The 230686-nt window shown below is 52.0% G+C and carries 196 protein-coding genes, 1 tRNA gene and 1 pseudogene (2 of these 198 running past the window's edge); 118 read left to right on the top strand and 80 right to left on the bottom strand.

Translation table 11 applies throughout. From position 1 onward, the window contains the following. The 4 genes from motA to dinB form a co-directional block, all read left to right on the top strand. Window positions 1-841: the 3' portion of a flagellar motor stator protein MotA gene (gene motA / locus FDW97_RS12935; RefSeq protein WP_006685923.1), read on the top strand. Its footprint begins 23 nt before the window's first position; 841 of the gene's 864 nt are visible here — the last part of the coding sequence; its start codon lies beyond the left edge, outside the window; the stop codon is at window positions 839-841. Window positions 842-843: 2 nt separating this feature from the next. Next, a complete protein-coding gene (lafU, locus tag FDW97_RS12930; RefSeq protein WP_121528631.1) occupies window positions 844-1842 on the top strand; it encodes a putative lateral flagellar export/assembly protein LafU in 999 nt (332 codons plus the stop codon). Between the two features lie 57 nt (window positions 1843-1899). Then, window positions 1900-2541, top strand: coding sequence for a DNA primase (locus tag FDW97_RS12925; RefSeq protein WP_087856474.1), 642 nt, complete (start codon window positions 1900-1902; stop codon window positions 2539-2541). 66 nt (window positions 2542-2607) lie between these two features. After that, entirely contained in the window at window positions 2608-3663 is a 1056-nt protein-coding gene (gene dinB / locus FDW97_RS12920) for a DNA polymerase IV (protein ID WP_038637679.1), read from the top strand. A 101-nt stretch (window positions 3664-3764) separates the two neighbouring features. On the opposite strand, the gene pepD is transcribed toward dinB, so the two are convergent. Further along, entirely contained in the window at window positions 3765-5222 is a 1458-nt protein-coding gene (gene pepD, locus FDW97_RS12915; protein WP_087856472.1) for a cytosol nonspecific dipeptidase, read from the bottom strand. A gap of 260 nt (window positions 5223-5482) precedes the next feature. On the opposite strand from pepD, the gene gpt reads away from it, so the two are divergent. The 3 genes from gpt (at window position 5483) to crl (ending at window position 7745) form a co-directional block, all read left to right on the top strand. Continuing rightward, window positions 5483-5941 carry a xanthine phosphoribosyltransferase gene (gpt, locus tag FDW97_RS12910; RefSeq protein ID WP_038637683.1) on the top strand — a complete coding sequence of 153 codons (459 nt, stop codon included), beginning with the start codon at window positions 5483-5485 and terminating at the stop codon, window positions 5939-5941. A gap of 100 nt (window positions 5942-6041) precedes the next feature. After that, window positions 6042-7286 (top strand): esterase FrsA, encoded by a 1245-nt coding sequence (gene frsA / locus FDW97_RS12905; protein ID WP_038637686.1) that lies wholly within the window; start codon window positions 6042-6044, stop codon window positions 7284-7286. A gap of 57 nt (window positions 7287-7343) precedes the next feature. After that, the gene (crl, locus tag FDW97_RS12900) at window positions 7344-7745 is read left to right on the top strand and encodes a sigma factor-binding protein Crl (protein ID WP_137351131.1); all 402 of its coding nucleotides are present in this window, start codon (window positions 7344-7346) and stop codon (window positions 7743-7745) included. 56 nt (window positions 7746-7801) lie between these two features. Here the strand turns inward: crl and phoE are convergent, their stop codons facing one another. After that, complete coding sequence (gene phoE, locus FDW97_RS12895) at window positions 7802-8857, bottom strand: phosphoporin PhoE (RefSeq protein WP_042310379.1); 1056 nt, start codon at window positions 8855-8857, stop codon at window positions 7802-7804. Between the two features lie 289 nt (window positions 8858-9146). Here phoE and proB point away from each other — a divergent pair, with 289 nt between their 5' ends. From proB to FDW97_RS12830, 13 genes are all read left to right on the top strand, one after another. Beyond that, complete coding sequence (gene proB, locus FDW97_RS12890; RefSeq protein ID WP_003031373.1) at window positions 9147-10250, top strand: glutamate 5-kinase; 1104 nt, start codon at window positions 9147-9149, stop codon at window positions 10248-10250. An 11-nt stretch (window positions 10251-10261) separates the two neighbouring features. Further along, window positions 10262-11512, top strand: a complete 1251-nt coding sequence (proA, locus tag FDW97_RS12885) for a glutamate-5-semialdehyde dehydrogenase (RefSeq protein WP_085047718.1) — start codon at window positions 10262-10264, stop codon at window positions 11510-11512. Window positions 11513-11790: 278 nt separating this feature from the next. Further along, the gene (locus FDW97_RS12880; RefSeq protein WP_137351130.1) at window positions 11791-12510 is read left to right on the top strand and encodes a Crp/Fnr family transcriptional regulator; all 720 of its coding nucleotides are present in this window, start codon (window positions 11791-11793) and stop codon (window positions 12508-12510) included. Between the two features lie 596 nt (window positions 12511-13106). Further along, a complete protein-coding gene (locus tag FDW97_RS12875) occupies window positions 13107-13688 on the top strand; it encodes a common pilus major fimbrillin subunit EcpA (RefSeq protein WP_038637704.1) in 582 nt (193 codons plus the stop codon). Between the two features lie 53 nt (window positions 13689-13741). Then, entirely contained in the window at window positions 13742-14419 is a 678-nt protein-coding gene (locus FDW97_RS12870) for a hypothetical protein (RefSeq protein WP_038637707.1), read from the top strand. 57 nt (window positions 14420-14476) lie between these two features. Continuing rightward, complete coding sequence (locus FDW97_RS12865) at window positions 14477-16969, top strand: CS1-pili formation C-terminal domain-containing protein (RefSeq protein WP_137351129.1); 2493 nt, start codon at window positions 14477-14479, stop codon at window positions 16967-16969. Window positions 16970-16973: 4 nt separating this feature from the next. Then, window positions 16974-18590: a fimbrial protein gene (locus FDW97_RS12860; protein ID WP_137351128.1), complete on the top strand. Its 1617-nt coding sequence runs from the start codon at window positions 16974-16976 to the stop codon at window positions 18588-18590. Then, a complete protein-coding gene (locus FDW97_RS12855; RefSeq protein WP_038637713.1) occupies window positions 18587-19285 on the top strand; it encodes a fimbria/pilus periplasmic chaperone in 699 nt (232 codons plus the stop codon). Before FDW97_RS12860 ends, FDW97_RS12855 begins: the two co-directional genes overlap by 4 nt. Window positions 19286-19426: 141 nt before the next feature. Beyond that, on the top strand, window positions 19427-20164 hold the full coding sequence (locus FDW97_RS12850; protein WP_121528633.1) for a winged helix-turn-helix domain-containing protein: 738 nt from the start codon (window positions 19427-19429) through the stop codon (window positions 20162-20164). Continuing rightward, on the top strand, window positions 20139-20609 hold the full coding sequence (locus tag FDW97_RS12845; protein ID WP_038637718.1) for a hypothetical protein: 471 nt from the start codon (window positions 20139-20141) through the stop codon (window positions 20607-20609). The genes FDW97_RS12850 and FDW97_RS12845 overlap by 26 nt, the downstream gene beginning before the upstream one ends. Before the next feature lie 341 nt (window positions 20610-20950). Further along, the gene (locus FDW97_RS12840; protein WP_137351127.1) at window positions 20951-22399 is read left to right on the top strand and encodes an EAL domain-containing protein; all 1449 of its coding nucleotides are present in this window, start codon (window positions 20951-20953) and stop codon (window positions 22397-22399) included. A 114-nt stretch (window positions 22400-22513) separates the two neighbouring features. Then, entirely contained in the window at window positions 22514-22978 is a 465-nt protein-coding gene (locus FDW97_RS12835) for an isoprenylcysteine carboxylmethyltransferase family protein (protein ID WP_038637720.1), read from the top strand. A gap of 203 nt (window positions 22979-23181) precedes the next feature. Continuing rightward, a tRNA-Thr gene (locus tag FDW97_RS12830) sits at window positions 23182-23257 on the top strand. Window positions 23258-23413: 156 nt separating this feature from the next. Here the strand turns inward: FDW97_RS12830 and FDW97_RS12825 are convergent. The 8 genes from FDW97_RS12825 to FDW97_RS12785 form a co-directional block, all read right to left on the bottom strand. Next, window positions 23414-23806, bottom strand: coding sequence for a VOC family protein (locus tag FDW97_RS12825; protein ID WP_137351126.1), 393 nt, complete (start codon window positions 23804-23806; stop codon window positions 23414-23416). A 31-nt stretch (window positions 23807-23837) separates the two neighbouring features. Next, complete coding sequence (locus FDW97_RS12820) at window positions 23838-24092, bottom strand: zinc ribbon domain-containing protein (RefSeq protein ID WP_038637880.1); 255 nt, start codon at window positions 24090-24092, stop codon at window positions 23838-23840. Between the two features lie 297 nt (window positions 24093-24389). Continuing rightward, window positions 24390-25562, bottom strand: a complete 1173-nt coding sequence (locus FDW97_RS12810) for a MalY/PatB family protein (protein WP_087856458.1) — start codon at window positions 25560-25562, stop codon at window positions 24390-24392. A 12-nt stretch (window positions 25563-25574) separates the two neighbouring features. Then, window positions 25575-27026 carry a Na+/H+ antiporter NhaC gene (gene nhaC / locus FDW97_RS12805; RefSeq protein WP_038637884.1) on the bottom strand — a complete coding sequence of 484 codons (1452 nt, stop codon included), beginning with the start codon at window positions 27024-27026 and terminating at the stop codon, window positions 25575-25577. Window positions 27027-27166: 140 nt separating this feature from the next. Then, complete coding sequence (locus FDW97_RS12800) at window positions 27167-28177, bottom strand: LacI family DNA-binding transcriptional regulator (protein ID WP_038637887.1); 1011 nt, start codon at window positions 28175-28177, stop codon at window positions 27167-27169. Between the two features lie 101 nt (window positions 28178-28278). Then, entirely contained in the window at window positions 28279-28890 is a 612-nt protein-coding gene (locus tag FDW97_RS12795; protein WP_137351125.1) for a LysE family translocator, read from the bottom strand. 236 nt (window positions 28891-29126) lie between these two features. After that, window positions 29127-29933, bottom strand: a complete 807-nt coding sequence (locus FDW97_RS12790; RefSeq protein WP_137351124.1) for an AraC family transcriptional regulator — start codon at window positions 29931-29933, stop codon at window positions 29127-29129. 117 nt (window positions 29934-30050) lie between these two features. Beyond that, window positions 30051-30500 carry a GNAT family N-acetyltransferase gene (locus tag FDW97_RS12785; protein ID WP_038637894.1) on the bottom strand — a complete coding sequence of 150 codons (450 nt, stop codon included), beginning with the start codon at window positions 30498-30500 and terminating at the stop codon, window positions 30051-30053. Between the two features lie 126 nt (window positions 30501-30626). Between FDW97_RS12785 and FDW97_RS12780 the strand changes: the two genes are divergently transcribed. Next, complete coding sequence (locus FDW97_RS12780; RefSeq protein WP_137351123.1) at window positions 30627-32096, top strand: PLP-dependent aminotransferase family protein; 1470 nt, start codon at window positions 30627-30629, stop codon at window positions 32094-32096. A gap of 364 nt (window positions 32097-32460) precedes the next feature. On the opposite strand, the gene FDW97_RS12770 is transcribed toward FDW97_RS12780, so the two are convergent. The 3 genes from FDW97_RS12770 to FDW97_RS12760 are packed head-to-tail and all read right to left on the bottom strand — an operon-like array spanning window position 32461 to window position 34261. Continuing rightward, a complete protein-coding gene (locus FDW97_RS12770) occupies window positions 32461-33285 on the bottom strand; it encodes a LuxR C-terminal-related transcriptional regulator (protein WP_137351122.1) in 825 nt (274 codons plus the stop codon). Then, window positions 33278-33745: a CaiF/GrlA family transcriptional regulator gene (locus tag FDW97_RS12765; protein WP_085047697.1), complete on the bottom strand. Its 468-nt coding sequence runs from the start codon at window positions 33743-33745 to the stop codon at window positions 33278-33280. Before FDW97_RS12765 ends, FDW97_RS12770 begins: the two co-directional genes overlap by 8 nt. 57 nt (window positions 33746-33802) lie before the next feature. Further along, a complete protein-coding gene (locus FDW97_RS12760; RefSeq protein WP_223229535.1) occupies window positions 33803-34261 on the bottom strand; it encodes a hypothetical protein in 459 nt (152 codons plus the stop codon). Window positions 34262-34858: 597 nt separating this feature from the next. On the opposite strand from FDW97_RS12760, the gene FDW97_RS12755 reads away from it, so the two are divergent. From FDW97_RS12755 to FDW97_RS12740, 4 genes are all read left to right on the top strand, one after another. Continuing rightward, complete coding sequence (locus FDW97_RS12755) at window positions 34859-35449, top strand: fimbrial protein (RefSeq protein ID WP_085047696.1); 591 nt, start codon at window positions 34859-34861, stop codon at window positions 35447-35449. A gap of 70 nt (window positions 35450-35519) precedes the next feature. Further along, window positions 35520-37988: a fimbria/pilus outer membrane usher protein gene (locus FDW97_RS12750; protein WP_233638877.1), complete on the top strand. Its 2469-nt coding sequence runs from the start codon at window positions 35520-35522 to the stop codon at window positions 37986-37988. A 12-nt stretch (window positions 37989-38000) separates the two neighbouring features. Then, window positions 38001-38732, top strand: a complete 732-nt coding sequence (locus tag FDW97_RS12745; RefSeq protein WP_137351121.1) for a fimbria/pilus periplasmic chaperone — start codon at window positions 38001-38003, stop codon at window positions 38730-38732. A 43-nt stretch (window positions 38733-38775) separates the two neighbouring features. Next, window positions 38776-39729, top strand: a complete 954-nt coding sequence (locus tag FDW97_RS12740; RefSeq protein WP_137351120.1) for a fimbrial protein — start codon at window positions 38776-38778, stop codon at window positions 39727-39729. 83 nt (window positions 39730-39812) lie between these two features. Here FDW97_RS12740 and cbdX read toward each other — a convergent pair whose 3' ends face one another. The 13 genes from cbdX to puuD form a co-directional block, all read right to left on the bottom strand. After that, window positions 39813-39902, bottom strand: coding sequence for a cytochrome bd-II oxidase subunit CbdX (gene cbdX / locus FDW97_RS12735; protein WP_069323885.1), 90 nt, complete (start codon window positions 39900-39902; stop codon window positions 39813-39815). A 13-nt stretch (window positions 39903-39915) separates the two neighbouring features. Beyond that, on the bottom strand, window positions 39916-41052 hold the full coding sequence (gene appB / locus FDW97_RS12730; RefSeq protein WP_137351119.1) for a cytochrome d ubiquinol oxidase subunit II: 1137 nt from the start codon (window positions 41050-41052) through the stop codon (window positions 39916-39918). Window positions 41053-41063: 11 nt separating this feature from the next. Then, window positions 41064-42608 (bottom strand): cytochrome bd-II oxidase subunit 1, encoded by a 1545-nt coding sequence (appC, locus tag FDW97_RS12725; RefSeq protein WP_137351118.1) that lies wholly within the window; start codon window positions 42606-42608, stop codon window positions 41064-41066. A 90-nt stretch (window positions 42609-42698) separates the two neighbouring features. Next, window positions 42699-43556, bottom strand: a complete 858-nt coding sequence (locus tag FDW97_RS12720) for a hydrogenase expression/formation protein (RefSeq protein ID WP_137351155.1) — start codon at window positions 43554-43556, stop codon at window positions 42699-42701. Next, the gene (hyaE, locus tag FDW97_RS12715) at window positions 43556-43957 is read right to left on the bottom strand and encodes a hydrogenase-1 operon protein HyaE (RefSeq protein ID WP_085047690.1); all 402 of its coding nucleotides are present in this window, start codon (window positions 43955-43957) and stop codon (window positions 43556-43558) included. The genes FDW97_RS12720 and hyaE overlap by 1 nt, the downstream gene beginning before the upstream one ends. Before the next feature lie 5 nt (window positions 43958-43962). Continuing rightward, window positions 43963-44544 (bottom strand): hydrogenase 1 maturation protease, encoded by a 582-nt coding sequence (gene hyaD / locus FDW97_RS12710; protein WP_085047689.1) that lies wholly within the window; start codon window positions 44542-44544, stop codon window positions 43963-43965. Further along, the gene (gene hyaC, locus FDW97_RS12705) at window positions 44541-45275 is read right to left on the bottom strand and encodes a Ni/Fe-hydrogenase b-type cytochrome subunit (protein ID WP_069323888.1); all 735 of its coding nucleotides are present in this window, start codon (window positions 45273-45275) and stop codon (window positions 44541-44543) included. The genes hyaD and hyaC overlap by 4 nt, the downstream gene beginning before the upstream one ends. 19 nt (window positions 45276-45294) lie before the next feature. Then, window positions 45295-47088, bottom strand: coding sequence for a Ni/Fe-hydrogenase large subunit (gene hyaB / locus FDW97_RS12700; RefSeq protein ID WP_038637915.1), 1794 nt, complete (start codon window positions 47086-47088; stop codon window positions 45295-45297). Next, the gene (hyaA, locus tag FDW97_RS12695) at window positions 47085-48212 is read right to left on the bottom strand and encodes a hydrogenase 1 small subunit (protein WP_071888112.1); all 1128 of its coding nucleotides are present in this window, start codon (window positions 48210-48212) and stop codon (window positions 47085-47087) included. Before hyaA ends, hyaB begins: the two co-directional genes overlap by 4 nt. A gap of 208 nt (window positions 48213-48420) precedes the next feature. Then, window positions 48421-49701 carry an FAD-binding oxidoreductase gene (locus FDW97_RS12690; RefSeq protein ID WP_038637921.1) on the bottom strand — a complete coding sequence of 427 codons (1281 nt, stop codon included), beginning with the start codon at window positions 49699-49701 and terminating at the stop codon, window positions 48421-48423. Between the two features lie 2 nt (window positions 49702-49703). Beyond that, entirely contained in the window at window positions 49704-51191 is a 1488-nt protein-coding gene (gene puuC, locus FDW97_RS12685; protein ID WP_110498671.1) for an aldehyde dehydrogenase PuuC, read from the bottom strand. Between the two features lie 138 nt (window positions 51192-51329). Then, window positions 51330-51887, bottom strand: coding sequence for an HTH-type transcriptional regulator PuuR (gene puuR / locus FDW97_RS12680; protein WP_038637926.1), 558 nt, complete (start codon window positions 51885-51887; stop codon window positions 51330-51332). A 25-nt stretch (window positions 51888-51912) separates the two neighbouring features. Then, window positions 51913-52677, bottom strand: a complete 765-nt coding sequence (gene puuD / locus FDW97_RS12675; RefSeq protein WP_003838709.1) for a gamma-glutamyl-gamma-aminobutyrate hydrolase — start codon at window positions 52675-52677, stop codon at window positions 51913-51915. 211 nt (window positions 52678-52888) lie between these two features. Here puuD and FDW97_RS12670 point away from each other — a divergent pair, with 211 nt between their 5' ends. Both FDW97_RS12670 and FDW97_RS12665 read left to right on the top strand, forming a co-directional pair. Then, the gene (locus FDW97_RS12670; protein ID WP_085047687.1) at window positions 52889-54307 is read left to right on the top strand and encodes a glutamine synthetase family protein; all 1419 of its coding nucleotides are present in this window, start codon (window positions 52889-52891) and stop codon (window positions 54305-54307) included. A 343-nt stretch (window positions 54308-54650) separates the two neighbouring features. Further along, the gene (locus tag FDW97_RS12665) at window positions 54651-56039 is read left to right on the top strand and encodes an APC family permease (RefSeq protein ID WP_038637934.1); all 1389 of its coding nucleotides are present in this window, start codon (window positions 54651-54653) and stop codon (window positions 56037-56039) included. Between the two features lie 186 nt (window positions 56040-56225). On the opposite strand, the gene FDW97_RS12660 is transcribed toward FDW97_RS12665, so the two are convergent. Continuing rightward, window positions 56226-58448, bottom strand: coding sequence for an EAL domain-containing protein (locus tag FDW97_RS12660; protein ID WP_137351117.1), 2223 nt, complete (start codon window positions 58446-58448; stop codon window positions 56226-56228). A 951-nt stretch (window positions 58449-59399) separates the two neighbouring features. On the opposite strand from FDW97_RS12660, the gene FDW97_RS12655 reads away from it, so the two are divergent. Beyond that, window positions 59400-59975 carry a DJ-1/PfpI family protein gene (locus tag FDW97_RS12655; RefSeq protein WP_087857002.1) on the top strand — a complete coding sequence of 192 codons (576 nt, stop codon included), beginning with the start codon at window positions 59400-59402 and terminating at the stop codon, window positions 59973-59975. Window positions 59976-60018: 43 nt separating this feature from the next. Here FDW97_RS12655 and FDW97_RS12650 read toward each other — a convergent pair whose 3' ends face one another. After that, complete coding sequence (locus tag FDW97_RS12650) at window positions 60019-60765, bottom strand: cyclopropane-fatty-acyl-phospholipid synthase family protein (RefSeq protein WP_069323894.1); 747 nt, start codon at window positions 60763-60765, stop codon at window positions 60019-60021. A 10-nt stretch (window positions 60766-60775) separates the two neighbouring features. Next, window positions 60776-61033, bottom strand: a complete 258-nt coding sequence (locus FDW97_RS12645) for a YjhX family toxin (RefSeq protein ID WP_042310296.1) — start codon at window positions 61031-61033, stop codon at window positions 60776-60778. Window positions 61034-62433: 1400 nt separating this feature from the next. On the opposite strand from FDW97_RS12645, the gene pepT reads away from it, so the two are divergent. From pepT to foxA, 7 genes are all read left to right on the top strand, one after another. Continuing rightward, window positions 62434-63690: a peptidase T gene (gene pepT, locus FDW97_RS12640; protein ID WP_038637948.1), complete on the top strand. Its 1257-nt coding sequence runs from the start codon at window positions 62434-62436 to the stop codon at window positions 63688-63690. Beyond that, window positions 63687-65048 carry a C4-dicarboxylate transporter DcuC gene (gene dcuC / locus FDW97_RS12635; RefSeq protein WP_038637951.1) on the top strand — a complete coding sequence of 454 codons (1362 nt, stop codon included), beginning with the start codon at window positions 63687-63689 and terminating at the stop codon, window positions 65046-65048. Before pepT ends, dcuC begins: the two co-directional genes overlap by 4 nt. Before the next feature lie 299 nt (window positions 65049-65347). Next, window positions 65348-65977 carry a DUF2913 family protein gene (locus tag FDW97_RS12630; RefSeq protein WP_087857005.1) on the top strand — a complete coding sequence of 210 codons (630 nt, stop codon included), beginning with the start codon at window positions 65348-65350 and terminating at the stop codon, window positions 65975-65977. 15 nt (window positions 65978-65992) lie between these two features. Beyond that, the gene (locus FDW97_RS12625) at window positions 65993-66241 is read left to right on the top strand and encodes a hypothetical protein (protein WP_038637956.1); all 249 of its coding nucleotides are present in this window, start codon (window positions 65993-65995) and stop codon (window positions 66239-66241) included. A gap of 314 nt (window positions 66242-66555) precedes the next feature. Beyond that, window positions 66556-68139, top strand: a complete 1584-nt coding sequence (locus FDW97_RS12620; RefSeq protein WP_137351116.1) for a methyl-accepting chemotaxis protein — start codon at window positions 66556-66558, stop codon at window positions 68137-68139. A gap of 174 nt (window positions 68140-68313) precedes the next feature. After that, on the top strand, window positions 68314-69297 hold the full coding sequence (locus tag FDW97_RS12615) for an AraC family transcriptional regulator (RefSeq protein ID WP_085047682.1): 984 nt from the start codon (window positions 68314-68316) through the stop codon (window positions 69295-69297). Between the two features lie 121 nt (window positions 69298-69418). After that, on the top strand, window positions 69419-71527 hold the full coding sequence (foxA, locus tag FDW97_RS12610; protein WP_137351115.1) for a ferrioxamine B receptor FoxA: 2109 nt from the start codon (window positions 69419-69421) through the stop codon (window positions 71525-71527). 100 nt (window positions 71528-71627) lie between these two features. Here foxA and FDW97_RS12605 read toward each other — a convergent pair whose 3' ends face one another. The 4 genes from FDW97_RS12605 to FDW97_RS12590 all read right to left on the bottom strand — a co-directional run bounded on the left by FDW97_RS12605 (window position 71628) and on the right by FDW97_RS12590 (window position 75723). Further along, the gene (locus FDW97_RS12605) at window positions 71628-72137 is read right to left on the bottom strand and encodes a hypothetical protein (protein ID WP_069323898.1); all 510 of its coding nucleotides are present in this window, start codon (window positions 72135-72137) and stop codon (window positions 71628-71630) included. 171 nt (window positions 72138-72308) lie between these two features. Beyond that, a complete protein-coding gene (locus FDW97_RS12600) occupies window positions 72309-73403 on the bottom strand; it encodes a 4Fe-4S binding protein (RefSeq protein ID WP_137351114.1) in 1095 nt (364 codons plus the stop codon). A gap of 220 nt (window positions 73404-73623) precedes the next feature. After that, window positions 73624-75012, bottom strand: coding sequence for a diguanylate cyclase (locus FDW97_RS12595; protein ID WP_137351113.1), 1389 nt, complete (start codon window positions 75010-75012; stop codon window positions 73624-73626). 78 nt (window positions 75013-75090) lie between these two features. After that, window positions 75091-75723, bottom strand: coding sequence for a LysE family transporter (locus FDW97_RS12590; protein WP_038637976.1), 633 nt, complete (start codon window positions 75721-75723; stop codon window positions 75091-75093). Window positions 75724-76061: 338 nt separating this feature from the next. Between FDW97_RS12590 and yahO the strand changes: the two genes are divergently transcribed. After that, a complete protein-coding gene (gene yahO, locus FDW97_RS12585) occupies window positions 76062-76337 on the top strand; it encodes a DUF1471 family periplasmic protein YahO (protein WP_006685820.1) in 276 nt (91 codons plus the stop codon). Between the two features lie 32 nt (window positions 76338-76369). Here the strand turns inward: yahO and prpR are convergent, their stop codons facing one another. Beyond that, a complete protein-coding gene (gene prpR / locus FDW97_RS12580) occupies window positions 76370-77980 on the bottom strand; it encodes a propionate catabolism operon regulatory protein PrpR (RefSeq protein ID WP_069323900.1) in 1611 nt (536 codons plus the stop codon). 251 nt (window positions 77981-78231) lie between these two features. On the opposite strand from prpR, the gene prpB reads away from it, so the two are divergent. The 4 genes from prpB to prpE all read left to right on the top strand — a co-directional run bounded on the left by prpB (window position 78232) and on the right by prpE (window position 83779). Next, window positions 78232-79113: a methylisocitrate lyase gene (gene prpB, locus FDW97_RS12575; RefSeq protein WP_038637980.1), complete on the top strand. Its 882-nt coding sequence runs from the start codon at window positions 78232-78234 to the stop codon at window positions 79111-79113. An 80-nt stretch (window positions 79114-79193) separates the two neighbouring features. After that, window positions 79194-80363 (top strand): 2-methylcitrate synthase, encoded by a 1170-nt coding sequence (prpC, locus tag FDW97_RS12570; protein WP_038637983.1) that lies wholly within the window; start codon window positions 79194-79196, stop codon window positions 80361-80363. Window positions 80364-80400: 37 nt separating this feature from the next. Next, the gene (locus FDW97_RS12565; protein WP_121528651.1) at window positions 80401-81852 is read left to right on the top strand and encodes a bifunctional 2-methylcitrate dehydratase/aconitate hydratase; all 1452 of its coding nucleotides are present in this window, start codon (window positions 80401-80403) and stop codon (window positions 81850-81852) included. Window positions 81853-81892: 40 nt separating this feature from the next. Continuing rightward, the gene (gene prpE, locus FDW97_RS12560) at window positions 81893-83779 is read left to right on the top strand and encodes a propionate--CoA ligase (RefSeq protein WP_137351112.1); all 1887 of its coding nucleotides are present in this window, start codon (window positions 81893-81895) and stop codon (window positions 83777-83779) included. Between the two features lie 45 nt (window positions 83780-83824). On the opposite strand, the gene FDW97_RS12555 is transcribed toward prpE, so the two are convergent. The 4 genes from FDW97_RS12555 to FDW97_RS12540 all read right to left on the bottom strand — a co-directional run bounded on the left by FDW97_RS12555 (window position 83825) and on the right by FDW97_RS12540 (window position 89860). Then, complete coding sequence (locus FDW97_RS12555) at window positions 83825-84097, bottom strand: YceK/YidQ family lipoprotein (RefSeq protein WP_038637992.1); 273 nt, start codon at window positions 84095-84097, stop codon at window positions 83825-83827. A gap of 155 nt (window positions 84098-84252) precedes the next feature. After that, entirely contained in the window at window positions 84253-85512 is a 1260-nt protein-coding gene (locus FDW97_RS12550; protein ID WP_137351111.1) for an MFS transporter, read from the bottom strand. A 57-nt stretch (window positions 85513-85569) separates the two neighbouring features. Further along, on the bottom strand, window positions 85570-88647 hold the full coding sequence (locus FDW97_RS12545) for a beta-galactosidase (RefSeq protein WP_137351110.1): 3078 nt from the start codon (window positions 88645-88647) through the stop codon (window positions 85570-85572). A gap of 121 nt (window positions 88648-88768) precedes the next feature. Continuing rightward, the gene (locus FDW97_RS12540) at window positions 88769-89860 is read right to left on the bottom strand and encodes a LacI family DNA-binding transcriptional regulator (RefSeq protein WP_137351154.1); all 1092 of its coding nucleotides are present in this window, start codon (window positions 89858-89860) and stop codon (window positions 88769-88771) included. Window positions 89861-90015: 155 nt separating this feature from the next. On the opposite strand from FDW97_RS12540, the gene FDW97_RS12535 reads away from it, so the two are divergent. Beyond that, window positions 90016-90621: a class I SAM-dependent methyltransferase gene (locus FDW97_RS12535; RefSeq protein WP_137351109.1), complete on the top strand. Its 606-nt coding sequence runs from the start codon at window positions 90016-90018 to the stop codon at window positions 90619-90621. Here FDW97_RS12535 and FDW97_RS12530 read toward each other — a convergent pair. Together FDW97_RS12530 and FDW97_RS12525 are read right to left on the bottom strand one after the other, a co-directional pair. Further along, window positions 90618-91568 (bottom strand): GlxA family transcriptional regulator, encoded by a 951-nt coding sequence (locus FDW97_RS12530; protein WP_069323910.1) that lies wholly within the window; start codon window positions 91566-91568, stop codon window positions 90618-90620. The two genes, FDW97_RS12535 and FDW97_RS12530, sit on opposite strands and share 4 nt — an antisense overlap. A gap of 18 nt (window positions 91569-91586) precedes the next feature. Continuing rightward, complete coding sequence (locus FDW97_RS12525) at window positions 91587-92363, bottom strand: MBL fold metallo-hydrolase (RefSeq protein ID WP_085047671.1); 777 nt, start codon at window positions 92361-92363, stop codon at window positions 91587-91589. A gap of 307 nt (window positions 92364-92670) precedes the next feature. Here FDW97_RS12525 and FDW97_RS12520 point away from each other — a divergent pair, with 307 nt between their 5' ends. The 8 genes and pseudogenes from FDW97_RS12520 (at window position 92671) to FDW97_RS12480 (ending at window position 110986) form a co-directional block, all read left to right on the top strand. Then, window positions 92671-94308 carry a ShlB/FhaC/HecB family hemolysin secretion/activation protein gene (locus tag FDW97_RS12520; RefSeq protein WP_201746125.1) on the top strand — a complete coding sequence of 546 codons (1638 nt, stop codon included), beginning with the start codon at window positions 92671-92673 and terminating at the stop codon, window positions 94306-94308. Between the two features lie 12 nt (window positions 94309-94320). Further along, window positions 94321-106110 (top strand): hemagglutinin repeat-containing protein, encoded by an 11790-nt coding sequence (locus tag FDW97_RS12515; RefSeq protein ID WP_249359794.1) that lies wholly within the window; start codon window positions 94321-94323, stop codon window positions 106108-106110. Window positions 106111-106125: 15 nt separating this feature from the next. After that, complete coding sequence (locus FDW97_RS12510; RefSeq protein WP_085047669.1) at window positions 106126-106380, top strand: MafI family immunity protein; 255 nt, start codon at window positions 106126-106128, stop codon at window positions 106378-106380. A 408-nt stretch (window positions 106381-106788) separates the two neighbouring features. After that, window positions 106789-107808, top strand: a pseudogene (locus FDW97_RS23420) (DUF6862 domain-containing protein); the annotation flags it as partial. Further along, a complete protein-coding gene (locus FDW97_RS12495; RefSeq protein ID WP_085047668.1) occupies window positions 107805-108290 on the top strand; it encodes a hypothetical protein in 486 nt (161 codons plus the stop codon). The pseudogene FDW97_RS23420 and the gene FDW97_RS12495, both read left to right, overlap by 4 nt. Before the next feature lie 788 nt (window positions 108291-109078). Continuing rightward, window positions 109079-109324, top strand: a complete 246-nt coding sequence (locus FDW97_RS12490) for a YmjA family protein (protein ID WP_069323914.1) — start codon at window positions 109079-109081, stop codon at window positions 109322-109324. Between the two features lie 86 nt (window positions 109325-109410). Further along, the gene (locus FDW97_RS12485; RefSeq protein ID WP_038638021.1) at window positions 109411-109887 is read left to right on the top strand and encodes a cold-shock protein; all 477 of its coding nucleotides are present in this window, start codon (window positions 109411-109413) and stop codon (window positions 109885-109887) included. A 382-nt stretch (window positions 109888-110269) separates the two neighbouring features. Then, window positions 110270-110986, top strand: coding sequence for a YebC/PmpR family DNA-binding transcriptional regulator (locus tag FDW97_RS12480; RefSeq protein ID WP_038638023.1), 717 nt, complete (start codon window positions 110270-110272; stop codon window positions 110984-110986). 114 nt (window positions 110987-111100) lie between these two features. Here FDW97_RS12480 and FDW97_RS12475 read toward each other — a convergent pair whose 3' ends face one another. Together FDW97_RS12475 and FDW97_RS12470 are read right to left on the bottom strand one after the other, a co-directional pair. Continuing rightward, window positions 111101-111958 carry an alpha/beta fold hydrolase gene (locus FDW97_RS12475; protein WP_069323915.1) on the bottom strand — a complete coding sequence of 286 codons (858 nt, stop codon included), beginning with the start codon at window positions 111956-111958 and terminating at the stop codon, window positions 111101-111103. A 168-nt stretch (window positions 111959-112126) separates the two neighbouring features. Further along, the gene (locus FDW97_RS12470) at window positions 112127-112939 is read right to left on the bottom strand and encodes a DNA-binding transcriptional regulator (protein WP_051594508.1); all 813 of its coding nucleotides are present in this window, start codon (window positions 112937-112939) and stop codon (window positions 112127-112129) included. Between the two features lie 190 nt (window positions 112940-113129). Between FDW97_RS12470 and FDW97_RS12465 the strand changes: the two genes are divergently transcribed. The 8 genes from FDW97_RS12465 to mmuM all read left to right on the top strand — a co-directional run bounded on the left by FDW97_RS12465 (window position 113130) and on the right by mmuM (window position 121771). After that, entirely contained in the window at window positions 113130-114794 is a 1665-nt protein-coding gene (locus tag FDW97_RS12465; RefSeq protein ID WP_137351108.1) for a bifunctional 3-(3-hydroxy-phenyl)propionate/3-hydroxycinnamic acid hydroxylase, read from the top strand. A gap of 1 nt (window position 114795) precedes the next feature. After that, window positions 114796-115740: a 2,3-dihydroxyphenylpropionate/2,3-dihydroxicinnamic acid 1,2-dioxygenase gene (gene mhpB, locus FDW97_RS12460; RefSeq protein WP_085047666.1), complete on the top strand. Its 945-nt coding sequence runs from the start codon at window positions 114796-114798 to the stop codon at window positions 115738-115740. 28 nt (window positions 115741-115768) lie between these two features. Further along, window positions 115769-116635, top strand: coding sequence for a 2-hydroxy-6-oxonona-2,4-dienedioate hydrolase (gene mhpC / locus FDW97_RS12455; RefSeq protein ID WP_069323918.1), 867 nt, complete (start codon window positions 115769-115771; stop codon window positions 116633-116635). 9 nt (window positions 116636-116644) lie between these two features. Beyond that, window positions 116645-117454, top strand: coding sequence for a 2-keto-4-pentenoate hydratase (gene mhpD / locus FDW97_RS12450; RefSeq protein WP_069323919.1), 810 nt, complete (start codon window positions 116645-116647; stop codon window positions 117452-117454). Next, the gene (mhpF, locus tag FDW97_RS12445) at window positions 117451-118401 is read left to right on the top strand and encodes an acetaldehyde dehydrogenase (protein WP_137351107.1); all 951 of its coding nucleotides are present in this window, start codon (window positions 117451-117453) and stop codon (window positions 118399-118401) included. The genes mhpD and mhpF overlap by 4 nt, the downstream gene beginning before the upstream one ends. Continuing rightward, on the top strand, window positions 118398-119411 hold the full coding sequence (mhpE, locus tag FDW97_RS12440) for a 4-hydroxy-2-oxovalerate aldolase (protein ID WP_137351106.1): 1014 nt from the start codon (window positions 118398-118400) through the stop codon (window positions 119409-119411). Before mhpF ends, mhpE begins: the two co-directional genes overlap by 4 nt. Before the next feature lie 68 nt (window positions 119412-119479). Next, window positions 119480-120691, top strand: a complete 1212-nt coding sequence (mhpT, locus tag FDW97_RS12435) for a 3-(3-hydroxy-phenyl)propionate transporter MhpT (RefSeq protein ID WP_137351105.1) — start codon at window positions 119480-119482, stop codon at window positions 120689-120691. A 147-nt stretch (window positions 120692-120838) separates the two neighbouring features. Then, window positions 120839-121771 carry a homocysteine S-methyltransferase gene (mmuM, locus tag FDW97_RS12430; RefSeq protein WP_137351104.1) on the top strand — a complete coding sequence of 311 codons (933 nt, stop codon included), beginning with the start codon at window positions 120839-120841 and terminating at the stop codon, window positions 121769-121771. 108 nt (window positions 121772-121879) lie between these two features. Here the strand turns inward: mmuM and fbpC are convergent, their stop codons facing one another. From fbpC to FDW97_RS12400, 6 genes are all read right to left on the bottom strand, one after another. Beyond that, window positions 121880-122926 carry a ferric ABC transporter ATP-binding protein gene (gene fbpC, locus FDW97_RS12425; RefSeq protein WP_085047664.1) on the bottom strand — a complete coding sequence of 349 codons (1047 nt, stop codon included), beginning with the start codon at window positions 122924-122926 and terminating at the stop codon, window positions 121880-121882. A gap of 11 nt (window positions 122927-122937) precedes the next feature. Next, entirely contained in the window at window positions 122938-125016 is a 2079-nt protein-coding gene (locus FDW97_RS12420) for an iron ABC transporter permease (protein ID WP_137351103.1), read from the bottom strand. A gap of 67 nt (window positions 125017-125083) precedes the next feature. Beyond that, entirely contained in the window at window positions 125084-126115 is a 1032-nt protein-coding gene (locus tag FDW97_RS12415) for an ABC transporter substrate-binding protein (protein WP_069323924.1), read from the bottom strand. After that, window positions 126112-127407, bottom strand: a complete 1296-nt coding sequence (gene uhpC, locus FDW97_RS12410; RefSeq protein WP_038638059.1) for an MFS transporter family glucose-6-phosphate receptor UhpC — start codon at window positions 127405-127407, stop codon at window positions 126112-126114. The genes FDW97_RS12415 and uhpC overlap by 4 nt, the downstream gene beginning before the upstream one ends. Before the next feature lie 85 nt (window positions 127408-127492). Further along, window positions 127493-129034, bottom strand: a complete 1542-nt coding sequence (locus FDW97_RS12405; RefSeq protein ID WP_137351102.1) for an MASE1 domain-containing protein — start codon at window positions 129032-129034, stop codon at window positions 127493-127495. Then, entirely contained in the window at window positions 129034-129663 is a 630-nt protein-coding gene (locus FDW97_RS12400; protein WP_038638064.1) for a response regulator transcription factor, read from the bottom strand. The genes FDW97_RS12405 and FDW97_RS12400 overlap by 1 nt, the downstream gene beginning before the upstream one ends. A 336-nt stretch (window positions 129664-129999) precedes the next feature. On the opposite strand from FDW97_RS12400, the gene tauA reads away from it, so the two are divergent. From tauA to tauD, 4 genes are read left to right on the top strand one after another with little or no spacing between them, the layout of a single operon-like run. After that, on the top strand, window positions 130000-130962 hold the full coding sequence (gene tauA / locus FDW97_RS12395) for a taurine ABC transporter substrate-binding protein (protein ID WP_069323926.1): 963 nt from the start codon (window positions 130000-130002) through the stop codon (window positions 130960-130962). Window positions 130963-130973: 11 nt separating this feature from the next. Beyond that, window positions 130974-131741 carry a taurine ABC transporter ATP-binding subunit gene (tauB, locus tag FDW97_RS12390; protein WP_069323927.1) on the top strand — a complete coding sequence of 256 codons (768 nt, stop codon included), beginning with the start codon at window positions 130974-130976 and terminating at the stop codon, window positions 131739-131741. Further along, window positions 131738-132568 (top strand): taurine ABC transporter permease TauC, encoded by an 831-nt coding sequence (gene tauC / locus FDW97_RS12385; RefSeq protein ID WP_137351101.1) that lies wholly within the window; start codon window positions 131738-131740, stop codon window positions 132566-132568. Before tauB ends, tauC begins: the two co-directional genes overlap by 4 nt. Further along, window positions 132565-133416 (top strand): taurine dioxygenase, encoded by an 852-nt coding sequence (tauD, locus tag FDW97_RS12380; protein ID WP_038638080.1) that lies wholly within the window; start codon window positions 132565-132567, stop codon window positions 133414-133416. Before tauC ends, tauD begins: the two co-directional genes overlap by 4 nt. A 79-nt stretch (window positions 133417-133495) precedes the next feature. Here tauD and hemB read toward each other — a convergent pair whose 3' ends face one another. Then, a complete protein-coding gene (hemB, locus tag FDW97_RS12375; RefSeq protein ID WP_085047660.1) occupies window positions 133496-134470 on the bottom strand; it encodes a porphobilinogen synthase in 975 nt (324 codons plus the stop codon). A 502-nt stretch (window positions 134471-134972) separates the two neighbouring features. Here hemB and FDW97_RS12370 point away from each other — a divergent pair. Together FDW97_RS12370 and iprA are read left to right on the top strand one after the other, a co-directional pair. Further along, window positions 134973-137816: an autotransporter outer membrane beta-barrel domain-containing protein gene (locus FDW97_RS12370; protein WP_137351100.1), complete on the top strand. Its 2844-nt coding sequence runs from the start codon at window positions 134973-134975 to the stop codon at window positions 137814-137816. 83 nt (window positions 137817-137899) lie between these two features. Continuing rightward, window positions 137900-138523 carry a hydrogen peroxide resistance inhibitor IprA gene (gene iprA, locus FDW97_RS12365; RefSeq protein WP_137351099.1) on the top strand — a complete coding sequence of 208 codons (624 nt, stop codon included), beginning with the start codon at window positions 137900-137902 and terminating at the stop codon, window positions 138521-138523. 1 nt (window position 138524) lies between these two features. Here iprA and ampH read toward each other — a convergent pair whose 3' ends face one another. After that, the gene (gene ampH / locus FDW97_RS12360) at window positions 138525-139682 is read right to left on the bottom strand and encodes a D-alanyl-D-alanine-carboxypeptidase/endopeptidase AmpH (protein ID WP_038638090.1); all 1158 of its coding nucleotides are present in this window, start codon (window positions 139680-139682) and stop codon (window positions 138525-138527) included. Between the two features lie 384 nt (window positions 139683-140066). Here ampH and sbmA point away from each other — a divergent pair, with 384 nt between their 5' ends. Both sbmA and FDW97_RS12350 read left to right on the top strand, forming a co-directional pair. Continuing rightward, window positions 140067-141287, top strand: a complete 1221-nt coding sequence (gene sbmA / locus FDW97_RS12355) for a peptide antibiotic transporter SbmA (RefSeq protein WP_038638093.1) — start codon at window positions 140067-140069, stop codon at window positions 141285-141287. A gap of 14 nt (window positions 141288-141301) precedes the next feature. Continuing rightward, window positions 141302-142405 (top strand): DUF1615 domain-containing protein, encoded by a 1104-nt coding sequence (locus tag FDW97_RS12350; protein ID WP_069323930.1) that lies wholly within the window; start codon window positions 141302-141304, stop codon window positions 142403-142405. Here FDW97_RS12350 and FDW97_RS12345 read toward each other — a convergent pair. Beyond that, the gene (locus FDW97_RS12345; protein WP_069323931.1) at window positions 142390-142713 is read right to left on the bottom strand and encodes a YaiY family protein; all 324 of its coding nucleotides are present in this window, start codon (window positions 142711-142713) and stop codon (window positions 142390-142392) included. The genes FDW97_RS12350 and FDW97_RS12345 overlap by 16 nt on opposite strands. Window positions 142714-142977: 264 nt before the next feature. Here FDW97_RS12345 and FDW97_RS12340 point away from each other — a divergent pair, with 264 nt between their 5' ends. Continuing rightward, window positions 142978-143202, top strand: a complete 225-nt coding sequence (locus tag FDW97_RS12340) for a DUF2754 domain-containing protein (protein WP_038638102.1) — start codon at window positions 142978-142980, stop codon at window positions 143200-143202. A 21-nt stretch (window positions 143203-143223) separates the two neighbouring features. Here the strand turns inward: FDW97_RS12340 and ddlA are convergent, their stop codons facing one another. Beyond that, window positions 143224-144318: a D-alanine--D-alanine ligase gene (gene ddlA / locus FDW97_RS12335; protein ID WP_038643049.1), complete on the bottom strand. Its 1095-nt coding sequence runs from the start codon at window positions 144316-144318 to the stop codon at window positions 143224-143226. Between the two features lie 301 nt (window positions 144319-144619). Here ddlA and FDW97_RS12330 point away from each other — a divergent pair, with 301 nt between their 5' ends. The 5 genes from FDW97_RS12330 (at window position 144620) to adrA (ending at window position 149451) form a co-directional block, all read left to right on the top strand. Continuing rightward, window positions 144620-145816, top strand: coding sequence for a multidrug efflux MFS transporter (locus FDW97_RS12330; protein ID WP_038638105.1), 1197 nt, complete (start codon window positions 144620-144622; stop codon window positions 145814-145816). A gap of 249 nt (window positions 145817-146065) precedes the next feature. Then, a complete protein-coding gene (locus tag FDW97_RS12325; protein WP_038638107.1) occupies window positions 146066-146311 on the top strand; it encodes a sigma-S stabilization anti-adapter protein IraP in 246 nt (81 codons plus the stop codon). 99 nt (window positions 146312-146410) lie between these two features. Beyond that, on the top strand, window positions 146411-147826 hold the full coding sequence (gene phoA / locus FDW97_RS12320; RefSeq protein ID WP_038638110.1) for an alkaline phosphatase: 1416 nt from the start codon (window positions 146411-146413) through the stop codon (window positions 147824-147826). A gap of 97 nt (window positions 147827-147923) precedes the next feature. After that, complete coding sequence (gene psiF, locus FDW97_RS12315) at window positions 147924-148244, top strand: phosphate starvation-inducible protein PsiF (RefSeq protein ID WP_085047657.1); 321 nt, start codon at window positions 147924-147926, stop codon at window positions 148242-148244. Between the two features lie 91 nt (window positions 148245-148335). Beyond that, the gene (gene adrA / locus FDW97_RS12310; protein ID WP_087857028.1) at window positions 148336-149451 is read left to right on the top strand and encodes a diguanylate cyclase AdrA; all 1116 of its coding nucleotides are present in this window, start codon (window positions 148336-148338) and stop codon (window positions 149449-149451) included. Window positions 149452-149468: 17 nt separating this feature from the next. Here the strand turns inward: adrA and proC are convergent, their stop codons facing one another. After that, window positions 149469-150278 (bottom strand): pyrroline-5-carboxylate reductase, encoded by an 810-nt coding sequence (gene proC / locus FDW97_RS12305; RefSeq protein WP_137351098.1) that lies wholly within the window; start codon window positions 150276-150278, stop codon window positions 149469-149471. Window positions 150279-150551: 273 nt separating this feature from the next. On the opposite strand from proC, the gene FDW97_RS12300 reads away from it, so the two are divergent. The 5 genes from FDW97_RS12300 (at window position 150552) to ppnP (ending at window position 153237) form a co-directional block, all read left to right on the top strand. Then, a complete protein-coding gene (locus FDW97_RS12300) occupies window positions 150552-151007 on the top strand; it encodes a YaiI/YqxD family protein (RefSeq protein ID WP_038638120.1) in 456 nt (151 codons plus the stop codon). A 185-nt stretch (window positions 151008-151192) separates the two neighbouring features. After that, window positions 151193-151738, top strand: a complete 546-nt coding sequence (gene aroL, locus FDW97_RS12295) for a shikimate kinase AroL (protein WP_085047654.1) — start codon at window positions 151193-151195, stop codon at window positions 151736-151738. Window positions 151739-151764: 26 nt separating this feature from the next. Further along, window positions 151765-151956: a protein YaiA gene (gene yaiA / locus FDW97_RS12290; protein ID WP_038638127.1), complete on the top strand. Its 192-nt coding sequence runs from the start codon at window positions 151765-151767 to the stop codon at window positions 151954-151956. A gap of 247 nt (window positions 151957-152203) precedes the next feature. After that, window positions 152204-152881: an AroM family protein gene (locus FDW97_RS12285; protein WP_038638130.1), complete on the top strand. Its 678-nt coding sequence runs from the start codon at window positions 152204-152206 to the stop codon at window positions 152879-152881. 71 nt (window positions 152882-152952) lie between these two features. Further along, window positions 152953-153237 (top strand): pyrimidine/purine nucleoside phosphorylase, encoded by a 285-nt coding sequence (gene ppnP, locus FDW97_RS12280; protein ID WP_038638136.1) that lies wholly within the window; start codon window positions 152953-152955, stop codon window positions 153235-153237. Between the two features lie 50 nt (window positions 153238-153287). Here the strand turns inward: ppnP and rdgC are convergent, their stop codons facing one another. Next, window positions 153288-154199: a recombination-associated protein RdgC gene (gene rdgC, locus FDW97_RS12275; RefSeq protein ID WP_003021479.1), complete on the bottom strand. Its 912-nt coding sequence runs from the start codon at window positions 154197-154199 to the stop codon at window positions 153288-153290. Window positions 154200-154290: 91 nt separating this feature from the next. On the opposite strand from rdgC, the gene mak reads away from it, so the two are divergent. Continuing rightward, window positions 154291-155199 (top strand): fructokinase, encoded by a 909-nt coding sequence (gene mak, locus FDW97_RS12270; protein ID WP_137351097.1) that lies wholly within the window; start codon window positions 154291-154293, stop codon window positions 155197-155199. A gap of 6 nt (window positions 155200-155205) precedes the next feature. Here the strand turns inward: mak and araJ are convergent, their stop codons facing one another. From araJ to sbcD, 3 genes are all read right to left on the bottom strand, one after another. Next, the gene (gene araJ / locus FDW97_RS12265) at window positions 155206-156375 is read right to left on the bottom strand and encodes an MFS transporter AraJ (protein WP_137351152.1); all 1170 of its coding nucleotides are present in this window, start codon (window positions 156373-156375) and stop codon (window positions 155206-155208) included. 164 nt (window positions 156376-156539) lie between these two features. Then, window positions 156540-159689, bottom strand: a complete 3150-nt coding sequence (sbcC, locus tag FDW97_RS12260) for an exonuclease subunit SbcC (protein WP_137351096.1) — start codon at window positions 159687-159689, stop codon at window positions 156540-156542. Then, window positions 159686-160888, bottom strand: a complete 1203-nt coding sequence (gene sbcD, locus FDW97_RS12255; RefSeq protein WP_069323940.1) for an exonuclease subunit SbcD — start codon at window positions 160886-160888, stop codon at window positions 159686-159688. Before sbcD ends, sbcC begins: the two co-directional genes overlap by 4 nt. A gap of 190 nt (window positions 160889-161078) precedes the next feature. Between sbcD and phoB the strand changes: the two genes are divergently transcribed. The 5 genes from phoB (at window position 161079) to malZ (ending at window position 168245) form a co-directional block, all read left to right on the top strand. After that, window positions 161079-161768 carry a phosphate response regulator transcription factor PhoB gene (phoB, locus tag FDW97_RS12250; protein WP_137351095.1) on the top strand — a complete coding sequence of 230 codons (690 nt, stop codon included), beginning with the start codon at window positions 161079-161081 and terminating at the stop codon, window positions 161766-161768. 50 nt (window positions 161769-161818) lie between these two features. Continuing rightward, a complete protein-coding gene (phoR, locus tag FDW97_RS12245) occupies window positions 161819-163114 on the top strand; it encodes a phosphate regulon sensor histidine kinase PhoR (RefSeq protein WP_137351094.1) in 1296 nt (431 codons plus the stop codon). Window positions 163115-163518: 404 nt separating this feature from the next. Further along, window positions 163519-164838 (top strand): branched-chain amino acid transporter carrier protein BrnQ, encoded by a 1320-nt coding sequence (gene brnQ / locus FDW97_RS12235; protein ID WP_038638153.1) that lies wholly within the window; start codon window positions 163519-163521, stop codon window positions 164836-164838. Window positions 164839-164917: 79 nt separating this feature from the next. Continuing rightward, window positions 164918-166291, top strand: a complete 1374-nt coding sequence (proY, locus tag FDW97_RS12230; RefSeq protein WP_038638156.1) for a proline-specific permease ProY — start codon at window positions 164918-164920, stop codon at window positions 166289-166291. Window positions 166292-166430: 139 nt separating this feature from the next. Beyond that, window positions 166431-168245, top strand: coding sequence for a maltodextrin glucosidase (gene malZ / locus FDW97_RS12225; RefSeq protein ID WP_137351093.1), 1815 nt, complete (start codon window positions 166431-166433; stop codon window positions 168243-168245). Here the strand turns inward: malZ and FDW97_RS12220 are convergent. Continuing rightward, complete coding sequence (locus tag FDW97_RS12220) at window positions 168239-169141, bottom strand: LysR family transcriptional regulator (protein WP_085047650.1); 903 nt, start codon at window positions 169139-169141, stop codon at window positions 168239-168241. The genes malZ and FDW97_RS12220 overlap by 7 nt on opposite strands. 273 nt (window positions 169142-169414) lie before the next feature. Between FDW97_RS12220 and FDW97_RS12215 the strand changes: the two genes are divergently transcribed. The 5 genes from FDW97_RS12215 (at window position 169415) to FDW97_RS12195 (ending at window position 176817) form a co-directional block, all read left to right on the top strand. After that, entirely contained in the window at window positions 169415-170056 is a 642-nt protein-coding gene (locus FDW97_RS12215) for a hydrolase (protein ID WP_003021513.1), read from the top strand. 173 nt (window positions 170057-170229) lie between these two features. Further along, complete coding sequence (locus tag FDW97_RS12210; protein WP_137351092.1) at window positions 170230-170775, top strand: antibiotic biosynthesis monooxygenase; 546 nt, start codon at window positions 170230-170232, stop codon at window positions 170773-170775. A gap of 21 nt (window positions 170776-170796) precedes the next feature. Continuing rightward, window positions 170797-172665 (top strand): amidohydrolase, encoded by a 1869-nt coding sequence (locus FDW97_RS12205; protein ID WP_137351091.1) that lies wholly within the window; start codon window positions 170797-170799, stop codon window positions 172663-172665. Between the two features lie 136 nt (window positions 172666-172801). Further along, a complete protein-coding gene (locus FDW97_RS12200) occupies window positions 172802-175423 on the top strand; it encodes a DUF2339 domain-containing protein (protein ID WP_137351090.1) in 2622 nt (873 codons plus the stop codon). Then, window positions 175420-176817: a DUF3999 domain-containing protein gene (locus tag FDW97_RS12195; protein WP_137351089.1), complete on the top strand. Its 1398-nt coding sequence runs from the start codon at window positions 175420-175422 to the stop codon at window positions 176815-176817. Before FDW97_RS12200 ends, FDW97_RS12195 begins: the two co-directional genes overlap by 4 nt. 48 nt (window positions 176818-176865) lie before the next feature. On the opposite strand, the gene FDW97_RS12190 is transcribed toward FDW97_RS12195, so the two are convergent. Both FDW97_RS12190 and acpH read right to left on the bottom strand, forming a co-directional pair. Beyond that, a complete protein-coding gene (locus tag FDW97_RS12190; RefSeq protein WP_003021524.1) occupies window positions 176866-177468 on the bottom strand; it encodes a peroxiredoxin in 603 nt (200 codons plus the stop codon). A 168-nt stretch (window positions 177469-177636) separates the two neighbouring features. After that, window positions 177637-178218, bottom strand: a complete 582-nt coding sequence (gene acpH / locus FDW97_RS12185) for an ACP phosphodiesterase (protein WP_038638179.1) — start codon at window positions 178216-178218, stop codon at window positions 177637-177639. Between the two features lie 90 nt (window positions 178219-178308). Here acpH and queA point away from each other — a divergent pair, with 90 nt between their 5' ends. The 7 genes from queA to FDW97_RS12150 all read left to right on the top strand — a co-directional run bounded on the left by queA (window position 178309) and on the right by FDW97_RS12150 (window position 185031). Then, entirely contained in the window at window positions 178309-179379 is a 1071-nt protein-coding gene (gene queA / locus FDW97_RS12180) for a tRNA preQ1(34) S-adenosylmethionine ribosyltransferase-isomerase QueA (RefSeq protein ID WP_038638182.1), read from the top strand. A gap of 53 nt (window positions 179380-179432) precedes the next feature. Further along, window positions 179433-180560, top strand: coding sequence for a tRNA guanosine(34) transglycosylase Tgt (gene tgt, locus FDW97_RS12175; protein ID WP_003021535.1), 1128 nt, complete (start codon window positions 179433-179435; stop codon window positions 180558-180560). Window positions 180561-180582: 22 nt separating this feature from the next. Next, window positions 180583-180915 carry a preprotein translocase subunit YajC gene (gene yajC, locus FDW97_RS12170; protein ID WP_003021544.1) on the top strand — a complete coding sequence of 111 codons (333 nt, stop codon included), beginning with the start codon at window positions 180583-180585 and terminating at the stop codon, window positions 180913-180915. A 27-nt stretch (window positions 180916-180942) separates the two neighbouring features. Next, window positions 180943-182790: a protein translocase subunit SecD gene (secD, locus tag FDW97_RS12165; protein ID WP_071888113.1), complete on the top strand. Its 1848-nt coding sequence runs from the start codon at window positions 180943-180945 to the stop codon at window positions 182788-182790. Between the two features lie 10 nt (window positions 182791-182800). After that, window positions 182801-183772: a protein translocase subunit SecF gene (gene secF / locus FDW97_RS12160; RefSeq protein WP_038638190.1), complete on the top strand. Its 972-nt coding sequence runs from the start codon at window positions 182801-182803 to the stop codon at window positions 183770-183772. Between the two features lie 177 nt (window positions 183773-183949). Beyond that, complete coding sequence (locus FDW97_RS12155) at window positions 183950-184315, top strand: VOC family protein (RefSeq protein WP_121528676.1); 366 nt, start codon at window positions 183950-183952, stop codon at window positions 184313-184315. Between the two features lie 23 nt (window positions 184316-184338). Further along, entirely contained in the window at window positions 184339-185031 is a 693-nt protein-coding gene (locus FDW97_RS12150) for a YafY family protein (protein WP_137351088.1), read from the top strand. Between the two features lie 44 nt (window positions 185032-185075). Here the strand turns inward: FDW97_RS12150 and FDW97_RS12145 are convergent, their stop codons facing one another. Beyond that, window positions 185076-185939 (bottom strand): nucleoside-specific channel-forming protein Tsx, encoded by an 864-nt coding sequence (locus FDW97_RS12145; RefSeq protein ID WP_003021561.1) that lies wholly within the window; start codon window positions 185937-185939, stop codon window positions 185076-185078. Window positions 185940-186237: 298 nt separating this feature from the next. After that, window positions 186238-186777, bottom strand: coding sequence for a DUF3251 domain-containing protein (locus FDW97_RS12140; protein ID WP_069323953.1), 540 nt, complete (start codon window positions 186775-186777; stop codon window positions 186238-186240). 154 nt (window positions 186778-186931) lie between these two features. Here FDW97_RS12140 and nrdR point away from each other — a divergent pair, with 154 nt between their 5' ends. The 6 genes from nrdR to pgpA all read left to right on the top strand — a co-directional run bounded on the left by nrdR (window position 186932) and on the right by pgpA (window position 191037). Beyond that, window positions 186932-187381, top strand: a complete 450-nt coding sequence (gene nrdR / locus FDW97_RS12135; RefSeq protein WP_016152032.1) for a transcriptional regulator NrdR — start codon at window positions 186932-186934, stop codon at window positions 187379-187381. A 3-nt stretch (window positions 187382-187384) separates the two neighbouring features. After that, window positions 187385-188488 carry a bifunctional diaminohydroxyphosphoribosylaminopyrimidine deaminase/5-amino-6-(5-phosphoribosylamino)uracil reductase RibD gene (ribD, locus tag FDW97_RS12130; protein WP_137351087.1) on the top strand — a complete coding sequence of 368 codons (1104 nt, stop codon included), beginning with the start codon at window positions 187385-187387 and terminating at the stop codon, window positions 188486-188488. A gap of 90 nt (window positions 188489-188578) precedes the next feature. After that, complete coding sequence (gene ribE, locus FDW97_RS12125; protein ID WP_003021575.1) at window positions 188579-189049, top strand: 6,7-dimethyl-8-ribityllumazine synthase; 471 nt, start codon at window positions 188579-188581, stop codon at window positions 189047-189049. A gap of 19 nt (window positions 189050-189068) precedes the next feature. Next, complete coding sequence (gene nusB, locus FDW97_RS12120) at window positions 189069-189488, top strand: transcription antitermination factor NusB (RefSeq protein WP_000801129.1); 420 nt, start codon at window positions 189069-189071, stop codon at window positions 189486-189488. 75 nt (window positions 189489-189563) lie between these two features. Then, window positions 189564-190541: a thiamine-phosphate kinase gene (thiL, locus tag FDW97_RS12115; RefSeq protein WP_137351086.1), complete on the top strand. Its 978-nt coding sequence runs from the start codon at window positions 189564-189566 to the stop codon at window positions 190539-190541. Further along, window positions 190519-191037 (top strand): phosphatidylglycerophosphatase A, encoded by a 519-nt coding sequence (gene pgpA / locus FDW97_RS12110; RefSeq protein WP_038638206.1) that lies wholly within the window; start codon window positions 190519-190521, stop codon window positions 191035-191037. Before thiL ends, pgpA begins: the two co-directional genes overlap by 23 nt. Before the next feature lie 57 nt (window positions 191038-191094). On the opposite strand, the gene yajO is transcribed toward pgpA, so the two are convergent. The 4 genes from yajO to xseB are packed head-to-tail and all read right to left on the bottom strand — an operon-like array spanning window position 191095 to window position 195155. Beyond that, complete coding sequence (gene yajO / locus FDW97_RS12105) at window positions 191095-192069, bottom strand: 1-deoxyxylulose-5-phosphate synthase YajO (protein ID WP_042310115.1); 975 nt, start codon at window positions 192067-192069, stop codon at window positions 191095-191097. Between the two features lie 56 nt (window positions 192070-192125). Next, a complete protein-coding gene (gene dxs / locus FDW97_RS12100; RefSeq protein WP_137351085.1) occupies window positions 192126-193988 on the bottom strand; it encodes a 1-deoxy-D-xylulose-5-phosphate synthase in 1863 nt (620 codons plus the stop codon). 24 nt (window positions 193989-194012) lie between these two features. Beyond that, the gene (ispA, locus tag FDW97_RS12095; RefSeq protein ID WP_038638213.1) at window positions 194013-194912 is read right to left on the bottom strand and encodes a (2E,6E)-farnesyl diphosphate synthase; all 900 of its coding nucleotides are present in this window, start codon (window positions 194910-194912) and stop codon (window positions 194013-194015) included. Further along, complete coding sequence (xseB, locus tag FDW97_RS12090) at window positions 194913-195155, bottom strand: exodeoxyribonuclease VII small subunit (protein ID WP_038638224.1); 243 nt, start codon at window positions 195153-195155, stop codon at window positions 194913-194915. It abuts the gene before it with no gap. 208 nt (window positions 195156-195363) lie between these two features. Here xseB and thiI point away from each other — a divergent pair, with 208 nt between their 5' ends. Next, on the top strand, window positions 195364-196812 hold the full coding sequence (gene thiI, locus FDW97_RS12085; protein ID WP_038638226.1) for a tRNA uracil 4-sulfurtransferase ThiI: 1449 nt from the start codon (window positions 195364-195366) through the stop codon (window positions 196810-196812). 96 nt (window positions 196813-196908) lie between these two features. Here thiI and yajL read toward each other — a convergent pair whose 3' ends face one another. Then, complete coding sequence (gene yajL, locus FDW97_RS12075; protein ID WP_069323955.1) at window positions 196909-197499, bottom strand: protein deglycase YajL; 591 nt, start codon at window positions 197497-197499, stop codon at window positions 196909-196911. Then, window positions 197462-198373 (bottom strand): 2-dehydropantoate 2-reductase, encoded by a 912-nt coding sequence (gene panE, locus FDW97_RS12070; RefSeq protein ID WP_038638233.1) that lies wholly within the window; start codon window positions 198371-198373, stop codon window positions 197462-197464. Before panE ends, yajL begins: the two co-directional genes overlap by 38 nt. Window positions 198374-198547: 174 nt before the next feature. On the opposite strand from panE, the gene FDW97_RS12065 reads away from it, so the two are divergent. Next, window positions 198548-199039 carry a YajQ family cyclic di-GMP-binding protein gene (locus tag FDW97_RS12065; RefSeq protein WP_038638234.1) on the top strand — a complete coding sequence of 164 codons (492 nt, stop codon included), beginning with the start codon at window positions 198548-198550 and terminating at the stop codon, window positions 199037-199039. A 79-nt stretch (window positions 199040-199118) separates the two neighbouring features. Here FDW97_RS12065 and FDW97_RS12060 read toward each other — a convergent pair whose 3' ends face one another. Further along, entirely contained in the window at window positions 199119-200483 is a 1365-nt protein-coding gene (locus tag FDW97_RS12060) for an MFS transporter (protein WP_087857046.1), read from the bottom strand. Window positions 200484-200717: 234 nt separating this feature from the next. On the opposite strand from FDW97_RS12060, the gene FDW97_RS12050 reads away from it, so the two are divergent. Beyond that, window positions 200718-201092 (top strand): DUF1493 family protein, encoded by a 375-nt coding sequence (locus FDW97_RS12050; RefSeq protein ID WP_170973674.1) that lies wholly within the window; start codon window positions 200718-200720, stop codon window positions 201090-201092. A 95-nt stretch (window positions 201093-201187) separates the two neighbouring features. Here the strand turns inward: FDW97_RS12050 and cyoE are convergent, their stop codons facing one another. From cyoE to FDW97_RS12015, 7 genes are all read right to left on the bottom strand, one after another. Beyond that, window positions 201188-202078, bottom strand: a complete 891-nt coding sequence (cyoE, locus tag FDW97_RS12045) for a heme o synthase (RefSeq protein ID WP_003831005.1) — start codon at window positions 202076-202078, stop codon at window positions 201188-201190. An 11-nt stretch (window positions 202079-202089) separates the two neighbouring features. After that, the gene (locus FDW97_RS12040; protein WP_003831006.1) at window positions 202090-202419 is read right to left on the bottom strand and encodes a cytochrome o ubiquinol oxidase subunit IV; all 330 of its coding nucleotides are present in this window, start codon (window positions 202417-202419) and stop codon (window positions 202090-202092) included. Further along, entirely contained in the window at window positions 202419-203033 is a 615-nt protein-coding gene (locus FDW97_RS12035; protein ID WP_003831007.1) for a cytochrome o ubiquinol oxidase subunit III, read from the bottom strand. The genes FDW97_RS12040 and FDW97_RS12035 overlap by 1 nt, the downstream gene beginning before the upstream one ends. Next, window positions 203023-205014, bottom strand: coding sequence for a cytochrome o ubiquinol oxidase subunit I (gene cyoB, locus FDW97_RS12030; RefSeq protein WP_038638255.1), 1992 nt, complete (start codon window positions 205012-205014; stop codon window positions 203023-203025). Before cyoB ends, FDW97_RS12035 begins: the two co-directional genes overlap by 11 nt. 10 nt (window positions 205015-205024) lie before the next feature. Next, complete coding sequence (gene cyoA, locus FDW97_RS12025) at window positions 205025-205981, bottom strand: cytochrome o ubiquinol oxidase subunit II (RefSeq protein ID WP_085047638.1); 957 nt, start codon at window positions 205979-205981, stop codon at window positions 205025-205027. 585 nt (window positions 205982-206566) lie between these two features. Next, a complete protein-coding gene (gene ampG, locus FDW97_RS12020; protein WP_137351083.1) occupies window positions 206567-208042 on the bottom strand; it encodes a muropeptide MFS transporter AmpG in 1476 nt (491 codons plus the stop codon). Window positions 208043-208086: 44 nt separating this feature from the next. Next, on the bottom strand, window positions 208087-208665 hold the full coding sequence (locus tag FDW97_RS12015; RefSeq protein WP_003021617.1) for a lipoprotein: 579 nt from the start codon (window positions 208663-208665) through the stop codon (window positions 208087-208089). A 306-nt stretch (window positions 208666-208971) separates the two neighbouring features. On the opposite strand from FDW97_RS12015, the gene bolA reads away from it, so the two are divergent. The 9 genes from bolA to fadM all read left to right on the top strand — a co-directional run bounded on the left by bolA (window position 208972) and on the right by fadM (window position 219393). Next, window positions 208972-209289: a transcriptional regulator BolA gene (gene bolA, locus FDW97_RS12010; protein ID WP_038638264.1), complete on the top strand. Its 318-nt coding sequence runs from the start codon at window positions 208972-208974 to the stop codon at window positions 209287-209289. 346 nt (window positions 209290-209635) lie between these two features. After that, window positions 209636-210934 (top strand): trigger factor, encoded by a 1299-nt coding sequence (gene tig / locus FDW97_RS12000; RefSeq protein WP_003021622.1) that lies wholly within the window; start codon window positions 209636-209638, stop codon window positions 210932-210934. A gap of 247 nt (window positions 210935-211181) precedes the next feature. Next, window positions 211182-211805, top strand: a complete 624-nt coding sequence (gene clpP / locus FDW97_RS11995) for an ATP-dependent Clp endopeptidase proteolytic subunit ClpP (protein WP_032939995.1) — start codon at window positions 211182-211184, stop codon at window positions 211803-211805. A gap of 126 nt (window positions 211806-211931) precedes the next feature. Further along, the gene (gene clpX / locus FDW97_RS11990; protein WP_003831013.1) at window positions 211932-213206 is read left to right on the top strand and encodes an ATP-dependent protease ATP-binding subunit ClpX; all 1275 of its coding nucleotides are present in this window, start codon (window positions 211932-211934) and stop codon (window positions 213204-213206) included. A 184-nt stretch (window positions 213207-213390) separates the two neighbouring features. Then, on the top strand, window positions 213391-215745 hold the full coding sequence (gene lon, locus FDW97_RS11985; RefSeq protein WP_038638272.1) for an endopeptidase La: 2355 nt from the start codon (window positions 213391-213393) through the stop codon (window positions 215743-215745). A gap of 209 nt (window positions 215746-215954) precedes the next feature. Continuing rightward, on the top strand, window positions 215955-216227 hold the full coding sequence (gene hupB, locus FDW97_RS11980) for a nucleoid-associated protein HU-beta (protein WP_003021629.1): 273 nt from the start codon (window positions 215955-215957) through the stop codon (window positions 216225-216227). 267 nt (window positions 216228-216494) lie between these two features. Beyond that, complete coding sequence (gene ppiD / locus FDW97_RS11975) at window positions 216495-218369, top strand: peptidylprolyl isomerase (protein WP_137351082.1); 1875 nt, start codon at window positions 216495-216497, stop codon at window positions 218367-218369. A 146-nt stretch (window positions 218370-218515) separates the two neighbouring features. After that, complete coding sequence (locus FDW97_RS11970) at window positions 218516-218890, top strand: helix-hairpin-helix domain-containing protein (RefSeq protein WP_137351081.1); 375 nt, start codon at window positions 218516-218518, stop codon at window positions 218888-218890. 104 nt (window positions 218891-218994) lie between these two features. Further along, a complete protein-coding gene (gene fadM, locus FDW97_RS11965) occupies window positions 218995-219393 on the top strand; it encodes a long-chain acyl-CoA thioesterase FadM (RefSeq protein ID WP_038638282.1) in 399 nt (132 codons plus the stop codon). 58 nt (window positions 219394-219451) lie between these two features. Here fadM and queC read toward each other — a convergent pair whose 3' ends face one another. Beyond that, complete coding sequence (gene queC, locus FDW97_RS11960; RefSeq protein ID WP_137351080.1) at window positions 219452-220147, bottom strand: 7-cyano-7-deazaguanine synthase QueC; 696 nt, start codon at window positions 220145-220147, stop codon at window positions 219452-219454. A gap of 64 nt (window positions 220148-220211) precedes the next feature. Continuing rightward, the gene (locus tag FDW97_RS11955; RefSeq protein ID WP_137351079.1) at window positions 220212-221912 is read right to left on the bottom strand and encodes an SgrR family transcriptional regulator; all 1701 of its coding nucleotides are present in this window, start codon (window positions 221910-221912) and stop codon (window positions 220212-220214) included. Window positions 221913-222055: 143 nt separating this feature from the next. Here FDW97_RS11955 and cof point away from each other — a divergent pair, with 143 nt between their 5' ends. Continuing rightward, window positions 222056-222874 (top strand): HMP-PP phosphatase, encoded by an 819-nt coding sequence (gene cof / locus FDW97_RS11945; RefSeq protein WP_069323962.1) that lies wholly within the window; start codon window positions 222056-222058, stop codon window positions 222872-222874. 50 nt (window positions 222875-222924) lie between these two features. Here cof and FDW97_RS11940 read toward each other — a convergent pair whose 3' ends face one another. Continuing rightward, complete coding sequence (locus FDW97_RS11940; RefSeq protein ID WP_110498633.1) at window positions 222925-223980, bottom strand: PLP-dependent cysteine synthase family protein; 1056 nt, start codon at window positions 223978-223980, stop codon at window positions 222925-222927. 116 nt (window positions 223981-224096) lie between these two features. Here FDW97_RS11940 and decR point away from each other — a divergent pair, with 116 nt between their 5' ends. From decR to amtB, 5 genes are all read left to right on the top strand, one after another. After that, complete coding sequence (decR, locus tag FDW97_RS11935; protein WP_003831023.1) at window positions 224097-224555, top strand: DNA-binding transcriptional regulator DecR; 459 nt, start codon at window positions 224097-224099, stop codon at window positions 224553-224555. Window positions 224556-224599: 44 nt separating this feature from the next. Further along, the gene (locus tag FDW97_RS11930; RefSeq protein WP_137351078.1) at window positions 224600-226372 is read left to right on the top strand and encodes a SmdA family multidrug ABC transporter permease/ATP-binding protein; all 1773 of its coding nucleotides are present in this window, start codon (window positions 224600-224602) and stop codon (window positions 226370-226372) included. After that, window positions 226365-228143: a SmdB family multidrug efflux ABC transporter permease/ATP-binding protein gene (locus FDW97_RS11925; protein WP_137351077.1), complete on the top strand. Its 1779-nt coding sequence runs from the start codon at window positions 226365-226367 to the stop codon at window positions 228141-228143. The genes FDW97_RS11930 and FDW97_RS11925 overlap by 8 nt, the downstream gene beginning before the upstream one ends. A 217-nt stretch (window positions 228144-228360) precedes the next feature. Then, on the top strand, window positions 228361-228699 hold the full coding sequence (glnK, locus tag FDW97_RS11920) for a P-II family nitrogen regulator (RefSeq protein ID WP_006685697.1): 339 nt from the start codon (window positions 228361-228363) through the stop codon (window positions 228697-228699). A 31-nt stretch (window positions 228700-228730) separates the two neighbouring features. Then, window positions 228731-230017, top strand: a complete 1287-nt coding sequence (amtB, locus tag FDW97_RS11915; RefSeq protein ID WP_085047630.1) for an ammonium transporter AmtB — start codon at window positions 228731-228733, stop codon at window positions 230015-230017. Window positions 230018-230089: 72 nt separating this feature from the next. Here the strand turns inward: amtB and tesB are convergent, their stop codons facing one another. Further along, on the bottom strand, window positions 230090-230686 hold the 3' portion of the coding sequence (gene tesB, locus FDW97_RS11910; protein ID WP_038638304.1) for an acyl-CoA thioesterase II. The gene runs 264 nt beyond the window's last position; the window shows 597 of its 861 coding nt (coding positions 265-861); its start codon lies off the right edge, out of view; its stop codon occupies window positions 230090-230092.

Below are 230686 nucleotides of genomic sequence, written 5' to 3'. Positions count from 1 at the left end.
AGTGGTTTTGGGCTGCGTATTTGGCGGCTACTTTGAGGCTGGTGGGCAGTTAATTGCTATTTGGCAGCCAGCAGAAATTATTATTATCGTCGGTGCCGGCCTGGGGGCGATGATTATTGGGAACCCGGTACATGTGCTGAAAGAGATCGCCCATCAGATCAAAGGGGTGATCAGTAAAAAGAAAATGGGACCGGAATTTCAGCGTCAGCTACTGATGTGCCTGTATGAGCTGCTGGAAATGGTGCAGAACGGTGGTCTGCGTATGCTGGATCAGCATATCGAACAGCCGGAAGAAAGTACCATTTTCCAGAAATACCCGCTGGTGCTGACTCAGAAGCGACTGGTGACATTTATCGCCGATAACTTCCGTCTGATGGCGATGGGTAAAATCGATGCCCATGAACTGGAAGGGATCCTCGATCAGGAACTGGATACCGCTGAAGAGTCTTTGTTAACCCCTTCGCGCTCTTTGCAGCGTACCGCCGAGGCGATGCCTGGATTTGGTATTTGTGCTGCGGTATTGGGCATTATCATCACCATGCAGTCTATCGATGGCTCCATTGCGCTTATCGGTCTGAAAGTGGCGGCGGCGTTGGTGGGGACATTCTTAGGGGTATTCATCTGTTATTGCCTGATGGACCCGCTGGCAAACGCCATGGAACAGCAGGCGCGGGCAGAGCATTCGCTGCTCGAATGCGTACGTACCGTACTGGTGGCGCAAGCGGGCGGTAAACCGACGCTACTGGCGGTCGATGCTGGCCGTAAACTTCTGCATCTGGCCTCTAAACCCACTTTCGCCAATCTGGATGCGTGGGTTAATGCGATGCTGGAGCAGGAATAAGCATGAGGAAGGGGCCAAATCGTCGCGATCGCGGCGCGAAAACCACCATTATCCGCCGACAAATTAAAAAGAACCATGCAGGTCATCATGGCGGGGCGTGGAAGGTCGCCTTTGCCGACTTTACGCTGGCGATGATGGCGCTGTTTATGACGCTGTGGATTGTGAACAGCGTCAGCAAGGCTGACCGCGAAAATATCGTGGCGGCGCTGCATGGCCAGTCAATCTTTAACGGTGGCGGTATGGCGCCGTTAAACAAGCTGGGCAAACTGCCGATAGCGCCAGGCGCGCAGAAGAAAAACGTCACGCGCAACAAGCTTGATAAAACCGAGAATCCACAGGAGACGGCGAGGATCACGGAAGAGAACGCTAAAAAGGCGCTGGATGTGAATGAGAAAACGGCGTTACTGAAACAAAAATCAGCCCAGGAGTTAGGCGAGCTGGCGACCGACATTAACGTCATTGCCCGCAAGGCGCATATGGAGACCAACCTTGAGATGGAGATTGTTCCTCAGGGGTTGCGCGTACTGATTAAAGATGATCAGAACCGTAATATGTTCGAACGCGGTAGCGCCAAAATTATGCCGTTCTTTAAATCGCTGCTGGTTGAGCTGGCCCCCGTGTTTGACTCGCTGGACAATAAGATCATCATCACCGGGCATACGGACGCGATGAGCTATAAGAGTAACATTTACAACAACTGGAACCTGTCAGGCGACCGCGCATTGTCTGCTCGACGCGTACTGGAAGATGCCGGAATGCCGCAGAATAAAGTTATGCAGGTCAGCGCAATGGCCGACCAAATGCTGCTGGATGCGAAAAATCCGGAAAGCGCCGGCAACCGTCGCATTGAGATCATGGTATTAACGCAAAGCGCTTCCGATACGCTGTATCAATATTTTGGCCAACACGGCGAGAAGGTCGTACAACCGCTGATTGATAAGCTGGACAAACAAAAGCAGGTGACTTCTTTACGTCAACATTCTGCTCCCGTCACTCATTAATTTGATTCCCGGTCCTCCACGCAACGTGGGGGGCAAATTATCCCGCAGGAAGGCAATGTGATAGATGTAACCCATATTATTCCATTGGATATTCATACTGATAACGTCACGGATGTGGCCTGTCAGGGCGCGCATTTCGACCAGATTTCAGGGATCTGGTATACCGAACCTCATGAGCTAAACGAGGCGCTTCGTGACTATGTCTACAACACCGACAGTTTTAACATCGTCGCGCCGTACTATCTGGTAATTACCTCGAAGATGCGCTGCTGGAACTGCCACCAGCTCACTCATATTCACGGAGTGATGTTTACCCGGTTTATTAGAAAAGATCATGATGGCCAAGGCTGGCAATCTATTCGACGGAATACCTTTCTGTTCCATATTAATTCTCTGCCTGAAGAGATAAAAAAGAACATTAAGGCCAGCAATTACTATCTGGATAAAAGTAAAACCACCGGGCTACGTTACTGGATGAATCATTGTGAAATTTGTGGAGAGCGTCTGGGCGACTACGAGCTTTTCTGCGTGGAAAATGACGCCTTTCGCCTGATGACGATCGAAAAATTGCTGCGGGCAAAGATTCGCAAAGTGAATAAGCTTTTTGTCAGTACGGCGGGTAATCCCGCAGAACATAAGACCACGGACATCGTACGTTACCTGTGCGATGCGCGCTTTGTCATGAATGGTCCAGCGTAAGGCATAATCAGACTTCTCACACCATAAAAATACTGTATACTTAAACAGTGTTGTGGGAGGCGAGTCATGCGCAAAATCATACATGTTGATATGGACTGTTTTTTCGCGGCGGTGGAAATGCGTGATAATCCAGCCCTGCGCGACATTCCCATTGCTATCGGCGGCAGTCGTGAACGCCGGGGCGTTATCAGCACTGCCAATTACCCGGCGCGTAAATTTGGCGTACGTAGCGCAATGCCGACCGGAATGGCGTTAAAACTGTGCCCGCATCTCACGTTATTGCCTGGTCGATACGAGGCTTATAAAGAAGCCTCCCGCCAGATTCAGGCGATCTTCTCCCGTTATACCTCGCTGATCGAACCTCTTTCGCTGGACGAAGCCTATCTGGATGTGACCGACAGTGCTCACTGTCACGGTTCCGCCACGCTGATAGCGCAGGAGATCCGCCAGACGATTTTCAACGAGTTACAGTTAACCGCCTCCGCCGGGATTGCACCGGTTAAGTTTCTGGCAAAAATAGCCTCCGATCTCAATAAGCCCAACGGGCAATATGTCATTACCCCCGCTGATGTTCCCGAATTTCTCAGAACGTTGCCGTTAGGGAAAATACCCGGCGTAGGCAAAGTTTCTGCCGCTAAGCTGGAAGCGATGGGATTGCGTACCTGCGAGGATGTTCAAAAATACGACCTGGCCATGTTGCTCAAACGTTTTGGTAAGTTTGGTCGCGTGTTGTGGGAACGCAGCCAGGGCATTGATGAGCGGGATGTCAACAACGACAGACTGCGCAAATCTGTCGGCGTTGAGCGTACGCTGGCAGAAGATATTCATGAATGGGCTGAATGTGAGGAAATTATTGAGCGGCTATATCCCGAACTGGAACGACGTCTGGCAAAGGTAAAACCGGATCTGTTGATCGCCCGGCAGGGAATTAAACTCAAGTTTAATGATTTTCAGCAAACCACGCAGGAGCACGTCTGGCCGCGCTTAAGCAAAGATGACTTAATTGCAACAGCGCGCAAAACCTGGGATGAACGTCGGGGCGGGCGGGGCGTAAGGTTGGTGGGATTACACGTCACGCTGCTTGATCCACAGCTGGAAAGGCAACTGCTGCTGGGAATTTGACTCTGATGTATTGCCGGATGGCGGCGTAACCGCCTTATCCGGCCTACAAATCAGCGCGTAGGCCGGATAAGCGCAGCGCTATCCGGCTTTATTACAGAGACTTATTTCGCTGGAATCGACTTCAGCAGCTCGGTTAGCAGCGTCCAGTAGTGGCCGACGCTTTCAATATGAACCTGCTCATCCGGGGAGTGCGGACCGGTGATAGTTGGCCCGATGGAAACCATGTCCATATCCGGATACGGTTTCTTGAACAGTCCACATTCCAGACCGGCGTGGATAATCTGGATGTTCGGCGTTTTGTTGAACAGACGCTGATAGGTTTCGCGAACCAGGTGCATAACCGGAGAGTTAGCATCCGGCTGCCAGCCAGGATACGCACCTTTGGCTTCGGTTTTGGCACCGGCGAGCTTGCCCAGTGAATCCAGCATGCTTACCACGTAGTCTTTACCGCTGTCGATCAGCGAGCGAACCAGGCAGTGGATCTGTACATTATCGTCAGTCATGGTCACGACACCGACGTTCAGGGAGGTTTCCACCACGCCTTTCGCCACGTCGGAATTGCGGATCACGCCGTTCGGGGTGGCGTTCAGCAGACGAACAAAGCTATCGCGAGACGGCGTGGTCAGGGCGGCTTTATCGTTGGCGACAGCATCCAGAAGCAGAGCCAGATTCTTCTCTTTGGCTTCCAGTTCGTTTTTCAGGATGTCCTGGTAAGTGTTAACCAGTGCTTTTAGCGCATCAACTTTATCTGCGGCCACGGCGAGGGTCGCAAAGGCTTCACGCGGGATCGCGTTACGCAGCGTACCGCCGTTGAAATCGACCAGACGCAGATCCAGCTCTTCAGCGTGACCCGCCAGGAAGCGTACCAGCAGCTTGTTAGCGTTACCGAGACCAACGTGGATTTCGCCGCCGGAGTGACCGCCTTTCAGACCTTTTAAGGTCAGCTTAAAGCTCTGGAAACCAGCCGGAACCGCCTCACGGGACAGCGGCAGGTTTGAGGTAAAGTCGATACCCCCTGCGCAGCCCATGTAGATCTCACCTTCTTCTTCAGAGTCGGTGTTGATCAGGATATCTGCCTGCAGCCAGTTTGCCTGCAAACCGAACGCGCCATCCATACCCGCTTCTTCGGTCATGGTCAGCAACACTTCCAGCGGACCGTGTACCACATTGTCATCCGCCAGTACGGCCAGCGCGGACGCCATACCGATACCGTTATCCGCGCCCAGCGTGGTGCCACGGGCTTTCACCCATTCGCCATCAATATAAGGCTGGATAGGATCTTTGGTGAAGTCGTGCACGGTGTCGTTGTTTTTCTGCGGAACCATATCCAGGTGCGCCTGCAGAACGACCGGTTTGCGGTTTTCCATGCCTGCAGTGGCAGGTTTGCGAATCAGGATATTACCGACCTGGTCGCGCTCGACGTGAAAACCTTTCTCCTGGGCCCAGCTCAGAATGTGTTCAGCGAGCTGCTCTTCATGGTAGGACGGGTGAGGAATAGAACAGATTTTGGCAAAAATATCCCACAGCGGTTGCGGGGATAACTGAGACAGTTCAGACACGTTGAGTCTCCTTGGCGGTGTCCTACAAAACTTGCTTGCAGTCCACGGGGTTAGCTGAATTAAAAACACCACAAGTCAGGCTTGCGCGATGCGATTGAGAATACCACTTTCTCCGCCGACGGCTAGCATAAAGCATGCAAAAAGAGGCGCGGATTCCGCGAAACACTGGTTTTTAGTGCGTCAGATCTCTATAATCTCGCGCAACCTGATTCACCCTCAATTATTAATTAGCCGTAGATACACAGGCTGGGACACTTCACATGAGCGAAAAATACGTCGTCACCTGGGACATGTTGCAGATCCATGCACGTAAACTGGCAAGCCGCTTGATGCCTTCTGAACAATGGAAAGGCATTATTGCCGTTAGCCGTGGTGGTCTGGTGCCGGGCGCATTGCTGGCGCGTGAATTGGGTATTCGTCATGTCGATACCGTATGCATCTCCAGCTACGATCACGACAACCAGCGCGAGCTGAAAGTGCTTAAGCGTGCTGAAGGCGACGGTGAAGGTTTTATCGTCATCGACGACCTGGTTGACACCGGCGGCACCGCGGTTGCGATCCGCGAAATGTATCCTAAAGCGCATTTCGTCACTATTTTCGCTAAGCCGGCAGGTCGTCCGCTGGTAAATGATTATATTGTTGATATCCCTCAGGATACCTGGATTGAGCAGCCGTGGGATATGGGCGTAGTGTTTGTCCCGCCGATCTCTGGTCGCTAATCAACAGCGCTTTCAACGCCTGGCTTTGCCGGGCGTTGTTCTTTATTAATCCCCATCAGGTTACACTATGCCTTAATGAGTATTCATGGAGGCTGCAAGAATGTCACAAGCTAACCTCAGCGAAGTCCTGTTCAAACCCCGCTTCAAACACCCTGAAACGTCTACGCTGGTTCGTCGTTTTAATCACGGCGCGCAGCCGTCCGTACAATCTGCCCTGGATGGCAAAACAATCCCGCACTGGTATCGCATGGTGAATCGTCTGATGTGGATCTGGCGCGGCATCGATCCGCGTGAAATCCTCGAAGTACAGGCGCGTATCGTGATGAGTGAAGCCGAACGTACGGATAAAGAGCTCTACGATACGGTCATTGGCTATCGTGGCGGGAACTGGATCTATGAGTGGGCAAAGCAGGCGATGGAATGGCAACAGAAAGCGTCTATGGAGGAGGATCCGCAGTTGAGCGGACGCCACTGGCTGCATGCCTCTACGCTGTACAACATTGCCGCTTATCCGCACCTGAAAGGCGATGAGCTGGCAGAGCAGGCGCAGGCTCTGGCTAATCGCGCCTATGAAGAAGCCGCTCAACGGCTGCCGGGCACGCTGCGTGAGATGGAATTTGCGGTCGCTGGCGGCGCGCCGATAACCGGCTTCCTGCATATGCCAAAAGGCGATGGTCCGTTCCCGACGGTACTGATGTGCGGCGGTCTCGATTCCATGCAAACGGACTACTACACGCTGTATGAGCGCTACTTTGCTCCGCGCGGTATTGCCATGTTGACGCTGGATATGCCGTCGGTCGGATTCTCATCAAAATGGAAACTGACTCAGGATTCCAGCCTGCTGCATCAGCATGTATTAAAGGCGCTGCCTAATGTCCCGTGGGTGGATCACACCCGCGTGGCGGCCTTCGGTTTCCGTTTTGGCGCTAACGTAGCGGTACGCCTGGCGTATCTGGAGTCGTCACGGCTGAAGGCGGTGGCCTGCCTGGGACCGGTTGTGCATGCGCTGCTGAGTGACCCGCAGCGTCAGGCAAGCGTCCCGGAAATGTATCTTGACGTTCTGGCCAGCCGCCTGGGGATGCACGACGCTTCCGATGAAGCGCTGCGCGTTGAGCTTAATCGCTATTCATTAAAAGTGCAGGGACTGCTCGGTCGACGCTGCCCGACGCCAATGCTGTCTGGGTTCTGGAAAAATGACCCGTTTAGCCCGGAAGAGGAGTCGCGTTTAATCACCTCGTCATCTTCTGACGGTAAGCTGCTGGAGATTCCATTCAATCCGGTGTATCGCAATTTTGACAAAGGACTGCAAGAAATAACCAAGTGGATCAATCAGAGATTGTGTTAAAAGTTTGCTAAATTTTATCGATTTGGTAAAACAGGAGCTTCACCTAAGGAGATCGTAATGACGTTACCGAGTGGGCATCCGAAAAGTAGATTGATCAAGAAATTCACCGCGCTTGGCCCGTACATCCGGGAAGGACAGTGCGAAGATAATCGCTTTTTTTTCGATTGTTTGGCTGTTTGCGTCAACGTGAAACCCGCCCCTGAGAAACGCGAGTTCTGGGGCTGGTGGATGGAGCTTGAGGCGCAGGAAAAACGCTTTACCTACAGCTATCAGTTTGGTTTGTTTGATAAAGATGGCAACTGGACGGCGGTGCCGGTGAAAGAGACTGAAGTGCTAGAGCGACTGGAATACACCTTACGTGAGTTTCATGAAAAATTACGTGGGTTGTTAACGTCGCTGGATTTGGCGCTGGAGCCTGCTGACGATTTTAAAGATGAGCCGGTTAAATTAACCGCATAATGAACAGTAAAATGCCGGATGGCGGCGCAACCCCATCCGGCATTTTTTATCCTAAATCAGAACTGATAAACCATACCGACGGCAACGATATCATCATCGTTGATGCCCAGTTTATTGTCGCTATCCAGCTGGTTGATTTTATAATCGACAAACGCGGACATATTTTTGTTGAAATAATACGTGGCGCCAACGTCGATATAATTCACCAGATCCTCATTGCCGACGCCTTCAATATCTTTACCTTTTGACAGCACATAACCCAGTGACGGACGCAGACCAAAGTCAAATTGGTACTGAACAACCGCTTCGAAGTTCTGCGTTTTATTGGCGAAGCCGCCGGAAATCGGCGTCATATTGCGCGTTTCAGAATAGAACGTCGCAATATAGATATCGTTAGCATCATATTTTAAACCCGTTGCCCAGGCTTCTGCTTTATCGCCCGTACCGCGAGTTTGCAGATTCTGCTGATTGGTACGATCGGAGTTGGTATAAGCGCCGCTTACGGCGAAATCGCTACCGCCAAAGTCATAGGTAACGGATGTACCAAAACCATCGCCGTTCTGTTTTTTCACATCGCGGTCCTGGTTTTTACCCTGATATTGCAGGGTGAGATCCAGGCCATCCACGACGCCGAAGAAATCGGTGTTACGGTAAGTCGCCAGGCCGCTGGCGCGTTTGGTCATAAAGTTATCGGTCTGTGCAGAAGAATCGCCACCGAACTCCGGGAACATATCAGTCCACGCTTCTACATCGTACAGCGCACCCAGGTTACGACCATAATCAAACGAGCCAAGATTTTTTAATTTCAGACCGGCAAAGGCCAGACGTGTTTTTTGCTGGTTGGAATCACTTTCAGCTTTATTGCCTGCGAACTCTGCTTCCCAGCGACCATAACCCGTCAGTTCATCATTAATTTGCGTTTCGCCCTTAAAGCCTAAACGGATATAGCTTTGGTCGCCGTCCTTGCTGTCATAATCCGTCATGTAATGCATGGCTTTAACTTTGCCATACAGATCCAGTTTATTACCGTTCTTGTTATACACTTCAGCTGCCTGTACGGATGCCGACGCCACAATCCCCATCACCACTAATGCCAGAGTGCTCTTTTTCATTTTCATTCCTGATTAAAAGTACGCGCTAATATTCACTGGGTGTGATCCCCGTTAAAAGACAGGAAGGTTTTTAACGTCTGGCAATGAACGTTTTATGACAAAGTAAGAATATTTTTAAAAAAGAGTGTTTTTATGTTTCTGTAATAAATGCATCAAAATCTGCCGCTACGCTTGCTGATCCTGCGCAATAAAATTTCATGCTTTGTGCGCTGGCTGTTGGCAACCGGGGCCAGTCCTGCTAAAACGTTCGTTTGATATCATTTTCCCCAATTTTGAATGGCAGAGAATCATGAGTGACAGCCAGACGCTGGTGGTAAAACTTGGCACCAGTGTGTTAACGGGCGGATCGCGCCGCCTGAACCGCGCCCATATCGTAGAACTGGTTCGCCAGTGCGCGCAGCTTCATGCCGCAGGGCATCGTATTGTTATCGTTACCTCAGGCGCGATCGCCGCCGGGCGTGAGCATCTTGGTTACCCTGAGCTTCCGGCGACGATAGCCTCGAAACAGCTGTTGGCGGCGGTAGGGCAGAGCCGATTGATTCAACTGTGGGAACAGCTGTTCTCTATTTACGGTATCCATATCGGGCAGATGCTGCTGACGCGTGCGGATATGGAAGACCGTGAGCGCTTCCTCAATGCCCGCGATACGTTACGCGCGCTGCTGGACAACAACATCGTTCCTGTCATCAATGAGAATGACGCGGTGGCGACCGCCGAAATTAAAGTCGGCGATAATGACAATCTCTCGGCGCTGGCGGCAATTCTGGCCGGAGCCGATAAGCTACTGTTGCTGACCGATCAGCAAGGACTTTTCACCGCCGATCCGCGCACCAATCCGCAGGCGGAGCTGATCAAAGACGTTCACGGTATTGACGATGCGTTGCGCGCCATTGCCGGCGACAGCGTTTCTGGCCTGGGAACGGGTGGTATGGGCACGAAATTGCAGGCCGCTGATGTCGCGTGCCGCGCAGGGATTGACACCATCATTGCCGCAGGCAGCAAGCCAGGCGTGATTGGCGATGTGATGGAAGGCGTTTCCGTTGGAACGCGTTTTCATGCTCAGGCCTCTCCACTGGAAAACCGTAAACGCTGGATTTTCGGCGCGCCGCCTGCCGGGGAAATTACCGTCGATGAGGGCGCGACCGCAGCGATTCTGGAACGTGGCAGTTCATTACTGCCAAAAGGCATTAAAAGCGTGACAGGCAACTTTTCTCGTGGTGAAGTGATTCGTATCTGCAATCTCGAAGGGCGCGATATCGCCCACGGCGTGACCCGCTATAACAGCGACGCGCTCCGCCGTATTGCCGGACACCACTCACAGCAGATTGACACCATCCTCGGCTATGAATACGGCCCGGTTGCTGTCCATCGCGACGACATGATTACCCGTTAAGGAACAGGCATATGCTGGAACAAATGGGCATTGCTGCCAAAGCTGCGTCATACAAGCTGGCGCTGCTCTCCAGCCGCGAAAAAAATCGCGTGCTGGAAAAAATAGCCGATGAGCTGGAAGCGCAAAGGGAAAGTATCCTTAGCGCTAACAAGCAGGATGTAGAACAGGCGCGTGAAAATGGTCTGAGCGAAGCAATGCTCGACCGCCTGGCATTGACCCCTGCGCGTCTGAAAGCGATTGCTGACGACGTGCGTCAGGTGTGTAATCTTGCTGACCCTGTCGGGCAGGTGATTGACGGGGGCCTGCTGGATAGCGGACTGCGTCTTGAGCGTCGTCGCGTCCCGTTGGGCGTGATTGGCGTGATTTATGAAGCGCGTCCTAACGTTACCGTTGATGTTGCCTCCCTGTGCCTGAAAACCGGTAATGCGGCGATCCTGCGCGGCGGGAAAGAGACTTACCGGACTAACGCTGCGACCGTGGCGGTGATCCAAAAGGCGCTGGAAGCCTGCGGTTTACCCGCAGCAGCGGTGCAGTCAATCGACAATCCGGATCGCGCGCTGGTCGCTGAAATGCTGCGTATGGATAAGTACATCGATATGCTGATCCCGCGCGGTGGCGCGGGCCTGCACAAGCTGTGCCGCGAGCAGTCGACTATCCCGGTCATCACCGGCGGCATTGGCGTGTGTCATATTTATGTGGATGATTCTGCTGAAATCGCGCCTGCGCTGAAGATTATCGTCAATGCCAAAACCCAGCGTCCGAGCACCTGCAATACCGTGGAGACCTTGCTGGTGCATCAGGATATCGCTGAGCGTTTCCTGCCTGCGTTAAGCGACAAGATGGCGGAAAGCGGTGTTACGCTGCATGGCGACGAAATCGTGATGCAGGTACTGCATGGCCCGGCCAAACTGGTGCCGCTGAAACCGGAAGAGCTGGATAACGAGTTTCTGTCTTTGGATCTGAACGTTGTGGTGGTCGAAAATATGGATGGCGCTATCGCGCACATTCGCGAACACGGTACCCAACACTCCGACGCTATCCTGACGCGCACGCTCAGCAACGCCAACCGTTTCGTGAATGAAGTTGATTCTTCTGCCGTATACGTGAATGCTTCCACCCGTTTTACCGATGGCGCCCAGTTTGGACTGGGGGCTGAAGTGGCGGTGAGTACGCAAAAACTGCACGCGCGTGGCCCAATGGGACTGGAAGCACTGACCACATACAAGTGGATTGGCTTCGGAGATGATACCATTCGCGCGTAATTGAAACCGGGTGATGCAAAACAGGCGTTTGATTCGCAAGGCCAGTAATGCATCGCCCGGTTTGTTTTAACCTTCTTCGCCATACCCGCGTTCGTTTTAGCTCTGCGTTTTTAATCATCCGCAGCAGACTATATTTATTCATATTCTCGTTTGTGCCAGAAAGTAAGCCAGCACAGAATTTTCCCTGTCTGGAATGAATTTTCCTGGTCTGCGGTTCACGTATTGTTCCCCACGCTTGTTCTATTAGAATCAGTCTCATTTTTATGAGGAGTTGTTGCGTGAAATCGGATATTCACAAACTTAGTATTCCTGTTGTGCCGCTCGGCAATCCGTTCCCACCCCGCCATTGTTCGCTGTGTCCAAAGGGAGCTGCTATTGATCGTGATAATGAGTACAAGTTAATAGACAAAAGAAGGAAGTTTAAAGCCGGTGAGATTCTCGCTCGGCAGGATGAAGCCGCAGAGATGCTTTTTGTGATTCATGAGGGGTATTGCAAGTCCAGCGTGGAATGTGGCGATAACGTTTTTATCAGCCGCTTTTATGTTCCAGGGGATATCATGGCGCTGGATGCTGTCGAAGGGAGAACGTATCTGACCACCATCAGGGCTGCAACGACTGCGGAAGTATGCCATATCGACATCGCGCGGTTGTTCAAGGTCGCAGAGAAGGATCCTTCAGTTGCCGCAGCAGTCATCAAGTTTCTGTGCAGAGATAATGGGTTCATTGTTGAGAAATTGCGGCGTTATGCGAATAAACACGCGGAGGCCAGAATCGCCGCTTTCCTGGTGGAGTTTTACGAGATGCATTTGCGTATTGGCAGACCGGAAACGACGCTTCGATTGCCTTTTTCCCGGGAAGAAATTGCCAGTTATCTCGATCTTAAAATTGAAACCGTCAGCCGTTCATTAAAATCACTCGAACAACAAGATTTGATTACCTTACATCGTGTACGTACGGTAACACTTAATAGTTATCTCGGTTTGAAAAGCTTCATCTAATTCTCGCTTTTATGAATATGATTTTTTTCTTGCAATACCAGGAATATTCTTTTTATATGGAAAATTCCTGGTTTTATTTGTGTGAAATAATTATCAATTCGAGTATTAATCCTCCAGATTTTTGCTTTGTTTATAAGAATATTCCCCTTCAAACGAAAGTTTCATGAGAATTTTCTTGTGAAGATGAAAATTTATCAAAGTTGTAACAAATAGTCAGCATTTTAGAAAAGATATAAATATTTTAATTATCTTTATGTTTTGTAAGGATTTTATTAGGGTTTTATTTGTATGACCTTTTTGATATTTATCAAAAACATAAAAAAGATGAATTGTTTGGTTCGACTTATTTGTGTGGTTAATAATTCTGAAATGCGGCTTATTTTGAGTAAATATATCTTGGGAAAGTTCCTGGAAGACTATTTGTGTAAGAAAATTCTTAGTCTTTTGTAATTTCTGCGTTTCAGGGTTTGTTGAGATGTTACTTAATTCAAATGATAATTTTTTTGCGCGGCAATTCTGGCTCGCAATTAATGGAACCGCTGGAGTGACTTAATAATAAGACTCGGTGGTGAGTTTGTTCTTAGGAGAAGATAAAAATGAAAAAACTATTATTAGTAACCTCTCTGGCTTCTGTATTTGTTGCGGCAAATGCAATGGCAGATGTTACTGCTTCTGCAACTGCCTCGTGGGATGCGACGGCAACAAAAGATACCACCAGCATGTTGGTTGTCACCCCGCTAAACTCTTTGACTTTCCAGTATGCTGAAGGACTGAATGCCTTCAACTCTCAGGACGGTGCTTTTGATGTGACTATTCAGGGCCAGGAGACGGCAACTGATTTTGAGCTGACTGCGCAGATCATTAGCAACACTCTGACCAACGCCAGTGGTGATGCATCTACCCTGAACGTAGGAGTGGCATGGAATGGCACCGCGCTGACTAAGTCTTCAGATACTGTCCTGGTCAACTCCAGTTCGACTTCTGGTCTTGAAAGCCTGATGGCTGATGGCGCTTATAACGGTGCTGCTCGTGTCAGCGATCAATCCAACTTCAAATTCACCATCACGTCAGCGACTTCTGATGGTACCCAGGCAGTAACGGATTACTCTGCCCTGCCAGACGGCTATTGGACTGGTGATGTAAAAGTACAGTTCAATGCAACCTGGACGACTACCTAAGTAATAAAAAATTCGGGAGAATTTTATCTCCCGAATTTATCAGGAATGGTGTCATGAAAAAATATTTACCGACAGCGATGTTGGTAGGGTTAGTAGTATCTTTTCCCGGATGGGCAATTAATGTTGGTGAAATTACATCGATAATGACTTCTGCTGAGAGTTCATTATCGAAAGAAATTACCAATACGACTGATGCGGCGCGTTATGTCAGTGTTTCGGTAAAACAATTGTCATCACCTTTAGCTGGCGGAGTCGAAATAAAGCCTGTTAATTCCGGAGAGTTACTTTCTACACCTGCCAACCTTATTCTTCCTGGTCAGGCGAAGGATGTATTTCGCTTTTTCTATAAAGGACCAGCAGATGATGTTGAGCGTTATTATCGTCTGCAATGGATTGATGAACCGGTTACCGAGAGCGCGGAAACCCGGGCCAATAAAATGGCGGTTGCAACAGCGTCGGCTGAAATTGGAACTATTTTGGTGGTTGCGCCGAGAAAGGAGCGTTTTGAATATAACCGAAATGGCGATGTTATTACCAATACTGGCAATGTTTCGTTTCGAGTGATCGCCTATGGCACGTGTAAAGAGAAGGCCCGCGATCGAGGACGAGGCTGTCGCGAACGTTATTACATTATGCCAGGTACGAAAATAAAATTACAGTTTACCGATATTAATAATAGCCGTTCACGGATCGGTATCTGGCACGGTAAGCAGTTTATTACAGTGAAGTGATGGTCGATTGCAGCCATCTGTACGGGATAAATAAAATACCGGAATGTAAGGATGCATATGACAACAAAAAACATTGTCGGCGGTAGCTTTTGCCTTTTTCTTGCGTTGACACCAGGATTTTCACATGCAGCCCCAGTAAAAGTGGGTAATTACGTTATTCCCAGCGCTTTCGCCCGTTCACTGGAGCAGGGAATGACGGTACCGGTATATATTCGCTACAACGAGACTGACGAGAAAAGTCAGCAAAAAATTGCCGATGCGGTAATTTCGCTTGTTGATGGTAATATTACCGTTAAATCCCTGACGCTTACTGAATTACCTAATAATGCCGTGTTATCTGGAAAAACCCGCGCATTGGTGGAAAAAATTCGTGATGTGAAGTTTCACGATAATACCAATATCGAGCTATCGGCTAATGCACGCCTGCAGCTTAACGTCTCTTCATTTCATCTGGAGATGATTGTTAGTAAAGATGCGCTAACTGAAGCGATTGTCGCACGCAGCAGTCTGCTTGGGCCTTCCAGTGTGGAGACGCTCTCCAATGTCCTGAATTATAACTTTGGTACCTACTACAACGATTATCACAACGGCAGCAGTACTCGCAGCTATCTGACGGTAGACAATACAACATCGCTGCGTGAGCACCATATCAACATTAACGGTTCGTTTTACGGTATAGGCGACAGCAATGGCACCAGCAAACTCTATCGGGCGATGTATGAGCGCGATTATAACGGGTATCGACTGGCGCTTGGGATGCTTGACACCTGGAATGTCCAGTCTATTGCCAGCCTGAATGCGCTGAACGGCGGTAAAATTTACGGTGTGAGCTATGGAAATAAAGGAAGTACGGTTGTTGAAAATACCGCGCTTTCGCTCACGCCGATTACCGTATTTTTGCCAGCCGCTGGCGAGGTTCATGTCTTTCGTGACGGGCGATTGCTCAGCGTGCAGAACTTTAATATGGGCAGCTATGAAATTGATACCAGTCGTTTTCCGTATGGAGTTTATGACGTCACGGTAGATATCGTGGTCAATGGCCGGACAATTAATAGTCGTATCAGCAGGGTAAATAAAATCTTTGCCCGCCAACAAGCAGCCGGAATTGATCAGCTCTCGTGGCAATTTTTTGGCGGCTCACTGGATTATGATCGTGTGAGCTATAAGCGAAATCATTATCAGGATTTGGGCAGCGAGCAGACATGGATTGCTGGCGGGGCCGCATCGGTAACGCTGGCGGTATTGTCGGGACTGGGCCTGAAATCCACGCTCTACGGTTTTGACAACAATGCGGTTAATGAAACGGATGTCACACTCAATGTGAATGAATACGTAAGCATTGGCACTCAGACGCTGGTGGCGAATGATTCGTCATGGCGAAACATCAGTAACATTAATCTCAATGTGCCTGAGGGGTATGGCTCTCTCTGGGCATCGCGTGAAGACAGTAAAATTGGCGATCGTTTGCCCGTGCAGGAACGTGACAATTATTCCATTGGCGGCACGCTGAATATCGGAAAGTTTATTCCTCATGGCGGTTCGCTCACCGTTAGCCAGACGGAGAATCGCTATTCAGGCAATAAATACCGTAACCTGGACTACAGCACGACCCTTTATTCAGGCAGATATGCCTCGGTTGGACTGCGTGCCGGGATCCAGCGTTATTACTACAACAACCGAAATGACGATGGGCGACAGGAACGTTATGTCAGCCTGGATTTATCGTTGCCGTTGGCTTCCTGGTTGAGCATGGGGGTTTCCCGGGATCGCTATGGCAGCACCCAGGGGAATCTCAGCGCGCGTAAGCAGTATACTGAAGGCCCCATTAAATCAGTCGGCCTGGCGGCGTCAACCCGTCTGAGTGGTGAACAATATTACGACAACAACTATTCGATAAACGGCAATTTGAGTTATGACACGAAATATAACGCCGGTACCGTATCGGTAACGCGTTCCGCGGATAACTCCACCAATATGAACTTCTCTTCTCAAGGCTCTCTGGCGTGGGCTGGGAAAGACTTTGGTCTGAGTAAAGAGAGGCAACGGTCAGGTGTCATCGTGAAAACAGATTTGACCGGTGAGGGGAAACTGGCGGCGAAGATTAACAATCGTAATTATCTTCTCAGCGGTAAATCAAATTTCATTGCACTGCCGCCCTATGCCCAGTACAAGCTGGAAATTCTCAATGATAAAAACTCTGAGGACAGCTTCGATATTGTTTCAGGACGCAAGCAGGAACTGACGCTATATCCGGGTAACGTTGGTGTTATTAACCCTGAAGTGAAAAGCATGGTCACCGTGTTTGGGCGTATTCGTTACCCTGATGGGCAGTTAGCTGCAAATACCGATATTCATAACCACATCGGGAAAACACGTACCGATGAAAAGGGTGAGTTTGCTATCGATATTGATAAAAAATATCCGGTCATCACGCTAATTTCAGCCAATGGCAGCGTTTGTGAAGCCGATCTCGATCTGGAAAAAGCACGCGGCGCAGCGTGGGTGGGTGAGGTGAAATGCGCAACGCAAACCACTATGGCACAGAGGTAATAAAATGAAAGTATTAAATAAGTTGGCTATTTTAATCTGTGCTGTGGGAAGCTTTACGCCTTTGCCTGTTTTAGCTTTGAAGGCCTCCTCGTCCGGCTCAGTTAGCAACAATTATTTGTTTATTGAAAATGCTATAGATGGTGAATATTTTATTACCCCATCGGCACTTGATCCGCGCTTCAGCGGGTCAAATACGTGGATAAAATACGGTACCTCGCAGGTCAGTCTCGGATATTTAGGTTTTGTGGGCTGGACTGCACCCGGAAATTATTATCAGGATATGTGGATTGATAATTCCCCGATTAATGGGCCTTTCCGGGGAATACGTTGTTATAGTGGAACCCAGTGTCCATCGACCGGGTTTATTGCCGGGCAAGGAACTGACAATAACGGGTTTTATCATGCACAGGTGGGATCTGTCGCAGGCGTTGTTGGCGGAGCCTACGGATTCGCCTCTCTAACGGATACTGCCTATGAGTATTTTCGCAATGTGTCTACCGGTAGCAGCGAAACCTACGTATTCAACCGCTGTTATACGTCTGTAAATTATGATTATTCTTCCGGACAGCGTTGCAAAGACCAGTCGACCGGATCATGGAATTACGTTAATTATACGTTGACCAAACGCGGGCATCTGTCGCTTGAATCCACTAATGCGTTTCAGGAACTTTGGGTTGCCAGCGACGGAACGCCGAGCATCACCAAAGACTCTGGTTATTGTGAGCTTGGCGTGGTGGGCGGCACAGACGGTGTGATTTGCAAGATGGTGAGTTATAACCTGCAACAAACGGCTAATCTGACCCCCTCTCTGACGTTTCGCGCTTATGTTGACACGGCGATGCTTGGTTTTACGCCCGGAGCGGCCACCGTGAGATACTCCGGGAATGGCTCAAACTGGTATAACTATGGTTCTTCAACAGCGTATTACAACGTTTTCACCACGTCCGGGGAGTATATTTATATTTTTCTGTCGAAAGTATTTCTGAAAAATCTCGTCGATTCAGGGATCAGTATTACTAACAGTCAGCCGTTTACTTTCGGTTTTTATAATGGCTTAACACCAGAGTCAGGGCACTACCAGTTTACCCCTTCGTTACAGCTCAATATTGTGCCGAAGGAGTATGGAATCAGTATTGTCTCTTCGGACAACACAGCTTCTGCGAGCGGCAGTGGCACGATTGGCGATGCCGCTCCTATAGAAATGGATTACACCGTAACCGTCTCAGGCCCTCGTCAGGCCGATAGCATTACCGCCCAGGTTATCGGGGATAGTACAACGATCAATAGTGTGCCTTATTGCCTGTTTACCTCTACGCAAGGCGGGCTATCCGTCCCAATCCCCGCCTTTCTGCAGTACAACAGCCAGTCGGGGGGCGTGGTGCAGAAACGAAATAGCTGCAGTGAAGCACCAGTCAGCATGAGCGATGCGCAGTGGCAACAGACGCCCTGGGACGCCAATAACAATGACGATGGAAGCTATTATACGACTGATTTGAAGTTGCTTTTCCCCATGAATGATTCACGTTCGCTGTTAACCGTTTCCGGAGCAGACTGGGAAGGTGTCGTCAGCGCCAGCGGAGAGATAAAAGTGACGGCGAATTGGGTGGGCGTCACGCCATGAATCGCTACCATTTCGCACTTAGATGGGCATTTGTCTTTTTTTGTGGGCTGACTGCATGCTCTGCACAGGCTGTCTACCTGGAGTCGACCATCTATGAGATGCCATCGGATAAATCATTTATCAGTAAGCGAATCTATAACGATAGCCACAAACAGAATTTGTACAGTATTAGCGCCGTAAAAATTGATAAGCCGGGGCCGGGAGGTGAAAACAGAAGCGCCATTGCTGAAGGCGAACTTCTGTTTACACCGCTGAATTTCTCACTGGCACCGCAGGCGAGTGAGTTTTTTAAGATTTTCTACCGTGGACCGCAGGATGATAAGGAGCGTTATTATAGAATTCTGTTTCGTGAAATGCCGATCACGCTGTTTACCGAGCGTAATCAAGGAAAAGGGGGACAGGCTCTCCCGGTGATCGCTATGGACACCATACTGGTTGTTCGTCCGAGAAAAATAAATCTGACCTACACCATTGATGAGGCTAACGGAACGCTGAAAAACACCGGGAATACTTTTTTTAAAATCATCGTACACCAGGGGTGCAACTCAACCGATGATGAAGCCACCATGCGTTATGTGTTGCCGGGGGAAACCTGGCGTAGTAGCCAACTAAAAACACAAAACAGAAAATTTATAGTTGCCTTGCAGAAATACCTACCCGTGGGGCAGGGGTGCTTCAAACTCAATCGTGAGTAAGTATTGAATCTGATCGGATATGTCATGATGAGATATTGAATCTATACTGTATGTATCTTTATAAAATACAGTCATAAGCTCAGAGTAGATGAAATTTTGGCCATCCGAACTCAATATTACGGTATTTAAGAGTCAGGTTGTATGAAAAGTATAATTAATGATCAGGTTGAGTACGATTCCACCAGGAAAAGCCTGAAACATGGCGATACTACAATAATTCTTTCGCCGTCTACAGCGAGACTACTTGATTTACTCATTACTCATAAAAATCAACAGCTCCACCGCGAATTTATCATTGAGGAAGTATGGGAAAAGCATGGCATGGTGCCATCCGGCCATAGTCTTAATAAAAGTATAAGTGTCTTACGAAAAGCATTTAGCGAGTTGGGGGCGGAGAACCCCATTGAAACATTGCCCAGACAGGGATTTTTGTTCCATGCTGCGGTCCGTGACGCATCGACATCCTCCAGTGAGGATCAAGACAGGCGCTTGGTACCTAAAACGGAAATGGCAGTTCCATCAAGAAAAGTGAAATACGTAAAAATTTTTGTTCTCATTTTATTAATCGCTTTAATCGCAAGCACTTTTTTTATCGTGAAGACTTTTAATACAGGTACCAGGAATTTTATCTACATCAGGACAGTAGGTGATTGTGAACTTTATACTGCAGATGACAATAATGCTGATAAAACGAAAGCATTCTTATCCTCTGATATGTGGCGAAAAGTAAATTCGGTTTGTCATAGCGGTAAGAAAACAATAGTTTTCTATGATGATAATAATTTATCAGCAAGCAATTCTCTTAAAGAGAACTTTCTTGGAGTTTGTTCGCTAGATAAACGAGGTGCTGCGCATGAATGCGAAAACTATATTTATTAGTGGGGTGATCCTCCTTGCAGCGATAACAGTATATTTTTACCTTCATCTGCAACCTGAGACGCTGACTTGTTCTGCCAAAAATTATCTGCATCTGGAAGCTCAAACTCAGGGGGTGAAAATTGAAGGTGAAGTCCTTCTTGTCTTCCGGATATCTTCCGCCACCGAAGGGCGAGTATCTCAGGTAGGAAGTCTCGTCATTCAGGGCAAACATTATGCCGTAGATCGTAATGTCGTCCTGAAATTTATTGGTAAAGATCACGATGGATACCGACAGACTCGCCGCGTGGCTATTGTTAAAAATAAAAATGATAATGTCCCTGATGAAATTACTGAGCTGCTTATGTCACGGCAGGATATTTTCTATTATAAGGTTGTCCGTATCGCCGGAAATGTTTATGGGATAAGAGATTTGCGACGTACGCTTATGGTTTGTCGGGCTGCTTAACAAAGTTGATATATTGTATTACAAATTTTTTTAGTTACATATGTTGTTGTTTTGCTTTTTTATGGTTTTATGTTTCGTCTTGTTGTGAAAGTGAGTAAATTTATTTGTTCTGATTAGAAAATGGGAATTTTCCTTTTTCAATATTTTAAATGGCCTTACTATTTGACGGGGATATTCATATGGACAGTTGTAATCATAAATTCCTAACCTGTGTAATATGACTTATGGAAAAAGTTAACTCACGCACCGCCTTATAATTATTGGAGGTCGAAGGTGTTGTATATGCTCTCGTGCATAAAACGAGGGACCTGCTATGCCATAAATTAAAGTTGGTGATAATTATGAATGTGAAAAAGGCTTTTCTTCTCAGTTATGATATTTTCCTTTTCTCAGGGTTAAAAGCGTCTTTGCCAAATTTAGTACTGGTTGATGCGCGCACATATATTTCTGGAGCGCAACCCGTCATACCACAATATCCATCCTGTGTGTTGGTTATTGATAATCGACTGCCATTATTCCTGGTCAGGAAGTGGCTCCAGAGAAATAGTGCACAGTTCATTAATATGAGCTGTATTGTTCTTCGGATGAGTGAAAACCAGGCTGTTAATCGAGGGTATGAAGAGTTTGTTTTTATTAATGGATGGGAATTATCAGAGAAGGTGATCTCTCAGTTAAAAGATTATTTATTGGCACCTGGTGAGATAGCCGAAATTAACAGAGGTTCACCACTATTTACTTTTTATTTAACCGAGTTTGAGGAAGAAATGTTGTATGCTTCTTTCACTAAAGAAAGATTGCACGATTTTTGTATTGCCAACTCGCTGACAATTAAGTCAGTATATCGATATCGGGAAAAAATTACCACTCGGCTCGGATTTTCTCATTTCAATGAAACAATCATTTTTTTAACCAGGAATAATTTCTTGCGTGAAGACAGTTCACCGCTAAGATATACAGCGGAGAATATGATTTACGATGAGGTGTATGATGTTTCAGATACTAGCCGACTGAGTATGGCAATAAGGAATGAAGAAATCATTCCTTATTTTCAACCCATAGTAAATACCAGTGGTGATGTTTGCGGCGTTGAGGTTTTGGCTCGTTGGCCACAGGGGCATAACTACGCTATTTCTCAACGTGAGTTTATTCCATTGGCAGAAAAAAGTGGGTTGATTAATGAGTTGACCAGCTATTTAATGACCGTCGTTGCGCGTGATTTCGTCGGCGGAGGTGTAGGGATTAACAACACTTTATTTGTCTCATTTAATGTCAGCCCATCAGGTTTAAGTAACCCTGTCTTTTATTGGGAATGCCTTAACTTTATGGAAATGACGCAAAAATTACCCATAAAACTGATGATAGAAATAACTGAAAATCAGACGCTTACAATCACTCCAGCAATCAAAGAGCTTATTCGTTCATTACGAAACAGAGGCGTTCTGTTTGCTTTAGATGATTTTGGGACCGGTTACGCTAACCTCTGCTATCTCAATGAGTTAGACCTGGATGTAATCAAGATTGATAAAACATTCATTAAGGCTATTAAAGAGGTTGAGCAACATATTCCTATGCTTGAGTCAATTATTCATCTTTCCGGGCTTTTAGGGCTACGCATAGTAGCGGAGGGCGTTGAACATGACTTTCAACAGCAATGGCTGGGAAAACAGAGAGTTGATTACCTGCAAGGCTATCAATTTTTACCGCCAGTGACATTTAGTGATTTTATCCGGTATTACGAGCACTCTGTTAGTTTGTATGAACCTGTATCTGGTTCAACTTTCTCAACCTAGATCTCAAGAGGGTTTGCTGTTCTGAGCGATGCATCGTTTGTTTGTTTATCCTAAAAGGGTTATTCATAACTGTATTAATGTTCAATACAAAAGTTTTGAGGTTAGCCCTTCGCCATGCGTACATTTCTGACAAAAGTAAGAGTATGGTTTCCGCCACCGCTCATCTTAGTATTATTTCTTGTCATGGATGCGTTGACGGCGACCCCGCATTTTACGTTCGGTGCTGTGAATATCGTCGTAAGCCTATTGCTGGCCTGTGTTAGTCTGGCGGTAGCACTGCATACTGTGTGGCAGATGAGGATGAAACGCACGACGCTGAACCCGCTTCATACGGAAAGAACGACCACGCTTGTTACCGAAGGTTGTTACGCCTGGAGCCGCAACCCTATTTACCTTGGAATGAGCGGACTCCAGTTGGCCTTCGCTTTCTACGTCGGCAGCCTCGCCGGGATACTGGCTGTACCATTATTTATGCTGGTGATAGCCAGATTGCATATCGATTTTGAAGAAGAACAGCTGCGAAAACATTTCGGGCCGGAATGGGAACGCTATGAGCAACGGGTTCGTCGTTGGTTATAGAAATGTCTGATGCAATAACGCGCTATCGCGAACACGGAAAGCGCTGAGCGCGTTCCGCCGTAGCGGGTGATGACACGATTCGTGCGTAATTGAATCTGGGTGATGCAAAAATAGGCGTTTGATTCACAAGGCCATTGACGCATCGACCGGTTAGTTTTAACCTTCTATCCCGTGCTCACATTCGTGGACATGTCCTTTTCAGGGCCGATATAGCTCAGTTGGTAGAGCAGCGCATTCGTAATGCGAAGGTCGGAGGTTCGACTCCTCTTATCGGCACCATTTCAAGCCAGGACGTCCTCCGGCCTTTAAGAAAACCACGTTTCTCCTCTCGCGCCGCACGCATACTTTTCGACTCGGGGTAAAGATTTGAACTGCTTTTGGGTTCTGAGCCTGTCGAGTTCACACCGATAACAGAATTGCCGGATAAAGACTCCTTCAGGCTACATTCGCGTAATAGATAAACGCGAGCTTGTTACCGTCCGGATCGCGTACGTAGGCGCTGTAAAATCCCTGACCATACTGCGGCCTGTGACCCGGTGCGCCTTCATCTGTGCCGCCCAGACTGAGCGCGAGGGTGTGTAACTGCTCAATATGCTCGACGGAACAAGCATTCAGCGCCACCATCGTGCCATTACCAACGCTGGCAGGTTGTCGATCGAAGGGGCTGCCGATGCACAGTCCAACGGTGTGGTTGCCGTTGAATGTTCCCCACGACGCCCCTTCTTCATTACGCCCGGCCTGCGGTTGCCCAAGCAGTTCCATTAGCGGATCGTAAAACTGAATGGCGCGTGGGAGATTGTTGGTACCTAACATAATGTAAGAAAACATACTGTCCCTCATATTCATGATGCCAGAAGGCTCAGTGGTTATCCGCCTTATGCGCCCAGGCGGGCATCGCTGTAAGATAACGCTTAGCACGTATACGCGCCTCTTCCGGGCCGACCTTTTGCCATGAGTCGAGAAACGCCGCCAGACCTGCAACGGCTTCATCCCAGGATTTCAAATTACCGTCGGCATCACTACACCAGGTGCAATATTGATTGCTGGCAACGTTGGCATCACTACCGGAGATTGGCATTCCGCAGGCCTGGCAAAACCGTTCATGCTCTGTCATACAACGTTCCTTTTGTTAGAGGGGTGGTTAATAAATATACACCCAATGACGAGAGAACTTAGGGGGCTAGATCAATTGTTGAGCGCTCGCGACAACCCGCAAGGGGGCGCTGACCGCACTGCCGGATATCGAAACGCTGAATGCTTTTATTACGCAATGTCATCTACCGGACTACGAAATAAAAGACCTTTAAGCATGATATCGGCGAGCTAAGTAATTTTAGCTCTCTATGATTTTGTGAATGTCCCCGCATCCTCATCGGATGGCGGGGATTTTTACTTTATTTTTGCAGGAAGATTAAACTGTAATACGCTTCAACCCCGCTATCGCTTTTTCGAGGTAAGCGCGTGGACATCCCATGTTCAGGCGAATAAAACCTTTGCCAGCCGAACCAAAGCTATTTCCCATTGAAGGCGCAATACCGGCAACATCAAGCATAACCCCTTTGAGTTGCTCATCATCCAGTCCAAGCGCTTTGCAATCGATCCACAGCAGATACGTCCCCTGGGAAGGAACAACCCGGGCCCACGGGAGATATTCATCAATCTGTTGAATAAACCAGCGTCGATTTTCAGCCAGATAACCAAGTAACTCGTCTAACCAGGGCGCGCCATGCTGCCATGCTGCCGTACTTGCCTCGACGGATAGCGCATTGAACACATCCAGCCCATGGGCATCCAGACGGCGTAAAAAGTGTTCACGCAATGCCGGTGCCGGTATCAGAAAATTAGCAATGCGTAGTGTCGACAAACCAAACGTTTTACTGGCGGAGGTGGCAGAGATAACGCGCGAATGCCAGCGCTCTCCCAGATGCAAAACTGAAGTAAATTTTTCCCCTGGCAGTAATAAGTCAGCCCATATTTCATCAGACAGCAACGTAACATTATAGGTCTCACATAAGGTGAGTAGCTGTTCCAGCTCCTGCGCAGACCAACAACGGCCAGTTGGGTTATGCGGATTACATAAAATCATCAACGGTGGGCGTTCAGTCCGGAATAACATTTCCAGGTGCACAAAATCCATTTGATAACCCGTAACCGGATCCTCAGATAATGGGTTTTCCAGGAGCTGCCTGCCGTTCAGAGAGATAATTTTGGCGAATGAGCCGTAGTACGGCCCCTGAACGACCACGCCTTCACCGGGTTGACTCAGCATTTGCACCAGTAGAGATAACCCCGGAACGACGCCTTCAATGCTGCAGACCCATTCCTGCTTTATTTCCAGTTGATGGCGGGTGGAGAACCATGAGTTTAATGAATCAAAGTAACTTTGTGGGCGTTCGCTGTAACCAAAAATGCCGTGCCCGACGCGGAGTGTTAAAGCCTCCTGAACGGCAGGGGGGCAAGCAAAGTCAAAGTCAGAAACCCACATTGGCAACAGTTCATGTGTATCTTCGCCGAAATATCGCGTCATAAAGTCCCATTTCAGCGAACCGGTATTGTGGCGATCGATAACCTTATTAAAATCCATTACATGCTCTCCCTATTCTGTTGCCGTAATTTTTTTAGCTGTACCTGCCGCTGATGGCGCTTTTGCGATACCGATTCCTGTAAAACCATAAATCAAGGCGAAGAAGATTGCGGCATAGCACTGAATTGCCCATGGCAGTAAATCCAGCGTACTCACGCCTAATGTCGTTGCCATATAGACTCCGGCAGAGGTCCACGGCAATAGCGGTTCAATAACTGTGCCCGCGTCTTCAATGGTGCGGGACAGATTTTTAGTATCCAGTCCCATACGACGGTAAGCGTCTTTAAATAATTCAGCTGGAACCAGAAGAGCGAGTTTGCCGTCGCTTGTCGCACCGGTCACCAGAATGGTGGTTCCAATGGTCGCCGCAATTAGCTGACCGACACTGTGAATGACGGTCAACAGGCGGTTAATAAGAATGTTGAGCGCCCCCGTTAACGTTAAAGCCCCGGCAAAAGAGAATGCGCAAAATACCAGAAGGATAGTGCTCATCATTGAGAACATTCCGCCACGGTTAAGCAGGCGTGGTACATCCGCAATAATGCCCTCGCTCCCTTGCGGGAACATCGTAATATTAAAGCCATCGATAAAGGCATCCAGTCCTTGCTTGATGCTAAGTCCCTGCATCACAACGCCCAGAATCAGGGCTAATACGCACGCGCTCAGCATTAAAGGAATGACCGGTTTTTTACGAATCGCCCCCCATAAAACGATTACTGGCGGCAAAATAAGAATGATATTGAAGTGGTACAGCGACTCCAGGGCGTTGACAATATCGGTCACCCGTTGTGGCGTGGCGACCTCGCCCAGCATATTGCTGTGGCCCGCAATTAAATAAACCACGGCTGCAAGCAGAAAGCTGGGAATTGTGGTCCACAATAAGTGCTGAATATGCTCGAAAAGGGTAGTATCTGCGACAATGGCCGCAAAGTTAGTTGAGTCTGACAGCGGCGATATCTTGTCGCCGAAGTAAGCACCTGAAACAACGGCTCCCGCAGCCGCTGCCATCGAGACATCCAGTCCGGCGGCAACCCCCATCAATGCTACGCCCACCGTTCCGGCTGAACCCCAGGAGGTTCCGGTACATACGGATACGACGCTGGTCAAAAAGAAGGCGGCGATGAGAATGTATTCGGGGCTGATGAGTTTAAGTCCCCAGTACACCATATAAGGGATGGTGCCGCTAAACATCCATGTTCCAATCAGGCCGCCAACGCAGATAAGAATCATAATAACCGGCATTGCTTTGGCAAGTTTATCAACCACCGAATTAATGATGTCTTCCCAGCAATACCCTTGCCACCACGCCATCCCTGCGGCGACAGCGGCAGAGCACAGTAACAAAGGTTCAATGCGTAACCCCATAATGCCGTAGCCAATAATTAATAGCAGGAGCATGGCTAAAATAGGGATCGCTGCCAGTCCAAATGAGAGCGTTTTTTTCTGATTTTGAGAGGCATTCATTCATGAATCTCCAGTCTGTAAGGTCGTTCAAGAGTAGAGAACACCCTTAGGCCTGACTGTGATCGTTCATTGGCCCTCATGTAAGCGATTACATGAGAACGTTAAACTTGAAGTCGATCACAATTCAGGGGCTTGACGATTTACGCATTGATGACGGGGGGAAGAACAGAATCGCGGATCACCAGATCCGCAGTGAAGCTATTCACACTGGGACGCTGGGTTGCGCCCTTAAAAAGCTGTATCGCCAGGTGCGAAGCACAGCGCGCCATCCGTTCAACGGGGTAATGCATTGTTGTCAGCGCGGGATAGAGATAGCGCGCCATCACCACATCATCGAACCCAACGATTGAAAGCTGCTGTGGCAGTGTAATTCCTTGTTGATGAAGGATGCGCATAATCCCGGCGGCCATCACATCATTAAATGTCACCGCTGCGGTGAAAGGGATGCCGCAATTTAGCAACTGATGCGCAGCGCGTTCGCCCCCCTCTTCATTGAAGGGGACGCTAATAACCCAGTTTTTATCTGGCGTAATGCCATATTCGGCCAGCGCCAGCTGATAGCCTTCCAGCCGCTCACGACGATCGATAATCGGTAAATCACTTGTCACGCAGGCAATACAACGGTGTCCTTGTTCCAGTAGATGTAGCGTGGCTGTTTTGGCTGCTTGACTATTTTCCAGCCATACGCAGCGATTGGCCATGCCGGCAATATAGCGATTCACGACGACCATGGCCGGGAAATGCGCGGCATATCGCAACAGTTCTTTTTCGGAGAGCCTACTGGCATGGACCACAATAGCTTCACAGCCCTGGTTGATCAGGAAATCGAGCCCGGATTTTTCCATTCCTTCATCGTGGCCACCGCTGCATACCATCAGCCGAAATTGCTGCTGGCGTGATACTTCTTCCACGCCTCGGGCAAGTCTGGCAAAAAAAGGATCGGCAAGATTGCCGGTCAATAACCCGAGCATGTCCCCGCTGCGTTTCGCTAATGCAATTGCGGCGGCATTGCGATGATAGTTCAGCTCGCGCATAGCTTTTTCAACACGCTCACGCGTCACCGGTTCAACCCATGCAGTTTGATTAATAACGCGTGAAACGGTTGCGGTGGATACTCTTGCTAACTCTGCAACATCCTTTATCGTTGCCATACCGGCTCTTTACCTTATTGATGCTTGAGAATTTGCTTATCACTGGTTTTTATTTGGAAAATTAACTATTGGCTTTTATTTATCATGACTTCATCTGACGTCTAGATTTGCATCAATGCCAGTTTAACGGCAAGCCCGGCAAACGCAACAGCAAAGAAACGCAATACCCAACGTTGCACAGCAGCATTAGCAACCACATGCTGGCGTATGCTGGCTGCACTAATTCCATATACGGTAAATACAAAGAAAGTCATAACCATAAAAATCAGGCTCATCTCCAGCATCTGAGAAACAGGTGAGATCTCACCTTTTATAACGAACTGCGGTAAGAATGCCAGGAAAAACATGGAGAGTTTGGGGTTGAGTAGATTGATAAGTATCGCCGAGGTTATAACTTGCCTTAAACTCTGTTTTTTAGTTTTACTAGCCATAGTCAGATTTTTATTTTCATTAAGCGTTTTCCATGCCATATAAAGCAGATATGCTACGCCCAAATATTTAATTATCTGAAGGGCCATTTCACTGGTATGCAGTATTGCAGCCAGTCCTGTAATAACTGTTAATATGTGCGGAACAATACCCAGCGTGCAACCCAATGCAGCAATTATACTTACGCGAGCACCATCTGAAATGCCCGTGGCGACAGTATAGAGTACGCCAGTCCCTGGAGATGCCACGATAATGAGAGTGGTAAGGAGAAACTCAAGCGTCATAATGAATTTCTCCCACAGACTTTTACTTCGGACTCGATGTAACGGGGCGACTGAGTCTGCGCTGCGAGGTTGGTACGGGGAATAATGCCATCAGCATGAATTATTCCAGTGTAGAGTCGTTCAACATGATTACGAATGAGGGGAGGGTAGAATAGTGACATTGGCAAATCTCTCTTCCGGAATGTTTCCAGCAGCATGCCGAGTGTCACGATTGGTGTATTGAATAAAATTGCAGCTTACTTTATCGCTGCAGCATAGGCGCCGGGCGTTATGCCATAAGTACGAACAAAAAGTCGCGTCATATGACTTTGATCTGCAAAACCGGCGGTATAGGAGGCATCAGTAAGAGGCATTCCTCCAGCGATAAGCTGCCTCGCCTTTTGCAGTCTCCGCTGGATAAGATAAGCATGTGGAGTAAGCCCTGTGACTGTAGAAAAAGCGCGTAGTAGCTGAAACTGACTCACGCCTCCCAGAGCTGAAAGCTCATGGAGTGATAACGGTAATGAGGGGTCATCATCAATACGCTCCTTTGCCAGGACAATTGATTTTGGTACGCCTTTTTTCTCAATACGCGGGCTTGCGAGTAAGCCTGCCAGTAAAAAGAGCAGGGTTTCTTCCTGTTCAATTTCGCTGTGCCCGCCGCGGGAATCCGTCAGAATTCGAAAGAGTGTCGAGAAATGGGCCGCAGGCTCACGATTACGAAATACTGGGCTGGATAGCTCAACGCAGCCAGAGCGACTTTCCGTCAGAACTTGCATGGCGCCGGACAAAACGGTGGGGTCGAAATAGAGCATGCGCCACGACCTGCTTTCTGTTCCCAAAGGTGAGCCATCATGGACTTCACCAGGATTAACGGTGATCACATTCCCCACTACAGCTTCTACCCTACCGCGCCCGCTCATCGAAACCTGAGCTCCACGAACGATTAAGCCAATGCCGAACTGATCATGAGTATGACGCCCAAACCGGAAGGACGTATCGGCAGATACCGCATGGACACCTGCCATCCCACATCGAAGGGTTGTGAAACGTTCTTTCTTCATCGAATTAAGACCGGGGTGATGAGTTATCAGTACATCCTCTGAGTATATCTACTCAGAGGCTAATCTTTGATTTTTTTTAAACTGAATGATTAACGTCTGTGAAAAGTATTATTTCTCTCACATACGATATTCAATCATCCCACTCTTTTTGGCAACCCAGTCATACAGTCTTTGTCCACGCAGGTTGGTTTCATGCGTGTGCCAGTATAATCTTGACGCATGGTTTTTTTGGGCTTGCTTTTGCACATACTCGATCAGCTGTTTACCGATATGTTGACCGCGCACTTCTTCGCTAACAAATAGATCTTCGAGATAGCAATAGTTTGATTCTGCCCAGGTTGAACGGTGAAAAACATAATGCACCAGGCCCACAATTTTACCATCATATTTGGCAACTGCACAATAAACTGGTTCGTCTGGCGTCAGAAAGCGCTCCCATGTTAATTTCGTTACTTCATCTGAAATTTTAGTACGATAAAATGTTTGGTAGTTTATCCATAAAGGAAGCCAGCTGGAGTAATCTTCTTGTTCTGCAGCTGCAATAGTAATAGTATTTTTGCTATTCATATATTTCTCCTGATATTGTATAAGAATAATGTCTCAGGAGTATGATCCTAGGGGCTTTATAAATTCTGGTAAAGAGACACTTTTTACCTATTGATAGGATCCACTTTTAGCATAAAGGTTAATACAATGAAGAAAAATAATGCACCTTTATTTCAAGGATTTGTTTTAGGAAAAGGTGTCGTGAAGGAACAGGTTTATCATGCTCTTCGTGAACACATTCTTGCAGGCCGATTACCAACAGGAACAAAGATGCCTTCAACCCGGGCGTTGTCCGAGATGATGGCAATTTCACGAAATTCAGTGATTGCCGGTTATGACAGGCTATTAGATGAAGGGTATATTTTGACCCGGAAAGGGTCTGGAACCTATGTTGCGCACAATATTCCGGATCGGAGTATCAGCAATAGCTATCCAATGATAGCGTCGGGGGAAGTCGTCGCGCCTGATGAACAGGTAAATGGCCAAAATAATCCTGTGCGCGATTTATGGTCAAATGAGTATGAAGGGCGCGGCATGAACCGTCTATTTGCGGTTGGTGTTGGCTGTACGGATCTCTTCCCGCACGCACTATGGGGCAAATTACTGCAACGGGTATGGAGACAATCCCGACACCAATTGGGGTGCCACACTCATCCTTGCGGATACTTTCCTTTGAGAAAAGCGATTTGTCGTTACATCAAAACAACGCGTGGAGTGAACTGTAACGAAGAGCAGATAATCATCGTAAATGGTATCCAACAAGCATTGAACATTACCGCACGAGCGCTGCTGTCGACAGGCCATGAAGTTTGGCTGGATGAACCGGGTTACAAAGGCGCACGAGGGGCTTTTATGTCTGTTGGCGCAATGGTGAGGCCGGTACCGGTAGACAGCGAAGGAATGAACGTCCGCTATGGTATTGATCATTTCCCTGACGCTAAGCTGGTCTATGTTGTCCCGTCGGATCAATATCCATTAAGTGGAACATTGAGTTTATCCCGGCGTTTTGAGCTGTTGGAATGGGCGAAGTCAAACCAGGCATGGATATTTGAAGATGATTATAATAGCGAGTTCCGCTATGCCGATCGTTCTTTACAGGCATTGCAGGGATTAGATGACAATCAACGGGTTATTTATGCCGGTACATTTTCGAAAATGATGTATCCAGAATTCCGTTTAGGTTTTTTAGTTGTCCCGCCTGGTTTACAAGAACAGATTATGGTGACGAAATATTTTACAGATCTCGGCACCAGCTATCTTGAGCAGGCAATGATGGCGAGTTTTATTGAGGATGGGCATTATGCCAGTCATGTGCGTCGAATTCGCAAGGCGTGTTATGAAAGAAGAACTGCGCTGGTCAATGCTATTCAAGAATACCTTGCTGATAAAATGATTGTTCAGCCTTCTGACTCTGGCGTTCATATTGTGTGCTGGCTACAAAACGGATTGACCGGAAATGATGTCGAGGAAAAAGCCAGAGCACTGGGGATGGGAATACTATCACTGAGCCGTTATTACCAGCGAGATATCACCCGACAGGGGATTTTGATTGGTTTTGCAAATCACCCGGCAGAGGCACTTGTTGATGGGATACGTCGTCTGGCTCAGGTTATTTAAATAATAATTTGTTCAGAACGTCTTAATGTTGTTTGCCATGCAAAGTATGGTTATGAAGCGTACTGCGAAGCGAGCGATTTTCGTGACTAGACATATCTGGCGGCATGGCCTTTTGAAACTTTTGACGCCTTCCTGGATGATGTAAAAAACATGCAAGAACAGACAGAACCGAGGCATTGATGGTGAGTACCTGACACCGCGACCGGCCTACGATATGTGGCTCAATGAGCGTAATTTCGATAACCTGAGACGGCAGATTAAACGTCCTGGTGAGCTGATGGAAAGGAGCAGGTTTGAGGTCATTTAAAGGCGACTCCCCAATATAGCCTTCAGGGGAGTACCATTTCGACTGAAATGAGGGTTTTCACTGAAAATGCTCACCTATGTCAATCTCATGATCAAGCATCTGAATAAGAAATAGTAGATTTCGGCTATCTTCTTTTTTGGCGCGGTTAGCTGGAAGCTCCTTTTTTTGATTGCGTTTATCATCTGGTTTGTATTGTTGTAATATAGATTTCACAAAAACACCACGATAAACATCATAGCTACTTGTTCCCATTCCTAAATGATGGAATCCTTTGAGTTTATATAAACTTACTGTTTTTATATTAATGCTTAATATTTGCGCAATTTTTTTCACTGATAAACCACATGCCAGCAAGAGTAATACTCTTCTCGGTTGCTTTCCTATTCCATAATTTGAAAGAGTCTGGTAAATATAGCTATTGACATGATAAATTAAATCATCAGTATTTGATGGAATAGGGTGACGATATTTTTTAATAATATCAGAGCTATCAATTTTTGAAATGATAAGGCTTGATAACATCGTGATGATTTGTTTTGGTGTTTTATGCATATATTCAATAAATTCAATATCTGTAGGGACAAAATAGAATGGAACTACGCGATCGGCATAGTTAAATTTTTGACCGAAAAATAGTATTCGTCGTTGCTGTAGATGAGGAGATAATCTGGATAATAACAGAATACTCTCATGTGGAAGTATTCCAAGAATTACTGGCGCAGTGGTATACACCTCCAATAATTCTACGAGTGATTGTGGTGAGAAGCAGGTCTTAATCTGGGTATCGGGAAATAGCTGGCTATACAACTCCTCGATTGCATAAGTTTCAGGCCATTGTAGTGCATATACGATCAGAAATTCGCTATAGCTAATATTATTCATCTTCTCCCCCCATTTTTGTATTCCGCATTATGACAAGGGTATGCCATATATCGTTGTTACCCGACATACCATTCCCAACTCGTGAACGATAAGATCCCATAATAGTTCTCCGGGGTTTTGCATTTGATGGGGGCGACTTTTTTATCTTGTTCTTCACTGATTCGATTATGACGCGTTCCACCCATATTTCATTACATGGATGGCGCATTCCTGGCTGTATCTGCTGTCGTGATCGAAAATGAATAGAGTTAGGGCGACTTATTATATATGATAACTGGAAAGAGGCCCTTCGTTTAGGCATCGCAAAAGCCTTAGCAATGTCGTTGCGATTCACCCATTTTTTTTGTTGCTGACACCATAGAGCAATAATTATGTATAGTGGTTGCTTTGAGTATTGTGAAACGCTGTCAGGTATAATTGCATTGTGATAGTTTTTATTTCTGAGTGATTCGTTTTTCATGCTATTATCCTATTTAAGACAGCGAGAGTGTTTAAAACGTTATAATTTGTTAAGTTTTTATATTGACTGATTTTTGGGTAGGGTTATATTAATGGGGTTGGATGTAAACATTTGTTTTAAGTCAATGTCCAGGTTTTGTTCGCTATGTTCTGTTGTGTCTGTACTTATGCTATCAATTAAATGGCGAATAATAACGTACAAAACTGGCATGCAATAGATGTCACCCTTCATACCTTCTTTTACTATTATCCTGCCACTTGTTCTAAAGCAACTAAAAAGAAGTTGTCCATTAAATTGATTATTAATTAAATCAATAATCAATTTAATTTCAAATTTATTATTATCTGGAGAGAGTAATACTTCCATTAGCTTTAATAATCGATTTATTTTTCTGTCACCAATAATTTTTCTCCACTGATTGAATTTGCCAACATTCATATCGCTTAATTGCATTTTTGAACGATGTAATACTTCTGCCCAAAACGTTTCCAGCTGTTTCTGTTGGATATTATTCATCAGTACACCATGAACCGTGTGCATTAAAAATTAAAATGTTTTTTCCATAAATTGTCCTGATAACAGTGTGGATAATATTAAAAGCAAAAAATATCAATCGGTAAAAGCAAAAAATATCAATCGATAAGATAGGCAATATACATCAAAAAGATAGATACAGGCTCCAGTGATTCTTACAAATAATTTAGTCATAGAAATCCCGTCACAAAAGGCCTCTGCATGGGTGGGTTACTGTGTCTGTAGTTTTTTAGCCAAGGCTGTAATGGCTGGTTTCATCAGTAATAGAGATAGATAGTGTATTAAAGGAAATATGATGATTTTTCCTATGTCATTGTTTTGTAACTGTATTTTGTTTATTTTTTATTGATTTCTGACGTGATGCTTAGCACTTTACTCGTTATTGTCGATCGTAAAGATCGATTTTACTTGTTGTAAACATTATATAAAAAATGATTAGGCTTTTTAGCAATGCTAGGAAGTGACGGTTGGTTGATAGCCAGGTTTTTCACAAACTGAACTACGCTCCCTGTTGACCGATAAGCAGAACAGTATGTCGGGTTTTATCTGTCTAAATTGCCTAAATGAACGGACTGAAAAATGAATAAAGTAAACAAGTTAATCTTATCGGCCTGCGTTGCTGGCAGTATGGTAAATGGTGCATGGGCAGCGGCCCCAGTTGGTGCTGATTATGGACATGGTACCCTGCACTTTACGGGAAGCGTGATTAACTCTCCATGCAGTATTGCTCCGGGAGACGAGGATATAGACGTTCCATTAGGTCAGGTTGCCAACAAAGTTTTAGAAGCTGGTGCTGGTTATTCTCTCACACAGCCAATCACAATTCATCTGCAAAACTGTGATCTAACTGCACATACGGGCGTAAGCAGCGGTACTGGTACCGTCGACTATCCTTCATTCTCTAAAGTCACCGTTCAGTTTGCAGGATCTGCAGATGCTAACAATGCCGAGTTGTATGCAAACACGGGTACCGCCCAGGGCGTAGGTATTCGTCTGATGGATACTATGGCGGGAAATGTTCCACTATTAGCGAATGCTACTTCGGCTGAGCATGGCCTGACATCTGGCGATAATTTACTGAAATTCGGTGCGCGTCTGGAAAAAAATGGTCAGGCTGTTGTAACGGGGACAGTTGCTGCTGATGTTACTTATGCATTGAATTACAAGTAATCTCTATCGATACAAAATCCAGACAAGACATTTATTCTAAATAATAGATATAAGATTATTGTATATGAGTATTAGACCTGCATATCTCGCATTGCTTCTGGCTATCTATTTTCCTGTGGTGAATGCACGGAGTGTTGAGTTTAATACTCATCTTTTAGATGCTGATAATAAGAAGAATGTCGATTTGTCAGCTTATTCTCAACAAGGTTATATTGCGCCTGGTGAATATATTTTAGATATTGTCCTTAATGGCCGAACGATTAAAGAGCAACAGATTGTTAATTTTTATTTAAATGATGATAAAAGTAACAGCTTTGCCTGTTTGACTCCGTCATTGATTGGACTGATAGCGTTCAAAAATGAAGTCAAAAATAATCTGTCCTTTTACCCTGGAACACAGTGTGTCAATCTTACTGCCTCCGACAGCAGTGTCGTTTATTCTCCTGATAACCAGACTCTATCTGTGACGGTGCCGCAGGCCTACCTTTTATATCAGGATGATGAATGGTCTCCGCCATCCCAGTGGGAGGACGGTGTCAACGGTTTTATTTTTGACTATAACCTGCTTGGCAACCGCTATATGCCACATCAAGGAGATGTAAGTAGCAATTACAGCTTATACGGTACGTCAGGATTGAATTTTGGCGCATGGCGCTTACGTTCTGATTACCAGTACACCACAACCAGGGGAAGTGGGGAAAATGAGTCATCACTGACTTTCCCGCAAACATACCTCTTTCGTCCTGTTCCTTCTCTCCAGGCCAGACTGGTGATGGGGCAAACATATCTGAACTCCGATATTTTTGATACGTTCCGTTTTAGCGGAGTGTCACTTACCAGCGATGAACGTATGCTGCCCCCGTCGTTACGTGGTTATGCGCCACAGATAACCGGAATAGCACAAACCCATGCCCAGGTCACTGTATCCCAGAATGGGCGTATTCTCTGGCAGTCTCAGGTACCAGCGGGTCCATTCGTTGTGCCTGGATTAAGTGAAACGGTCCGTGGAAATCTCGATGTTACCGTTCGGGAAGACAATGGGCAGGTACATACCTGGCAGGTGAATACAGCCAGCGTTCCGTTTCTTACCCGAAAAGGAAACGTTCAGTTTAAAACCGCGGCAGGTAAACCGCTGATCTACGCTGGCAGCAGCCACACCGTCGAGCCGTTTTTCTCAACCGGCGAGATGACGTGGGGAGCATTTAACAATACATCCCTTTATGGCGGCTTTATTGCTAGTGATGGTGATTATCGCGCACTGGCACTGGGGATCGGCGAAAATATGGGGGTATTTGGTGCCGCGTCATTTGATGTCACGCAGTCTGTAGCAAAGATACAAAACGAGTCTCAGCAAACGGGTTACAGCTATCGTTTTAATTACGCCAAAACCTTCGATAAAACGGGTAGTACAATCGCATTTGCCGGGTACCGTTTTTCTGAAAAAAGCTTTATGACGATGAGCCAGTATATAGACCGCTCGAATGGCTATGGCTCGTCACTGTCCGAAAAACAGAGCTATGTACTTACGTTTAACCAATCCATCAGCTCACTCGGGCTCAATGCTCTGTTCTCCGTGAGTCATCAGAATTACTGGAACAGTAATGTCAGTGAGAACTACACCGCTTCATTGAATAAGATCTTTAACCTAGGTCCTTTTCAGGGAGCAACCGCTTCACTTTCTTTGGGACGAAATCGCACATTACGTAATGAACAGGATAATCAAATTTATCTTTCACTAACCTTGCCCTGGGATACACAACGGCAGGTCAGCTACAGCATCCAGCATGATAGCAATGGACGTTTGAATCAGACCGCAACCCTCTATAACCGGCCATCGAATAAAACCTCCTGGAGCCTGGGGGTCGGTCAACAGCATGATGAAGGGCAGCAGGACGGTACGTCACTGAACGGAAATATTCAAACAATGACGCCATACGGTCAGGGTAATGCGAACTTCAGTATGCTGAGCCAGCAATATAAGAGCTTATCCCTGAACTGGTATGGCTCTTTCACGGCTACGCGTTATGGCGCTGCGCTTCATCAAAATATGGCGGGAAATGAGCCGCGGTTGATGATTGATACCGGAGATGTGGCGGGGGTGCCTGTTGATAATGATAACGGTACGACAAACCGCTTTGGTATTGCGGTGGTACCGGCTGGTTCAAGCTATGAACGCTCAGACATTGCTGTTGATATTACCGCCCTGCCTACAGATGTTAACGTGTCGGGTAATGTCATTAGTAAAGTGCTGACTGAAGGGGCCATCGGATATAAGAAGATTATGGCTACGAAAGGCGGTCAGTTGATTGGAACTATACGACTGGCTGATGGTTCGTTTCCACCGCTCGGTACACAGGTAAAAAACCAGAAAGGTAGGGTACTGGGCATTATCGGTGATCAGGGTTTTACCTACCTTTCCGGTATCAGCCATGAAGATCGCAATAATGTCAGCGTCGCCTGGTCACAGGGGCAGTGCAAATTACAGCTTCCTGAACATTCGGACCTGACATCGGGCGTATTGTTATTACCCTGCCATTAATGGAGATGAGTTGTGTTATCTAAACGTGTTTATAAACTTTTGGCATCGCTTGCTGTTGGTCTTTTACTGGTAAGAGCAGGGACTACTAATGCGGCTGTAAATATTGACAGGACCCGAATCATCATGGATGGTTCTGATAAATCACTGGCAGTCACGTTAACTAATCAAAGTAAAACACAGCCTTATCTGGCACAGTCATGGATCGATGATGCCAATGGAAAACGCTCAGAATCATATTTACTGGCATTACCACCTTTACAGCGAATTGATGCGGGGAAAAAAACGCAGGTCAGAATTATGGCATTACCCGCTATTGCCTCTCTGGCTAAAGACCGGGAGACACTTTTCTACTTTAACGTCCGGGAAATTCCGCCGAAAAGCGACAAGGAAAATGTGCTGCAAATCGCCCTGCAGAGTCGTTTGAAGTTATTTTATCGTCCTGACGGCATAAAGAAAAAAGCCAGCGACCGCGTAGAGGAAAAAGTTACGGTAACACGTCAAAATGGTAAGCTGGTGCTTAATAATCCGACGCCCTACTATATTACCTTAGGGTATTTAGGTGCTGATAATAAAGGGAGCTTCCCTGGTTTTGACAGTATTATGATAGCACCACTCTCCTCGTTGGATTTTAACGTTAAATTTGGTGGTAACTCATTGAATGTAGGATATATAGATGACTTTGGCGGGCTTAACATAAATCCGTATCGCTGTGCGGAAATGCTGTGTGTTTTTGAAGGGAAGTAAACTTAAATTAAATGGGTATGCACAACTTTTTGGAGGGGGGGAAATGCCAAGACTTGCGTTGTTTTTATTAGTTTTCAGCAGTGGATATTTACCATTGTCGTTTGCTTATGCAGCAGGGTGTCAGTTCAATGGTTCAGCTCAAAATATTTTTCTTAGTGTGCCACAGATGTCCATTCCGGCTGATACACCAAATGGCACAGTACTTTACACATCGCCGAAGACATCTATTAATCTGAGTTGTGAAGGTGAGACTTATGGGCAATTCGTTACCGCAGTAACTACATCTGATTTTAATTCTTATCTGTCAATAAAAAATGGAATTGCAACAACAATATACATTGACGGTAAGCCTTATGATCGTCAACAAGAAAATGTGATCGGTTTTACTACGGCAACGGGAAATAGCTTTAAAAAAAATCTCTCAGTCTGGGTGGAAATAAAAGTAGATTCATCAAAAGGAAAAGTACCTCCTGAAGGAACATTATTGAACGGTTCTTTCCAATCAATATATTTTCTTGTTGATAATAATTATTTTCTTCAAAGATCGATAATATCAATCTCAACACCAGACATTACTTTTATACCTTGTACGATGGAGGTAGCTGTCTCTCCCAACACCATTGACTTTGGTGCAGTTAAAATCAGCGATATGGAAAAGGGAATGAAGCTGCAAAGGAAATTCACAACGTTAATTCAGAAGAGTAAAGGCTGTACCATTGCGGTCAGCGCGCCATTTGGTATCAATATGTACTTTGAACCAGCAGCTCCAGGGATTAATGCTGATGGATCTCTTAACTTAAATAACGGGTTAGGATTATCTATTTCAGATACATCTGGAAAATATATTCCGTTTAATACCGCATGGAAGATTGATGATGTAAAGGTAGACTCAATCCTGAAGAATTATTTCACCGCGAATTTACAAAAGATATCGGGTCAGGACGTTAAGACAGGACCTTTTAGTGCGGACGTAGTGGTAAGGCTCAATTTTTACTGAGATTCCAGACATCTGGCTCAGAATACGCAATGAGTACCATAAATATAACAGGAGGCAGTATGACACTCCCTCCTGTTGCAAAACTACTTCTGCCGCGACTCAAGCCAGACCAGCGCCAGCGTGGAGAACGCGCACATCAGCAGAATGCCGACCAGCCAAAACAGATACCACATTGTGCATTCCTCCCTAGTAAAGTTCGTGGTTGTGGCGGCGGATCGTTTCTACCTTGATTCGCCCCAGCATCTTGTAATAACTCCAGGCGGTATAAAGCAGCACTATCGGTAGAAAAATCAGCACAATAACCAACATGATACTGAGCGTCATCTGGCTGGAGGTACTGTCCCACACCGTCAGGCTGGACAGGGGTTGCACGCTTGAAGGCATCACAAACGGAAACAGGGTGATTCCGGCGGTGAAGATCACGCAGGCCTGGGTCAGGGAAGCGCACAAAAATCCCCACACGGCCCGACGTTGCCCGCAGGCATAGATCGTGAGCATTGGGAAAATCATGCCAGCTAGCGGAATAATCAACAGCAGTGGTGACTGATAAAAGTGCGCCATCCACGTGCCCGGCGAGGTTGTTACCGCTTTTAATAGCGGGTTGGAAGGACCATTAGGATCCTGGCTAAGCAGCACAAAACCATCAATTCCTGTCCACAGCCAGTAACCGGCTAACAGAAAGCAGAGTACCACCAGCATTGCGCTGCGGCGGGTGGCGGACAGCGCGCGTTGGCGAACGATGCCATCGGTTTTTAACTGGAGCCACACGCCCCCTTGCAGAATAACCAGCATCAAGCTTAACGCGCCGCACAACAGGGCAAAGGGAGAGAGTAACTGCCAGAAGGTGCCCAGGTATTGCACATGCAGTTGCGGCGTAAGGATAAAAGGCACGCCCAAAAACAGGTTGCCGAACGCAATGCCGAAAATAACAGGCGGAACCAGACTGCCGATAACCAACCCGGTGTCCCATATTCTGCGCCAGCGCGCGTTGGCTATTTTACCGCGATAGTCAAAAGCCAACGGGCGAAAGAAAAGGGCGCATAGCACCAGAATCATCGCCACATAAAATCCCGAAAAAGCGGCGGCATAGACGCGTGGCCAGGCGGCGAATAATGCGCCGCCCGCCAGAATGAGCCACACCTGATTACCTTCCCAGTGCGCCCCGACGCTATTGATTAATACCCGGCGTTCGTCATCGTTACGCGCGATCAGCGGCAACAGGCAGCCGACCCCCATATCAAATCCGTCAGTGACCATAAAGGCCACCAGAATGATGCCAATTAGCAGCCACCAAATGAGCCGCAGCGTTGCATAATCCAACATGATTATCTCCTTTATCCCTGTTGTTGCGCCGGTTGTTGGTCCCGCATCGTATCTGGACCCAGACGCGCGTATTTTTGCATCAGGTAGACCTCTGCAATTAAAAACAGGGTGTAAAGCGTAAGGATAAGCCCCATGGAGAAGGCCAACTGGCTCGCGCTCAGCGCGGAGTGGGCGTACCAGGTGGGTAAAATATCCTGAATCGCCCACGGCTGACGGCCAAACTCCGTCATAAACCAGCCTGCTTCAATGGCAATCCACGGTAGCGGCAGACTCCATAGCGTCATGCGCAGTACCCAGCGATGCTGGTCGATACGCCAGCGTAAGGTTTGTATCAGCGCAATCGCCATCACCAGCAGCAGCAGAGAACCGCATCCAATCATGATGCGAAAGCTCCAGAACACGGGGGCCACCTGCGGGATGGCGCCGCGTTGCGCGGCTTGATATTGCGCGGGCGTAACGTGGTTCATATCAGGCGCGTAGTTCGCCAACAGGATGCCGTAACCCAGATCATTTTCTACGGCGTGGAAAGCCTTCAGCACCTGAGGCGTGCGGTTACCGTTGGCGATTTCCTGCAACAATAACCACGCTTCCCGGCCCCGCTGCAGGCGGGGGAGCGCGTCCGCCATCAGATTTTTGAGTCCCGGAACCGGGGTATCTAACGAGTGGGTCGCCAGGATACCCAGCAGGGCCGGTATCTTCACGGAAAAGGCGTTACGCTCTTGTTCCTGCTGCGGCCAGGCGATGACATGAAAAGGAGCGGGGGCGGGCTCGGTGTGCCATTCTCCTTCCATTGCCGCCAGTTTTACCGGCTGGAGCCGGGCGACCTCATAGGCTGAACTGTCACCCAGTTGCAGGGTGCCGAGGATAGCCAGCGTGCCAAAAACGGAACCCACCGCGAAGGAGCGCAGGGCAAACTCGCGATTGCGACCACGCAGCAGATACCAGGCGCTGATGGACATCACAAACACGGCACCCGTGACATAACCGGACATCACGGTATGGACAAATTTCACCTGGCTGACAGGGTTAAAGACCAGTTCGCTAAAACTGCTCATCTCCATACGCAGGGTATCGATATTAAAGTGAGCACCGGTCGGATATTGCATCCAGCCGTTAGCGTTGAGGATCCACAGCGCCGAGATATTGGATCCAAACGCGACCAGCCAGGTCACCAGTAAGTGCTGGTACTTGTTTAAACGCTGCCAGCCGAAGAAGAACAGCCCGACGAAGGTGGATTCAAGAAAGAAAGCCATCAGGGCTTCCATCGCCAACGGGGCGCCGAAAATATCGCCCACATAGTTGGAATAGAGCGACCAGTTAGTGCCGAACTGAAACTCCATGGTCAGGCCGGTAGCCACGCCGAGCGCAAAGTTAATACCGAATAATTTTCCCCAGAAACGGGTCATGTCGCGGTAGATGGTTTTGCCGGTCACCACGAACAGGGTTTCCATGATGGCCAGCAAAAATATCAGCCCCAGCGTCAGGGGAACAAACAGAAAATGGTACAGCGCGGTCAGCGCAAACTGCCAGCGCGATAAGTCAATGACGTCCCACATGCGAACTCCATCAGGCATTAGAGAGTGAATAGATAAAGAAGAAAACGTCAGACCCGCAGCAGAAAAGTACGCGGGTCTTATAGAGGGGAGTCAGGCAGGCGGGCCGGATGCCAGCCAGGCGCAGACTTCATCCAGGCGCTCGAGCGAGTCGAGCAGATCTTCCGGCGCAGCCAGTACCAGTTCCGGTAATGGACAGATCTCATAACTCTCGAGCAAAAGCCCTTTCAGGGTATCCAGACAGCGCACATGCCAGACATGGCGCAGCGCCGTGGCGTCGATTTGGCTCTCGCCGTAGCCGATGGTGCGGATCTGAATGTGCCCTTCGCCGCACAGATTGGCGAGGAATCGGCGATCCGCGTCGCTAACAGGCAGTTGGGTGAGGTTAATGCTATGAGGACGCGTGGCCGGATCGCGCAGGTGCGCCAGCAGTTCCTGGGCCAGCGTCAGGCCATTCATTAACCCGGCGATGGGCGGAGGCAGCAGGCTATCGTCCGGCAGCGTATTGAGTGTTGCCGCCTGCCACAGCGCCTGCGGCGCGCCACCGGCTTCCAGATGTTCCTCCCATTGGCCCTTGTCATTCTGACAACGCACTCGCCAGATGCCGCAGAAAATCGACTCCTGAATTTCACTTTCCCGGCCGTCAGCATGCTGGATGCGTGCTGAAACTTCGCCTTCACCGAGCAGCGTATTCAAAAACGTGAGATCGTCGGCGTTGAGCGTGGATAGATCCCATCTCAACACCTCCTGCCTGACGGGAATTCTCCGGGCGAGCTGGTGGCGTACATCGGCTAACAATGCCATCACCGCCGGGCTGTGCGGGCAGTTTTCCAGCATCGCCATGCTGGGGTCGCAGTTGACCTGGCAGGTGAGGGGCAAGGGATTCATGCTGAAGCTATCATCGCCCGGCTGCGTACCCGGACCCAGCAGATGAAAAAAGGAATCGCTCATCATGCAGACTCCGGCGGTATCTGTTCTTCAACTAAGGGCCGCATCAGGTTAAGCAGGTCAGCCCAGGGGTGGATGCCGCTGAGAATGCCGCGCAGCTCGCCGTGGATAAACACCAGTGTGGCCGGGAAGCGGAACACGCTAAAACGATCGCCGATCGCCTCGCTGTGTTCGAGGTCGGCCATGGCTATTTGCCAGGCAAACTGGGGAAACTCGCGCAGTAACTCGGCAATCATGACCGGGTTGTCGCTGACTTCCGGCGTGCGGCGGGGATCGCTGCTGAGCAGGACCACGCCATTGCCCACGCGGGTTACCCAGCCATCCAGTTCAGACGCGCTCAGCGGTTGCCAGCCACGCGCCAGCATACGTTGCCATAACGCAGAAAATGGGGTGTCATTTAACATATTGTTTATTCCTCCAGCGTCACGCGATACTGGCGAATACGCACGCCTTCATAGTTTTCCATCGACAGGCATTCATAGTTCAGGCAACGCGTTTCCTCGTTTCTCTGTGGCGCGATACCCCACGCGGCCAACTGCGTAAGCGCGGCTTGTTCCGCCGCCGGGAGCTGAGCGCGTGCGATGTCGGTCAGGCTGCCGCCATAGTCGTCCAGTTGTACCGGCTGCAGTCCCACGAGAGCGATGTGCGCGGGGAGATGGCCACGAATATCTGCCAGCGCCAGCACCTCGGAGAAGCTGTTCTGGTGCAGACTCATTTTTTTGGCGCTGAGATAACTGGGGACTTTGTCACCGGCGTAGGTTTGCAGGGTGCCCGGCGCGAGTCCGTAGTCGATGGCGTCCAGCAGCAGCAAATGGCTGGCCTGTTCAACATAGCCCAGCAGATTCAGCCCCTGGGTGCCGCCATCGACAATCTCTACCCATTCTGGCCAGTGATAGTGGGCGTACAGGCGCTCCGCGAGGCGAATGCCAAACCCTTCATCTGCCCACAGCAGATTGCCCAAGCCCATCACGATGACGTTCGGTTCGCTCATGACGCCTCCTTGTCGCGCTGACGTTTGGCAAATTTGTGGCTACGATAGCCGTTGACCATGGTCGAGATGACGGTATCGTCGGACATGATGTCTTCGCGGATAGCCATGTACACATGACCTATGATGAAGGCGGCGATGAACCACATTCCTAGCCGGTGCCAGCTGTGAATATCGAGAGAGTTGCCGCCGGTCCAGTAGAAAAACTCCGTCACATAGCGGAAGGGAGTGAAAATGGCGTACTGGCTATGCTCGCTGTATAAGGCAAAACCGGTCAGGATCATAAAAACAGAGAGCAGGAAATAGCCAAACATCGCCGCCTGCGCAACGGGGTTATGTCCGATATCCTCCCCTGGTTTCTTTTCCAGAAACAGATACCAGCGCACTACCGAAAACGCCCCCTGCCACCAACTGCGACGCCAGACCGGCACGATAAACAACTCGCGTGAATAACGGTTACCGACAAAGGCCCAGTAAACGCGCATCAGCAGTATCACCGTGAACACCATGGCGGCGGCGAAATGCGCCAGCCGGATGTCGCCCATATAGAACAGATAGGTGGCCTCGCCGCTGACCGATGGCAGCGGTCGGCCAATAAAGTATCCGGTCACCATCAAAACCAACATGCAGCCTACCGTCAGCCAGTGCCACAAGCGAACAGGCGCTTCAAACACATAGTGGCTGACGGCGGTATCACGCGCCTCCCCGACGCGTGGGGATATCTTTCCAGTCATCGTTCCTTTTCCTCAACGCTTAGCGAACCTGGACTGCGATCAGTTCGCTGCCGTCGTCGCCAAGCACGTGGGTTGAACATGCCAGGCAGGGGTCGAAGCTGTGCAAGGTGCGCAGGATCTCCAGTGGTTGATCCGGTATCGCCATTTGGGTACCCATCAGCGCCGCCTCGTAAGCGCCAATTTGCCCCTTTGGATCGCGCGGGCTGGCATTCCAGGTGGTTGGCACCACGCACTGATACAGATCGATTTTCTGGTCGCGAATCGATGCCCAGTGGCCTAATGCCCCGCGCGGCGCCTCGGTAAAACCGATCCCGCGGCAGTGCTGCGGCCAGCTTTCTGGCTCCCATTTTTCGGTATTCGCCGTCGCCAGGTTGCCGTTTTTCAGGTTGGTCATCAGCTTGTCGAAGAAATATTGCAACTTGCTCACGGCCCACTGCGCTTCGTGCGCCCGGCACAGAATTCGGCCCAGCGTTGACTGCATGCCCGACAGCGGCAGTTTGAGGGCGGACATCATGCGATCCACGGATTCAATCGTCGCGGCATCCCCTTTGTGATAGGCAATCAGCGTACGCGCTAACGGTCCAACTTCCATGGCGTGTCCCCGCCAGCGCGGGGCTTTAATCCACGAGTAACGTTCCTGCTCGTTAAGTTGCTGGATATTAATATCGCTGCCTTTCACATCGCCGGGGTTATACCAGGGTTCGGTAATGCCTTCGAAGGGGTGGCGGCCCAACTGATCGTCCGGGTAACGGTACCAGGCGTGATCGACAAACTCCTGAATTTGCTGCTGATCGGCGAGGTCCACAGGCAATACGTTGTTAAAATCACCGTTAATCACCGCGCCGCCAGGCATCAACAGGCTTTTGTCGCTGAAGTCGTTGGCGATATCCGGGAACGCGCCGTAGCTCAAAACGCATTTATCAGAAAGCCCGGTGCCAATCTGGCTCCAGGGTTTATTGAACTGACCGATAGCCAGCGCGTCAGGCACCATCACGTTGTTGATAAAGTCAGCGGTGCGGGTGATGATCGACTGCACCAGGTTCAGGCGTTCCATATCGACCGCGCCTACTGCGCCACTCTGATCGATATTGATAGCGCACGGCATACCCCCGACAATCCAGTTAGGATGGGGGTTTTTACCGCCAAACACCGTATGGATTTTGATAATCTCGCGCTGAAAATCGAGCGCTTCCAGATAGTGGGCAAAGCCCATCAGGTTAGCCTCTGGCGATAGCTTGTACTGCGGATGGCCCCAATAACCGTTGCGGAAAATCCCCAACTGACCGCCTTCGACAAATTTCTTCAGCCGATTTTGGACGTCAAAGAAGTAGCCCGGTGAGGACATCGGCCAGGCAGAAAGACTCTGCGCCAGTTGCGATGTGGCGCGAGGATCTGCTTTCAGAGCATTCAGCACGTCAATCCAGTCCATTCCGGCTAACTGGTAAAAGTGCACCAGATGGTCGTGGCACCACAGCGTGGCCAGCATAATATTGCGAATGATGTTGGCATTGTCGGGCACCTTAATGCCAATGGCATCTTCAATGGCGTAGACAGAGGCAAGGGCATGTACGCCGGTGCACACCCCGCAAATTCGTTCGACAAATGCCCATGCGTCGCGCGGGTCGCGACCCTGAAGAATGATCTCCAGTCCGCGGAACATGGTGCCGCAAGAAACCGCGTTGGTGATGATGTTCTGCTCATCAATGTTCACTTCACAACGCATATGACCTTCAATACGCGTAATGGGATCCACAACCAGACGGCGACCGGCATTGTTTAAGGTATATCCCTGGGTTTGATATGAATGGCTCATGCCTGTTTATCCTCATTATCTGACGACTGCTGTCTGGCGTCGGCTAATTGCTGTTTGTGGCGGTTGTGTTGGTTGACGGCGCTGGCGACGGCGTGGACGCCGACGCCGGCAGCCACGACGCCAAGCGCGGTGAGGCCCACGGTATCGGCGGTGGAATGCGTTCCCATCTGTGGAATATCAACCACGCGGCTGTAGAACGAACCGCGATCCCAGAAGCCGTTCTCTGAACATCCCAGACAACCGTGACCGGACTGGATGGGGAAGGAAACGCCGCCATTCCAGCGGGTGGTGGAGCAGGCGTTATAGGTGGTTGGCCCTTTACAGCCCATTTTGTACAGGCAATAGCCTTTGCGGGCGGCATCATCGTCCCAGCTTTCGACGAACTCCCCGGCGTCAAAGTGGGCGCGGCGGTAACATTTGTCATGAATACGCTGCCCGTAGAACATCAGCGGACGCCCCAGACGGTCGAGTTCAGGCAGTCTGTCAAACGTCACCATGTAGGTGATGATGGCGCTCATGACGTCCGGAATCGGCGGGCAGCCGGGCACTTTCACGATCGGCTTATCGGTGATCACTTTATCGATTGGGGTTGCCTGGGTGGGGTTAGGCCGGGCAGCCTGCACGCAGCCCCAGGAGGCACAGGTGCCCCAGGCGATGATCGCGCTGGCTCCGGCGGCGGCGCGTTTGAGTTTTTCCACAAAGGGTTTTCCGCCGCTAATACAGAACATCCCTTGTTCACCCAGCGGAGGATTACCTTCGACCGCCAGAATGTAGCGGCCGTGGTACTGGCGCAGAATGTCTTCAAATACCTCTTCGGCCTGCGTTCCGGCGGCGGCCATCAGCGTGTCGTCGTAATCGAGGGAAATCAGAGAGAGGATGACGTCTTTGGCGAGTGGGTGCGAGGAGCGAATAAACGATTCGGTACAGCAGGTACATTCCAGCCCGTGGATCCAGACGACCGGGATCCGGGGTTTGTTCTCCAACGCCCAGGCTATTCGGGGCGTCATTCCAGCCCCTAATCCCAGCGATGTTGCGGCGAGGCTACAATATTTAAGAAAACTGCGTCGGCTCACTCCCTTCCGGCGCATCGCCTGATAAAAGGTCTCCTCATTATTCGTATTCATAACACGCGTTTCTTCCCCCGTTGAGTTCTGGCGCACGCCGCCAGCGATATCTAAAAAAGCGTATCCGATTAGAGGAGAGAAACAATGCGAAGAGTGTGGTTATGTCCTATAGCGATATATTCGTGACTGTTATCTGTTTTTCACCGACCGGGAATAAAAAAACGCACAGGGGAGACCGCCCTGTGCGTCGGGTTTATCGCGGAAGAACTTAAACCCCAAGGCGATCGCGTAAGCTGTAATAGGCCGCCCCCATGGCGGTAAACGGAATGCGCAGGCTGCGGCCTCCCGGGAACGGGTAGTGTGGCAGGTTGGCGAATGCGTCAAAGCGCTCGGCATCCCCGCGCAGCAGTTCGGAAATCAGGCGTCCAGCCAGATGGGTACAGGTCACGCCGTGACCGCTGTAACCCTGCATATAGTAAATATTGGTATCAAGACGGCCGAACTGCGGCATACGTGATAACGTCAACAGGAAATTACCGGTCCAGCGGTAATCAATTTTTACCCCCCGCAATTGCGGGAAGGTCTTCAGCAGATTCGGCATCACCAGGCGTTCAATATCGTTCGGATCGCGTGCGCCGTAGACCACGCCGCCGCCGTACAGCAGGCGGTTATCGCCGGTCAGACGGTAGTAATCCAGCAGGTAGTTACAATCTTCCACACAGTAGTTTTTCGGGATCAGCGAACGCGCCATTTCAGCGGACAGCGGTTCGGTGGTTAACACCTGGGTGCCGCACGGCATGCTGCTTTTGGCCAGCGCAGGTTCCAGTTTATCGCCGAGGTAGGCGTTGCCCGCGACGATCACAAAGCGGGCTGTCACCTGGCCTTTTTCCGTGCTGACCACCGCCGGGCTGGTGTGTTGAATACGGGTGACCGGCGACTGTTCGAAGATGCGTCCGCCGTTCAGACGAATGGCGTTAGCTTCGCCAATCGCCAGATTGAGCGGATGAATATGGCCACCGCTGTGGTCGAGCAGCGCGCCGACATAGCGATCGCTACTGACTTCGCGGCGAATTTCGCTGCTGTCTAACAGTTCAAGCTGTGTGTTGCCGTAGCGTTCCCAGTTCGACTTCTGCTCTTCCAGCGTTTCCATCTGCTTATGGTTTAGCGCCACAAACAGCCCGCCAGGACGATAATCGCAGTCAATCTGATAACGTTTAATGCGTTCGCGAATGATATCGCCGCCTTCAAACATCATGCTGCCGAGCATTTTGGCGGCGTCCGGGCCGTAGCTGCGTTCGATAACATCAATATCGCGACTGTAAGAGTTAACCAACTGGCCGCCGTTGCGTCCGCTGGCGCCAAAACCAATTCGTGCGGATTCCAGTAGCACCACGTCGTAACCCATTTCCGCTAAATGCAGGGCGGAGGAGAGTCCGGTATAGCCGCCGCCCACGACACAGACATCACAGCTAACTGATTCGCTAAGGGTGGGAAACGGTTCGTACTGATTGGCGCTTGCGGCGTAATAACTGCTGGTATGTTCAGTCATGATTAAGGCTCCAGGGAGATCCAAATGGTTTTCAGTTCGCTAAATTTTTCCAGGGCATGCAGGGACTTATCGCGCCCGTTTCCGCTTTGCTTATAACCGCCGAACGGTACGGTCATATCACCGTCGTTGTAGTTATTCACGAAGACTGAACCGGCCTTCAGGCGACGACTCATGCGATGGGCGCGCGACAAATCGCGGGTCCAGACCGCGGCGCCCAGGCCGTAGTCGCTGTCGTTGGCCAGCGCCAGGGCTTCGGCTTCGCTGCTAAAACGGGTGATGACCAGTACCGGGCCGAAGATCTCATCGCGGCTGACGTGGGCTTGCGGCGCGGTATTGACAAAAATCGTCGGGCCGATAGCCGCCGGATGAACATGGCTGCGGCCATCCAGCGCCAGCGTGCCTTGCGTTTCACCGTCGCGAATAAAGGTGTCCACGGTGTCGGCATGCGCATTGTCGATAAGCGTGCCCATCGTGGTTTCAGGATCGAGCGGGTTGCCCGGCTGCCAGTTTTTCGCCTGCTCTTTCAACAGCGCGATAAATTCGTCGGCAATACTCTCTTCCAGCAGCAGACGCGTACCGGCGATACAGACCTGACCCTGGTTGTAGAAAATGCCTGCCGCGGCAGTGGCGGCGGCTTTCGCTAGATCCGGGCAGTCGGCAAACACGATGTTGGCGCTTTTACCGCCAGCTTCCAGCCACACGCGTTTCATGTTGCTGTCGCCAGCATCTTTTAGCAGTTGCTTGCCGGTGCGGGTTGAGCCAGTAAAAGTGATCACATCGACATCCGGATGTTGTGACAACGCCTGGCCCGCTTCATGACCATACCCGCTAACCACGCTGAGAACGCCATCGGGCAAACCCGCTTTTTTAGCCAGTGCCGCAAGACGTATGGCGGTCAGCGGGGACTTCTCCGAGGGTTTGAGGATCACGCTGTTACCGGCGGCCAGCGCGGGGCCAAGTTTCCAACAGGCCAGTAGCAGGGGAAAGTTCCACGGAACGATAGCCGCGATTACGCCCACCGGTTCGCGCACAATCAGCGCCAGATCGTTTACCGAGGTGGTGGCAACTTCGCCATAGACTTTATCAATAGCTTCGGCGTACCAACGAATGGCGCGCGCCGCGCCTGGAATATCATCACGCAGGCTATGGCGAATCGGTTTACCGGTGTCGAGCGTTTCCAGTAGCGCCAGCTCCTCGTGATGCTGCTCCATTAAATCTGCAAGCTTGTGGAGAACCGCCTTGCGCTCTGCGGGTGTTGCCTGCGACCAGTCACCGCGTTCAAAGACGGCGCGGGCTGCGGTGACCGCACGATCCACATCCGCTTTTTTGCCGCGGGCGACTTTGGCGAGTGGGCGCTGGCCGGCCGGATCCTGAGTAATAAAGGTTTCGTTATCGGCGGCGGCGCAATATTCGCCGTTAATAAATAAACGGGTTTCCGGCGAATAATGACTGGCTTTCTCACGCCAATATTTAAGGTTCTGAAAGTTCATAGCTACTCCTTTTATATCAATAAGATAAAGTTCGTTGCTGATCTTTTTCAGGCAAAATCAGGCTGCACGATGCCCCAGGGATTTACCCTGTTAATGCGCGTTATTTAAGAAGGCCTGAGAAACTCAGGCCGCTACTTATTAGAATGTGGTGGGAGTGTGGGCACTGATAATGCGGCAGATCCCTGCCGAGGTGTTGCTGAAGCTGTGTGGAATGCCGGTGTTAATGGCATAACTTTGCCCTGCAACAAGATGATACGTTTGACCGTTGATGGTCAAAACGACTTCACCTTCCAGTATTGTCCCAATCTCTTCACCCTGGTGTTTAATTCTCTCCCCGGTTGTCGTGCCTGGCTGATAGGTTTCAAACATCATTGCCAGCGTACGATTCGGATTTCCGTTGTGAACTAACTTCATGGATACTCCCTGACTCCCGATCTCAATCAAATCATCCTGATTGATAACCACCTGCGGTTCGTCAGGCTTTTCCGGTTCCGCGAAGAACTCGGAGAGCGACAGCCCATATACTTTCAATAGCTTTTGCAGCGTACTGATGGCAGGACTGACTTTGTCCTGCTCTATGGTACTGATGGCGCTATGCGTCAACCCAGACAGTTCGGCGGCACGACGTTGCGAAAGACCCAATTGCTGGCGGATCTCTGACAAACGTTTACCCGGCGCCAGGCCGTCATCGCTCATAATTGCATTTCCTTAACAGTAGTGGTCAGAGTCGCTGTTTTTCAGCGAGGTGGTTCTGACAAGCGGTGATAAAACCTTCAAGTAACAAACGCGACAGGGCGTATTCGCTACTGTTCCATTCCGGGTGCCACTGCACGCCGAGCGCGAAAGGATGGTCGTGAACGCTGGCCGCTTCCACTAATCCATCCTGCGATCGTGCTTCCACACGCAGCTGCGGGCCAAGCGTTTTTGCGCCCTGACCATGTAAGGAGTTAACCCAAAACGTGCTGCAACCTGGTATTAATTGCGACAGCAATCCTCCCTGTTGAACCTGGACTTCATGAGATGGGGCGTATTGCTGCTCCACCGGGAGTTCCGCATCTTCACGATGTTCCAGGAACTGTGAGTGATCGCACAGGCGACGATACAGAGTCCCGCCAGTGGCGACAACTAATTCCTGTAAGCCCCGGCAGATGGCGAAAATGGGAATGCGCCTTTCGAGCCCGGCGGTAATTAGCGCCATGCTCAGAAGATCACGCCCCGGATCGGCGTCAGACTCATCGCCATTTTCACCATAGAGGTGCGGTTGCACATTGCTTGGGCTTCCAGGCAGGAAGATACCATCCAGTTTTGGTAACAGCGCATTCAGTAATTCTGGCTCCGCGAGCGCATGAGGTAACGCTATCGGTAATCCACCGGCATTCAAAACCGCATTCAGGTACTTTTCTTGCAGAGTCTGGGTCTCATGACCCTTAAGCCTGTTCCTACACATCACTACACCAATAACTGGCTTGTCAAATATATTGCCCATGATCGACCTCACGTTTTGGAATAAATTATTGCCAAACGGTTCCTTGTTGTGCAATTCCGTTCATTATTTTCTCAATCTAGCAGCGTAATAACCTTCTAGCAAACTTAATTTAACATTTGACAAACAAATTGTTTGCATCCAGAGTCGAAGGGTGGACATTATATTTAACAGTCAAATCACAGAAAGCTTACCAGGCCAACGGCGGTGAATCATGGAAACCAATATCGTAGAAGTTGAGAATTTTGTTCAGCATTCTGAAGAGAGGCGAAGTAGCGCGTTTGCGCGCGAAGTGAAGCAATATCTGGAACGTTATCCCAACACGCAGTTTGTCGATGTGCTGTTAACCGACCTTAACGGCTGTTTTCGCGGTAAACGCATTCCCGTGTCGGGATTGTCTAAGTTAGAGAAGGGCTGTTATTTTCCCGCATCGGTGTTCGCGATGGACATTCTGGGCAATGTGGTGGAAGAGGCGGGGTTAGGACAAGAACTTGGCGAACCGGACAGGACCTGTGTGCCGGTGCTCGGAACGTTAACCCCTTCGGCCGCCGATCCGGAATTTATTGGCCAGATGATGCTGACAATGCTGGATGAAGATGGCGCTCCCTTTGACGTTGAGCCGCGGAACGTTCTCAACCGACTCTGGCAGAAAATGCGCCAGCGCGGTTTGTTCCCCGTCGTAGCGGTAGAGCTGGAGTTCTATTTACTCGATCGCAAGCGCGATCCCGAAGGTTATCTGCAGCCGCCATGCGCGCCGGGAACGGACGATCGTAATACCCAAAGTCAGGTTTACTCCGTTGATAACCTGAACCACTTTGCTGATGTGCTGAACGATATCGACGAACTGGCCCGTCTGCAGTTGATCCCGGCCGACGGTGCGGTGGCCGAAGCATCTCCTGGTCAGTTTGAAATCAATCTCATCCATACCGATAACGTACTCGACGCCTGTGACGATGCGCTGGCGCTGAAGCGCCTGGTGCGGCTGGTGGCGGAGAAACATAAGATGCATGCCACCTTTATGGCAAAGCCCTATGAGGAGCATGCCGGTAGCGGGATGCATATCCACATCAGCATTATGAATAACAAAGGCGAGAACGTGCTGGCCGATGCTAATGGCGATGATTCCGCGTTACTTAAGCGTGCGCTTGCCGGGATGATTGATCTGATGCCCGCGTCAATGGCGCTGCTGGCGCCAAATGTGAACTCTTATCGTCGCTTCCAGCCGGGGATGTACGTCCCTACCCAGGCCTCCTGGGGGCATAACAACCGTACTGTGGCGCTGCGCATTCCCTGCGGCGATCGTGATAATCATCGGGTTGAATACCGTGTGGCGGGGGCAGATGCCAACCCTTATCTGGTGATGTCGACCATTCTGGCCGGGATCCTCCATGGTCTGGATAACGAGCTGCCGTTACAGGAAGAGGTGGAAGGCAACGGACTGGAGCAGGAAGGTTTGCCGTTCCCGATCCGTCAGAGCGATGCGCTGTGGGAGTTTATGCAAAACGACAGTCTGCGTGAATTATTGGGTGAGCGTTTTAGCCACGTGTATCACGCCTGTAAAAACGATGAATTAATCCAGTTTGAACGTCTTATCACCGACACTGAAATTGAGTGGATGTTGAAAAACGCCTGACCGTCGTACAGGTCATTTAAAAAGAAGTCGCATCATGCGGGCTGAGCGGAGCCAGCCCGTAAAAATTGCAGGAATACCTGCCATTTCCCGGATGTCGCGTAATGGAGCGCGGGCGACAACGGGTCTTCAGATAACCGACAGAGTTTGTGACGAGGAAATGTGATGATGCCAGTGTTTAAAAACCAGCCCCGCGTGAGCATCCATGGCTCCCGCAGTAAGTACGGACCACACCTTTGCCGTACGACATTGACGCCTTACTTTTGGAGATCCGCCCCGACACGACTCAGGTTTGCGTTACCAACGTTTCGAACGCAGACCTGGACTCGTTGCGGGGAGGATCGCTATGTCGACTAATTCTCCTGTGGACGTTGCAGCCCAGCCGGGCAAAACACAACTGCGAAAATCCCTGAAGCTGTGGCAGGTGGTGGTGATGGGGTTGGCCTATCTCACGCCGATGACGGTGTTTGACACCTTTGGGATTGTTTCGGGCGTCAGCAATGGCCATGTTCCGGCCTCCTATCTGCTGGCCCTGGCGGGGGTGCTGTTCACCGCCATCAGTTACGGTAAGCTGGTACGCCAGTTTCCGCAGGCCGGTTCGGCCTACACCTACGCGCAAAAAGCCATCAATCCGCATGTGGGGTTTATGGTTGGCTGGTCGTCGCTGCTTGACTACCTTTTCCTGCCGATGATTAACGTCCTGCTGGCGAAAATTTACCTCTCCGCGCTGTTCCCGGAGGTTGCGCCATGGATTTGGGTGGTGATGTTCGTGGCGATCCTTACCGCGGCCAATTTGAAAAGCGTTAATCTGGTGGCGAACTTCAATGCGCTGTTTGTGCTGGTGCAGGTGGCGATAATCGCCGTGTTTATCTTCCTCGTGGTACAGGGACTGCATAAAGGCGAAGGGGTCGGCACCGTCTGGTCGCTGCAACCGTTTATTAGCCAGAATGCGCATTTGATCCCGATTATCACCGGGGCGACTATCGTCTGCTTCTCGTTCCTGGGCTTTGATGCGGTGACGACGCTTTCTGAAGAGACGCCGGATGCGGCGCGTACCATCCCGAAAGCTATTTTCCTCACCGCCCTGTACGGTGGGTTGATCTTCATTGCCGCTTCGTTCTTTATGCAGCTGTTTTTCCCGGATATTAGCCGCTTTAAAGACCCGGATGCGGCGCTGCCGGAGATTGCGCTGTATGTCGGCGGCAAACTGTTCCAGTCCATTTTCCTGTGTACGACCTTTGTGAATACGCTGGCGTCAGGCCTGGCGTCGCATGCCAGTGTATCCCGTCTGCTGTACGTGATGGGCCGCGATAACGTCTTCCCGGAGAAGTACTTCGGTTATGTCCATCCGAAATGGCGCACCCCTGCGCTAAACGTCATTATGGTCGGCATTGTGGCGCTGTCAGCGCTGTTTTTTGACCTGGTGACCGCCACGGCGTTGATTAACTTTGGCGCGCTGGTGGCCTTTACGTTCGTCAATTTGTCGGTGTTTAACCACTTCTGGCGGCGTGAAGGACGTAAACATACCTGGCAGGAGAAACTGCACTATCTGGTATTGCCAATGGTTGGCGCCGCCACGGTTGCCGTACTGTGGGTCAATCTGGAGGTGACATCGCTGACGCTGGGACTGGTATGGGCCGGGTTAGGGTTGGTGTATCTCGCCTGGCTGACCGGACGTTTTCGTAAGCCGCCGCCGCAGTTTGACGCGGCGAAAACTGAGCGGGCCTGGGAGTAATGGAAGCGGAATCAACAAGAGCTTTCGGCTGAATTGGGCTAAAAATAAAATACGCTATGCCGCGGCAGACAGTTGCGGTATAGCTACTTTAATTAATGTACAGCTTGCATTAGACAATAAAAAAACCGGCACGGGAGCCGGTAAGTGAATCAATGTTGTAAGATAATTATTATTATAATAACTGAATTACAATTGAGCTAACTCTATAGGAACGGGTTTTCCTATATGATATCCCTGTAACCAACCAATACCCATCGTGATTAGCATCTTTTCAATTTCCTCATTTTCAACAAACTCCGCGACGACTTCCATTTTTTTCAGTTTCGCCACTTCGCAGAATGATCTGACCGCGCATCGACTAAACTCATCGGTCAGAATATTACGGATGAATGAGCCATCAATCTTCAGAATGTCAGCGTCTAACGTTCGTAAACGAGAATAACTGGATGCTCCGGTTCCAAAATCATCAATAGCAATTTTCGAACCGGCTTTACGTAATGCTCTCAGAACATCAGTGACATTGGCGTTATCAATGATATCTGATTCAATGACTTCAAAAATGATACGTTCCGGTGCGATGGCGTATTTTCTAAACAAGGTGAAAACATTATCAAGAAAATCAATTTTATTAAGCGAATCTGGGGTCAGGTTAATAGAAAAATGGCTGTTGGGTTCAGATTTCTGCCGTGACTGTATAAAACGAAATGTCTGTTCAATCACGGTGATATCCAGCGCAGGGAGTAGTCCTGCCTCGCGTGCAACCGGTAGGATGGTATCTGGAAAGATTAATTTACCATCAACCATTTTTATCCGAATAAGTATCTCGTGATAACGTGTCAGTCCAGTGGTTGACACGATCGGTTGAACAACCAACATTGTTGATACGATAGGTTGAGCCATAAGTTCAAACGATTGTCTGTCGATAGCTTTTTGCAACATATGACGAATCACAGCCTGACTGACAATTCTATCACCCGGCATTTGTGGGTTGAGTAATAACGGTTGCCCCTGCATCAACGAGATGTAACTTTGGGTATTAAGCTGCTTAATAGCTAGCGATAAATTTTTAATCAGGTTTTTCTCAGTGGTATACGCCATACCGCAAGATAACCCCAATTGGTAGTCTTTCCAAATAAAACGGAAAGAGTTTAGTTTTTTATACAGTTCAGAAATGTCAGGTATGGCATTAAGGCGAAGAATTATCCCGTGACCTGGGGCATAATAGATATTATCGTCACCGCTTATTAATTTACGCACATAGGTGCTTAACCCTTTTACAAACTCAAAACGGAACTCGATACCATGCGTTTGCTCTAGCGTGTTCAGTTCAGTACAACGGATGTAACACAGACACTCAGTTGAGTATTTACGAATATCCATTTGCAGGGCCTGAAAGTTAGGCAGTCCAGTATTAGGCTCTGATCTAAAAAGTTGTTTAAGGCGTCGGAGGTATTTTCGGTTACGAATGGCAAGTACACCAGCAACGACAATCGTCAGCGAAAAGACAAACACGACCGTAGAAGAAATCACCAGACTATGTAAATAGTTTTTATCGTCAGCGGGTGGGATATAACTATTTATGTTATATCCTAGCAAGATGAGCATCGCTACCCAAACAGGGGATATGAAAGCATGACCAATACAGATCACTCCCCATAGCATGAGCGGAAGAAGCCACAGTAATGAGTAGTCAGTAAATATGAGTATATCCTGTCTGCTGACAATCAAAGCGGACATAATGCAGACTAACAGGACCAGCCATAATACTTGACATAAAATAGGTGGGCCGGATTTTATCAATGTCTTCACATGCCTGATGTGTAAAATACACCACACTGGATTTTGAACGCTTCTGAGCAACAGGTAACAAAAAGGGATCCCTGTCAGGCAAGAGTTCATCAACCACTGCAAGTTAATTAATGTTTGCAGTGTAAAAAGATGAGTCATTGGTTCAGAAATAACTCGCGACTGGAACCAGTGCTCAATCGAGATAAAGAGTAAGGAATTGCAGCACACCAGCCAAACAATACGTAGGGTTGTAAGCTGGCTGCGGCCAAAGCTTACGGCACTTCGTTTACCTGTCGAGAACACATAGAATGTCTGGCTAATGAGTGCGGCCAGTGCCTGAGCTGATAACGTTAGCAGCGAATCTAATGAGTAAGAGTAGAGCGCATACAAGAAAAAGGCACCTAAAATGGGGAATGCCTTTTGCCTGTATAAAACCAGTAATGCGGAAATGAGAGGTAAAGTGAGATCGTAAAAATGCAGGGTTACACCCGCAATATCTTCCTGCTTACTGAGATGACCAGCGACAAACTGTAAAGCAAAAAATGCGATGCCTACACAAAAATAGTCTTTAAATGTATTAACGAAATTTATATTTTCCGTTTTTTTTAACGATATCATCATGCGCAATTCTCAGTGAGTTATCACCGCTCTCAATGTAAGCAAGCTACTTAAAACCTGTTAGCCCGGGTGCTGAAAATGTGTATTTTTGGATGTTCTTGCTAATTGAAATCTATTTGAATAGATGTTATGTAAATTTTTAAGCGTAATCCTTGATAATTTTCTGGTGCGACACAACGCAAGAGAGAAGAATTTTTCTGACTGCGCTGGTAATAAAAATGCCGTCAATAGCATTTATTTCATACAGAATATACGATCGATAAAAACGATCAATATAAATATTTTGATAGATTTAAACGATAGGTTTGGCAGATCGTAAATACGATGAAAGATCGATGAAAGCTATTGAAGTGTTATTAATTAGTATTATTTATTTCATTATTGTTAATTTTGTTGCTTTGTTTTTTAAGTTACTCTGTGGTCATACCTTTCTAAGGAAATCTTTTTTTTGTGGCCAGGAACGCGAGTCTCCCCACTCTCCTGCAAAACATGCCATCGCGAATGATTAACAGGGCAACTGCTACGTCGCACAGTGAATTCCAACGCCGCCAGCCGATTGACCGACGGCCCGCACAGGCACGTGGCGAGTAGCATACCCAATCCTTGCCTGACGAACGAATATCTTGTCATCATGGGAATAATCTTTGCGTATTTTCACCTGACTGCAGGCGAATAAAATAATAATAGATAATAACGCGTGTGCGCATAATTTTATTAAATAATTAAGTTATGGATGGTGCTGGCTGATATTAAAACTTCTCAGCTATATAATTTATATTTATTAACTCTATTTTACCATGCAGGTTTACGTTGAGGCCGCCATCTGGCGGGCCTTGGCGCAGATTGTGATCAGACCGAATGTTCTGCTGTATTTATCAATGTCGCCTATCGCGTGGACTATAGTAAAGATGGCCGCTATTTCTCATCATTAATAACCGTGAGTGGGGGACGTGAATGAAGAAAATACTGATGTTAGTTGGCGATTATGTCGAAGATTATGAAACGATGGTTCCTTTCCAGGCGTTGCAAATGCTGGGCCATCGTGTTGATGCAGTCTGTCCGGATAAGCGTCAGGGGGATTACGTTCAAACGGCGATTCATGATTTTGATGGGGCGCAAACCTACAGCGAAAAACCGGGACACCGTTTTACGTTGAATGCGAATTTTGCCGAAGCACGGGCCGTTGATTACGACGCGTTGGTGATCCCCGGCGGGCGCGCTCCGGAATATCTCCGTCTGAACCCGGAGGTCATTCAACTGGTGCAGGATTTCAACTCAGCGGGTAAACCTATCGCCGCCGTCTGCCATGGCCCTCAGCTATTGGCGGCAGCAGGGATATTAGAAAACCGTACCTGTAGCGCCTATCCGGCCTGCGCGCCTGAAGTGCGTTTGAGCGGCGGACATTATGCGGATATCGGCATTGATCAAGCCTACGTCGACGGTAATCTGGTGACTGCGCCAGCCTGGCCCGCGCATCCGCAGTGGCTGGCTAAATTTGTTGAAGTATTAATGCAGCCAGCGGCAAAGTGATGAGCAAGTCGGTATAACCTCCCGGCTATACCGACCACACATCTTACCTCTTCATGAGTGCGAACACGCCCCAGCCAATGTATTCCCGGGTGAAGGTGACGTGGCGTCCCGGTGAACTTCTCAGTTGCTCCCTGACTTCAGTTGCAAACTCATCGTCCTGATTAGCTTCCAGCCAGCGGCGCATCGTCAACCATTTTGCCGCCTCGTACCTGTCCCAACCTTCCTGGTCAGCCAGAACCATTTCAACCACGTCATAGCCGAGCGGGTCAAAAGAAGCAATGAGTTCCGCCAGGGAAAGAAAATCGGCGACAGCGGTCGCGCCGCAGGACTGGGCGATTTCCTCTGTTGCGGGTATCTGGCGCCAGTACGGTTCACCGATGAGTATGATTCCGCCAGGCTTAAGACTCTGCTCCAGTTGTCTGACCGTTCCGGCGACGCCGCCTGCAATCCAGGTTGCGCCCACGCAGGCGGCAATATCGCATTTTTCTTCAGCGATATAGCCCGTTGCATCGGCGTGAACAAAACTCACCTGCTGACTGACGCCCAGTTCTGCTGCGCGCAGCGTTGCCTGCTTGCTAAACAGCTGGCTCATATCGATACCGATGCCGAAAATGCCATGATCGCGCGCCCAGGTGCACAACATCTCGCCCGAGCCGCTGCCGAGATCCAGAATGCGGGTTCCCGGTTCCATGCGCAGCACCTGGCCTAACGTGGCGTATTTCTGCGCGGTGAACGGATTATGGATGCGATGAGCGCTTTCGCTGATAGTAAAAATTTTTGGGATATCCATCTCTCTCTCCTTAGCGATTATCCAGTTGGGCGCGAACGTTGTTCAGCCCGGTAGTATTTATGCGATAGGGCTGTCCATTGACAGATTTGATCAGCTTTTTGGTTCTGAGTTTTTTGAACACGGCGAGGGTGCAGTCGCAGAGCAGTAGTCCTTCGCGGCTGTAGCATTCGACGGAGGTGACGCGGCCTGAGGCGTCGCGGACGTGAACGATACGACCACCTTTGGCGAGAACGTGTAAGGTACGTTGTTCCTGACGGGATAAATTCATACTGGAAAACCTGTTTAATCATCATGTGCAAAACGTGCAAACACACTGCGGTGTCCGCATTCGATTTCGGCGCATTGATAACCAGTCCGTCCTGAAAAGGTCGGCAAGCTGATTATCTGATGATTACATTCTCCAGCATCAAAGCCTCGGGTTGAGTTGAAAGGTATTTACCTGATGAATCATACCAGCCAGAATCTCCAGAGAAAACTCCTTGTACATAAAATGTGATCTATAGCGAGTTATAGCGTTTAGTGACTTTATTAACTGCAAATTTTTGTTATGTCAGGTGTCTATTAAAATATTAAATTAATTTGATATTCTGTCTGCGCATAAGGTGTTATCTGTGGTAACGCGGCACTGTGAGCGCATTTGGGGCCACGCAATTGATTAGGATGGATTAATCTTTTTGTCGCTTTATTTGCTGTTTTGATAAGGCGTTTTTTATTATTTTAATGGTTTTCGACCGAATTTGTGATTAATTGATTTTAAGAATTTTCTTAATGCGATGAATTGTGTATACTCGGTTCCGCAAGAAGCTCTTCCGTTATCACTAAAACTATAAATCTGTCCTTAACACCCGTATTACCTCTGCCCTGAATCTCTTCTCAGGGCAGAGGTTTTTTTTGCCGGTGCAGGATTTTATTAATCACCAATATATACCAATATTATGGTAGGTAATGTTTAAAATTAACGGTTAGGGAAGTATTATCCATCGATAATAAGGTAATGTCGAATAGTATCATAATGAATCTATTTACCAGGGGACTATATAGCATTTCTTATAATTCACGGTTTTTCAGTATGATAGAAATTTTTGCTATTGATATAATTGTGAGTTTGCTCACGGATTTTAGTGCGCTAAGTGGCTATTTCTAGAGAAGTGCAAACGGTTGCATGTTGCTGACACCGTATTCGTTCATTAAAAAAATATAGCAATGCTATCTCTTGGGCCGGTATAGAGAAGTGGAGTCTAAATGATTTCTATTATCTCTTGGGCTTACGAGTGCCGTTTATGATTTCTGTTAGCTAAACACCATGGGAAATAGCAGTGAACATGGACAGGGAGTATGGTTTTACCCATCAGTAAGGCGTTTTTGTCACCGACGTAATGACTCATTTCATTATATTCATATATATACCCGTCATACTTCGAGCTGCATGTGCGTTGGCTTTCATCGCTCGCCCAGTCACGTACTTATGTATGCTCCTGGGAATTCGCTGCGTCGCCGCCTTCCTGCAACTCGAATTATTTAGGGTATAAATCAACGTCGTAATGTTCATAAAATCAGCGTTCCGGGATGAACGCTGATTTTATCTGGTTCCCTGTTTAATATCACTCGCGCTGTACGCGAGCCCCTCTCACAGTATTTCGTCAATTAAATATTAAAGGACCTCCTGGAATGGATATTGTTGAACGTTTTATCAACTACACCAAAATTAATACCACGACTTCAAGAGAAAATGGCGCAAATGGGATAATGCCTTCTTCTGCTGGTCAAATGGTACTGGCAAAATTGCTTGCAGCAGAACTTGAAGCATTAGGAATGGAAAACATTGAGGTCAGGGATACCGCCATCGTAACGGCTACACTGCCCGGGAACACCGATGACACGGTTCCTGTCGTTTCATTCTTTGGACATCTGGATACCAGCGCGGAACAGACTGCGGACACAAATGCGCAACGTCTTCACTATAGCGGTGGGGATTTGTGCCTGAACAAAGAACTGAATATTTTTCTGCGCGAAAGCGAGTTCCCGGAACTGAAAAATTATATCGGTGATGATCTATTGGTCACTGACGGAACCAGCCTGTTAGGGGCTGATGATAAAGCAGCCATCGCTGCAATTATGAACGCATTACAGTATCTGGTGGCACATCCGGAAATCAAACATGGACCGGTGAAGGTGGGTTTTGTGCCTGATGAAGAGCAAGGATTGCGTGGCGCAAAAGCTTTTGATGTTGCCAGCTTCGGCGCTGATTTTGGTTACACCCTGGATTGTTGCGGTATCGGCGAGTTTGTTTATGAGAACTGGAATGCAGGCGATGCGGAAATTATCTTTACCGGCCAGTCTGCGCACCCCATGTCAGCCAAAGGTAAGCTGAAGAACTCGCTGCTGATGGCGCATAAGTTTATTGCGATGCTGCCTGGCGGAGAAGCGCCTGAATATACGGAAGGGCGCGAAGGTTATTACTGGGTTAAGCAGTTGCAGGGTAACAGCGCCCGCACGGTGCTTAAGTTGGATATCCGCGACTTCACTGAAGAAGGCTATAAGGCGCGTATGGCATTTATCCGTCAGCTTGCCGTCAGTACCTGCGCACTATGGGGCGAAAATAGCGTGGTCTGTCATTTAGCCGATCGCTATGCGAACGTGTTCAATAGTTTGCAGGGTGATGCTCACTACCCGATTGATATTGCATTACGCGCCTATCAGAAATGTGGGATTACCCCGGCACCTGTCGCCATGCGCGGCGGATATGATGGTGCGGTTTTATCGCAGAAAGGATTGCCTTGCCCGAATATTTTTACCGGCGCCCATAATTTTCACTCTATTTATGAATATCTGCCGGTGCGTTCACTGCGGGCCGCCAGCGATGTCGTGGTTGCGGTCATTGAGGAAACCTTTGCTGAGTTCACGCAGCGGAGAGCTCAGTCATGATTCAGGTGTTAATTGCCCTGCTGGTTATCGTGGTGGTCGCTCGTCTGATTCTGAAAGGTTATCGTGCGGAACCCGTGCTATTTATTGCGGGTTTGGTGCTGATGATTTGCACCGCTCTCACCGGGTGGGGGTCCGTACTACCGAAAGGCGTTGCTGGCACGGGGATTTCCTTTCTCGATCCGTTCGAGGTTATGCGCGATCTCTTCAGCACGCGAGCCGCCGATCTTGGCCTGATGATCATGGCGCTGATGGGATTTGCGCACTACATGGATCATATCGGCGCCAATGAGGCGGTGGTGCGTGTCGTCACAAAACCTCTGCGTGCGCTGCGTTCGCCCTATATTCTGCTTTTTTTCTCGTACCTGCTCGCCAGTCTCTTGCAGTTAGCTATTCCTTCAGCCACTGGACTCGCCGTACTGCTGATGGGAACAATGTTCCCCATTATGCTGGGATTAGGGCTTTCCGCTGCCTCTGCTGCCGGGGTAATTGCCACCTCGCTGGGCGTGGCGTATACCCCAACGGCAATCGATGCTATCAGGGGATCGAAAGCGGTCAATATGGATGTGGTGGAATACGTGGTCTACCACCAGGGACCGGCTGCTCTGGCTACCGTTTTGGTCGTGGGTGTCTGCCATTTTTTCTGGCAGCGCTATTGCGACCGCAAAGCGGGGACCTTACCACGGGAAATCGGTAGCGCTGAAGTGACTGACTCAGGAACTGCGCCCGCATTTTATGCGCTGCTTCCCATGCTTCCAATACTGATGGCAGTGGGATCCTCTGAAATGTTCGTCAGTGGTATTAACCTGAATATCATTACCATTGTGCTTATTTCAATGGCTATTTGTATGTTGATTGAATGGCTGCGGGTGCGAGATTTAAAGGCGGTGTGCGAAGGATTTAGCCATTTTCTGAAAGGAATGGGGACTGCCTTTACCGGTGTGGTAGGCCTGCTGGTTGCGGCGGGGGTTTTTGCTCATGGTATTAAAGTCATTGGTGCGATTGATCAATTAATCCTGATGGCCGAACACGTGGGATTGCCGCCATTTGCCATGGCGGTGGTGTTTGCGCTGGTGACGCTTGCGGCGGCTATCATTATGGGATCGGGTAATGCGCCATTTCTTGCGTTCGTTGAGCTTATCCCGCAAATCGCTGCCAGTATGGGGGCGAACGCCGTGGCCATGATTCTGCCGATGCAGCAGGCATCGCATATGGGACGAGCCATTTCACCGGTATCTGGCGTCGTGATCGCCGTTTCCAGCGGGGCAAAAATAACTCCATTCGATGTGGTTAAACGCACCGCCGTACCGTTGATTGTCGGCTTTGTTACGCATACGCTAATCATCGGTATTTTCTACTAACAATTGCAGGCCCAGACAAACCTCCGGTTTATTGAATCTGGAGGTTTTCTGGTTTGATACATTGTTGTATTGATTACGCGGGATAATTATTAGTTTTCATCTTTATCGAGCGATTCTTATTATTTGTGGTCAATCTTGTCAACTATAAATGATTAATAAAAATAATGTGTTTCATGGCTCTTTTTTTACATTGAGATAAATTAATCTGGATCATATTATGCAGGTTTTAGTTGTAGTAGGTTTTTAAATTGAGTAGTAACAAATTAAATACAATAATGATTTTTCTGGGTAGGTTTTAAGTGGTAAAAAATTTAGGAAAAGTGAGTAAATCGAGGCATCATTATCAGGATGAGCTGGAAGCGTTCACCTGGAGCGCGTTAGTGGCAATTGGTATCGCATTACAGGATCACAAGATCCACTCTAAAATGTCAGAGCATATTTTTATTATGCATTGGTTGGCCATCGCAAAAAAAAGAAAACTCTTTTCACGAAGTGTGGCCAATGAGCTTCAATGGTTAATTGATGAAGGTAAGAAAAAAAGCATCAATGCACAACTAAAATTTAAAATAGAATACTTGTACGCCACCTCAAGTGGTGATGTGACAATGCAAAATGATTATTTTAAATTCACCCACACGATTGAAATGTTGAGAAATAATGGATGGCAGAACTTTCTACTCACACCAGAGAAGTGGCGTAACCTGCATGATAAGATTAAAGTGAGAAAGGGTAACTTTATTTTTATGGATGATACCAGACTCCAGGAGTGCTTTGGTGCTCAGGGCGAGATAGTCAAACCTTTCTGTATCCGGGTGTATGGCGATGTTGAGTTCGCAAAATTAACCTTCATCAAACACCACCTGCCGGTAGAGTTTGTGAAAGATATTTCAAATGAATTTCATCACTTCCAGTTTCTTACTGATAAGTAATGATTAGAACAAGTTATGAACAGAGAATTGTTAAAGCAAAAGTTAGAGATCGCGACCGAATGGATTAGGCTGTCTGATACCGCTGACAATTTATCTATATCTTTTCGGGGCATTCTCGAGATTGGCGAAAGTTCTTCTGCGCCAGATAACAGCACGCCGCTACTCCGGTTAGAAAATGAAATGGCGACAATTGCAGTTGATTCAATGTCATGGGTAAGGGTTCCGGCAGATCGTCAGGAAAAAGTGACCGTCTATATTCTCTGACGTTTGGCTGGCGCTTTGTTCGCTTGATGCCGGTCAGATACGGCTATCTGGCCCATACTCAGTGGCGCATTGTATTTAATATAACTACTTTCTCATCCATAAATAATATTAATGTTGTTTTTTTATAGTGTAATTGCTCCCGGTAATAAAATGGCGATTTGCCGCCATGTGTACCACGGTGTACGTAATTTATTATGCTAAGTTGAGCGGGGATACTTTCTCATAATTAACCATTTTATAGGTTAAGATATTACGTGGCGTGTCGATAACAATTTAGTCATAGATGATTGGCTAATTGTTATGGAGATGTTCAAATGTTAAAGAATATGAGGATTAAAACCAGTCTGTTATTATTTCTTTTGGTATTTACCTTTATGCAGTTCCTTTCTAATGGGTTTGAGTTGGTCGATCTCAAAGGAAATCAAAAAAGTACCCTTCTACTGCATAATATAGTAAAGGAACAGGATTCGCTGCATAACGTCGTTGGGGCTGTTTATAAAGTAAGAAGCGTTCTTGATAATATTCAACTGCAAGATATGGCTGCTACCCAACAGACATTGCGACAGGTGCAGGATGAGATAGCTTATGCCAGAAAGCAGTTCGCTATTTTTTGGGATATACCAGGACTGACGGCGGATGATCCCCAGATTGGTAAAATCGTCAGAACTGCTTTTGAGCAACAAATGAATGCTGAGCAAAAGTATGTTGATAAATTAAATGAGGCTATTTCTGACGGTAGTATTGTTGGTACACAAACAAATGCCAACACAGAGGTGCTGGCTTTGCGAAAAAATTTTGATAAGGAGATTGAGAGCTACTACAAATCAACCATGTTGGTCGGTAAAAATATCGTTGAGCAGACACACGTTCAGTTTAATGCCTCAATACTTAAAATATCCTTGCTGCTGGCCGTTACGGTTCTTATCTTTATTCTCTGCAATATCTGGATAAACCGAACAATCATTCGGCCATTAAATATCGTGTCTGAGCATTTTTCACGGATTGGTAAAGGCGATCTGAGTCATCCCGTTAAGGTGCCGGGTAACAATGAAATTGGCTTACTGTGTTTAAATTTACAACATATGCAAAACGGTCTGCGGGAGACCGTCAGTACGATTCGCGATGGCGTTGAGTCTATTAATATCGGCATGCAGGAAATTGCTTCGGGTAATTCAGACTTATCAACCCGAACGGAGCAACAGGCTGCGGCCGTGGTTGAAACGGCGGCCAGTATGGAACAGATTTCCGTAACAACCAAAAATAACACCGATAAATCACATCAGGCGTCTGCCATGACGAGTGAAAGCACGGAAATGGCATTGCGTGGCGAGCGCTTAATGAGCGACATGGTTGAGAAAATTCACCTGATCAGCCGCAACGCGCAAAGCGTGAATGAAATATCCCATGTCATTGATAGTATTGCTTTCCAGACCAATATTCTCGCCTTAAACGCCGCGGTAGAAGCGGCGCGCGCTGGCGAATCCGGGCGTGGATTTGCCGTTGTGGCGAGTGAAGTCAGAACCCTTGCCCAACGTAGCGCCTCCTCAGCGAAAGAAATTAGCGAACTGGTGGCCAAGGCGGCAATCAGCGTCAAGGAAGGGGTGGAGATAGCTGAAAGCAGTGGGGCCATGATGGCGGACATTGCTAAGGCAATACGCAATATCAATATACTCATGGAAGATATATCCGGCGCATCGGGGGAACAGAGTAGCGGCATCGAGCAGATCCGCGTTGCTGTCACGCAAATGGAACAAGTCACTCAGCAAAATGCGTCTCTGGTTGAGGAAATCGCCGCCACGACAGGCAGTGTGGAAGAGCAGTCGGCAATGCTATCCCAGGCCGTGGCTGTGTTTCAGGTTGATGAAAAGCCGCAGCAGGGTACGCAGGACAAGCAGTAGAACATGCGCATCTCATCAGCTGTAAATTCAGTCTGATGAGATGGCTGGTTGTCGGGAGACAGTGCTTTAATCATATTGATAATAATTCTCATTATTATTGTTGTGTCGCGCAGGGAATGGTAATGTTGCTCCTGACCAAAAACTGTTAATCCCATTTTCTGTGCAGAAGACAGCATGAACAACACCACCACTCTGAATGCGTCCAGACGCGTAGCGCGTACTTTTTCCGTCAGCGAGTTTATGGATTTTGGTGAGCGTTATGGGATCGACTATTGCTTTCCCCTGCTGGCGCAAAAGCCGGATTTGCCGTCCGCTAGCCCTGTGCTGCAAGGTGAAATTGAGGAGATGACACTCCCCTGCGGGATGTGCGTGACGCACTCTGATGTACAGGTGTTGCAACCCTATGAAACCACCTCCCGCCACAGCAGTCCCTTGTATATGCTGGTGGTACTGGAAGGCTGCGTGATCCTCTCGTTTAACGGCCAGGAACACGTGGTGCGTTCCGGCATGGCGTTTAGCTCACGCCTGAGCGAGCACCAGACGATGCGCGCCCGCCATCATGCCGACTGCAAACTGCGAACCTTATCGCTCGGTCTGTATCCCGACGGCGCGTGGCGCACGGGGCTACTCGAATCGTTGATGCGTGAGTGGGAAAGATGCCAGACGCCGACGCTTATCTGGCAGGTGCCGGGATTTTTACTCAGCGGCCTGGAGTATGCGCAGCAGAGCGCGCTGAGCAATGTTTCTCGCCAGTTGATGCTGGAAGGGCTGATACTGCAACTGTTCGGCCATGGCCTCAGTGTATGCCAGGTCGAGAGCGGCAAACGCCTCGCCGCCAGCGGGGAACAGCAGCGGCTGGAAGTCGTTCGTCGCCTGTTGGAACAGAATCCCGAGAATGATCACACGCTCAATGAACTGGCGCAACGCGCGGCAATGAGTCCCAGTAGTCTGCGTAGCAAGTTTCGCGCAGCCTATGGCTGTTCGGTCTTTGATTACCTGCGCGATTGCCGCCTGGAACGCGCGCGCGGTTATTTACTGGAAGGATACAGCGTACAGCAGGCAGCCTGGATGTCGGGATATCAGCACGCCACCAACTTCTCTACTGCCTTTCGTCGTCGTTACGGTTTTTCGCCAGGCGATATGCTCAAGCTTTGCTAATCCATTTTTGCGTTTTGCGCACGTTGCTGGCAGACAATTTGGCACTGCGCATAGGTAATCTGGCATCCGGCATAGCTATCTCCGTCAGCAAAAAGGTAATAATTCTCACTTACAATTAGAAATGCCTTTGGAGATACTCATGTTCGCGAAGACTCGGTTGGCGCTGTTGGTAGGATGGGTGACCGGCAGCGTGGCTTTTCCTCTGCTGGCGCAGGAAACAACAAAAAACGATACGGTCGTTGTCACCTCGCAAATGCAGAGCGGGGCCACGAAGCTTGCCACGCCGGATATTGAAACCCCGCAATCGGTATCCATCATTACCCGCGAACAGTTTGAAGAGCAGGGCGCAACCAGCGTGCGTCAGGCCGTTAGCTATACGCCGGGGGTATACAGCAATCAGATTGGCGCCTCCAACCGCTTTGACTACATTGTGCTGCGCGGCTTCTCCGATGGCAGCCTGGACAACGTCTATCTCGATGGTCTAAAGATGATGGGCGACACCAACTCACACAGCTCGCTGGTGGTCGATCCGTGGTTCCTTGAAGATATCGAAGTGGTGCGCGGCCCGGCTTCCGTGCTGTATGGCCGTTCCTCTCCGGGCGGTATTGTGGCGCTGACGTCGCGTAAACCGTCGTTTGACGCGGGTGGGGAAGTGAAGCTGTTTGCGGGCAACAATAACCAGCGCGGCGCGGCGTTTGACGTCACCGGAGCGCTGGATGATAACGATCGTGTGGCGGCGCGCCTGAGCGGGATGACGCGTTACGCGGACTCGCAGTTTGGCCCATTAAAAGAAGAGCGTTACGCGCTGATGCCCAGCCTGACCTGGCGCATCACCGACCAGACGCGTCTGGATCTGATGGCCTATCTGCATCGCGACCCGGAAGGCGGTAGCCACTCCGGTCTGCCTTATGACGGCACCGTGGTTCCGCATTACGGGCAAAAGATCTCTAACACCTTTTACGAAGGTGAGGATGATTACGACAAATACGATCGCCGTGAAAACATGGTGGGCTACAATATTGAGCACATGTTTGATAGCGGCTGGTCGGTGCGGCAAAAGCTGCGCTATCTGCATACCGACGTTGAACTGAACCAGGTGTATGCGGCGGGCTGGTTGAACGAAACCGAGCTTAATCGCGGCTATTCCGGCTCTGATGAAAAAATGTCGGCGATTACGCTGGATAATCAGCTCGACGGCAGCTTTGATACCTGGCAGGTCAACCATCGCCTGCTGGTGGGCATTGATTATCAGGATCGCAGCAACAATACCACCGGCTACTACGGCGCATTCCCGCCGATCGACGCTTTTAACCCGGTGTATGGCGCGAAGCCGGATTATATCGACATGTATGCGCGTGAGAAGCACAAGCTGCGCCAGACGGGCTACTATTTGCAGGATCAGATGTCATGGGATCGCTGGCGTATTACGCTCGGCGGTCGCTACGATCAGGTCAGCGTGTCTAATATTGATAAGATCAACGATACCCGCAGCGATCTGGATAAAAACAACTTTAGTACCCGCGCCGCGTTGCTCTATTTGTTCGATAACGGCTTTGCGCCTTACGTGAGTTATTCCACCGCCTTTACGCCAACCAGCTTTGCCGATGAGAACGGCAATCTGCTGGAGCCGATGAAAGGCGAGCAGTGGGAAGCGGGGCTGAAATATGAGCCGGAAGGGCTTAACAGTCAGTTCAGCGCGTCGGTGTTCCGCATTAATCAAACCAATATCGCCACCAAAGAAGAGCCGACCGATCCGTATCGCTCGATTGGGGAAATTGAATCTGAAGGGGTGGAGCTGGAAGCGATTAGTCAACTGACGGACGGCTTCCGCCTGCAGGCGGCATATACCTACACCGACATCCGCTACAAGAAAAGCAGTCCGGAGGAGCAGGGCAAGCGTGCCGTGTATGCACCACGGAACCAGGCCAGCACCTGGCTGAGCTACGATGTGAAAAGCGGCCCGCTGGATGGTCTGACGCTCGGCTCGGGCGTGCGATATGTCAACGGAATCACCAGCGATCGTCTGAATACGCACACCCTGCCATCTTATACGTTGGTGGATATGGCGATTGGCTACGATTTAACGAATATCGGTATTAAGGGACTGAGTGCTCAGTTGAACGTCAACAACCTAACCGATAAACGCTACGTTGCGGCCTGTAATTCGCTCTCATACTGCTACTTCGGCGCTGAGCGCAGCATTGTCGGCAGCGTATCCTGGAAATTCTGATGCTTTAGCCGGATGGCGGCGCTGGCACCTTATCCGGCCTACTGTAGTGTGTAAATTGTAGGCCTGATAAGCGCAGCGCATCAGGCCTAGTGGATTGCGGCTATTGCGTAAAACCGTTTTGCATACAAATCTGCGCGCTGGTTCTCAGAGTGAAGGCGATTTTGTCTGGGTACTGGCTGTAATAGTTATGCTCTTCTTCCAGCCCTTTTGCCTGCGCCAGACGTACCGTTTCCAGTGAGCAGGTACGGTAGACCAGATCTTTATTCATATTGATCTGCTTCTCGCGCTGTTTGTCCGCAGACAGCGCCAGCCAGCTCTCTGACAGCGAGTAATCGTAGACTACCCGATTCCCTTTCGCCTGCACGTTCTCAATGGTAATGAATTCGTCGATTTTCAGTCTCGGCTGCCCACGCATTTTTTTCTTATCTTCTGCGGCGGCATATTGGGCCAGGGTATTAATATCCATACTGGCTATCTTCTGTTTATAAGTCTCGACATAGGCGGCGGGTTGCTGATAATGCTGAGCGTAAGCGTTTCTTAATTCCCCGTCGCTCATCGTACAACCCGCCAGAAACAGAGGTAATAGCAGTGCCAGTTTTATTTTAGTCATAATGCTGTCCCGTTTATTATTGGATGCAGTCGCCCATAACATAATAGAAAATGAATGATCACAGGTGATAGTTAAGGTTGTATAAACCGATGCGCGAAGGCACAAGTTCAATAGTCTTAAAATGGCGGAACAGGCGGGAAACCCTGCCAGAATTGGCAGGGTTATTAAAAATTAATGGCCGATCATTTTAGCCTTCGGGATTAGCTGGAAATACATGTGATCGGGCACCGGCGTATCCCAGACATTGGCATAAACCGCATAGCCAATGGTGGCAAAAAGGATACCCAGCACCAGGATAGTCATGACAACGCCTGACAATGCCGTTTGCCGCCATAACGATTTGCCGTTTCCTTGTTCCCCCGCAGGGGTGTGCAGTGAAAAGCTCAGCGTAGAGGCTACCGGGCAAGATTCAACGCAGGTCATACAGCCGGTACATTCCACGGTACGCACCTGAATCAGTCGATCGACCGGGATAGTAGACGGGCAGTTTTTCGCACATTTCCCGCAGTCAATGCAACTGTCTGGATTACGCCGGATTTTAAACGGCGAAAGCAGAGAGAACAGGCCAAGCAGTGCGCCATAAGGGCACAGATAACGGCACCAGGCATTGCGAATAAACACGCTCAGGACGCTGATAATTATCAGGAAAATAAGCGTGGCGGAGCCGATATGACGAAAGAAATCGAGCATCTTCACGTCAATGATCATGCCATAGGCCGACATCAGAAAGTACTGGATTCCCTGGGCGGGCATCGACAGAGCGATATACAGAAAGAATCCCAACAGCAGATACTTCAGACTGAGCAGTGGGATATCCAGCCAGCGCGGCAGCGTGAAGTTGCGACCCAATACTTTTTTTCCCAGAGTACCAAGCAGTTCGGAAAGCGTGCCAACCGGGCATAGCCACGAACAGAAGGCTTTTTTTAACAACAAGCTAATCAGGATAAACGCAACTAACAGCAGCATGGAGGCGGCATGGATGGGCGGGAGAAAACCGGTCTCCAGCGTGTAGCGGATATTCATCAAACCCGCGATCGGCAGCCACCCCTCAATACCGCCGGGTCTTGGAATATAGACGCTGGTACCGGCAGTTTCAAAATAGCGGACCCAATAATAAAACGTCACGCCAATATAGATATTGCTGGCCAGCAGGAGAAACTGGGTGGCTTTTCGCCAGGTGCTGGCGTTACGCCAGTCATTCCACGGCAGTTTGCCTCCGGTCGTGCCTGGGCGGCGCTGCCAGCGTGTTCTCTTTTTCCCGTTCATGGTTTTACACTATCCCTCATATTTCCCCTCCTGCATTCAGAAGGCGTCATCACCGGGATATGCTAGCGCTATTCAGATTTGGTGTATTTGATTTGCATCTTATTAAGCGGCTGTTATTTTTATAGCGTCAATAGGCCTGAATAAAAATAACAGCCCGATACTTATCGCAGGTCAGATAAATACCCTTAACGGGGTATTTATTTCTCCGTGGGAAAATAGGTTATTCCTGAAATATCTCTACGCGGTCGCGGCCATTACTTTTCGCCAGGTACAGCGCCCGATCGGCTTTATCAACCAACTGCTTGTAGTCAGGATGGTAGTCATATTCGGCGATGCCAATACTGACGGTGACAGAAAATACTTCTGTCGCTGAGGCCGCCATGCGCATCTCGGCAATTTTCATACGCAGCGTTTCGAGGATAATACTGGCCTGAGACTGATCTGACTCGACAAGCAGAATCATAAATTCTTCACCACCGTAGCGGAACACGTAATCGCTACTGCGAATATGATCATAAATAACCGCCGCGACGTTTTTGAGCGTCATATCACCGGTGTTATGCCCGTAGTTGTCGTTAATTTGCTTAAAGTAGTCGATATCCAGCATCGCCAGGGTAAAGGGCTTCCGGGTATGTAACGCCAGCGAGATCTCACGGCGCATAATGGTCGGGATAAAGCGTCGGTTAAGCAATTGAGTCAATGAGTCTTTACCATTTTCCTGCTTCACCAGCGCGTCGAACATTGAGGCGAGCAGGAAATGGATTTTTGCCGAGAGCTGGCGTACATCCTGCAACAAGCTCATCCGTTCAGGCTCTGTCGCCTGATGCTGATGCGACAGCGTGGTTGTCAGGCGGTTGTCGATTTCCGCAATCAGCGACTCCATTTCTTTCAGCAGATTGCTGTTGCCCAGAATGTATTTTCCCTTATGCGCGAACCACATACCAAAATCAGAATTCGCCAAAAGGACCAGCTCCCCGAAAGGCATTCCGGTGGCGATGTTATAGATAAACTGATTTTCCCAGTCGGTAAATGAACGTATTTGCCGCTCGCGTTCGACGTTAACGTCATCGTAAATGGTCTGCAGGCGATACTGTTCCTGGGTATGCAGTGAGTTTTGATAGCTGGGGGAATAGGAGACGGTCATGGCCTCCAGGGCGGTATCCATTACCAGACTGCTGAAACAGATGGCATCGCTCAGCAGGGCGGGCGGGTAGTCCGCTTTCTTTTTCAGGACCCGATACAATTCATCTTTCAGCTTGCGCGCGCCGCGATTAACCAGATCGATAGGCAGCCCGATGCGGGCATGCACCACGCCAATTTTGCGCTGTTTTGCCAGCAGTTGTGAGAGGTCTTCGTTCGCGCTACCAAGTACGCTGCGTAGCCAGTCAAACATACTGCCGCTGAGACGGGTGCTGACCTGTTCTGTATTGAGGAACAATGCGCTCTCCGCATGGGAGAGCATATAGTCATAAAAAACGCTCACTAAATGGCGGATCTCTTCGTCGCTTAATGATGTCAGGATCGTGTGAACTTCAGGGGATGTTTGACGTAACAACGCCTGCCATTCTGTAAGGAGTAATGTGTCGTTTACCGGAGCAACCTGTTCCATCTCACTGCCACTCAAATGCGATTTAAAATTCAGGCGGTATTACGGACAATTACGTCACGATGGTCAAGTTAAACTCGTTTAACGATGGCTGATACCTTCATAAATAAGCCTGAGCGCGAAAACGCCGATAATGGCGCCTATCACCCGGCTGGCAACCCGCTGGATTCGACCATACGCACGGCGTACGGCGGGCAAAGAAAACGCCTGGCTGAGAAAAATACGCCAGATAACGGAAGACAACACAATACCTGCCCAGGCCATTAGCCTCGCCCACGTAGGCGTTTCTGCGCTGAGGGTGACAGAGAAGATACTAATAAAAAACAGAACGGTTTGCGGATTAGACAAATCTGTTAATAACCCGCGGCGGAAAAATACATACCAGGGGGCGGAAATCGGCTGCTGTAACGTTGGCATTTGCGGTGTAGCCTGATGGCGAACACTGTTCCAGGCAAACCACAGCAAATAGGCGCCGCCGACAATTTTAATCAGTGAAAATATCTCTTCGCATTGGGTAATCAGCGTCGCCATGCCAAAGAGCCCGAGGCCGGAGTAGAACGCATCGCCTAAGGCCACGCCCAGACCGGTCATCACCCCTGCGCGTCGTCCTGACGCCAGGCTGGTTTGCACCACCACGAACAGGTTCGCGCCGGGATTAAAAAAGGTTAAAACAAACAGACTGATGGTAAGTACGACGGCGTGTAAAGGTTCCATAGACAACGATTCCATTAGTAAGAGCGGGCCTGGGGCATGCTTAGACTGCTAACACTATAATTTTAGCGCGCTCGTCATTCTGCGTATTTACTCACACTGTATTGTGAAATGCGCCTAAATTTGCCAATAGCGTCTACGCCTGGTTTCTGTAACCCAACTGCGCCGGATAATGCCGCGGCGTGGGATCTTCTGTTATACGCGATACGCAAAATATCTTTATATTTCCGCCAGCTCTGGATCTTTTTTGCGGCCTGAACTACTTATTAATCATCCTTGACTCGCATGGCGAATGTTCAGGGGGCGATGATGGCATATATAACAAAACCTGGAGCTTTTATATGAAAACTGGAATTAAAGTACTTATTGGTGCGTTAGCTTTTGTTGTGTCCAACGCGTATGCCGCGGAATTTATGACGAAGGTTGAGTTTGAAAAGGTTGAGTCGCAATATACCAAAATCGGTGATATTTCAACAAGTAATGAAGTATCAGCCGCTGATGCGAAAGAAGACCTTCTGAAGAAAGCCGAAGAGAAAGGCGCAGATGTGGTGGTATTAACCTCCGGCCAAACGGACAATAAAATCCACGGTACAGCCAATATTTACAAGAAAAAATAATGCGCGGTACTGAAAGATAACATACCCGCCAGTCATTGCACTGGCGGGTTTTCTTTTAGCCTGCGCCAGAACGTAGTTCTGCTGATACCGAGATATCTCGCCGCCGCGGTTTTATCGCCATTGAATTGCGCCAGCACCTGCTGCGGCGTCAGTGATGAAGTGACCTGCGGTGGGGCAGCAACCGCGGCCAGTTCAGGTAACAACTGCTGTAGAAATTGTTCGTTCAGCGCCGGCTGTGGTTCGACGCTTAAAAACAGCGCCAGACGCTCCATCATATTGCGCAACTCGCGGATATTTCCGGGCCAGCCATAATTGAGCAGCGTAGGCTGGCTCAGGGCTAATCCCTTACGCACGGGTTCAGAAAACGGTACATCCAGTTCTGCCAGCGACTGTTTTAAAAAGCCTTCCGCCAGCGGCAGAATATCGGGCAGTCGCTCGCGTAGCGGCGGCAGTTTAAGGCGCAGAATGCTCAGGCGATAAAACAGATCGGTACGAAATTCTCCCTGTTTCATCTCTTGTTCCAGGTCGCAGTGCGTGGCGCTGATCACCCGCACATCGACCGGAATCGGCTGATGTCCACCGACCCGGGTGACCTCTTTTTCTTCCAGTACGCGCAATAACCGGGTTTGTAACGGTAGCGGCATTTCGCCTATCTCATCAAGAAACAGCGTCCCGCCGTGGGCAATTTCAAACAGGCCCGCGCGTCCTCCCCGGCGGGAGCCGGTAAACGCGCCATCCTCATAGCCGAACAGCTCCGCTTCCAGCAATGATTCGGTGATGGCGCCGCAGTTGACGGCAACAAACGGCGGCGAAGGTTTTCCGCGCCGATTCTCCTGACGCGTAAAATACTCACGATGAATAGCCTGCGCCGCCAGCTCTTTACCTGTGCCGGTTTCACCCTGAATCAGCACCGGCGCACGCGAACGGGCGTAGAGCATAATGGTGTGCCGCACCTGTTCCATTTGCGCAGAGTGACCGCGCATATCTCCCAGCGCATAGCGGGTGCGCAGCATATCGCCAGAGGCGTATTGCCCGTTTCTGCGCAGCGTCAGACGGGTCATATCCAGCGCGTCGACAAAAGCCTGACGCACGGTGGCCGCCGAATAGATAAAAATGCCGGTCATGCCCGCTTCTTCCGCCAAATCGGTAATCAACCCCGCGCCGACCACCGCCTGGGTACCGTTGGCCTTCAGCTCATTGATTTGTCCACGGGCATCTTCTTCGGTGATATAGCTGCGCTGTTCAAGCTGCAAATTGAAGGTCTTTTGAAAGGCGATTAGCGCGGGGATGGTTTCCTGATAGGTAATGACGCCAATCGACGAGGTCAGTTTTCCCGCTTTTGCCAGCGCCTGGAGTACGTCAAACCCGCTGGGTTTAATCAGGATCACTGGAATCGATAAACGGCTTTTCAGATACGCGCCGTTGGAGCCTGCCGCAATGATGGCATCGCAACGCTCGGTGGCCAGCTTCTTACGGATATAGGCCACCGCTTTTTCGAAACCCAGCTGAATAGGGGTAATGGTCGCCAGGTGGTCGAACTCCAGACTGATGTCGCGAAACAGTTCGAACAGGCGCGTGACCGAAACCGTCCAGATAACCGGTTTGTCATCGTTCACTCGCGGCGGAAGATGCGTATCAGCCATAAGCAACCCAAAAAGTAAGGAACCGAGTATAAGGGTTTAGTTGTGTTTCATAAATGTTGCAATGAAACATTCAAGTCGGTTTCATGAAACGATAGCTGACACGCTTTTGTGCAATAAAAACACAGGCTCTAAATGTAATTATCTGTTTTAAAAAGTAAAAATTGAATTTGCACAAAAGTTACGGTCTTTGGCATATCCCTTGCTTTAGGTAAATCAACGAATGGTAACAAGTTGATAACAAGAGGACGGATATGTCTCTACACTCTCCAGGGCTGGCGTTTCGCGCCGCGCTCAGCAAAGAAAACCCATTACAAATCGTCGGCACCATCAACGCCAATCACGCTCTGCTGGCTCAGCGTGCCGGGTATCAGGCGATTTATCTCTCTGGCGGCGGCGTTGCGGCGGGGTCGTTGGGTCTGCCGGATCTCGGTATTTCTACCCTTGATGATGTACTGACCGATATTCGTCGTATCACTGATGTTTGCCCGCTGCCATTGCTGGTGGATGCGGATATTGGTTTTGGATCGTCGGCGTTCAACGTGGCGCGTACCGTGAAGTCGATGATTAAAGCCGGTGCCGCCGCGCTGCATATTGAAGATCAGATCGGCGCCAAGCGTTGCGGGCATCGTCCGAACAAGGCGATCGTCTCTAAAGAAGAGATGGTCGACAGGATCCGCGCCGCCGTGGATGCCCGCACCGATCCCAACTTTGTGATTATGGCGCGCACCGATGCATTGGCGGTGGAAGGGTTAGAGGCGGCTATCGATCGTGCCCAGGCGTATGTCGAAGCGGGGGCCGACATGCTGTTCCCGGAAGCCATTACCGAGCTGGCGATGTACCGCCAGTTTGCCGATGCGGTGCAGGTTCCGATCCTCGCTAACATTACCGAATTTGGCGCCACGCCGCTGTTCACTACCGATGAACTGCGTAGCGCGAACGTCGCCATGGCCCTGTATCCGCTGTCTGCCTTCCGCGCCATGAACCGTGCGGCTGAACGGGTCTACAACGTGCTGCGCCAGGAAGGCACGCAAAAGAGCGTGATCGACATTATGCAGACGCGCAACGAACTGTACGAAAGCATCAACTACTACCAGTTCGAAGAGAAACTCGACGCGCTGTACACAAAAAAGTAACCGTCGTAGGCCGGATAAGGCGAAGCCGCCATCCGGCAATAAATTTGTACCCTACATATTATAAAAATGACGAGGACAACATGAGCGACACAACAATCCTGCAAAACAACACGCATGTCATTAAACCTAAAAAATCGGTTGCGCTGTCAGGCGTCGCCGCCGGAAATACCGCGTTATGCACCGTGGGTAAAAGCGGTAATGACCTGCATTATCGCGGCTACGATATTCTCGACCTGGCGCAGCAGTGCGAATTTGAAGAAGTCGCGCACCTGCTGATCCACGGGAAATTACCTACCCGCGACGAGCTCACCGCCTATAAAAGCAAACTCAAAGCGCTGCGCGGCTTACCCGCAAACGTGCGCACCGTGCTGGAAGCGCTGCCTGCCGCATCCCACCCGATGGATGTGATGCGCACCGGCGTCTCCGCGCTGGGTTGTACATTGCCGGAAAAAGAGGGACATACCGTTTCCGGCGCGCGCGATATTGCCGACAAGCTGCTGGCGTCCCTCAGTTCGATCCTTTTGTACTGGTATCACTACAGCCATAACGGCGAGCGCATTCAGCCGGAAACGGATGATGATTCCATTGGCGGGCACTTCCTGCATCTGCTGCATGGCGAAAAACCGTCGCAAAGCTGGGAAAAGGCGATGCACATTTCACTGGTGCTGTATGCCGAGCACGAATTCAACGCGTCCACCTTCACCAGTCGTGTGATTGCGGGAACCGGCTCCGATATGTATTCCGCGATTATCGGTGCGATTGGCGCGCTGCGTGGGCCGAAACACGGCGGGGCGAATGAAGTTTCGCTGGAGATCCAGCAGCGTTATGAAACGCCGGATGAAGCCGAAGCGGATATCCGCAAACGCGTGGAAAATAAAGAAGTGGTGATTGGGTTTGGTCACCCGGTTTACACCATTGCCGACCCGCGCCATCAGGTGATTAAACGCGTGGCGAAGCAGCTTTCTCAGGAAGGCGGTTCGCTGAAAATGTACAACATCGCCGACCGTCTGGAAGAGGTGATGTGGGAAACCAAAAAGATGTTCCCTAACCTCGACTGGTTCTCGGCGGTCTCCTACAACATGATGGGCGTCCCGACCGAAATGTTCACTCCGCTGTTTGTTATCGCCCGCGTGACCGGCTGGGCGGCGCACATCATCGAACAGCGCCAGGACAACAAAATTATCCGTCCTTCCGCCAACTACACCGGCCCGGAAGATCGCGTATTTGTACCGATCGAAAAGCGTTGCTAATTAAAACCTCTAAATATAAAAACAGGAGTTGTACCCTATGTCCGCACATATTTCGAACGTTCGCCCAGACTTTGACCGTGAAATCGTTGATATCGTTGATTACGTTATGAATTACGAGATCACCTCAAAGGTGGCGTACGACACCGCGCATTATTGCCTGCTCGACACCCTTGGCTGTGGCCTGGAAGCGCTGGAATATCCGGCCTGTAAAAAACTGTTAGGACCGGTGGTGCCGGGGACCGTAGTGCCGAACGGCGTTCGCGTACCGGGCACCCAGTTCCAGCTTGATCCGGTGCAGGCGGCGTTTAACATCGGCGCGATGATTCGCTGGCTGGACTTCAACGACACATGGCTGGCCGCGGAATGGGGCCATCCTTCCGATAACCTCGGCGGCATTCTGGCGACGGCTGACTGGCTGTCACGCAACGCGGTGGCGGCGGGGAAAGCGCCGTTGACCATGAAAAAAGTGCTGACCGGGATGATCAAAGCCCATGAAATTCAGGGCTGTATCGCGCTGGAAAACTCCTTTAACCGCGTTGGATTGGATCACGTTCTGTTGGTAAAAGTCGCCTCCACGGCGGTGGTCGCGGAGATGCTTGGGCTGAGCCGGGAGGAAATCCTCAACGCCGTTTCGCTGGCGTGGGTCGACGGCCAGTCGCTGCGTACCTATCGTCATGCACCAAATACCGGCACGCGTAAATCCTGGGCGGCAGGCGATGCGACCTCCCGCGCAGTACGTCTGGCGTTGATGGCAAAAACGGGCGAGATGGGATATCCGTCTGCGCTGACGGCGAAAACCTGGGGCTTTTATGACGTCTCCTTCAAAGGGGAATCGTTCCGCTTCCAGCGTCCATACGGCTCTTACGTGATGGAAAACGTGCTGTTTAAAATCTCCTTCCCGGCTGAGTTCCACTCGCAGACCGCGGTAGAAGCGGCAATGACGCTGTATGAACAACTGCAGGCCGCGGGTAAAACGGCAGCGGATATCGAAAAAGTGACCATTCGCACCCACGAAGCCTGTATCCGCATCATCGATAAAAAAGGCCCACTGGATAACCCAGCGGATCGCGATCACTGCATTCAGTATATGGTCGCCATCCCGCTGCTGTTTGGGCGTTTAACCGCGGCAGATTACGAAGACGGCGTGGCGCAGGACAAACGCATTGATGCCCTGCGCGAGAAGATCACCTGCTTCGAAGATCCGGCCTTTACCGCCGATTATCACGACCCGGAAAAACGCGCCATTGCTAACGCCATCACTCTCGAGTTCACCGACGGTTCACGTTTTGAAGAAGTGGTGGTGGAGTACCCAATCGGTCATGCGCGCCGTCGCCACGACGGTATGCCGAAGCTGGTCGAGAAGTTCAAAATCAACCTGGCGCGTCAGTTCCCGACCCGTCAGCAGCAGCGCATTCTGGATGTCTCCCTGGACAGAGCCCGCCTGGAGCAGATGCCGGTCAATGAGTATATGGACCTTTATGTAATCTAAACCTGCGTGCGGCAAGGCGTAAGTTCAACAGGAGAGCATTATGTCTTATAGCGAGTTTTATCAACGTTCGATTACGCAACCGGAGTCGTTCTGGGCCGAGCAGGCCCAGCGCATTGACTGGCAGCAGCCGTATACGCAGGTGCTGGATCACAGCAACCCGCCGTTTGCCCGCTGGTTTTGCGGCGGCAAGACCAATTTGTGTCATAACGCCATCGACCGCTGGGTGGAGAAACAGCCTGAGGCGCTGGCGCTGATTGCGGTGTCATCGGAAACCGAAGAAGAGCGTACCTTTACCTTTCGTCAGTTGTACGACGAAGTGAACGTGGCGGCGGCAATGTTGTTGTCTCTGGGCGTACAGCGCGGCGACAGGGTATTGGTTTATATGCCGATGATCGCCGAGGCGCATATTACGCTGCTGGCCTGCGCGCGCATTGGGGCGATCCATTCGGTGGTGTTCGGTGGCTTTGCCTCGCACAGCGTGGCGGCACGTATCGACGACGCCCAACCGGTGATTATCGTTTCGGCGGATGCCGGCGCGCGCGGGGGCAAGATCCTGCCGTATAAAAAGCTGCTCGATGATGCAATCAGTCAGTCGCAGCACCAGCCGCGTCATGTGGTATTGGTCGATCGCGGTCTGGCGAAAATGGCGCGGGTAGAGGGGCGCGACCTCGACTTTGCCGCGCTGCGCCAACAGCATCTTGGCGCGCGGGTGCCGGTGACGTGGCTGGAATCGAATGAAACCTCCTGCATTCTCTATACCTCCGGGACAACCGGTAAACCGAAGGGCGTCCAGCGTGACGTTGGCGGCTATGCGGTCGCGCTGGCAACCACGATGGATACCATTTTCGGCGGTAAAGCGGGCGGCGTGTTCTTCTGCGCGTCGGACATCGGCTGGGTGGTTGGGCATTCGTATATCGTGTATGCCCCACTGCTGGCGGGGATGGCGACGGTGGTGTACGAAGGGCTGCCAACGTATCCGGACTGCGGCGTGTGGTGGAAGATTGTTGAGAAGTATCAGGTTAGCCGGATGTTCTCCGCGCCAACGGCGATCCGCGTACTGAAGAAATTCCCGACCGCGCAGATCCGCAATCACGATCTCTCCTCGCTGGAGGTGCTGTATCTGGCCGGGGAACCGCTGGACGAACCGACCGCCAGTTGGGTAACGGAAACGCTGGGCGTCCCGGTTATCGATAATTACTGGCAGACCGAATCCGGCTGGCCAATTATGGCGATCGCCCGTGGGCTGGACGACAGGCCGTCGCGGTTGGGCAGCCCTGGCGTGCCGATGTATGGCTATAACGTGCAGTTGCTCAATGAGGTCACCGGCGAACCCTGCGCAGCGAATGAGAAGGGTATGCTGGTGATTGAAGGGCCACTGCCGCCAGGGTGTATTCAGACCATCTGGGGCGATGACACACGGTTCGTAAATACCTACTGGTCGCTGTTTTCTCGTCAGGTATACGCTACTTTTGACTGGGGCATTCGCGATGCCGACGGCTATTACTTCATCCTCGGTCGGACGGATGACGTCATTAACGTCGCCGGACATCGACTGGGTACGCGTGAGATAGAGGAGAGTATTTCCAGCTATCCAAACGTCGCAGAAGTGGCGGTGGTCGGCGTGAAAGATGCACTGAAAGGGCAGGTGGCGGTTGCATTTGTCATTCCGAAGCAGAGCGATAGCCTGGAAGACCGTGACATCGCGCATTCAGAAGAGAAGGCGATAATGGCGCTGGTGGACAGCCAGATTGGTAATTTTGGCCGTCCGGCACACGTCTGGTTTGTGTCGCAGTTGCCGAAAACGCGCTCCGGTAAAATGCTGCGTCGCACCATCCAGGCAATCTGCGAAGGCCGCGATCCCGGCGATCTGACGACCATTGACGATCCGGCGTCGCTGCAGCAAATTCGCCAGGCGATCGAGGAGTAGCGTTATTAATTGGCCCGGTGGCGCGATGCTTACCGGGTCTGGTTTCTAATCGACTTTCTTATACGGTCCGTGATAGTAATCAAACGGCGCATAGACCGTATCCGCCACAAAAGACAGCGGCACATCGATAAATAGCAGCGCTAAATCGAAATAATTATAATCGTAAGCGCCTGGGTTTTTTAGTTTAGCCATGTCGTGGTGCGTACCCACATAATAGGTATTCGAATCCTCGCCTTCCGTGCGCGCATTAATGCTGCCACATCCTGAAAGTAATGCGCTGATCAAGAACGCCATTACCGCAACCGTCTTTCTGCTCATCCTGTGACCTGAGTTTACCGTCTCGTGTACCATAGCAGGTTAAAAGCGGCTTTTTGTCCGCAAAACTTAAACCACCGGGTCAGGACTCACAGAGTGAGAATTGCACGTTGTAGGCCGGATAAACCGCGTGAGTGGTGCATCCGGCAAAGAGGCTTTTACAGCGCGACGCTTTCGCGACGACGCAGCAGGGAAAATGGCCCCGGTCCACTTAGGGTAAATACGGAAATCAGCGTGAAGCTCAACGCAATTATCCCCAGTACCAGATAAGCCCCCTCGAAACCAATGTTCTCATACATTTTCCCGGCCAAAACTGACATGAAAATCATTGCCAGCTGTTTGAAGAAACAGAAACACACAAGGTAAATCGTGGCCGAGAAACGTACTTCAAACTGACTGGTGATGTATTTGAAGCAACCAACAATCAGGAACGGTATCTCGAACATATGCAGCGTTTTGAGGATAACGACTTCCAGCGCCGTGGTGGCGAATGATGAACCAATAATCCGTACCGACATGATCGTACCGGCCAGCAGCAGGGCGTTCTTTCCGCCGATGCGGTTCACGATCAGCGGAGCAAAGAACATGATCGAGGCGTTGAGTAATTCCCCCATGGTTGTGACGTAGCCAAACACACGGGTGCCCTGTTCGCCAGTGGCAAAGAACGAAGTAAAGAAGTTGGCGAACTGCTGGTCAAACACATCATAAGTACAGGAAACGCCGACCACGTACAGGGAGAGAAACCAGAGTTTTGGTTGTTTGAATAATTCCAGCGCCAGCTTCAGGCTGAATGCTGAGTTGTTGGCGCCTACCGCATCCGCGACTTTTGCAGAAGAGGGGGCATCTGCTTTTGAAAAGAACAGCAGCAATGCCAGAATGACCGCACAGCCAGAACCTAACCAGAAGACAAACTGGTTATTGATGGTGAACATAATTCCTGCAATCGAGGCGCACAGCGCCCAGCCCACACAGCCAAACATGCGTGCGCGACCAAATTCAAACTTGCTTCGGCGGCTGGCCTTTTCAATATAGGCTTCAATCGCCGGAGCGCCGGCATTGTAAATAAAGCCAAGATAAATCCCGCCGACAATCGACCCCAGTAAAATATTAACCTGTAATAGCGGGCCAAAAACGTAAATAAAGAACGGGGCAAACATTACCAGCATTCCAGTAATTACCCACAGCAGGTGTTTTCGCAGGCCAAGCTTATCGGAAAGTAGTCCAAAAACAGGCTGGAATAATAATGAAAACAGTGAAATACAGGCGAAAATGATCCCAGTGTCACCTTTACTGATATGGTTCACATCGTGTAACCAGATCGGAAAGAAGGGGAAATAAGCACCCATAATGAAAAAGTAAAAGTAAAAGAAAAAGAAAAAGCCGAACATCCAAAAGTTAGTGTTTTTTAAATAATACATGACAGACTTCCTCAGGAAAAATAAGGGCAGGTCATAACCTGCCCATTATTATTATGTTTAACCCCAGATAACCAGGTAGTGATAACGTCCGGCACTCAACAAAAACTCCGGCGACACGGAAGGACTCCATGAATCATCGCCGCCGACACCCATATGGAAGCCATCAATATTGAGCCAGGTACCCGCCTCCGGTTGCAGCAGATGACGGTGGCTGGTTTCCATTAGTTGCTGTTGGCTAAAGCGGCTGATGTTGAACAGGAAGTCGCCACGCCATTGATGCGTGCCGTATCGCAGTTCGCGCGTGCCGCAGCGCAGACCGTTTTCGCTCGGGAAAACATACGGGGTGTACATCTCATCGAGTGACAGATCCCAACGGTCAAAACAGGCGGCGCTCAGGCGATCCGGGTAGTTCTCATGCGGGCCGAGACCTAACCAGTTCACACGCTCGGCGACCTGCGACAACTGGCAGCTCAGGCCAATACGCGCCGGATGCGGCGTGCCGCTGGCAACATCGACATCCACCATTACCTGCATCTCGCCATGACCGTTGATACGATACGATTTACGGCTGATAAACAGCGTTTCACCCTGATACTGCCACGCATGTTCGGTGGTAATCAGTACTGCGTTGCTGAGCGCGTCGGCAGCACAGTGCAGTAACGTTGCTGCAACCTGATAATGACCGGCGGCCTTCCAGCGTTCAACCCAGGCATTCGGGTCAATGCGGGTTGACTCGCTGACGCCGATGTCGTTGTCCAGTGGCGCGCGGGTGAACTGGTCGGTCAGTGGGGATAACAACTGGGCTGTATCATCAAGCCAGTATTGTGTCAGCAGGCCAGACCGACGGTCGAATTGCCAACGCTTGTTGTCGTTCTCAACAGTAAAGCTGTTTTCGCTAACGTTGAGCTGTGGCACTGTGCGGGCAGTTGGCTGCCGCGCCAGGCTGAGTTTTTCTTCCAGCTTCCACTGCTGCCAGGCGCTGATATGGCCAGCATCTGACCAGGCGGTGGCACGAGGCTGTTCCACGCGCACCGACAGCCACAGTTGGCCTGCGGTTTCCGGCATCGGGCAATCTGGCAGGGTAATCACCTGGCGGCCCTGCGGGGCAATATCCAGAACGATTTGTCCGGCGGCCAGCGGGTTGCCGTCCTGGGCAATCGACCAGTGCAGAACTTCGTTATCGCTGCGGCGGAACAGATATTCGCTGGTCACTTCAATCTGGCGTTCAGCGCCCGGCAGTAACGTAAACTGGAAAAATTGCTGTTCATGTTTGGCCTCGTATAACGCCGGATGCGGGGTGCGATCGGCGAACACCAGTCCGTTCATGCAAAATTGACGATCGTTAGGCGTGTCGCCAAAGTCGCCACCGTAGGCTGACCATGCCTTGCCATTATCATCGTGTTTAATCAGCGATTGATCCACCCAGTCCCAGACAAACCCGCCCTGCAGGCGCGGATACTGACGAAATGCCTGCCAGTATTTGGCGAAGCCGCCGAAACTATTGCCCATCGCATGGGCATATTCACAGAGAATGAGTGGACGCTGCTCGCCGGGCATCGACAGCCACTTTTTAATCGACCATTTAGGTACCGCCGGGAAGGGCTGATCCTGATCGACGCGGGCGTACATCGGGCAAATAATGTCGGTCGCCGCGGTATTCGCGCCGCCGCCTTCGTACTGTACCGGGCGTGACGGATCCTCTGATTTTATCCAGCGATACAGCGCGTCGTGATTGACGCCATGACCGGATTCATTGCCCAGCGACCAGATGATAATGCTCGGATGGTTGCGATCGCGCTGCACCATGCGCGTCACGCGCTGGCTCATGGCAGGCAACCATGTGGGATCGTCGCTCAGGCGATTCATTGGCATCATGCCGTGGGTTTCGATATTGGCTTCGTCGACCACGTACAGGCCGTAGCGATCGCACAGGGTGTACCACAACGGATGATTCGGGTAATGGGAGCAGCGCACGGCATTAAAGTTGTTCTGCTTCATCAGCAGAATGTCCTGCACCATCGTCGCCTCGTCCATCACCTGACCGTTGACCGGATGGTGCTCATGACGGTTGGTGCCGCGAATCAACAGCGGCTTACCGTTTAACAGTAGTAGGCCGTTTTTGATATCAATCTGACGAAAGCCGACGTCACAGGCTTCTGCTTCAATCAGCACTCCATCCGCGGTATGTAACTGCACAACGGCACGGTACAGATTGGGCGTTTCGGCACTCCACAGCGCTGGCTTTTCGACGTTCAGCCGCAGGGTAACCCGGTCATGATAAGCGCCGCGTTCATCAATAATCTCGCCGCCGAGTGGGGAGGTCGTTTCATCAGTCAGCGTTTCAGCTTCCCACAATTGCAGGGTAACGCGTAAATCTTCGCTCGCGTTGCCCGCCACTCTGACTTCTGCTTCCAGCACGGCGCGGCTGAAGTCATCGTTAAAACGGGTGTTAATGCGCAGGTCGCTGATTTGCGTGGTGGGCTTATGCAGCAAAGATATGTCGCGAAAGATACCGCTCATGCGCCACATATCCTGGTCTTCCAGATAGCTGCCGTCGCTCCATCGCAGCACCATCACGGCCAGGCGGTTTTCGCCGCGCAACAGATAATCGCTCAGATCGAATTCAGACGGCAGACGACTGTCCTGACCGTAGCCGACCCAGCGACCGTTGCACCACAGATGAAATGCGGAATTGACGCCGTCAAAAATAATGCGCGTCTGACCTTCATCTAACCATGCGTCTTCGATATTAAATGTGAGCGAGTAACATCCCGTTGGGTTCTGTGCCGGAACGTACGGGGGATTAACCGGAATCGGGTAGGTGACGTTGGTATAAATTGGCGCGTCGTAACCGTCCATCTGCCAGTTAGAGGGGACGTTGATAGTGTCAGCCTGTGGCAGATCGTTTGTCAGCCAGCTTTCCGGCACAGCCTCCGGCGCGGGAAACCACGCGAATTGCCACTGGCCATTCAGCGAGCGTAACTGAGTTGAGCGCTGATTAGTTCGCGCATCATCTGCTGAGCGCCAGCTACAGAAAGGTGGGTGCGCCTCCAGGCGGTTGAGCTGCGTGACGCCGGGATTTTCCCAGTCGCGGCGGGCCAGAACAGCGGAGAGTGAATCTGTGTTCAGGTTCATAACGGTATCCTGTTTGAATTTGTTATTCGCTCACAATTTCAATCAAAATACGGATAAGCGCTCCCGGCTGTAAAGGATGGGGCGTTTAATGAGTGAACTGACTCACATAATTGTTATGCGTTCACATTTTAGGTGTGAGCTGAGAAACTTGCCGCGCAAGCTGGATGAGTGAATCCGCCAGCGCCTGGGGCGAGGTGGTTTGCGTATCGGGAGGCAGAACCGTTTTGCGCTTCACCAGGGTTACGGGCAGCAGTTGGTTGCCCACGGTTGATTCGCCATGGGGAAGTTGCAGCAGCCTGTCGACGCTGGTTTCACCCAATAATGGAAAATCCTGCCTGATGGTGGTCAGCGGTGGAATGTAGCAGGCGCTATCTTCTGTGTCATCGTAGCCGATCACCGAGATATCCATCGCCACCCGCAGGCCGAACTCGCTGATTGCCCGCATCGCGCCCAGCGCCATTTGATCGTTAGCAACCAGCATAGCGGTGGGGAGATTACCGCTATTGAGCAGATGCAGTGTTTGTTGAAAACCAGACATCGCGCTCCAGTCGCCTTCCAGCTCCGCGACGGGTTGCAACTGGTAGTACGCCAGATATTTATGCCACCCCGCATGCCGAAGCCTTGCCGAAACCGAAGTGTGCGGCCCGCTCAGCAGGGCGATACGCTGATGTCCGTGCTGTACCAGATGTTCAACGCCAAGGCGTGCGCCGTCATCATGGGAGAAAATCACGCTGTTAATTGGCGTCTGGTCAGAGACATCGAGAAACAACACCGGCACCGTACCGCAGGCGGCAGCCACGGCAATGGCGTCTTCTTCATCCAGCGGATAGTTAATGATAAGTCCGGTTACGCGTTGGGAAAGCAGGTTGTGGACCGCGGCTTTGCATGCTTCAACGCCGCTGCGCTCGACCATGGCGATCACCACGCTGGCACCGGACTGGTCGGCGCGGGATTTTATGGCGGCAACGATTTGTGAAGGGGCGTGCAGGGCAAGATTCGCCGTCACGACGCCAATAAGCGACGTCTGTTTACCTGCCAGTTGCTGTGCGACGCGGTTAGGGATGTAATTGAGTTCCGCCATCGCGGCCTCAACTTTCTGTCGGGTTTTTGCAGAAACGTGGCTGGCCTGATTTACGACGCGCGAGACGGTCTGATAAGAGACTCCTGCATGGTCTGCCACATCGTATAGCGTTACCGGTTTCACGTTTATCACCCCTGTCATGATGTTTTCTACGCGCTATGATGCCACAGCGGAACGGTTTTGGGGGATTTGCGCATGGGTTCTGCGAGGCGCATTCCAGGGTTGCGTCTCTGGCAGCGGAGGATTTATCGTCGTGATTATTAACAGAATAAAAAAGTGAGTACATCGTGAGCGACGTTGCGGCAAACAACATTCTGTCCATCTACCGACGTCATGCGGATGCCTTTGCCAGTCAGCGCTCTCGTACACTGTTCGAGAAAAGCTGGCTGGATAAGTTCATCACCGTGATGAGCGGGCAGGGCAGCATTGTGGATATTGGCTGCGGGAATGGTCAGCCGATTGCCGGGTATTTTATCCAGCAAGGCTTTCAGCTCACAGGGATTGATGGTTCCGCAGCGATGCTGGCCCGCGCCCGGCAATCCTTTCCCGCGCAGCGCTGGCTGGAGCAAGATATGCGGGAGTTGGTACTTAACGAGACGTTCGACGGCCTGATTGCGTGGGACAGCTGTTTCCATTTAACCCAGCAAGACCAACGAAAGATGTTCCCGATCTTTGACCGGCTTAGCCATCCCGGCAGCGCGTTGATGTTTACCAGCGGTACCGGGAACGGCATTGCGATGGGGCAATTTGAAGGCGAGCCGTTATTTCACGCCAGCCTCGCGCCGGACGAATACCGCGCATTGTTGTCAGCGCATGGCTTTGCGGTGGTCGAGATGGTGATGGAAGATCCGGAATGCGCAGGGCACACGGTGTGGCTGGCGAAAAAAAGCTAAATGCCGCGAAAGGTTTTGCGCCATTCGGCGGGGCTGACGCCGAAATGAGATTTAAAATGCTGACGCCAGGTGACAGGCGACTGAAAACCGACCTGTTCGGCGATGCGTTCAACGGGCAACTGACTGGACTCCAGTAACGCCTGGCTGCGGCGAAGACGCTCGACAATCAACCACTCTGCCACGCTAGATCCGGTGGCTTTCATAAAGTGACGGGTTAACGTGCGACGGCTCATCATCAGCCGCTGCGCCAGCGCATCGATACTATGCTGCTCGTGGATATGCAGGCGTAAATAATCAAGCAGGGCATTGATGCGCTGATCCTGGGTATTTTTCGCCACCGGCTGTTCGATAAATTGTGCCTGACCACCTTCGCGATGCGGCGGCACAATCATCCGCCGCGCAATCTGATTCGCTGCCGTGCTGCCAAAACGTTGGCGGATCACGTACAAACAGCAATCCAGCGCGGCGGCAGTGCCTGCTGAGGTAATAATACCGTCGTCATCCACATACAGAGCGTTGATATCCAGACGCGCCGCCGGGAAGCGGGCCTGAAAATCCTGCTCGAACTCCCAGTGCGTGGCAGCCCGTTTGCCATCCAACAGACCGGCATAGCCGAGGACAAATGCGCCCAGACACAGCCCGACAATTTGCGCGCCGTTTTGTCGGGCGCGGTTGAGCGCATCAAGCAACCCCTGCGGCGGGCGATGTGCGGTAGTGCCCCAGTAAGGGATTACCACGATGTCGGCTGCCTCCACCGCTTCATAGCCATGAGCTGCGTTAATCGAGAAACCGTCCTGCGAGGAAACAATACCGGGCTGTTCGGCGCACAATTGCACGTCGAAGCGCTTTTTCGCTGCCACTTTGTCACTGAAAATGATGCACGGCACCGAGAAGTGAAACGGGCTGAAATCTTCCACGGCGACAATAGCGACGGTAAGCGGCTGCATACGATTCCTCTGTGGATATTAAAACGTCAGGGTTTCACCATCTTCCGGCACGTTGACGCATTGCGCAATCTGGTTGTCGCTGGCGTATGACTTCAGCGCGGCGCGGGTCAACAAACAGTGGTTTATCGCCTCCATATGCGTGGCCACAATTTGTGCGTTGGGAAGGGTGAAGTGGGTTTTTAGTACATCTTCTGCGCCCATAATAATTGGGCCAAAACCGATAACGTGGGCAAAACCGGCGTTCAAAATCACCACGTCCGGTTGGAAAGTCAGCATGTTGGCTTCCACTTCGTCACGCCAGATAGTGTCTCCAACCAGATACAGCGTTTTTTCCGCCGGATGCTGAAAGATTACCCCGCAGGCATCGCCTAAACGTTCCGCCATTTGTGGGATGGCGTAAGCGCGATCTGAGCCATGCTGGCCGCCGGTTTTACGCAGGATGATGTCGCCCAGCGTGGTGTTGTGCGTCAGTACGATCAGGTGTGTGAAACCCTGATCTCGCAGTACCTGCGCATCTTGCTCATTTTGCACGTAAATCGGTTTGTCTTTCGGCACGACGCGTGCTGCAACCTCATCCCAGTGATCTTCATGCAGGTGGGTCACGATCAGCGCGTCAACGTTGAGCAGGGTGTCGATATCGACGTGCAGATCGACGGTTGGGTTGCGGATCTCCGCACGTGCCGTTCCGGCAAAGCCCGGATAAGCACTTTTTGCCGCCAGCATTGGATCGATTAGAAAAGTCTTGCCGCCAAAGGTGATGTACTGCGTGGCGTTGCGGATTTGCGTGATGTTCATGGTGTTTGCTCCACGTGTTGGGTCAGTGGTGTCATCGTAGAGTGTTGTGCATAAGTTGAATGTGGGCAAATGGGCGACTAGCGATGGGATTGGGCCAAAAGAGTAAGAATAATTTAATTTAAAAATACAAGAAATCCTAAAATGCAATAGTAATGAAGTGAAACAGCACTTAATGTCTTTACTTTTGTTTACATTTTGTGCTTTTTTTAAATGGTCGGCTGTGCTTTGCAGTCAAGTTCGCTTTCGTACTTTTTTGGAGGGTGGGGTGAAGTTCAGGGATGAAAGAAAGTTGGCATTACTGATTGGGATGTTAATTTTGCCCTTCACAACTGTTTCTGCCGCACCACTCTCTCCTGCGGATCGTAATACCATTCAGCAGCAACAGCAGCAGTTACTTAATGAAAACCAGCGCCAGCGTGAAGAGCTGGAGCGTAGCGTTACGTTGCCTGTAACCGTAACGCCGAAAACACCAGCCCGGGCTGAAGGGCCGTGTTTTATGATTTCGCGCATTGATATTGACGGCGCAACGAAGTTGTCCGCCGCTGCCTCGGCAAAGCTTATCGCGCCGTGGGTGAATCAATGCCTGGATATTCCCCGTCTGACGGAACTGACAAATGCGATTTCCGACTGGTATATCAGCCGAGGCTATATCACCAGTCGCGCCTTTTTAACCGAACAGGATCTCTCCTCCGGGGTGCTGCATATCGCGGTGCTTGAGGGGAAATTGCAGCAAATACGTCTGGAAGGCGTCCCATCGCGCACTCTGCTGATGACCTTTCCCGGAATGGAAGGAAAAATTCTCAATCTGCGTGACATTGAACAGGGGATGGAGCAGTTGAATCGGGTTCGCCAGACGCCGGTGGAAATTGAAATTTTGCCGGGCAGTCAGCAGGGGTTCTCAATAGTTAACCTCACCGCCACGCCAGAATTTCCACTCAATGGTTCAGTAAGTTTTGATAACAGCGGGCAAAAGAGCACCGGAACCGGGCAACTCAGTGGCGCATTATTTTTCAATAATATGCTCGGTCTGGCAGATAAATGGTTTATCAGCGGTGGACGCAGCAGCGATTTTTCCAGTAGCAAAGATGCGCAGAACTTCGCTACTGGCGTGAGTATTCCTTATGGCTACGGACTGCTTGATTACAGCTACAGCTGGAGTAACTACCTCAGCACTATTGATAACAATGGTTATGCCTGGCGTTCCACTGGTGATAGCGAAACCCATCGGTTGAACGGATCCTGGGTTTTGTTTCGCAATGGTGATGTCAAGACCGCTGCATCGCTGGGTCTCACGCATCGAATTAACCGTAACAGATTGAATGATGTCCTGCTGGAAACCAGTAGCCGCAAGCTTTCCAGTGTTTCGCTGGGTATCAACCATACGCAAAAAATTGCTTCTGGCGTTGCGACGTTTAATCCTTCATTCACCCAGGGCGTGCCATGGTTTGGCGCAGAGGATGACAACAATAAACAGGGGGATGTGCCAAGGGCGGAATTTCGCAAATGGAGCGTCAATGGCAGTTTTCAGCGCCCGTTGGCAGAAAGAGTGTGGTGGCTTAGCAGCGTCTATTTTCAATGGTCTGTGGACCGACTCTACGGCAGTGAGCGCCTGACGCTGGGCGGAGAAACCTCAGTTCGCGGTTTTAAAGAACAATACATTTCTGGAGATAACGGCGGCTACTGGCGCAACGAAGTGAATTATTCGCTGTTTACGTTGCCGGTATTCGGACAGATTGGCGCGATGGCGGCATTCGACGGCGGCTGGCTGAAACAGGATAGCGTTGACAGGTATGCCTCCGGCACGTTGTGGGGGGCTGCGCTGGGATTAACCAGCTCAGGGCGCTGGTTCTCCTCTCAGTTTACCGTAGGAACGCCAGTTAACTATCCGGACTGGCTAGCCCCGGATCATCTCAATGTGTATTACCGCGTTGCGGTGGCATTTTAAGGAACAAGGGTGATGAAAAAGGATCAGGTTCGTTTTTCCCAGCGTTTGCTAAGCGGCATGTTGAGTTTTCTGCTGGCTACCCAACCACTGCTCCCGGCGATGGCTGCCGTCATCACGCCTGAAGGCAATACGCAGATGGATAAAGCCGCCAATGGTGTTCCGGTGGTGAATATTGCCACACCGAACCAGTCCGGGATTTCACACAATAAATATAACGACTACAACGTGGGAAAAGAGGGGCTGATCCTTAACAACGCGACCGGGCAATTTACCCAAACCCAGCTCGGCGGCATTATCCAGAATAACCCAAACCTACAGCCAGGAAAGGAAGCTTCAGGGATCATCAACGAAGTTACCGGCGCTAACCGTTCACAGCTGCAGGGCTATACCGAAGTCGCGGGGAAAGCCGCCAACGTCATGGTCGCTAACCCCTATGGCATTACCTGTAATGGTTGTGGATTTATCAACACGCCTAACGCCACCCTGACCACCGGTAAACCTGTGTTGGACGCCAATGGCAACCTGCAGTCGCTGGAGGTAAGCAAGGGCAGTATTACCATCGAAGGTAAGGGGCTGGATGGTAGCCAGAGCGATGCAGTGTCGATTATTGCCCGCGCCACGGAAATCAATGCTGCGCTACACGCCAAAGATTTGACGGTTATCGCTGGGGCGAATCGCGTTGCGGCGAATGGCCAGACGAGCCCGCTGAATGGCGAAGGAGAAGCACCGAAAATCGCGGTAGATACCGGCGCGTTAGGCGGCATGTATGCTAATCGAATTCATTTGGTCTCCAGCGAGAAAGGGCTGGGGGTCAACCTCGGGAATCTGAATGCCCGTCAGGGTGATATCACCCTCAATGCTAACGGGAAATTAACGATCGGCAACAGTCTGGCAAATGGTGGTCTTTCCGCCAGGGGCGAAGGCGTCACGTTGACCGGCAGCCATAAGACCGGGAGCGGGATGGCCATCAACAGCACCGGAGCGTTAGCGCTACAGGATGCAAATCTCTCCAGCGGCGCAAACGTGCAGTTGGGTAGCGATGGCAAGGTGACGATCGATGGTGGTGGGATTGCCGCAGCTGGCGAGTTGCAGGTGGCTGCTAAACAGGATGTAGCCGTTGCTGCAACCACTCTGGTTAGCCAGAAAAACACCTCACTGCGCAGTGACGGCTCGCTGACAGTTACCGACGGCAGCCTGACCAGTAAAGAAAAACTGGATGTCGAGGGTACTAATGGACTGACGCTGACCCGTTCCACGCTGGGTAGTGATGCTGATGTTAGCCTTAACAGTAACGGCTATCTGTCGGCGAAAGGGGGATTGCTCTCAGCAGGTAATGGATTAACGCTGAAGGCGCAGCGCATAGCACTGGATAACGCCAGTCGGGCCGATGCGAAAGGCGCATTAAGCCTGACCGGTAGCGAAATGAACAACCAGGGGCAGGTCAATGCGGGAGATGCTTTATCTCTCTCTGGTGACCACCTCGTTAATGATGGTCAACTGGCGGCAAACGGCAGTCTTGATGCTTCTGTCAGCAGCCTTAGCAACACCGGTCTGATGCAGGGTAACAGCGTATCGGTCCGCAGCGGGTCGCTGGATAATATGGGCACGCTGGCGAGCGGCAGCCAGCTTTCAGTACAGACGGCAGCGCTGAACCAGCAGGGGATCCTGAGCACGAAAAACGATGCGGATATCCGGGCTGATGCCACGCTGCGTAATAGTGGAAAGTTGCTCTCTGATGGCACTCTAACGGTGCAGGCCGCGTCAGTTGAACAATATGGCGTCCTCTCTGGCAACCAGGGGGTAATGCTCAATGCTGAAAATCTCACCGCCGCGAAAGATTCGTTGATCGCCGGGCAACAAAACATACAGTTAAACGTTACGCAAAACCTTAACCTGAACGGTCAGGTTAATGCCGCTGGCGCGCTTAACGTCGGCGCAAAGCAGCTGACTACCGGCAAAGACGGTCATTTACAGAGCGGTCTGGACCTTGCGATTACCGGCAACAGCGTGACGCTGGACGGCGTACAGGCGGCAAAAGGTTCGCTGGATGTGACGGCTGACCGGCTCAGTCATGGCGGAAAATCCACCGGGGCACGCGTTGGTTTCAGCGCGCAGCAGTCAGTTGATAACCATGGCGAACTGTTGGCAGACACCCTGACGCTCAGCGCGGCGACGCTGACTCATAACGGCAGCGCCAGCGCTGAACGCATCTCGATTATTGCACCTGAGCTGCTGACCAGCGGCGGCTCTCTGATAGCCGACACGCTAACTCTCCACAGTCAGCATGTTGTGAATAGCGGTCTGATGCAGGGCAACGCGGCAATAGACCTACAGATTGATAAGTTAGATAACCTGAGCGGCGGCTCGCTCTATGCCAGGCATTCTCTGGCGCTGGATATACCGTATCTGACCAACCATGGGCTGATTACCAGCGACGGTTCATTGCATCTCCATGGTCGCCAGTTGGTTAACGGCGGAGAAATTAACGGCGTTAATCTGCAAAGTGAATATGCGACGGTAAAAAACGAGGCCGCGGGGCGCCTGCTGGCGGACACGTCATTATCTGTTAACGGACAACAGACAGATAACCTCGGACTCATGGCCGCCGAAATGCTCGCGCTGAACAGCCAGGACGTGAAAAACGACGGGAATGTGTTGTCGGTGGGTGAATTGAGCCTGAAGAATCAGACCCAGCACAACACCGGCTTGCTGCAGGGCGGCACGCTGAATCTGGAAGCAAATACGTGGCAAAACAGCGGTAATGCGCTGGGTGAAACGGGGGTAACGGCGACAGTACACGACGCGTTCATTAACCAGGGCAAGGTACTCAGTCAACAGGGTATGACAGTGCATGCCGCCAGTGCGAATAACAGCGGAATGCTGGCGGCGAAGGTGCTGGCATTACACGGCGATCTCAGCAACAGTGGGATCCTGCAGGGGGATCACGCGCTCGCCTGGGATGGCAGTCGCTTCACTAACCTTGCGGGTGGGCAGGTGACCAGCGGTGAAGATCTACAGCTTAGCGGAAAACGTTTCGAAAATGATGGCCAACTGGAGGGCCGTACGGCGGCGATCAGACTGGATAACCTGCACAATAGCGGCAGCGTTCAGGCACTGGATAGCCTGAAAATTCAGGCTAACGGGCGACTGGATAACCAGGGATCGCTGCGCAGTCTCAACCTGTTCGAGCTGGCTGCGGCGCAGTTGTTTAACAACAACACGATTGCAGCAAAATCCCTGAGTATTTCCGTGCCGGAGCTTATGAATAACGGCATTGTGCAGGGTAATTCGGCGCTACAGCTCACCACCCGCAATCTGTTCAATGGTCAGCAGGGGCAACTGGTCAGCGGCGCGGGGCTGGATTTAGACCTCGACTCACTGGAAAACCACGGTCTGCTGCTGGCGAATACCGGCTTCACACTGCGCGGCAGCACATTAATTAACGCAGGTGATATTCAGGCCGACTCCCTGAACCTGACGCTGGCAAACTCGGTTGAAAATCAGGGGAGCCTGGTGGCGAAACAGGGGGCGTCAATGAATACTGCATCCCTGGATAACCGCGGTACGCTGGCGGCGACAAGTGTCGCTCTGGATGGAAAATCAATCCGTAACAGCGGACGGGTGCAGGGCAACGACAGTACCTCGGTTTCTGCGAATACCTTCACCACGGATACCACAGGTAAATGGCTGGCCGGTAATGCGCTGTTGGTGCATACCGGTGCGATGGAAAACGCCGGCGTACTGCAGGGAAATACCCTGACATTTACTGCCGACTCGCTGAATAACAGCGGCGTGCTTAACGGTTTACATGGCCTGGAAGGCAGGCTATCCGGGCGACTTACCAACCCCGGACACATTCAAAGTGGCGGCGCACTGACGCTTACGGCTGATGATATCAACAGTGCCGGACGTATTGCCGGTGACAGGCTGACTCTTGCTGCCTCGACGTTAAACAATTCAGGCCTGTGGCAGGGGACGAACGGACTTGCGCTGTCTGGCGATGTACTCACGACGGGGATAACCTCCCGTACGCTGAGCGGCGGCGCGTTGACCTTTGATGCTGGCAATATAACGACGCAAGGAACGCTGCAGGGGCAGCAGCTCACGCTGACCGCTGATAACTGGTTGCACAAAGGATCGCTGATAAGCCTGGGTAATCTGACGGCTACTGTAAACAACGGCCTTACCACATCAGGCGATGTGATGAGCCATGGTGGAATGTCACTAACCGCGCAGCAGCTTGATAACAGTGGAAGGCTGCTCAGCGAGAGCGACGTAACGCTCGACGGCGCACAGTTCGATAACAGTGGCGCGGTACAGGGAAATACCCTGACCTTGCAGCAAAACCGGATCCACAATCAGGGCACGCTGACCGGCCTGCAAAGCCTGACGCTGGAGGCTCGTCAGCGTCTGATGGCGCGAATGGCGATGGCTTCACCGCAACAGGAATTGATTAACGCAGCAGGTGGTTCACTGCTGACGCAGGGAGCGCTGAAACTCACTTCTGGCGATGTGACGAATAATGGCACGTGGCAGGGACAGTCCGTTCTGCTCAGTGCGCAAACGCTGACAAACAACGGGGCAATACAAAGCGCCGACGCCCTGCAGTTTACGCTCGCAAATAGCCTGACTTCTGCGGCCGGCAGCAAAATTACCGCCCTTGGTAACGCGACGCTACAGGCGCTTTCTCTGACTAACTCGGGGCAATGGACGGCGAAAAATCTTACGCTGAAGGGGACAACCCTTGATAACAGCGCGGCGATTAGCGGCGTAAATGCGCTCACGCTTGCCATGAACGGCGCGGTCAGGCAGCAGAAAGCGGGCAGTATGCTGAGCGGCGGCGCGTTGGATCTGACTGCGGCGTCAGTCACCAACGATGGAAAAATTCAGGGTGCGACGCTGGGCATGACGACCGGCGCATTGACCAACAGCGGACGACTACAAGGGGATAATGGCGCAACGCTGTCGCTGAGCGGTGGTTTGATAAACCAGGCTTCCGGGGAGATTGTCAGCCGGAAGGGGCTGTCGCTTTCTACGCCAGTGCTGTCCAACTACGGTTTAATGCAGGGCGGTGGAGAGACCCATCTTAACGCCACAACACGCGCGCTCAATGACGGCAAACTGCTTTCCGGCGCGGGAATGACGCTGACGACGGCAGAATATTCCGGCGCAGGCTGGTTACAGGCGACAAACCTCATTCTGAATGCGGCAACGGCCACCAATGACGGTAACTGGCTGGCCGACAGCGCCACGCTTGCAGGGACCCGGTTTACCAACCAGGGAACCGCGCAGGCCGGTCAACTGGCGGTGAAATACGCGCAACTGACGAATAACGGTACGCTGTTAGGCAACTCGCAACTGAGTGTGAATGCCAGCGAAGTTAATCAGAATGCGGCAGGGAAACTGTTCAGCGGCGGCGACCTGTTCGTTGAAAGTCGTGGGTTGGGGGCGTTGGGACAGGTGGTTGCGCTGGGTAATCTGACGCTGAAGCTGGTGAATGGTTTTACTGCGCAAAGCGCTTTTGCCGCGGGTAAAACACTGACCATTACCAGCGATGGCGATATCGACAACCGTAGCGTGCTTCAGGGGCAATCGCTCAACCTGACGGCGGGCGGACAGCTCAGCAATAACGGGCAAATTACAACTGGCAGCGGCGTCAGTTATCTTAGCGGCGACAGCGTAGCGCTTAATGCCGCCGGAACGTTACAGGGCGGTGGCGATATTACGCTGACCAGTCGCGGTAATATTTCAGTCGCTGGTTTCACCGGAACGCGTGGCTCTCTGACGCTCAATGCACCGGGCGCCATCGTCAATACGGCGCTGTTGTACGCGGCAAATAATCTGGCGCTTTATGCGAACACTATCACCAACCAGCGCGGCGATATCCTCGCGGGCAACAATCTGTGGATGCAGCGAGATGCTGCGGGCAATGCCAACAGCGAAGTGGTCAACACTTCCGGCAATATCGAAACCCAGAACGGTGATATCACGATAAAAACAGGACATCTGCTGAACCAGCGGGATGGGTTGAAAACAAACCAGACACAAATAGCTGGAGCAAACAATATTCCAGGGATAGGTAATGCGACTGTTGCGATAGATATCAGTCAGATGGCAGAAGGTACCTATGGCGTTAATGGTTACTCCTATGAGGTACAAACCAGCTCCTGTAGTGCGAATGCCTCCTGTAATATTCGTCATTATTACCAGTATTACTACGCACCGTTTAAAGACACGGCGACGCAGAAATTCATTTCCAGCCAGCTAAAAACAGAGGTTTCCAGCTCTGGCGGCGCAGCTCGTATTTCATCAGGGCGAAATCTGTCAATTGGCGCAAACACGCTGGATAACGCAGCCAGTACTATTCTGGCAAACAATCATATCGACCTTTCAGGAAGCACATTCAATAACCAGAGCTGGCAGTCCGGGACGCTTACTGATTATCTGGTTTATACCTATACCCCAGAGAAATACTCACGTCAGAAATTTGCCGTAAATAATATAGATGTGTTACCTCCGCGTTATAACGAGGGGAGAAACAGTAAAGGTGAAACTATTGTGCTTCCTAAAGAACGCACAATAACATTTACCCTGGAAGGGCATGACCGGGTTCAGGAAGGGGGAGAAACGTACCGTTCGGTGATTCAGGCGGGCGGTAATGTAAACGCCAGGTTTACTACTTCTATTGGCAACGAAAACGCAACCTCTGGTGGGGGACGGGTTAGCAATACCATCGTTACCCCAACCCTCAACACCCTCAGCAACCAAACCATCAGTAATGGGGTGCAAAAGCAGGCACTGGCAGGCAATGACACGGTGAGCGTCAGTTCCCCTCAGTGGAACGATCGACTGCATGACGCATTGCAGCAGATTAACGGCGCAGGCGCGCTGGAAAGCGGCGGCGTATCAGATTCTACGCTCAACCCTGTTTCTACCACGCAGAAAGGTAACGCCAGCCTCGGCCAACTCAATGGCCTGATTAACCCAGGCGAGAAGGGCGTGAATACTGCCGGGCAAAATCAGGGCAAAACGGTGGATACCAGCGCGTATCCGTTGCCTTCCGGAAAGAACGGGTATTTCGTCGTCTCTGACGATCCGAAAAGCCCGTACCTGATCAACGTTAACCCGAAACTGAACGGTCTTGGTCAGCTCGATCCCAGCCTGTTTGGTGATTTGAATGCGATGCTGGGTATCAAACCTGGCGAAGCGCCGCGTGAAACCAATATTGCGTATACCGATCAAAACCAGTTCCTTGGGTCGGCCTATATGCTCGATCGTCTCAAACTGAACCCGGAATATGACTACCGTTTCCTCGGTGATGCGGCGTTCGATACCCGCTATGTCAGTAACGCCATGCTGAATAAGACGGGAAGTCGATACATCAACGGTATTGGTTCTGACCTTGACCAGATGCGTTATCTGATGGATAGCGCTGCCAGTACCCAGCAGTCGCTGGGACTGACATTTGGGGTGGCGCTGACGGCCGATCAAATCGCGTCCCTTGAGCACAGCATGCTGTGGTGGGAAGCCGCGACCGTCAACGGTGAAACGGTAATGATACCGAAGCTGTATCTCTCGCCGAAAGATATCACCGTGAATAACGGTAGCGTCATTGCCGGGAATAATGTTCAGCTGACCAGCGGGAATATCACCAACTCCGGCAGTACGCTGTTGGCGAGAAACGATCTCACCCTCGACAGCCAAAACAGTATTAATAACCTTAACAATAGTCTGATGCAGGCCGGGGGCAATCTCGACCTGAGCGCGATGGGTGATATCAATAACGTCAGCTCCGCCATCAGCGGAAAAACGGTGGCGCTGGAAAGTCTGGGCGGCAACATCAATAACCTGACGCTGGCGGAACAGATTGATGTGAGTGCCAGGGATAAATACCGCAATGTGAGCTTTAAAGATACGTTGCTGGGGTCTGTGGCATCCATTACCGCGCAGGATGGATTGTCGCTCTCGGCAGGTAAAGATATCACCGTTACTGGCGCGAATCTCTCTGCAGGCGGTTCATTGCTGATGGATGCGTGGGGAGATATTGCGGTAAATGCCAACCAGATTAACGATGCCCGGAGCCACTCCGGACGCTGGATAACAGAGACGGGGCGTTCGTCAGTGGACTGGCAGGGTAGCACCATCAGTTCGGGCGGTAAGCTCGGTATCAATGCCGGAAATAACCTCAACGTCACCGCCAGCGATGTTAACGCGGGGGGGAATGCTCAGCTTACAGCGGGTAACGATCTTAATCTGAATGCGGGCTCCACTCAGCAAAGTAGCCGTAACGGCGGAAGTGAATCGCACAGCACCGGGCTTTCCCGCACCACCGTGGCAGCGGGTGACAATCTGCTGTTGAAAGCGGGTCAGGATATTAATTCCCATGCGGCCGGGCTGGCTGCGGAGAATGATGTCGGTCTGCTGGCCGGGCGAGATGTCAACTTGCTGGCTGAAGCAACGACAGACGGTGACAGTTATCGTGCGAAGAAGAAAACCGTGGTCAATGACGCCGTACGCCAACAGGGAACGGAAATTGCCAGCGGCGGCGACGCCGTCATTATTGCCGGGCGTGATGTAAACGCACAGGCAGCGGATGTTACGGCGCACGGCGATATCGGTGTAACGGCAGGCCGGGATGTGAATCTCACGACCGCCACAGAGAGCGATTATCACTACCAGGAAACCACGAAAACCAAAAAAGGATTCCTCAGTAAAAAGACTACCCATACGATTGAAGAAGACAGCGCTACGCGGGAAAAAGGCGCGCTGCTGAGTGGGAACAATGTGACGGTCGCCGCCGGGAATAACATTCTGGTACAGGGCTCAGCCGTTGCCGGTGACGGCAATGTGGCGCTGGGAGCTGGCAACAATGTGGATATCGTTGCTGCCACCAATACCGATACCTCATGGCGCTTTAAAGAGACTAAAAAGAGCGGTCTGATGGGGTCGGGCGGGATCGGTTTCACTATCGGTAGCAGTAAAACGACGCACGATCTGCGCGAACAAGGCACCACCCAAAGCGAGAGCTTCAGTACTGTCGGCTCAACAGGGGGCAATGTCAGTATCACCGCGGGCCAGCAGGCACATATCGGCGGCGCGGATATCATCGCCCAGAAAGATATTGCTGTTCGCGGCGACAGCGTACTTATTGAACCGGGTCATGACAAACGCACCCGTGATGAAAAGTTTGAGCAGAAAACCAGCGGACTGACGGTGGCGCTGTCGGGGGCTGCTGGTGCTGCGATAAACAGTGCAGTACAAACCGCGCAGGATGTGAAAGATGAGAGTGATGACCGGCTTGCAGCGCTGAAGGCTACGAAGGCGGCGCTTTCCGGCGTGCAGGCGGCGCAGGGTGTTGCAGTTGCTCAGGCCGGTGGCGATCCGAATAACGGTATAGGCGTCAGCATTTCCCTGACTTCCCAGAAATCAAAATCTGAGCAGCATGCCTGGAGTGATACTGTGGCAGGCAGCACCCTGAATGCAGGTAACGACCTGGCTATTGTGGCGACAGATAAAGGTCAGAGCGGAAACAGCGGCGATATTCTGATTGGCGCAAGCCAGTTGAAGGCGGGTGGGGATACCACGCTTGCGGCAGCGAACGATATTGTACTGAGCGGAGTGGCAAACACCCAGCAGACGGCCGGGAAAAACAGTAGCAGCGGCGGTGGTGTGGGCGTCAGTATTGGCGGGGGGGCTAATGGCTATGGTATTGGCGTCTTCGCTAATGTGAATGCGGCGAAAGGGCATGAGAAGGGTAACGGTACATCATGGGCTGAGACCACGCTTGATAGCGGTGGCACGGTATCGATGGCCAGTGGTCGTGATGCCATTCTGAATGGCGCGCAGGTCAGCGGCGATAAAGTGGTGGCGAATATTGGTCGCGACCTGTGGATGAGTAGCCAGCAGGACAGCAACGACTATAAATCGAAACAGAACAGCGTAGCAGCAGGCGGCAGTTTTACCTTCGGCAGCATGACCGGTTCGGGCTATATCAGTGCCAGCCAGGACAAGATGAAAAGCACTTATGACTCGGTGCAGGAGCAGACCGGGCTTTTTGCTGGCGATGGCGGATTTGATGTGGTGGTGGGACGTCACACACAACTGGACGGTACGGTAATCGCCTCGACGGCGCCAGGGGATAAAAACAGCCTTGATACCGGAACGCTGGGGTTCAGGGACATTCACAACGAAGCAGACTTTAAGGTCAGTCATTCAGGAGCCAGCCTGAGCGGCGGCGGGGCTTTTGGCGGCGATCAGTTTAAAGGTAACATGCCGGGTGGAATGATTTCAGCCGCTGGCAACAGTGGCCACGCGGAAGGCACGACGCAGGCGGCGGTGGCAGACGGCACCATAACTATCCGTGATAAAGCCGGTCAGAAGCAGGACGTGGCGAATCTGAGCCGTGATACGGAACACGCCAACGGCAGCATCAGCCCGATTTTCGACAAGGAGAAAGAGCAGAACCGGCTAAAAGCGGTGGGACTCATCAGCGACATTGGCGGTCAGGCAGCCGATATCGCCAGGACCCAGGGAGAGATTATTGCGCTCAAAGAGGCGCGGAGGGACAATCCAAATCTGCCAGCGGATAAGCTGAAAGATACACCGAAGTACAAGGAAGAACTGGCGAAGTATGGCACGGGCAGCGATATTCAGCGGGGAATTCAGGCGGCAACGGCGGCGCTTCAGGGGCTGGCTGGCGGTGATGTGGGGGCCGCGCTGGCGGGGGCATCGGCACCAGAGCTGGCGAATCTGCTTAAATCGACAGAGGGCAATACTGCGGTAAATGTCATTGCCCACGCGATACTGGGCGGCGCAGCGGCTGCGATGCAGGGTAACAGCGCGGCAGCGGGTGCAGCGGGTGCGGCAACGGGCGAACTTGCGGCCCGGGCGATTGCAGGTATGCTGTATCCTGATGTGAAGGACCTGTCGCAACTGCGTGAGGATCAGAAGCAGACCATCAGCGCGCTGGCAACGATATCAGCAGGGATGGCCGGTGGTCTGGCAGGAGACAGTACGTCATCAGCCGCAGCAGGTGCGCAGGCCGGGAAAAATGCAGTTGAGAATAACTCGCTCAGTGGCTGGGAGAATCTGCCAAAAGGGTTGACGGATGTTATCAACTCTCAGGGATCGCTGGGAGGGTCAATGATTCGGGCTGGAGCTTCTCCTGATGAAATTACGGCGGCCTTAGTGAAAAATGCCCAAGGACAGACGCCGGAAGGACAAGATCCTGTTAAAGGCTTACTGTCTGCATGGGGGAACTTCTTCGGGGTTCCGTTAGATATTGTTCTCTCAAATGAGCAAATGACGCCTCAAAAAGCTGCTGAGATAATATCCAGTGGAGTTCCAACCAGCGAAGCAAAATTAATGCAATATGTGGCGGCTAAAGCATTTTTTACCGTCGCGAAAAGCACCGATCTTGGTTTATCTGCTTCCAATCAAAAGTATGTTGACATTTTGTCTCCAGAAGCTAAACAACATATTTTGTTTGGCGATAGTCCAACTAGTGGTGGTCATCTCTATCCCGGAAACCCTGGGAAAACGGTTTATCCAAAAGACTGGTCAGCTGACAAAGTTGTACATGAGATAGGTGATATAGCAACGTCGCCTGATACCAAATGGTTTGCTCAGACAGGAACCGGTGGTATGTATACCGCTAAGGGCGATCCTGCCAAATGGGTCGCATATGAAGTCAGAGATGGTGTCCGTATTCGTGTTGTTTATCAACCGGCTACAGGGAAAATTGTTACAGCCTTTCCCGATAATAAACCTGTACCTCCGGCATCGAAACCAATAAAAAAATAGGAAGGGATTTATTAAATGTTTGGTTTAAAAATCAGTCAATTAGGAAAGTTGCTTGAAGATCGATTAGATCCGGATTTAATTGATGGCGCTTTAGATTATATTCAATATGACGAGGAGCCTCTTGCTTTTGAGATTCTTTGCGACCATATAAGCGAGTATGACATCACCATAACTGAAAATGAGTATGAGTTAATAACTCAACTTATCGAAGAGATGAAGTTAGATATAAGTGAACCACCGTTTAAATATTTAAAAAAATTAGTTGGTTAAGCAAATCCCGGCCATCAAAAGCCGGGATTTTTAGACCTTCTGCTGCGGCTCAATAGCCAGCTCCCCCTTCTCGGCAGTGACCACTACTGCCAGTCCGGTATAGAAGATTAGCGTCTTCAGCCAGCGGCCCTTGAGGGTAAACTGCGGCAGCGGAGTCGATAACTAACCCTGTAATAATGCGCCTACGGCTCTAAGGCGGCGGTTGTGGTGGCGTGCTGTTGTGTGCTGGACTTGCCGTTCAGCCATGCTCGTTCAACTCTGTTGCAGAGGGGCGGTAGCGCCTGTGACCCCGAAAACGCTTAACAGCGCAAAAAAATCCTGGGGAGAAAGTACAATAGACAAAAATTGTTATCAACAAATTGAAATAACAGGAAAAAACCGAGTCTATCGCAGCAACCTGCATCGGAAAGAGTTGTTGTTGAGAATAACTACCTGAGCGTGTCTGAAAAGACAGAGCTTGAGATAGCAAAACAGACGCTTAAAAACAGTAAAGATGCGGCAGAGCGCGAAAAGGCACAGCAGAAATATGATGCATTGCTTGAAAAAGATATCAGCAGTGATAAGGCGGTAATCGCTGCATGCAGTAATGGACAGGCAGCCAGCGCGGCTTGTGCCGGTGAAAGACTGAAGGTTATTGCTGCTAAAGGAGGTTATGAAACCGGAAACTACAATAACCAAGCCAGCGACATGTATCCGGATGCTTACGGGCAGACAGTAAACCTGCTGAATATCACCAGTGTTGATGCACAAAATCAACAACAGGTGAAGGATGCGATGGTGAACTATGCCATAGTGCAGTTTGGGGTCGATAGGGCGACTGCAGAGGCATACGTTGAAACTTATGATGGAATGAAGGTTGTAGCGGCTTCGATGGCACCAGTAATAGGTGCTGCGGCGGCCAGTAAGATAGAAGTTCTGGCTGGTAAACAACGCTTGTCTAATAGTTTCGAGGTTAGCTCACTCCCAGATGCAAATGGGAAAAATCACATCACGGCTGTAAAAGGTGATGCTAAAATACCTGTCGATAAGATTGAACTATATATGCGTGGTAAAGCTTCCGGTGACCTTGAGTCTTTGCAAATAGAATATAATTCTTTAAAAGATGCAAAAATTAGCAGCCAAAAAGAATTTGCAAAAGATCCAAATAACGCTAAAGGATGGAAGTGTTAGAAAAAAATCCATAATATTGAGCGTTCTCAAGATATGGCTCGTGTATTAGAGCAAGCAGGTATAGTGAATACTGCCAGTAATAACAGCATGATAATGGATAAGTTATTGGACTCAGCTCAGGGGGCTACGTCTGCAAATAGAAAAACATCTGTTGTTGTATCAGGACCTAACGGTAACGTAAGGGTTTATACTACATGGGCAATATTACCTGATGGCACGAAAAGACTTTCAACTGTTAATACGGGAGCATTCAAATGATAAATGTGAATAGTACCACAAAGGATATTGAAGGTTTAGAAAGTTACCTGGCTAATGGCTATGTAGAGGCTAACTCTTTTAACGACCCAGAGGATGATGCGTTAGAGTGTCTCAGTAATTTATTAGTTAAAGATTCGGGGTGCTGTCTGTCATTTTGTAAAAAAATAATTAATTCAAATAACATTGATGGTGTTTTTATTAAAGGTTCGGCGCTGAATTTCTTATTATTGTCAGAACAGTGGTCTTACGCATTTGAGTATTTGACAGGCAATGCGGATAATATAACTCTTGCAGAGCTTGAAAAGGCGCTTTTCTATTTTTACTGTGCAAAAAATGAGGCAGATCCTTATCCTGTACCAGAGGGTTTATTCAAAAAACTAATGAAAAGATATGAAGAACTGAAAAATGACCCTGATGCAAAATTTTATCATCTTCATGAAACGTACAATGATTTTTCAAAAGCTTACCCTCTGAATAATTAGAAGCTATCGCCCGTGTAATATTGTCTATGACTGCATGGAAGGATGATGGTCATAGTGTGTTGGGAGCTATTCTTTAACAGATTTGGGGGAAATGGTGTAACTGGCTGAAAGGGCGCGTCAGGGCAAAAAGTTAGTGGGCTGGAAGTATAGCAGAGAAAACTGGTTTTAAGTCACTGAAAATAAAGTGGAAAATGTTATTGTTACGGGGTGCGCACCGGAAAGAGTTGTTGTTGAGAATAACTCACTCAGCGGTGATAAGGCCCGAGAAGCGGCGAAACGGGCTGCTGAATCCCTGAAAAATCAGGTCAGGGAAAAGCTGGGTGAAGGCGGAACTGTCCTGCGCTGATTACGTTCGCAGGTGAATACTTGCCGTACCTGTCAGCCTACTGTGCCGAGGGAAAGCGGTTTTTTGCGTAGTAACTCGTGGTTTTACGGGGCATCTGGTGAAACACCTGAATATGCCTGGGCAACGGCGGGTTCTGGCATAAAATTTGTGTCAGCGATAATCAGCTTCTTGTAAGTTGTCATGTATTAAGCGGAATAAAGGTGTTTGTGCCCCTTTGCTACTACACTATTTAACCTATGGCTATCACACCGTACTTAATAAAACTGTCGTCATTTAAAAATGGCATATTTATTAAATGCGAAGCGGCTCCAGAAAATAGTGTTGATATATGTAATGTGTAACAGCCAATAAAACAGATCGCGAACTATGAAATAAGAATGCTATCATTCACATCAGACGCGGCAGACAACTGCTGGCACACGCATTCACCCCGGAGCACCTCATGAATAACGACATTCCGCTAAAATATTATGATATCGCCGACGAGTACGCGACCGAAGCCGCAAAGCCGGTAAACGATGCCGAACGCGATGCGCTGGCGCACTACTTCCAGCAACTGATCACCCGTTTAATGAACAACGAAGAGATTAGCGAAGAAGCGCAGCAGGAGATGGCAACCGTGGCCGGTGTCGACGCGCAGCGTATCGACGATATCGCGGAGTTCCTCAATCGCTGGGGTAACGAGTAGCCAAAGACGTGGTCTGTGTTTTACACTGCGCGCAAATTCAGTAGATATACTCTGCGAGTATTAGATTTAATCAGGTGGAAACAGCAATGAACGGAACAATCACAACGTGGTTTAAAGATAAAGGCTTTGGATTTATCAAAGATGAAAATGGCGATAACCGCTATTTTCATGTGATTAAGGTTGCTAATCCTGAGCTAATCAAGAAAGACGCGGCGGTAACCTTTGAACCGACCACCAACAACAAAGGTCTGTCTGCCTATGCGGTGAAAGTCATACCAGACAGCAAATACATCTATATCGCGGGCGAGCGTCTGAAGCTCACGGCGATCAAGTCGTACCTGGTATACAGTGAAGAAGTTCCTGTCGAAACCCGTATTGATAAAGAAAACGCGGTGCTGTCTGTCGGCGTACTGATGAACAGCATCCGGCCGAAATCAGAGGTGAAGCCAGGCGAAATGCGTAAGCTGAAAAAACTGGCTATCACCACTTTCCAGGGCACGACGCTGATCTTCTCCGAAGATGAAATCGACATCGATGCGACAGTAAAATTGCTTAAGGTCTGAAGCTCTTCAGACTGATAAGTGCCGCAACTCTGTTATTCATTGCCCCATGCGGATAGTGTTGCTCTGAGCGCTGAGGATGCAAGAAACCGCTCGCCCAGAGCAGAACACTTTATGTAATTGCTGAAGCCGCCGCTGGCTTCGCGTCCTTATTATTACTGTGGTCCAATTAGTTAGGATAAAAACAAAAGAACCAGCAGGGAGTCTGGTAATAACCTATTCATAATGTTAATTATTAATTAAATAAAAGTAGCAGCTCATGAAGTTTTGATATTTTCATTTCTCATAGACGAGAATTTACACATCATGATATAATATGGTGGAGAAAACTCGCGGTTTATTAATCTGCGCGTAATGTAAATAAATTTTCGGGGAGTGTATTCCAGTGGGACGTAAATGGGCCAATATTGTTGGTAAAAAAACGGCTAAAGACGGTGCAACGTCTAAAGTATATTCAAAATTCGGTGTGGAAATCTATGCTGCCGCTAAACAAGGTGATCCAGACCCAGAATTAAACACAGCTTTAAAATTCGTTATTGAACGTGCGAAACAAGCCCAGGTTCCCAAGCACGTTATTGATAAAGCTATTGATAAAGCCAAAGGTGGCAGCGACGAAACGTTCATGCAAGGGCGTTATGAAGGTTTTGGCCCAAGCGGTTCCATGATTATCGCTGAAACCCTGACATCAAACGTTAACCGCACGATTGCTAATATTCGCTCAATCTTCAATAAAAAAGGCGGGAATATCGGGGCGGCAGGTTCTGTCAGCTACATGTTTGACAATACTGGTGTAATCGTATTTAAAGGCACTGACCCTGACCATGTTTTTGAAATTTTGCTTGAAGCTGAAGTTGATGTTCGTGATGTCACCGAAGACGAAGGAAATATCATTATTTATACTGAGTCTACCGACCTTCACAAAGGCATTGCAGCGTTAAAAGCAGCGGGAATTACAGAGTTTTCAACAACAGAATTAGAAATGATTGCTCAATCAGAAATTGAACTGTCGCCAGAAGATTTAGAAATCTTTGCAGGGCTTGTTGATGCTCTTGAAGATGACGACGATGTTCAAAAAGTATATCATAACGTTGCAAATCTCTAATTCTAAATTAAAGAAATCTGTCATTGTGGCAGATTTTTTTAACGATTAGATTTGTTATAAAAAGTATATCTGGCCTGACAGTACGGCAGAAAATAAAATTAAATATCTGCTGGCTCAATTCTGGCTCTGTCTCGCCAGCCACTGACCGACGATAGGCCATAATTTATCCGCACTCCGCGTTCGAAAAAAGCCCATGTGTCCAACTGAAGAAAGACCATAATCTGCGTGCCGAATTTCGCGATGTTCGATTTTTGCGTTTTGCACTGGCTCCATCAGGGATGCAATAGCTTCAGGGTTAGCCCACGGGTCGTCATCAAAACCCATCACCAGTAAAGGCAAGGTTATCTCACTTGCCCGTTGGCGTGCATCCCAGTCGGGATCGTCGTAGAAATAACCCGGCATTGCGCTCCAGCGTCCCCACTGAAGCATCACTGGAGCTGGCAAATCTTCGCCCAGCCCAAGGCGCCTGGCAGGCATATACCCGAAGATTCGGCAAAGAACCGGGGCCAGAACACGCAGCAGGCACCAGACCCGCACTTTCTCTGCCGTTTGTTTTATTGTGCTCGTTACCCCGGCATGGGAGGCCACAATGACGGCCGCGTGCAGGGCGGAAGTGGCCGTGGAAAGCAGAACCGCATGCCCGCCGACACTGTGTCCTACCGCCAGCAGGTTAAGTCCGGGAAAACGCGTTTTAGCCCAGGCAGTAATGCAGCCCACGTCCTGCTCGATCCAGTCTGACATTGAGATGCTGTAGCTACGGAGCTTCCCGGATTTCGAGCGGCCCGTTCCCCGATAATCGTAAGTGACGACACTGAATCCCTGGTTAAAAAGGTACTCTGCGAACCCCTTATAAAACGCCTGTACAACCGCCGTGGCTGGATGAAGAATAACGATCGCTTTGGCATCGCTTCTTTCCCAAATCGTGGCGGACAGAAATCCGCCTTCATTTACGGGTATTATTATTGAATTCATTCATTGAGCCTTATCTGTGTGGTCATACCAGTTGGTTCTGAATTCAATGTAGCTTTAACTAGCGAATCTGGCGATTTTTTTGTTCTGTATCCCGGTCTCGTTAAAGGAGACCGGGAATGCGGAAGGTTATTTAAGCTTTGGATAATCCGCCAACAAATGTGATCTACTTCACCTCCCGGCAACCAAAATCTCTTGTGACTCCACGCCGTCCTCTATCTGTTTCGCCACTTTTTGTAAGGCCGGAAGATGCTTTTCCGCTGCCTGCTCGATGGTCATGGCGCTGGCCATATACACCAGGTTCAGGCAACCAATAACCCGCTGTTCGCTGCGGATGGGAACGGCGATGGAGGCGATTTTTTCTTCCTGATCCCACCCGCGATAGTTCTGTCCAAAGCCGTCTTTACGTGCGCGGGCCAGAATAGCGTCGAGCTTCAGCGGTTCGCGGGCTAACTGGAACTCTTCTCCTGGTCTTGAGGCCAGCATTTCAATCAGTTGCTGACGTTCATTCTCCGGGCAAAATGCCAGCCAGGTCAGGCCGGATGCGGTTTTTAACAGCGGTAAACGACGTCCGACCATTGCCCGGTGAAACGACAGGCGGCTGAAGCGGTGGGTGGTTTCACGCACTACCATCGCGTCAACGTCCAGCGTGGACACGTCGGTCGGCCAGATGACTTCGCGCAGCAAATCCCCCAACAGCGGAGCGGCGAGCGCAGAAATCCACTGCTCATCACGAAATCCCTCGCTGAGCTGACGGACTTTAATGGTTAAGCGAAAGCTGTCATCGGACAGGCTGCGCCGGACGTAACCCTCATCCTGCAACGTTTCCAGCAGACGTCTGACCGTGGTGCGGTGCAGGCCGCTCAGCTCTGCCAGCAGGCCAACGCTGGCCCCGCCGTCAAGCCGATTTAACATATTTAATAACATTAACCCGCGCGTTAACCCGCGCACGGTTTTGTATTCGGTACCGTCGTCACTTTTCATATTCATTGACAAATATATAGGTAAAACAACGTTGTGCACTTAGTGCACATCCAGGCATGTTTTGATTGTAGCGCAAAAACTCACTTCTATACTGACCGCACAATAAAAATTATTCACATATTTTTAACAAAACAAATTGCGCCTCACCAGGGCCTGCAATTGCGTTTTGTCCGAGTAGTGAGGTTCTGAAATGACAACTATAAATCCTGATATCCAACCCGCAGTGCAGCACACCGCGCAGGTAGCCATTGCTGGAGCCGGCCCGGTAGGGCTGATGATGGCGAACTATCTTGGCCAGATGGGCATTGAGGTGCTGGTGGTAGAGAAGCTCGACACGCTGATCGACTATCCCCGCGCCATCGGTATTGACGATGAAGCGCTGCGCACCATGCAGTCCGTTGGTCTGGTCGAGAACGTTTTGCCACATACCACGCCGTGGCACGCGATGCGCTTTCTTACCCCGAAAGGCCGCTGCTTTGCCGATATCCAGCCGATGACCGACGAATTTGGCTGGTCGCGCCGCAATGCGTTCATTCAGCCGCAGGTGGATGCGGTGATGCTGGAAGGGCTGTCGCGTTTCCCCAACGTGCGTTGCCTGTTTTCTCGCGAACTGGAAGCCTTCAGCCAGCAAAATGGTGAAGTGACGCTGAACCTGAAAGCGCCGGACGGCCAGCGGGAAACGGTGAAGGCCCAGTGGCTGGTGGCCTGCGACGGTGGCGCCAGCAACGTCAGGCGCTCGCTGAATGTGCCATTTGAAGGTAAAACCGCGCCGAATCAGTGGATTGTAGTGGATATCGCCAACGATCCGCTGAGTACGCCGCATGTGTACCTGTGCTGCGATCCGGTGCGCCCGTATGTTTCTGCCGCGCTGCCGCATGCGGTGCGCCGCTTTGAATTTATGGTGATGCCGGGGGAAACCGAAGCCCAGCTTAGCGAGCCGCAGAATATGCGCCAACTCTTGAGCAAAGTGCTGCCGAACCCGGATAACGTCGAGCTGATCCGCCAGCGCGTGTACACCCATAACGCCCGGCTGGCCGAACGCTTTCGTATTGACCGTGTGCTGCTGGCGGGTGACGCGGCGCACATTATGCCGGTCTGGCAAGGGCAGGGGTACAACAGCGGTATGCGCGATGCCTTCAATCTGGCGTGGAAACTGGCGCTGGTGATTAATAGCAAAGCCGGTGATGCGCTGCTGGATACCTACCAGCAGGAGCGCCGCGATCATGCCAAAGCGATGATCGATTTGTCGGTTACCGCAGGCAACGTGCTGGCGCCGCCAAAACGCTGGCACGGCGCGGTGCGCGACGGAGTTTCCTGGCTGTTGAACTACATTCCGCCGGTCAAACGTTACTTCCTTGAAATGCGCTTTAAGCCGATGCCGCAGTACCACATCGGGGCGTTGGTGCGTGAAGGTGACGCGAAAACCTCGCCAGTCGGCAAGATGTTTATCCAGCCGAAGGTCACGCTGGAAACCGGCGAAGTGACGTTGCTCGACAACGTCATCGGCCCGAATTTCGCGGTGATTGGCTGGGGCTGTAATCCGCTATGGGGCATGAGTGAAGCGCAGATCCAGCAGTGGCAGGCGCTGGGGACGCGGTTTATCCAGGTGGTGCCGGATACGCAGATACATACCGATCAGGATAACCATGACGGCGTTACCCGCATTGGCGATACGCAAAACCGTCTGCGCGCGTGGTTTGCCCAACACAATGCCGCGCTGGTGGTGATACGCCCGGACCGCTTTGTCGCTGCCATCGCTATTCCGCAAACCCTGGGCAACACCCTGAATAAACTGGCGTCGGTGATGACGCTCACCCGCGTAAATACCGATCTTCCTGTTGAAAAGGTAGCCTGATATGCACGCTTATCTTCACTGTCTTTCCCACTCGCCGCTGGTGGGCTATGTCGACCCGGCGCAGGTCGTGCTCGATGAAGTTAACGGCGTGATCGCCAGCGCCCGCGCACGTATTGCGGCGTTCGATCCTGAGCTGGTGGTGCTGTTTGCCCCCGATCACTACAACGGTTTTTTCTACGATGTGATGCCGCCGTTTTGTTTAGGCGTAGGAGCCACCGCAATCGGCGATTTCGGCAGCGCCGCCGGGGAACTGCCGGTGCCCACCGATCTCGCTGAGGCCTGCGCCCATGCGGTGATGAAAAGCGGTATCGATCTTGCCGTGTCCTACAACATGCAGGTCGATCACGGCTTTGCGCAGCCGCTGGAGTTTTTGCTCGGCGGTCTGGATAAGGCCCCGGTGTTACCGGTGTTTATTAACGGCGTCGCCACGCCGCTGCCGGGCTTTCAGCGTACCCGCATGCTCGGTGAAGCCATTGGTCGTTTCGCCAGTTCGCTGAATAAACGCGTGCTGTTTTTAGGTTCCGGCGGCCTGTCGCATCAGCCACCGGTGCCGGAGCTGGCAAAGGCCGATGCCCATATGCGCGACCGCCTGCTCGGCAGCGGCAAACAGTTACCCGAAAACGAGCGTGAATTGCGCCAGCAGCGAGTGATCAGTGCCGCCGAGAAATTTGTGCAAGACCAGCACACGCTGCACCCGCTTAACCCCGTCTGGGATAACCGCTTTATGACCCTGCTTGAGCAGGGGCGTTTGCAGGAGCTGGACGCGGTCAGCAATGAAGAGCTATCCGCGATGGCGGGCAAATCAACGCACGAAGTGAAAACCTGGGTTGCCGCCTTCGCCGCCATTTCTGCCTTTGGCAACTGGCGCAGCGAAGGTCGTTATTATCGCCCGATCCCGGAGTGGATCGCCGGATTCGGCTCCCTGAGCGCCACCACACAGAACTGAAACAGAACTGAATATGCAGGAGAAGAGCATGACTTACCAACCGCAAACCGAAGCCGCCACCAGCCGTTTTCTGGAGGTGCAGGAAGCAGGCGAAACCTTACGCGTGCATTTCAATGACTGTGGGCAGGGCGAAGAGACCGTGGTGCTACTGCACGGCTCAGGTCCTGGCGCGACGGGCTGGGCGAACTTCAGCCGCAACATCGATCCGCTGGTTGAGGCCGGATACCGGGTAATCCTGCTGGATTGTCCTGGCTGGGGGAAAAGCGATGGGATCGTTAACCGCGGGTCACGATCCGATCTCAACGCTCGCATTCTGAAAAGCGTGGTCGATCAACTGGATATTCAGAAAATCCACTTGCTGGGCAACTCAATGGGTGGCCACAGTGCAGTGGCGTTTACTTTGAGCTGGCCGGAGCGCGTGGGCAAGCTGGTGCTGATGGGCGGTGGAACGGGCGGCATGAGCCTGTTTACCCCGATGCCGACCGAAGGCATCAAGCGTCTGAATCAGCTATATCGTGAGCCGACCATCGAAAATCTGAAGCTGATGATGGAGATTTTTGTCTTCGACACCAGTGACCTGACTGAAGCGCTGTTTGAGGCGCGCCTGAATAACATGCTGTCGCGCCGCGATCACCTGGACAACTTTGTCCAGAGTCTGGAAGCCAACCCGAAACAGTTCCCTGACTTCAGCCCGCGTCTGGGTGAAATCAAGGCCCAGACCCTGATTGTCTGGGGCCGCAACGACCGGTTCGTGCCGATGGACGCCGGTCTGCGCCTGCTCTCCGGGATTGCCGGTTCTGAACTGCACATCTACCGCGACTGCGGGCACTGGGCGCAGTGGGAACATGCGGATGCCTTTAACCAACTGGTGCTGAACTTCCTCGCACGCCCTTAAGGAACGGACATGACGAATCTTAATCTTGAGCAGTTAGCCGCCGATTTACGCCTGGCAGAGGAAAAAGGAGAAGCTATCGCCCCGCTGCGTGAACTGATTGGCGTGGACAATGCCGAAGCGGCCTATGCCATTCAGCGCATCAACGTGCAGGACAACGTGGCGCGCGGGCGGCGCGTGGTCGGGCGCAAAGTGGGGCTGACGCACCCGAAAGTGCAACAACAGCTGGGCGTCGATCAGCCGGATTTCGGCACGCTGTTTGCCGACATGTGCTACGGCGATAACGACACCATTCCGTTTTCACGTGTACTGCAACCCCGCATTGAAGCGGAAATCGCGCTGGTGCTGAACCGCGATCTACCCAATGCCGACACCACTTTTGATGAGCTGTATAACGCCATCGAGTGGGTGCTGCCCGCGCTCGAAGTGGTCGGCAGTCGTATCCGCGACTGGTCAATAAAGTTTGTTGATACCGTGGCGGATAATGCCTCCTGCGGTGTGTATGTGGTCGGCGGGCCGGCGCAGCGTCCGGCCGGGTTAGATCTGAAAAATTGCGCAATGAAAATGACGCGCAATAACGAAGAGGTCTCCAGTGGGCGCGGCAGCGAATGTCTGGGACATCCGATCAACGCCGCCGTCTGGCTGGCGCGCAAAATGGCCAGCCTCGGCGAGCCGCTGCGTGCGGGGGACATCATTCTCACCGGGGCGTTAGGCCCGATGGTATCAGTGAATGCGGGCGATCGTTTTGAAGCCCATATCGACGGTATTGGTTCAGTTGCCGCCACTTTTTCAGCGGCGGTTACAAAAGGAAGTCAGTCATGAGTAAGCGTAAAGTCGCCATTATCGGCTCCGGCAACATCGGCACCGATTTGATGATTAAAATTCTGCGCCACGGCGTGCATCTGGAGATGGCGGTGATGGTCGGTATTGACCCGCAATCCGATGGTCTGGCACGCGCCAGACGTATGGGTGTTGCCACCACCCATGAAGGGGTGACTGGGCTTATTGCCATGCCGGAATTTGCCGATATCGACATCGTGTTTGATGCCACCAGCGCGGGCGCACATGTGAAGAACGACGCCGCGCTGCGCGCCATTAAACCGGGGATCCGCCTGATCGACCTGACGCCCGCGGCGATCGGTCCATACTGCGTGCCGGTGGTGAATCTGGAGGCTAACGTTGATCAGCAGAACGTCAATATGGTGACTTGCGGCGGGCAGGCGACCATTCCGATGGTGGCGGCTGTCTCTCGCGTGGCAAAAGTCCATTACGCCGAAATTATTGCCTCGATCGCCAGTAAATCTGCGGGACCGGGCACTCGCGCCAATATTGATGAGTTCACCGAAACCACCTCAAAGGCGATTGAAGTGGTCGGCGGCGCCGAAAAAGGTAAAGCCATCATTGTGCTCAACCCGGCCGAACCGCCGCTGATGATGCGTGACACAGTGTATGTGCTAAGCGAAGCGGCCTCCGAGATTGAAGTTGAAGCGTCTATCAACGAGATGGCGGCGGCGGTACAGGCCTATGTGCCGGGTTATCGCCTGAAACAGCGCGTACAGTTTGAAGTTATCCCGCAGGATAAACCGGTGAATCTGCCGGGTATCGGCCAGTTTTCCGGGCTCAAAACCGCGGTATATCTGGAAGTGGAAGGCGCAGCGCACTATTTACCTGCCTATGCGGGCAACCTCGACATAATGACCTCCAGCGCGCTGGCGACCGCTGAGAAGATGGCGCAGTCACTCACCCGTCAGGCAGGAGAAGCAGCATGAACGGTAAAAAACTCTATATCTCTGACGTGACCCTGCGTGACGGTATGCACGCCATTCGTCACCAGTATTCGCTGGAAAACGTGCGCCAGATTGCGAAAGCGCTGGACGATGCGCGGGTCGATTCTATTGAAGTGGCGCATGGCGACGGTTTACAAGGTTCCAGCTTTAACTACGGCTTTGGCGCGCACAGCGATCTCGAGTGGATTGAAGCGGCGGCAGACGTGGTGCAGCACGCTAAGATCGCCACGCTGTTACTGCCGGGGATCGGTACTATTCACGACCTGAAAAATGCGTATCAGGCCGGGGCGCGGGTGGTACGCGTGGCGACCCACTGCACCGAAGCGGACGTGTCGGCCCAGCATATTCAGTATGCGCGCGAGCTGGGTATGGATACCGTCGGCTTTCTGATGATGAGCCACATGACCACGCCGGAAAATCTGGCGCTGCAGGCGAAGCTGATGGAAACCTACGGCGCGACTTGTATCTACGTGGTCGATTCCGGCGGGGCGATGAACATGAGTGATATTCGCGCCCGCTTCCGCGCCCTGAAAGCGGTACTGAAGCCGGAGACGGAAACCGGAATGCATGCGCACCACAACCTCAGTCTCGGTGTGGCGAACTCGATTGCTGCGGTGGAAGAGGGCTGCGATCGTATCGACGCCAGCCTGGCGGGGATGGGCGCAGGCGCGGGCAATGCGCCGCTGGAAGTGTTTATCGCTGCTGCGGATAAGCTCGGCTGGCAGCATGGCACCGATCTGTATGCGCTGATGGATGCTGCCGACGATCTGGTGCGTCCGCTGCAGGACCGCCCGGTGCGGGTGGATCGCGAAACGCTGGCGCTGGGCTATGCCGGGGTGTACTCCAGCTTCCTGCGTCATTGTGAAGTGGCGGCGGCGCGTTATGGCCTGAGCGCGGTTGATATTCTGGTTGAACTGGGCAAGCGCCGAATGGTGGGTGGCCAGGAAGATATGATCGTCGACGTGGCGCTGGATCTGCGCCACAGCAAATAAAAATGATTACGCGGCTGGCAACGTATCAGCCGCGATTCACCTGCATCGTGACCTCAGAGGTACATCTTATGACTACCCGTACCCCCGCATCCTGGCGCCTGACGTTGACCGTCGGGCTGTGTTTTTTAGTCGCCCTGATGGAAGGGCTGGATCTCCAGGCCGCCGGGATCGCTGCCGTCGGTATCGCTCAGGCGTTTGCGCTGGATAAAATGCAGATGGGCTGGATCTTCAGCGCCGGTATTCTCGGGCTGCTGCCCGGCGCGTTGGTGGGCGGTATGCTGGCCGATCGCTATGGTCGCAAGCGCATTCTCATTGCCTCCGTGGCGCTGTTCGGCCTGTTCTCGCTGGCGACGGCGATTTCCTGGGATTTCTCGTCGCTAGTAGTTGCCCGTCTGATGACCGGCGTCGGGCTGGGCGCGGCATTGCCGAATCTGATCGCGCTGACCTCCGAAGCGGCGGGGCCACGTTTTCGCGGTACGGCGGTGAGCCTGATGTACTGCGGCGTGCCGATTGGCGCGGCGCTGGCGGCGGCGCTTGGGTTTAGCTGTCTCGCCTCCGCCTGGCAAACGGTGTTCTGGGTTGGCGGGGTGATCCCGCTGCTGCTGGTTCCGCTGTTGATGCGCTGGCTGCCGGAATCGCAGGTTTATACCCAACAAACGCAGGTAGCTGCCGCGCCGTTGCGCGCCCTGTTTGCGCCAGCAGCAGCGAGCGCTACGCTGCTGCTGTGGCTGTGCTATTTCTTCACCCTGCTGGTGGTGTATATGCTGATCAACTGGCTGCCGATGCTGCTGGTGGAGCAGGGATTTCAACCCTCGCAGGCGGCAGGCGTGATGTTTGCTCTGCAAATCGGTGCAGCCAGCGGGACGTTAATTCTCGGGGCGTTGATGGACAAACTGCGTCCGGTGGTGATGTCGCTGCTGATCTACACCGGGATGTTGGCTTCGCTGCTGGCGCTGGGGACGGTGTCGACATTCAGCGGCATGCTGATGGCGGGATTTGTGGCGGGGATGTTTGCCACTGGTGGGCAAAGCGTGTTGTATGCGCTGGCGCCGTTATTTTACAACACGCAGATTCGCGCCACAGGCGTGGGCACCGCCGTTGCTGTCGGACGTTTGGGCGCGATGAGCGGCCCGCTGCTGGCCGGGAAAATGTTAGCGCTGGGCACTGGAACGGTGGGCGTGATGGCGGCGTCTGCGCCGGGGATTTTGCTGGCGGGCCTGGCGGTATTTATCCTGATGAGCCGTAAATCGCAGATGTCGATGCCGGCTAACGGTGCTTAAGCGATCGTTTGGTGGTGAGTGCCCGACGCGGGCATCTGCGTCTGGTGGAGGGTTGACGCATCGCCATAATTGCGGGTGAGCGCGGAGCCTTGCGGGTATGGCTGTGATAGTGTGAGGGCTTATTTCCGTCAAAACAGGAGCCAGAACATGTCGCAGAATAATCCGTTAAGCGCCATCCTCGACAAACAGGATTTCCTGTTACTGGATGGTGCGATGGCGACGGAGCTGGAAGCGCGCGGTTGTGATTTAGCAGACAGCCTCTGGTCAGCCAAAGTGCTGGTCGAAAATCCGCAGCTTATCCGCGAAGTGCATCTTGATTATTTCCGGGCGGGGGCGCAATGCGTGATCACCGCCAGCTATCAGGCCACGCCGGCAGGTTTTGCCGCGCGCGGCCTGAATGAAGCGCAGTCGAAAGCGCTGATTGGCAAAAGCGTGGAGCTGGCGCGTAAAGCGCGTGAAGCCTGGCTGGCTGAGAACCCGCAGGCGGGTACGCTGCTGGTGGCAGGCTCCGTTGGGCCTTATGGCGCGTATCTGGCGGATGGATCAGAGTATCGTGGCGATTACCAACGTAGCGCTGAGGAATTTCAGGCGTTTCACCGTCCGCGCGTGGAAGCGTTGCTGGATGCCGGGGCCGATCTGCTGGCCTGTGAAACCCTGCCGAATTTTACCGAGATTGGCGCGCTGGCTGAGCTGTTGACCGCGTATCCGCGTGCCAGGGCGTGGTTCTCGTTTACTCTGCGCGACAGCGAGCACCTGAGCGACGGTACGCCGCTGCGTGACGTGGTGTCGTTGCTGGCGGGTTATCCGCAGGTGGTGGCGTTAGGCATCAACTGTATTGCGCTGGAAAAGACCACCGCCGCATTGCAGCATCTGCACGGCTTAACGGCGCTGCCGCTGGTGGTGTATCCAAACTCAGGCGAGCATTATGATGCGGCAAGCAAAACCTGGCATCATCACAGTGAGCATTGTGCGCAGTTGGCGGATTATTTGCCGCAGTGGCAGGCCGCTGGCGCACGGTTGATCGGCGGGTGTTGTCGCACCACGCCGAAGGATATTGCCGCGCTAAAAGCGCGAAGCTGAGAATTTATCAGGCCTACATCGTTCACTGTAGGCCTGATAAGCGCAGCGTATCAGGCATTGCCGGATGGTGGCGCAAGCGCCTTATCCGACCTACAAAGCAACAAAATCTTATGCCGCATCTGCCAGCACAAACATGCCGTACGGGTGGATTTCAAGGTAATACTGCTCGCCGACGTCCGGCTGCAGGCGCGTGGCGTTGACCTGCAACAATATCTCCTGTCCATGCCACTCCACCGTGACTTCATACTGAGGGCCCATATAGGCGACGTGGCGGATCGCGCAGCGCTGGCTCTCCTCGCCGCGATCGCTGAGCGTGATCGCTTCCGGGCGCACGCCGACCATCCCTTCTCCGTGATCGTTAAAGTGCGGCGGTCGCGGCAAACGATAGCCGTAGATATCAACGTATCCTGCGCTAAAGGTGGCCGGAAACAGGTTGGCATCGCCCATGAAACTCGCCATAAAACGTGAGGCAGGCTGACGATAGAGCTCCTGCGGCGAACCGATCTGCATGATGTGTCCTTTATTCATCACCAGTACGGTATCGGAAACCGCAAAGGCTTCGCTCTGATCGTGGGTAACGTACAGCGAGGTGATATCAAACTGCTTTTGAAGCTCGCGGATCTTGTCGCGCATACTGCGACGCAGGTTGGCGTCCAGGTTGCTCAGCGGCTCATCAAACAGCAGCACCTTCGGTTTGAGGATCAACGCGCGGGCCAGTGCCACGCGCTGCTGCTGACCGCCGGAGATCTGATCGACATAGCGCTCTTCGAACCCCTCCAGATCGACCATCGCCAGCGCGTCTTTCACCCGCGTCTTCACTTCGCTGCGCGACACGCCAAGCATCTTCAGGCCATAGCCGACGTTCTCTCCCAGCGACATGTGCGGAAACAGAGCATACGACTGAAACACCATGCAGATATCGCGTTGCTGAATGGAACGATGGGTGACGTCTTCGCCATCAATAAAAATCTGGCCTTCACTCGGTTTCTCCAGCCCGGCGACAAGGCGCAAAATGGTGGTTTTGCCACAGCCGGAGGGGCCGAGCAGCGTCACCATTTGCCCCTGAGGAATGGTGAGGTTGATGTTGTCGATAACCGTGTTGCTGCCAAATCGTTTAGTGACGTTGCGCAGTTCAACGAAATTTTTCTGAGTCATAGTGCGCTCCATTACGCCTGGTTTTTAGCTTTTGAACGGGAGGTACGTGATTCGCCGATCAGCCAGTCAAAGATGAAAATAATCGCCAGCATCACCACGATCAGAATCGAACCGTAGGCAATCGCCACCCCGTACTCGCCGTCTTCCACGCGGTTGAGGATGTAGGCCGTCGCCACGCGGGTATCCGGCGTCACAAGGAACACAATGGCGCTGACGGTGGTAATGGCGCGCACAAAGCTGTAGATCAGCGCCGAGAGGATCGCCGGGCGCAGCAGCGGCAGCAGGATATGCGTAATGGTCCGCAGGGAACCGGCACGCAGGCTAAGCGAGGCTTCATCCAGCGATTTATCGATTTGGCCTAAGCCCGCGATGCCCGCCCGAATTCCGACCGGCACGTTACGCATCACCATTGAGATAATCACGATGGCGGCGGTGCCGGTGAGGTACACCGGGGCGCTGTTAAAGGCCAGAATGTACGACACGCCCGCTACGGTGCCAGGAACGGCAAAGCACAGCATGGTGGTGAACTCGATGGTTTTTTTACCTTTAAACTGCTGGCGCACCACAATCCACGCGATCAGCAGACCAAAGATCGCGGTGATCGGCGCGGCAATCCCGGCGTAGAGCAGAGTGTCGAGCAGTGAAGGCCACGCGCCGTCGCTCATCCCCTGACCGAACAGTTTGGTAAAGTTCGCCAGCGTCAGGGTGTAGTCCACGCCCCAGTTAACGGTGAAACTGCCGTAGAAAATGCTGCCGTAGAGCAGGGCGTTAAAGGCAATCCACACCGCCAGCAGCGCAACCACGCTCCACACCAGCGTCACTGGCAGCGGCTGGACGTCGCCCCGGTAGGATTTACCGGAGACCGTCACGTAGGAGCGCTTGCCGATCCACATGTACTGCACACAGAATACCAGCAGCGAGAACAGCAGCAGGAACGCGCCCAGCGTACTGGCGGCCTGATAATCGAGCTGCGAGCCGGTGATATAGAAGTAAATTTGCGTTGCCAGCACGTCGAAGTTACCGCCGAGCACCAGCGGGTTACTGAAGTCGGCCAGCGACTGTACCACCACAATCAAAAAGGCGTTCGCCAGCGCCGGTTTCAGTAGCGGGACAAACACGCCGTTAAAGGTCTGCCAGCGGCTGGCACGCAGGGTGTATGACGCTTCTTCCAGCGACGGATGAATGGTCTTGATCGCCCCGTCGAGGATCATAAACGCCATCGGCGTAAAGGCCAGCACCTGCGCCAGCCAGATGCCGGTAAAACCGTACAGCCAGTTGGTGTTGGTTAAGCCGAACCAGTCGACCATAAATTCGGTGATGTAACCGGAGCGACCCATCATCAGCGTAACGCCTAAACCGACGACAAACGGCGGGGTGACGATCGGCAGAATCGAGAAAATACGTCCGATGATGGCGCTACGTCTGGCGATACGGGTCGTGTAGATAGCCAGCACCAGGCCAAAGAAGGTACAGCCGACGCCGACGGCAATCGACAGCATAATCGAGTTGAGGATCACCTGAATGATATGCGCCTGCGACAGCACATTCATAAACGCCAGTGGCGCAAATTCCCCGGCGTCGTTGGTGAACATCGGAATGAAAATAGCGATGCTCGGCCAGACGATAAAAATACCGATCAGCGCGACAATGGCGGTCAGCGAGCCGATGACAAAACGGTCGCCGCCCAGCCATTCCAGACGGGTAAGCGCCAGGGTCATAATTGCGCCCAGCGCCACAAACAGCACGATGGTGGCATAGCCTAAGCCGCGACCTTCAAGCGTGGCGCTGGCGACGATAAAGGCCATGCAGAAGAATGCCCAGCCTGCGTCAAGAGAATGGCGGCCGCGCTGTTCGCGTCTGGCTTCATGGAACGGGCGTACCAGCAGCAGGCTCGGTAGCAGATACCATAACCAACTGATATTGAATTGTGACCAGCCGTAGGCGGCGAGTATTTCTTCGCTCGTCGACTCCAGCAGACCGTAGTCCAGGCTCCAGCTTGGCAGCAGGGCAAACGCCAGCCAGCCGAGCAAAACCCAAAGAAATATCGCATCCCGTTTTTTCACGGGATGGAGTGCAAGTGTGTGTGACATAGCGGTTCCGGTATTTCAGGCCGGGCGGGCGCTTACGCCGCACCCGGCAAATGAACGCAACGTGGGCTTATTTACCCATCTTCACTTCGCTAACCCACTTATTGATCAGGGCTTTACGTACGTCGGTCGAGCCGTACTTATCCATGTCGTAGTTGATAAGCTTCAGGTCGTCGAGCTTCAGCGAGTTCGGCGAGGTCTCGGCGGTGGTGTTGGTCAGGATCTGATAGGATTTACCTTTCTTCCATGCCAACTCCTGGGCGTCTTTCGACAGCACCCAATCAACGAACAGTTTGGCGTTGTCGAGGTTACGCGCGCCTTTCAGGATGCTGACGCCGCCAATTTCATAGCCGGTGCCTTCGCACGGGGAGATCAGCTCCAGCGGGGCGCCCTGTTCTTTTTCCAGCGAGTAGTCGTGCAGGAAGCCAATGCCGATCGCCGTTTCGCCACGGGCGGCATTACGCGCCGGAGCAATGCCGGATTTGGTGTACTGGGAGACGTTGGCGTTGAGCTGTTTCAGGTAATCAAAAGCCTGATCCTCACCCCAAAGCTGGGCGAAGGTCGCCAGCGCGGTGTAGGCGGTGCCTGAACTCTGTGGGTCAGCAATCTGGATTTCCCCTTTGTATTCTGGTTTGGTCAGATCCTTCCAGCATTTCGGTACCGGCAGGTTTTTCTCTTTCAGGCGTTGAGTATTAACGCCAAAGCCCAGAATACCGACATACACCGCCGAGGAGAGGTTACCCTTTACTTTTGCCGGATCGCGGAACTTCTCCATGATCTGCGCGAGGTTAGGTGATTTGTACGGCTGCAGCAGGCCCATTTCGCCGGCCTGGGATTGTGGATCCAGCGTACCGCCGTACCACACATCCGCTTGCGGGTTTTTCTTCTCGGCATCGACCTTCGCCAGCGTGCTGCCGGAGCCGTTACGAATAAATGAGGTTTTCACATCATATTTGTCGCCGAAGGCTTTGGTTTCGGTTTCGCACATCTCGTTGGTGGCGCTGCAATACACCACCAGACGTCCTTGAGCTTGTGCCGCACTGCTGAAGGCCGCCAGCGTCAGAGCGGAGGCAATCAGGGTAGAGGTAAGCGTCAGTTTCATTGTTTTATCCTTTGACTGAGAGAAGGGGTAATGCCCGCAATGAGCAATGGCATCAGCAATAAACCCATAAAAACAGCGGCAACCGAGAGCAAACTGAACATTCCCGACCAGCCGTAGTGTTCTATGACCAGCGACAGCGGCCAACCCGCCAGCGCGGCCCCCAGATAGGCGAACAGCCCGAGAAAACCGGTGATTGAACCTGCCGCCGCTTTGTGTCCGCATTCGACAGCAGCCAGACCAATCAACATCTGCGGGCCAAACACAAAAAAGCCCACGGTAAAGAAACACACTGCCAGCAGCGCATAGTGGTGCACCGGGGCCAGCCACAGGGCGGCGACGGAGACCATCAGCCCCAGCGTGAACAGCAATATCATCGGCGCGCGCTGACCGCTGAACAGCAGATCCGATCCCCATCCGGCAAATAGCGCGCCGAGCAAGCCGCCGACTTCAAACAACATCACCGTGGCATTGGCGCTGAGTAGATTCACGCCGTGGCTTTCCGTCAGCCAGATGTTGCCCCAGTCGTTGAGCGCAATGCGGATCAAATAGACCAGTACATACGACACGCCAAGCAGCCAGATCATCGGATTTTTCAGCATGGTGGTGCGTAACATTTGCCACAGCCCCATCGGCGGGCTCTGCTGCTCCTGACGTAGCTCCAGCGGATCGTGCCGCCACTCTCCAACTGTCGGTAATCCCTCTTCCTGGGGCGTGCCTTTCAGTTGCAGGGTGAGCCAGATACCTAACGCCATGCTGATTATCCCTGGTGCCAGCATCGCTGCCTGCCAGCCCCACCAGAGGGCGGCAAAGGCGCTAATCAGCGGGATGATGGCCCCGCCGATGTTGATCGACATATTCCAGCAACCCCACCAGAAGCCGCGTTCGTTGCGCGAGTACCAGTGGGTCAGCAGGCGGGCGCAGGGCGGCCAGCCCCAGCCCTGGAAAAATCCGTTCAACGTCCAGACCGCCAGCAGCAGCGTCAGCGATTCACCAAAGGCGAACACCACGTTCAAAACACCAGTGGCGAACAGGCCTATTCCCATGAATGCGCGCTGCCCATGGCTGTCGTGCCACAATCCGGCGGCGAATTTCGACAGGCCGTAGGTCAGATAAAACAGCGATCCCAGCAGACCGATATCGCCTTTATCCAGCCCCAGATCCGTTTGCAGCGCCGGGAGTACATAGTTGACGCTTTTGCGCGTCAGATAAAACGCGGCGTAGCCAATCACCATGCACATCAGCAATTGTGGACGTAGCGTCCGGTATTGTTGGTCTGTTTCGCGTGCGTGCATGGCGGTCTCCGTTTGTGCTGACTATAGGAAAGTGAAAGCAAAAGGGGATGAGAGAAAGTCCGCAGTGACTAAGACTTTTTCCTGGTTAGCGGCTGGTTTGTTGCAAATTTGTGGGCAGGTTAACAATTACCCGCGTGCCGTGGTTCGATTCCAGCGTGAGTTCGCCACCGAGGGCGCTTACCCGCTCACGCATCCCCTGGATACCGAAACCGGGGATTTTTTCCGGGAGGATACCCACGCCGTTGTCATCGACTTCCAGTGACAGGCGGTGTTCCCGCTGGCGTAGCGTAATCGATACCTCGCTGGCATCGGCATGCTTACAGATGTTATTGAGTAGTTCCTGCATCAGGCGATACAGCGTGAAGCGCACCGTTTCATTTTCTGGCGTATTTTCCAGATGGTAATTAAATCGGCAGCGGATGCCCCGCTCGGCAAAGGCAAATTCATTCACCAGATGATACAGCGCATCTTTGAAAGACAGTTCATCAAGCGCGGGCGGGCGCAACTGGCGCAGAAGCTGGCGGGTGGAGTGGTGAATGCGCCGGGCAAGATCGTTGATCTGATTCGCCGCCTCAAGCGTTTGCTCGCGACCCGGCGCGCGTTTGACCAGTTGCGTCTGAATCTGGATGGCGGTGATGTTCTGGCCTATTTCGTCATGCAGTTCACGCGCTAAACTTTTTCGCGTGTCTTCCTCGGTACGAATCAGTTGTTCGGTCAGCGCACGTCGTGCCGCCAGTTCGGCTTCCAGACGCTGGCGATAATGGTGCAAGTTTTGCGCCAGATGCTGCTGGCGGCTGATGGCGATGCCAAGACCAATACCCAGCAACGCCTGCGTCGCGAGAAAAATCTCCAGTTCAAGAAGATTACTGAACCCCACGCCTATCTGCCGGGCGATGGTGATCATCATGCTGCCGAGCAATCCGGACAACACGCCGCCCTGCCAGCCAAATTTCCATGCCATCACCACGTTTGGTAAAAACACCACGATCAGCAGCAGGCGCTCGATATCCGGCGACAGTACCATCTGCGTGCCAATGCCAATAATAAAAAACAGGCTGCACCAGATGATAAGCGAGGTGCGCAGCGGGGGATTGGTGGTATCCAACCCGAGCAAATGATAACGGTGCTGCTGGCGCAGAAATTCATAGATCAGATAGACAAACGGCGTCAGCAGCACGCCGCCGGTAAACGACGCCAGGCCAATTAACGTTGCCGGGCTTGCGATAAACGGTGACAGCAGGGCGGTATTAAGCAATGAGGTAATTGTTACCGCGGCCAGCAGCAGTGTTAAGCGCTGCCAGTACAGGGGGAAGCGGTGCCAGTATGACTGACCGATGCTTGCCGGAAGAAGGCTAATGAATGGGGCTACCAGCAAAATATAGCCATTCAATAATTGCTCGCTGTGCAGCCAGAACAGCATCAGTACCGGCGGCAGCACCAGCGCGGGCCAGTAGCGGCGAGAAAGCAGAATCAACAGAGCAAGATAGACCCCGTGTGGCAGGAATAATGCCGCCTGCTGACCGTTGTGGGTCAGGTAAAACCCCAGCGTCCACAGCATCAACCAGCCCGATCCCCAGGCCAGCAGAATAAACAGGGAGATTACCCAATGACGAAGGTTACGCGACATTAATGCCCCGTCAGTAGCTGGTGGTCGAGGGCAAAATGCACCAGCTCGATAGTGCTGTGGCATTGCAGTTTGCCCAGCACGTTCGCGCGGTGGACGTGAACCGTTTTGTGGCTGAGATCGAGCTTAAAGGCAATTTCTTTCACGCTGTCGCCTTTGACCAATAGATCAAACACTTCGCGCTCGCGCGGGGTCAGTACCTCCAGGACCTGCGCGGGCTGCTCGCCGCCGCGTAATGCCCGCAGCGCATCGGCGCACAGATAATGCCCGCCCATACCCACCGATCGTACCGCCTGCACCAGTTCTTCGGGTCCACAGCGTTTGGTCAGATAGCCACTGGCGCCAGCATCCAGTGCGCTTTGTACAAACGTCGGCGAGTCATAAATGCTGAGAATAATGGCGCGAAAACCGGGCTTCTGCGCCCGCAGTCGTTTTAACAGGCTCAGGCCATTTTCATCCGGCATGGCGATGTCCATCACCGCGACGTTGACGTCATCATGCAGTAATGCAGGCCAGGCCTCCGCCGCGCTACTGAACTGACCGGTGACGTTGAGATCGTCTTCGAGACTGAGTAATTGCGCAAAGCCGGAACGCACCACCACATGGTCATCCACCAGCACAACATGAATCATGATATTGCTCTCTTGCCTGACAATAGCGTCTATGATGCCTGCCAGCGCAGCGCTGGCAATCATCCAGGCGCAGTTATGTAACGAATGTAACAAAATCGCAATAATTTACAGGCTGTGCAGCGAGAGTAGGCCTGATAAGCGTAGCGCATCAGGCATTCATTGCCGGATGGCGGCGCAAGCACCTTATCCGGCCTACGATTACATGCATTTTTGAGCTAACTATTGCCGGTTTTTTTCTAAAAACGCTTTGTTCTTAGCCAGAATTTTTAATTCCTTTATCAAAGTGGGCTGCAACGAAATACTGCCTCCTATAACAAGACAGGGGAGCAGACAATCATGGCTAATTCATCGCGTAACGCACTTCTTGCCGCACTGGCATTCATCGCATTTCAGGCGCAGGCGGTGAACGTCACTGTCGCGTATCAAACTTCCGCCGAACCCGCCAAAGTGGCGCAGGCGGATAACACTTTTGCTAAAGAGAGCGGAGCCACCGTTGACTGGCGCAAGTTTGACAGCGGCGCGAGTATTGTCCGCGCGTTGGCATCCGGCGACGTACAGATCGGTAACCTCGGCTCCAGCCCGCTGGCGGTAGCGGCCAGTCAGCAGGTGCCGATTGAGGTTTTCCTGCTGGCATCAAAGCTCGGCAATTCTGAAGCGCTGGTGGTGAAGAAAAACATCAGTAAACCGGAAGATTTGATTGGTAAGCGCATTGCCGTGCCGTTTATTTCCACCACCCATTACAGCCTGCTGGCAGCGCTGAAACATTGGGGGATTAAACCCGGCCAGGTAGAGATTGTGAACCTTCAGCCACCGGCGATTATTGCCGCCTGGCAGCGCGGAGATATTGACGGCGCGTACGTCTGGGCGCCTGCAGTCAATGCGCTGGAAAAAGACGGCAAGGTACTGACTGACTCGGAAAAAGTCGGTGAATGGGGGGCGCCAACGCTGGACGTGTGGGTGGTACGCAAAGATTTTGCCGAGAAATACCCTGAGGTAGTGAAAGCATTTGCGAAAAGCGCCATCGATGCGCAGCAGCCCTATATCGCCAACCCGGATGCCTGGCTCAAACAACCGGAGAATATCAGCAAGCTGGCGCGCTTAAGCGGTGTGCCAGAGGCGGATGTGCCGGGGCTGGTGAAAGGTAACACCTATCTGACTCCGCAGCAGCAAACCGCCGAGCTTACCGGACCGGTAAATAAAGCGATTATCGACACCGCGCAGTTCCTTAAAGAGCAGGGCAAAGTGCCCGCCGTAGCGACGGATTATAGCCAGTACGTGACCGATCGTTTCGTGCAATAAAGGGGTCGCTGATGCTGCAAATCTCTCATCTTAATGCCAGTTACGGCGGCAAACCGGTGCTTGAGGATATCAACCTGACGCTCGATAGCGGTGAACTGCTGGTGGTGCTGGGACCTTCCGGTTGTGGGAAAACCACATTGTTAAATCTGATTGCCGGATTTGTACCGTATCAACACGGCAGCATTATGCTGGCGGGCAGTAAGGTCGAAGGACCTGGCGCAGAACGTGGAGTGGTGTTTCAGAATGAAGGTCTGTTGCCCTGGCGCAACGTGCAGGACAACGTCACCTTCGGTCTGCAACTGACGGGCATGGAGAAGCCGCAGCGTCAGCGTATTGCTCAGGAAATGTTGCAGAAAGTGGGGCTGGAGGGCGCGGAAAAACGCTTTATCTGGCAGCTTTCCGGTGGGCAGCGTCAGCGCGTCGGCATTGCCCGGGCGCTGGCGGCCAACCCGCAGTTGTTGCTACTCGATGAGCCGTTTGGCGCGCTCGACGCCTTTACCCGCGAGCAGATGCAAACCCTGCTGCTGAAACTTTGGCATGAAACGGGGAAACAGGTGCTGTTGATTACCCATGATATCGAAGAAGCGGTGTTTATGGCCACGGAACTGGTATTGCTGTCGCCAGGCCCTGGCCGGGTGCTGGAACGACTGCCGCTTAATTTCGCCCGGCGTTTTGTGGCCGGAGAGGCGAGTCGCAGCATTAAGTCCGATCCGCAGTTTATCGCCATGCGCGAGTATGTGTTAAGTCGTGTCTTTGAACAACGGGAGGCCTTCTCATGAGCGTGGTGATTAATGACAAACCCCGCCGCCCACGGGCGCTGAACTGGCGTTGGCCGTTCTCGCGCCAGATGACTTTAAGCCTCGGTACGCTGGCCGTCATTTTGGCGCTGTGGTGGACGGTGGCGGCGCTGCAGTTAATCAGCCCGTTGTTTCTGCCGCCGCCGGGCCAGGTTTTGCAAAAGCTCATCAGTATTGCCGGGCCGCAGGGGTTTATGGATGCCACGCTGTGGCAGCATCTGGCGGCGAGTTTGACGCGTATTGTTATCGCGCTGCTGGCGGCGGTGCTGTTGGGGATTCCGGTCGGTATCGCCATGGGGCTGAGTCCGACGATTCACGGCATTCTCGATCCAATCATTGAATTGTATCGTCCGGTTCCGCCATTGGCCTATTTGCCGCTGATGGTTATCTGGTTTGGTATTGGTGAAACCTCCAAGATCCTGCTGATTTACCTGGCGATTTTCGCCCCTGTGGCGATGTCGGCGCTGGCGGGCGTAAAAAGTGCGCAGCAGGTGAGAATCCGGGCCGCGCAGTCGCTGGGGGCCAGCCGTGCGCAGGTGCTGTGGTTTGTGATTTTACCAGGTGCCTTGCCGGAGATTTTGACCGGACTGCGCATTGGACTGGGCGTGGGGTGGTCGACCCTGGTGGCGGCGGAGCTGATTGCCGCGACGCGAGGTTTAGGATTCATGGTGCAATCAGCCGGTGAGTTTCTGGCAACGGATGTTGTGCTGGCGGGGATCGCGGTAATTGCCGTTATCGCGTTTATTTTAGAGCTGGGTCTGCGCGCGCTTCAGCGCCGTCTGACGCCCTGGCATGGAGAAGTACAATGAGTGAACGTCTGAGCATTACCCCGCTGGGGCCATACATTGGCGCACAAATTACCGGCGCGGATTTAACGCGCCCATTAAGCGATAACCAGTTTGAACAGCTTTATCATGCTGTATTGCGCCATCAGGTGGTGTTCCTGCGCGAGCAGGTGATTACGCCACAGCAGCAGCGCGCGCTGGCGCTACGTTTTGGCGACCTGCATATTCACCCGGTCTACCCACATGCCGAAGGGGTGGACGAAATAATCGTGCTGGATACCCACAACGATAATCCGCCCGATAACGACAACTGGCACACTGATGTGACGTTTATTGACACGCCGCCCGCCGGTGCGATTCTGGCGGCGAAAGAGCTGCCATCGACAGGCGGAGACACCCTGTGGACCAGCGGGATTGCTGCTTATGATGCTCTTTCACAGCCGTTTCGCCAGCTGCTGAGCGGCCTGCGGGCAGAGCATGATTTTCGTAAATCATTTCAGGAATATAAATATCGCCAGACGCCAGAGGAGCATCAGCGCTGGCTGGAGGCGGTCGCCAAACATCCACCGTTATTGCATCCGGTGGTGCGTACCCATCCTGTGAGTGGCAAGCAAGCGCTGTTTGTGAATGAAGGGTTTACTACGCGAATTGTCGATGTGACGGAAAAAGAGAGCGAGGCGCTGCTGGGCTTTTTGTTCGCGCATATCACCAAACCGGAGTTCCAGGTGCGCTGGCGCTGGCAGCCTAACGATGTGGCGATTTGGGATAATCGCGTGACGCAGCACTATGCCAACGCGGATTATCTGCCGCAGCGGCGCATTATGCACCGGGCGACAATTCTTGGAGACAAGCCGTTTTATCGGGCCGGGTGAATAACCGCTGGCGCTTCGCTGACCGGACCTGGCGATAACAGGCCGGATAAGGCGAAGCCGCCATCCGGCACAAGGTCAATTAACGCAGGATTTTTTTCTCAGCCAGATCCAGCGCAAAGTAGCTGAAGATCAGATCCGCGCCCGCGCGTTTGATCGAACCTAAGCTTTCCAGCACCACTTTCTCTTCATCGATAGCACCCGCCATCGCCGCGAACTTGATCATCGCGTATTCACCGCTGACCTGATAAGCGCCAATTGGCAATTCGGTGCGTTCGCGGATATCGCGCAGAATATCGAGGTACGCGCCGGCCGGTTTCACCATCAGGCAGTCTGCACCCTGGGCTTCATCCAGCAGTGATTCGCGAATCGCCTCGCGGCGGTTCATCGGGTTCATCTGATAGGTTTTACGATCTCCCTTCAGCGCTGTACCTGCCGCTTCACGGAACGGGCCATAGAAAGAAGAGGCAAACTTAGTGGAGTAGGACATGATCGCGGTATCGGTGAAGCCCGCAGCATCCAGCGCCTGGCGAATAGCCTGCACCTGACCGTCCATTGCGGCGGAAGGGGCGATGAAATCTGCACCCGCAGCGGCAGCAACGACTGCCTGTTTGCCGAGGTTGGCAAGGGTTAAATCATTATCGACGCCGTGATCGCACAACACGCCGCAGTGACCATGCGAGGTGTACTCACAGAAGCAGGTGTCGGACATGACGATCATTTCCGGTACGGTCTGCTTACAGATACGCGACATGCGCGCCACCAGACCATCTTCTTTCCAGGCATCACTGCCGGTGTCGTCGGTGTGGTGGGAAATGCCGAAGGTCATGACCGAACGGATACCTGCATTGGCAATGCGTTCAATTTCGCGCGCCAGGTGTTTCTCTGGAATGCGCATCACGCCCGGCATGGCGTCGATGGCTTTGTAATCGTCGAGTTCTTCTTCAACAAAGATCGGCAACACCAGGTCATTTAAGCTGAGTGTTGTCTCTTCAAACATAGCGCGTAGCGCAGGAGATTTGCGCAGGCGGCGAGGGCGATGGATTAGGTCTGTCATGGTATGCCTGATGTTTGTGGAATCGAAGGTCGCAGTATACCTGAACCTGAGGGCGGGTGGTTTACGAAAGTTGGCGTTATGCGAGTGAGGTTCCACTCTTAATAACCTCTTTTACATATATACTATTTATATTTTTGCGATGTTAATTATTTTAGATATCGATTGGTTTTAATCCTGGTTCAGCTTTGTTTAATGTTTAATTAAGTTGCGAGGGGGGGGTATTATTTATTGCTTGCGTTTTTTATTTCTTTTTAAATGATAGGGTAAGTGTATGTGTTGGAGGTTTTTATTATTTTAATGCTCTGAATTTAAAAGTGTTTTAATTCTTCTTATGGAATTTTCTTAATTGTCTTATTTATGGTCTGCTTTCGGACTAAAGGCAAAGAATAATTGAACCTTTCATCCATGACGCCGCATAATCCTTCCTGCGAAACATAAAATGTTTTCTTTGCATTGATAATTGATGGATCAACAATATTACGTCCCTGAGGAGGGATGACAAATGCACACCTGGAAAAAGAAACTCGTAGTCTCACAATTAGCATTAGCCTGCACTTTGGCAATCACTTCTCAGGCAAATGCTACCACTTACGATACCTTTGGTTTTCACGACGATGCGACCACATATAACACGTCAGATGCTGACTACATGACCTACAGTGGTTATGTTTATAACAACGCAGCAACCGATAGCAGCTATTTCGACACCTCATTCTCTGGCGATACGGTGAATGGTGTTGTTTCGACGTATTATCTGAACCGCGATTATGCAGACGATACGGCAAATACCGTGAATGTAACCAATTCCACGATTCACGGTATGATTACCTCTAAGCAGGTATCTGGCTTTAATGATGCGATTGCGCATGACTGGGTTGACGGTGATATCTTCACATTAAATATCAATAACTCGACGATTGATGATGACTATGAAGCATTTTATTACACCGATACCTATCTGGATGGCACAACATCGAAGTCAGTCTACGAAACATATTCTGTAGCTGGACTGGGAACGGCGGTAACGCTGGATGTCGAAAGCGCTATCAATATTAGTAATAATTCACATGTTGCAGGTATTAGCCTGGAACAGGGTGATACCACCAATGCGGCGTATACCACTGGCGCAACTCAGTGGGATAACACCATTACGGTAAATGACTCAACCGTCACGTCGGGTTCTTATACTGCTGATGAATCAACGGGGCACTTTGGTAACTCTGCAGAGCCGAGTGATTACAGTAATTCCTCAACCCAGGATGATGTTGCACTATCGTTCACAGATAACAGCGCTTCTGCTAATCGTATGGTAAACACCGTCACGCTGAACAATTCTCAGTTGTTAGGCGATGTTATGTTTACGAGTACCTGGAACAGCAATTTTGATTCCGCTGGCCATCTGGTTGATGGTTCTACTTCAGATTATACCCACGGCGGTTGGGATGATGACGATCAAAACGTCGATCACCTGACTCTGACGCTGAATAATAGCAGTTGGACGGGGGCAGCCAACATTGACTATGACACCGTGACCCCTTCACAGTTCTATGATATTGCAGCTAACAGCTTAGATCCAAATGCGACAAGTTCTGATAACTGGAACCGTGTTAACAGTGCAAACTCCTTCCAGAGCGGTATATTTGATATCGCACTGAATAATGGATCTGTATGGAATACCACGAAAACGTCTCTGATTGATACCCTGGCTATCAACAGCGGTTCTCAGGTTAATGTTGCCGACGGTTCCAGCGTAACGTCTGATTCCATTACCCTGAACGGTGCTTCTACGATGAATATCGGCGAAGACGGCGCGGTTGATACCGATCACCTGACGATTGACACTAACAGTACCGTGACGCTGTCTGATGACGTCAGCTCTGCATGGTCAGGGGCTGCTTTGTATGCCAACACCATTACCGCAACCAACGGCGGTATGCTGAATGTCGAAACCAGCAATAATGGCACTTCCAGTCTGTTTACCGCCGGTACGCTGGAACTGACCAGCGGAAATGTGGCTGATAACAACGGCAACGTGTACGCCGGTGTATTCAATATTAACAGCAACAACTACGTACTGAATTCAGATCTCGTCAACGATCGTACCTGGGACACCACTCAGGCTAATTATGGTTACGGTATCATCGCGATGAATTCTGATGGTCACCTGACCGTCAACGGGAATGGTGATATCAATAGCGGCGACGAAGCTGATGCCAGCAGCACCAGTGATAACGTTATCGCTGCAACCGGTAACTACAAAGTTCGCATTGATAACGCAACGGGTGCAGGTTCTGTTGCTGATTATAAAGGCAAAGAGCTGATTTACGTTGATGACGTAAACACCAACGCCACCTTCTCTGCAGCCAATAAAGCTGACCTGGGCGCTTACACCTATCAGGCACAGCAGCAGGGGAACACCGTTGTTCTGCAGCAGATGGAGCTGACGGACTACGCTAACATGGCGCTGAGCATCCCCTCTGCCAACACCAATATCTGGAACCTGGAACAAGATACCGTGGGTACTCGTCTGAGTAACGCACGTCATGGTCTGGTCGATAATGGTGGCGCATGGGTCAGCTACTTCGGTGGTAGCTTCGACGCGGATAACGGCACCATTAACTACGATCAGGATGTTAACGGCATCATGGTCGGTGTTGATTCCAAAATTGATGGTAACAACGCGAGGTGGATTGTCGGTGCCGCGGCAGGCTTTGCCAAAGGAGATATGAGCGACCGTACCGGTCAAGTGGATCAGGACAGCCAGACTGCCTATATCTACTCTTCTGCTCGTTTTGCCAACAACCTCTTTGTTGACGGTAACTTAAGCTACTCTCACTTCAACAACGATTTGTCTGCCAGCATGAGCAACGGTCAGTACGTTGATGGTAGTACTTCTTCTGATGCCTGGGGCTTTGGCTTGAAACTGGGTTATGACCTGACGCTGGGTGACGCTGGCTACGTAACGCCTTATGGTAGTGTATCCGGCCTGTTCCAGTCTGGTGATGACTATAAGCTGAGCAACGACATGAAAGTTGACGGTCAGTCTTATGACAGCATGCGCTATGAACTGGGGGTTGATACAGGTTATACCTTCGCGTACAGCGATGACCAGGCGCTGACCCCGTTCTTCAAACTGGCCTATGTTTACGATGACTCGAACAACGATTCTGACATAAACGGCGACTCTATCGACAATGGCGTAGAAGGTTCTGCGGTACGTGTCGGACTGGGTACGCAGTTCAGCTTTACCAAAAACTTCAGCGCGTACACCGATGCTAATTATCTCGGTGGTGGCGATGTCGATCAAGACTGGTCTGCCAATGTTGGTGTTAAATATACCTGGTAAGAAATCTATCATAGAGAAAAAATAATTTAATCTGGAAAATGCCCGTCACGGATTTGACGGGCATTTATTGCAAGGAACGAGCAATGTTATCTACGAATAAACCTCTTCCTGAATTTAGTAAGCTTGATAAATGTTTATCGAAATATGGCAAGCACTTTGAATGTGATAACGATAAAGAAACTATATATTCCAGTGAGGTAAATAACGATGATACCGTTATTATTTTAAGTGGTGTAGTTTCCCTGAGACGCGGGGAGAATGTACTCGTCGGCATTGCGCAGGCACCCTTTATTATGGGGCTTTCAGATGGTGTGATGAAAACCGATGTACAATACAGATTAATAACCGAAAATTATTGTACGGGATATCATCTTCCTGCCTTACAAACGATTAATATAATTGAACAATGCCAGCTTTGGCGCGAAGCATTCTGCTGGTTGGCCTGGCAGAACCGCATGCTTGAAATGCGCGATCTGCAGCTGATTGGTAATAACTCCTACGATCAGATCCGCGCGACGTTGATATCCATGACGAAATGGGACGAAGGCCTGCGTTCGCGTATCGGCGTTATGAACTATATTCACCAACGCACACGAATTTCACGCTCAGTTGTCGCTGAGGTCCTCGCGGCATTGCGTAAGGGTGGTTACATTGAAATGAATAAAGGCAAACTGGTGAGCATTAAACGTTTGCCTTTTGAGTATTGAATCAGGATGCGGGAATAACCTGCGGTTTGTTTCCGCTCAACTCTGTGACCAGATCGTTAATACCATCACTCATATTGGTAAAACGCGTCAGCGGAGAACGGGTCACCACGACAAATGCCCCAACGTTTTTCTGCGGGATCATTGCCATATAGGTAATAAAACCACCGCCACCACCGGTTTTTTGAATAATTCCTGGGCGGCCATTCTTCGGTGCCATATACACCCAGCCCAAACCAAGCGCATCGGCTTTGCCCGGAACGTCCATCCCTATCACTTTGGTTAACTGCGTACGCTGATAAATCAGCGTCTGCATACGGTCGGCTTGCTGGCTGCGATGATAAAAATCAGAAGAGAGATACTGTTGCATCCAGCGCATCATATCGCCGGGCGTTGAATAGACGCCGCCGCTACCCATTGCCGCCAGGGTATTGTTACAAGGGCTGGCGCCTTTTTCCGCGACCATCAGACGTCTGCACTGATCCGGGGATGGGGTAAAGGTGGTGTCTTTCATTCCCAGCGGTCGGGTGATTTTTTCTTCAAACACCTGCGGATAAGGCTTACCGGCAGCAGTTCCCAGCGCGTCGGCCAGCAGGTCGAATGCCAGATTTGAATAAGAAGCCTGCGATCCTGGCGCGGCTTTAAGCGTGGCGGTTGAGAGATAGCTCCAGCGTTGTTCGCGGGTTGGCCAGACAAACACCGGGCGATGTGCTGCGCCGCCAGGCTGTTCGCGCGGCAGCGCGCTGGTATGCGTCGCCAGATTCACCAACGTGATTGGCGTTCCCTGATAAGTCGGCACGCGTGCGCCAGGTGGTGCATATTTACTCAAGGGATCGTTGAGTTTAACCGTGCCCTGATCGAGTAATTTCACCAGCACTTCGCTGGTCATTAATTTAGTGATAGAGGCAATGCGAATTACGGAATCCAGTTGTGGATGAACATTATTGCCGGGGCGCGTTTCGCCGAAGCTACGAAATACGCGTTGATTACCATCAATCACCACGAGCGCCATCCCCGTAGCACCACTGCCGTAAAATATATGGTCGGCATAACGATCGACGATATCTGAGGCGAAGACCGGATCGGTTATAGGCTGTGCCGCCTGGACAGATGTCAATGACGCCGCACACAGCGCGGCAGAAAAAAGCAGACTACGTTTCAACGGTGGTGTCCATGAGTTAGAAAAAGTGAAAAAGGATGTCGTGCGTATGCGTATTTATACTACTCAACGGCGTATTGCAAAGCGCTTATCAGCCAATAATAGTGTGAAAAACGTAACGATGAGTAAACGTGAGTGTTTCCCGGATTGTGGATGTTCGCTTTTGTGATCTCACGCTGTGATAATCTGCACATGCTGGAACGTTGTCGAGTGTGAAAACCACAGAAACAATTCTTCATCGCCGTGGGGCGAACTATGTGCCACGGTTTTGGTCACAATTGTCGGTTTCAGCTTGTGTTTTTTGGCGTAAGCCGTCTCGCCGCCGCATTTCCCGGTGGCAAACGCACAGCAGTCGTCATAACGATAAGAAGTTAGCAGGAGAGCACTATGTTTAAGTCTTTTTTCCCAAAGCCGGGACCGTTCTTTATTTCGGCATTTATTTGGGCACTGGTCGCTGTTGTATTCTGGCAAGCAGGTGGGGGAGCCTGGGTGGCGCGCATTACCGGCGCGTCGGGGGATGTACCGATTAGCGCGGCGCGTTTCTGGTCGCTGGATTACCTGATTTTTTATGCTTACTACATTCTTTGCGTTGGGGTGTTCGCGCTGTTCTGGTTTCTCTACAGCCCGCACCGCTGGCAGTATTGGTCCATTCTCGGTACCTCGCTGATAATTTTTGTGACCTGGTTTCTGGTTGAGGTCGGCGTCGCCGTCAACGCCTGGTATGCGCCATTCTACGATCTCATTCAAACCGCGCTCAGCGCACCGCATAAGGTGAAAATTGAGCAGTTCTATAATGAAGTGGGGATCTTTCTCGGCATTGCGCTGATTGCCGTGGTCATTGGCGTGATGAACAATTTCTTCGTCAGTCACTATGTGTTCCGCTGGCGTACCGCGATGAACGAACACTATATGGCGCACTGGCAGCATCTGCGTCATATCGAAGGCGCAGCACAGCGTGTGCAGGAAGACACCATGCGTTTTGCCTCCACGCTGGAAAATATGGGCGTCAGCTTTATCAACGCCATTATGACGCTGATTGCCTTCTTGCCGGTACTGGTTACGCTGTCGGCGCATGTTCCCGATCTGCCGATTATTGGACATGTTCCTTATGGGCTGGTGATTGCTGCGATTGTCTGGTCGCTGATGGGCACCGGCTTACTGGCGGTAGTCGGGATCAAGCTTCCGGGTCTGGAGTTTAAAAACCAGCGTGTGGAAGCGGCTTACCGTAAAGAACTGGTATACGGTGAAGATGATGCCAGTCGTGCAACGCCGCCGACGGTGCGTGAACTGTTCCATGCGGTGCGGCAAAACTATTTCCGTCTCTATTTTCACTACATGTATTTTAATATCGCCCGTATTCTATACCTGCAGGTTGATAACGTTTTCGGTTTGTTCTTGCTGTTTCCGTCAATTGTTGCCGGTACGATTACGCTCGGTTTGATGACGCAAATTACCAACGTGTTTGGCCAGGTGCGCGGCTCGTTCCAGTATCTGATTAACTCCTGGACAACCTTAGTTGAACTGATGTCTATCTATAAGCGTCTGCGCAGCTTTGAACGTGAGCTTGATGGCCAGGATATTCAGGAAGTTACCCATACGCTTAGCTAACAAAAGGAGATGTTATGTCGACGGTTTCCCGTCTTTACCCCTGGTCCGGACTGGCAGCATTGGTGCTGGTGGGATGTAGTAGCCAACCCGCGCAGCCGTTAAAAAAAGGGGAGAAAGCCGTCGATGTGGCGAGCGTGGTGCGCCAGAAAATGCCCGCCAGCGTGAAAGACCGGGATGCGTGGGCGCAGGATCTGGCGAAGACGTTTGAAAGTCAGAAGCTGGCGCCAACGGTTGAAAACATCTGTTCGGTGCTGGCGGTCGCGCAACAGGAGTCAAACTACCAGGCTGACCCGGCGGTTCCTGGCTTAAGTAAAATCGCCTGGAAAGAGATCGACCGTCGCGCCGAGCGCATGCATATTCCGCTGTTTGTGGTACACACTGCGCTGAAGATTAACTCGCCAACGGGGAAAAGCTACAGTGAGCGTCTGGATACGGTAAAGACGGAAAAACAGCTTAGCGCCATCTTTGATGATTTCATCAATATGGTACCGATGGGGCAGACGCTGTTTGGTTCACTGAATCCGGTGCATACCGGCGGACCGATGCAGGTCAGCATTGCGTTTGCCGAGCAGCACGCCAGCGGCTATCCATGGAAAATGGCAGGGACGGTCCGTCAGGAAGTGTTCAGCCGACGCGGCGGACTGTGGTTTGGCACTTATCATCTGCTCAATTATCCGGCGAATTACAGTGCGCCCATCTTCCGCTTTGCAGATTTTAATGCCGGCTGGTACGCCAGCCGCAATGCGGCTTTCCAGAATGCAGTCAGTAAAGCCAGCGGAGTGAAGCTGGCGCTGGACGGAGATTTGATTCTCTACGGCAGCAGCGAGCCGGGGAAAACGGAGCTGGCGGTACGCAAGCTGGCCGGGAAGCTGGGGATGAGCGAGAGTGAGATCCACCGGCAACTGCAAAAGGGCGATAGCCTGGCCTTTGAAGAGACTGCGCTGTACGAGAAGGTCTATAAGCTGGCTGAAGCGAAGAGTGGTAAATCGCTACCTCGTGAAATGCTGCCTGGCATTCAGTTGGAAAGCCCGAAGATCACGCGTAATCTGACGACCGCGTGGTTTGCTAAACGCGTGGACGATCGTCGGGCGAAGTGTATGGCTCAGTCATCGTTATGATGACGGCGGCGCCAGCGGATAATTGTCGCGACGGCGCCAAGAATCAGGCTACCGACCAGGAAAGGGATCAGCCCAAACAGGGTACCGACGCCTAAACCAATTTCAACGCGCGGGCGTCCTGTCTCTTGCATTTGCAACTGCATCAACTGCTCATAGATACCGGGTGCGTGGGCCAGCAAATTTAAAATCTGCGCGCCTGCCCAAAAGCAAAACAGCACAAATATGGCATACGCAATGTTGCCGGGCAGGGAGGAGGTATCCCGATGCTTGCCCTTAAACAGGGATTTTGAGAGCGTAAAATCAGCCATAAAGACCTCCGGAAATAACCTGCTTTTTTTGGCGTAATGCCTGTAACTGAGTGTGAGTCTGACAGGTGATTAGGAATGTCAATATCAGAATGTTGGTAATTTCAGGTGGAGATTATTCCTGGATTTCGGTTTTTTGTGGTGTGTCACAATTATTTAACCTTAAGTTAAATTGAGTTACATTTCAGAAATTACGCCTATGCCACAGACGCCCATGGGGAAATGTGCGAGGATGCTTTCCCCTGTTGTATATCCACCGGAGCCGTTATGAACCTGCCTGTAAAAATCCGCCGAGACTGGCACTACTATGCCTTCGCTATTGGGCTTATCTTTATTCTGAATGGCGTGGTCGGGTTATTAGGCTTTGAAGCGCAGGGATGGCAAACCTATGCGGTGGGGCTGGTTACCTGGATAATCAGCTTTTGGCTGGCCGGTTTAATTATCCGTCGCCGCGTGGAAAATGAAGATGATGAAGCGAAGGATGCCCAATAGTTATCAGGCATCCTGGCGGGTTTACATACTGGTTTTCAGCGCGCTATCCGCAGCGTGGCGCTCCAGCGCCAGTTCGATCAGACGCGTGATTAAATCGGTATAGCCTAAGCCGCTCGCCTGCCACAGTTTTGGATACATACTGATGTTGGTGAAGCCCGGCAGGGTGTTGATCTCATTGATCACAACGTCGTTGTCTGCGGTTAAGAATACATCTACACGCGCCATGCCGGCACATCCCAGTGTTTGGTACGCCTGAATGGCGATCTGGCGGATCTTGTCGTTAATCTCTGGCGCGATCGCTGCCGGAACAACTACTTTGGCGCCATTATCGTCAATGTATTTGGTGTCGTAAGCGTAAAAATCACTGTTCAGCACGATCTCACCACAGGTGCTGGCCTGCGGATGATCGTTGCCCAGTACCGCGCATTCGATCTCACGGCCTTTGATCCCTTGCTCTACCACGACTTTATGATCGAACTCAAATGCCAGCGCGACAGCCTGGTTGTATTGCGCTTCACTGGTCACTTTGCTAACGCCAACGGACGATCCCTGGTTGGCGGGTTTCACGAACAACGGCAGACCCAGGCGGGATTGCACCTCAGCAAAGCTAATATTGTTGCGGTTCGCGCGAGTGAGTGTAATAAATGGCGCGATATTTAATCCGGCATCGCGCAGCAGACGTTTGGTTACGTCTTTATCCATACAGGCTGCGGAACCCAGGACATCAGAACCGACGAACGGCAGATTCGCTACGCGCAGCATACCCTGCAAAGAGCCATCTTCACCCAGCGTACCGTGGACGATCGGGAAAATAACATCGACCGTCGGCAGCGGCTGACCGTTTTGCGCATCGATCAACTGGTGCTCTTGTTTACCCGGAACCTGAGCCAGGCTGGTCGCGGAAGGACGCAGCGCAATGTGCGCCGGATCGTCTGAATTGAGCAGATAGTTACTGGCATCGCTAACGTGCCATTGCCCTTGTTTATCAATACCTAACAGCACAACGTCAAAGCGAGTCTTGTCGATGGCATCGACAATATTTTTTGCCGATTGCAATGACACTTCATGTTCCGCTGATTTACCACCAAATACGATTCCTACCCGCAACTTTGCCATCTTAAAAACCCATTCCATGAATGCAAAGCACATACATTACCACGACAAAACGCAGGTTTCCTCGGCTTCTGGCAGATTGTTTGTCTGGGCAACAGGGGAATAGATACGCGCAAACGCGTTGATCCCGCATCAAGCATAATTCCCTGCTTGTATTATGGGTTTGATGTGAGGCGTATCACAAATATGATGAGCGGGAAGATAAAATTCTAAACTGTGATATATCGCACCTGTGGATCCTTATTTGGCTAAGTAATTTGTTAAGCTGCTCGCAGTTTTCAGCTACTTATCGTTATGAGTCCTTATGGAATCCTGGAGAGTAAACCTTATTTCCGTCTGGTTCGGATGCTTTTTTACCGGACTGGCGATTAGCCAAATCCTGCCTTTTTTACCGCTCTATATCTCCCAATTGGGTGTCACCTCGCACGAAGCGCTCTCTATGTGGTCTGGGTTAACGTTCAGCGTCACCTTCCTTATTTCAGCCATTGTTTCACCAATGTGGGGCAGTTTAGCCGACCGTAAAGGGCGCAAGCTGATGTTGTTACGAGCTTCGCTGGGGATGGCGATTGCGATTTTACTGCAGGCATTTGCCACTAACGTCTGGCAGCTTTTTCTGCTGCGCGGGGTGATGGGGTTAACCTCAGGCTATATTCCGAACGCAATGGCGCTGGTAGCATCACAGGTTCCGCGTGAACGCAGCGGATGGGCATTGAGCACGCTTTCTACAGCGCAAATCAGCGGCGTTATTGGCGGTCCGTTAATGGGCGGTTTTATTGCCGACCATATTGGCTTACGGGCGGTGTTCTGTATTACTGCGGCTTTGTTGGTGGTCAGTTTCCTTGTCACGCTGTTTTTGATCAAAGAGGGTGTGCGCCCGACGACCAAAAAAAGCGAACGCCTGAGCGGGAAGGCCGTCTTTGCCTCGCTGCCTTATCCGGCGCTGGTGATCAGTCTGTTTTTTACGACGATGGTGATTCAGCTGTGTAACGGCTCTATCGGGCCAATTCTGGCGCTGTTTATCAAATCAATGGTGCCAGACAGTTCGAATATTGCCTTTCTCAGCGGGCTGATCGCCTCAGTACCTGGCATCTCGGCCCTGATTTCCGCGCCCCGGCTTGGCAAATTAGGCGACCGTATTGGTACTGAGCGGATTTTAATGGCGACGTTGATGTTCGCTGTCGTGCTGTTTTTCGCCATGTCGTGGGTCACCACGCCATTGCAGTTGGGGGTATTACGTTTTCTGCTCGGCTTTGCCGACGGCGCGATGTTGCCAGCGGTACAGACGCTGCTGGTGAAATACTCCAGCGACCAGATAACCGGGCGTATTTTTGGTTATAACCAGTCATTTATGTACCTGGGCAATGTCGCCGGGCCATTGATGGGAGCAACAGTATCAGCCATGGCGGGATTCCGCTGGGTGTTTATTGCTACGGCGAGTATTGTACTGATTAACATCTGGCAGTTGACCATCGCGTTGCGACGTCGGCGTCACGCGCGCTGACTTCCTGATAAACAACGCTGCCAGTCGGCGTTGTTTATCGATAATTCTGCATTATATCCCTATGTGATTATTCATAATCTTACCTTTTGATATTGAATGATTCTGCTGTACGTCTCGTCTCTCCCTTATTTTGTGATGTGATTGTTTTCGCAAATAGTTTAATTTCTTCTAAAAATAAAACTTTTATCACCTAGGCAGTTATGAGCCTTAATGTTAACGTGGCTTATATTTTGTTAAGGGAATACGCAAATGAAAAATCTCGTCACTGAGTTGTTGCTTAAGCTCGCCCAAAAAGAAGAAGAGTCACAAAACCTGGCCGCGCAGGTTGAAATGTTAGAGCAGGTAATCACCGAAATGCTGCGCAATATGGCGTGGAGCGATCGGCAAATATTGCTGCGTCAAATTGAAGGGGCTCTGGCAGGTGTCAACCCCGTGCCAGCGTTTATGACGACCCTGCATAACGCTGGCGAAAGCGTGTCAAAACGTTTTGATTAATCTGTGGGACGTCCCCACAAATTATCATAAAAGTGTCACATCAAATACTTATAGTCGCTTTGTTTTAATTTTACCGTATTTATACATGGAGAAAATAAAGTGAAACAAAGCGCACTCGCTATTGCCCTGTTACCTTTGCTGTTTACCCCGATTATTAATGCAGAAACATCTACCGTAGCGGTTATGGATAATCGTGCCGCTCAGGGTGATATCACCACGCCAGGCGGCGCCCGCCGATTGTCAGCCGATCAAACGGCGGCTTTACGCGAATCTCTGAACGATAAACCTGCCAAAAATATCATTTTACTTATTGGCGATGGGATGGGCGATTCAGAAATAACGGCAGCGCGAAATTATGCCGAAGGCGCGGGCGGTTTTTTTAAAGGTATTGATGCCTTACCGTTGACCGGACAATACACGCACTATGCGTTAGATAAGAAAACGGGCAAGCCGGATTATGTGACGGACTCAGCGGCCTCAGCGACGGCGTGGACCACCGGGGTTAAAACTTACAATGGCGCGCTGGGCGTTGATATACATGAAAAAGATCACGCAACAATTTTGGAAATGGCAAAAGCGGCAGGTCTGGCGACGGGCAACGTTTCTACCGCTGAATTGCAGGATGCAACCCCAGCGGCACTGGTTGCTCATGTGACTTCACGTAAGTGCTATGGCCCTGACGTGACCCGTGAAAAATGCCCAACCAATGCCCTGGAAAAAGGCGGCAAAGGGTCAATTACAGAACAATTGCTGAATGCCCGGGCTGACGTCACGTTGGGCGGTGGGGCAAAAACGTTTGCCGAAACCGCTGCGGCAGGGGAGTGGCAGGGTAAAACGTTGCGTGAACAAGCCCTGGCGCGCGGTTATCAGATGGTAAGTGATGCCGCGACGCTGGCTGCGATTACCGAAGCTAACCAGGATAAGCCGTTGCTGGGCTTGTTCTCCGACGGCAACATGCCGGTACGCTGGGAAGGTCCGAAAGCGTCCTATCATGGGAATCTGGATAAACCAGCGGTGACCTGTACGCCAAATCCAAAGCGTGATGACACCGTACCGACGCTGGCGCAGATGACGGATAAAGCGATTGAACTGTTAAGCAAAAATGAGAAAGGTTTCTTCCTGCAAGTTGAAGGGGCATCCATCGATAAACAGGATCACGCCGCCAACCCGTGCGGACAGATTGGTGAAACGGTTGATCTGGACGAAGCGGTACAGCGCGCGCTTGCCTTTGCGAAGCAAGACGGCAACACCCTGGTGGTGGTAACCGCTGACCACGCGCATGCCAGCCAGATTGTCGCGCCTGATACTAAAGCGCCTGGTCTGACTCAGGCACTGAACACCAAAGATGGCGCGGTGATGGTCATCAGCTACGGCAATTCTGAAGAGGAATCTCAGGAGCACACCGGTAGCCAACTGCGCATCGCCGCTTATGGCCCGCATGCGGCGAATGTGGTCGGTCTGACCGATCAAACTGATCTGTTTTACACCATGAAAGCGGCGTTAGGACTGAAATAATCCGACACCCGGTGACAATAGTTTTGCCACCGGGTGGTATTTTTATCGTTAGCAGCCAAACTTAGCTGTGTGTCGTCGTTCAGAAAAGGATGGTGCTATGAAAATTACATTATTAATGACGCTGCTCTTTGGATTGATTTTTTTAACTACCGTCGGTGCTGCCGAGAAGACGTTAACCCCGCAACAACAGCGTATGACCACCTGCAATCAGCAGGCAACGGCGCAGGCCTTAAAAGGGGATGCGCGCAAGACGTATATGAGTGATTGCCTGAAAAACAGCAAATCTGCGCCTGAGGAAAAGAGTTTAACCCCACAGCAGCAGAAGATGCGTGAATGCAACGTCAAGGCGACGGAGCAGTCACTGAAAGGCGACGATCGTAACAAGTTTATGAGCGCTTGCCTGAAAAAAGCTGCGTAGCACTTACGGGTGAGCAGGTAAAAACGCTCACCCGAAATTTCATACTCCCGCCAGCAGACCCCTACCTATAATTTGGGAAATTTGTTTCAGAATGTTCCCAAATACGATGAATGATGAAAACTTTTTCCAAAAGAAGGTCGTCGCGGATGAAGCGTTTATATCACTTCATCAAAACGACCACCAACGTTCCGGCCTGCGATTTGCCCGACGGATCAGGCTGCCGCGAGCGGTGGGATTGGGGGGGATGTTTTTCCCTATCGCGTCGGTATTAGTTTCCCAGCCTATTACTGGAGGCTGGTGGCTGTTACTGGTGGGATGGGCATTTGTCTGGCCACATCTGGCCTGGCAGTTGGCAAGTAAAGCAGACGATCCTCTGCATAGTGAATTTACCAATTTAAAAGCCGATGCCATCCTCGCCGGTATGTGGCTGGGCATTATGGGGGCAAACCTGTTGCCGTCCACGGCGCTGCTCATGATTACTTGCATCAATCTGATGGGCGCAGGGGGAATGCGAGTATTCCTCGCGGGCGTCGTGTTGATGGCGGTGTCATGCCTGGTGACGTTACAGTTAACCGATATTCCCGTCGCTGTTAGCAGCAGTCAACTGAGTGTGATGTTATCACTGCCGGTACTGGTGATGTACCCGCTGCTGTTTGCCTGGGTCAGCTATCAGACGATCATCAAGCTGGCGGAACATAAACGCCGCTTACAGGTGATGAGTACGCGAGATGGGATGACCGGCGTTTATAACCGACGTCATTGGGAGTTATTGCTACGTAATGAATTTGATAATTGCCGCCGCTATCAGCGTGATGCCACGTTGCTTATTATTGATATCGACCATTTCAAGAGCATCAATGATACCTGGGGTCATGACGTCGGTGATCAGGCTATTGTCGCGCTGACCCGCCAGTTGCAGATGACTTTACGCGGTAGCGATGTGATTGGCCGTTTTGGTGGTGATGAATTTGCGGTGATTATGTGCGGTACGCCCGCAACCAGCGCAATTGCGGCCATGTCGCGCGTGCATGAACGACTTAGTCAGTTGCGTTTATCCTGCGCTCCGCAGGTCGCCTTACGTATTAGCGTTGGCGTAGCGCCGCTGACTTCTGAAACTGAGCATTATCGGGAATGGTTAAAATCGGCGGATATGGCGCTTTATAAAGCAAAGAATTCCGGACGTAACCGCACCGAAGCGGCGGCCTGACGTCCGGTAATATTAACTCAGGATCGGCTGAGTTTTTCTGACTGTTCCATGCATTTAACCATCGCTTCAATCACTGATGAACGAAAACCGCGTTCTTCCAGGACGCGTACCGCTTCGATAGTGGTGCCGCCTGGCGAGCACACCATATCCTTCAGTTCCCCAGGATGTTTACCCGTTTCCAACACCATTTTTGCCGAGCCCATTACCGCTTGCGCTGCGAATTTATATGCCTGCGCACGGGGCATACCGCCTTGCACGGCGGCGTCCGCCATCGCTTCGATAAACATAAAGACATAGGCCGGTGCAGAACCGCTGACGCCGACAACCGGGTGAATCATCGATTCTGCAATCACTTCGGCTTCGCCAAAGCAGCGGAAGATATTCAGTACGTCGGCCGTATCTTCCGGCGTTACTAAGGCGTTCGGCGTGACGGAGGTCATTCCGGCATTAACCAGTGACGGGGTATTAGGCATTGCGCGAATGATTTTGCGATCATGACCCAGCGCACGGGCGAGCTGATCGAGGGTAACACCAGCAGCAATAGAGACAACCAGAGAGTCTTTGTTCAGGCTGGAGGTGATTTCACTCAGTACCTTAATCATGATGCCTGGTTTTACGGCCCCAAAAACAATGTCGGCGATTTGCGCGACTTCTTGCGCAGACTGCGCTGCATTAATGCCATACTGGTCGTGCAACGCAGCGACTTTTTCGGGGGAAGGGGTATAGACCCAGATTTGTCCCGGGAGAACCTGGCCGCTGGCGATCATGCCGCCAAGAATTGCTTTGCCCATATTACCGCAGCCGATAAAACCAATTTTTTTGTCCATCTTGTCACTCCCTATGGATGATATTCATTGTTTTATACCCGTCATACTTCAAGTTGCATGTGCGTTGGCTGCGTTCGCTCACCCGAATCACTTACCAGAGTAAGCTCATCGGGACTCACTCTCTTGCCGCCTGCCTGCAACCCGAATTATTTAGGGTAAATCTGGGAAAGCTAAGCTTAGCGCGGAATGAATATGTGCAGAAGGAGAAACAGCACTTTGCCTGCAAGTAAAAGCACGAGACAATGCGCGATTACACACGATTGGGGAGAGATTATGACAATATGGGTGGATGCCGACGCGTGTCCGAACGTGATTAAAGAAATTTTATACCGCGCCTCTGAGCGCATGCAGATGCCGCTTATTCTGGTAGCGAACCAGAATTTGCGCGTCCCGTCTTCGCGTTTTATCCGTACATTACGCGTTCCCGCCGGGTTTGACGTTGCTGATAACGAGATTGTACGACAATGTAGCGCCGGTGATTTAGTGATCACGGCGGATATTCCGCTGGCTGCTGAAGCCATTGAAAAAGGGGCGGCAGCGCTTAATCCACGCGGCGAACGTTATACCGAAGCGACGATCCGCGAACGTCTGATGATGCGTGATTTTATGGATACGCTACGCGCCAGCGGCATCCAGACCGGGGGACCGGATAGCCTTTCTCCCCGTGACCGACAGCATTTTGCGGCTGAGCTGGATAAGTGGTGGCTGGAAGTTCAGCGCAGAAAATAGTACCTGTAATTTATTTTTTACACTTTCATCCATGTGAATTCTTGTTATAGTAGGGTTTAATTGACACCATCACTGTTTGTGTAATTTTTTCTTTACGATTTGGTGGTGTACTAGTTTGATGATATGATTATATCTTTAATTGCATCAGATCCCGCTCGTCGGCGGTTCTCTGGGGAAATTCTGTGATGACGCAACCTCTTTTTCTTGTGGGCCCCCGGGGGTGTGGTAAAACGACAATCGGTATGGCGCTGGCGAAGGCTGTCGATTACCAGTTCGTTGATACCGATCGCTGGTTGCAGTCGCACGTGCAGATGACCGTGGCGGAAATCGTCGAAAGAGAAGGATGGGAAGGGTTTCGTGCCCAGGAAACGACCGCTCTGCAGGCCGTCACGGCTCCGACAACGGTTGTTGCGACCGGTGGCGGCATCATTCTGACCGAATTTAATCGTCATTATATGCGTAGCCACGGTGTGGTTATCTATTTAAGCGCGCCGGTATCGGTACTGGTTGATCGTCTGGAGGCTACGCCTGAAGAGGGGTTGCGCCCAACCTTAACCGGCAAGCCGCTGACTGAAGAAGTAGAGGAAGTGCTTGCCCAGCGTGATGTTCTGTACCGTGCAGCGGCGCATTATATTGTTGATGCGACCAATCCGCCTTCGCAGGTGGTGGACGACATTCTTGGGATACTGTCGCAGGCAGCGCCACGCTTACAGGGTGGTGTCTATACTTAAAGCTCATTCAGACAAAAGGAAGAGCTATGCCGACAAAACCACCTTATCCGCGTCAAGCAACCATTGTTACCGTTGAAAAGGGGACGCCAGGCCAGACGGTAACCTGGTATCAACTTCGCGCCGATCACCCGGAACCGAATTCGCTGATCAGTGAGCATCCTTCCGCTCAGGAAGCCATGGATGCTAAAAAACGCTACGAAGATCCCGATAAAGACTGATATTAAGCACCGTCCTGGCACGAGTCTGAAAAGTGCCAGGACGGGCGTACATCACATTTTTTTAAATATCGCCGTATACAGTAAAAATTGAAAATTAAACAATAACAATACAGTACTGGAATGATTTGGAATCTTTACAAAATAGACCGCCGATCTGCTGCTACGCTTTTGAGCGTTTGTAGCGCAGGTCAGCGCCCGGCAATTATTCGGGAATTCACAGCAAAGTAAGAAGACGGTGGAGCAAAAAATGGGTACGTCGTTGGCTATCCTCACGATTGGCGTGGTGCCGATGCGTGAGGTGTTACCGCTCCTGACGGAATATATTGATGAGCAGCACATCACTCACCACAGTCTGCTGGGGCAGATGCGGCGAGAGGATGTGATGGCCGAGTACGGCGTCTCTCCCGGTGACGAGCCGCTTTTAACGCTGCTCAGCGACCATCAGCTTGCCCATGTTTCGCGCCAGAAAGTGGAACGATCACTCCAAGGTATCGTAGAAGTACTCGATAATCAGGGCTTTGACGTGATCCTGCTGATGAGTACGGCCTCAATTGCCCGCCTGACCGCCCGCAAGAGTATGTTACTGGAACCTTTACGTATAATTCCTCCACTGGTCGCCTCGATTGTGGAAGGGCATCAGGTCGGGGTTCTTGTCCCCGTCACGGAATTGCTTAAAGCCCAGACGCAAAAATGGCAGGTGTTGCAAACGCCGCCAGTGTATGCCGTGGCGAATCCGATTCACGGTTCCGAACAACAACTGATTGATGCCGGTAAAGAATTGCTTGAGCAAGGCGCGGATGTGATTATGCTGGATTGTCTGGGTTTTAATCAACGTCATCGCGATTTACTGCAAAAATCGCTGGATGTCCCGGTTCTGCTGTCCAATGTGCTGATCGCCCGGCTGGCTTCGGAATTGCTTGCGTAATTTTGCGTGACAGGTGGAACGCCAGCCCCCTATATTGGTTGTTAACTTAATCACAAGATAGGGCCAGTTGTATGCTTCAAAGTAATGAATACTTTTCCGGCAAAGTAAAATCCATCGGTTTTACCAGCAGCAGTACTGGCCGTGCCAGTGTTGGCGTGATGGCTGAAGGCGAATACACCTTTGGTACTGCGGCGCCTGAAGAGATGACGGTCGTCAGCGGCGCACTGAACGTGCTGCTGCCGGGGGAAACTGAGTGGAAAGTCTATGCCGCAGGGGACGTGTTTAACGTACCAGGCAGCAGCGAGTTTCATCTGCAGGTGGCAGAGCCAACATCCTATCTTTGCCGCTACCTGTAAGCGTAAAAATGACGAATGGCGACATTGAGCCGCCATTCGATAAACACGTCTTAACGTTGCGCTTCGCCGCCTAATCCTTCTACCAGACTTTTAATCAGCGCCGCCAGTTCGCCCGTCATCAGGATGAAATCGGCATCAAAACGCTGAGCGTAGTCCTCGCGGTCAATATCTTCGTTCTGATCGCGCAACTCGTCGCTAAACTTCAGACGCTTAATCGAGCCGTCGTCACACATAACGAACTGAATGCGCTGCTGCCAGTCGAGCGCCAGCTTGGTGACCAGTTTGCCCGCTTCGATATGTACGGCGATTTCGTCGCAGACCAGATCCTGTTTTTTCGCGCGAATCACGCCGCCGTCTTCAAGGATCGCTTTCAGTTCTGCTTCATCCAGCAACTGGAAGCCCTGCGCCGTTGTGCCGGAGCGAACCCATTCGGTTAGCGTCAGCTCAATAGGGTTTTCCATCGTCAGCGGAACGACCGGCAGCGAGCCGAGGCTCTTACGCAGCAGCGCCAGCGTATCTTCCGCTTTCTTCGCGCTCGCACAATCAACCATGATCAGATCGTTAACGGTGTCGATCCACATCATCGTTTGGCTGAAGCGGCTAAAGGCGCGCGGCAGCAATGAGTGCAGAACTTCATCTTTCAGCGAGTCTTTTTCGGTCTTCTTAAGCTTGCGACCTTGCTCAGCTTCCAGTTTGAATATTTTGGCTTCCAGCGCCTGTTTGATAACCGGCGACGGCAGAATTTTTTCTTCTTTGCGGGCGCAGATAATAATTTGGCCATTGGCGGTATGCGTTAATGCATCGCTGTGCGATCCCATCGGCGGAACCCAGCCCATTTTTGCCATATCCTGGCTACCGCAAGGGGTGAACGTCATTGATGCCAGCTGTTTTTCCATCTCTTCGGCACGCAAAGAAACATCGCGGCTAAGACGGTAAACCATTAAATTTTTGAACCACAGCATGATAATTTCCACGGCCTTGTCGTTAAATCCAGCGGGCATGATAGCGAATTGTCGCTATGCTTGCATTGTTAATCGGGAAGAGGAGCAAACAGTGCGTATAGGTATCGATTTGGGCGGTACAAAAACGGAAGTTATTGCGCTTGGCGATGCAGGCGAGCAGCTTTTTCGCCATCGTCTGCCCACACCACGTGAGGATTATCAGCAAACGATAGAAACCATTACCGCGCTGGTGGAGATGGCGGAGCAGGCTACCGGGCAAACGGGAACCGTGGGGATGGGGATCCCTGGTTCAATTTCGCCTTACACTGGGGTAGTCAAGAATGCCAACTCAACCTGGCTTAACGGGCAACCCTTTGATAAAGACTTAAGTATGCGTTTGAACCGTGAAGTGCGCCTGGCGAATGATGCCAATTGCCTGGCGGTTTCTGAAGCGGTGGATGGTGCGGCGGCAGGGGCGCAAACCGTATTTGCGGTAATTATTGGCACCGGATGCGGCGCGGGTGTGGCGTTGAATGGTCGGGCGCACACGGGTGGCAACGGTACCGCGGGCGAGTGGGGGCATAATCCGCTGCCGTGGATGGACGAAGATGAGCTGCGTTATCGCCAGGAAGTACCCTGCTATTGCGGCAAGCAAGGCTGCATTGAAACCTTTATTTCCGGGACCGGTTTTGCCACCGACTACCAGCGTCTGAGCGGTAAGTCGCTCAAGGGCAGCGACATTATCGATCTGGTTAACGTTCGGGATGCTGTGGCGGAGCAGGCATTGAGCCGCTATGAGTTGCGTCTGGCAAAATCGCTGGCGCATGTGGTGAATATTCTCGATCCGGACGTCATTGTACTGGGTGGGGGAATGAGTAATGTCGACAGGCTATATCAAAACGTTCCCACGTTGATGAAGCAATTTGTCTTTGGCGGCGAGTGTGAAACGCCCCTACGCAAGGCGCTGCATGGTGACTCCAGCGGCGTACGCGGTGCGGCCTGGCTGTGGCCGCAGGCGTAATCTGTTTTACGTCGCGGCTGCAACTTGTTGCACGCCGCGCTTCAGGTAGCCGTAAATCAGCAGCGATGACATGGCGGAGAACGACAGCAACGCAGCCGGCAGCGTCACATAGTTGTAGGCAAAGCCCAGCGTCAGCATCATACCGCCGCACCAGGCGCCAATTGCGCTACCGAGGTTAAAGGCAATTTGCCCGCCTGCCGCGCCCAGTAGTTCACCTCCTTTGGCATTTTGCAGCAGCAAAATTTGCAGCGGCGCTGATAGGGCGAACAGGCCAGCGCAGCAAATAAAGGCGAAGGTCAGCGATGCCGCTTTGATACCGCCAAAAACAAAAAGCAGCAGCAGAACCAGCACAATGATGAAGTCGGTTATTACCGCAATGCGCAGCGGCGTATAGCGGCCAGAAAGCCGACCGCTCAACAGATTCCCTAATACCATCCCCAATCCCACCAGCATCATGATGAAGGTCATCAGCGCTTCGGAAAAGCCGGAGATGTACATCATGTACGGCTTGACGTAGCTGAACCAGGCGAAAACCCCGGCGTTGCCAAACATGGTGGCGGAAAAGATCAGCCACGGGGCGGGGCTTTTCAAAAAGTGAAATTGCTCGCGCAGATTCCCTTTCGCTTCATCGCTGATGTTGGGGACCCAAAAAGCGACCGAGACTATTACGGCGATATTAAAGACGGCTATCAGCAGAAACGTATAGCGCCAGCTAAATTCCTGGCTCAGCCAGGTACCGACGGGAATGCCAATCAGATTGGCAACGGTCATCCCTGAAACCATGCCCGCGACGGCGGCGGTGACTTTTCCTGGGCGCGCCAGCTTCGACAGAATAATAGCTCCAACGCCAAAAAATGCGCCGTGCGGGAAGCCGGAAACCAGCCTGCCCACCGCCAACATAAAATACGAGGAGGAAAGGGTGAAGATGGCGTTGCCAATCACGCACAGCGTGACCAGAAACAGCAGAATATGCTTAAGCGAAAAGCGGCTGGAAAAGAGCGCAATAATCGGCGCGCCCAACACTACGCCAAAGGCGTAAAACGAAATCATATGACCAGCGGCCGGGATAGAAATGCCCACGTCCCGCGCCAGCTCGGTGAGTACCCCCATGATGCCGAACTCGGCCATGCCCAGCCCAAATGTCCCCAGCGCTAAAGAGAAAACGACTTTTTTCATACCACCTGCCAACAAGAAAGACGCCGGATGCGCGTCATAGCGGCGAACGTTCGCCGCCAACAGAGATAGCTTGCGGATAAGCGAAGTGGAATGCCATTTCATATCCGTCTTTGAGTATGCAATATTGTGCTACATATTGTGCCGGATGGCTCCGGTCAGGATATTTATGCTGATCCCACCGCAAACAGCTTGTCGAGTTTGCTGTAGCCCAGCCCGTTGATTTTTTTAACCTTGATCTGCACCGGAATGCGTTCTTTCATCGCTTCAACGTGGCTGATTACTCCAATGGTTTTGCCGGTGGCGTTCAGCGCATCGAGTGCGTCCAGCGCGGTATCCAGCGTTTCGCTGTCCAGCGTGCCGAAACCTTCATCGAGGAACAGGGAGTCAATTCGCGTTTTGTGGCTGACCAAATCGGATAACGCCAGCGCCAGCGCCAGACTCACGAGGAAGCTCTCGCCGCCGGAAAGCGTACGGGTGTCGCGCACGGCATCGGCCTGCCAGGTATCAACCACTTCCAGCTCCAGCGCTTCGCTGGCCTTACGCTGTAACAGATAGCGACCATGCAGACGAGTGAGTTGGTTGTTGGCAAGCCACACCAGGTTATCGAGAGTCAGTCCCTGGGCAAACTTGCGGAATTTATCTCCCTCTTTCGAGCCGATTAGCGCATTCAGATAGCCCCAGTCTTCAACCTGCTGCGTGACGTTTTCAATCTCCTGCATCAGCGCCTGCTGCTGCTGGCGATGTTCAGTATCCTGTTTCAGCTGCTGGCGAATTTCGCCTTGACGCGTGGTATTTTCCCGTAGCTGCTGGGTGAGCTGCGCCAGCGCGTCGCGAAGCTGTTGTGCCGAGAGCGTGAGATCCGCCCCGGTTGGCAACTGCTGGTGATGGCTCGCCAGCGCCTGCTGAGCCTGATTAAGCAGCGTTTGTGCCTGCTGCTGCTGCTTTTCCAGCGATTGCTTTAACTGCTCCAGACGGCTAAAGGTTTCTTCATCCAGCAGTGCGGCAACAAAGGCGTCACGATCGGCAAAGATGCTGGCCTGCAGTGCGGCATCAAACTGTGCCTGAATTTCTGCGGCGCGCTGTAGGTCCTGCGCCTCCTGCTGTTGCAAGGTTTGCCACTGGCCTTGTAAAGACAGGCAATCGTCATGCACCTGTCGCCAGTTTTCCAGCGACAGATTCTCAGTACTTGCAGACAGCGTATCGCTCTCAGGCAGCGTTTCCAGCAACGGCGTGAGCTGAGCTATTCGCGCCTGTAACTCGGTGAGTTCGTTCTGGCGCTGCTGCCACATTTGCGCTTCTCTCGCCCGCTCACTCAGCCACGAATTAGCGTCATCTGCAGCAGGAAGGGACAGTCCATGGCGGGCCAGCTCGGCGGTTAACGTCGCCTGGCGCTGGTCAATTTGCTGCTGGAGCTGGGTAATCTGCTCGGTATGCGCCGTGATTTGCGCCTGCAGGGTATGACGCAGGCTCAACTGGTGAAGTTGTTGTTCGTATTCTTCCTGGGCGGCAAGCCACGGGGCGATATCATCCTGCGGTTGCAGCGTCACGTTAAGGCTGGTAGTGACTGTCTGCCACTCTTGAGTAAGCGCTTGCTCCTCTTGAGAAAGCGTCTGTGCTTCACGTTCATCCCGTTGGAGTTGCTGGGTTATGGCCTCAAGCTGACCGCGTAACGTTGAGCCCTCATCAGCCAGGGTTTTAACCTCTTTTTCCAGTGCTTCACGTCGTGCCTGATTAACACTCAGTTCGAGCGTTTGATAGCGCTCAATCGCCGGATGTGTGGTGGAGCCGCACAGCGGACAAGGCATGCCGGATTGCAATAATGCCCGCTGGCTTTCCAAATCTTTGATGCGGGCTTCCTGCTCGCAAATGATCCTCACATCGGCAAGCTGCTGATTTTTATCTTTATAGCGCTGACGTTTTTCGGCAAGCACCGCGTTGCGCTGCGTTAGCTCTTGCTGACGTTGCACCAGCGTCGCGCGTAACTGCGCCAGCTGCTTTTGCTTCGGGGCGATGTGCCCATGCAGATTGCTCAGACGCTGGCGTAACGGACGGAGCTGCACATGTTGCGCCAGCGCCGCAGTGACCTCCTGCGGTGAAAGAGTCAGCGTGGGAAGCGCCAGCGCATCCAGTTTACGCGTGTCGTTTTCCCGTAACTGCTGCCACTGGCGTAGCTGGGCGCTGGCGTCGGAGTGTTGCGCCAGCAGGGCCTTCCACCCAGCCAGTTCGCTGCCCCACAAGCGGAAGCGATCGTGTTCGTTCAGCCAGTCGATTAACGTCTGCTGTCCAGCGAGCAAGGCGGTCGATTGCGTGTGCGCCTGCTGACGGATGCGCCCGCGCAGCGCTAAGCTGCTTTGTAAGCGAGCATTCACTTCCTGAATCTTCTGCCGCGTACGCGCTATCGTAGCCGTTTGTTCCTGGATTCGCTCCCAGTGCGGGCGTAACGCTCTGGCCGGTTGCGCCAGACTCAGCGCCGCCAGCTGTGGCTGCGCGTCTTCTTGCGCCTGTTTAGCGGCCTGTAACGCCTGTTGGTGACGGTTGATTTCTGCCTGTAGCTCATTTTGTCGAATGAGCCAGTTGAGATGCAGTTGCTGAGTCTGCTGGCTTGCAAAGTATTGTTTTTCCTCGTCAGTAAGTACCTGCAAACTCTCTGTCAGGGACTGCACCTGCTCCGCTGCGAGCAGAGCCACGCCGTTGGCCTGCGCCTGCAGTTTTTCCAGCTCTGTACGCGCTGCTTTATGCTTTTCAAACACCATGGCGGAAATTTGGCCGTAGATCTCAGTCCCCGTCAGCTCTTCCAGCAGTTCGGCACGCTCTTTCGGTTTGGCATTGAGAAATGCGGCAAATTGCCCCTGAGACAGCAGCATCGAACGGGTGAAACGACCATAATCCAGGCCGGTAAGTTCGGCGGTCATTTCCAACTTGTCTTTGACTTTATCGGCGAGGATTTTACCGTCGGCGCAGCGGGCAAGTTCTACGCGCGGAGCCTGTAGGTTGCCTTCAGGCTGATTGCGCGCGCGGTTCTGGCTCCAGAATGCACGATAGGCTTCGCCCCGGACTTCGAACTCGACCTCGGCCAGACACTCGGCGGTGTCGCGGGTCATCAGATCGTTTTGCGACTGAGACACGGTATTGAGCCGCGGCGTTTCGTGATACAGCGCGAGACAAATGGCGTCCAGCAGTGTGGTTTTTCCCGCGCCCGTTGGACCCGTGATGGCGAACAGCCCATTGCTGGCAAAGGGCTCAGCCGTGAAATCGACTTTCCATTCTCCTTTCAGAGAATTGAGGTTTTTCAAACGCAGGCTGAGAATTTTCATGCTTCGGTCTCCCCGGCAAGCGTGTGTAAGGTGGTGCTAAACAGTTGATTCAGGCGCTCGCGTTGCGATTCTTCGAGTTCTTCCAGCGCCAGGCGACGGGCAAAAACGTCCGTCACGCTCAGCTCGCTTAGCGTTTCACGTCGTTCATTCGCCATAATACGTTCGCGCTGTTCCCGGCTACGGCGCACCAATAACACCTCTACCGGTAAATCTTCGGTTAATGCCTGAATCTTACGCTGCATGTCGTGCAGATAGTCATCGGTGGTGATTTCGATATCTAACCAGACTGGCGGTTCCTGCTGCACACCGCGCCACTGCTCTAGTTGGGCGGTAATCGCGGCTAAATCACCTTTCAGCACCGCCAACGGCTGGGTGACCGGTACGGTGAGGTGTTCAACAGCGCTCAGCTTGCCGTTTTCGAAGCTCACCAGATGGACGCACTTGCTTTTGCCGCACTCGTCAAAACTGAGCGCAATTGGCGAACCGCAGTAGCGAATATGCTCTGTTCCGCCGATAACCTGCGCCCGGTGAATATGTCCCAGCGCGATGTAATCGGCGGGTGGAAAGTTTTGCGCCGGAAAGGCGTCCAGCGTGCCAATATAAATGTCACGTACAGCGTCACTTTTACTGGCGCCAACGGTGGTCAGATGCCCGGTCGCAATGATGGGTAGATTCTGGTCGCCGCGCAGCGTACAGGCGTCATGATATTGCTGTTGGTAATAGTCGGTGATAGCCGATAGCAAATGCTGCTGTTTCTCTTGTCCCGTTAGCCCGGCCTGGCTGGTAATGATGTCACGCGGGCGTAAAAAAGGCACCGGGCACAGGATCGCGCCCGGCGTGCCGTCGCGTTGAGACAGCACCTGCGGCGCATGGCCAGCGCTGGCGATCACTGTGGTGTTGAGAAACGCCAGAATATCGCGGGATTCGTTGAGCGTGGCGACGGAGTCGTGGTTACCTGCCAACACCACCAGATGACAGCCGGTTTGCTGCAGATTAACGACAAAACGGTTATACAGCTCACGGGCATAGCTTGGCGGTGAGCCGGTATCGAAAATATCGCCCGCCACAATAATGGCATCCACCTGCTGGGATTGTGCCGTTTCCAGCAGCCAGTCGAGAAAGGCCTGATGTTCAGCGGCGCGGCTCTTGCTGTAGAAATTTTGGCCCAGATGCCAGTCAGACGTGTGAAGGATGCGCATAAGAGTTCCATGACGATAAAACAGTGGCGGGGATTATAACCCTGCAAGGACGGTAATATCTTGTTTAAGGGCTGTCATAATTCGCGGGGCTGCGTTAAACCTGGACTATCTTTTCATAAATCTGTCATAAAACTGACGCATAATGGCACCGTATTGATGGCAAACGATTTAATTATAAACAGGGCAAATCATGGCGAGACGTATTCTGGTCGTAGAAGATGAAGCTCCAATTCGTGAAATGGTCTGCTTCGTGCTCGAGCAAAACGGTTTTCAACCCGTAGAAGCCGAAGACTATGACAGTGCTGTGAACCAACTCAATGAACCCTGGCCGGATCTCGTCTTGCTTGACTGGATGCTACCCGGCGGCTCGGGCCTACAGTTTATTAAACATCTCAAGCGCGAAGCGATGACGCGGGATATTCCCGTGATGATGCTGACGGCGAGGGGAGAAGAGGAAGATCGCGTCCGGGGTCTGGAAACGGGTGCGGATGATTATATTACCAAGCCGTTTTCTCCCAAGGAGCTGGTGGCGCGTATTAAAGCTGTTCTGCGTCGTATTTCCCCCATGGCGGTGGAAGAGATTATTGAGATGCAGGGGCTGAGCCTTGACCCAACCTCGCATCGCGTGATGACCGGCGAGGATCCATTGGATATGGGGCCGACAGAATTCAAACTGTTGCACTTCTTTATGACCCACCCTGAACGCGTCTATAGCCGTGAGCAATTACTCAATCATGTCTGGGGTACCAATGTGTACGTGGAAGACCGGACAGTGGATGTGCATATCCGCCGCTTGCGTAAAGCGCTGGAGCACAGTGGACACGATCGTATGGTGCAGACAGTTCGTGGGACGGGATATCGTTTTTCGACCCGCTTCTGACTGACATGAATAGGGGCCTGACGGATTAGGCTGTTAATGGAGTAAGACGTTTGCTAGAACGATTGTCATGGAAAAGGCTGGTACTGGAGCTGATCCTCTGCTGCATACCGGCGTTTATCTTTAGCGCTTTTTTTGGTTACCTGCCCTGGTTTTTGCTGGCGTCGGTAACCGGCCTGCTTGTCTGGCATTTCTGGAATTTATTACGCTTGTCCTGGTGGTTATGGGTCGACAGAAGCATGACCCCGCCGCCGGGGCGCGGAAGTTGGGAGCCGTTGCTGTATGGGCTGCATCAAATGCAACTGCGCAACAAAAAGCGCCGTCGAGAACTGGGTAATCTGATTAAACGTTTTCGCAGTGGGGCGGAATCGCTACCTGACGCGGTGGTGTTGACGACTGAAGAGGGCGGCATTTTCTGGTGTAACGGCCTGGCCCAGCAGGTTCTGGGACTGCGCTGGCCGGACGATAGCGGGCAAAATATACTTAACCTGCTGCGCTACCCGGAATTCACGCAATATCTGAAAACGCGTGATTTTAGTCGGCCAATCAATCTGGTGCTCAATACCGGACGGCATCTGGAGATTCGCGTGATGCCCTATACCGATAAGCAATTGCTGATGGTTGCGCGCGATGTTACCCAGATGCACCAACTGGAAGGTTCGCGGCGTAACTTTTTCGCCAACGCCAGCCATGAGTTGCGTACGCCGCTGACGGTGCTACAAGGTTATCTGGAAATGATGCAGGAGCATCCGCTGGAAGGAACGACGCGCGAAAAAGCGCTGCATACCATGCGTGAGCAAACGTACCGCATGGAAGGGCTGGTGAAGCAGTTGTTGACGTTGTCGAAAATAGAGGCCGCGCCAGCGCTACTGCTTAATGAGAAGGTGGACGTGCCGATGATGCTGCGCGTGGTTGAACACGAGGCGCACACGCTGAGTCAGAATAATCATACGTTTACTTTTGATATTGATAGCCACCTGAGCGTGCGGGGAAATGAGGAGCAACTGCGTAGCGCGATTTCGAATCTTGTGTATAACGCGGTGAACCATACCCCCGCGGGTACGCACATCACCGTGCGCTGGCAGCATGTTGCCTCCGGGGCGGAATTTAGCGTCGAGGACAATGGGCCTGGTATTGCTGCGGAGCATATTCCTCGTTTGACCGAACGCTTCTATCGCGTGGACAAAGCGCGATCCCGACAAACGGGCGGGAGTGGACTGGGTCTGGCCATCGTGAAACATGCTCTGCAACATCACGATAGCCGCCTGAATATCGAAAGTACGCCAGGCAAAGGGACGCGATTTAGTTTCGTCATCCCGGAACGTTTAATGGCCAAAAGTAACGATTAAAGCGTATTCGTAAGATAATCTTTCCAAAAGCCAGCGCGAGCTGGTTTTTTTATGTGGTCAATAGTTACATCCTGAATTTTGCGACGTTTGATTGTTTTTTGTTCGAACTATTACCCATACCTTTTTCCATGAAATGGTTTTTTGTGCTAACTGCATTTTTCATATCGCTATATTGTTCTGGTTTTTGGATCCCACCTTGCTTTAAAACGTTATAAGCGTTTAAATTGCGCTCCAGATGCTGTCATACCGACTGCATTTACGCGGTAAATCGAAAAACTATTCTTCGCCGCGCCAGGTCGGGAGTGTTTCCCGCTGGAATTGAGCAAAAATGCCGCTGTATTGTCCCCCAGGGAAAGGCAAAAATTTATTATTTTCAACACCACATCCACAGGCAGTAAGACTTTATGACCCATCAGTTAAAATCGCGCGATATTATCGCTTTGGGATTTATGACATTTGCACTGTTCGTTGGTGCAGGTAACATCATCTTCCCCCCAATGGTTGGTTTGCAGGCAGGCGAACACGTCTGGACTGCGGCTTTTGGCTTTTTGATTACCGCCGTTGGTTTGCCGGTACTTACCGTTGTCGCGCTGGCGAAAGTCGGTGGCGGTGTGGACAGCCTGAGTACGCCTATCGGTAAGGTTGCTGGATTGCTGCTGGCCACCGTCTGCTATCTGGCGGTTGGTCCATTGTTCGCGACGCCGCGTACCGCAACGGTCTCTTTCGAAGTCGGGATTGCGCCGCTGACCGGTGACTCTGCGCTGCCGCTGTTCATCTACAGCGTGGTCTATTTTGCGATTGTTATTTTGGTGTCGCTGTATCCAGGCAAACTGCTGGATACCGTCGGCAACTTCCTTGCTCCGCTGAAAATCCTTGCGCTGGTAGTACTGTCTGTCGCCGCGATTGTCTGGCCGGCAGGCCCGATCAGCAATGCGATGGAAGCCTATCAAACCGCAGCATTTTCGAATGGTTTCGTAAATGGCTATCTGACCATGGATACGCTGGGCGCGATGGTATTTGGTATTGTTATTGTTAACGCCGCCCGCTCGCGTGGCGTTACCGAGTCGCGTCTGCTGACCCGTTACACCGTTTGGGCTGGTTTGATGGCGGGTGTGGGCTTAACGCTGCTGTACCTTGCGTTGTTCCGTCTGGGCTCCGATAGCGCAATTCTGGTCGATCAGTCAGCTAACGGCGCGGCGATTCTGCATGCGTATGTTCAGCACACCTTTGGCGGCGCAGGAAGCTTCCTGCTGGCGGCGCTGATTTTCATCGCCTGTCTGGTGACTGCGGTTGGCCTGACCTGCGCGTGCGCAGAGTTCTTTGCCCAGTACGTTCCACTGTCTTATCGTACGCTGGTATTTATCCTCGGCGGCTTCTCAATGGTGGTCTCTAACCTGGGGCTGAGCCATCTGATTCAGATCTCTATTCCGGTGCTGACGGCTATCTATCCGCCATGTATCGCACTGGTTGTATTAAGTTTTACCCGCTCATGGTGGCATAATTCTTCCCGCGTCATTGCACCTGCGATGTTTATCAGCCTGATTTTTGGTATCCTTGATGGCATTAAAGCTTCTGCAATTGGCGACGTGTTACCGGCCTGGACCCAGCGTTTACCGCTGGCGGAACAAGGGCTGGCGTGGTTGATGCCAACAGTCGTGATGGTGATCCTGGCAATTATCTGGGATCGCGCCGCGGGTCGACAAGTGACCTCCAGCGCGCACTAATCACTGACAATAAGTTTTAACCACGGGGCTATTAATATGGCCCCGTGGTTTTTTTATTGTGTTAACAGGTTAGGAATCGATGGAAAGTAATAACAAGCTAAAGCGTGGGCTGAGCACCCGGCACATTCGCTTTATGGCATTAGGTTCGGCAATTGGCACCGGGCTGTTTTACGGCTCTGCCGACGCGATCAAAATGGCGGGGCCGAGCGTGTTGTTGGCCTATATTATCGGTGGCGCTGCGGCATATATCATCATGCGCGCGCTGGGCGAAATGTCTGTGCATAATCCTGCAGCCAGCTCTTTCTCGCGCTATGCGCAGGAAAACCTCGGGCCGTTGGCGGGTTACATTACCGGCTGGACCTACTGTTTTGAAATCCTGATTGTCGCTATTGCCGACGTTACTGCCTTCGGCATTTACATGGGGGTCTGGTTCCCGGCGGTACCGCACTGGATATGGGTACTCAGCGTGGTGCTGATTATTTGCGCCATCAACCTGATGAGCGTGAAGGTGTTTGGCGAGCTGGAGTTCTGGTTCTCGTTCTTTAAAGTCGCCACTATTATCATCATGATTGTCGCCGGGTTCGGCATCATCATTTGGGGCATTGGCAACGGCGGTCAACCTACCGGTATCCATAACCTGTGGAGTAACGGCGGCTTCTTTAGCAACGGCTGGCTCGGCATGGTGATGTCGCTACAAATGGTGATGTTCGCTTACGGCGGGATAGAGATTATCGGTATTACTGCAGGTGAAGCGAAAGACCCGGAAAAATCTATTCCGCGTGCTATCAATTCCGTACCGATGCGTATCCTGGTATTTTACGTGGGGACGCTGTTCGTCATTATGTCTATTTACCCGTGGAACCAGGTTGGCACCGACGGGAGTCCGTTCGTCCTGACGTTCCAGCATATGGGCATTACCTTTGCCGCCGGGATCCTCAACTTTGTCGTACTGACCGCATCGCTGTCGGCTATCAACTCTGACGTCTTCGGCGTGGGGCGTATGCTGCACGGTATGGCGGAGCAGGGCAGTGCGCCAAAAATGTTCGCCAAGACGTCGCGTCGCGGTGTGCCATGGGTCACGGTGATGGTGATGACTATCGCGCTGCTGTTTGCGGTTTATCTTAACTACATCATGCCGGAAAACGTCTTCCTGGTGATCGCCTCACTGGCGACCTTCGCCACGGTGTGGGTGTGGATTATGATCCTGCTGTCGCAGATTGCCTTCCGCCGCCGTCTGCCGCCGGAAGAGGTCAAGGCGCTGAAATTTAAAGTACCTGGTGGGGTAACAACGACCGTTGTTGGCCTGATTTTCCTCGTCTTTATCATCGCGCTTATCGGCTACCATCCGGATACCCGCATTTCACTGTATGTTGGTTTCGCGTGGATTGCCCTGCTGCTGGTGGGGTGGGTATTTAAACGCCGCCGCGAGCGTCAACTGGCTGAAGCACAGTAATTTTTTGCCGGGTAACGCGTCGCGTCGCCCGGCAATTTTCTCCTCCCCCGAACTCCTCCCCTAATAAACGTTAAGATGATGAGTGATCCTGCTCTTTGCTATGGCAAGGTGGCTTCATTTTCATCAAAGGGGATACGTGATGTTGAACGCCTGGCACCTTCCGGTTGCCCCATTTGTTAAGCAAAACAAAGATCAACTGACAATTACGCTGTGGCTGGCCGGGGAAAATCCACCTCAGCGGGTGACGCTACGCGCAGAAAACGATAACGAAGAGATTTCGCTCTCCATGCACAAGCTGCGCAGCCAGCCGCAGCCGGGCGTAACCGCGTGGCGAGCGGCGATCGATCTTGCCAGCGGCCAACCTCGTCGGCGCTATAGCTTTAAATTATTGTGGCCCGATCGTCAGCTGTGGTTTACACCGCAGGGATTCAGCCGTTTTCCGCCAGCGCGTCTGGAGCAGTTTGCTGTTGATGTGCCGGATAACGGTCCGCAGTGGGTAGCTGACCAGATTTTCTATCAGATTTTCCCGGATCGCTTTGCCCGCAGCCAGTCCCGTGAGCCGGCTCCAAACGTCTATTACCACCACGCAGCCGGGCATGACATCGTGCGTCGCGAGTGGGATGAACCGCTGACCGCTCAGGCCGGAGGATCGACATTTTATGGCGGCGATTTAGACGGCATCAGTGAAAAGCTGCCGTATCTGAAAACGTTAGGGGTTACGGCGCTGTATCTGAACCCGGTATTTACCGCGCCGAGCGTGCATAAATACGATACCGAAGATTACCGTCATGTTGATCCACAGTTTGGCGGCGACAACGCGCTGCTGCGCTTGCGTCACAACACGCAACAGCAGGGCATGCGTCTGATTCTGGACGGTGTCTTTAACCACAGCGGCGATTCACACCCCTGGTTTGATCGGCATAACCGTGGGACGGATGGGGCGTGTTACAACCCGCACTCCCCCTGGCGTGACTGGTATCATTTCTCTGCCGACGGTGTGGCGCTTGACTGGCTGGGCTATGCCAGCCTACCCAAGCTGGATTTTTGTTCGCAAAGCCTGGTCAATGAGATTTATCGTGGGGAAGACAGTATCGTTCGTCACTGGCTGAAAGCGCCGTGGAGTATGGACGGCTGGCGTCTTGATGTCGTGCATATGCTGGGAGAGGGCGGCGGGGCGCGCAACAACCTGCACCATGTGGCGGGGATTACGCAGGCGGCAAAAGAAACCCAGCCTGAAGCGTATGTTGTGGGTGAACATTTTGGTGATGCGCGCCAGTGGTTGCAGGCGGATGCAGAAGATGCCGCCATGAACTATCGCGGTTTTACTTTCCCCATCTGGGGATTTCTGGCCAATACGGATATCTCGTACGACCCGCAATCTATTGATGCCCAAACCTGTATGGCGTGGATGGATAACTACCGCGCGGGTCTGTCGCATCAGCAGCAACTGCGGATGTTCAATCAGCTCGACAGCCACGATACCGCCCGTTTTAAATCCTTGCTTGGCAAAGACGTGGCGCGTTTACCGTTGGCGGTGGTATGGTTGTTTACCTGGCCTGGCGTGCCTTGTATTTATTACGGTGACGAGGTGGGGCTGGACGGTAATAACGACCCGTTCTGTCGTAAGCCGTTCCCGTGGCAACCTGAAAAACAGGACACTCATTTGCTTGAGCTGTATCAGCGGCTGGCAAAATTACGCCATCAAAGCCAGGCGTTACGCCATGGCGGTTGTCAGGTGATTTACGCCGAAGATAACGTGGTCGTGTTTGTGCGGGTGCTCAACCGCCAGCGCGTGCTGGTGGCGATTAACCGTGGTCAGGCCTGTGAAGTAGTCCTGCCAGCCTCGCCACTACTGCGTGTCGCTCAATGGCAGCACAAAGAGGGTAACGGCCTGCTCGCTGACGATATCCTGACGCTGCCGGCGATCTCCGCCACGGTGTGGATGGGTCATTGATACAAGCGCGCAATCTCCGGGCTCGCCAGCAGCGTTTCTCGCCACCAGCGCTGCGCCAGCCCGTCGCGGCTGTTACGCCATGCCATATAGGCCACATCTTTTTGGCGAAATGAGATGACCGTTTTTTCCACCAGTTCGCCTGTGGCAAGCCATGGGCTGGCAATGTGGCGGGGAAGAAATCCGCAGCCCATGCCGGCTCGCAGTAACATCACCTTACTGTGGAAGTCATCGACGCGAATCTGCGCCTGCTCGTCCATCAGATTGGTTTGCAGCGGATGGCAAAAGCGGGCGCTGTCGCTGATAACAATGGCCCGATGCAGGCACAGCTGTTCGTTTGTCAGGCCATCCGGCGCGGCGGCCAGCGGATGTTCGGGGGCCACGACAAATACATTATCCAGCGTGCCGAGCATTTTGTAGGACCAGGCGGCTGACGTTGGCGGTTCATTAATCGCCCCCAGAATGATGTCTGCGCCATTATGGGTCAGTTCCTCCCAGGAGCCTGCCAGCGTATGGTGGGTAAAACTCAGCCGGGTTTGCTTATTCAGCGCGTGAAATTCATCAATAATGGGCAGCAGCGTGGCGAAAGGGAAAGAGTCATCCAGCGCGATTGCCAGCTCTTTTTCCCAGCCTGAACTCAGCTGTACCGCCTGCTTTTCGAGATCTTTGGCCGCACTCAGCAGCAAACGTCCCTTTTCCAGCATCATCAGCCCGGTGTCGGTAAATTTCGCCCGGTGCCCGGAGCGGTCAAGCAGCTCAATATTCAAATCGCTTTCCAGCTTCTGAATCATATAGCTGAGTGCCGCAGGGGTTTTAAACAGCGATTCGGCTGCTGCGGCAAATGAACCCTGTTTGTCGAGTGCGTCGAGGATTAGCAAAACATCCAGATTGATGCGCATAAGCAGAAAATATCCTGAAAAATAAACTCCTCTGTTGTACCGAATGAAGAAAAACAATGCCAGTGAATAAATTAGATGAGTCATGCGCATTTTTTTGATGTTGTTTAGGATATATCGCAACACAGAATTAATAGTTTCACAGGATGGTTAGTTTTCTTTAATAACTCGTTAGAAATTTCCCGCTATACTCAACAAGCTTTCTGATTCAGGATCCTGCTGCTGACGGCAGATACAGACCGTTGCCTTTTAACTTATTGATTAAGAAGGTGTGTTATGTCTATTCGGGAACTGATTGACCCTCAAAACTCTACGCTGATTTTTATTGATCATCAGCCGCAAATGTCATTTGGTGTAGCAAATATTGATCGCCAGACTTTGAAAAATAATACTGTGGCATTAGCGAAAGCCGGCAAGATATTTAATGTTCCAGTGATTTATACCTCTGTGGAAACAAAAAGTTTTAGCGGCTATATCTGGCCGGAATTGTTAGCGGTTCACCCCGATGTGAAGCCTATTGAACGCACGTCTATGAACTCTTGGGAAGATGCGGCGTTTGTGAAAGCCGTGGAAGCGACCGGGCGCAAAAAATTGATTATCTCCGCGCTGTGGACCGAAGTCTGCCTGACCTTCCCGGCGCTGATGGCGCTGGAAGCGGGTTATGAAGTGTATGTGGTGACCGACACGTCCGGCGGCACGTCTGTGGATGCCCACGAGCGTTCTATTGACCGGATGGTGCAGGCGGGCGCAGTCCCCGTAACCTGGCAACAGGTTCTTCTTGAGTACCAGCGTGACTGGTCCCGCAAAGAAACCTACGACGCCGTAATGGATTTGGTGCGCGAACATAGCGGCGCCTACGGTATGGGCGTGGATTACGCCTATACCATGGTGCATGGCGCGCCGGAACGTAAAGCCTAAATACACTTCATCCTTCATGCTGCATCTTTGTTGGCTTCGCTTGCGTACCCCGGTCACTTACTGATGTAAGCTCCCGGGGATCCACAACCTTGCCGCCTCGATGCACCATGAATGATTTTGTGTATTGCTTTCCTGGCCTAAGCGGTCTGATTCCTCTCAACAAGGAACCCTTCATGGCGCAGAACAAACATGTGACGTTGGTGATTACCCATACCCTGCAGCCTGAGCAGGCGCAGCGGTATGAGCAGTGGCTGGGGAAAATCATGCCGGTGGCGGCCGAGTTTCCCGGTCATCTCGGGGCGAATGTGATTCGCCCTGCGGAGGGCGAGAATCTGTGGAACATTATTATCCGCTTCGACACGCTGGAGCATCTGTACAACTGGACCCAGTCCGATACGCGCCGTGTGCTGGTGGAAGAGATAGCTCCGCTGCTGGCAGAAGGTGACAAAACCGAAATTCGTACCGAAGCGGCGTTCTGGTTTACGCCGCCCGCGCCCCATGTACGCCAGCCCAGGCGCTGGAAACAGTTCCTGATAACTCTGCTGGTGATTTTTCCCAGCACTAACCTGGTGCCGTGGTTGACCGGCATTGTGCTGCCTGCAATGAAGGGCTCGTTACTCCTGCATCTTATCAATGATGCGTGTGTGGTTGCGCTGGTGGTCTGGTTCTGGATGCCCATCGTAACCCGTCTGTTTGCCGGATGGCTGAAAAAAGCCTGACCGGTTTCTCAGGAGATTGTTATGTCGCAAACTGCCACACTGATTCTGACTCACGGAAAAATTCATACTCTTGACAGACAAAGCCCACAGGTCGAGGCGGTCGCGATCGCCAACGGGAAGATCCTGGCGACCGGTAACCACGACCGGATCATGAGCTTTGCCGCCGAAGGAACGCAGATTGTCGATCTGCAAGGACATACGGTGATCCCCGGCTTAAATGATTCACACCTACACCTGATTCGCGGTGGTCTGAATTACAACCTGGAACTGCGTTGGGAAGGCGTACCGTCGCTGGCGGATGCACTACGCATGCTCAAAGAGCAGGCTGACAGAACGCCGTCGCCGCAATGGGTGCGCGTGGTAGGCGGCTGGAGCGAATTCCAGTTTGCCGAACGGCGCATGCCGACTCTGGAAGAACTGAATGAAGTCGCGCCAGATACCCCGGTATTTGTTCTGCATCTGTACGACAGAGCGTTGCTGAATCGCGCGGCGCTGAAAGCCGTGGGCTACACCAAAGCGACGCCGGATCCGGCAGGCGGTGAGATTGTGCGTGATAGCAACGGCAACCCGACCGGAATGCTGATCGCCAAACCCAACGCCATGATCCTTTATTCGACGCTGGCAAAAGGGCCAAAGCTGCCGCTGGAAATGCAGGTCAATTCGACCCGCCAGTTTATGCGCGAGCTGAACCGTCTGGGACTGACCAGCGCCATTGATGCGGGCGGAGGCTTTCAGAACTACCCGGAAGATTACGAGATCATTGAGCAGTTGCACGCCAACAAGCAGATGACGGTGCGTATCGCCTACAACTTGTTTACTCAGCGTCCTAAGCAGGAGCTGGAGGACTTTGAACGCTGGACCGATATGCTCAAGCCCGGACAGGGCACCGATTTCTACCGTGCTAATGGCGCAGGGGAAATGTTGGTCTTCTCGGCAGCTGATTTTGAAGATTTCCTGCAACCACGTCCGGATCTACCGGAAGGTATGGAAGAAGAACTGGAACGCGTGGTTCGTCACCTGGTGGAGCATCGCTGGCCGTTCCGTCTGCATGCCACCTATGATGAATCCATCAGCCGCATGCTGGATGTGTTCGAGAAGGTGAATCGCGATATCCCGTTCAATGGCCTGCACTGGTTCTTCGATCACGCCGAAACGATTACCGAACGCAATATCGAGCGCGTCAAAGCGTTGGGCGGCGGGATAGCGGTTCAGCACCGAATGGCGTTCCAGGGGGAGTATTTTGTCGATCGCTATGGCAAAGACGCGGTCAAGCATACGCCGCCGGTGGCGAAAATGCTGGCGGCTGATGTTCCGGTAGGGCTGGGGACTGACGCCACCCGCGTGGCCAGCTATAACCCGTGGACCGCGCTGTACTGGCTGGTTTCGGGCCGTACCGTTGGTGGTATGGCGATGTATGATGATAACAATCGCCTGCCGCGCGATGTGGCGCTGGAACTGTGGACGGCCGGTAGCGCCTGGTTCTCCAGCGAACAGGGTAAGAAAGGGCGTATCGAGAAAGATCAACTGGCCGACCTGGTGGTGCTGTCTAAAGACTATTTCAGCGTGCCGGAAGAAGAGATCAAAGGCATCGAGTCGGTGATGACTATTGTCGATGGTAAAGTCGTGTACGCAGCCGGGCATTTCACTCCGCTGGCACCGCCAGCCATTCCGGTTGTGCCGGACTGGTCGCCGGTGGTGAAGGTGCCGGGGCACTATCGCTCAGCGCCGCCTGCTGCGGCGAAAATTGGCGCAATGGTACAGATGCACCAGTGCTGCGGTAGCTGCGGCGTACACGGTCATCAGCATGACATCGCGCGTAAGTCGGGGATTCCGGTGTCAGATGACAGGGCTTTCTGGGGCGCGCTGGGTTGTTCCTGTTTTGCGTTTTAATCTCTCATCACAGCCCCTGGCCAAACGCAGGGGCTGATTGGCTTTTCTGAAAAGCGGGTCATAGTGTTAACAGATATGGCACAGCTGCAACAATTTGTGTCATTCTGGTCTGTCTTTACACAGTGAAGGTGGAAACATGGATGAGCTGCTAACCCTTGGCTGCATTGTTTTATTCTTCGCGTTGGTCGTGGTTCCTGGTCTCGCGATCGTGGCATACAGACGCAGTGCGGCGGTACGTTCTGAGCTGGCGGCCTTGCGCCGTCGGGTAGAGGAACTTGAGCTGCGCGGTGTAGCGTCAGAGTCTGTGGCACAGGCTGCCGCCGATGCGCCAACGCCTGCGATGAGCAGCGTGGCGCCGGAACCTGATGCTGAGCCGACGCCTGAACCCGTTAACCCGTGGTCTTCACAGCAAAAGCCGGATAAAGCGGCGGTCTCCACGCCCAACGCCCAGCGGCCTTCTGCTTTTGGCGGGGTGATATCATCGCTGGTGCGCTGGTTTATGCAGGGCAACCCGTTGGCAAAGCTCGGTATATTGCTCCTGTTCCTGGGACTTTCTTTCCTGCTGCGTTACACCGTCGAACATTCTCTGTTTCCGCTTGAGCTGCGCCTGGTGGCGGCCGCGCTGTTTGCTATTGTCCTGTTGGCGCTGGGCTGGCGGTTGCGGCATAAGCAACCGGTCTATGCGCTGATCTTACAGGGCGGGGCCACGGGAGCACTCTATCTCACCGTCTTTGGCGCGTTCCGGCTGTGGCAAATGCTGCCAATGACGCTGGCATTTGCGCTGCTGGTGGCGATTTGCGCGGCGAGCGTGGGTCTGGCTATTTTGCAAAAGGCACTCAGCCTGGCGATGCTGGCAAGCCTTGGCGGCTATCTCGCGCCGCTGCTGCTTTCCTCCGGCGGCGGCAGTCATGTCGCGCTCTTCTCTTTCTATCTTCTGCTCTCGGTCGGCATTCTCGCCATTAGCATCTGGCAGCACTGGCGGGAGCTGAATCTGCTCGGCCTGCTGTTTACCTTTGGCGTTGGCGGTTTGTGGGGGCTGGAGGACTATCGACCTGAGTATTACCTGAGCTGCCAACTGTTCCTGATCGCCAACACCATTATTTTTGGCGTGCTGAGCGTGGCGCTGTCGCTTCGTGCGCAGGAAAAAGGCAAGCAGATTATTGATGGCGTGCTGCTGTTTGCCCCTCCGCTGGTAGGTTTTGGCATGCAGTACGCCATTACGCGGCATATGGCATATGGTCCGGCGCTGAGCGCGCTAGGCTACGGTGGTTTCTATCTGGTGTTGGCGACGCTGGCGTTGCGGCGTTCGTCTTCGCTGGGGAGACCGCTGGTATTGGCTGCCCTGGCGCTTGGCGGCGCATTTACTACCCTGGCTATCCCGTTGGCGCTTTCAGCCCGTTGGACGGCGATGGCCTGGTCGCTGGAGGGACTTGGGATCCTCTGGCTGGGTATCCAACAGCAGCAGCGACGCATGAGTTATAGCGGTACGGCGCTGCTCGTGCTGGCCGTGGGCAGCGCGCTATGGGCGCTGGCGAACGGCACAACTGCGCTCTCAGTGATGCTGATATTTGCCGTGCTTAGCCTCAGTTGGCTGGCTGCCGCATGGCTATGGCGCAGCATTCGGATGCAGGGCAGTTGGGGGCTACTCGCTGGCGGTTTGCTTTTCTGGATTACTGCCCTCGTTGCGGTATCGCAGCTCGTCCTGAAGCAGGAGCGGTGGGTGCTGTCTGGCGTGTTGGCATTAATGGCGGTATCGGTCTGGGGCTGGCGTACGATTGCTGGTCGCCTGGCATGGCGGGAGCTGGATGCCAGTAAATGGCTGTTATGGCCGACGATGCTGGTGATGCTGATGTATCAGATCTCTTGGCAGCAGATTTTTGCTGCGGGCTGGCCGAATCTGGCCTGGTGCGCGGCGCTAATTGTTGCAGTGGTGCTGCTCTGGCGTGATGCTCAGATATTACCGCCAACGCTTTCCCGGCTGGCGCATTTGTCATTCTTCTGGATGATTGTACTGGCGCTGGCGGTTGAGCTGTTCTGGTTCGCCCAGGCGCTACCCTGGGGGAAGGCCGCGTGGGGAAGCGGCCTGATGATGGCGGCTGGTGGGTTGCTGATTTTCCTGGTTTATCAAGCTGTTCAGCGCAAGCTCTGGCCATTTCGTATCTGGCCAGCCTTATATTCTGTGCAGGCGATGGTTCCCGTTGCGCTGGTGCTGGTCGGTCTGCTCGTGTTGACGAATTTACAGGATGGCGTGGTTTATCGTCAGACGTATCTGCCGTTGCTCAACCCGCTGGAAGAGGGCGCAGCTTTTGCCCTGCTAGGGTTGATCGTGTTTTATCGCGCGTCTGAACGCTATTTCCCGGTGCAGCTTTCGGTGTGCCGCCCATGGCCGGTTGTGGCGCTGATGGCGCTCGGCTTTTGGTGGCTTAATGGTTTGTTGCTGCGCGCGTTGTCCTGGTATGGTGAAGTTGCGTGGAATGTACACGCCCTGTGGGATTCGCGATTGATTCAAACCTGTTTTGCTCTGTTCTGGATGCTAACGGCATTGGTGGTGATGCTGCAGGCAACCCGGCGTCGCTCGCGGCAGGAATGGCTGTGTGGAGCCGTTTTGCTGGGGATAGTCATTATTAAACTGATGCTGGTGGACAGCGCGGGAGGCGGCGGCCTGGCGCGCGCGGTCGCGTTTATTGGCGTCGCTATTCTGGTGCTGATTATCGGGTATTTTTCACCCTTACCGCCCAAAGCTGGAGAAGAAAAATGAAATGGATTAAAGCGGTTCTCTGGAGTGCTCTGTTAGGAGCAACCGGCGCGGCGTGGGGCAGTAATACGGTTACGGATGCGCCAGCAGACTACGCGAAGGGCGTGAAGCTCTTAACGCCGGGTTCAGAGCAATGGTATAGCCTGCCTCTGCCTTTAGCGGTGTACCATGAGGCAGTCTGGCCGGATTTACGTGATATCCGGGTGTTCAACCGTCAGGGCGAGGTAGTGCCTTTCACTCTGCTGGCTGAAAAAACGCAGGCAACGTCCCCGAGAACGATTCCTCTGCGCCTTTTTCCGTTTGATTCTACGGTGCAACAGGTGACGCCAAAGCAAGATGATGAAAGACCCGCGGTCCTGCTTCGTGCTAAAAATGGCATCGAAATTCGCTTCGAAAGTGAAAACCTGCAATCCATCGGGCAGAGTTATTTAATCGCCTTGCCAGACGATGTCAAAGAGACGCCATCGCTGTCCCAGTTGCGTTTGAACTGGGATGCGCCAGCGAAAAACTGGCAGGGAACGGCATCGCTTTATTACAGCCGAGATTTACGTGACTGGAGGTTGATTACAGGAAATGCGCCGCTGATGGATCTGACGCATAGCGACGACCGGTTGAAAATGGACACCTTAGGCGTCGATGATTTGCGCATGTCCGCTGGTGGTGTCCCCTGGCTGTTGCTGATTCTTGATTCGCAAAGCCCTGCGTTAAATCTGACCGGCGTGAGTGCGATAACCCGTGAGGAGCCTCCGCTTACCCGGCCTGTTTCGATGGATGCTGAAGCGGAGAGAATTGCCGAAAACCAGGCGATTTGGCGCTGGTCCAGGCCGCAACCGTTGACCTCATTAAAGATTTCACTGGATTACGAAGGCGTATTGCCGGTTGAACTTGAATGGCGCAAGGGAGAAAAAGACGCCTGGCAGCCTTTAACCCGAACGGTTCTCTACAATCTGGAAAATCAGCATTCGGATGATATTCCACTCTCCGGTGAGTTAGTCGAGGCGGTCCGGATGACGACGCTTCAGACGCGTTTACCCGCCACCTTACCCGTACTGAGAGGGGAGCGCGACAGCTATAAAGTGATTTTTAACGCGCAAGGCCAAAGCCCGTTTATCCTGGCATGGGGAAACAAAGCGGCGGAACCCGCGAGCATCAGTCTGGCGATGCTGGTCCCGGAGGCGTTACGTAAGCACAACGATCCCGATAAAATGCCGCAGGCATTGGAGGATGAACGGGTTACTCTGGGCGGTGAGGGGCGGCTGACGGCAACGTCAGTCGCTGAGCAACAAAGCCAGTGGAAAACGCTGTTGGTGTGGGGGGCGTTAATCCTTGGCGTCGCCGTACTGGCGCTGATGGCGTGGCGAATCTGGCGTGAAGTGAAAAAGGGTAATCCGACATAAACCCATAAAAAAGGCCCGCATTGCGGGCCTTTTGTCGATTCATGCCAATTACAGGCTGGAAACGTTCTCGGTCAGGTATTTTGCCACGCCGTCCGGAGACGCGTTCATACCTTCTTTACCTTTTTCCCACTGCGCCGGGCAAACGTCGCCGTGCTCTTCGTGGAACTGCAGCGCGTCAACCATGCGCAGCATTTCGTCGATGTTACGACCCAGCGGCAGATCGTTAACCACCTGGTGACGAACAACGCCGTTAGCGTCGATCAGGAAAGAACCACGCAGAGCAACGCCCGCTTCCGGGTGCTCGATGCCGTAGGCTTTCTGGATTTCGCGTTTGATGTCAGCAACCATTGCGTATTTCACCGCACCGATGCCGCCTTTGTCGACAGGGGTGTTACGCCATGCGTTGTGGACAAATTCAGAGTCGAAAGAAACGCCAACAACTTCAACGCCACGCTTCTGGAATTCTTCGTAACGTTTGTCGAATGCGATCAGTTCAGACGGGCAAACGAAAGTGAAGTCCATCGGCCAGAAGAACAGAACGGTGGTTTTACCGTTGGTATGCTGTTTGAAGTTGAAGTTTTCAACGATCTCACCGCTACCCAGTACCGCAGCTGCTGTGAAATCCGGAGCCTGACGAGTTACCAGTACCATATAATTCTCCTGCAATGTTAAGGGGTTTTTGGAACGCAACGCGGGCCAGTATAGAGAGTGTTCGTGAATAAGACAAAGAGGCGCTGGCAATCAATGAGACAGGTTTTGTCTATCAATCTTTTACCGGATGGTGGCTAAGGCTTATCCGGCGCGTTATGCGGGCTGCAATCAAAGGGTTTTACGCTGCGCCTGTTCCATCATCTGCGGATAAAACTGCCAGAAACGTTCTTCTAACGCATCATAATGCGTATCCAGGTCATACCATGAGGCGCGCAGGGCATCGAGACGCGGACGGCGGCTGGCCATGCCGTTCAGGACGTTCTGGATAAAATCCATGTCACGATAGCGCTCAAGCCATTTTTCTGACCATATATAGTTGTTTAAGTTAATAAAGCGCGGCGGCGATTCCGGCAAAATTGTGGTCACCTGGGTGCGGGCATAGCGCACGAAGTCCACCAGCGGGAAGTCTGGGGAGATTTCCGCCCAGTGGCGCGACAGAAAGTGATCCCACATCACGTCCAGCGTAATTGGCGCGACGCGGCGCGTTTCGCTACGAAACCACTCTTTGGCTTCACGCACCTGCGGCAGGTTATCGGTCATCACGTCGATACGACGGTGCATGAAGATGCCTTCCACCACCTCAGGCGAAAAATGCGTTTCCGGATTACCCCGGACAAAATCGGCCAGCAGATTGCCGGAAAGCGAGCTGTCGGCAAGATGAGCGAGATGCAAATGTGCAAGAAAATTCATAGTTAAACGTTTATCCAGAGGGGTAAAGGTTGCAGGGAGAACGCCCCGGCACTAGACTACCCGCCTCTTATTTTAGTCTGAGTCAGTGTCATGCGCGTTACCGATTTCACCTTTGAACTACCCGAATCCCTGATTGCCCACTATCCGCAAGCTGAGCGCAGTAGCTGCCGCTTGCTGTCTTTGGACGGGCCGACGGGCGCGCTGACGCACGGTACTTTCACCGATTTGCTCGATAAGCTCAACCCTGGCGATTTGTTGGTCTTTAACAACACCCGCGTCATTCCAGCGCGTCTGTTTGGCCGTAAAGCCAGCGGCGGTAAGATTGAAGTGCTGGTCGAACGCATGCTGGATGACAAGCGTATTTTGGCACACATTCGCGCCTCGAAAGCGCCGAAGCCGGGTGCCGAGCTGCTATTGGGCGACGATGAAAGTATTAAAGCGACGATGGTTGCCCGTCACGACGCGCTGTTTGAAGTGGCGTTTGACGATGAACGCAGCGTGCTTGATATCCTCAATGCCATCGGCCATATGCCGTTGCCGCCGTATATTGACCGCCCGGACGAAGACGCCGACCGCGAGCTGTACCAGACCGTGTATAGCGAAAAACCGGGTGCCGTCGCTGCGCCGACCGCGGGGCTGCACTTTGACGAGCCGCTGCTGGCGAAACTGCGCGATAAAGGCATTGAAATGGCGTTCGTTACGTTGCACGTCGGCGCGGGTACCTTCCAGCCGGTGCGCGTAGACACTATCGAAGACCACATTATGCACTCCGAATATGCGGAGGTGCCGCAGGATGTGGTTGACGCGGTGCTGGCGGCGAAGGCGCGTGGCAACCGCGTGATAGCCGTGGGAACAACGTCCGTTCGCTCACTGGAAAGCGCGGCGCAGGCTGCAAAAAACGATCTCATTGCGCCGTTCTTCGGTGATACGCAGATATTTATTTATCCAGGCTATAAATACCAGGTGATTGATGCCCTGGTCACCAACTTCCACCTGCCGGAATCGACGCTGATCATGCTGGTTTCTGCGTTTGCTGGTTATAAAAACACCATGCACGCCTACCACGAAGCGGTAAAAGCGGAATATCGCTTTTTTAGTTACGGAGATGCGATGTTTATCACGTACAATCCGCAGGCTATTTCTGAGCGTGTCGGGGAATAAATTTCCGGCATGAGTATTTAACGTCGGACTGTTTTTCTGACGCAGGAGTTAAGATGAAATTTGAACTGGACACCACAGACGGTCGCGCGCGTCGCGGGCGCCTGGTTTTTGATCGTGGCGTAGTGGAAACACCTGCATTTATGCCGGTCGGTACTTACGGCACCGTAAAAGGCATGACGCCGGAAGAAGTTGAAGCCACCGGCGCGCAGATCATTCTCGGCAACACTTTCCACCTGTGGCTACGCCCGGGTCAGGAAATCATGAAACTGCACGGCGATCTGCACGATTTCATGCAGTGGAAAGGGCCAATCCTTACCGATTCCGGCGGCTTCCAGGTTTTCAGTCTGGGCGATATCCGCAAGATCACCGAGCAGGGCGTGCATTTCCGCAACCCGATCAACGGCGATCCGATTTTCCTCGATCCTGAGAAGTCAATGGAGATTCAATACGATCTCGGTTCCGATATCGTGATGATCTTCGACGAATGTACACCGTACCCGGCCGACTGGGACTATGCTAAACGCTCAATGGAGATGTCTCTGCGTTGGGCGAAGCGCAGTCGCGACCGTTTTGACAGTCTCGGCAACAAAAATGCGCTTTTTGGCATCATTCAGGGCAGCGTTTACGAAGATTTACGTGATATCTCTGTCAAAGGTCTGGTAGATATCGGCTTTGATGGCTACGCTGTCGGCGGTTTGGCTGTCGGTGAGCCGAAGGAAGATATGCACCGCATTCTGGAGCATGTTTGCCCACAGATTCCGGCAGATAAACCGCGTTACCTGATGGGCGTCGGCAAACCAGAAGATCTGGTTGAAGGCGTACGTCGCGGTATCGATATGTTTGACTGCGTGATGCCAACGCGAAATGCCCGTAATGGTCATTTGTTTGTGACTGACGGCGTGGTAAAAATTCGTAACGCGAAACATAAAAGCGACACCAGTCCGCTCGATGCTGAGTGTGATTGCTACACCTGTCGCAATTATTCGCGCGCTTACTTGCATCATCTCGACCGTTGCAACGAAATATTGGGCGCGCGTCTCAACACGATTCATAACCTTCGCTACTACCAGCGTTTGATGGCGGGTTTACGCAAGGCTATTGAAGAGGGTAAATTAGAGAGCTTCGTGACCGATTTTTACCAACGTCAGGGTCGACCAGTTCCACCTGTGAACGTTGATTAATTTTAATAATGAGGGAATTTGAATGAGCTTTTTTATTTCTGATGCGGTAGCGGCAACAGGTGCTCCGGCGCAGGGCAGCCCGATGTCTCTGATTCTGATGCTGGTGGTGTTTGGTCTGATTTTCTACTTTATGATCCTGCGTCCGCAACAAAAGCGTACCAAAGAACACAAAAATCTGATGAACTCCATTGCGAAAGGCGATGAAGTGCTGACTAACGGTGGTCTGGTGGGTCGCGTGACCAAAGTAGCAGAATCTGGCTACATCGCTATTGCGCTGAACGATACCACTGAAGTGGTTATTAAACGTGATTTCGTAGCTGCCGTTCTGCCGAAAGGCACCATGAAGGCGCTGTAATTTATTGTTTTCCCAAAGGGAACTGCCGTGTTAAACCGTTATCCTTTGTGGAAGTACATTATGCTGGTCGTCGTGATTGTCGTCGGCCTGCTTTACGCACTTCCCAACCTGTATGGTGAGGATCCGGCTGTTCAAATCACTGGCGTGCGCGGTGCCGCCGCCAGTGAGCAAACGCTGATCCAGGTCCAGAAAACGTTACAAGAAGATAAAATCACACCTAAGTCTGTGGCTCTGGAAGAGGGTGCTATTCTTGCGCGCTTCGACTCCACTGATACCCAACTGCGCGCACGTGAAGTGCTGATGGGCGTGCTGGGCGATCAATACGTCGTGGCGCTTAACCTTGCTCCGGCAACCCCGCGCTGGCTGGCAGCCATTCACGCAGAACCGATGAAACTCGGTCTTGACCTGCGTGGTGGCGTTCACTTCCTGATGGAAGTGGATATGGACACCGCGCTGAGTAAGTTGCAGGAACAAAATATCGATAGCCTGCGCAGCGATCTGCGTGAAAAAGGCATTCCTTATACTACCGTTCGTAAAGAAGATAACTACGGCCTGAGCATCACCTTCCGTGACAGCAGCGCCCGTGATGAAGCTATCTCTTATCTGAGCAAGCGTCACCAGGATCTGGTTATTTCCAGCCAGGGCAGCAATGCTCTGCGTGCGGTGATGACCGATGCGCGACTGAGTGAAGCCCGTGAATACGCGGTACAGCAGAACATCAATATTCTGCGTAATCGTGTGAACCAGTTGGGTGTTGCTGAGCCGGTTGTACAACGTCAGGGTGCTGACCGTATTGTCGTCGAACTGCCGGGTATCCAGGATACCGCGCGCGCGAAAGAAATTCTGGGCGCAACCGCGACGCTGGAATTCCGTCTGGTAAACACCAACGTTGACCAGTCTGCTGCGGCATCCGGGCGCGTGCCGGGTGATTCGGAAGTGAAACAGTCTCGTGAAGGTCAGCCGGTTGTGCTGTACAAACGCGTGATCCTGACTGGTGACCATATCACCGATTCCACTTCCAGCCAGGACGAATACAATCAGCCGCAGGTTAACATCTCGCTGGATAGCGCGGGTGGTAACATCATGTCCAACTTCACCAAGGACAACATCGGTAAGCCGATGGCGACCCTGTTTGTGGAGTACAAAGACAGCGGTAAGAAAGATGCCAACGGTCGCGCCGTGCTGGTGAAACAGGAAGAGGTGATTAACATCGCCAACATCCAGTCTCGCCTGGGTAACAGCTTCCGTATCACCGGTATCAACAACCCGAACGAAGCGCGTCAGCTTTCTCTGCTGTTACGTGCCGGTGCGTTGATCGCGCCGATTCAGATTGTTGAAGAACGTACCATCGGCCCAACCCTGGGTATGCAGAACATCAAACAGGGTCTGGAAGCCTGTCTGGCCGGTCTGGTGGTGTCTATCCTGTTCATGATCTTCTTCTATAAGAAGTTCGGCCTGATTGCGACCAGCGCGCTGATCGCTAACCTGGTGCTGATTGTCGGCATTATGTCGCTGTTGCCGGGAGCTACGCTGAGTATGCCGGGGATTGCGGGGATCGTCTTAACCCTTGCCGTCGCGGTCGATGCTAACGTACTGATCAACGAACGTATCAAAGAAGAGTTGAGTAACGGTCGTTCGGTGCAGCAGGCCATCAATGAAGGTTATGCGGGCGCATTTAGCTCCATCTTCGATGCGAACATTACGACGCTGATTAAGGTCATTATCCTGTACGCAGTCGGCACCGGGGCAATTAAAGGGTTCGCGATTACTACCGGTATTGGGGTAGCGACGTCGATGTTTACCGCAATTGTCGGTACACGTGCCATCGTAAACCTGTTGTATGGCGGCAAGCGCGTCAAAAAGCTGTCAATCTGAGGAGTGCGAAGTGGCACAGGAATATACTGTTGAACAATTGAACCACGGCCGTAAAGTCTGGGACTTTATGCGCTGGGACTACTGGGCTTTCGGCATTTCAGGTTTTCTGCTGATCGCGGCCATCGTGATTATGGGCGTGCGCGGCTTTAACTGGGGTCTCGATTTCACCGGTGGTACGGTCATTGAAATCACGCTGGAAAAACCAGCTGAAATGGACGTGATGCGCGATGCGCTGGAGAAAGCGGGCTTTGTTGATCCGCTTCTGCAAAACTTCGGCAGCAGCCACGACATTATGGTGCGTATGCCGCCAACTGAAGGCGCAGACGGCGGTCAGGTGCTGGGTAGCAAAGTGTTGAGTGTGATTAATGAATCCACCAACCAAAACGCCGCGGTGAAACGAATTGAATTCGTGGGGCCGAGCGTGGGTGCAGACCTGGCGCAAACGGGTGCGATGGCGCTGATGGCGGCGCTGATCTCAATCCTGGTGTACGTCGGTTTCCGCTTTGAGTGGCGATTGGCTGCAGGGGTAGTTATCGCGCTGGCGCACGACGTAATCATCACACTTGGGATCCTGTCGTTGTTCCATATCGAGATTGACCTGACTATCGTCGCATCGCTGATGTCGGTAATCGGTTACTCGCTGAACGACAGTATCGTCGTCTCTGACCGTATTCGTGAAAACTTCCGCAAAATTCGTCGCGGTACGCCTTACGAAATCTTTAACGTGTCATTGACGCAGACGCTGCACCGTACGTTGATTACGTCCGGTACGACGTTGATGGTTATTCTGATGCTTTTCCTGTTCGGTGGTCCGGTACTGGAAGGCTTCTCGCTGACCATGCTTATCGGTGTTTCCATCGGTACCGCGTCTTCTATCTACGTGGCATCGGCGCTGGCGCTGAAGCTGGGTATGAAGCGTGAGCATATGCTGCAGCAGAAGGTCGAGAAAGAAGGGGCGGATCAACCGTCGATTCTGCCTTAAGCGACGCAGAGCGTGTGAAGCGTAAGAACTGGAATCCCGATCGCAAGGTCGGGATTTTTTTTGTCTGTGATTTAACGGTAGGCCATTATCTTTTCTGTCGCCACACTACTGACAGTATGCTGTCAGTAGCCCTGTCTTATAGTCCTTCTGAGATTACCCACACAGGCAGGAGGAAGTATGAACAACGTAATTAACTGGTTTGAAATTCCCGTGGCACAAATGGAGCGCGCCATCGCTTTTTATGAGCCAGTGATGCAGGTTTCTTTGCGTCGGGAGAATATGGACTGCGCCGAGCTGGCCGTATTCCCGCATCAGGATCCCGCTCCTGGCGGGGCGTTGGCTAAATTTGACGGTATTTCGCCTTCAGCACAGGGCGCTATTATTTATCTGCATACGGACAATTTGGCTGCCACGCTTGAACGCGTCGCCATCGCTGGCGGTCAATGCGTGTTTGGCCCGCTCGAACTGGGGCAGGACATTGGTACGATTGCGCTATTTACTGACAGTGAAGGCAATCGTGTTGGTTTACATCAACCCGCGTAATATTTTCAGGCCAGAGGATTAAAATGAGTAGACGCGCCGACCGTTTGTTTCAGATTGTACAAATCCTGCGTGGCAGGCGAGTGACAACGGCGGCGCTGCTGGCAGAACGTCTTGACGTTTCTGAACGGACGATTTATCGCGATATCCGCGATCTCTCTTTATCCGGCGTGCCCATTGAAGGCGAAGTGGGCAGCGGATACCGCTTAATGGCCGGGTTTGATCTGCCACCGTTGATGTTAACGCATCACGAATCAGAAGCATTGATGGTCGCGATTCGGTTGCTGAAAACATGGGGCGGGGATTCACTTTCACAGGCACTGGAGTCCGCGCAGGAAAAAGTGCTGGCGATATTGCCGCCAGAAAGTCGCCGCAGGGCCGAGCAAACGCGGATTTTTGCGCCAGATTTTGGTAATCAGCCGCATTCACGCAGTGCCTTCGATCTCATACATCGCGCGGTTTCGGCGCAGCAGACGCTGGCGCTGCATTATCGAGATGAGTCCGGGAACCTCTCCTGGCGGGACGTTCAGCCGCTGGGATTATTTTTCTGGGGCGAGCACTGGCTTCTGGTTGCCTGGTGCGAGAAGCGTGACGATTATCGCTGCTTTCGCGTTGATCGCTGTCTGAAGATCACGCTGCTCGACAGGCATTTTCGTGAATCGGCAGATCGCTCGCTAAGTAACTTTTTACGTAAAGTACGTTGTGAAGACCAGCCGTAAAAAAGCCAGCGGTTAAGCTGGCTTGTCTGCATAAATTGTCTGGATTAGAAATTGTAACCTACGACCAGATAACCACCCCAACCGGTTGATTTCGCGCTGAAGTCGCCTTCGCCCCAGTTCAGGGTATCCCCACCTTTCCACTGGCCGCCGTTATGGAAATAACGCGCGACTACGGAGTAGTGCCAGTGATCGTAGTTCAGCGCCAGCACGTGGCTGGAAGCGATAGAGTTGCTGGTACGGTTAGGATCATCACCCAAATCTGAACCCCAGTCGAAGTTGGTGAAGCCAATATAGGTCAACTGACCGCCCCAAACCTGGGTGATCGGCACAAAGTATTTCACTTTGAAACGGTAACCATCCCACTCGTTTTCGTTGGATGCGCCATAGTTCTGCCACTGGTATTTAGCATACACGTTCAGGGACAGACCCATCGGCAGACCGGTGTCGATATCGGTACCCAGACCCATATACCAGGTGCTCTGGCGGCTGGCTTTGTTATCACCCATATCGTAGATGTAGTTGTTGGCGAAGTACCATTCTTTGAATGGTCCAAAGCTCAGGTCAGCACCGGTCAGCTTGTCGATGGAGAAACGCGGTTCGATTTCCATAAACAGCGGAGAACCGTCAGACCAGATGCCTTTGTCGTTACCGTTACCCCAGTCGAAGGTTTTCGGGATATCGATGTAGCCATAGAAATCAAACCAGTCTTTTTTGGCAAACGCTTCGTATTCCAGATACACGTCGTTGTTCAGTTTCGGAGAGAAACGGGTGTGGTAGCTGCCCACCACGTTGACGCTTTGGTGCCACCAGTCGGACAGATATTGCGGTTTGTCATTTTCTGCTGCGTTGGCAGTAAAAGACGAGGAGAGCGCCAGCACTGCACCGGCTGCAAGTAATGTTTTTTTCATATGTATGCCACTGTTTGAAATCCCTTTCGGGAGTGAAAAATGCGCAAATTGCGTTTCTAAATATTTCGTAATTCTTCGGAGCCTATTATAAAAATCATTGTTCACAAAAATATGTCTTGTTTCACAGTTCTATCATTTACGTAATCGATTGCGTTCACGTTTGCGTACTTTAGGCGGCGAATTGTACTGGCTCTGATGAATGTTGCCAAGTTTTGCCAGAAATATCGGTTATGTCAGGGGAGTAACAAAAGGGGGCGAATTGATGTTGCGGAACGCACAAAACGTTCCGCAAAAAAGTTTATTGGCTAACAGGCTGTACGTCGTGAATGCGAACAAATCCCAACTGGTCGGGGGAGAGACCATTTATCTGCAACGGAATGTCTACGTCGCTGGGGGCAAGAATACTTGCCGGGGCGTTGACCAGTTGGTTTTGAACATTCACTTCCTGGTAATTCTCTGTAGTGCCCTGAATTTGCCCGTACTCTACGGTGGCGCTGAAGGCGGGCAAGGGCGTATTGGACTCGCCCTGAATGCGTAGCGTTAACCGTGTGCCATCGGCGTTCGGTGCAATATTCACCAGCGACATACGTAGCGTGCCGATCTGGCTTTCCAGCCGGGCAGGCGTTTTGGAGCCCGGCAACAGATAGGCGCCACTGGTCGATTTGGCATTCAACATATTTTGTTGCGTAATTTTTACGGTTTCCTGATTAAGCTGCGTCATCTCTTTATTTAGCGTGCTTACGCTTTGATGCATCTGGCGTACTTCGCTTTGCTGCGCGCAGGCGCTAAGACTAAAGAGGCTTCCCACCAGGAGAATTCTTAGGTAACGTCTTGTCATTGTGATTACTTCCTTCATTGTCGCGATAGCATAATGGTAGTGTGCACAGAGCACGAAGGCATCGATCCTTTGTCTCAAAAGCGCTGCGCCTTTGTTGTCACGCCAGTTCAGGGTAAAATAGATTTCTGTGAACCACTGAGGTACAGGACGCCGTATGCATTGCCCATTCTGTTTCGCCGTAGACACTAAGGTAATTGACTCTCGTCTTGTAGGCGAGGGCTCCTCAGTACGCCGCCGTCGGCAGTGTCTGGTCTGTAACGAACGTTTCACCACTTTTGAAGTGGCTGAACTTGTCATGCCGCGCGTTGTGAAGAGCAACGATGTGCGTGAACCCTTTAATGAAGATAAGCTGCGCAGCGGCATGCTCAGAGCGCTGGAGAAACGCCCGGTCAGCTCAGATGACGTCGAAATGGCGTTAAACCATATCAAATCACAACTGCGTGCGACTGGCGAGCGTGAGGTGCCGAGTAAGATGATCGGCAACCTGGTGATGGAGCAGTTGAAAAAGCTCGATAAAGTCGCTTACATCCGCTTTGCTTCGGTTTACCGCAGTTTCGAAGATATCAAAGAATTTGGCGAAGAGATTGCTCGCCTACAGGACTAAGCCATGCAGGATGAATTGTACATGGCGCGCGCGCTGAAGCTTGCTGCGCGCGGACGTTTCACTACTCACCCAAATCCCAACGTCGGCTGCGTGATTGTTAAGCACGGGGAGATTGTTGGTGAAGGATATCATCACCGCGCGGGCGAGCCGCATGCCGAAGTCCATGCCCTGCGCATGGCCGGAGAAAAAGCGCAAGGGGCAACCGCCTATGTGACGCTTGAGCCCTGTAGTCATCATGGCCGTACGCCGCCGTGCTGCGATGCATTGATTGCGGCGGGCGTAGCACGCGTCGTTGCCGCGATGCAGGATCCCAATCCACAGGTAGCAGGTCGTGGCCTCTACCGTTTGCAGCAGGCGGGCATTGACGTCAGCCACGGGCTGATGATGAGCGAGGTTGAGCTGCTTAATAAGGGCTTTCTCAAGCGCATGCGTACAGGATTCCCGTATCTGCAGCTTAAGCTTGGCGCATCGCTCGATGGCCGTACGGCGATGGCCAGCGGGGAAAGCCAGTGGATCACCTCGCCGCAGGCGCGCCGCGATGTGCAACGGCTGCGCGCGCAAAGCCATGCCATTTTAACCAGCAGCGCGACGGTACTGGCCGACGATCCTCAGCTTACCGTGCGCTGGTCGGAGCTTGGGGAGTCAACTCAGGCGAGTTACCCGCAGGAAAATCTGCGCCAGCCGATCCGCATTGTCCTTGATAGCCAGAATCAGGTCACGCCGGAGCACCGAATTGTGCACCAGCCGGGAGAAACCTGGATTGTCCGAACGAAAGACGATACCCGCAGTTGGCCGGAGTCGGTTCGCAGTATCAAGGTGCCGGAACATAACGGGCATGTGGATTTGGTCGTGCTGATGATGCAACTGGGTAAACAGCAAATTAACAGTATTTGGGTGGAAGCTGGCCCAACGCTTGCGGGCGCGTTATTACAGGCCGGTTTGGTGGATGAGCTAATCGTGTATGTTGCGCCTAAACTGTTAGGCAGCGATGCGCGAGGATTATGTGTGCTGCCTGGGCTTGAGAAACTGGCCGACGCCCCCCATTTCAAATTCAACGAGATACGCCAGGTGGGCCCGGACGTTTGCCTGCATTTAACCACTGCGTGAGGCTTTCTGAATTAGAGGAAGCAGCGCCCAGAATATTATGATAAAATCCGCCCCCCTTACGGGGCCATAAATCGAACCCGAAGGAAGAATATGAACATTATTGAAGCTAACGTTGCTACTCCGGACGCTCGCGTCGCCATCACCATTGCGCGTTTCAACAACTTTATCAATGACAGCCTGCTGGAAGGTGCGATCGACGCCCTGAAACGTATTGGCCAGGTTAAAGATGAAAACATTACCGTCGTTTGGGTTCCAGGCGCGTATGAGCTGCCGCTGGCGGCTGACGCGCTGGCGAAAACCGGTAAATACGATGCGGTGATTGCGTTAGGTACGGTGATCCGTGGCGGTACCGCGCACTTCGAATATGTGGCTGGCGGTGCAAGCAATGGCCTGGCGCATGTCGCGCAGGACAGTGGCATTCCGGTAGCCTTCGGTGTACTGACCACCGAAAGTATTGAACAAGCCATCGAACGTGCTGGCACGAAAGCCGGCAACAAAGGCGCAGAAGCTGCACTGACTGCGCTTGAAATGATTAATGTATTGAAAGCCATCAAGGCCTGATTTTTGTAAGGGGAAATCCGTGAAACCTGCTGCTCGTCGCCGCGCCCGTGAGTGTGCCGTCCAGGCGCTCTACTCCTGGCAGTTGTCCCAGAACGACATCGCTGATGTTGAATACCAGTTCCTGGCGGAACAGGACGTTAAAGATGTCGACGTTCTGTATTTCCGTGAGCTGCTGTCCGGGGTGGCGACTAACAGCGCGTACCTGGATGGATTAATGAAGCCTTACCTGTCTCGTCTGCTGGAAGAGCTGGGTCAGGTAGAAAAAGCCGTACTGCGTATTGCGCTGTTTGAACTGTCTAAACGTAGTGATGTGCCGTACAAAGTGGCTATCAACGAAGCGATTGAACTGGCGAAAACCTTCGGCGCCGAAGACAGCCATAAATTCGTTAACGGCGTACTGGATAAAGCAGCACCTGTGATTCGCCCCAACAAAAAGTAATCCCGAGGCCGGCGGAGAGTGGAACTTGTTTCCGCTATCCCCGGCTTTTTCTTTTTTTCTGCTGAGGCATAACGTATGGCATGCGGCGAATTTTCCCTGATTGCCCGTTATTTTGATCGCGTAAGAACGTCTCGTCTTGATGTCGAAACCGGTATTGGCGACGATTGCGCACTCCTGAACATCCCTGAAAAACAGACATTGGCGATCAGTACCGATACGCTGGTGGCAGGCAACCACTTCCTCCCCGACATTGATCCTACCGATCTGGCCTGGAAAGCCCTGGCGGTGAATTTAAGCGATCTGGCGGCGATGGGGGCCGATCCTGCGTGGTTGACGCTGGCACTGACGTTACCCGACGTTGATGAAGCCTGGCTTGAAGCTTTCAGCGATGGCCTGTTTGAACTCCTTAATTACTACGATATGCAGCTGATTGGCGGTGATACCACGCGTGGGCCGCTGTCGATGACGTTGGGTATTCATGGCTACGTTCCCGTTGGGCGAGCCTTAAAACGTTCCGGGGCAAAACCGGGCGACTGGATTTATGTGACCGGCACGCCGGGCGACAGTGCGGCGGGACTGGCGATTTTGCAGGACCGACTGCAGGTGACAGAACCAAATGACGCGGAGTATCTGCTGCAACGCCACCTGCGCCCAACTCCGCGTATTTTACAGGGACAAGCCCTGCGCGATCTGGCCAGTGCGGCTATCGATCTCTCCGACGGCCTGATTTCCGATCTGGGGCATATCGTCAATGCCAGCGGCTGCGGCGCGCGGGTTAACGTTGACGCGCTGCCATATTCCACGGCATTCGCCCAACACGTTGAGCCTGAACAGGCGCTGCGCTGGGCGCTCTCGGGGGGGGAAGATTATGAGTTATGCTTTACCGTACCGGAAATCAACCGTGGCGCGCTGGACGTCGCGCTGGCACATCTCGGGACCTCGTTTACCTGCATCGGTCAGATGAGTGCGGATGTTGAAGGCGTTCACTTTACGCGCGATGGAAAACCCGTCACGTTCGACTGGAAAGGATATGACCATTTTGCCGCGCCTTAAAAAAGATGTCGCCAAAAGCCGCCTGAATATGCGTAATCCGTGGCATCTGTTAGCCACCGGTTTTGGTAGCGGGCTGAGTCCAATTATTCCTGGCACCATGGGATCGCTGGCGGCGATCCCTTTTTGGTATTTAATGACATTTCTGCCATGGCAGCTGTATTCGCTAGTGGTCATGCTGTCTATCTGTATCGGCGTTTATCTGTGTCATCAAACGGCGAAAGACATGGGCGTGCACGATCACGGCAGCATTGTCTGGGACGAATTTGTCGGTATGTGGATAACCCTGATGGCGCTACCGACCCTCGACTGGCAATGGGTTGCCGCCGGATTTGTGATTTTCCGTATTCTGGATATGTGGAAGCCGTGGCCGATTCGTTGGTTCGATCGCAATGTGCATGGCGGGACGGGGATCATGATCGACGATATTGTCGCCGGGATACTCTCTGCAGGTATTTTGTATTTTATCGGCCATCACTGGCCGATCGGTATCATTTAACGGGTTTGCCGGATAGCGGCGTAAACGCCTTATCCGGCTTACAATCTACGATCGCGCTTATTTAAATCCCACCACCGGGTGCTGTTTATACGGCGTCTCCAGCTCGGCAATTTGCTCCGGCTTCAGCGTTAAATCCACCGCATTGAGCAATTCATCCAGTTGTTCTTCACGCGATGTACCGATAATGGGCGCAGCCACGCCTGGTTTGCTCAGCAGCCATGCCAGCGCGACCTGCGCCCGCGTAACGCCCAGCTCCTCACTGATGCCAGCCAGCCGGGCGGCAATTTGCGCGTCGTTTTCATCGCTCTCGTTATATAAATTTTTACCGACTTCATCGGAAACCAGACGTGCGGTCGTTTCTCCCCACGGGCGGGTCAGGCGACCACGCGCCAGCGGACTCCACGGGATCACCGCGACACCTTCCTGATAGCAGAGCGGCAACATTTCGCGTTCTTCTTCGCGGTAGATCAAGTTGTAGTGATCCTGCATGCTGACGAACTGCGCCCAGCCGTGTTGCTTCTGCAAGGCCAGCGCCTGAGCAAACTGCGAAGCATGCATGGATGAGGCACCGATATAGCGAGCTTTACCGGCTTTGACTACATCGTTAAGGGCTTCCAGCGTTTCCTCGATTGGCGTGTTGTAATCCCAGCGGTGAATTTGCAGGATGTCTACATAGTCCATGCCCAGGCGTCTGAGGCTGTCGTCGATTGAGCGCAGGATTTGTGCGCGGGATAATCCTTCTGCTAAATCATCCACCTGGTGAAAAACTTTGGTCGCGACCACGACATCTTCGCGGCGGGCGAAATCACGCAGCGCGCGGCCGACAATCTCTTCGCTGCTGCCAGCGGAGTAGCTGTTGGCGGTATCGAAAAAGTTAATGCCGCCCTCAAGGGCGTGTTTGATTATCGGGCGGCTGCTCTCTTCAGGCAGCGTCCAGGCGTGATTACCGCGATTGGGCTCGCCAAACGTCATGCAGCCCAGGCAAAGGCGGGAGACCCGGAGGTCGGTTTTTCCTAAGGTGTTGTATTGCATTCATTCGCTCCTGCTTAGCGTGTTATTCATTAAGCATAGCAGGAGCGGGGAGGGGATTATGCCAGCCAGGCCTTGATTTTGGCCTCAATGCCAGTGGCATCAAGACCCAGATCGGCGCGAGCCTCATCCTGAGTGCCTTGCGGGATGAAGAAGTCAGGCAGGCCGATGTTCAGCACCGCAACGGGCTTGCGATGGGCCATCAGCACTTCGTTTACGCCACTGCCTGCGCCGCCCATAATGGCGTTCTCTTCAATAGTAACCAGCACGTCGTGTCGGGCCGCCATTTCGAGGATCAACGTTTCATCCAGCGGTTTCACAAAGCGCATGTCGACCAGCGTGGCGTTCAACGACTCTGCGACCTGAGCAGCTTCCGGCATCAGGGTGCCAAAGTTAAGAATCGCCACTTTTTCCCCGTGACGCTTCACGATGCCTTTACCTATTGGCAGGTGTTCCAGCGGCGTCAGCTCAACGCCCACCGCATTACCGCGTGGATAGCGCACGACCGATGGCCCGTTGTTGTAGTGATAGCCGGTAAACAGCATCTGGCGGCATTCATTCTCATCGCTCGGGGTCATAATGACCATTTCCGGGATGCAGCGCAGGAAGGAGAGATCGAACGCCCCCTGGTGGGTTTGCCCATCTGCGCCAACGATACCTGCCCGGTCAACGGCGAACAGGACCGGCAGTTTCTGGATGGCCACATCATGCAGCACCTGATCGTAGGCGCGTTGCAGGAAGGTAGAGTAAATAGCCACGACCGGCTTGTAGCCGCCAATCGCCAGACCTGCTGCAAAGGTCACTGCATGCTGCTCGGCAATTGCCACATCGAAGTAGCGGTCCGGGAACTTACGTGAGAATTCCACCATACCGGAGCCTTCGCGCATCGCCGGGGTGATCGCCATCAGCTTATTGTCTTTCGCTGCGGTCTCACATAACCAGTCCCCGAAGATTTTTGAATAGCTTGGCAGGCCGCCGCTGCTTTTCGGCAGACAGCCGCTGGATGGATCGAATTTGGGTACGGCGTGGAACGTGATCGGGTCTTTTTCCGCTGGCTCATAGCCACGACCTTTTTTGGTCATGATGTGCAGGAACTGCGGGCCTTTCAGATCGCGCATGTTCTTCAGCGTGGTGATAAGCCCCAGCACGTCGTGCCCGTCCACCGGGCCGATATAGTTAAAGCCCAGCTCTTCAAACAGTGTGCCCGGCACGACCATGCCTTTGATGTGTTCTTCGGTACGTTTGAGCAGCTCTTTAATCGGCGGTACGCCGGAGAACACTTTCTTCCCGCCTTCGCGCAGCGAGGAGTAGAGTTTGCCTGAGAGTAATTGCGCCAGGTGATTGTTCAGCGCGCCGACGTTCTCTGAAATCGACATTTCGTTGTCGTTGAGGATAACCAGCATATCGGGCTTAATATCACCCGCATGGTTCATCGCTTCAAACGCCATCCCGGCGGTGATAGCGCCGTCGCCAATCACACAAACGGTACGGCGATCTTTGCCTTCTTTCTCGGCGGCAACCGCAATACCAATGCCAGCGCTAATGGACGTTGAGGAGTGCCCAACGCTCAGTACGTCATACTCGCTCTCACCGCGCCACGGGAACGGATGCAAACCGCCTTTCTGACGAATGGTGCCGATTTTATCGCGGCGGCCGGTCAGAATTTTGTGCGGATAAGCCTGATGTCCCACATCCCAGATTAACTGGTCAAACGGGGTGTTATAGACGTAGTGCAGCGCGACGGTAAGTTCCACCGTGCCCAGACCAGAGGCGAAGTGCCCGCTGGAACGGCTTACGCTGTCGAGCAAATAGCGGCGCAGTTCGTCGCAAAGCTTTGGCAGGCTCTCTTTTGGTAGCAGGCGTAACTCCTGGGTGGAGTCGACCAGCGCCAGGGTCGGGTATTTGGCTATATCAAAACTCATCGCAAGCTCATGGGATATGTTGGTTTATTTATCACGCTGGATTATATAGTCCGCTAGCGCTTCCAGTGCCGAGGTATCGAGAGACTGCGCGGCCAGTAAACTTAGCGACTGGCGGGCATCCTCGATTAAATCCCGGGCTTTATTCCGGGCTTGCTCAAGACCCAGAAGTGCAGGATAGGTACTTTTGCCAAGCTGCTGGTCAGCACCCTGACGTTTACCCAATGTTGCAGTATCGCCTACCACATCCAGTATGTCATCCTGAACCTGGAAGGCCAGACCGATGCTTTCTGCGTATTTGTCGAGTATTGCCAGGCATTCCCGCCCTTTATCGCCTGCGCTTAATGCACCCAGACGCACGGCGGCACGAATCAATGCCCCGGTTTTATGGCGGTGAATACGCTCCAGCGCATCCAGCGCAACCTGATGACCTTCCGCTTCCAGATCCAGCGCCTGGCCGCCGCACATACCGGCGATACCGCTGGCCTGCGCCAGTTCAGAGATCATCGCGATGCGGTCACGGTCAGATACTTCCGGCATCGGGGCGTCGCTGATAATGGAAAACGCCAGCGTTTGCAGCGCATCTCCGGCCAGGATCGCGTTCGCCTCGCCAAATTTTACATGGCAGGTTGGCAGACCGCGGCGCAGGTCGTCGTCGTCCATCGCGGGTAAATCATCATGCATCAGCGAATAGGCATGGATGCACTCGACGGCGGCAGCGGGAGCATCAAGCGTACTCAGGCTGACGCCAAACATCTGACCGGTCGCATACACCAGGAATGGGCGCAGACGTTTACCGCCTAATAATGCGCCATATTGCATGGTTTCGACCACGGGAGTGTTCTGAAAGGGCAGTGGCGTGATAAAACGGCTCAGTGCCTGATTGGCCTGCTCAACGCAAGCCTGTAGCTGCTGCGTAAAATCCATTTACTCATTATCCGGTGTAAAAGGCGTAAGGGCGGCGTCTTCGGTGTCTGACAGCAGGATTTGTACGCGCTGTTCAGCCTGTTGCAATTTGACTTGTCCCTGACGCGCCAGTTGTACGCCACGTTCGAATTCGTTCAGCGCTTCTTCCAGCGGCAGGTCGCCGCTTTCCAGGCGGGTAACAATCTGTTCCAGCTCGCTCAGCGCTGTTTCAAAACTGGCTGGCGCTTCATTTTTCTTCGGCATAATGAATGTCTGACTCTCTGTATTGGCAGCACAAGACTATGGTAACGGACTCGCACTGATAAGCAAATAACGCGCAATGGTAAGGCGATGTGCACAGGATGACCATGATAGTGGTATACTTGCGCGCCTGGATGCAGCCGCAGGGTATGGGCTGCTGTATTTTTTTCCATTACAAGTCATTCAGACTTGCCAAAGAACCATTGCCGCCATGAAGTTTATCATTAAATTGTTCCCAGAAATCACCATCAAAAGCCAATCTGTGCGTTTGCGCTTTATAAAAATTCTGACAGGGAACATTCGTAACGTTTTAAAGCACTACGATGAAGACCTTGCCGTTGTCCGTCACTGGGATCACGTTGAGGTTCGCGCTAAAGATGAAAGCCAGCGTCTGGATATTCGCGACGCGCTGACCCGTATTCCGGGTATCCACCATATTCTCGAAGTAGAAGACGTGCCGTTTACCGACATGCACGATATTTTCGAGAAAGCGCTGGTGCAGTATCGCGATCAACTGGAAGGAAAAACCTTCTGTGTACGCGTTAAGCGTCGCGGTAAGCATGAGTTTAGCTCCATTGAGGTGGAACGTTATGTTGGCGGCGGGTTGAACCAGCATATTGAATCCGCGCGTGTGAAGCTGACGAAACCGGACGTGACGGTGAATCTTGAAATCGAAAATGACCGTCTGCTGCTGGTTAAAGGCCGCTATGAAGGTATTGGCGGTTTCCCGATTGGTACGCAGGAAGACGTCCTGTCGCTGATCTCCGGTGGTTTCGACTCCGGCGTATCGAGTTACATGCTGATGCGTCGTGGCTGCCGCGTACACTATTGCTTCTTTAACCTCGGCGGCGCTGCGCATGAAATCGGCGTTCGTCAGGTGGCGCATTATCTGTGGAACCGCTACGGTAGCTCGCATCGCGTACGTTTTGTCGCGATCAACTTTGAGCCGGTGGTGGGCGAGATCCTGGAGAAAGTCGACGACGGTCAGATGGGCGTGGTCCTTAAACGTATGATGGTACGCGCGGCATCGAAAGTCGCTGAGCGCTACGGCGTACAGGCACTGGTAACCGGTGAAGCGCTGGGCCAGGTGTCCAGCCAGACGCTGACCAACCTGCGCCTGATTGATAACGTTTCGGATACCCTGATCCTGCGCCCGCTTATCTCCCATGATAAAGAGCACATCATCAACCTGGCGCGTGAAATTGGTACCGAGGACTTTGCGCGTACCATGCCGGAATACTGCGGCGTAATTTCAAAAAGCCCAACGGTGAAGGCGATTAAAGCGAAGATTGAGGCCGAAGAAGAAAACTTCGATTTCTCTATCCTCGATAAAGTGGTCGAAGAAGCGAACAATATCGATATTCGCGATATCGCCCAGCAGACTCAGCAGACCGTGGTGGAAGTGGAAACCGTGAGTGGTTTCGGCTCAAACGACGTGATTCTGGATATCCGTTCTGTGGATGAACAGGATGACAAGCCGCTGAAGGTGGAAGGTGTGGACGTGGTTTCACTGCCGTTCTACAAGCTGAGCACCAAATTCGGCGATTTAGACCAGAGTAAAACCTGGCTGCTGTGGTGTGAACGCGGCGTGATGAGCCGCCTGCAGGCGCTGTATCTGCGCGAGCAGGGCTTTGAAAACGTGAAGGTGTATCGCCCGTAGTTCCTTTGCCGGATGGCGCTGCCGCTTATCCGGTCTACAGACTGTACCGTTTTGTAGGCCGGATAAGGTGTTTACGCCGCCATCCGGCAATCATTCTTATTCGTAGTAGTTATAAATTCCCGCAGCAATTACCAGTTGTGACGCCACTTCATGAGCCTTTTCGCGGCTTACCAGTAGATCAATGATTTTTAAACCAAAATCAATGGATGTTCCCGGACCCTGGCTGGTTAACAGGTTAACGCGCGGATCCCAGACGACACGCTTGTCTTGCCATTGTTCTGCGGGAATTTTGTCCTTCAACGCCGGGAAACCTGTCATATTTCCGATGGGGAAGATATCGTGCGGGACAAGTACGGTGGCGGCAGCGGCGCAAATTGCTGCGACAATACGCCCGGAGCGATGAAACTGCTTCACGGTTTCGACAAGCAAAGGGCTATCGCGAAAACACTCCGCGCCTTTAATACCACCAGGCAATACGATGATGTCGAAATCGCCGTCAGCCACTTCGACCAACGGTGCGTCAGCCAGCAGCTTCACTCCGCGTGAGCACACAATCGTCAGGTCGCCATCGCTGGCGACGCTTGCTGTAGTGACCTTAATTCCGCCGCGAACCAGCAGATCGATAGTAGTGACCGCTTCGGTCTCTTCACTACCAGGGGCGAGACAAACCAGTGCTTGAGCGCTCATACTCACTTTCCTTTCTCTTTACCATTTCAAACAGGTGGGCATTTTCCGGGACGGCGATGCCGTGCGCGCGGGCGCGTTTTAACAGGTAACCGGTAATATAGTCGATCTCTGTATGGCGCATGGCACGAATATCCTGCAGCATTGATGAGATGTTTTCCGCCGTACTATCAATGACTTGCTCGACATAATAGCGTAAATCATCCGCTGATGTGTGGTGGCCTTCGCGTTCAATAACCGCTGCTACTTCCTCACAGATTAGCGCTATTTTTTCCGGATGCTGACGCAGTTCGCCGTTTGGGCAGTCCCAGAGCGCCGTCAGGGGATTAATGACGCAGTTCACCGCCAGTTTGCGCCACAGTTCGGCACGAATATTATTGTGCCAGGCGACATCCGGTAGTACTTCTTGCAGTGTCTCAGCCAGATAGCTGAAATCACCGTCCTGCTCACGCGCCGGACCGATGCGCGTTGTGCCCTGAGCGACATGAATGATGACATTTCCGTCGCGACGTGCTGCGTGGGTGGTGGTGCCCATCAGCAGAGGCTGTTTAATGTTTTGCAGCTCTTCAATCGTCCCCATACCGTTGTGAATCAGCAAAATTGGGGTAGTTTCAGGCAGAATTGCGGCCAGACCTTTTACCGCATCGGAAACCTGCCAGGCTTTAAGTGTAACCAGCAACAGGTCGCTTTTTGCCAAAAAGTCGGGGTCGTTTGCCGTCAGGGATTCATTAAAAACCGATCCATCCGTGTCGATCAGGTTCACGCTGCAGTAGGGCTGTGGCACGCGTAGCCACCCTTGCACCTCATGTCCATGTTTGCACAGCGTGGTAAGCCACAGCTGTCCTAACGCTCCACATCCCAGTACGGTAATTTTCATTCTTCCTCCTCACCTGCAACAGCACCAGGTGTTAATCCATATCGGCCGTACCCCTTTATTGTTCGCAGGTTTCAGTTCCGCGTACAATTAAAGGATACAGCCTAGTATAGCGCTGTCTGTTGAGTAACTTTGCAGGTATTATGCTTCGCATCAAAAATGAAGGGAGAGGAAAAGATGCCATCTTTCGATATTGTCTCTGAAGTTGATCTTCAGGAAGCCCGTAACGCGGTAGAAAACGCCAGCCGCGAAGTAGAGTCACGCTTTGATTTTCGTGGTGTTGAAGCGACTTTTGAGCTGAATGAGTCAAATAAGACGATTAAGGTGCTGAGCGAGTCAGATTTCCAGGTCAATCAACTGCTGGATATTTTACGTGCCAAGCTGCTGAAACGCGGGATTGAAGGCACGTCGCTGGACGTACCGGAAACCTTCGTGCACAGCGGTAAAACCTGGTTTGTGGAAGCGAAGCTGAAGCAGGGTATTGAAAGCGCGGTGCAAAAGAAAATCGTTAAGCTGATTAAAGACAGCAAGCTGAAAGTGCAGGCGCAGATTCAGGGCGAAGAAATCCGTGTAACCGGCAAGGCGCGTGACGACCTACAATCTGTTATGGCGTTGGTTCGCGGCGGCGACCTCGGCCAGCCGTTCCAGTTTAAGAACTTCCGCGATTAAGTCGTAATGCCCGCTTATCCGGCCTACAGGTAGCACACGCTATTTGTCGGCCGGATAAGACGTCGCCATCGTGCAATCTTCACGCCTGGCTGATGGCCTGCTCAACCTCAAATCGATTGGTCACTTTGCTGTCGATTTTTACGTAGGCCGAATGTTCTTGCGCCACAATTAACACTTCGCTTATCCCTTCTTTAGCCAGCAGACGCTGCTTCAGGGTGTCATCCGCGGCAATCTCCGGTGGGATTTCCACGCGCAGGCTGCTAACGTACGGTGGTTCTTTCATTGTGCTGGCCACCAACAACCACACTGCCGCCAGAAGCGCGCCGGCCAGGAATACCGCCTGCCCATCAAACATGTCGACAACCCAACCGCCCAGCGAACCGCCAATCGCCACGCCAAGAAACTGGCTGGTGGAGTAAACGCCCATCGCCGTACCTTTATAGCCAGCCGGAGACTCTTTACTGATAAGCGAGGGGAGGAGGGCTTCCATCAGGTTGAAGGCGAGGAAGAATATCTGCACGCCCGCAATCAGCCCCCAGAAACGAATGTTTGCGCTCCACAATACAATTTCGGCAACAAGAATCAGTAACACGCAGGCGAGGAACACGCGTTTCATCCGGCGTTTCACTTCGGCGTAAATGATGAACGGCACCACGGAAACGAAGGACAGCAGCATCGTCACCAGATAAATTTTCCAGTGTTCGGCTGCGGGGAAACCCGCTTTCGCCAACTGACCTGGCAAGGCGACGAAAGTGGACATCAGTAAAATGTGCAGACACATGATGCCGAAGTTGAGCTTCAGCAGTTTTGGCTCCGCCAGTACTTTGCTGAAGCTACCTTTTACCATGCCTGATTCGCGGTTCAGTACGTGGGTCGTGCTATTGGGAACGACCCAAATGGTCAGCACGATACCTGTGGTAGCAAGGCCCGCGATCATCCAGAACAGCGCGTGTAGCCCTAGCGCGTGGGTAACGATCGGCCCCAATACCATCGCAATGGCGAAGGTGATACCAAAGCTGACGCCGATAAACGCCATTGCTTTGGTTCGGTTTTGCTCGCGAGTTAAGTCGGACAATAGCGCCATTACGGCGGCGGCAATCGCGCCAGAGCCTTGCAGAGCTCGACCAAGAATAATTCCCCAGATTGAATCTGAGAGGGCGGCAATCACGCTGCCGAAAACGAATACCGCCAGTCCGCCGACAATAAGCGGCTTACGACCGATGCGGTCTGACAGCAGACCAAAGGGGATCTGGAAGATGGCTTGCGCCAGGCCATAAATACCGATAGCAAGTCCGATCAAGGCTTCGCTGGCACCCTGTAGCGCCATACCGTACGTGGTCAGAACCGGCAGGACCATAAACATGCCAAGCATACGCAACGAAAATACGGTCCCTAAACCCCAGGTGGCGCGCAACTCACCGGGCGTCATTTTGTAATCGTTCATTCCCACCTCTGTATTAATTTCGCGCCTAGTGTAAAGCGGGGAAGGGGTGGGGTAAACCTCTACGATATGTGGAATTGTGTAGCGGTATTATTGAAATAATTACTTGTGTAACTAATTTACTTGCGATAATTACAGGTGTAGTGTTTTTGTGGTTGGTTCCAATGGAAAGAGGGAAAAGGAAATGGTATTTCGTGATAAATATGACCAATTGATTCAGGATGATGACTATATGCAATGGACATCATTCTAATGAGTATTCAAGACGATGTGTTAAACCTTTTCAGGGAAGAAATACCCGGGTATTTGGATGAAAACTGGAAAGAGGTACCTTTAGAACTCGACTCAGAACTATTTGATGTCCCCGGTGATGACCTCCACAGTGCTCTGACTCGATATGAGAAAGAGTTTAAAGTCGATTTATCATGTGTGAACTGGAAACCGTATTATCCGTGGCACAATTTGCCACTCTTCACGAGATGGTTCAAAGCTAAGCGGGAAGAAGTCGAAGCAACACGCATACCGTTAACCGTAAGGATGTTTGCCGAGTCGGCTGAAGCGGGAAAATGGTTGTTTGAAATATGGACGGATAATAAACAGGAAGATGCCTGATGGGGTTACGTTTATCCGGCCTACAAGCCATGTGCTTTTTTGTAGGCCGGATAAGGCGTCAGCCGCCATCCGGCATAGAAGATGTGACGATTAACTTACCAGACGTAAGTCAGCAGGTTCTGCGAGTTTGGCACCATGAAGTCGACGGACATCATCACGCTGAGCGCGGTAATGGCGATGATGGAGAAGCCGAACAGCTTGCGCGCCCAGACTCTGTCATCTTCCACTTTATAACCGCGCAGCGCCATGCCCAACCACCAGACGCTCACCGCCGCCGCAACAATCAGGTATTTATAACCTGCATAACCGCCCAGGGTTAGCATCAGCGTGGCGATAGCAAATGCCACGATATACAGCGTGATATGGTTCTTCGCGACCGAAATGCCTTTTACCACTGGCAGTACAGGGATGTTGGCAGCCTGATAATCCTTGAAGCGGAAAATCGCAATCGCGTAAGAGTGCGGCATTTGCCACAGGCTGAAGATAGCCAGCAGAATCAGCGCACCGCTATCGAACTCACCGGTTACGGCGCAGTAGCCAATCACCGGCGGCGCAGCGCCGGAGAGTGAGCCAATCAGCGTACCGTAAACGGAATGGCGCTTCATATACAGGCTATAGACGCCCACGTATACCACGAAGCCCATCACCCCCAGCCAGCAGGCCAGAGGGTTGGCACCAAACCACAGCAGCATAAAGCCAGCAATACCCAGCAAGGTGGCGTATACCAGCGAGACGGCAGGAGAAATCAGACCTTTAACCAGCACGCGGTTTTTGGTCCTCTCCATCTTCCTGTCGATATCCCTGTCGATATAGTTGTTAAATACACAACCCGACGCCACAACCAGTGACACCCCAACCAGCGTGTAGATAAACAGGGGATAGTCGATGCTGCCTTTCGAGGCCAGCAGGAACCCCCCAATCACCGAGATCAGGTTGCCAAAGATGATGCCTGGTTTCGTAACTTGCAGGTATTGCTTAAACATCATAATCGCCGCTCTTAGTGCATCATCATGTTGTAGTTAAGGTTCCACATAATCCAGATGGAGCCCACAACCAGAATGGCGATGATTAGCACAGTAAAGACAAAGGCCGTCATGTTCCAACCTTCATCAGATTTGCTATTCATGTGCAGGAAGCACACCAGGTGCACCAGAATCTGTACCACGGCCATTGCCAGAATAGTTCCCAGAATAACGGCCGGAGAGGCAGAACCTGTCATCACCATCCAGAACGGAATGACCGTCAGGATGATCGACAGGATAAAACCTGTCATGTAGGTTTTTACGCTGCCATGGGATGCGCCGCCGCTCTCGTTAGAATGACTCATTACATCGCCCCCATCAGATAAACAACAGTGAACACACAGATCCACACCACATCCAGGAAGTGCCAGAACAGGCTCAGGCACATGATGCGGGTACGGTTAGTACTGGTCAGGCCGCGACGGGCAACTTGCACCATCAGCACCGCCATCCAGATAAGACCGGAGGTGACGTGCAGACCGTGCGTGCCGACCAGCGCGAAGAACGCAGACAGGAAGCCGCTGCGATCCGGGCCCATACCGTTAACAATCAGGTGATGGAATTCATAGAGTTCCATCCCGATGAATCCGGCACCGAACAAGAAAGTCAACGCCAGCCAGGAGATGACCTGGCTCTTGTTGTTCTTATACATGGCGATCGCCGCCATGCCGTAAGTAATGGAGCTAAATAACAGCAGGAATGTTTCAACCAGAACGAACGGCAGTTCAAAAATGTCCTTACCTGTCGGGCCACCTGCGGTGCCGTTCACCAGAACGGCATAGGTTGCAAACAGAATTGAGAACAGAATGCAGTCGCTCATCAGGTAGACCCAGAATCCGAAGATCTTGGTTTGGCCTGCATCGTGGTGCCCGTGTTCGTGCGCGTGGGCAGTCGCGTGCGTTAAAGTATCAGTTGCCATTTTTCAGCCCTGCCTTAGTAATCTCATCGAAATGCTGGTTTTCCAGTTTTTCGACTTCCGGGACCGGCACGTAGTAATCCACGTCTTCATCAAAGCTTTTCACAATCCAGCTAATGATCATGCCTGCGAAGCTTGCAATCGCCAGCCACCAGATATGCCAGATCATGGCGAAACCAAACAGTGTTGCGAAGGCGGTAATGACGATACCGGCACCGCTGTTCTTCGGCATATGAATCTCTTCATAGTGCGTAGGCTGCTTGTACGCTTCACCTTTTTCTTTCATTTCCCAGAAGGCATCACGCTCGTGAACGTGCGGCACAACGGCAAAGTTATAGAACGGAGGTGGGGAAGAGGTTGCCCACTCCAGCGTACGACCACCCCATGGGTCACCGGTCAGATCACGGTTCTGCTCGCGGTCGCGAATAGACACGTACATCTGAATGAACTGGCACAGGATACCCAGTGCAATCAGCGCGGCGCCACAGGCGGCAACAACCAGCATCGGATGGAACTGCGGGTCAATCTGCTGGCTGAGGCGACGGGTCATACCCATAAAGCCCAGCACGTACAGCGGCATAAATGCCACGAAGAAGCCGATGATCCAGAACCAGAATGCGCGTTTACCCCAGGTTTCGTTCAGCGTGAAGCCAAACGCTTTTGGCCACCAGTAGGTCATACCCGCGAAGCAACCAAATACCACGCCGCCGATGATAACGTTATGGAAGTGCGCAATCAGGAACAGGCTGTTGTGCAGTACGAAGTCCGCACCCGGCACCGCCAGCAGTACGCCGGTCATGCCGCCGACTGAGAAGGTGACGATAAAGCCAATCGTCCACAGCATTGCTGAGTGGAATACGATACGGCCCTGATACATGGTGAACAGCCAGTTGAAGATCTTCACCCCGGTCGGGATGGCGATAATCATGGTGGTAATACCGAAGAAGGCGTTTACGTTTGCGCCGGCACCCATGGTGAAGAAGTGGTGCAGCCAAACAATGAACGACAGAACGGTGATACACACGGTTGCCCACACCAGCGAGGTGTAACCAAACAGACGCTTACGCGAGAAGGTTGCTGCGACTTCGGAGAATACCCCGAATACTGGCAGGATCAGAATGTACACTTCCGGATGGCCCCAGGCCCAAATCAGGTTGATGTACATCATCATGTTGCCGCCCATATCGTTGGTAAAGAAATGGGTGCCCAGATAGCGATCCAGGGTCAGCAACGCGACGGTAACCGTCAGAATTGGGAACGAAGCGATAATCAGGATGTTCGCGCACAGAGATGCCCAGCTAAATACCGGCATCTTGAACATGGTCATTCCTGGCGCACGCATCTTAATGATGGTCACAAAGAAGTTGATACCGGTCAGGGTTGTACCAATACCGGACAACTGGACTGCCCATATCCAATAATCGACCCCGACGCTTGGACTGTACTCTATCCCCGAAAGAGGCGGATACGCCAGCCAACCGGTCTGCGCGAATTCACCGACGCCCAGAGACAGGTTAACCAGGATTACGCCAACAACGGTGAACCAGAAGCTCAGGTTGTTCAGGAACGGGAATGCAACGTCACGTGCGCCAATCTGTAGTGGAACCACCAGGTTCATCAGACCGATAACAAATGGCATTGCCACGAAGAAGATCATAATCACGCCGTGAGCCGTGAAGATCTGGTCGTAGTGGTGAGGTGGCAGGAAACCCGCTTCACCTGCAGAAGCCAGCGCTTGCTGACTACGCATCATGACGGCATCGGCAAAGCCACGAATCAACATCACGATTGCGACGATGACATACATGATGCCAAGGCGTTTGTGGTCAACCGAAGTTAGCCACTCTTTCCACAGGTAGGTCCACTTACCGAAGTAAGTGATAAGGCCGAGTAAGGCCGCACCACCGATGATAATGGCAGCGATCGTAACCATGACGATTGGTTCATGGAACGGAACTGCATCAAGTGTCAATTTTCCGAACATCGTATTCTTCTCAACCCCTTGAGTTGGCGGATTCCGCGTGGCTCATGTCCATGCCTTCCATACCTTCATGTGCGCTGTGCTCACCTTCTGGTTGGGTCATGTCCATGCTCTTACCGTGAGCCATAAATTTGTTAATAACATCTTTAAACAAATCAGGTTTCACGTTGGAGAAGTATTCCACCTGGTTGTATTCGCTTGGCACAGCCACTTTTTCGAACGCAGCCATGTCGCTCATGGTGTTCGGAGACTGCTTAGCTTTAGCAACCCATTGGTCGAATTCGGCGCGGTCCTTTGTTGCAATAGCCTTGAATTTCATACCGGAGAAGCCTGGTCCGCTATAGCTTGCGGAGATACCATCATAAGTACCGACTTCATTGGCGATCAGATGCAGTCGAGTCTGCATACCGGCCATGGCATAAATCTGGCTACCCAGACGCGGGATAAAGAAGGAGTTCATCACGGAGTTGGACGTCACTTTGAATTCGACCGGAGTATTCGCCGGGAAGGCGATTTCATTCACGGTAGCGATACCCTGTTCCGGATAGATGAAGAACCATTTCCAGTCCATGGAAACCACTTCGATGGTAATGGGCTTCTCGTCATGCGCCAGCGGTTTGCTTGGCTCAAGAGCGTGAGTGGTTTTCCAGGTCAGCACGGCAAGGAAAATGATGATTAAGATCGGCACCGTCCAGACCACAGCTTCCACTTTATTGGAGTGTGACCAGTTCGGGCTGTACTTCGCATCTTTATTGCTTGCACGATACTTCCAGGCAAAACCAACAGCCATCAAGATGGCAGGAATAACGACGATCAACATCAGGCCAAATGCCGTCAGTATCAATGACCGTTGTTCCAGTCCAATCTGTCCTTTAGGGTCAAGCAGCGCAGAATTACAGCCACTGAGCAACGCAGTGCCTGCAATTAATGACAACCATCCCAAACTTTTATTGTATTTCCTGAGTCTCATTTAACGACCTCAATTCCACGGGACCGGGTGGCGTTTAAAGTGTGAGGTCATTTTACGGGAAGGTTACATTACTGTAAACATCATTGGATCTGTGTTACCGGGTTCTGCCGAGCGTGTCACATATGTTGCAATATATGTCGGGTTGGCTTTAAGAACCTGTTGCAACATCACGTTATAACGAAAGCAGGCAGGTGAAGGACGTGCGGAGGGCAATTGGTATAACCAATACCAAAATAAAACAATTAATTAACAATTGATTATCAATAAAAAGACAATTACAGAACAAAAAATAAATTTTTCATGGCTGAATCGAGTAAGGAAAATAGCATGTATAAAAGGCGTCAATAATTTCCAAATTCTATGGCGCACAAAATAACAAATAATATTTTTTATCAGTTGTTGTTTATTTAGCCGTTATAATTACGCAGGGTGATTACAACGGCTAAATATGCTCGTCATACTTCAAGCTACGGGTGTGTTGGCTTTCCTCGCTCACCCCAGTCACTTACTTATGTAAGCTCCTGGGGATTTGCTGCGTCGCCGCCTTCCCGTAACTCGAATTATTTAGAGCATAAATATGCAACATCACGCCAGGCGGGTTTTACGCAACGCAAGATAATCCAGCAATCCGCCGAATACCACTCCGCAGACAGCGACCACCACCGATATTTCAAGCAGTTCCGGCAGGAAGGAGAAGTTGGTGTAGTCCAGTGAGTTAAGGGTCAGCAACAATAGCCAAACTGCCAGCAAACAGCAGCCCGCGACCAGCGTCATTAATGCCAGACCGTACGCGCTACGAAATTCCGTACGCGGAATAAAGCTCTCATTTTGCCAGCTATGTTCCAGCGTCTGGCGACAAACCAGCAGCAGGAGGAGTCCAGGCAGCGCGGCAAACACGGAGAACAGATAAAACGTGGGCCACCCGTGCGCTTCGACAAACCAACCCGCTACCGGACCTACGTACACGCGGCCAACCGCTGAAAGCGCGGAGAGCAGGGCGAACTGGGTCGCTGAGAAGGACTTATTGCACAGCGTCATTAATAAGGCGACAAACGCCGCGGTGCCCATCCCGCCACACAGGTTCTCAAAGAAGACGGCGGCGGCCATACTGAACATGTGTTTGTCAGTGACGGACAGCAGCCAGTAACCTGCGTTTGATGCCCCTTGCAGAATACCGAAAATCAATAATGCGCGGAACAGCGAGAGGCGCTGCATCAGGATCCCGCCGTACAGCGCGCCAACAATGGTGGCCAGTAGCCCCAATGTCTTATTCACCACGCCGACTTCACCCGCATCAAATCCGACACCGCGGATTAAAAAGGTGGTGGTCAGACTCATGGCGAAGGCATCACCGAGTTTATACAGCACGATGAGGAGCAGAATCAGCCAGGCATTGTTGCGGCCAAAAAAGTCTCGCAGCGGAGCCGCAACCGCCTGTTCCAGCGATTTAGGCACCGGAATAGCATCTGTTGGTTCTGGCGCTAACAGGGTGGCGATGATGCAAGGGATCAGCAGCGCCGCCATCAGCCAATACATTCCCTGCCAGCCGAGCCAGCGGTCGGCCATCCACAGGGCCAGTCCGCCGGAAACCAGCATCCCTAAACGGTAACCCAGTACGCTGATTGCCGCACCTGCGCCACGCTCTTCGGTGGGCAATACGTCGGTTTTCCAGGCGTCAAAGACGATATCCTGCGATGCCGAACAAAACGCGATCACCACCGCCAGCGCGGCCATCCAGCGTAGCTGCGTACCCGGCTCCAGAAAGCCCATCGCGGCGATAGAAATCAATAGCAGTAGCTGGGTCGCCAGTAGCCAACCGCGACGTCGGCCCAAAAACGGCGGCGTATAGCGGTCCATCAATGGAGACCAGAGGAACTTAAATACGTAGGCCTGGCCGACCAGAGAAAAGAAACCGATGGTTTTAAGATCGATATTTTCGACCGTCATCCACGCCTGGAGCGTACCGGATGTCAGTGCGAGCGGTAATCCGGAGGCGAACCCCAGAATGAGCAGGATAGCTGAACGTGGTTGCTGAAAAATACGTAAGTAATGACTGGACATGGGCTTCTATAGGCCCGACGAACGTCGGGCCATAAGGGCAGAAATTAACGAGCGTTCTGCTTGATGAAATCGTGAACGCTGGTGTCCTGAGACATATCAGCGATGGTGTCGGTCAGGACGCTGTTAACGGCATCAGCAATATTTTTGTTGGAGGCCTGCAGCGCGCCTTCAACAGAGTAGCTTGCGCGGTAGTTTTTGGTCATCTTGTTACCGTTCGCCGCGGTCGCAATAATAGCGATGTCTGCTTTAGTGGCGATGTTGTAACGCACGCTACCCTGAGACACGTCAGCATACAGCTGGCTAACAATGATTTGCAGGTTTACTGCGCCGTTCGGACCAATCATATAACCACGCGCGGTCATCTGTTTTTCCAGCACTTCTTGCAGCAGGAAACGCAGATCGCGGGAAGCGGTCAGGGTAACCAGCTGGTTGTCGCGGGTGACTTTTGCCAGCGCCTGATCCTGACGCTGGTCGGCGCCGTTGATACTCACGGTCACGCCCATCAGGCTCGGATCCTGCTGCGGCAGGGTAATTTTAGGGGAGACTTCAATGGTGGTAGGCGGCGTTGCGCATCCTGCCAACATAAACATCGCAACTAACGGGAAGAGGATTTTTTTAAACATGCCAGGGCTCTCAGCGAATCTAAATTGTGTGGTTAGAGAAAATTCCCGCCATCATAACATCGCCAACGATGAGGGGAAGTGGGTAACGCATGTAAATTCATTGTGTTGTCCTTTTTATGACTTTGTGGAGACCAGAAACGGACTTTTTGCAATAAACCAAAGCATGAAATGAGTGAACTTCATTCGTTTGGCTGAGAAAATCAGACAAGCGCTAATTTTTTGTTGCTAAGGTGTAATGAAAACGGTAAAAGCGGCTAGTATTTAAAGGGATGGGTGACATCTCAGCGTTGTCGGAGGAAAAATTTCATGATGATTCGTGAGCAAATAGAAGAAAAATTAAGGGCAGCGTTCCAACCCGTATTCCTCGAAGTTGTGGATGAAAGCTATCGTCACAATGTCCCGGCAGGTTCTGAAAGCCACTTTAAGGTTGTGCTGGTTAGCGATCGTTTTACAGGTGAACGTTTTCTTAATCGTCATCGGATGATTTACGGCACGTTAACGGCGGAACTCTCCACAACCGTACATGCGTTAGCCCTGCATACCTATACCATTAAGGAGTGGGAAGCGTTGCAGGACACGATCTTTGCGTCGCCCCCTTGTCGTGGAGCCGGGAGCATCGCGTAGAAAAACGGATTTGCAACAACCGATGTTTTTCCAGTATGTTGCTACAGAATATGTGAAAACGGCCTGCGGGCCGTTTTGTTTTGTCTGAATTCTGGGGGAGTCGTACAGTATTCAGACAAAAATTAGCCGGGAATTGTGAAAAAAGCCGCAGCAACGCGCGATAACCGTTCTCGACTCATAAAAGTGATGCCGCTATAATGCGCGTCTTATTTTTCGGAATGTCTTCGGGATGATTCTGACGACAGGGAATGTGATTGCTTATGAGAACATCCCAGTTCCGCGAAGCCAACAACCTGTGCTTGCGGAGAAGAGTTGACCGAGCACTGTGATTTTTTGAGGTAACAAGATGCAAGTTTCAGTTGAAACCACTCAAGGCCTTGGCCGCCGTGTAACGATTACTATCGCTGCTGACAGCATCGAGACCGCTGTGAAAAGCGAGCTGGTCAACGTAGCGAAGAAAGTGCGTATTGACGGTTTCCGCAAAGGAAAAGTACCGATGAATGTTGTTGCTCAGCGTTATGGCGCTTCCGTGCGTCAGGACGTGCTGGGCGACCTGATGAGCCGCAACTTCGTTGACGCGATCATCAAAGAAAAAATCAATCCGGCTGGCGCACCGAACTACGTTCCGGGTGAATACAAGCTGGGTGAAGATTTTACTTACGCGGTAGAGTTCGAAGTGTACCCGGAAGTAGAGCTGACTGGCCTGGAAGCAATCGAAGTTGAAAAACCGGTTGTTGAAGTCACCGACGCTGACGTTGATGTAATGCTGGACACTCTGCGTAAGCAGCAGGCTACCTGGAAAGATAAAGACGGCGCTGCTGATGCAGAAGACCGTGTAACCATCGACTTCACCGGTTCTGTAGACGGTGAAGAGTTCGAAGGCGGCAAAGCGTCTGACTTCGTACTGGCGATGGGCCAGGGTCGTATGATCCCAGGCTTTGAAGAAGGCGTTAAAGGCCACAAAGCTGGCGAAGAGTTCACTATCGACGTGACCTTCCCGGAAGAGTACCACGCTGAAAACCTGAAAGGTAAAGCCGCTAAGTTCGTTATCAACCTGAAGAAAGTTGAAGAACGCGAACTGCCGGAACTGACTGAAGAATTCATCAAACGTTTCGGCGTTGAAGACGGTTCCGTAGCCGGTCTGCGTGCTGAAGTACGTAAAAACATGGAACGCGAGCTGAAAGGCGCTGTGCGTAACCGCGTTAAGTCTCAGGCGATCGAAGGTCTGGTAAAAGCTAACGACATCGACGTACCGGCTGCTCTGATCGACAGCGAAATCGACGTTCTGCGTCGTCAGGCTGCGCAGCGTTTTGGCGGTAACGAGAAACAAGCTCTGGAACTGCCGCGTGAACTGTTCGAAGAACAGGCTAAGCGTCGCGTAGTTGTAGGCCTGCTGCTGGGCGAAGTTATTCGCACCAACGAGCTGAAAGCTGACGAAGATCGCGTTAAAGGCCTGATCGAAGAGATGGCTTCTGCTTACGAAGATCCGAAAGAAGTTGTTGAGTTCTACAGCAAAAACAAAGAGCTGATGGACAACATGCGTAACGTCGCTCTGGAAGAACAAGCTGTTGAAGCCGTTCTGGCGAAAGCGAAAGTGACTGAAAAAGCCACTTCCTTCAACGAGCTGATGAACCAGCAGGCGTAATTCGTCGCTTTTGTAGCACGAATTTCGTACGCAAGCCCGTCACCTTTTGGTGGCGGGTTTTTTTTTGTCACGCATTTTGCATGGGAAGAGTGCGAAAACAGCGTTTCAGTGTTAGCGTTACAACAAAAGATTGTTATGCTTGAATTATGGCGATGTCGTACCCATTACTGAGGGACTAGCTGATAATCCGTCCATAAGGTTACAATCAGCACAGCAGGTTTTTTCAAATTTTATCCAGGAGACGGAAATGTCATACAGCGGCGAACGAGATAACTTTGCACCCCATATGGCGCTGGTGCCGATGGTCATTGAACAGACCTCACGTGGTGAGCGCTCTTTTGATATCTATTCTCGTCTACTTAAGGAACGCGTCATTTTTATGACTGGCCAGGTCGAAGACCATATGGCTAACCTGATTGTGGCGCAGATGCTGTTCCTGGAAGCAGAAAACCCGGAAAAAGATATCTACCTGTACATCAACTCCCCTGGTGGGGTGATCACTGCCGGGATGTCTATCTATGACACCATGCAGTTTATTAAGCCGGACGTCAGCACCATTTGTATGGGCCAGGCGGCCTCAATGGGCGCGTTCCTGCTGACTGCCGGGGCGAAAGGTAAACGTTTTTGCCTGCCTAACTCTCGCGTCATGATCCACCAGCCTCTGGGCGGTTACCAGGGCCAGGCAACGGATATTGAAATTCATGCCCGCGAAATCCTGAAGGTAAAAGGGCGCATGAACGAACTTATGGCGCATCATACGGGTCAATCTCTTGAGCAGATTGAACGTGATACCGAGCGCGATCGCTTCCTCTCCGCTTCTGAAGCGGTAGAGTACGGTCTGGTCGACTCGATTTTGACCCATCGTAATTAATGCCCAGTGCGCAGGTGTGCCGCTATAATTACCTGGAGCGGCACAACGCTGACTAGCGTCTTGCGCCTGAGAATGGCATTTGCGTCGTCGTGTGCGGCACAAAGAACAAAGAAGAGGTTTTGACCCATGACAGATAAACGCAAAGATGGCTCGGGCAAATTGTTGTACTGCTCTTTTTGCGGCAAAAGCCAGCATGAAGTGCGGAAGCTGATTGCCGGTCCATCCGTGTATATCTGCGACGAATGTGTCGATTTGTGTAACGACATCATTCGCGAAGAGATTAAGGAAGTAGCACCGCACCGTGAACGCAGTGCGCTGCCGACGCCACATGAAATTCGCAATCACCTGGACGATTACGTTATCGGTCAGGAACAGGCGAAGAAAGTGTTGGCGGTCGCGGTATACAACCATTACAAACGTCTGCGCAACGGCGACACCAGCAATGGCGTCGAGTTGGGCAAAAGTAACATCCTGCTGATTGGCCCGACGGGGTCCGGTAAAACGCTGCTGGCTGAAACGCTGGCGCGCCTGCTGGACGTTCCGTTTACTATGGCTGACGCCACCACGCTGACCGAAGCCGGTTATGTGGGTGAAGATGTTGAAAATATTATTCAGAAACTGTTGCAGAAGTGCGACTACGACGTACAGAAAGCGCAGCGCGGGATCGTCTATATCGATGAAATCGACAAGATTTCTCGTAAGTCTGACAACCCGTCCATTACCCGTGACGTTTCTGGCGAAGGCGTACAGCAAGCGCTGTTGAAACTGATCGAAGGTACGGTTGCCGCCGTTCCGCCGCAGGGGGGACGTAAACATCCGCAGCAGGAGTTCCTGCAGGTTGATACCTCCAAGATCCTGTTTATCTGCGGTGGCGCGTTCGCTGGTCTGGACAAAGTGATCGCTAACCGTGTTGAAACCGGCTCCGGCATTGGTTTTGGCGCAACGGTAAAAGCGCAGTCTGATAAAGCCAGCGAAGGTGAGCTGCTGTCGCAGGTGGAGCCGGAAGATCTGATCAAATTTGGTCTGATCCCTGAGTTCATCGGTCGTCTGCCGGTGGTGGCAACGCTGAGCGAACTGAGTGAAGAAGCGCTGATCCAGATCCTGAAAGAGCCGAAAAACGCCCTGACCAAGCAGTACCAGGCGCTGTTCAACCTTGAAGGTGTCGATCTGGAGTTCCGTGAGGAAGCGCTGGATGCTATCGCCAAGAAAGCGATGGCGCGTAAAACCGGTGCCCGTGGTTTGCGTTCTATCGTCGAAGCCGCGCTGCTTGACACCATGTACGATCTGCCTTCGATGGAAGACGTCGAAAAAGTGGTGATCGATGAGTCGGTGATTGGCGGTCAGAGCAAGCCATTGCTGATTTACGGTAAGCCGGAAGCACAGCAGGCATCTGGCGAATAATTCATCAATTCATACAGACATTTAATTAAAAAGGGGGGATTTTATCTCCCCTTTTATTTTTCCGTAAACATGGCGTTGAATGTGTGGGAAACATCCCCATATACTGACATACATGTTAAAGGTGGTGTGAAGCACAGTCGTACCACCTGATTACCTGGCGGACACTAAACTAAGAGAGAGCTCTATGAATCCTGAGCGTTCTGAACGCATTGAAATCCCCGTATTGCCGTTGCGCGATGTGGTGGTTTATCCGCACATGGTCATACCCTTATTTGTAGGGCGGGAAAAATCTATCCGTTGTCTGGAAGCGGCTATGGACCATGATAAAAAAATCATGCTGGTCGCACAGAAAGAAGCGTCAACGGATGAGCCGGGTGTAAACGATCTTTTCACCGTCGGGACCGTGGCCTCTATTTTGCAGATGCTGAAACTGCCTGACGGCACCGTAAAAGTGCTGGTCGAGGGGTTACAGCGCGCGCGTATTTCTGCGCTGTCTGACAACGGCGAGCATTTCTCTGCAAAAGCGGAGTACCTTGACTCGCCTGCCATTGATGAGCGCGAACAGGAAGTGCTGGTGCGTACCGCTATCAGCCAGTTCGAAGGCTATATCAAGCTGAACAAGAAAATCCCACCAGAAGTGCTGACGTCGCTGAACAGCATTGACGATCCCGCGCGTCTGGCGGACACCATCGCTGCGCACATGCCGCTGAAGCTGGCAGACAAGCAGTCCGTGCTGGAGATGTCCGACGTTAACGAACGTCTGGAATATCTGATGGCGATGATGGAATCCGAAATTGATCTGCTGCAGGTTGAGAAACGCATTCGCAACCGCGTGAAGAAGCAGATGGAAAAATCCCAGCGCGAGTACTATCTGAACGAGCAGATGAAAGCTATTCAGAAAGAACTCGGCGAGATGGATGATGCGCCGGACGAAAACGAAGCGCTGAAACGCAAAATCGACGCGGCGAAAATGCCGAAAGAGGCAAAAGAGAAAGCCGAAGCAGAGCTGCAGAAGCTGAAAATGATGTCTCCGATGTCGGCGGAAGCGACCGTGGTCCGTGGCTACATCGACTGGATGGTACAGGTACCGTGGAATGCGCGTAGCAAGGTCAAAAAAGACCTGCGTCAGGCGCAGGAAATCCTCGATACCGACCATTACGGTCTGGAACGCGTCAAAGACCGTATCCTTGAGTATCTCGCGGTTCAAAGCCGTGTGAACAAAATCAAGGGGCCGATCCTGTGTCTGGTTGGGCCGCCGGGGGTAGGTAAAACTTCTCTGGGCCAGTCCATCGCGAAAGCGACCGGGCGTAAATACATCCGTATGGCGCTTGGCGGCGTACGTGATGAGGCTGAAATTCGCGGTCACCGCCGGACCTATATCGGTTCGATGCCGGGTAAACTGATCCAGAAAATGGCCAAAGTGGGCGTTAAAAACCCGCTGTTCCTGCTCGATGAGATCGACAAAATGTCTTCCGACATGCGTGGCGATCCGGCTTCCGCGCTCCTTGAGGTGCTGGATCCAGAGCAGAACGTGGCGTTCAGCGATCATTACCTGGAAGTGGACTACGATCTCAGCGACGTGATGTTCGTTGCGACTTCGAACTCCATGAATATTCCGGCGCCGTTGCTGGATCGTATGGAAGTGATCCGTCTGTCCGGCTACACCGAAGACGAGAAGCTGAACATTGCTAAACGTCACCTGTTGCCGAAACAGATTGAGCGTAACGCGCTGAAAAAAGGCGAGCTTACGGTCGACGATAGCGCCATTGTGGGCATTATTCGTTACTACACCCGTGAAGCGGGCGTGCGTAGTCTGGAGCGTGAAATCTCTAAACTGTGCCGCAAAGCCGTGAAGCAGCTGCTGCTCGACAAATCACTGAAACATATTGTGATCAATGGCGACAACCTGCACGACTACCTGGGCGTACAGCGCTTTGACTATGGTCGCGCGGACAACGAAAACCGCGTCGGTCAGGTGACCGGTCTGGCGTGGACGGAAGTGGGCGGCGATCTGCTGACCATCGAAACCGCCTGCGTTCCGGGTAAAGGCAAGCTGACCTACACCGGTTCTTTGGGTGAGGTAATGCAGGAGTCTATTCAGGCTGCACTGACCGTGGTGCGTGCGCGCGCGGAAAAACTGGGTATTAATCCGGACTTTTACGAAAAACGCGACATCCACGTTCACGTACCAGAAGGGGCGACGCCGAAAGATGGTCCAAGTGCCGGTATTGCCATGTGTACCGCGCTGGTTTCTTGTCTGACCGGTAACCCGGTACGCGCCGATGTGGCGATGACCGGCGAGATCACTCTGCGTGGTCAGGTGCTGCCAATCGGTGGTTTGAAAGAAAAACTGCTGGCGGCGCACCGTGGCGGCATTAAGACGGTCTTAATTCCAGATGAAAACAAACGTGACCTGGAAGAGATTCCGGACAACGTGATTGCCGATCTGGACATCCATCCGGTGAAACGCATCGAGGAAGTTTTGACGCTTGCGCTGCAAAATGAACCCTCTGGAATGCAGGTTGTGACCGCAAAATAGTGACCTCGCGCAAAGAGCACTAATAAAAACAGGGCTGGCAGGCCATTTCGGACTTGCCAGCCTTTTTTTGTATAGCTAATTTAGATGACGGATTAGGCTTGCCATCATTAACGGGTGTTGTAAGGGCATGGCAGGCCTGATATAACTGCTGCGCGGTCGCGCTTTGAAGGATTCAGGTGCGATATAAATTATAAAAGAGGAAGAGAAGAGTGAATAAATCTCAACTGATCGACAAAATTGCTGCAGGGGCTGATATCTCTAAAGCTGCGGCTGGACGTGCGTTAGATGCAATTATTGCTTCTGTTACCGAATCCCTGAAGGAAGGCGATGACGTAGCGCTGGTAGGTTTTGGTACTTTTGCCGTTAAAGAGCGTGCTGCCCGTACTGGTCGCAACCCGCAAACAGGTAAAGAGATCACCATCGCCGCGGCTAAAGTACCGGGCTTCCGTGCAGGTAAAGCACTGAAAGACGCGGTAAACTAAGTGATTTCCCCTTTGGGGATGTGACGAAGTACAAGGGCGCATCAACTGATGTGCCTTTTTTATTTCTGATTCCGGTACTTTCTACGTGTTGTGGGCTGACAATTGCCCCCGTTTCTTGTCACAATAGGCCTTTGTGCGCAGCGTTCAGGAAACGCTATGCTGCGTGAAGCATATATACTCAAAATCCTTGCCGCCGTTGTTGTAACAACGTGCAGGCGGCTTGAAGGATAACGCGTATAGTCATCTACAGCGGAGTGTGGTTACACCATGATGGACAGCTTACGCACGGCTGCTAACAGTCTCGTGCTCAAGATTATTTTCGGTATCATTATCGTGTCGTTCATTTTGACCGGCGTGAGTGGTTACCTGATTGGCGGGGGCAACAATTACGCCGCCAAAGTGAATGGCCAGGAGATCAGCCGCGGGCAATTCGAGAATGCGTTCAATAGCGAACGTAACCGCATGCAGCAACAGTTGGGCGATCAATACTCTGAGCTGGCGGCGAATGAAGGCTATATGAAAACGCTGCGTCAGCAGGTGCTGAATCGTCTTGTAGACGAAGCGCTGCTGGATCAATACTCCCGCGAGCTGAAGCTCAATATCAGCGACGATCAGGTTAAACAGGCTATTTTCGCCACGCCTGCTTTCCAGGTGGACGGCAAATTTGATAACAACCGCTACAATGCGATTGTTAATCAAATGGGAATGACCGCCGATCAGTACGCTGAGGCATTACGTAATCAGCTTACTACCCAGCAGTTGATCAACGGCGTTGCCGGTACGGACTTCATGCTGAAAGGCGAAACCGATGAGCTGGCGGCGCTGGTCGCACAGCAGCGTATCGTGCGTGAGGCGACGATTGACGTTAACGCGCTTGCCGCGAAGCAATCCGTTACCGAGCAGGAAGTTGCCAGCTACTACGAGCAGAATAAAAACAACTTCATGACGCCGGAACAGTTCCGCGTGAGCTACATCAAGCTGGACGCTGCTGCACTGCAGGAGACGGCCAGCGATGCTGATATTCAGTCTTACTATGACCAGCATCAGGACCAGTTCACTCAGCCGCAGCGTAACCGCTACAGCATTATTCAGACGAAAACGGAAGATGAAGCTAAAGCGGTACTGGATGAGTTGAGCAAAGGCGCAGATTTCGCTGCGCTGGCGAAAGAAAAATCAGCCGACATCATCTCTGCCCGTAAAGGTGGCGATATGGGATGGCTGGAGGATTCCACCACTCCGGATGAGCTGAAAAATGCCGGCCTGAAAGACAAAGGCCAACTGTCCGGTGTGATTAAATCTTCCGTTGGTTTCCTCGTTGCGCGTCTTGATGACGTACAGCCTGCGCAGGTTAAACCGCTGAGCGAAGCCCGTGACGACATTGCGGCGAAAGTGAAGCAGGAAAAAGCGCTGGATGCGTACTATGCGCTGCAGCAGAAAGTGAGCGATGCAGCCAGCAACGATAACGAATCCCTGGCGGGTGCGGAGCAAGCTGCCGGTATGAAAGCGGTTGAAACGGGCTGGTTTAGCCGTAACAGTCTGCCGGAAGAGCTGAATTTCAAACCCGTCGCTGACGTCATTTTCAATGGGGGTCTGGTTGGCGAGAACGGTACGCCTGGCAGTAACTCTGACATCATTACCGTGGATGGCGATCGCGCGTTTGTGCTGCGTATTGCAGAGCACAAAGCCGAAGCCGTTAAGCCACTGGCTGAAGTGAAAGAGCAGGTTACTGCGCTTGTTAAGCACAATAAAGCAGAGCAACAGGCTAAGCTGGATGCTGATAAACTGCTGGCGGACCTGAAAGCCGGTAAAGGCGATGAAGCGATGAAAGCGGCGGGTCTGAGCTTTGGTGAGGCGAAAACGCTGAGCCGCACTGGACAGGATCCTTTGAGCCAGGCAGCCTTTGGTCTGAGCCTGCCAGCGAAAGACAAACCGAGCTACGGCGTGGCGAACGATATGCAGGGTAACGTTGTTCTGCTGGCGCTGGACGAAGTGAAAGCGGGTTCGATGCCTGAAGCGCAGAAGAAAGCGATGGTTCAGGGGATCACCCAGAACAACGCGCAGATTGTGTTTGAAGCGCTGATGAGCAACCTGCGTAAAGCCGCAAAAATTAAAATCGGTGACGCGCTGGAGCAACAGCAATAACCGAGGCTGCTCGCAAAAAATTGCAAAAAGTTGTATTAACCAAAGGCCGCTTTCGCGGCCTTTTCCATTTCTGTTATTTGCCGTTTGTCTGCTGTTCCGCACCTCGCTATCGTGATTCCACTGTTAACAAACACGGAGAAAACAGTATGAAACATGGAATCAAAGCCCTGCTTATCACCCTTTCATTGACCTGCAGCGCTATGGCCCAAAGCGCATTGGCTGCAGAGCCCGTTGCCAAAAACCAGGCGACTCAAACCAAAACGGATGCTTCCACAGTGGCGCAAAGCAAGGCTACGCAACCCGCTAAAGCAAGCGATGATGAAGGCACCAGGGTAAGCATCAACAGCGCTTCTGCGGAGGATTTAGCGCGAGTGATGAATGGGGTCGGACTGAAAAAAGCCCAGGCCATTGTCAGCTATCGAGAAGAGTACGGGCCATTTAAAACGGTCGATGATTTAAAGCAGGTGCCGGGGATGGGAAGTTCTTTGGTAGAGCGTAACCTGGCAGTTTTAACACTTTAATAACTTGCAGAGCGCTGAAAGTTTGCCAGACTATAGAGGTCATACCAGTTATGACCTCTTCACCCTGAATATGTACATATAAAAAAACGTAAGGTTTCTGCGCTATGCAAACACAAATCAAAGTCCGTGGTTATCATCTTGATGTCTATCAGCACGTCAACAATGCCCGTTATCTTGAGTTTCTGGAAGAAGCACGCTGGGATGGACTGGAAAACAGCGACAGCTTTCAGTGGATGACCGCTCACAACATCGCTTTTGTGGTTGTGAATATTAATATCAACTATCGCCGTCCGGCGGTGCTGAGCGACCTGCTGACTGTTACCAGTCAGGTACAGCAGTTAAATGGCAAAAGCGGCGTGTTGAACCAGACTATCACCCTGGAGCCGGAAGGACAGGTGGTAGCAGATGCGTTGATTACCTTCGTCTGTATTGATTTGAAAACGCAAAAAGCGCTACCGCTGGAAGGAGAATTGCGCGAGAAACTGGAACTGATGGTAAAGTAGTGGCTGTGAGTGCTTGCAGGCCGGATAAGCAAAGCGCCATCCGGCATCGCTCAACCCATTACTTTAACCCGGTTTTCTGCTTCATCGCCGTCATCACTGCCGGTTTATCCGCCAGATAATGGTTAAGACCGTTGGCGCGCAGATTACAGGCCGCGCAGTGACCACAACCGTCACCTTTGATACCGTTATAGCAGGTCAGCGTTTCTTCGCGTACCAGGTCCAGCTTGCCCCAGTAATCGGCCAGTGCCCAGGTTTCGGCTTTATCGATCCACATCAGCGGAGTTTCAAAGCGGATATCTTTTGCCATCCCCAGGTTCACGGCATGGTTCAGAGCCTTGACGAACTCATCGCGACAGTCGGGATATCCAGAGAAGTCGGTTTCACAAACGCCGGTAATGACCGCCTCTGCCTGTACCTGATATGCGTAAATCGCCGCCAGCGTTAAAAACAAAATATTGCGTCCGGGCACAAAGGTATTGGGAATGCCGTTCGCATCCGGTTCGTAATCAGGCACCGGAATGTTATCACGAGTCAGGCTACTGACAGCCAGTTCGCTAAGCAGCGTGACATCAAGCACTTTGTGCGCACGCGCGCCGAGTTTTAAGGCCAGATCACGTGCGACATCAATCTCAGCGCGATGGCGCTGACCATAATCAAAGGTCACGCAGTGCACTTCATCATACTGATGTAGCGCTTGCGCCAGACAGGTCGTGGAGTCCTGACCTCCACTGAATACAACAACGGCACGTTTCATGGCTTTTCCTGACAAATAACGAAACCCATATGGTAGCGCCTGGACGTGGTGTCGACCAGCTTCTTCATGCTGAAGGGGGCGGTAACCAGGCTTCGGTGAACTCAAACCAGCCGCGAGGATTCAGGCGAACACCGTTCACGCCCGGTGGCGCGCTAATACGATAGTGATAATTGAACAGCGGAGTCAGCGTGGCATCATGCATCAGCGTGGCGAACACTTGCTGTAACGCCGCGTGACGATCGTCTTCATTGGCCTGGACTTGCAGGGCATCCAGCGTGGTTTGCAAGTGCGTGTATTCAGGCGCATTGAGTACATGTGACCACAGTTGATCGCAACGTAACCACTGTTCGAGGGTATATTCAGGCGCTTCGCCAATCAGTCTGTCTCCCATCATCAGGTCGGCCTGCGCTAAAGGATGATTACCGTCCCAGTTTTTAGCATTATGAAATATAAGCGTTAATTCACAGCCGAGTAGCGCCAGCGCCTGGCGAAGCTGTTCAGCCATGGCATGTAGTTCAACCGGCAGGTGATACGCCAGCGTCAGTTTTTCCGGTAGCGCTACCTCGTTCAACTCATCCCATTGCGGGATCGTCCATCCAGGCAGCAGCGCATTGCTTGGGGTTATCAGGTTTTCATCTACCTCCAGCGTTTGTAGCAGGGAAGAGCGATGGATAATATTGACCAGCCGGCGGGCTTGCAAGGTATTCAGGCGCGCACTTTTTCTGAGCGTGAGATAGCAAAAACCGAGGCTTATCCCGCTGCTCACCTGGCTTAGCATGGGCAACTCTTCGGGTTTACCTATCGCTATTTGCACCGGATGGCGACAGCTGGTGCCCAAGTCCTGGGAGAAGAGTTGCGGAGTTATCCAGTATTCGATCGCTTTCAGGAGTGGATGACTCAGGTGGTAGTGATCGTGACTCTCGATACGCACCAGCTCAGGGGTAAACAACGTCAACCGGAATGGACCTGTACCTACAAACGGATGTTCCGGATGCGCCAAATGGCTGCTGTAGCTTGCCAGACGATGCGCCAGCCAGAAGTCGGGACGATGCAGAATAAAGGTCAGACACTGGGGATGGGTCACCTCAATACGTTTGACGCTGATGAACAGCTTATTCAGCGCGGGTAGTTCTAACAGCTTCAGCAACTGCTGATGTAGCTGCGTACTGCTGACGGCATCGCCGTTATGCCAGTACAGCGTGGAGCGAATATAGAAATCCCAACGCAGGCCGTCGGCGGAGATATTCCAGTGGTGAGCTAAATCACCGCAGGGGCGTTGTGTATGCGTGTCAAACCGGGTCAGGCCAGAGAATACCTGCCCGGCGAGATGTTGCTCTGCGCGGCCAGGGAGAAATCCGGGGTGCAAAGGGTCGAGCTGGCGGTAATAGGGGATACGCAGGGTTGGCGTGTCGTTTTGCCACTGACCGCCCATAAACGGTTGTAGCAGGGTTCTTAATTCACCCGGCGCCAGTTGGGCCAGCTCCAGCACGCTAAGCTGTTCCCCCTTTTGCAGCGCCTGCTCCATCATGGTATTGCGTAGCGAGTCCGGCGTAACTAAAAAGCGTAGCTGCCCGCGTTTACCCCGCCCCGATTGGGCGTGCCACTCCAGCCAGCCTGCATCCTGCGCTTGTTTTAACAAGGTTCGCACGTGGCGTTCGCTGCAAAAACAGCGTTCAGCCAGTTCGCCAATGGTCACCGACTGCGGCTCCCCGTTCGAGGGCTGCCACAGGCGTTGGTATTGGTTCAGGCGATTAAGCAGACGCATTGATACTTTATCCTTCAAGGTGCCCGTTAACGGTTTTTACGCAGAAAACCCGGAACAATTCATTTTATCTATTCACTATTACTTCCGTATATCTCAGGTGATACTGAATCACAAGTTAACCGCCTCACAGTGTGGAGAAAGAAATGGCTCGTCTGGCTGCATTTGATATGGATGGCACTCTTTTGATGCCGAATCACCATTTAGGTGATGAAACGCTTTCAACGCTGGCGCGCCTGCGTGAACGTGATATCACTCTGACATTTGCCACCGGTCGCCATGTGCTGGAGATGCGCCACATTCTGGGTTCTATTTCGCTGGATGCCTTTTTAATCACGGGTAACGGTACGCGCATTCACTCGCTGGAGGGTGATGTGCTGCACCGCCAGGATCTGGATCCGAATGTTGCGGATAGTGTATTGCACCAGAAGTGGGACACCACGGCCAGCATGCATGTCTTTAATGACAACGGTTGGTTCACCGGACAAGAAATTCCAGCGCTGCTTCAGGCGCATGTGTATAGCGGATTTCGTTACCAGATCGTGGATGTGAAACGTATTCCCGCCCACCAGGTAACGAAGATCTGTTTCTGCGGCGATCATGACACGCTGATCCGTCTGCGCATTCAACTCAATGAGGCACTGGGTGAACAGGCGAATCTCTGTTTCTCCGCGGTTGATTGCCTCGAGGTGCTGCCGCTGGGATGTAATAAAGGTTCTGCGCTGGCGGTATTAAGCAACCACTTAGGTTATTCAATGGCCGAGTGTATGGCGTTTGGCGATGCCATGAACGATCGCGAAATGTTAAGTAGCGTAGGGCGCGGCCTGATTATGGGTAACGCGATGCCGCAACTGATTGCTGAACTGCCTCATTTATCGGTGATTGGGCATTGCCGTAATCAGGCAGTATCACACTTTTTGACGCATTGGCTGGACAATCCGCATCTACCTTATTCCCCCGAATGAGAGATCCCTTCCAGCAAGCCAGACTTCGCGTCTGGCTTTTTTTTGTCTGATTAGTGGGTATTCAGGAGTTGAGCCAGCTCCGCTTTCCACGGCGTTAAATCCCCGATGTGCGCGTCGACCCACTGCGGGTTGTAATAGGTTTCCAGATAACGTTCGCCGCTGTCACACAACAACGTCACCAGCGATCCCGTTTCTCCTGCATCGCGCATACGGGCGGCAAGTTGTAATGCTCCCCACATGTTGGTGCCGGTTGAGGCGCCAACTTTACGGCCTAGCTGCGTCTCCAGCCAGTGCGCGGTGGCCACGCTGGCGGCATCCGGCACGCGCAGCATTTCATCGACCACATCAGGAATAAAAGACGGTTCTACGCGTGGGCGACCGATACCTTCGATTTTGCTACCTACCGGGCTGCGTAAGGTTGCATCGCGATCTTGCCAGAAGGGCAGAAAGACCGAGTTTTCCGGGTCCACCACCATCAAACGAGTGTCGTAACCCTGACAACGAATATAACGGCCAATGGTCGCCGAGGTGCCGCCGGTTCCGGCACTCATCACGATATGCCGGGGAACGGGGTTGGGCTCGCATTGCATCTGCCGAAAGATACTGTCGGCAATATTGTTGTTACCACGCCAGTCGGTGGCGCGCTCAGCGTAAGTGAACTGATCCATGTAATGGCCGTTCAGCTCACGCGCCAATTGTTCAGAAGCCGCATAAATTTCGCAGGCGCTTTCCACGAAATGACAGCGCCCGCCGTAAAACTCAATCTGTTCAATTTTACGTTTCGCAGTACACGAAGGCATAACGGCGATAAACGGTAATCCTAACAGACGGGCGAAATACGCTTCGGAAACCGCCGTTGAGCCGGATGATGACTCGATGATGGTAGTGCCTTCTTTGATCCAGCCATTGCACAGTCCATACAGAAACAGTGAGCGTGCCAGACGATGTTTCAGGCTCCCGGTCGGATGCGTGCTCTCATCTTTTAAATAGAGCTGAATGCCCGGAAACGCCGGGAGCGACAGACGAATGAGATGCGTATCCGCAGAACGCTGATAATCCGCGTTGATTTCATTGATGGCGTTTTTAACCCAGGAGCTATTCATCATTAAAAGATATCCATTTGTCATTTTGTGCCCAGAATAGCGAAAAGCACGGAAAAAATTGTTGCCATTTAGCCTTTAAAATAGAATGTAAGGAGAAAATTCTTCTCTGTGGAGTGGATATGTTAGACAAAATTGACCGTAAGCTGCTCGGCTTACTGCAACAAGACTGCACCCTTTCTTTGCAGGCGTTAGCAGATGCCGTTAATCTGACAACCACCCCTTGCTGGAAACGCCTCAAACGGCTTGAAGATGATGGTATCCTGCTGGGGCGAGTCGCCCTGCTGGATCCCGAAAAACTGGGGCTGGGCTTAACCGCGTTTGTGTTGATCAAGACTCAGCACCACAGCAGCGAATGGTATTGCCGCTTTGTCACCGAAGTCACCGGAATGCCGGAAGTTCTGGGATTCTGGCGTATGGCAGGGGAGTATGACTACCTGATGCGGGTCCAGGTCGCCGATATGAAAAGCTATGACGAATTTTATAAGCGCCTGGTGAACAGCGTGCCGGGCCTGTCTGATGTCACCTCCAGCTTTGCGATGGAACAGATTAAATACACAACTGCTCTACCGATTGAATAATTCTCCCGGCGCTCATTGCCGGAAATCTTGTCAGGACATAACGCGTGCGATTATTTGCTCAATTAAGCTGGTACTTCCGCCGGGAGTGGCGTCGCTACCTTGGAGCAGTGGCTCTGCTTATTATCATCGCTATCCTTCAGCTTATCCCGCCGAAAGTGGTCGGGATCATTGTGGATGGCGTAACAGCGCAACGCTTCACCACCGAGCGGCTGCTGATGTGGGTTGGCACAATCGCCCTGATTGCGGTGGTCGTGTACTTGCTGCGCTATGTCTGGCGCGTACTGCTGTTTGGCGCATCCTACCAACTGGCGGTTGAGCTGCGGGAAGATTATTACCGTCAATTGAGTCGCCAGCACCCCGAGTTCTATCTGCGCCACCGTACGGGTGATCTCATGGCGCGCGCCACTAACGATGTTGATCGAGTGGTGTTTGCCGCTGGCGAAGGCGTGCTGACGCTGGTGGATTCGCTGGTGATGGGGTGTGCGGTACTGATCGTGATGTCTACGCAGATAAGCTGGCAACTGACGCTTATTGCGCTACTGCCGATGCCGGTGATGGCGTTAATGATCAAACGTTACGGTGATCGACTCCATCACCGTTTTAAGCTGGCGCAGGCGGCGTTCTCCAGTCTTAACGATCGTACTCAGGAGAGCCTGACCAGCATTCGCATGATCAAGGCTTTTGGCCTGGAGGATCGGCAGTCGGCGTTATTTGCCGCAGATGCTGAAGACACCGGTAAGAAAAACCTGCGGGTGGCGCGTATTGACGCCCGTTTTGACCCAACGATTTATATCGCCATTGGGATGGCTAACCTGCTGGCGATTGCCGGAGGAAGCTGGATGGTGGTGCACGGTTCGCTGACGCTCGGCCAGCTCACCAGCTTTATGATGTATCTCGGTCTGATGATTTGGCCGATGCTGGCGCTGGCATGGATGTTTAACATTGTTGAACGCGGCAGCGCCGCCTACAGCCGTATTCGCGCCATGCTGGCTGAAGCGCCGGTGGTGGATGACGGTACTGAACCGGTGCCGGAAGGACGCGGCGAGCTGGCGGTGGCGATTCGCGAATTTCGCTACCCATTGACGGCTCAGCCAGCGCTGGAAAACGTGAATATCCAGCTCAGACCCGGACAGATGCTGGGCATCTGCGGCCCGACCGGCGCGGGGAAAAGTACGGTGCTGTCGCTGATCCAGCGTCATTTCGATATCAGCCAAGGGGATATACGTTTTCATGATATCCCGTTATCGCGCTTACAACTTGATAGCTGGCGCAGCCGGCTGGCGGTGGTTAGCCAGACGCCGTTCCTGTTTTCAGATACCGTCGCCAATAACATCGCGTTAGGGCGCCCGCAGGCCACGCAGGAAGAGATCGAACATGTGGCGCGTCTCGCCAGCGTTCATGAGGATATTTTACGTCTTCCGCAAGGCTATGATACCGAAGTGGGCGAGCGCGGCGTGATGCTGTCCGGCGGGCAAAAACAGCGAATCTCTATTGCCCGCGCGTTGCTGTTGAATGCTGAAATTCTGATCCTGGATGATGCGCTGTCGGCAGTAGACGGTCGTACCGAGCATCAGATCCTGCATAACCTGCGCCAGTGGGGTGAAGGCAGAACTGTGATTATCAGCGCTCACCGTTTATCTGCCCTGACGGAAGCCAGCGAGATTATTGTGATGCAGCATGGGCATATTGCTCAGCGTGGTGAGCATGATGTGTTGGTGCAGCAGCCAGGCTGGTATCGCGATATGTTCCGCTATCAGCAACTGGAAGCGGCGCTGTCCGATGCGCCAGAGATAAACGGGGAGGCGGCTAATGCGTAGTTTTGGGCAATTATGGCCGACCCTGAAAAGGCTGCTGAAGTACGGTTCGCCATGGCGAAAACCGCTGGCGATAGCGGTAGTCATGCTGTGGGTGGCGGCTGCGGCTGAAGTCAGCGGCCCGCTGCTGATTAGCTATTTTATCGATAACATGGTGGCGAAAAACAACCTGCCGCTGGCGATGGTCGCCGGGCTGGTTGCGGCGTATGTGGGATTGCAGCTGCTGGCGGCGGGTCTGCATTACGCGCAGTCACTGTTATTTAATCAAGCAGCAGTTGGCGTGGTGCAACAGTTGCGTACCGATGTCATGGACGCAGCGCTTCGCCAGCCGCTCAGCGCCTTTGATACTCAGCCCGTCGGGCAGCTTATCTCCCGAGTGACGAATGACACTGAAGTGATTCGTGACCTGTATGTGACGGTAGTGGCAACGGTTCTGCGCAGTGCGGCCTTGATCGGCGCGATGCTGGTGGCGATGTTTAGCCTGGAGTGGCGTATGGCGCTGGTCGCGATGGTCATTTTCCCGGCGGTGCTGGTGGTGATGGTGATTTATCAACGCTACAGCACACCGATTGTGCGCCGGGTTCGCGCTTATCTGGCGGATATTAACGATGGCTTTAACGAAGTCATCAACGGCATGAGTGTTATCCAGCAGTTCCGTCAGCAGGCGCGATTTGGCGAGAGAATGGGCGAGGCCAGCCGTTCGCACTATATGGCGCGGATGCAGACCCTGCGACTGGATGGCTTTTTGCTGCGTCCGCTGCTTAGCCTTTTCTCGGCGCTGATCCTCTGCGGTTTATTGATGCTGTTCAGCTTTACCTCTGGCAGTTCGATCGAGGTGGGGGTGTTGTATGCGTTTATTAGCTATCTCGGGCGGTTGAACGAGCCGCTTATCGAGCTGACGACCCAGCAGTCAATGCTGCAGCAGGCGGTTGTCGCCGGTGAACGTGTGTTCGAATTGATGGATGGGCCACGTCAACGCTATGGTGACGATGACCAGCCGCTAAAGAGTGGGGATATCGAGGTAGATAACGTTTCATTTGCTTATCGTGACGACAATCTGGTGCTGCAAAACATCAGTCTGTCCGTGCCTTCGCGTAGCTTTGTGGCCCTGGTCGGGCACACCGGCAGCGGCAAAAGTACGTTGGCAAGTCTGCTGATGGGATACTACCCGCTGACGCAGGGGGAAATCCGCCTTGATGGGAGACCGCTGTCTTCGCTGAGCCACGGGGTATTGCGTCAGGGCATCGCGATGGTGCAGCAGGATCCGGTGGTGATGGCGGATACCTTCCTGGCAAACGTCACGCTGGGCCGCGATATCTCAGAAGCGCGGGTATGGCAGGCGCTGGAAACCGTGCAACTGGCGGAACTGGCGCGCAGCCTGAGCGAGGGAATTCATACCCGGCTGGGCGAGCAGGGCAATAATCTCTCCGTTGGGCAGAAACAGTTGCTGGCGCTGGCGCGGGTGCTGGTTGAAACGCCGCAGGTACTGATCCTCGATGAAGCCACGGCCAGTATTGACTCCGGCACGGAACAGGCGATTCAGCAAGCGCTGGCGGCGGTACGTGAACACACCACGCTGGTGGTGATTGCGCATCGCTTATCGACGATTGTCGATGCGGACACCATTCTGGTACTGCACCGTGGACAGGCGGTTGAACGTGGTACGCACCAGCAATTACTGGCGGCGCAAGGCCGTTACTGGCAGATGTATCAACTGCAGCTGGCGGGCGAAGAGCTGGCGGCCAGTACGCAAGAGGATTCCATTATTGCCTGATAGCTGAGACCAACCCGGTATCGTAGGCCGGACGGCAATCAACAATCTGGTGCAAAAATGTAACGCACTATGCACCGTTATAGTGCGTTTTTTCTTTTTCTCCCCCCACTCCCCTCGGCTGGCCCGAATCATCCTGCTTTTTCATTCCTGGCACATCCCTTGCAGTATTCATCTGGTGTATCTGCAGCCACTACTGAATTCTGACTGGAGGGGATCTATGAAGCTGGTTACCGTGGTAATCAAACCGTTCAAACTGGAAGACGTCCGCGAAGCCTTGTCATCTATTGGTATTCAGGGGCTGACCGTCACCGAAGTGAAGGGGTTTGGCCGACAGAAAGGTCATGCCGAGCTGTACCGTGGGGCTGAATATAGCGTCAATTTTTTGCCCAAGGTGAAGATTGATGTGGCGATTGCCGATGACCAACTGGATGAAGTGATCGATGTCATCAGCAAGGCGGCCTACACCGGAAAAATTGGCGACGGCAAAATCTTTGTCGCCGAGCTGCAACGCGTGATTCGTATTCGTACCGGCGAAACTGACGAAGCCGCACTGTAACGTCTGGCACACAGTGATAGGAAACCAAAAAATGAAGATAGCAACGATGAAAACAGGTATTGCTTCACTGGCGCTGTTGCCGGGACTGGCGATGGCGGCACCGGCGGTCGCGGATAAAGCGGATAACGCTTTTATGATGATCTGTACCGCGCTGGTGCTGTTTATGACCATTCCTGGCATTGCGCTGTTTTACGGCGGTTTGATTCGCGGTAAGAACGTGTTGTCGATGCTGACTCAGGTGACGGTGACATTTGCCCTGGTGTGTATTTTATGGGTGGTTTATGGCTATTCACTGGCCTTTGGCGAAGGGAATAATTTCTTCGGCAACTTCAACTGGGTATTACTGAAGAACATTGCGCTGACGGCGGTCACGGGGAGCTTCTACCAGTATATTCACGTTGCTTTTCAGGGCTCTTTCGCCTGTATCACCGTTGGGCTTATCGTTGGGGCGCTGGCTGAGCGTATTCGCTTCTCGGCGGTACTGATTTTTGTGGTCGTGTGGTTAACGCTGTCTTACATCCCAATAGCCCACATGGTCTGGGGCGGTGGTTTGCTGGCTTCTCACGGCGCACTGGATTTTGCCGGCGGGACGGTTGTACATATCAACGCGGCGATAGCCGGTCTGGTGGGGGCTTATCTGATTGGCAAACGCGTCGGTTTTGGTAAAGAAGCTTTTAAGCCGCATAACCTGCCGATGGTCTTCACTGGCACCGCCATTCTCTACATTGGCTGGTTTGGCTTTAATGCCGGTTCTGCGGGCACGGCGAATGAAATCGCTGCGCTGGCTTTCGTCAATACCGTGGTCGCCACCGCTGCCGCCATCCTCGGGTGGATCTTCGGGGAATGGGCGTTGCGCGGGAAGCCCTCTCTGCTGGGGGCCTGTTCTGGGGCCGTTGCGGGTCTGGTTGGCGTAACGCCTGCATGTGGTTATATCGGTGTCGGCGGCGCGTTGATTATTGGCGTGGCAGCCGGTCTGGCGGGCCTGTGGGGAGTGACGATGCTGAAGCGTTTTCTGCGCGTGGACGATCCGTGTGATGTGTTTGGTGTTCACGGCGTGTGCGGCATTGTCGGCTGTATCCTGACCGGGGTTTTTGCCGCCAGCTCGCTGGGGGGCGTGGGGTTTGCCGAGGGCGTGACCATGGGGCATCAGTTACTGGTGCAACTGGAAAGCGTAGCAATCACCATCGTCTGGTCCGGCGTGGTGGCCTTCATTGGTTATAAGCTGGCAGATATGACGGTTGGTCTGCGCGTACCAGAAGAGCAGGAACGCGAAGGTCTGGATGTGAACAGTCACGGCGAGAACGCTTACAACGCCTGATTTCTCAATATGCCGGATGGCGCTAACGTTTATCCGGCCTACAACGATGTAGCCTGTAGGCCGGATAAGACATCAATTACGATTACGCATGACCCCTTCCTGTACGGTAGAAGCGACCAGCACGCCATCCTGCGTATAAAATTCCCCGCGCACAAAGCCCCGGGCACCGGAGGCGGAAGTACTTTCGACGTTATACAGCAGCCATTCATTGATATTGAACGGACGATGGAACCACATTGAGTGGTCAATGGTGGCGATCTGAATCCCTTTTTCCAGAAAACCAATCCCGTACGGTTGCAAGGCGACGGGCAGGAAGTTCAGGTCTGAGGCATAACCCAGCAGATACTGATGGACGCGCAGATCGTCTTGCAGTTCACCGTTGGCGCGGATCCATACCTGACGGGTCGGAGGTGCGACATGACCTTTTAAGGGGTTATGAAACTCCACCGGGCGCACTTCCAACGGACGATCGTTGATGAACTTTTCTTTCAATAACGGTGGCAGAAGATGCGCCACTGAGCGGGCAATTTCTGTTTCTGATTTCAGCTCATCGGGACCCGGCGCATCCGGCATGGTTTTCTGATGTTCAAACCCGTCTTCTGGTGCCTGAAAGGAGGCGGTCATGTAAAAAATGGGTTTACCATTCTGGATTGCGGCAACGCGGCGCGC

This window comes from Citrobacter sp. wls708 (assembly GCF_005281255.1).
Lineage (GTDB): Bacteria > Pseudomonadota > Gammaproteobacteria > Enterobacterales > Enterobacteriaceae > Citrobacter > Citrobacter werkmanii.
This window is presented reverse-complemented; position numbering and strand designations above follow the sequence as displayed.

Coding starts and splice junctions, on each gene's coding strand:
- proA (WP_085047718.1), top strand. CDS start 10,262: ATGCTGGAACAAATGGGCATTGCTGCCAAAGCTGCGTCATACAAGCTG.
- hyaA (WP_071888112.1), bottom strand. CDS start 48,212: ATGAATACGAATAATGAGGAGACCTTTTATCAGGCGATGCGCCGGAAG.
- ppiD (WP_137351082.1), top strand. CDS start 216,495: ATGATGGACAGCTTACGCACGGCTGCTAACAGTCTCGTGCTCAAGATT.
- FDW97_RS12870 (WP_038637707.1), top strand. CDS start 13,742: ATGAAAAAATATTTACCGACAGCGATGTTGGTAGGGTTAGTAGTATCT.
- FDW97_RS12530 (WP_069323910.1), bottom strand. CDS start 91,568: ATGCAGCCGCTTACCGTCGCTATTGTCGCCGTGGAAGATTTCAGCCCG.
- FDW97_RS12015 (WP_003021617.1), bottom strand. CDS start 208,665: ATGTTTAAAAAAATCCTCTTCCCGTTAGTTGCGATGTTTATGTTGGCA.
- frsA (WP_038637686.1), top strand. CDS start 6,042: ATGTCACAAGCTAACCTCAGCGAAGTCCTGTTCAAACCCCGCTTCAAA.
- ampG (WP_137351083.1), bottom strand. CDS start 208,042: ATGTCCAGTCATTACTTACGTATTTTTCAGCAACCACGTTCAGCTATC.
- FDW97_RS12420 (WP_137351103.1), bottom strand. CDS start 125,016: ATGTCACACACACTTGCACTCCATCCCGTGAAAAAACGGGATGCGATA.
- yahO (WP_006685820.1), top strand. CDS start 76,062: ATGAAAACTGGAATTAAAGTACTTATTGGTGCGTTAGCTTTTGTTGTG.
- FDW97_RS12600 (WP_137351114.1), bottom strand. CDS start 73,403: ATGAACGGGAAAAAGAGAACACGCTGGCAGCGCCGCCCAGGCACGACC.
- yajC (WP_003021544.1), top strand. CDS start 180,583: ATGAGCTTTTTTATTTCTGATGCGGTAGCGGCAACAGGTGCTCCGGCG.
- puuD (WP_003838709.1), bottom strand. CDS start 52,677: ATGGGCAATATATTTGACAAGCCAGTTATTGGTGTAGTGATGTGTAGG.
- aroL (WP_085047654.1), top strand. CDS start 151,193: ATGACGCAACCTCTTTTTCTTGTGGGCCCCCGGGGGTGTGGTAAAACG.
- FDW97_RS11970 (WP_137351081.1), top strand. CDS start 218,516: ATGAAACATGGAATCAAAGCCCTGCTTATCACCCTTTCATTGACCTGC.
- tauD (WP_038638080.1), top strand. CDS start 132,565: ATGAGTGAACGTCTGAGCATTACCCCGCTGGGGCCATACATTGGCGCA.
- FDW97_RS12140 (WP_069323953.1), bottom strand. CDS start 186,777: ATGACAAGACGTTACCTAAGAATTCTCCTGGTGGGAAGCCTCTTTAGT.
- FDW97_RS12200 (WP_137351090.1), top strand. CDS start 172,802: ATGGATGAGCTGCTAACCCTTGGCTGCATTGTTTTATTCTTCGCGTTG.
- thiI (WP_038638226.1), top strand. CDS start 195,364: ATGAAGTTTATCATTAAATTGTTCCCAGAAATCACCATCAAAAGCCAA.
- FDW97_RS12720 (WP_137351155.1), bottom strand. CDS start 43,556: ATGAGCGATTCCTTTTTTCATCTGCTGGGTCCGGGTACGCAGCCGGGC.
- ispA (WP_038638213.1), bottom strand. CDS start 194,912: ATGGATTTTACGCAGCAGCTACAGGCTTGCGTTGAGCAGGCCAATCAG.
- FDW97_RS12525 (WP_085047671.1), bottom strand. CDS start 92,363: ATGAACATCACGCAAATCCGCAACGCCACGCAGTACATCACCTTTGGC.
- FDW97_RS11955 (WP_137351079.1), bottom strand. CDS start 221,912: ATGCGTCTGCTTAATCGCCTGAACCAATACCAACGCCTGTGGCAGCCC.
- cyoE (WP_003831005.1), bottom strand. CDS start 202,078: ATGATGTTTAAGCAATACCTGCAAGTTACGAAACCAGGCATCATCTTT.
- proB (WP_003031373.1), top strand. CDS start 9,147: ATGAGTGACAGCCAGACGCTGGTGGTAAAACTTGGCACCAGTGTGTTA.
- FDW97_RS12770 (WP_137351122.1), bottom strand. CDS start 33,285: ATGAATAATATTAGCTATAGCGAATTTCTGATCGTATATGCACTACAA.
- FDW97_RS12345 (WP_069323931.1), bottom strand. CDS start 142,713: ATGGCTGATTTTACGCTCTCAAAATCCCTGTTTAAGGGCAAGCATCGG.
- lafU (WP_121528631.1), top strand. CDS start 844: ATGAGGAAGGGGCCAAATCGTCGCGATCGCGGCGCGAAAACCACCATT.
- malZ (WP_137351093.1), top strand. CDS start 166,431: ATGTTGAACGCCTGGCACCTTCCGGTTGCCCCATTTGTTAAGCAAAAC.
- FDW97_RS12300 (WP_038638120.1), top strand. CDS start 150,552: ATGACAATATGGGTGGATGCCGACGCGTGTCCGAACGTGATTAAAGAA.
- FDW97_RS12510 (WP_085047669.1), top strand. CDS start 106,126: ATGTTTGGTTTAAAAATCAGTCAATTAGGAAAGTTGCTTGAAGATCGA.
- FDW97_RS12040 (WP_003831006.1), bottom strand. CDS start 202,419: ATGAGTCATTCTAACGAGAGCGGCGGCGCATCCCATGGCAGCGTAAAA.
- mmuM (WP_137351104.1), top strand. CDS start 120,839: ATGTCGCAGAATAATCCGTTAAGCGCCATCCTCGACAAACAGGATTTC.
- FDW97_RS12520 (WP_201746125.1), top strand. CDS start 92,671: ATGTTAATTTTGCCCTTCACAACTGTTTCTGCCGCACCACTCTCTCCT.
- FDW97_RS12340 (WP_038638102.1), top strand. CDS start 142,978: ATGAACCTGCCTGTAAAAATCCGCCGAGACTGGCACTACTATGCCTTC.
- mhpB (WP_085047666.1), top strand. CDS start 114,796: ATGCACGCTTATCTTCACTGTCTTTCCCACTCGCCGCTGGTGGGCTAT.
- phoB (WP_137351095.1), top strand. CDS start 161,079: ATGGCGAGACGTATTCTGGTCGTAGAAGATGAAGCTCCAATTCGTGAA.
- tgt (WP_003021535.1), top strand. CDS start 179,433: ATGAAATTTGAACTGGACACCACAGACGGTCGCGCGCGTCGCGGGCGC.
- FDW97_RS12660 (WP_137351117.1), bottom strand. CDS start 58,448: ATGATGATATCGTTAAAAAAAACGGAAAATATAAATTTCGTTAATACA.
- ddlA (WP_038643049.1), bottom strand. CDS start 144,318: ATGGCAAAGTTGCGGGTAGGAATCGTATTTGGTGGTAAATCAGCGGAA.
- FDW97_RS12855 (WP_038637713.1), top strand. CDS start 18,587: ATGAATCGCTACCATTTCGCACTTAGATGGGCATTTGTCTTTTTTTGT.
- FDW97_RS12760 (WP_223229535.1), bottom strand. CDS start 34,261: ATGAATAATATCCAACAGAAACAGCTGGAAACGTTTTGGGCAGAAGTA.
- FDW97_RS12790 (WP_137351124.1), bottom strand. CDS start 29,933: ATGAAGAAAGAACGTTTCACAACCCTTCGATGTGGGATGGCAGGTGTC.
- FDW97_RS12155 (WP_121528676.1), top strand. CDS start 183,950: ATGAACAACGTAATTAACTGGTTTGAAATTCCCGTGGCACAAATGGAG.
- FDW97_RS12210 (WP_137351092.1), top strand. CDS start 170,230: ATGGCGCAGAACAAACATGTGACGTTGGTGATTACCCATACCCTGCAG.
- FDW97_RS12485 (WP_038638021.1), top strand. CDS start 109,411: ATGAACGGAACAATCACAACGTGGTTTAAAGATAAAGGCTTTGGATTT.
- cbdX (WP_069323885.1), bottom strand. CDS start 39,902: ATGTGGTATCTGTTTTGGCTGGTCGGCATTCTGCTGATGTGCGCGTTC.
- FDW97_RS12215 (WP_003021513.1), top strand. CDS start 169,415: ATGTCTATTCGGGAACTGATTGACCCTCAAAACTCTACGCTGATTTTT.
- FDW97_RS11940 (WP_110498633.1), bottom strand. CDS start 223,980: ATGATGAATAGCTCCTGGGTTAAAAACGCCATCAATGAAATCAACGCG.
- proY (WP_038638156.1), top strand. CDS start 164,918: ATGGAAAGTAATAACAAGCTAAAGCGTGGGCTGAGCACCCGGCACATT.
- FDW97_RS12655 (WP_087857002.1), top strand. CDS start 59,400: ATGAAGAAAATACTGATGTTAGTTGGCGATTATGTCGAAGATTATGAA.
- nrdR (WP_016152032.1), top strand. CDS start 186,932: ATGCATTGCCCATTCTGTTTCGCCGTAGACACTAAGGTAATTGACTCT.
- sbmA (WP_038638093.1), top strand. CDS start 140,067: ATGTTTAAGTCTTTTTTCCCAAAGCCGGGACCGTTCTTTATTTCGGCA.
- FDW97_RS12800 (WP_038637887.1), bottom strand. CDS start 28,177: ATGGCAACGATAAAGGATGTTGCAGAGTTAGCAAGAGTATCCACCGCA.
- FDW97_RS12595 (WP_137351113.1), bottom strand. CDS start 75,012: ATGGAACAGGTTGCTCCGGTAAACGACACATTACTCCTTACAGAATGG.
- FDW97_RS12285 (WP_038638130.1), top strand. CDS start 152,204: ATGGGTACGTCGTTGGCTATCCTCACGATTGGCGTGGTGCCGATGCGT.
- FDW97_RS12590 (WP_038637976.1), bottom strand. CDS start 75,723: ATGGAACCTTTACACGCCGTCGTACTTACCATCAGTCTGTTTGTTTTA.
- prpB (WP_038637980.1), top strand. CDS start 78,232: ATGTCTCTACACTCTCCAGGGCTGGCGTTTCGCGCCGCGCTCAGCAAA.
- hemB (WP_085047660.1), bottom strand. CDS start 134,470: ATGACAGACCTAATCCATCGCCCTCGCCGCCTGCGCAAATCTCCTGCG.
- cof (WP_069323962.1), top strand. CDS start 222,056: ATGGCTCGTCTGGCTGCATTTGATATGGATGGCACTCTTTTGATGCCG.
- hyaE (WP_085047690.1), bottom strand. CDS start 43,957: ATGTTAAATGACACCCCATTTTCTGCGTTATGGCAACGTATGCTGGCG.
- lon (WP_038638272.1), top strand. CDS start 213,391: ATGAATCCTGAGCGTTCTGAACGCATTGAAATCCCCGTATTGCCGTTG.
- mhpC (WP_069323918.1), top strand. CDS start 115,769: ATGACTTACCAACCGCAAACCGAAGCCGCCACCAGCCGTTTTCTGGAG.
- FDW97_RS12325 (WP_038638107.1), top strand. CDS start 146,066: ATGAAAAATCTCGTCACTGAGTTGTTGCTTAAGCTCGCCCAAAAAGAA.
- FDW97_RS12415 (WP_069323924.1), bottom strand. CDS start 126,115: ATGAAACTGACGCTTACCTCTACCCTGATTGCCTCCGCTCTGACGCTG.
- FDW97_RS12780 (WP_137351123.1), top strand. CDS start 30,627: ATGAAGAAAAATAATGCACCTTTATTTCAAGGATTTGTTTTAGGAAAA.
- tig (WP_003021622.1), top strand. CDS start 209,636: ATGCAAGTTTCAGTTGAAACCACTCAAGGCCTTGGCCGCCGTGTAACG.
- FDW97_RS12515 (WP_249359794.1), top strand. CDS start 94,321: ATGAAAAAGGATCAGGTTCGTTTTTCCCAGCGTTTGCTAAGCGGCATG.
- puuC (WP_110498671.1), bottom strand. CDS start 51,191: ATGAACTTTCAGAACCTTAAATATTGGCGTGAGAAAGCCAGTCATTAT.
- decR (WP_003831023.1), top strand. CDS start 224,097: ATGTTAGACAAAATTGACCGTAAGCTGCTCGGCTTACTGCAACAAGAC.
- FDW97_RS12740 (WP_137351120.1), top strand. CDS start 38,776: ATGCCAAGACTTGCGTTGTTTTTATTAGTTTTCAGCAGTGGATATTTA.
- clpX (WP_003831013.1), top strand. CDS start 211,932: ATGACAGATAAACGCAAAGATGGCTCGGGCAAATTGTTGTACTGCTCT.
- FDW97_RS12465 (WP_137351108.1), top strand. CDS start 113,130: ATGACAACTATAAATCCTGATATCCAACCCGCAGTGCAGCACACCGCG.
- FDW97_RS12840 (WP_137351127.1), top strand. CDS start 20,951: ATGAATGTGAAAAAGGCTTTTCTTCTCAGTTATGATATTTTCCTTTTC.
- FDW97_RS12350 (WP_069323930.1), top strand. CDS start 141,302: ATGTCGACGGTTTCCCGTCTTTACCCCTGGTCCGGACTGGCAGCATTG.
- iprA (WP_137351099.1), top strand. CDS start 137,900: ATGTTATCTACGAATAAACCTCTTCCTGAATTTAGTAAGCTTGATAAA.
- mhpF (WP_137351107.1), top strand. CDS start 117,451: ATGAGTAAGCGTAAAGTCGCCATTATCGGCTCCGGCAACATCGGCACC.
- dxs (WP_137351085.1), bottom strand. CDS start 193,988: ATGAGTTTTGATATAGCCAAATACCCGACCCTGGCGCTGGTCGACTCC.
- prpE (WP_137351112.1), top strand. CDS start 81,893: ATGTCTTATAGCGAGTTTTATCAACGTTCGATTACGCAACCGGAGTCG.
- FDW97_RS12620 (WP_137351116.1), top strand. CDS start 66,556: ATGTTAAAGAATATGAGGATTAAAACCAGTCTGTTATTATTTCTTTTG.
- mhpE (WP_137351106.1), top strand. CDS start 118,398: ATGAACGGTAAAAAACTCTATATCTCTGACGTGACCCTGCGTGACGGT.
- FDW97_RS12330 (WP_038638105.1), top strand. CDS start 144,620: ATGGAATCCTGGAGAGTAAACCTTATTTCCGTCTGGTTCGGATGCTTT.
- FDW97_RS12400 (WP_038638064.1), bottom strand. CDS start 129,663: ATGATTCATGTTGTGCTGGTGGATGACCATGTGGTGGTGCGTTCCGGC.
- thiL (WP_137351086.1), top strand. CDS start 189,564: ATGGCATGCGGCGAATTTTCCCTGATTGCCCGTTATTTTGATCGCGTA.
- dcuC (WP_038637951.1), top strand. CDS start 63,687: ATGATTCAGGTGTTAATTGCCCTGCTGGTTATCGTGGTGGTCGCTCGT.
- proC (WP_137351098.1), bottom strand. CDS start 150,278: ATGGACAAAAAAATTGGTTTTATCGGCTGCGGTAATATGGGCAAAGCA.
- FDW97_RS12220 (WP_085047650.1), bottom strand. CDS start 169,141: ATGCGCATCAATCTGGATGTTTTGCTAATCCTCGACGCACTCGACAAA.
- queA (WP_038638182.1), top strand. CDS start 178,309: ATGCGCGTTACCGATTTCACCTTTGAACTACCCGAATCCCTGATTGCC.
- cyoB (WP_038638255.1), bottom strand. CDS start 205,014: ATGTTCGGAAAATTGACACTTGATGCAGTTCCGTTCCATGAACCAATC.
- FDW97_RS12835 (WP_038637720.1), top strand. CDS start 22,514: ATGCGTACATTTCTGACAAAAGTAAGAGTATGGTTTCCGCCACCGCTC.
- appC (WP_137351118.1), bottom strand. CDS start 42,608: ATGTGGGACGTCATTGACTTATCGCGCTGGCAGTTTGCGCTGACCGCG.
- bolA (WP_038638264.1), top strand. CDS start 208,972: ATGATGATTCGTGAGCAAATAGAAGAAAAATTAAGGGCAGCGTTCCAA.
- FDW97_RS12490 (WP_069323914.1), top strand. CDS start 109,079: ATGAATAACGACATTCCGCTAAAATATTATGATATCGCCGACGAGTAC.
- FDW97_RS12545 (WP_137351110.1), bottom strand. CDS start 88,647: ATGAACCTGAACACAGATTCACTCTCCGCTGTTCTGGCCCGCCGCGAC.
- FDW97_RS12765 (WP_085047697.1), bottom strand. CDS start 33,745: ATGAAAAACGAATCACTCAGAAATAAAAACTATCACAATGCAATTATA.
- FDW97_RS12865 (WP_137351129.1), top strand. CDS start 14,477: ATGACAACAAAAAACATTGTCGGCGGTAGCTTTTGCCTTTTTCTTGCG.
- appB (WP_137351119.1), bottom strand. CDS start 41,052: ATGTTGGATTATGCAACGCTGCGGCTCATTTGGTGGCTGCTAATTGGC.
- prpC (WP_038637983.1), top strand. CDS start 79,194: ATGAGCGACACAACAATCCTGCAAAACAACACGCATGTCATTAAACCT.
- foxA (WP_137351115.1), top strand. CDS start 69,419: ATGCCTTTGGAGATACTCATGTTCGCGAAGACTCGGTTGGCGCTGTTG.
- araJ (WP_137351152.1), bottom strand. CDS start 156,375: ATGAAAAAAGTCGTTTTCTCTTTAGCGCTGGGGACATTTGGGCTGGGC.
- puuR (WP_038637926.1), bottom strand. CDS start 51,887: ATGAGCGATGACGGCCTGGCGCCGGGTAAACGTTTGTCAGAGATCCGC.
- clpP (WP_032939995.1), top strand. CDS start 211,182: ATGTCATACAGCGGCGAACGAGATAACTTTGCACCCCATATGGCGCTG.
- FDW97_RS12370 (WP_137351100.1), top strand. CDS start 134,973: ATGCACACCTGGAAAAAGAAACTCGTAGTCTCACAATTAGCATTAGCC.
- FDW97_RS12035 (WP_003831007.1), bottom strand. CDS start 203,033: ATGGCAACTGATACTTTAACGCACGCGACTGCCCACGCGCACGAACAC.
- FDW97_RS12195 (WP_137351089.1), top strand. CDS start 175,420: ATGAAATGGATTAAAGCGGTTCTCTGGAGTGCTCTGTTAGGAGCAACC.
- glnK (WP_006685697.1), top strand. CDS start 228,361: ATGAAGCTGGTTACCGTGGTAATCAAACCGTTCAAACTGGAAGACGTC.
- panE (WP_038638233.1), bottom strand. CDS start 198,373: ATGAAAATTACCGTACTGGGATGTGGAGCGTTAGGACAGCTGTGGCTT.
- hyaC (WP_069323888.1), bottom strand. CDS start 45,275: ATGACTGGAAAGATATCCCCACGCGTCGGGGAGGCGCGTGATACCGCC.
- FDW97_RS12755 (WP_085047696.1), top strand. CDS start 34,859: ATGAATAAAGTAAACAAGTTAATCTTATCGGCCTGCGTTGCTGGCAGT.
- FDW97_RS12625 (WP_038637956.1), top strand. CDS start 65,993: ATGAACAGAGAATTGTTAAAGCAAAAGTTAGAGATCGCGACCGAATGG.
- FDW97_RS12060 (WP_087857046.1), bottom strand. CDS start 200,483: ATGAACGATTACAAAATGACGCCCGGTGAGTTGCGCGCCACCTGGGGT.
- xseB (WP_038638224.1), bottom strand. CDS start 195,155: ATGCCGAAGAAAAATGAAGCGCCAGCCAGTTTTGAAACAGCGCTGAGC.
- sbcD (WP_069323940.1), bottom strand. CDS start 160,888: ATGCGCATCCTTCACACGTCTGACTGGCATCTGGGCCAAAATTTCTAC.
- yajO (WP_042310115.1), bottom strand. CDS start 192,069: ATGCAATACAACACCTTAGGAAAAACCGACCTCCGGGTCTCCCGCCTT.
- FDW97_RS12650 (WP_069323894.1), bottom strand. CDS start 60,765: ATGGATATCCCAAAAATTTTTACTATCAGCGAAAGCGCTCATCGCATC.
- phoE (WP_042310379.1), bottom strand. CDS start 8,857: ATGAAAAAGAGCACTCTGGCATTAGTGGTGATGGGGATTGTGGCGTCG.
- FDW97_RS12205 (WP_137351091.1), top strand. CDS start 170,797: ATGTCGCAAACTGCCACACTGATTCTGACTCACGGAAAAATTCATACT.
- yaiA (WP_038638127.1), top strand. CDS start 151,765: ATGCCGACAAAACCACCTTATCCGCGTCAAGCAACCATTGTTACCGTT.
- brnQ (WP_038638153.1), top strand. CDS start 163,519: ATGACCCATCAGTTAAAATCGCGCGATATTATCGCTTTGGGATTTATG.
- ppnP (WP_038638136.1), top strand. CDS start 152,953: ATGCTTCAAAGTAATGAATACTTTTCCGGCAAAGTAAAATCCATCGGT.
- FDW97_RS12810 (WP_087856458.1), bottom strand. CDS start 25,562: ATGGATTTTAATAAGGTTATCGATCGCCACAATACCGGTTCGCTGAAA.
- FDW97_RS12795 (WP_137351125.1), bottom strand. CDS start 28,890: ATGACGCTTGAGTTTCTCCTTACCACTCTCATTATCGTGGCATCTCCA.
- hyaB (WP_038637915.1), bottom strand. CDS start 47,088: ATGAGCCATTCATATCAAACCCAGGGATATACCTTAAACAATGCCGGT.
- FDW97_RS12825 (WP_137351126.1), bottom strand. CDS start 23,806: ATGTTTTCTTACATTATGTTAGGTACCAACAATCTCCCACGCGCCATT.
- FDW97_RS12875 (WP_038637704.1), top strand. CDS start 13,107: ATGAAAAAACTATTATTAGTAACCTCTCTGGCTTCTGTATTTGTTGCG.
- mhpD (WP_069323919.1), top strand. CDS start 116,645: ATGACGAATCTTAATCTTGAGCAGTTAGCCGCCGATTTACGCCTGGCA.
- crl (WP_137351131.1), top strand. CDS start 7,344: ATGACGTTACCGAGTGGGCATCCGAAAAGTAGATTGATCAAGAAATTC.
- FDW97_RS12670 (WP_085047687.1), top strand. CDS start 52,889: ATGGAAACCAATATCGTAGAAGTTGAGAATTTTGTTCAGCATTCTGAA.
- FDW97_RS12475 (WP_069323915.1), bottom strand. CDS start 111,958: ATGAATTCAATAATAATACCCGTAAATGAAGGCGGATTTCTGTCCGCC.
- FDW97_RS11925 (WP_137351077.1), top strand. CDS start 226,365: ATGCGTAGTTTTGGGCAATTATGGCCGACCCTGAAAAGGCTGCTGAAG.
- FDW97_RS12150 (WP_137351088.1), top strand. CDS start 184,339: ATGAGTAGACGCGCCGACCGTTTGTTTCAGATTGTACAAATCCTGCGT.
- nhaC (WP_038637884.1), bottom strand. CDS start 27,026: ATGAATGCCTCTCAAAATCAGAAAAAAACGCTCTCATTTGGACTGGCA.
- FDW97_RS12065 (WP_038638234.1), top strand. CDS start 198,548: ATGCCATCTTTCGATATTGTCTCTGAAGTTGATCTTCAGGAAGCCCGT.
- yajL (WP_069323955.1), bottom strand. CDS start 197,499: ATGAGCGCTCAAGCACTGGTTTGTCTCGCCCCTGGTAGTGAAGAGACC.
- pgpA (WP_038638206.1), top strand. CDS start 190,519: ATGACCATTTTGCCGCGCCTTAAAAAAGATGTCGCCAAAAGCCGCCTG.
- ribD (WP_137351087.1), top strand. CDS start 187,385: ATGCAGGATGAATTGTACATGGCGCGCGCGCTGAAGCTTGCTGCGCGC.
- FDW97_RS12470 (WP_051594508.1), bottom strand. CDS start 112,939: ATGAAAAGTGACGACGGTACCGAATACAAAACCGTGCGCGGGTTAACG.
- ribE (WP_003021575.1), top strand. CDS start 188,579: ATGAACATTATTGAAGCTAACGTTGCTACTCCGGACGCTCGCGTCGCC.
- mhpT (WP_137351105.1), top strand. CDS start 119,480: ATGACTACCCGTACCCCCGCATCCTGGCGCCTGACGTTGACCGTCGGG.
- rdgC (WP_003021479.1), bottom strand. CDS start 154,199: ATGCTGTGGTTCAAAAATTTAATGGTTTACCGTCTTAGCCGCGATGTT.
- dinB (WP_038637679.1), top strand. CDS start 2,608: ATGCGCAAAATCATACATGTTGATATGGACTGTTTTTTCGCGGCGGTG.
- FDW97_RS12820 (WP_038637880.1), bottom strand. CDS start 24,092: ATGACAGAGCATGAACGGTTTTGCCAGGCCTGCGGAATGCCAATCTCC.
- FDW97_RS12605 (WP_069323898.1), bottom strand. CDS start 72,137: ATGACTAAAATAAAACTGGCACTGCTATTACCTCTGTTTCTGGCGGGT.
- adrA (WP_087857028.1), top strand. CDS start 148,336: ATGTTCCCAAATACGATGAATGATGAAAACTTTTTCCAAAAGAAGGTC.
- acpH (WP_038638179.1), bottom strand. CDS start 178,218: ATGAATTTTCTTGCACATTTGCATCTCGCTCATCTTGCCGACAGCTCG.
- FDW97_RS12550 (WP_137351111.1), bottom strand. CDS start 85,512: ATGTATTATTTAAAAAACACTAACTTTTGGATGTTCGGCTTTTTCTTT.
- FDW97_RS12565 (WP_121528651.1), top strand. CDS start 80,401: ATGTCCGCACATATTTCGAACGTTCGCCCAGACTTTGACCGTGAAATC.
- prpR (WP_069323900.1), bottom strand. CDS start 77,980: ATGGCTGATACGCATCTTCCGCCGCGAGTGAACGATGACAAACCGGTT.
- cyoA (WP_085047638.1), bottom strand. CDS start 205,981: ATGAGACTCAGGAAATACAATAAAAGTTTGGGATGGTTGTCATTAATT.
- uhpC (WP_038638059.1), bottom strand. CDS start 127,407: ATGCACGCACGCGAAACAGACCAACAATACCGGACGCTACGTCCACAA.
- fbpC (WP_085047664.1), bottom strand. CDS start 122,926: ATGACTCAGAAAAATTTCGTTGAACTGCGCAACGTCACTAAACGATTT.
- tauC (WP_137351101.1), top strand. CDS start 131,738: ATGAGCGTGGTGATTAATGACAAACCCCGCCGCCCACGGGCGCTGAAC.
- FDW97_RS12845 (WP_038637718.1), top strand. CDS start 20,139: ATGAATGCGAAAACTATATTTATTAGTGGGGTGATCCTCCTTGCAGCG.
- FDW97_RS12785 (WP_038637894.1), bottom strand. CDS start 30,500: ATGAATAGCAAAAATACTATTACTATTGCAGCTGCAGAACAAGAAGAT.
- FDW97_RS12690 (WP_038637921.1), bottom strand. CDS start 49,701: ATGACTGAACATACCAGCAGTTATTACGCCGCAAGCGCCAATCAGTAC.
- FDW97_RS12190 (WP_003021524.1), bottom strand. CDS start 177,468: ATGGTACTGGTAACTCGTCAGGCTCCGGATTTCACAGCAGCTGCGGTA.
- FDW97_RS12645 (WP_042310296.1), bottom strand. CDS start 61,033: ATGAATTTATCCCGTCAGGAACAACGTACCTTACACGTTCTCGCCAAA.
- queC (WP_137351080.1), bottom strand. CDS start 220,147: ATGAAACGTGCCGTTGTTGTATTCAGTGGAGGTCAGGACTCCACGACC.
- FDW97_RS12405 (WP_137351102.1), bottom strand. CDS start 129,034: ATGTCGCGTAACCTTCGTCATTGGGTAATCTCCCTGTTTATTCTGCTG.
- FDW97_RS12050 (WP_170973674.1), top strand. CDS start 200,718: ATGGACATCATTCTAATGAGTATTCAAGACGATGTGTTAAACCTTTTC.
- FDW97_RS12665 (WP_038637934.1), top strand. CDS start 54,651: ATGTCGACTAATTCTCCTGTGGACGTTGCAGCCCAGCCGGGCAAAACA.
- FDW97_RS12145 (WP_003021561.1), bottom strand. CDS start 185,939: ATGAAAAAAACATTACTTGCAGCCGGTGCAGTGCTGGCGCTCTCCTCG.
- FDW97_RS12495 (WP_085047668.1), top strand. CDS start 107,805: ATGATAAATGTGAATAGTACCACAAAGGATATTGAAGGTTTAGAAAGT.
- hyaD (WP_085047689.1), bottom strand. CDS start 44,544: ATGAGCGAACCGAACGTCATCGTGATGGGCTTGGGCAATCTGCTGTGG.
- FDW97_RS12850 (WP_121528633.1), top strand. CDS start 19,427: ATGAAAAGTATAATTAATGATCAGGTTGAGTACGATTCCACCAGGAAA.
- pepT (WP_038637948.1), top strand. CDS start 62,434: ATGGATATTGTTGAACGTTTTATCAACTACACCAAAATTAATACCACG.
- fadM (WP_038638282.1), top strand. CDS start 218,995: ATGCAAACACAAATCAAAGTCCGTGGTTATCATCTTGATGTCTATCAG.
- FDW97_RS12615 (WP_085047682.1), top strand. CDS start 68,314: ATGAACAACACCACCACTCTGAATGCGTCCAGACGCGTAGCGCGTACT.
- tauB (WP_069323927.1), top strand. CDS start 130,974: ATGCTGCAAATCTCTCATCTTAATGCCAGTTACGGCGGCAAACCGGTG.
- FDW97_RS12555 (WP_038637992.1), bottom strand. CDS start 84,097: ATGAGCAGAAAGACGGTTGCGGTAATGGCGTTCTTGATCAGCGCATTA.
- sbcC (WP_137351096.1), bottom strand. CDS start 159,689: ATGAAAATTCTCAGCCTGCGTTTGAAAAACCTCAATTCTCTGAAAGGA.
- FDW97_RS12860 (WP_137351128.1), top strand. CDS start 16,974: ATGAAAGTATTAAATAAGTTGGCTATTTTAATCTGTGCTGTGGGAAGC.
- psiF (WP_085047657.1), top strand. CDS start 147,924: ATGAAAATTACATTATTAATGACGCTGCTCTTTGGATTGATTTTTTTA.
- tauA (WP_069323926.1), top strand. CDS start 130,000: ATGGCTAATTCATCGCGTAACGCACTTCTTGCCGCACTGGCATTCATC.
- gpt (WP_038637683.1), top strand. CDS start 5,483: ATGAGCGAAAAATACGTCGTCACCTGGGACATGTTGCAGATCCATGCA.
- amtB (WP_085047630.1), top strand. CDS start 228,731: ATGAAGATAGCAACGATGAAAACAGGTATTGCTTCACTGGCGCTGTTG.